We start from the raw sequence: 225194 nt of genomic DNA, 5'->3' as shown, positions 1-225194 counted from the left end.
GGGCTGGGCTCCGTCCTCGTCCGCGATGCGTCCGGGTCCATGGCAGGCATCTTCACCGAGCGCGACCTCATGCGCCGCGTCGTGCGCCAGGGCCGGGACCCCAAGACCACCGCGATGTCGGCGGTCATGACGCCCGATGTCCGCAAGGTGCCGGCCTCGGAGTCCATCTTGGAGGTGCTTCGTCTCATGATCGAGCACGGTTACCGGCATATGCTCATCTCGGAGGGCGGAAAGCCCGCTGGCGTGGTATCGATCCGCGACCTGATGCACTGGCTCATCCTCCCGGACGCCCCCATCGCGCACGAGGGGCGCCGGGGAGAGATCCGCACCCGGGCGCTCGACACGGTGGAGACCCTCAAGCAGCGATAGACGTCCAGGTGGCCCGGCACTCGCTAGAAGGGCAAAAAATCGCTATAATTCGCGGCTCTTTGCGCCCGTAGCTCAGTTGGATAGAGTACCTGGCTACGAACCAGGGGGTCGTGGGTTCGAATCCTGCCGGGCGCGCCAAGAAAAAAGGGCTTACAGCGATGTAAGCCCTTTCCATTTCTGGTGGGCTGTTACCGCGACAGCATCAGCGCCTCTACACCCGCCTCATGAAAAAGCCCGCCAAAGCGGGATCCCGGTGGCGGTGGTGACCCCCCAAAGTACCCCGCGCGAGGCGGGCTCATTAGTCGTACTCGTCTACTCCTCATGCGGTGAAGTCGGCATGCCTTCCGAGTCGGTGGAGTCGCGAATGAATTTGCGCATCGCAATGACTATGATGATCCCCGCCCCCACGAATATTCCGATCGTCACGGGATCGTGCGGATCGAATAAGCGGGGGAAAATCCTTGGGAGTCCGAAGGCACAAAGCACGACGAAAACAATCGCCATGATGTTGAAGGCGACTTCCTGCCTCGCTGTGAGGTCTGGTTTCCGCTTCATGGGATTGTCGTTTTCAGAAGTAGAGCCAAAATGCGTCCCCAGCGCTGTCGTAGATCATGGTGCCGATGTAGAAGCCTCCGACCGCAACGAGGAACCCTACGCTACCTGCCGTTCCAAACAAGGCCACCATCGCCGCGAGCGTCTCGGTGCTCACTGTGCCTTCGAATAACGCAAAGGCTGTCCCCGCACTAATTATGCCCATCAATCCCGCCCACGCGACGAGGCGCTCCACCGCGTGACCCATGCTCGCCGCGTCCGTGCCTTCGCTCGCGAAGCAGGTGACGTCCGCCGCGCAACCCGCCATCCAATCGCCCATCATCATCCTGGCCAACTCCGGGTCTTCTTGCTCGAGAAATTTCGCGCCCTGTCGCTCACGAAGCATCGCGGAGTGTGCCTCAAAGTGCTTCACGTCTAACACGCGGCCATTCATGACGAGCGTGGTGGGTGTGCGGTCGACCGGGCTGGCGTAGTACACCTGCATGCTCAACTTCGGGCCGTGGATAGTTCTCACGCGTCCGTTGTCGTCGTAGTTGATTTTGCCTGCGGTGCTACCGTCGGCGTTGATGATGCGAGTCGGTCTCCCGAGGCTATCACGCTCGATGCGCGATACGCCGTGCCCCCCCTTCGCTTCGGCAACGTAGGGCTCGGGGGCGAAGAAGCCTTGGGCTTGTTCGAATTGTGCTGCAGCCGCCGACATCGATAGCGCGCACAACACTATGGTGATGGCTTTGAAGTTCATGAACCTGGCTCCTTTGGCGTGTTCATTTTGAATTGTTGACGAGGCTATCGAGCGGTGCCGATGTGCTTACGTATGTTTATATATAGACGCGCTATGTTAACTCTGTCGAGTGCGATGAAACATCTCGCCGAAGCGGGCTCGCCTTGTGGCGCTAGCGCGGGTCAGGTGGTCGCTCGGGTGCGCCGCCGGGATCAGCACGAGCGCCGCGCAGGCGAATTGCTCAGGGGCTCGGCGCCGTGGGACGAGTGGGCGACGCCGCAGCACACGCGGGCTGGAAGGAGATCGCGGAGATGCCGAGCTACTACGCGCCGGAGAAGAAGGCTGTCTCGGTGACGGCGGTTTCTCAGCGGGTCATTTGCGAGATGGAAGCCATGAGCGACGAGGAGCTGTTGGCGTGGGCGGAGGGCTGCAAGCACTGAACGTGGGTCTAGGTACCCCCCGGCGGTAAGGCGAAGGATTCTGTGAAGCGTTGCGGAGGTTTTGCGGGAATTGGTCGTGATCGGTAATGCACTGCCCTGCAGGGTAGGGCAACGGGCGCCCTCGGTGGTTAGTGTTAAAACAAGCAGTTAGCAGTGCAGCTGCGATCTACGAACCAGGGGGTCGTGGGTTCGAATCCTGCCGGGCGCGCCAGTTGCATCAAGGGGCTAGTCGAAAGACTGGCTCCTTTGTCATTGGGAATGAACCCAAAGCAATGCCTCACCGTGCCCGTACTCAGGCCGGGCATATCGGGGCATAGCCATGTTCGGGTACTCTGGCCTCCGGAAGACGTTCAGGATCAGGGGGCGAACATGGCCACGAAAATCAGGCTTCCCTTGCTGTTGATCGCGTTCGTGCTGGCCGGGTGCGCGGCGACGCCGCAGATCCAGGTCGTCTCCCGCGACATGACGGTGGAGGTGAAGAGCAAGGTCTCCCTGATCTTCCGCTCGGACTACTCAACGGACGGCAAGAACATCGCGGCGGCCAGCATCGACGGCACCGTTGCGCTCTGGGATCTGGAGGGTGCCAGGCAGGCGAGGGCATTCAATAGCCACGCGGGGGCGGCGGTGGATGTCGCCTTCTCTCCCGACGGCAAGACGCTTGCCGTGTCCAACACCGGGGGAGCGACGGTATTCAGTGACGACGTCACTGTGCTTTGGGATGTCGCCACGGGCGCGCAAACGCGCGTGTTTCCCGACAATTTCGGTGGGAATCTTTCGTTTTCGCCGGACGGGAGGCGCCTTCTGGGCGGGAGGTTCAGCGGGGACGTGATCAGGCTGCGCGACATCCAGTCGGGGAAGGTGATCCGGGAATATGCGGGTTCGGGCCCGAGACTTTCTCTCGACGGAAAGTATGTCGTCGCAGTCAATTACGAGGGTGCCCTCACGACCAGCGTTTTCGTCAACGTTCTGGATGCCGCCACAGGCGCAACGCTCTGGCGGACCGAGACTGGCAGCGACACCATCGCCTTCACCCCGGATAGGCGGCAACTGCTCGTGGCGGCAGTATCGGGCACGCTGACCACCGTGTCCCCTTCATTCAAGGTCTTCGATATCGCGACCGGCAAGCTTCTGCGGGAATTCGGAAATGCGACGTTTTCCGTCGGCCTTTCCTCCGATTTCATGGACAACTTCGTCACCGCCCTGGCCTTTTCGCCGGACGGAAGGCAATTCCTGGCTGGCGACATGGGCGGTCGGTATCGTCTGTGGAATGTCTCGACCGGCACGATGGTGCGGCAGCTCAAGACGCCGGACGAGCTTGCCGGAACGATGCTGAACGCGGTTCCGTCGGTGAAGTTCTCGCCCGACGGAAAGTCGGCGGTCGTCACCTCGCTCGCATCGACGCGGCTGTACGACGTCTCGACTGGCGATGAGCTTGCCACCATGATCAGCTTCGAGGACGGGGAATGGGTGGCCACCACGCCGAGCGGCTATTACAACTCGTCGGAAAAGGGCGACCAGTATCTGGATGTCACGGTGGCAGGGAAGCCGTACTCGATTTCGCAGCTTCGCGAGTCGTTCTACCGCCCGGATCTCGTGAAGGTCGCGCTTTCGGGCCGGGCGTTGACGGGCTTGAGGAAGGTCGCCGAAATCAAGCCGCCGCCGGGCGTGGCGATCGTCGAGACCCCCGCGTCGGTGTCCAGCGAGGATGCCACGGTCAAGGTTCGGGTGGCGGATCAGGGCGGCGGCGTCGGCGATGTTCGCCTCTATCTCAACGATTCGGCGATCGTGCTCGATCGATCGCGCAACAAGGCCGCGGAGGCCATCCCCGGCGGCACGCAGGTGCTTTCCTACAAGGTGCGCCTGGTCGCGGGGACGAATCGCATCCGTGCCATCGCCTTCAATGCCGATAACTCGATGCAGAGCGCGAATGCCAATCACACGATAGAGGCAAGCATCGTCGCGGCCAGGCCGTCGCTGCACGCCATCGTCATCGGCATCAACGACTACGAGGACCCGCGCCTCGCCCTGCGGTATCCGGTGGCCGATGCCCAACTGGTGGCCGCGACCTTGCGGCAGCAGGTGCCGGGGCTGTTCGAATCCGTGAACATCGTGGAGCTGACGAGTCGCTCGCAGACGACCCGGGAGGCCATCAGCAAGGCCTTGCAGGATATGTCAGGGCGCGTCAGACCCGACGACCTTTTCGTCTTCTTCGTGGCATCGCACGGCACGGTCGATGACGGGGAGTACTTCCTGATCACGTCCAACGTGGGCGCCACCTCCACCCACATCCTCAAGCGCACGGCCTTGAGCCAGGAGGACCTGAAGTTGCTGATTGCGAACATTCCGGCGACAAAGAAGCTGGTCGTGATCGATACCTGCAATGCCGGCAAGCTGGGCGAGGTCATCCAGATGGCCATGCTCACTCGCGGCATGAACGAGGAGACGGCGCTCAAGATCCTTTCGCGTGCCGTGGGCTCGACGATCATTTCCGCGTCGACGTCCATGCAGCAGGCCGTGGAGGGATACAAGGGCCACGGGCTGTTCACCTGGGTCGTGGTGGAGGGCCTGAAAGGTGCCGCCGACAGCGACAAGGACGGGTACGTGAAGACACACGAGCTGGTGAATTTCGTCGACGACAAGGTGCCCGCGCTCGCCGAGCAGGTGTTCCGGCACAAGCAATATCCGACCACGACACTCAGCGGCCAGGGATTTCCCGTAATGCGCGTGCGGTAACTGGCCCCTTTCACTTGGACGGGAATGTCATTCCCGGAACTGCACGGCCAGCATCTCTGCCCTTGCGCACGCCTGACCTTCCGCGCCCAGCGAGAGCGACACCTGCACCTTGCGTCCCTCGATGCCCAGAAGCCGGCCCCTGATCTCGAGCTCGACGCCGATTGGCGTCGGCCGCAGGTAGTCCACCTTCAGTGACGCGGTGACGAAGCGCATGAACTCGCCCCCGTCGCCCATCTCGCGGCCCGCCGCCCGGCAGGCGAACGCCGCCGCGGAGGCCGTTCCGTGGCAATCCAGGAGGGAGGCGACCATGCCCCCGAAGACATGGCCGGGCACGCCACCGCTGAACTCGGGGCGCACCGTGAACCGCGCAAGGGTCTCGTCGCCGTCCCAGTAGCTCTTGAGGTGATGACCCTGCCGGTTGCTCCTTCCGCAACCGTAGCAGTGGCTGAATTTCTCCGGATAGCAGTCCTGGAAGGCGGTGGGCACCTCGACTCCCGCCGGCCGGTTCACTCGACGAGGATCTGCTGCGTCGGGTTGTCGACGATCACGGGGCTTTCCATGTACACGACCTGCGGGGGCGCACCATACTTCTCCGTGACGAAGGCCCGCCACGCATCGGTGTACAGGGCCTCGGCATCCTGCCGGGACCGCCAGAGATAGACGCCGCCGGCGGTCATGCCGTCCTCGGACAGGACGTAGTACTTGCGGACCAGCCCGGGCTGCGACAGGTAGCGTGGCGCCGTGCTCTGGAAGATGGCTCTGGCCTCATCGACAGTCAGGCGCTTCGGCAAACGGAACGTTGCGATGGCGGTGATCATCCGGTTCTCCTTCGTGGATCTCCGGAAGTCTGACAGAAATCCTGCCGGGCCCTGCAGGGGCAGTCGGGCGGCCGGTTCCCGATCGCCTGCGCCACGCGGCGCACGAAGGAAGATCCGAATGGATCCTCGGCGCGGAATGGGCAATCTCCAGGCTGAGGAATTTATCAGACCTCCCCTTTCTGGCAGCGGCGACGCTCTCCGGGGTTGCACCGCTGTTACGCACCATCATGCCTTTGGAAGACCTGCGGCAGAAGCTGTTCGGAATCCTGTTCCAGGGTACCCTTGCGCCGGAAAGGAAACGAACGATCATGGCCGAGATCACGCCGCGCTGGGAATGGCGCGCCTTCGGAAGCCGCTTCGGGAACGCGGAGGCGGAGCTTGCGAAGCTCATACCCGGCGGCGTCCAGGAAAGCGACGAAATCTATCTGCTCTCACGGGCGGGGGACAACGTGAAGGTCCGCGACGAGCTCATGGACATCAAGGTTCTCAAGGTGGTCAACGGGGACGGGCTCGAGCAGTGGACGCCTGTGATGAAGGCCGGCTTCCCGCTTGCGGCTGCCGAGGTGAAGAAGGTTCTCGAGTCGCTGAGCCTCATCATGCCCAAGATGAAGCGCGAAACCTACACCCTCGACGCGTTCATCGCGGACTTCGCGGCGGCGGTCTTCGCGCCGTCCGCGATCTGGGCCTGGGCGGCTATATGAACACGAGCTATCCCGTCGGCCTCGCGACGCTGATCGACGATGCGCCGACGCGCTATGCCGTGATCGATGCGGGCACCAACTCGATCAAGTTCCATATCGGTGAACGTGGCGCCGACGGTCGGTGGCGCACGGTCTCCGACGGTGCCGAGGTGACGCGCCTTGGCGAGGGCCTGGTGGAGGGCGGAAAGATCCTCGATGCCGCCCGCGATCGTACGGTCACCGCCATTGCCGCCATGGTCGATGAGGCGAAGCGCGGGGGCGTGCGCGCCATCGCGGCCGTCGGCACTGCCGGGCTCCGGATGGCATCGAACGCAGCCGATGTCATCGCGGCCATCGAGGCGCGGACTGGCGTGCGCGTCGAGGTGATTTCCGGCGAGGAAGAGGGGCGGTTGGCCTACCTCGGGGCGCAGGCCGGCCTCGCGTTCGGCAAGGGCTCGGTCGTCGTGTTCGATACCGGCGGCGGCAGCTCGCAGATCACGTTCGGAAACGACGGGCGCGTGGACGAGCAATTCAGCGTGAATGTCGGGGCGGTCCGCTACACGGAACGCTTCCGGCTCGACAAGGCCGTATCGGCCGACGTGGTGCGCGACGCGTTGGCGTCGATTGCGGCGGACCTCGCGCGCATTGACGGTCGACCGGTTCCCGACGCCATGGTGGCCATGGGGGGCGTGGTGACCAACATTACCGCGGTCCGGCACCAGTTGGCCGCCTACGACCCCACCGTCGTGCAGGGTGCCGTCCTCGACCGCGCCGAGATCGACCGGCAGATCGAGCTCTACCGGTCGCGTGACGCGGACGCTCGCCGGGCTGTCGTCGGCCTGCAACCGAAGCGGGCGGAGGTGATTCTCGCAGGCGCCTGCATCGTGCGTACGGTGATGGAAAAGCTTTCCCAGGAGAGCTTTACGGTTAGCGACCGCGGGCTGCGCCACGGCGTGCTGGCCGAGCGATTCGACGGATGACGCGAACTCGCGCCGCCAAAGCGCGCACAATCAACGACAGGCCTTGCTGAAGGTGCAGATAGGGAAATCGACCGTGAACGCGACAAGAACCCGGAAGACCACAACAACCCGGAAAGCCCCCGCGATGGCGAAGCGTGCCAGACCCGCCAAGGCTTCCAAGCGTGCGAAAGCCGTGCCGGTTGCGCCGGGCCCGCTGACGGGCGCGCAACTCGCCGAGGTCCTTCGCCTCATCAAGGGCGCCGGCAGCGTCGAGATGAAGCTTTCCGTTCCCGCCCCACGACACGGCGCGACGATCAAGAGCATCGGCCTCGACCCGGTGGAGGCACAGCCGCGGCAGGCGTACTTCTTCGACACGCCGGACCTCGCCCTCAGCAAGGCCGGCGTAGTCGTCCGCGCCCGGCGCACCCAGGGCGGCAAGGCCGATACGGTCGTCAAGCTGCGGCCGGTGGATACGGCCACAATCGATTCGGAGTTGCGCCGTTCGGCAGCTTTCAAGGTCGAGGTGGATGTGATGCCGGGCGGCTTCGTCTGCTCGGCGTCATACAAGGGTGTCTGCACGGGACGGGAGGTGCTCGAAGTGATCGAAGGCGGGAAGTCCCTCCGGTCTCTGTTCTCCAAGGAGCAGCGTGCCTTCTACGATGCGCACGCACCGAAGGACGTCACGATGGACGAGCTGGCCATCCTCGGCCCGACGTTCCTGCTCAAGGCGAGGCACCAGCCCAAGGACTTCGACGGGCGCATCACTGTCGAATTGTGGTTCTATCCCGACGGTTCGCGCATCCTCGAGATTTCCACGAAATCCCTGCCGGAGAACGCCTTCCAGGCGGCGGCAGAGTTCCGCGCCTACCTTGCCCGATGCGGCATCGCGATCGGCGCCGCCCAGGAGCCGAAAACCAGGACGGCGCTGGAGTTTTTCACGGCAAGATTGAAGGAGGAGCAGGCGGCCGGTTGAGCGCCGGCGCCACCGGGAATCGCCTGTTTGCGCTGCCGGCCGTCCATAAAATTCGCCATGAACAGTGACTTGCCGCAACCGACGCCTGCCATGGGCGCCATTCGATTCGACGTGGTCGCCGGCCTGACGGCCGCAGCCGTTGTTCTTCCCAAGGCGATGGCGTATGCGACCGTGGCTGGACTTCCAGTGTCGGTCGGGCTTTACACATCCCTGATCCCGATGGCGATCTACGCGCTGCTCGGCACCTCGCGCGTGCTGAGTGTCAGCTCCACGACCACGCTGGCGATTCTCGCCGGCACGCAGCTTGGCCTGGCCGTGCCCGATGGCGATCCGGCCAGGCTCGTCACCGCCACCGCCACGCTCACCGCGCTAGTCGGCGCGATGCTGCTCGCGGCGCGACTGCTGCGGCTGGGCGTCGTTGCCAACTTCATCTCCTCGCCGGTGCTGACCGGTTTCAAGGCGGGAATCGGGCTGGTGATCGTGCTCGACCAGGTGCCGAAGCTGCTCGGCGTCCATATCGACAAGCAGGGATTCTTCCGCGACGTCGCAAGCGTTGCGCACCACCTGCCGCAGACGTCGCCGATCACGCTGGCGATTGCGGTGGCAACGTTCGCGGTGCTGATCGGCATGGAGCGGTGGAAGCCGCACTCTCCCGCGCCGCTCGTGGCCGTCGGCGGGGCCATTGCGGCATCGTGGTACTTCGGCCTGCATGCGCTCGGTGTGTCGACCGTCGGGCTGATTCCACAGGGCCTGCCGCCGGTAACGCTGCCCGACCTGGGGCTGATCGCTGTCCTGGCGCCGGGGGCACTCGGCATCGCGCTGATGAGCTTTACCGAAACGATCGCTGCCGGTAGAGCCTTTGCGCGGCCAAACGATCCGCCTATCGACGCCAACCGCGAACTGGTCGCCACGGGCGTTGCGAACCTGGGCGGCGCGTTCCTCGGCGCGATGCCGGCCGGTGGCGGCACCTCGCAGACCGCGGTCGTGCGATCTGCGGGTGGAAGGTCGCAGAAGGCCTCGCTGGTCACCGCGGCCGCAGCGCTCGCCACCATGCTGCTGCTGGCCCCGATCCTCGGGCTTCTTCCTAACGCGACGCTGGCGGCGGTGGTGATCGTCTACTCGGTCGGGCTGATCCAGCCCACGGAGTTCCGCGCCATCCGTGGGGTGCGCAGCATGGAGTTTCGCTGGGCGCTCGTCGCCTGCGCGGGCGTACTCGTATTCGGCACGCTCAATGGCATCGTCGTGGCGATTATCGTATCGATGATCGGGCTGGCCATTCAGACGGCGCATCCGCGCGTGTCGGTCATCGGCCGCAAGCGCGGAGCCGACGTGCTGCGACCGATGTCGCCCGAGCACCCGGACGACGAGACCTTCGAGGGCCTGCTGATCGTGCGGCCGGAGGGGCGCCTCTTCTTCGTCAACGCGCAGTACGTCGCCGACCGAGTCCGGGAGCTGGTCGCGCAGCACAAGCCGCGCGTGCTGGCATTGGACATGAGCCGCGTTTCCGATCTCGAATATTCGGCGCTGCAAATGCTGATGGAGGGGGAGCAACGGTGGGCGCAGGCCGGCACCGAGGTGTGGCTCGCAGGACTGAACCCCGGCGTGCTCGAGGTCGTCCGCCATGCCGGGCTTGACCAGAAGCTCGGCCACGATCGGCTGCTTTTCAACGCACGGGAGGTGATGGAGCGTTACCAGGCACGAGGGGCGTCGGCGGAGGGAAAGACGTCGCAGGAGTCCTGACGGTCGAGGACGAGCCGCATGCCGCCGCCACGTCGCGCGGTCCCTTGGCGCCAAGGGTCAATAGCCTCACGGCATGAATCGGAGGACAATCCCGCTGGCCCGATCGAAGCCATTGCCCCGGGCATCCTTTCGCGACGCGGAGGTAACCATGCAACAAAGAGTACTCGTTCTCGTCCTGCTTGCGATTTCATGCGCGGCAGCAGGTACGTATGCGCAGACCCCACCGTCAGCTGGCGCCAAGTCCGCCGCGGGCGCGGTCGATCCGGCATCTGTCCAGGCCCTCAAGGACATGGGTTTCCACCTGCAGAAGCTCAGGCGCTTCAGCGTGTCCACGGAACTCACGGGTGAGCGGGTTCTGAAGGATGGCGAAAAGCTTCAGCATACCGCCAAGGCGGATCTGGACGTGGTACGCCCCTCGAAGCTGCGCGCCAGGATGTCCAGCGCCCGCGCCGATCGCCAGCTTTTCTTCTGACGGCAAGACGGTGACGCTCTATGCGCCCGCGCAGAAGTTCTATTCGACCGTCGAATTCGCCGGCTCGATCGGAGACCTGATCGGAAGGCTCGAGGAAAAGTACGGCATTGAGCTGCCGCTCGAGGATCTCTTCCGCTGGGGAACCCCCGGCGCTCCGCTCGACAAGATCGATTCGGCGATGAACGCCGGCCAGGATTTCATCGGGAAGGATCTTTGCGACCACTACGCCTTCCGTCAGGGCACCATCGACTGGCAGATCTGGATCACCACCGGGGACCAGCCGCTGCCGCGCAAGGTCGTGATCACGAACCGCGCCGACGAAGCCCGTCCGCAGTCGGTCTCGATGATCAGCTGGAACCTGAAGCCCGCGTTCAAGGACTCGACCTTCACGTTCACGCCGCCCCAGGGGGCGAAGAAGATCGACGTCATCGAGCGCAAGGCAAAGTAGAGGAGCGGACATGAAAACGTCAATGAGCAAACTGGTCCTGGCCTCGGCGGCCGCCGCCATGCTGGCGAGCTTCGTCATGGCACCCCTCGCGGAAGCGCAGCGCCGCGGCGGTGGGGGTGGGGGGGGTGGTGGGGCAGCCGGTGCGCGCGCCGGCGGGGATCGTGGCGCCAGCGACAGGCAGGGCGCGCAGGCCAACAACAGCAAGGCCGATGCGCGCACGAACGAGGTGCGCAACACCAGCGTCAACAACGTCAACGCACAGAAAAACGTTAACGTGAACGTGGACTGCACGGGTCGTTGCGGCGGCTGGGATCATCCGGTCGCAGCCGCGGCGGTGGTCGGCAGCGCGGTGGCCGTGACGGCTGCCGCGGTCGGCTCGATGGTGGCCACCGTGCCGGCCAATTGCGTTCCGGTCAATTATGGCGGCATGGTGTATCAGCAATGCGGTGGCACCTGGTATGCCCCGCAGGGATCGCAGTATACCGTCGTCAATCCGCCGTACTGATGCCGCAAGAGGTCCGGTAGCCCGCTCCGCGCCATTGGGCTGCATTGGCTTTGATTGGGCGCGATTGGTGGCAAGCGCTGCAAGTTTTTGATGGAACGAGTGAGGCGGCTTGCCCAGTCGGCGCCTGAGAACCAGGGGGTCGTGGGTTCGAATCCTGCCGGGCGCGCCAGAAACACGAATGGGCCGGTCGCAAGACTGGCCCATTTTCAATTGGCGGGCGCGGGAACCTCTGCGGGGACGATCCCTACACCCACGATTCGGCAAGGCGGACTCACTGCTTCGGCAAGACGTGAGGCGAAGAATGGTGATGCGCGATGAGCCATTCGCCACCGCGCTTCGTCACGAGCATGGTGTAGCGCGACGGCCGAGCCCACGCCTTGCCGTCAGTCGACCCGGTGAACTCGTAAAAGCCCGTGACGAGTACCGCGTCGTCGCCGAGCACAATCGTGTGCCTTTCCTGGATCGCGTTCTTGTTGCCACTTCCCTTCGACGCCGAGAAGTATTTCTTGATGGCCTCGGTTCCAATGGATATGACAGGACTCACGGTTCCCAGAAGAATGCCGTCAGGCGAATAAGTCCTTGCGATTGCCTCCGGGTCATTGGAACTGTATGCCGCCGACCAGCGGTCAAGGAGCGCATTTGCTTCCTCTTCCGAACCCGCGCACGCCGCCAATGGGGCAAGCGAGACTGCTACCAGAGCCAGAAGCCGAATGAGGTTGCTCATTTCTATTCTCCTTGGGTAGTAAGATCGGAATCGGTCGAGCATACGCCGAAAAAAGTGGGGGCATCATATCCATGTTTTGTGGGAGATTTGTCCGGGTCCTAGTTGTGCGGCAATTGGATGCGGGGGTCCTGATTGGACGAGATTTGGCGCGACGTTCTAAGTGACTGAATAGCAATGAAGTGGCGATGTTCACGAGCCGAAGGTATCAAGAGCTCCAACGGGAGCTGTTTGCGCCAACGTAGGTGCACACGGTCCATCCAGGCGGACCATCTGCGCTGGAGCGCACCGAACGCATCGCCGATGTTTTCATCGAAATGACGCAGCACAACGGAAAACCCGTGACGCCTTGTGATCACAATCACCGCTACCTGCCGGTGAAAGGTTCACCCGACGTATCTCGTTTCGACATTCATGTCGATGACGTCGGAATAGCGAGCTGTTCGATTTCCCGGCAGGTATTCGCAGACGAATGCGGAATGACCCACGCGTATACGGATAATGGATTCGCGCAAGGTTCCCAATGCGCAAGCGATGCCGAAGCAGATCGCGTAGATGGGAAAAGCCTTCTCCGCGGAATCGAGCGCCACTGCAAAGATCGCCACGAGGAAAGCGGCCGCGAATGCGGCGTAGGTCAGCCCCGTTGGTCCTTCGGTTCTAACACTTTGTGCAATGCCATCCGCCAGGGGCGACTGTTGGCAAGCGCTACAAGTGATTGATGTCAAGGGTTGACGGCTACCTCGACGAACCAGGGGATCGAGGTTCGAATCGTGACGGGCGCGCCATTTATTCAAGGGCTTGTCGAAAGACAGGCCCTTTGCCATCGGCGCGTTGCTACCCGATTGCGATATGCGGCAGAGCGTCGAGCAGGCGCCCCGGAAGGCGGATGTCGCGGCCGGCACGCAGTGATTGGGAAAATCACCCTCCGGCGTTGAGATCAGGTCGTCCCCACGAGCCAGGGCGTCTCCTCGCGCTGGCGCAACTCGTAGGCGGCGACTTCCTTCTCGTAGCGCAGCGTGAGGTCGATCTCGTCGACGCCCGCGAGCAGGCATTCCTTCCGGAAGGGATCGACCTCGAATCCAACGACGCATCCGTCCGGCAGTCGCAGCGTCTGCGACGGAAGGTCGATCGTGAGTTCGACGCCCGGGTTCGCCGTCAGGAGGGCGCGGATGGCCGCGACGCGCTCGTTCGGGAGCGTGATCGCCAGCACGCCGTTCTTGAAGGAGTTCTCGAGGAAGATGTCGCCGAACGAAGGCGCGATCCAGGCGCGCAGTCCCCGGCCGGCGAGGGCCCAGACAGCGGCTTCGCGCGAGGAGCCGCAGCCGAAGTTCTCGGCGGCGACCAGGATCTTCGCGTCGCGGTATCCGGGGCGGTCGAGCACGAAATCCGGCTCGCTCTCGCGCAGGTCGTGGAAGAGAAAGTTTTCGTAGCCGGCGGAGCGCGGCTTGCGCAGGAAGCGCGCGGGAACGATGCGGTCCGTATCGACGTTCACGATATCGAGCGGGACGGCGACGGCGGTGAGGCTGGTGAAGGGGTCCATGCGGCTACCCTTGCACGTTGGGACGGGAGATCAGCCTGCGCACATCGGTGATCCTGCCGGTGACCGCTGCGGCTGCGGCCATGGCGGGGCTCATCAGGTGCGTGCGCGCGCCCTTGCCCTGCCGGCCCTCGAAGTTGCGGTTGGAGGTCGAGGCGCAGCGCTGCCCCGCCTCCACCAGGTCGCCATTCATGCCGACGCACATCGAGCAACCGGCGTCGCGCCAGTCGAAGCCTGCCTCGAGAAAGACGCGGTCGAGCCCCTCGGCCTCGGCGGCGCGCTTCACGAGACCGGAGCCGGGCACCACCATCGCAGGCACCACGGCCTTGCGTCCGCGCACGACCTCGGCGGCCGCGCGAAGGTCCTCGAGGCGGCTGTTGGTGCACGAGCCGATGAACACGCGGTCGATCGCGAGGCCCGCGATCGGCTGGCCGGGTGCGAGGTCCATGTAAAGCAGCGCCTTCTCCATGCTGCCGCGCCGGGCTGCATCGCGTTGCTGCGAGGGATCCGGAACGACGCCCGTCACGCCGACCCCATGCTCGGGGCTCGTGCCCCAGGTGGCCATGGGCTCGATCGTGCTCGCATCGAGTGCAACCTCGCTGTCGAAGCGGGCATCGTCGTCGGAGGCGAGGGTTCGCCAGCGTGCCAGCGCGCGCTCCCAATCGGCGCCACGGGGCGAGTGGGGTCGGCCCAGCAGGTACCCGAAGGTCGTGTCGTCCGGCGCGACGAGACCGGCGCGCGCTCCCGCCTCGATCGACATGTTGCAGATGGTCATGCGCGCTTCCATGGAGAGCGAGCGGATCGCGCGGCCGGCGTACTCCAGCGTGTGGCCCGCTCCGCCGAACGCGCCGATCTGCGCGATCAGCGCGAGGATGATGTCCTTGGCGTGAACGCCGGGAGAGAGTGTGCCGTCGACGTTCACGCGCATCGCCTTCGACCGAGCCTGCCAGAGCGCCTGTGTCGCCAGCACGTGCGCGACCTCGGAGGCGCCGATGCCGAAGGCCAGTGCCCCGAGCGCTCCATGGGTCGAGGTGTGGGAGTCGCCGCACACCAGCGTGATGCCGGGCTGCGTGATGCCCTGTTCCGGCCCGATCACATGCGCGATGCCCTGGCGTTCGTCGCCCACCGGAAAGATCGCGATGCGGGCTGCCGCCGCATTGGCGGCGAGCGTCTCGACCTTTTCGCGCAGTTCCGGGTGCTCGATGGGGTTGCGGTTGCGAGTCGGCACGTAGTGATCCGGTGTCGCGAACGCCGCATCGGGGCGCCGCACCTTCCGCCCGGCATGGCGTAGCGCCTCGAACGCATGAAAGCTGCCGTCGTGCAGGAGGTGGCGGTCGATGTAGAGGAGGGTGCGCCCCCCCGGGCCGCTTGCGACCGCGTGGGCGTTCCAGATCTTCTCGTAGAGCGTGAGACCCATTCGCCGGCTATCGGGGAACGTGCCCCACGGAGTGCGCATACTTCTTCATGGCGTCCTCGCCCAGGTACTCCCTTTTCCCAGGCACGTACCTGGTCGAAGCCCGCGAAGGTATGCAGGTCGCCCAGGGGTGCTTCCGGAAACCCTCCATGAAACGGGTTTCGGCGACAGGGCCCTCGGCGTGCATCTGCGCCGCGAGGTCGTGCATGGCTCCCAGCGCCGAGCGCAGCATCGCATTGGGCGAGATGCAGACGGCGATACCCATCGCGCGCAGTTCGTCCAGGGTGAAGCGCGGCGAGACCCCCGTCATGTTGTAGAAGACCGGCCCTTTCACTTCCCTGCAGATGCGCTGCACTTCCTCGGCGGAAGTGGGTCCTTCGATGAATCCCAGGTCCGCGCCCGCGTCCAGGTAGGCGTTGACCCGGCGAATGGCGTCGTCGAGCGAGCCGCCGGACGCGCCGCGCGCATCGGTGCGGGCGATGAGCACGAAATCCGGATCGAGCCCGTCGCGCGTGTCCGCCGCCGCCCGGATCTTTCCCACGGCTTCTTCCATCGGGATGACGAGGCGCCCGGCCACGTGGCCGCAGCGCTTCGGGCTCACCTGGTCCTCCAGGTGGATCCCCGCCACCCCGGCCGCGACGTATTCGAGAACCGTGCGGATGACGTTGATTGCATTGCCGAACCCGGTGTCCGCATCGGCGATCAGAGGGATCCCGACGGCGGAAGCGATGTAGCGCGCATTGGCCACCATCTCGCTCATCGTCGTGAGGCCCACGTCGGGGAGCCCCGTGAGCGCGAGGGAAGTGCCGTAGCCCGTCATGTAGATCGCGCCGAAGCCGGCGTTCTCGAGCACTTTCGCGCTCATGGCGTTGTAGCAGCCGGGCACGTAGAGGGTCGGGCCGCGGCCGATCAGCTCGCGCAATTGCGTGGTGGCGCGCTTCATCAGTCCACCTTCGCGCCGGACGCCTTAAGGACTTTTGTCCAGGTCTGCTGCTCGGTCTCGAGGAGCTTGCGGAATTCACCCGGCGTATTGCCGACGGTCTCGGCGCCGAGCTTCTGGAATCGTTCCTTCACCTCCGGCGAGTTGAGCGCCCTGGCCGCCGCCGCATGCAGCTTGGCGATGACATCCTTGGGCGTCCCGGCCGGGGCGAGGATTCCATACCAGGTATCGGAGGCATAGCCCTTCACCACTTCGCCGAGCAGCGGGATCTCCGGGTTGCTCTGCGCCCTCTTGCTGCTCGTGAGCCCGATCGGTGTCAGGCGCCCGGCCTTGATGAGCGGCTGCAGGGGAAGGAGGCCATCCATGGCGAGTTGCACCTGGCCCGAAAGCACGTCCTGGCGCGCCTGAGTCGAGCCCTTGTAGGGCACATGCACCACCTTGATGTCGGCCATCGAGAGGAACAGCTCCATGTTCAGGTGCGTGGCCGACCCCGCTCCGGCGGAACCGTAGTTGAGCTTGCCGGGGTATTTTTTGGCGTAGTCGATGAGTTCCTGCGGCGTCTTCACCGGCACGGACGGATGCGCCACGATGATCTGGTGCGTGTTGGCCATCACCGTGATCGGCTCGAAGCCGTTGATCGGGTCGTAGGTCTTCTTGTCGGCGTGTATCAACGGGTTGATGACGTGCGAGGGGCTCACCGCGAGCAGGGTGTAGCCATCCGCGGGCGCCGCGGCCACGAGCTCGGTGCCCACCAGGCCGCCGGCGCCGGGCTTGTTTTCAATCACCACGGGCTGTCCCAGTTCCTTCGAGATTGCTTCGCCGACGGTGCGCGCGAGCGTGTCGCCCGTGCCGCCCGCCGAGAGCGGCACGATCAGCTTGATGGCCTTGTTCGGGTAGGACTGGGCGGTGGCCAGGGTCGGGCAGGACAAGGCGAGCGCCAGAGGCAGGGTGAACAGGATTCGACCAGTTGACGCAATCTTCACGAGCGGCTCCTTGAGCGGGTTGCGGTGCGTTTGGGTGACAATACTACTTTCCCGCCGGCGCTCCGAACAGCGCGCGGCCCTGCGAGAAGGAACTTCAGATGAAGGATTGCGTGCTCATCACCGGTGCCAGCCAGGGCATTGGCCGCGCGGCGGCCACGCGGCTGGCCGCGGACGGCTTCGACGTCGTCACGCTCGATCGCGAGCCGCCGCGGGCGCCGCTGCCCGCCGAGACATTCATCGAGGTGGACCTCGCGAGCGAAGAGGCGACGCGGGAGGCCCTGGCGCGCGCGATGCGGAACCGGCCGATCACCCGCCTCGTCAACAACGTCGGCACGGTTAGACCGGGCACGCTGGAGGAGGCGACGAGCGCGGACCTGGCCGCGGTGGTGAGCCTCAACCTGCGCTGCTCGATGCAATGCGTCCAGGCGCTCCTTCCGGCCATGAAGGCAGCGCGCTTCGGGCGCATCGTGAACATTTCCTCGCGCGCCGCACTCGGGAAGGAATTGCGCACCGTCTACGCTGCCGCCAAGGCGGGCATTCACGGCATGACGAAGACCTGGGCGCTGGAGCTGGCGCCGCACGGCATTACCGTGAACGCCGTGGGCCCGGGCCCCATCGGGACCGAACTTTTCCACCGCGTGAATCCAGCCGATTCGCCGCGCACGCGTGCGATAATCGATGGCATTCCGATCAAGCGGCTGGGCGCGCCGGAGGATGTGGCGCATGCCGTGGCCTCGCTCCTCGACGAGAGGGCGGGTTTCATCACCGGGCAGGTACTCTACGTTTGCGGGGGCATGACGGTGGGAAATGCCGGGGCCTGAGCTGGCCCGGGCAGCCGGCGCCCGGTTTTGCGCCGGGCTTGATCCAGTTCACGCGCGCCCGGTCGGGCGGTTCTGCGTTGGTCCAGGAGCGAATTGAGACAGGAAAGGACGGTCGATCATGTCAAATATCGTCATCATCGGTGCGGGGCTCGGCGGCATGCCGATGGCCTACGAAATGCAGGAACAGCTTCGCGCAGGCGACAAGCTGACGGTCGTCGGCAACGGCCCGAACTTTCACTTCGTGCCATCCAACCCCTGGGTGGCGGTGCGTTGGCGCAAGCGGGACGATATCGAATTTCCGGCCGCGCCCCACCTCGGGAAGAAGGGCATCGCCTTCAACCCGTCGGGCGCGAAGCGCGTGCATCCCGACCGGAACCAGGTCGAGCTCGGCGACGGCACCTTCCTGGACTACGACTTTCTGATCATCGCCACGGGCCCGAAGCTCGCGTTCGACGAGATCGAGGGGTTCGGGCCGGAGGGCCACACGCAGTCGATCTGCAACGTCGATCACGCGGCGCACGCGGCGGACGCGTGGGACGCTTTCGTCAAGGAGCCGGGCCCGATCGTGGTCGGCGCGGTGCAGGGCGCGTCGTGCTTCGGGCCCGCCTACGAGTTCGCCTTCATCATGGACACCGAGCTGCGCAAGCGAAGCTGCGCGACCGCGTGCCGATGACCTACGTCACGTCCGAGCCCTACATCGGGCATCTCGGCCTCGGCGGCGTGGGCGACTCCAGGACGATGCTCGAGTCGGCGATGCGTGACAAGCACATCAAGTGGATCTGCAACGCCAAGGTGACGAAGGTCGAGGCCGGCACCATGCACGTGATGGAGCATGACGAGGAGGGCAAGCCGAAGAAGGAGCATGCGCTGCCGTTCAAGTACTCGATGATGCTGCCCGCGTTCAAGGGGATCGATGCGGTGTTCGGCATCGAGGGCCTCACCAATCCGCGCGGCATGATCCTCATCGACGCGAACCAGCGCAACCCGAAGTACAAGAACATCTACGCGGTCGGCGTCTGCGTGGCCATTCCTCCCGTCGAGCCGACGCCGGTTCCGACCGGCGCGCCCAAGACCGGCTTCATGATCGAGTCGATGGTCACGGCGACCGCGCACAACATCCGCGCCGAGCTCGACGGCAAGGCCCCGGCCGAGAAGGCGACGTGGAATGCCGTGTGCCTGGCCGATATGGGCAACACGGGCATCGCGTTCGTGGCACTGCCGCAGATCCCGCCGCGAAACGTCAACTGGTTCTCCGAGGGCAAGTGGGTCCACCTGGCCAAGATCGCCTTCGAGAAGTACTTCATCCGCAAGATGAAGAACGGGACGTCGGAGCCGTTCTACGAGAAGTACGTGATGAACATGCTGGGCATCACCAAGCTCAAGAAATAACCGCCTTCCCGACCACCCTGACCGCTGCCGGGACGGCGAGACGCAATCGAATTTCGGGTTTTTGCGAGCCGGGTTTCTGCCGGGCCGCCGTGCCGCGCTTCGGGTCTGATGGCGCCACCCGATGACCGAAGGCGCCGGCGGCGTCCTTCCTCCATCGGGGCCCATCGACCTGAGGAGGTGCCCATGAAAACCGTTCTGCGTTACGCAGTGGCTTGTGCCGTCATGTCCGTCGTCTTCGCATCACCCGCTCTTGCCATCGAGCAACTCATCAAGCCGTCGCCTGGCCTGACCCGGGCGGAAGCCTGTGCCCAGGAGGCCAAGGGCCGCAAGGGCGAGGAGCACGACCGGTTCATGAACCGTTGCCTGAAGGACGGCGTTGCGGTCACCAGGACCGTGAACGAGGCGCAATACGACGTCGGCGCCCACAAGCAACAGAACAGGATGAAGACCTGCAACCAGCAGGCCGGGAAGAAGGATCTGCACGGCGACGAGCGCCGCTCCTTCATGAGCACTTGCCTGAAGGGCTGAGTGCCGGCACGCTGCGGATTGCGGTCGAGCCAATGGGGGGCGTGTTCGCGAACACGTCCCCGAACGCTCGTCTTCAAGGAGCGCATGAGATGAATGTCACGCAACGCGGCGCCGCGATTGCATGGACCGCCGCCGTGGCGGCCTGGCTGGGCATGGGCCAGGCTTTCATCCATGGCACGGCGCACGCGCAAGGCCGTACCGTCGAGGCGCCAAAGTTCGAGGTCGACCCGCTCTGGCCAAAGCCGCTGCCCGATCACTGGGTGCTCGGCATGGCGATCGGCCTGTGGGTCGACGATCAGGACCATGTCTGGGTGCTTCACCGTGGCGGCCAGACGCTGCACAGCAACGAGCGCGCGCTCGAACTCAAGGTTGGCGAGTGCTGCAGGCCGGCACCTCCCGTTCTCGACTTCGACGCGTCGGGCAACCTCGTGCGCTCGTGGGGCGGCCCGGGAAAGGGCTACGACTGGCCGCAATCCCTGCACGGCCTGCACGTCGACTACCGGGGCAATGTCTGGATCGGCGGCAATGGCGATCGCGATGGTCACATCCTCAAGTTCACGAAAGAGGGCAAGTTCCTGATGCAGGTCGGCAGGCCGGGCGCAGGCAAGGGCAGCAACGATGCCGCCAGCTTCGGGCGCGTGGCCAAGATCTGGGTGGATCCGAAGACGAACGAGGCCTATGTCGCCGACGGCTACCGGAACAGGCGCGTCGCGGTGCTCGACGCCGACACCGGAAAGTTGAAGCGGTACTGGGGTGCCTACGGGAACAGGCCCGACGATGCCGGCCTCGGCAAGTACGATCCCGCCGCGCCCCTTCCGAGGCAGTTCCGCACCCCCGTCCATTGCGTCGAGCGCGCGAACGACGGGCTCGTCTACGTCTGCGACCGGCAGGCGGACCGCGTTCAGGTCTTCAAGCCCGACGGCACTTTCGTGAAGGAAGCGCAGTTCGCGAGGAACACGCTGGGCTCGGGCTCGGCGTGGGATCTCGCCTTCTCGAAGGATCCGCAGCAGAAGTACCTCTACCTCGCCGACGGGACGAACGAGGTGGTGCGCGTGGTGCTGCGGGAGACCCTGCAGGAAGTCACGACCTTCGGCGACGGCGGTCGCCAGCCGGGCCAGTTCTACGGCGTGCACAGCATCGCCACGGACTCGAAGGGCAACATCTACACGGCGGAAACCTACGAGGGCAAGCGCCTGCAGAAGTTCGTGCTGAAGGGCATGGCGCAGGTCACGGCCGGCAACCAGGGTACCGTCTGGCCGTCAGGAAAGTAGGCCGCAACCGATCCGTGGACGTGTTCGCGAACACGTCCCGGAAGTCATCCCGTGCTCCAGGCGCGCGGGCGTCTCATTCCGGCGATCCTGCAGGCCTGTCCGGGATAGCCGTACGGAAACAGCTCGAAGAGCTTGTTGCGCGCGCCCGGTCCGAGGCGCTCGACCAGGTGCCAGATCACGAAGCGCGCGTCGGGCGTGAGCTGGTGCTCCTCCCAGTAGCTGCGCATGAACCGGATGGCATCCCAGTGGTCCGGACCGAGTTCGATGCGTTCCTTGAGCGCAAGGGCGACCGCGACTTCCTCGGTCCATTCACGCGGCTCGATGAGGTAGCCCTCGGCATCCAGAAGCGGCATGTGGAATGCATCTTTCATGGGCCGGATTCTAGCGCAAAACCGGGCTTTTGCAATAGGTCCATGGCCCGAAGGGCCAACACTCTTTCCCTTGCCCGAAGCGCCTTTGACCACGCGCATTTCGCCCTGCGGTGCCGGACGGTATCCTTGCAACTGCACGCATCGGGGCACCTTCCCGGCAATCGACAGTCAAGGAGAAGCACATGAAGATCTGGTTCACTCGTTCCGTTGCCCGGCTGGGCATCGGGCTGCTGCTGGCTTTCGGAATGGCGGGCGCTGCCCTTGCGGCCGACCCGCTGGTCGACTCCAAGTGGGTCATCGCCAACGTGGGCAAGCCCGGAATCGTCATCGTCGACTTCCAGTCGTCGAAGGACTACATGGAGGCGCACATCCCGGGCGCGGTCAACACCAACTACGGGAAGGATGGCTGGAGAGTCGAGCGCAAGTCGGACAAGGTTCCCGACATGTTCCCGGAGGACATCAAGCCCCTGGTCGCGATGATCGGCACCAAGCTCGGCATCGACAACAACACCCACGTGGTGCTGGTACCGCAGGGCAATACCACCCTCGACGTCGGCCAGGCCACGCGCGTCTACTGGACGTTCAAGGTGCTCGGGCACGACAACGTCTCGATCCTCAACGGCGGCATGGGCACCTACACGGAAGACGAAAAGGCCCCGCTGCAGCAAGGCATCGTCAAGGCGACGCCCAGGACCTTCAAGGCGAATCTGCGCAAGGAAATGCTCGTCACGATGGCCGACGTGAAGAAGGCGCGCGTGGCCGGCGTCCTCCTCGTGGACAGTCGTCCCGAGGACCAGTACGTCGGCATCGCCCGGCATCCGAAGGCGACGATGAGCGGCACCATCGCCGGCGCGAAGAACCTGCCGAACCAGTGGATGACCGTGAACGGCGGTGGCGAGTTCCGCAGCAAGGCGCAGCTCGAGACGCTCTACAAGTACGCTGGCGTGCCCATGACCGGCGAGCAGATCAGCTTCTGCAACACCGGCCACTGGGCTTCCGTGAGCTGGTTCGTTTCCAGCGAGCTGATCGGCAACAAGCAGACGAAGCTCTATGACGGTTCCATGGTGGAGTACACCATGCTCAAGGGCGAAGGCATCGAGGCGAAGGTGAAGCTGAACTAGCCTGCGCTTGCCTGAGGATGTACAACGGGGGCGTGTTCGCGAACACGTCCCCGTTGTTTTGAGACCCCGACCCGCGAGACCGCCGTGACCAGACCGCCATCGCGTCGCCTCGATCGTGCCGAGGCATTCTTCTGGTTCCTCGACCGCTGCTCGTCGATGAACTTCGCCGTGCTTGCGCAAGGCCGCGGGCCGCTGGATGCGGAGCGGCTGGAAATTGCGCTCGCCGATGCGCAGGCGATCCATCCTGCACTTTCGGTCGCCATCGAAACCGACGCGGAAGGGCGGCTCGTCTTCGTGCCGTGCCCCGGCTTGCGCGCGAGCATGGCCCGTGAGGCTGCGGGCGACGACTGGCGGGCGACCTTGGCGGCGCGGCTCACCCAGCCGTTCGAGTTGGGCGAGGCGCCACTCATCCGGGCCCACTGGCTCGAGCGGACGGCCGGCAGCTGGGCCTTTGCCGTCGTATTTCATCACTCGATCGGCGATGCCCGTTCGGGATTCCGGCTGGTGGCGGACCTGATCGACGCAGCGCGTGGCGCGAGGGAGCTGCCCGCGCCAGTTGCGCCACGGACCTCGCTCATGGAAGCGTTTCCGGAAGCGCTGTCCGGCGATGCGGGCGCAGCCAGGGCCCGGGAATGGAAGGAAGTCTTGCGTCGGGAGCCGTTGCGGGCCGAGACGATGCCGGGCTTTGCCCGCCAGGCCGGGCCGGTTCGTCCCCGCATCATTGCCGTTCATGTGGACGCGGAGACCGTGTCCCGCCTTGCACGCCGCGCACGGGAGCATGGCGCAAGCGTCCACGGAGTCATCGGGGCGGCGGAACTCATCGCCGCGCGTGACCTGTTTCCGGAGGGCGCCACGCCCGCACTCATGCTCACGAGCCCGGTCGATCTGCGAGGCAACCTGCGGTCGCCGATGGACGATGCCACTCCGGGCTTCTACGTGACGCTGCTGTCGTCGCTGCGCCGCGTGGCCGGCCCGGGGGATCTCTGGCCGCTCGCGACCTTCCTGACGACGGATCTGCGTCGCCAGGTGGCGGCAGGCTGCGGTAACCTTTTCTATCACCTGGTGCCGCCAGCCGAGACGATGCCGGCCAGTCCCGAGGGCATTGCCGGCTTCGCGGCCTACATCGAGCGCATGCCGACCGCCTTCATGCTCAGCAACGTGGGCCGTGTCGAGGCGCTGCCCGAAGCGAACGGCATTTGCGTGGACGAGATCTCGTTCGCCCTGTGCCCGATGGCGCACCAGCCGCTCTTCGTGGCGGCGAGCACCTGGGGCGGGCGGCTCACGCTCAACGTCGTGCACGACGCGAACCGGTTCGCGCCGCAGGCTGCATCGGGCATCGCTGGCGCCATGGAAGCGATCCTTCGGCAGGCGGCGGGCTGATCAGCCCAGCAAGTCCTCGCGAAACTTCGCCTGGATGCGCTCGACTTCGGGCCGGTTGTCGACGAGGGCCCGCACGCATTCCTCGTCGAGGTGCGATCCCGCCAGTTGCTCGATCATGGTGAAGGCCAGATCGTTCGCGAAGGCCTCCTTGTAGGGCCGGCGGCTGGTGAGAGCGTCGAAGACGTCGGCCACGGCCACGATTCGCGCCTCCAGCGGAATCGCATCGCCCGCGAGGCCGTACGGGTAGCCCTTGCCGTCCACGCGTTCGTGGTGGAAGAGCGCGATGTTGCGAACCACCTCGGTATCGGCCAGGGCACCGAGACCGAACGTGGTCACCAGGTCGTCGATGATCGTCTGCCCCCGGTTGCTGTGCGTGCGCATCACTTCCTTTTCCGGGTCGCTGAGTCCCTCGGGCTTGAGCAGGATCGAATCCGGGATGCCGATCTTGCCGATGTCGTGGAGCGGCGCGTAGGCCTGGATGCGCTCGATGTACTCGTCGTCGAGGCCGTGCCGATCGGCTATCGCGCGGGCGATGACCCGGGCGTAGCGGGACATCCGGTCGAGGTGCGTCCCGGTCTCGGCGTCGCGGGCATGCACGAGGTGCCGCGCGCTCTCCAGTGCCGCGGAAAGCGTGTGGACTGCCCCGAGCTCCTGGATCACCAGCAGGGAGACGAGGTGGCCGAAGACGTCGAGCTGCGAGAGCGCGGTCTCGGTGAACACCTCCGGCTGGCGCGAGTTGAAGAACACGAATCCGAAGAAGTTGCTGTTGGAAAACATCGGGAGCGTATAGCTCGCGGCATAGCCCGAGCGGCCCAGGCGGCGGGAATGCTCGCTATGCGCGTCCTCGAAGGTGAGCATGTTCTGGATGACTCGCGGGCGCGCTTCCTCGATGACCCTCTTCAGCGACGGAACCTCGTCGAGCGGCGCCTGGTAATGCGGCAGGGGGTCGTCGCCCTCGCTCGAGTGCACGAACGTCTTGAGGAGCGTGGTCTCCGGGTCGTAGATCGCGACCGCGATGCGGGCGACGAACGGCATGAATGATCGCACCGCCCAGTGGATCTCACGGATCCGGGCGCGCAGGGGGCCATCGGCGTTGAGCGCCTTGAGCGAGTCTTCGTGGAAGGGGTCGGTCATGGAGGGGGCGCGATCAGCCGCGCGGTGGCGAGGGGGTTGGCTTGATGCCGAGCTTGTCGGCGGCGCGCACGAGGTCGGCCACGGAGCGCACCTGCATCTTCTCCATGATGCGGCCGCGGTGCACCTTCACCGTCTTCTCGGTCGTGCCGATCTCGGCGGCGATCACCTTGTTGCGCTTGCCGGCGATCACGTGGGTGAGCACCTCGCGCTCGCGCGGCGTGAGATCCCCGTATCGCAGTGCGATGTCGCGCTTGGTGGCCTTGTCGCCGAAGGCCAGGCGTGCGCGCTCGATGGCGCGGGTCAGGGCGGCGATGAGGGTCGCGGCCTCGAACGGCTTCAGCAGGAAGTCGATGGCCCCCCGCTTCATGGAGGTGACCGCTCCGGGCACGTCGCCGTGCCCGGTGAGGAACACGACCGCAATCTCGGGACGCAAGGCCTGCAGGCGGGCGTGCAACTCGATCCCGCTCTTGCCCGGGAGCCCGATGTCGAGGAGCGCGCAGGCCGGCCCGGCGACACTGGGGAGGAAGTCGAGAAAGTCCTCTGCCGTGGCGAACGTCTCTGGATTCGCGCCCTCGGCGCGCAGCAGGCGAGTGAGGGAGGCGCGCACGGACGGGTCGTCGTCGATGATGTAGAGGCTTACGCCTTCGGCGGCGATCATTTCGGCTCTTCTCCGGGCAGGTGGATCGTGAAGACGAGGCCGCGGCCGGGGTTGCGCGCAACTTCCAGCCGCCCCCCGTGCGCCTCCACGAGGGAGCGCGTGACGAGCAGTCCCAGGCCGGTGCCGCGGGCCTTCGTCGTATGGAATGTCCGGAACATGCGGGCCAGGGATTCGTCGTCGGCGCCTGGACCGGTGTCCTGCACGCGAAGGCGCACGCCGCCCGTTTCGCGCTCGATCGCCACGACCAGCGTGCGCTCGGTGCCGGGCGCCGCGCCCTCCATCGCCTCGATCGCATTCACCACGAGATTGAGGAGCACCTGGTGGAGCTGGATGGGATCGGCCATTACGCGCGGCAGCGTTCCGGCCGCCTCGAGACGCGCCTTGACGCCGGCATGGCGAAGCCGTGCACGCGCGAAGTCGAGAACCTCGGAGGCGGTGCGCGCGGGATCGACGGCCTCGGCTGCCGCGGGCTGCTTGCGAACGAGTCGGTGCGCGCGATGGATGATCTCGCCGGCGCGCCGCGCATCGCCGGCGATGGCCACCAGGGCCTCGCGCACTTCCGCCGGGTTGCCGGCGTCGAGGAAGCGCAGCGCCGCCTCGGCGTTGGTGATGATGGCCGCGAGCGGCTGATTCACTTCGTGCGCGAGCGACGCGCCCAGCGCGGCCACCGTGCGCACGCGCGAGGCGTGGGCGACCGTGTCCTGCAAGTCGTGCTCGCGCTCGCGCGCGTGGTGCAGCTCGGTCACGTCCGACTGGGTGCCCACATGGTGGGTGACTTTCCCGGCGGCGTCGCGGATGGGCGCGATGCGCAGGAAATTCCAGAAGGGCGTGCCGTCCTTGCGATAGTTGAGGATCTCGCCCTGGAAGACCTTGCCCTTCTGCAGCGCGATCGCGATGCCCTTCACGGTCTCGTGATCGGTGCCCGGCCCCTGCACCATGCGGCAGTTGGTGCCGATGATTTCGGCGGCGCAGTAACCCACGAGCCGCTCGAACGACGGGCTCACATAGACGATCGGCGCATCGGGGGTCGACGCATCGGAGATGACGATCCCGTCGTCGGCCACGTCGAGGGCGGCGGCCTTGAGCCACTCCTCGACCTGGGGGGCGAGGAGGTTTGCGGCGGCCGGCGGTCCGCATTTCGGCTTGGATGAGGTGCGGGCGGCCATGGTTGCGCGTTCAGCCGGTGTAGGTACGCAGGCGCTCGATGTCGGGGACCGAAACCGAACGGCCCTCCATCACGATCAGCCCCGCGCCGGCCAGCTCGTGCAGGATGCGCGAGAAGTACTCCGGCGTGAGATTGAGGCGCGAGGCCACGATCATCTTGTTGGCGGGCAGCGTCACGCTCGTCGAGCGCGCGGAGCCGTCGGAAATGGCGTCGTCGCGCAGCAGGTAGCCGATCACGCGCTCCAGCCCCGAGCGAAGCGAGTAGGCCTCCACGTCGTGGATGAGCTGGTGAAGCTTCTTCGACATGCCGGCCAGCAGCCGCCTCGCGAAGCGGGGATCGCGCACGATCTCCTCCGAGACGAGGCTCTTGGAGACGTGCAGCAGGAGCGAATCCTTGAGCGCCTGCGCCGAGACGGGGTAGGGGATGTCCATGAAGAGGACCGCCTCGCCGAACGAGATGCCCGGGCCCATGATCTCGATCACCTTCTCGGAGCCCTGGGGTGAAGTGACGAAGAGCTTCACCTGCCCGTAGAGGACGACGTGGAAGCCCTCGCAACGGTCGCCTCGCGTGAAAAGCGTCTCGCCCTTGGTCGCGTAGATGCGGCGAGTGCCGCCCGCGACGCGCTGGATCTCCTCGGGCGTGAGATCGCTGAAGAGCGGCAGGTTGACGAGGAATTGCTCGACCGGGATGTCGGGCCCGCGTGAGCGCGGTTCTCCGGGCTGCATGAAGGGATGGGCACAGGGCGTTGGGAGCGCCCATGATAACCCGGCTGCCGCTCAGGATCCGGCAGGCAGGCGTTCGGGGTGCGCGGGATCGGGGCGCAAGGGGGCCCGGCAGGACAGCGCTGCAGCAATGACGGGGAGAAGCGCCGCGGACGTGAGCAGGTTGTGAAGCCAACGCGCCAGTGGCCCGGCGGGCAACGACAGCGCGAGCAGGACCTGAAGCGCCATGAGCGCGGCGGCGAGGCGCGTTGCCGCACGTACACCGGCCGGGGGTGCGCTTGCGAACGCCAGCAGCCCCCAGCCCGCCAGGGTGGCCCAGGAAAGGGCGCGATGGGCGAGGCCCAGCGACGCGGTGTCGGCCGGCGGTGCCATGACCAGCAGGCCCCCCGTCCCTGTGGACACGGCGAACAGCAACGCTGCGGCAGCGAAGGGGAGTGCGATCCGTCCCCGCGGCTGGCGCGGGGCGACGGCCAGGGCCACGGAGACCGCAAGAAGCGTGAGGCCCCCCAGCAGGTTGGCGAGCATCACCTCGGGCGGGGCGGCTCCCGCCGACCGGCGGCCGATGACGGCGAGCGCGGCCACGAGGCCGAAGAGGATGGCCGCGGCGATGCGCAGGCCCCAGCGCCGGGGCGCCTTCCACGCCAGCGCGATGATGACGAGGGCCAGGACCGTCACGCCCATGGCGGCCACGCGGTGCGCGAGGCGCACGGCATCGGTGAGCGTGAATCCCTCGCACCCTGCCGGCGGACAGGGCACGGCCACGAGCCTCAGCCAGGCGCTGGCAGCGACGATGATGAAGACCAGCGCCGCGCATGCGGCCGCGGTCGCGGAAAGCATGCGCTCTTCGCGCGTCATGACCGGTGCGCTCAGGCGGTCTCGGCGCCGGCGGGACGACGCAGGGCGCCGATCACGACGATCACGAACGCGAGGCCGCCCAGGATCGCTACCAGGCCGCCCAGGCCCATGAGCCCCATGCCCGCCACCTCCTGCGGCGTGCGCAGCACCTGCGCGGCGCCCGCCACCTTGCGTTCAACGCCGTATCCGCCCGACCACACCAGGCCCACGATGTGCGCGAGCTGCCCTCCGCCGTAGAGCCAGGGCTGCCACGCGGCCAGACGCGAGCGCGGCGCGGCGAAACCGAGCTGCGGCAGGAGGTGGTAGGCCAGTCCCATGAACGCGAGCGTCACCCCGACGATGCAGCCGTGATAGTGCGCCGGGATCTTCACGTTGGCCCCGCTGATGGCAAAGCCGATGAGGCCGCCGGCCGCGAAGAGCCCGATGGAGGCCGCGAGCGCCCCGAAGATCGGGCGCTTCTGCGCGTCGAGGGATGGCAGGCTGCGCATCGCCCACAGGAGCGCGAGGAGAACCGGCGGGATCGCGAGCCCGCCGCCGAAACGCATGAGCCAGGTTTGCAGCTTGTGGTGCTCCACCGAGGCGACCGGGTGGGCGATGTAGATGACGGGGGTGACGAACACGCAGGCCAGCGCGATCGTGAAGACGAGAAGCGTCACGCGAGGCGAAAGTGCCGGGCGCAGCCCCAGAGCGCTCGCAAGCCACAGCCAGCCGGCGAGCATGAGCAGGGTCCACGTGAACTGCAGCACGTGGCCGCCGCCCCAGAAGAGCAGCTCGTAGTAGGCCTTGCGCTCGAGGTGCGGCGAGAGCTCCATCCACGACCAGCCGAAGGCGGCCAGGGCAATGGCCGTCGCGACGGCCGATCCGAGGATTCCCCAGCGTAGCGCCGACTCGCCGTCGAGGGTCGGGGCAAAGGCGCGAGCCGCCCAGAACGTGCGCGTCGCCGCAAGCGCGACGCCGGCGCCGATGGCGGCAAGACCGCCCAGGAACGCGGCGTTGTCGATGACGGGGATGTAGTTGGCCAGCACCGGCACCGCGTTCCCCGCGAGCGGGGCCACGCAAAGCGCCAGCGTCCCGGCGGCGCACAGCGCCAGGGCGACCCAGCCCACGGCGATGCCGCGGGCATCGCACGCAAGGCTCCACAGCACGCCCGCGAAGGCAAGGAACCAGACGAGGACCGACAGGTCCACGTGCGCGACGAGCGCCACCTGGAAGAAATCGGCGACGGGGAAGATTTCCTTGAGCCCCGGCGTGCGCGCGAGCACGAGCAGGAGCGAGAACACGCCGGATCCGACGAGCGCGGCGATGCCGAGCGCGAGCCAGCCGGTCGCGAGGCGCGCGGAGGCGTCGCGCCCCACGGTGATCCCGAATGTGGTGCCGCTCGCCGATTGGTCGGCAGCCGAAGCGAGGGAGTGGGCATGGGCGGAGTGAAGGCTAGCCATGGTGCTTCTCCTGGCGTTTGGGGGGTGAGGCATGGCGGGATTCGAGTCGTTCGAGGTCCGCGCGGAAGGCATCGAGCTGCGTGCGCAGGAATCCGGTATCGGTGCGCCCGGCGGGGACCAGCCGGACGCGCTCACGCGCCACGCTCGATCGCAATGCAGGCTTGCGCTCGGCGCCCAGCCGCGCAGCGATGAGCTGGTCGCCGGTGCGGAACTCGCAGTCGCCTTCGCGGCAACTGGCGACGAGCACGCCGTCGGCCCCTGCGCGCAGCGCGTATTCCACGAACGAGGGGGGCAGCATCGCGCCGCAGACGAATTCGATCGCGGCGGTGGAGGGCCCTGCGAGGCTTTCGCTATCCGCTCCCCAGCGGCAACCGAAGACCACGATGCGCGGGCGGCCCACGAGGGCAGCCGTGCGCGCCTCCAGCCGGTCGCGCATTTCGCCGATGGCCATGGAGGGCATGTCGATGCCGGTGACCAGCGCCTCGTCCCGGCGGAACGGCGTGGACGATGGGCAGGCGCCGGTGCAGATGCCGCAGCCCGCGCACAGGTCAGGGTTCACCTGTGCCTGACGCGGATGCGGACGCGCGTCGGTGCGCGCCACCATCACCACCGCGTCGTACGGGCAGTCCGCGAAGCAGCGCGCACAGCCGTTGCAGTTGGCCAGGCTCACGCGGGCCGCCGGTGCGCGCGCGACGCGCGTGGCCCACGGCAGGGTTGCGAGGCCCGCGAGAAAGGCGGCCGTCGCCCACCACAGCCCGTCGGGTCCGAGCCAGGCCATGAGCGGGTGCGGGAAGAGATAGAACCAGTCGACGGGGATCCTGGCGGGCAGGAAAGCCAGGTCGGCCGCAGGCATCAGCGAGACGGGCTTGGCGAGGCAAAGCGCCGCCAGCATGGCGAGGGATCCCCACCCCAGCGCGCCCGGCGGATTGGTGCGTGCGGGGCTCACGCGCTGCACGTGCGCCCACATCGCGCCGAGCATGGCGAGCGGCAGGCCGATGTGCAGGAAGATGAGGAGGGAGAAGAAGCGGTCGTTCACCTGGCTGCCGGCGATGACGTTGCGCGACAGGGCGCCGTCGAAGACCGGCAGCGCGTCGAACCATTCCGTGGTGGCCGTGAGGCTCCACTGCGCGAGCTGGTCCCAGGGCAGCCAGTAGCCGCCGATGCCGGCGGCGAACATCAGCACCAGGACGACGAGCCCGGTGAGCCACGCGTAGAGGCGGAACGCCGCGTAGTGCCGGCGCGCCAGTTCCCGCGCGAGGTGAAGCGCGGTCACCACCACGAGGGCGTCGGCGCTGTAGCGGTGCAGCGCGCGCGCCAGCGCGCCAAGCGGCCACTCGTTGCGGTCCATCGCGGCCAGGCTCTCGTGCGCGCCGAGGGTGCTGGTGTCGTAGCCGACGTAGATCCAGATGCCCGAGGCGCAGCAGATCCAGAAGAACAGGAAGCCGAGCGCGCCGAGATGCCGCCACGGGTTCAGGCGCTGGCCGAAGGCGCGGTCGAAGAGCGCGTCCACCCGCTCCACGACGAGCGCGGCACGGCCGGGGCGGGGAAGCGACAGGGAGGCGGCTTTCATGGCTAGCGCAACACGATCCCGCCCTTGCCGGGTTCGAAGTCGATCACCAGCACGCGGCCCGGCTCGAGACGCACTTCCTCCTCACGCACGCGGTCGAAAAGTCCCGCCGCGTTGTCCGCGATGCTCACCTTCACGAGGTACGTGCCCGCGACGACGGGTATGCGCCGGTAGGCCACCGACGCGCCGTCGCGCGACAGGCCCGTCGGCGCCGCGACGATGTCGGCCACGGACTTGCCATTGAGCTCCACTTTCACCAGCACGGGCGCGCGCTCGCGCGAGCAGTCTTCCGCTGCCCGCATGTTGGGCGCCAGTTTCGCGAGTTCCTCGGGCGTGCGCGTGCGGCAGGCCACCTTGCGTTGTCCGGCGTGGTTGAGCGACAGGCGGATGAGCGCGTGGCCCGGGGGAAGCGGCTCGAACGCCGGCGAGGTCGAGAAATAGCCCAGGGTGGCCGCGAAGGCGCCATAGAGGAGGCCCTGCAGGAGGTAGCGCAGCGGGCGGTTCATGGGCGCCCCCCCAGGCGCACGAGATCGGCGTCCTTCGAATGGATGCGCGGTGCGAGCTTGAACGCATCGGAAAAGCAGTCGTCGGGCGAGAGCCCCTGCTTGGCGAACGCAGGTTGCGCGGCCTCGACCATCTTCACCGAGCCGCAGGCGTAGATGCGATGCCCCCCGAGGTCGGGATAGTCGGCGAGGATCGCCTCGTGGACAAGGCCCTTCCTGCCCTCCCAGCCGTCGCCGGGCACCGCATCGGAGAGCACGGGAACGAAGCGGAAGTTCGCATGCTCCTTCGCCCAGCGCTCGGGAAGTTCGCGAAGGTACATGTCGGCGAGGTTGCGCGTGCCCCAGTAGAGCACCATGGGCCGGGTCACGCCGGCATGCAGCGCGTGCTCCACCATGCTCTTCACGGGTGCGAATCCGGTGGCCCCGGCCACGAAGATGACGGGCTTGTCCCCGTCCTCGCGCAGGAAGAAGGAGCCCACCGGTCCCTCGAAGCGAATATGATCGCCGACCTTCATGGCGGTGAAGACGTGCGTGGTGAATCGCCCGCCTTCGATGCGGCGGATGTGCAGCTCGATCGGGCCGGGCTCGTGCGGAGGGGTGGCGAACGAGAAGGCGCGCTTCTGGCCGTCGTCCAGCAGGATGTTGATGTACTGGCCGGCGTAGAAGGGGATCCTCGCTCCCCCTTCGACCTCGAGGCGAACGCGCATGACGTCCGGCGCGAGCAGGTCCATGGAGACCACTCGCGCGTCATGCAGGGTGACGGGACGCGCGGATTCGTCCGTGGGTTCGTATTCGATCTCGACATCGGAAAGGGGCTTCGCCACGCAGGAGAGCACGCGGCCGGCCTCGCGGTCCGCGGTGGACAGGGCACTTTCCTGGTAGGCGCCCAATTCCACCTCCCCGTGCAGCACCGTGCACTTGCAAACGCCGCAGCCGCCGTTGCGGCAATCGAAGGGCATGGGAAGCCCTTCGCGCAGGCAGGCGTCGAGGATCGACTCGTCCTCCTTCACCGGGACGATGCGATTGTCGGGATGGGCCAGCACGTGGAACGCGCGAATGGCGCGCCGCCCGAACTTCGGCGGCAGCCACGGTGCCAGCACGGCGAGAATCGTGAGGGGGACGACGAGCGCCCAGACGGCGCCGGGCGTCCAGCGGTAGATGAGGGCGTAGGTAGGCAGGTAGAACCAGTCGAACTCGATCGAGGACGCCGTCGTCGCGAGGTCGGCGGGCAGCTGGCTCAGCGCCGGCTTCACGACGGAGAGCGCGATCATCGCCGCGCCGAGCGCGACCATGAGCGGGTTGGGCGGCAGCGTCTTCGCCTGCGGCACGCGGTGCGTGTGGATCCACAGGAGCGCCAGCACGCCCAGCGGCAGGCCGATGTGCAGGAACGAGAGCAGGGAGAAGAACCGGTCGTTCACGCTGTCGGCGCTCAGGAAATTGCGCATGAGCAGGCCGTTGAACACCGGCAGCGCGTCGAACCACTCGGCGGTGGCGGTCACGGTGAACTGCGCGAGCTGGTCCCAGGGCAGCATGTAGCCGTTGATGCCCGAGGCGTACACGAGCCAGAGCAGGATCACGCCGCTCACCCACGAGAACCAGCGGAAGCCGCGGTGCCGGTCGAAGGCGAAGTGGCGCGTCAGGTGCAGCACCATGGTGAGCACCATGCCGTCGGAGGCGTAGCGGTGCAGGCTCCTGAGGATCCCGCCGATCCATCGCTGGTCGTGGGTGAGGCGCTCGACGGAAGCGTAGGCGCCGGTCACGCTCGTGTCGAAGAAGGCGTAGAGGTAGAGCCCGCTCGCGAGCACGACCCAGAACAGGTAGTAGCTGATCGCCCCGAGGTGGTAGAGCGGATTGAGGCGTTCCCCGAAGATGGCGTTGGCGATCCTTTCCGCGCCGAGGAAGAGCCGCTGCAGGAGCCTTTGCAGGAGGGCGAGCATGGCATCAGCCCGCGCGCAACCGGCGCCGGTGCCGTTGCCATTCGCGGAACAGGAAGAAGAACGTGGCGAGCACGATGGACGCGCCGATGAGAATCTCGAGCACGATGCTGTAGTCCAGGCGATAGCGCCCGCTTCGAGGATCATACACGGTGCACAGCAATCGAACGCGCTCGAGGAGATTGGCGACGGAGAATTGCGGCAGGGGAGCATTGGTGAGCAGGGCCTTGAGCGGGCCCACGAGCATCGGCACCTCGAAGCTCTCGCCATACACCTGCGCGGCCACGCGGCCTTCCTCGTCGATGAGCGTGACTTGCGTGAGATGGTCGAAGCCGCCGGAGGAAGCGGCAAAGCTGAACCCGAGGTCGCGGGTGATGCTTTCCACCACCCCGGCCTCGGGGCTCAGGAAGACCCAGTCGCGGCGATCGATGCCCTGCGCGCGGGCGAAGGCGCGCATCGCCTCCGGCGTGTCATAGGGATAGTTGAAGCCGATCGTGGCCACGGCATAGCGGCCGGGGCCGAGCATGCGATCGGCTTCGGCGACCGCACCCGCGAGAAATCGCGTGGTGGTCGGGCAGACCTGCGAGCAGGCCGTGTACACGAAGTTGACGAGGAGCGGGCGGCCGCGGAACTGCGAAAGCCGCACCGGCTTGCCGTCGGCCGCCTTGAACGCGTAGTCGCCCACCGGGTTGCCGAGGGCGCGCTGGCTGCGTTCGAGGGTCGCGTTCGCATCCAGGGCGGCGCCCCCGGATTCCGCACGCGCCTGCGCGGTCCCGAGGACGACCCCGAAGGCGAACGCGGCCGCCGTCTGCAGCCAGCGCGTTCGGCAACCGGTACCCATGCGGGCTAGGCCCGCCAGGCCGCGTCCGCGATCACGCCGATGAGCAGGAGCGAGAGCTGGGCGAGGGAGGCATGGAAGCTCCCCATCGCCGTGGTGCGGGAAGGATCGGCCGCAAGGCGCGCGGCCCCGCGCAGGAACAGGAGTCCGCCGGCGATCGCGCCGGCCGCATAGAGGGTGCCCAGGCCGAAGAGGAGCGGCAGGAAGGATGAGGCGACGAGCACGACGGTGCCGCCGAGCACGACCCGGGCCGCGCGGGCCTCGCCCACGACCACCGGAAGCATCGGCACGCCCGCGGCGCGGTAGTCGTCCTGGAAGGCGATGGCGAGGCTCCAGAAGTGCGGCGGCGTCCAGAGGAACAGCACCCAGGCGAGCGAGGCGGCCACGGGGCCGATCTCGCCCGGGGTGACGGCGGTCGCCCCGGCGAGCACCGCGAAGCTGCCGGCGAGGCCCCCGATCACGATGTTCATCCACGTGCGCCGCTTGAGGATGACCGTATAGACGACGCCGTAGAAGAAGGCGCCCAGGAACACGAACAGGGCGGCGACGGCATTCACGGCGACCGCCGCAGCGCACACGGCAAGCGCCAGCATGAGGCCGATCACGCCGAGCCAGAACGGCCCGTGCTTGAGCTGGCCGGTGACGAAGGCGCGGCCGCGCGTGCGTCCCATGCGCGCATCGAGGTCGCGCTCGACGTACTGGTTGAACGCGCCTGCCGCCGCCGAAGCGGCGATGACGCACGCGACCAGGAGCGCCACCTGCCAAGCGCCTGCCTGCCGGCCGGGGACCGCGAGGGCCCCCGCCAGGGCGGTGAGCCCGATCGCGAAGCCGATGCGGAGCTTGAACAGGTCGAAGAAGAGTTTCACGCGGCTGTTCATGGAGGTCTCCCGATCGCCCGAGCCTACTTCAGCGGCCAGACGGTCGACAGGTACTTCCAGTTCACGAAGTAGTAGAGGATGAAAGACGTGAGGAACACCATCGCCAGCACGAAGGTGCCCGGCGCCACGAAACCGCCGATGCCGATGGAGCCGTGCACCGCGGGGACTGCGGGCGCCGCGAATTCCGGCGTCGGCGCCGGGGCCATGCCATCCTTCACCGACACGCGGGCGAAGCCCGGCGTCTGGATCTTCTTGCCGAGGAACACCGACCCCACCGTGTTGATGAGGAACATCGCGCCGCCCACGGTCGCGAGGATGCCCGAGACCGCCATGAGGCCCATCATGAGATAGGCCGTGCCGGGGAACTCGTGCGGCAGGACCGCGCCGGAAAAGGCCATGTCCCAATGGCGGCGCGGCACGCCGAGCGTTCCGGCGCCCATCATGAAGACCGAGAATCCCATCATGCCCAGGCCATAGACGTAGGTCTGCCACTTGGCCATCGCCGGGAACATCAGTTCGCGCCGGAAAAGGGTCGGGATCAGGAAGTACGTGAGCGCCATGAAGGCGAGCGTGGTTCCCACGACCACCGTCGCGTGGAAGTGGCCCGGCACGTAGATCGTGTTGTGGATGATGAGGTTCAACTGCTCGGTGCCCATCATGACGCCCGAGATCCCGCCCAGGAAGCCGAAGCCCACGAGCGACATGAACATGCCCGAGAAGCTGGGATTGCCCCACGGGGCCTTCCTCAGCCACTCGAAAAGGCCCTTGTTGAAGCCCTTCTCGCGCTGCGCCACCTCGATCGCGCCCGGCACCGTGAGGCCGTGCACCATGGAGGCGAGCACGGCGAGGTACATCGCGTAGCTGGTGTTGAAGATCTTCCAGTTGGAGGTGAGGCCCGGGTCGGCGAGCAGGTGGTGCGCGCTCGCGAGCTGCAGGAACAGGATGTAGAGCACGAAGGCCGTGCGGCTCACCTTCTCGCTCATCGGCTTGGCGCCGAAGACGATGGCGGCGATCGCGTACCACACGGACACGTGCGCGGCGACGTTGATCTGCTGCGAGGAGTGCCCGAACGCCCACCAGACCGTGCGGTACATGAGGGAGTCGATGTGCGAGACCAGCCCCACGGACCACATGAAGGTCGGTATCAGGATGATGGCGCCCGCGGCGATGGTGAATACCGCGATGATCGCCGCGGTCACGGCGCCGAAGGTCACCAGCGGGATCGAGCCGTTGTAGGTCTTCTCCGACTTGCCCACGACGAGCGTGCCGAAGAACACGAAGCAGGCGACGAGCGCGCCCACGGCGAAGAGGATGAGCCCGAGGTAGAAGAGCGGGTGAGCCCCCATCGGCACGTAGGACGTGAACATGACGCTGGAATCGCCCTTGAACACGGCGACGTTGTTCGTGATCGCGCCCACGATCATCAGCCAGAAGGCCACCCAGGCCACCTTCGGCGTCGCCAGGCGGCACTTGAGCAGCGTCGAGGCGGCGAAGTAGAGCACCGCGATCTCGAAGAAGATGATCCAGAACACCAGCATGTCCAGGCCATGCGCGGTGAGCACGAGGTAGAACCAGTCGGGCGGCAGGAGCCTCACCGCCGGCCAGCGCGTGAGCGTGACCAGCAGGGCCAGGACGCCGCCCACGAGGAGCGAGACGACGCCGGCGACGGCGTTCCAGCGGATGAGCGCCTCGGCGGGCTCGTGGTAGACGAGTCCGGTGGACGGGCAGGTGCGGAAATTGCGATTGACGGCCATGGCGATCTCCCTACTGCTTCTTCGGTTTGACGACGTAGAGCTTGCTCGCCATCGTGTGGTGGTTGATGCCGCAGTACTCGTTGCAGATGATCGAGTAGGTGCCTTCCTTGGTGGGCGTCATGGTCACGACGTGCTCGTAGCCGGGATGCACCTGGATGTTGATGTTCTCGGGCTGCAGGGAGAAGCCGTGCAGCCAGTCGGTGGACATGATGTGCAGGCGGTAGGTCTGGCCTTCCTCGAGTTCCAGCACCGGCCACCACTGCCACAGGCGCGCCACGAGATAGACGTCGGCGCCCGGCACGGGGTGCACGACGGGAATGTTCTGCTCCGTGACGGTGCGCACGGTGTGCTTGTCCACCATCGCCTGCGCCTTGGCGAGGAACGCCTCGGGCGTGGAGCGGTAGGCCTCGTTGGAGAGGTTCTGCTTACCGTAGACGTGCCAGTACGGCATCATGAAGAACATGACCATGCACCACACGAAGGCGATGACGATCCAGGTGCCTTCGACTCGGTCGAGGGGTTGCTTCCACCAGACTCTCTGGGGCGGGGATTGGATGGCGCTCATGGGGTCTTCTCCGGGGTGGTCGCGGCGGTCACTTGGTGAGCGGGATGCCCACGATTTCCATCACGCCCCAGACGATGTAGAGGACGGTGGGCATCGCGACCCCGAGGAACAGGAGCAGGAACGGGTTGTCGATGAGTTGCTGCATCATCGGAATCGGTTCGTCGTGCACGTCGGCATCGTCGGCCGCACCGGGCGTGGCGGGTACCTGGCTCATGGGGACTTCTCCTGGAATGGGCGCGGGCCGCGAGGTTCGGCACGTCACCGGGGGTATGCTAGGCAGCCGGGCGCCGGAAAAACTTGAACGGGTTCAAGAAAAGCCTTTTTGGGCCTTCGGGACATGGCCGGAAGTGGAGCCGGCACCTAAAATGGACCCCGTGAACGCCCTCCCGATCGCCGCGGCGGCGGCCTCCCCTTACGCGACCCCGGGCAAGGGCCGCCGGGCTGTGGCTTTCTGGCTGCTGGCCTGCTGCGCCCTGGTCTTTGCGATGGTCGTGGTGGGCGGGGCGACCCGCCTCACCCATTCCGGCCTGTCCATCGTCGAGTGGAAGCCCCTGGTGGGCGCGCTCCCGCCCCTGAACGAGGCGCAGTGGGCCGAGACCTTCGACAAGTACAAGCTCACGCCCGAGTTCAGGCTGCGCAACCACGACATGGGCCTCGAGGGGTTCAAGTCGATCTTCTGGTGGGAGTATTTCCATCGGCTGCTCGGGCGACTCATCGGCGTGGCCTTCTTCGTGCCTTTCCTCTACTTCTGGCTGCGCGGGCGGCTGGACCGGCCCCTGGGCTGGAAGCTCGCGGGCATCCTGCTGCTGGGCGGGCTGCAGGGCGGGATGGGGTGGTACATGGTGAAGAGCGGTCTGGTGGACGATCCGCAGGTGAGCCAGTTCCGGCTCACGGCACACCTGGGCCTGGCGCTGCTCATATACGCGTGCATGTTCTGGGTGGCGCATGGCATCCTGCGCCCGGCGCGGTCGGGCGCGACCGACGCACTGCGGCGCGCCGGTCTCGCCTTCGCTGTCGTCGTGTTCGCGATGGCGCTCACTGGCGGGTTCGTGGCCGGCATCCGCGCCGGCTTCGCCTACAACACCTGGCCACTCATGAACGGCCACTGGGTTCCGCCCGAGATCCTGCTGATCGAGCCGTGGTGGCGCAATTTCGCCTACAACATGGCCACCGTGCAGTTCGTGCACCGCACGCTCGCGCTCGTCGTCCTCGCGGGTGCGTGGATCCTCGCGTGGCGGGTGTTCGCCTCGCGCACCGCAAGCAAGGAATCGCGTCTTGCCGCCGGCACGCTGGCCGGTGCCACGCTGCTCCAGGTCGTGCTCGGCATCACGACGCTGCTGATGGCCGTGCCGGTCGGCATCGCCACCGCCCACCAGGGCGGCGCGGTCGTCGTCCTCACTGCGGCCGTCTGGCTCGCAAGAACCCTGCGCTGACGACCTTCCGGTGCCAGGCACCGGAAGTTGCCCGACCCCGGTTCAGGGCTTCAGCGGGCAGTCCTTGATTCGCAGGTGCGTATCGTCGTGGCGCTGCGCCATGGCGACGCCGATCTCGCGTGACCTTTGCGGGCCGATTACGCGCATCAGGTCGGCGAGCTCGAGTTCCCCGCGTTCCAGGTGGCGCCGCGCGAATTGGAGGAAGTCCGCGGCCGTGCCGCCGGGCAGGCTGACGGCGACCCCGCTGCCCAGCGCGAGGAGCGGGATGCGAAGCGCGTGCCACAGCTCCGCCAGTTCATGGTGCTCGACCAGCAGCGAGGAGACCAGTTCGAAGGCCTGGGCCCGGCGGGCGGGGGAATCGGCCGCCGCGAGCAGGGCCGGGAAGATGTCCTTTTCCTCGTCCCCCATGTGCACGGCGAGCGCCTCGTCGATGTCGGCAACCAGCGCGCCGGCGCGGTCCGCAGCATCCGCGGGCGGCGCTTCGTGCAAGGAGGAATCGAACTCGGCGGCGAGCCGCTCCAGGCGATCGAGCATTCGCGCCATGCAGCGGTAGCAGGTGCCGAGGGCGTCCCCCGGGGACGGGGCGCCGGACTGTTCGGTCGGCGAAGCGGGCATCGACCCTCCAGAATGGAGGAGCCAGACTACCGGGGTGCGTCCCGCGGAAATTTAAGGGAGATCAAGAAATCGGCATCGCGCCCGGCCCGGCGCAGGGTCAGGTGAGGTGCAGCCCGCCGTCCAGGCCCAGGATTTCCCCGGTCACGAAGCCCGCGAGGGGCGAGACGAGGTAGCGCACGGCATGCGCGAACTCCTCGGGCTCGCCAAAGCGCCCGGCCGGAATCCTGGCAAGCGCCTGCCGGCGCTGCGCCTCGGAGAGGTTTTCCGTGATGGACGCGGAGCGAACGAAGGCGGGTGCGATGGCGTTCACCGTGACGCCGCGCGGCGCGCCTTCGCGGGCGAGTGCCAGGGTGAACGAGGCGACCCCGCCCGAAGCGGCCGCATCGGCCGGCCCGCGTGGGGTCGCGGCCGAGCCCTGCCCCCCCACGTTCACGATGCGCCCCCAGCCGCGCGCGGCCATTTCCGGGAGCACGGCGCGCGCCCATAGGAAGGTGCCGTCCAGGCGCGCGCCGAGGGTGCGCCGCCAGGCGGCCTCGTCGATGGCCGCGACGACAGCCTCGGAGGTGGCGCCGGCGGCATTCACCAGAATGTCCACGGGACCGAACTCGGCGCGAACGCGCTCGTGGGCTGCGCGAACGGCGAACGCATCCGTGACGTCGGCGGCCACGACGATCCGGTCGCCGCGCAGGAACCTCGACAGCGTATCGAGGCGCAGGGCATCCAGGTCCACGAGCGCCACACGGGCGCCGTCCTCGAGGAGCGCGCGCACGGCTGCAAGCCCGAGGCTCCCCGCACCCCCGGTCACCACGGCCACCTTGCCTTGAAGCTGGGTCATGGTCGCGTCTTCTTCCTCACCGCATCGCCGGACGCCAGGGCGCGAGCAGTTCCGCGATGCCATCCCAGCAGATCTGCACGCCGATGCAGAGCAGGATGAAAGCCGAGAGCCGCAGGAACACGGCCGTCCCCGACGTGCCCAGCAGCCGCACGAGGTGCGAGGCGTAGCGGTAGGCGAGCCAGATTGCCAGTGAGGCCACCCAGATGCCTGCGAGCAGTCCCAGGGAGGAGGAAAGGCGTGCAGCGCCACGCGCGGGCAGGCTTGCGCCCAGCGTGATCGCAATCGAGATCGAGCCCGGGCCCACGGTGATCGGGAAGGACAGGGGATAGAACGCGCGGCCCGCCACTTCCTCGGGGGAGGCCTCGCGGGTCGAGCCGGGCGCGTCGCCGCTCGCCTCGCCTTCGGCTGCGAGCAGACGCCATGCCGTCGCCGCCACGAGGAGCCCGCCGCCTACGCGCACCACGGCCAGGGAAATGTCGAAGAACGCGAGCACGTAGTTGCCGACATACGCGGCGGCAACGAGCAGCACGAGGCAGTTCAGCCCCACGCGCCTGGCCATGGCCCGGCGTCCCGGTTCGTCCATGGCGCGCGTGAGCGACAGGAAGATGGGCGCGTTGCCCGGCGGATTCGTGATCGGCAGCAGCGCGGCCAGCGCCACGAATGCGGTCCGGAGCAGGGCGGCGAGTTCCGTTTCCAAACGCGGGCCTCAGTACGTGCAGTCGAGGGAAACGGTGCGGTGCTCGTAGGCGGACGCGGTCTTCGCGATCGAGCCGCAGAAGTAGGTGATCTCGAGCTCCTTGCGGTCGCCCTTGGCCGGGTCGCCGCACATGTCGTTGGTCACTTCGAACGACGCGGTGCGCCGGCCATTCACCTTGCGCGCGACCCAGCGCGTGGCGTCGCAACTCCTCGCGGAGGTGCCGTAGTGGGCCGTCGAGACGGTGATGGGACCCGTCCGTGGCGGTGGCGGGACGGCCATCGGAGGAGCGGCTGCCGGCGGCGCGCCCCGGGAAGCTTCGTCGAGGCCCTTGCGATAGCCGCTCGCGAAGCCGTCGTCGTAGCCGCTCCGGTAGCCTTCGCGATAGTCGTTGGAGTTCTTGTTCTGGGCCAGGACGGCAAGCGGTGCCGCGAGCAGGATTGAGACCAGCCAGGCGATGCGCATGGAATTCTCCGGGTTCAGGGGGTCTTGAGATGCCACGCCTTGGTGCGCGTGAAGGCCTCGATGCCATGGGTGGAAAGGGTGAGCCCGATGCCGGAATGCCCGACGCCGGACCAGGGCAGGCGCGGGCTCACGCGGTCGCAGCAGTTCCAGTACACGCTTCCCGCGTGCACCTGCGCAAGGACCCGCTGCGCCCGCTTGCGGTCCCTCGTGTAGACGCCGGCAGTCAGGCCGTAGTCCGTGTCGTTCATGAGGCGAACGGCCTCGGCGTCGTCCTTGACCGGCATGAGGCCGATGATCGGGCCGAAACTCTCCTCGCGCATCACGCTCATCGAGTGATCCACGTTCACCATCACGGTGGGCTCGAACCAGTGGCCCTTCGCCTTCACGCGCCGGCCGCCGGCGAGTATCTTCGCGCCCTTGCGCTTCGCATCCGCCACCTGCTGCTCGAGCACCTTCAGCTGCGGCGCGCGGGTGAGCGGGCCGATGTACGTCGCCTCCGCCTGCGGGTCGCCCGACTTGAATCCCTTCACCTCTTTCACGAAGGCGGCGAGGAAGGCCTCGAAGACGGCCTCGTGAACGTAGATGCGCTCGACCGAGCAGCAGCTCTGGCCGGTGTTGTAGAACGCGCCATCGGCGATTCCCGCCGCGGCGGCCGCCACGTCCACGTCCTCGCAGACGTACACCGGGTCCTTGCCGCCGAGCTCGAGCTGCAGGCGGATCATGCGCCCGCGCACGGCCTGGGCGATGCGCTTGCCGGTCCCGTAGGAGCCGGTGAAGAAGACGCCGTCCACGGGCTGCTTCACGAGCGCCGCGCCGACCTCGCCCGTGCCGATGACGGGGATGAAGACGTCGTCGGGAATTCCGCTCTCGTGCAGCATCCGCGCGATGGCGAGGCCGGTGAGGGTCGCGAATTCGGACGGCTTGTAGAGAACCGCGTTGCCCGTGGCGAGCGCGGGGACGAACACGTTGGCGCCGACGTAGTACGGGTAGTTCCAGGCCGAGACATTGGCGACGACGCCGAGCGGCTCGTGGCCGATCACTTCCTGCATCGCGCCGCCCTTCGCGCCGGCCACCTTGCGGGGCCTGAGCGTGCGGGCGGTTTCCTCCAGGAAGAAATCGAGGCGGCCGATGAGGCCCTTCAGCTCGTTCCTGGACTGCGAGATGGGCTTGCCGACCTCGGTGGTGAGGATGGCGGCGAGTTCTTCGGTCTGCGCGATGACGAGGGCGCGGAACTTCGCGATTGCCGCGAGCCGCTTCTTCAGCGGCGTCCTCGCCCACGCGGGCTGCGCGGCGCGCGCGGCGGCGAATTTCGCCTTGACGCTCGCGGCGTCGTCGGCGGGGAGGGAGGCGACGGGCTTGCCGTTGGCGGGGTTGGTGATTCTCAGCGTGGGCATGGAGGCGATCGCAGCAGGTGGAACCGCGGGTGGATGCAAAGGGGATTCGCAGGCCGGACGGATTCCCCGTCGGGTGCTCCCGGGGGTTGGTCGATCGGACGCCACTTCAGGCAGCCATGACGGCAGTCACGGGCGAGGGATTGCCGGTCGTCTTGCGGCTGCGGCAGGCGGCCAGGAACGCGGCCTGCAGCGGCTTGCCGTCGAGCAGCGCCGCGTCGGACGGATCCATGAATTCGGGGTGCCATTGCACGCCCAGCACGAAGCTCGGGCCCTCCCAGCGCATGGCCTCCACGATGCCGTCGGGCTCGCTGACGGCCTCGACGACGAGGCCCCGGCCGAGGGCCTTCACCGACTGGTGGTGGATGGTGTTGACGCGCGTGATCGCGGCGCCCGGGTACACCGCGGAGAGCCAGCTTCCTTCGATGACGCGCATGGCGTGGAAGTTGTCCTCGTAGCGCTTGTCGCAGCGGTGCAGGAGCGTCTCCGGCACCTGCGTGTTGATGTCCTGGTAGAGCGTGCCCCCCAGGGCCACGTTGATGAGCTGGCAGCCGCGGCAGATGCCGAACACGGGCTTGCCCTGGCGGACCGTCTCCTCGAAGAGTTCGATCTCGTAGCGGTCGCGGACGCGGTCCCCGGACCACGCCGGATTGAGGGGCGTCTCGCCATAGGATTCCGGCGCTATGTCCGCTCCTCCCTGCAGGACCAGGCCGTCGAGCGCATCGACGTAGTCCTTCACCGTGACGTTGGCCGGCAGGTGCGGAGACGAAAGGCTCATCTCCGGCACCATGAAGGCCAGCACCTGGCCCGACATCACCCAGCTGGCGACGGATTGCTCGAGGTACTGCACCGTCTTCGTGGGCAGGAAGGTGCGCTGCGGATCCGGGTAGAGGAGCCGGGCGGAAATCCCGATTTTCAGTGGATGCATGCTTTTCTCCCTCTCCCTCCGGGAGAGGGGCGGGGTGAGGGAGGCATCACTATATCGCGCCTTCGAAGATCCGGCGAAAATCGTCGGCGGTGCACGGTTTCGGGTTGGTCTGGTGGCAGGTGTCCTTCACGGCCACCTCGACAAGCGCGGGAATGTGCGCGGCGGTGACGCCTTTCGATCCGAGCTTCGCGGGGACTCCGACTTCCTGCTTCAGCCGGCCGAGCCAGGCCACGAAGTCGCTTGCCGAGGCGCCCCGCGCCGCAGACGCGCGCGAGCTCGCCCATCTTCTGCGCGGCCGCATCGGCATTGAAGCGCATCACGTGGTCGATCATGATGCCGTTGGCGAGCCCGTGGTGCATGTCCACCACCGTGCCCAGCGCGTGGGCGCAGGAATGCACAGCGCCCAGGTCCTTCTGGAAGGCGATCGCGCCCATCATCGAGGACATCATCATGTCGGAGCGGGCCTGCAGGTTCGCCGGCTCGCGCACCGCCAGCGCGAGCGCGCGGGCAGCGATGCGGGTGCCTTCGAGCGCAATGCCGTCGCAAAGCGGGTGATAGGCGGGCGAGAGGTAGCTCTCCACATTGTGCGTGAGGGCATCCAGGCCGGTCGCCGCGGTGATGGGAGGGGGCAGCGCCAGGGTGAGTTCCGGATCCGCGAACACCGCCTTCGCCAGGAGCGCCGGCGAGAAGACGATCTTCTTCACGTGCGTCGTGTCGTGCGAGATGACCGAGGAGCGCCCCACCTCGCTTCCGGTCCCGCTGGTCGTCGGCAGTGCCACGAAGTGCGGCAGCGCGTTCACGATCGGGCGCACGTCCGGGTGGTCCCACGCGTATTCGAGGATGTCGCCCTCGTGCACGGCCATGAGCGCCACGGCCTTGGCGACGTCGAGCGCCGCGCCCCCGCCGAAGCCGATCACGCAATCGGCGCGGTGCGCCTTGAAGGCGGCGACTCCCGCGTCCACCTGCGACTTCGTCGGGTTGCCGTGCACGCCGGAATAGGTCTGCACCGCGAGCCCGGGCAGGAGCGCGCGCAACTCCGCGAGGATCGGCAGCGCGGCAAGCCCGCGGTCGGTGACGATGAGCGGGCGAGCGATGCCCTGGCTCTTGAGGTGGTCATCGACCAGGCGGCGCGCACCGGGGCCGAAATGGATGGTCGTGGGAAACGCGAAGCGGGAAAGTGCCATGGCGGAAGGGACTGGAAAGGGGGTTTGCGGGCGGGTGAAACGCCGGAATCGTCCGGCGGGTACGGCGAATGATGCACTGGAACCGCGCCGATTGGCGACCTGTTGACCTATGACATGAGGCATACACGGCGTCCCGGTAGATTCCAGTGAGGACTCCCGGAAACCCGAAGCGATGGAAAAATCGCGGATCGTCGAAGCGCTGGGTGAGGAAGGCTTGCGCCTGCCTGCGTTGCTGAACGAGGCGCTGTCGGCCAACGACCGCGCGAAGTACCTGTTTACCGTCCTGCAGGTCGCGCAGGGCCATGCGGACCATCCGGGCAGCGCCGCGCCTGAATTGCGCGCCGAGCGCGAGGCGGCGGGGCTGGCCGCGGCGGGGTTCGACGAGGTCGCGGCCTGCGCAACGCGGATCGGGGATGGCCGCTACTTCATGCCGGGCGTGGATCGCCTTTGCACGCGCCTGCTGGCCGAGGTCGATGCGATGCTCGCGCCGCTGAAGGCCTCCGGCGACGACGTGGCTGCATTCGACGAGCGCCGCCAGCGCCTGTCCGGACTGCCCTGGTGCGGCACGGACGAGCAGATCACCAGCGACCAGATCGTTGCGCTCACCTCGGGCGGACAGGACGGCACCGACAGCGTCCATCGCCTGGTGATGGACATGCACAAGGCCCTGAACGGGCTGCAGGTGCGCGTCTCGTCCGAGATCATCGACGGCGCCCATGCCTACGGGATCGCGCCGGGCGACCGGCCGCTGGTGGCGGCCTTCATGCGCGGCGTGAACCGCACGGCATCCGTCAAGTTCGACCACCCGGGCCTGGGCACCACGGCCACGCGCTCGGGCGATCGGCTGGTGCTTCAGAACGACATCGGCACGACGGATGCGCACGTCCTCGTGGTGCACGTCGAGGCCAATCGCGTCACGCTCACCTACACCGACGTGCACATGCAGCGGCTCATGTTCTTCCAGGGGCTCTTCGACGCGCGCCGTGTCCGCTGGGAGGACACGCTCTCGCGCAACGACCGGAGCATGAAGGACGGCGTGTACCACCTGTGCATCGGCACCTACACGGCCGGGAGCGCCGCGGAGATCGAGGACTACCTCGCCTTCATGGGCTCGCGGCTCGTCTTCCTCATCGACTGGAACCGCGCGAGGAAGCGCCTGCGGCTGCTGCTGCCCAGGAAGGAGGTGGCGGAGCTGCTCAAGTGGGCGGCCGACAACGACCACGGGCACATGGCTTTCCTGCGTGCCGGCGGGGAGCAGATGATCTTCGATTCGCTGGCGTTCGTCTCCCGGACGCCGTCTTCCTTCGGCGCGCGGCTGGACGACGTGCTGGGCCGCGACGCCGCCGTGAAGTTCATGCGCTACGTCATGCGCACCTGCGCGCAGGGCCTTCAGGGCGGGCGTCCCGAGGGCCTCGTGCGCGACGAGGTGCGCGCGGAGCTGGTGAGCTACTTCCGGTCGGCGCAGGAAAGCGTCCTCGACATCGCCGCCGAGCACGCCGCCTTCGCCCTCGAGATCGCGAGCGGGATCCGCGACGCGCTCCTGAATGCGGGTGCTGCGGACGCGGCCGAGGAGTTCGCGCGAAACGCCCGCCGCGCCAAGGCCTGGGAACACCGCGCCGACGAATTCGTGAACACCGCGCGCGCGCAGGCGCGCCATTCCGAGCGCGCGCAGTCCTACCGCGACCTGATCGAGGTGGCCGACGACATCGTGGATGAACTCGAGGAGGCCGCGTTCCACCTGGCGCTCATGCCCCATGACTTGCGCGGCGAGCCGCTGTACGCGGCGCTTCGCCCCCTGGCCGCCATTTCGGTCGAGAGCGTGCAGGAGTACCTCAAGGCCGTGGAGACCGCGCGCACGCTGCACCGCGGAAGCCCGCGCGAGGACACGCAGGATTTCCTGGAAGCCATCCATCGCATCATGACCCTCGAGCGGCGCAGCGACGAGGTCCACCGGGCCGCCAAGATCCTTGTCCCGGCGCAGCCGGGCGACTTTGGCAGTCTCTACGGGTTCGTCGAGTGCGCGCGTAACCTCGAGGCAGCGACGGACGCGCTGATGCACACGGCGCTGCAGCTTCGCGATGCGGTCCTTGGCGAGCTGGTGGTCCAATGACCGCCCCCGACAGCGCCTGCACGGTGTTCGGCATCGGAATCCCCCACGCCGGTGCGGTGCCGGGCAATGCAAACGCGATGGGATTCAAGGCCTGCAACCTGCAGCGGATGGCGGCGGCTGGGATGCCGGTCCCGCATGCCTTCGTGCTCGGAACGGACTGGTGCCGGCTCCACGAGCGCAATCCCGAGGAGGCCCGGGCGCCGCTTCACGCCGCGCTCGGCGAGTGGTCGCGTCGCCTGGAGCAGGCCTGCGGGCTGTCGTTCGGCGGCGAAAGAAGGCCCCTGCTCGTTTCCGTGCGCTCCGGAGCGCCGGTTTCGATGCCCGGCATGATGGACACGGTGCTCAACATCGGGCTGTGCGACCGCACCGTGCGCGGGCTCCTGCGGCTCACCGGGAACCCGCGCCTGGTTTGGGATTCCTACCGGCGCCTCGTGCAGCAGTACGCGCAGATCGTCCATGGCGCCGATAGTGCCGCCTTCGACGAGCTGGCCGCGACGGCAGTCGCCCAGGCGGGCGTGGCCGGCCCGCGCGAGCTCGATTTCGAGAGCCTCACCCGGCTCACGGCGGAGAACCTGGAGCTCTTCGCGGAGACGACGGGGGCGGCCTTCCCGCAGGATCCGCGCGAGCAGCTCGAGGCGGCCACGATCGCGGTGTTCGATTCGTGGCATTCGGCGCGCGCGCAGGAGTACCGCCGGCTGCACGGGCTCGACCATGCGATCGGCACCGCGGTCACGGTTCAGCGCATGGTGTTCGGAAACGCGGGGGGCACATCGGGCTCCGGCGTGGGCTTCACGCGCGACCCTTCCACGGGCGAGAACCGCCTCTATCTCGATTTCCTGTTCAACGCCCAGGGCGAGGATGTGGTGTCGGGGCGGCATCCCGTCAATGACACCGGTCGTCTTCCGGTGGCGCTGCCCGAGGTTGCGCAGCGGCTGGACGAATTGCGCCACACGCTGGAGGCGACCTTCGGCGATGCGCAGGAATTCGAGTTCACCGTGCAAGACGGACGCCTCTACCTGCTGCAGTCGCGCACGGCCAAGCGCACGCCGTGGGCGGCGCTGCGCATGGCGGTCGAGCAGGTGCGCGAGGGCCTTTGCACGCCTGCGCAGGCGCTCGCCCGGCTCGACGGCATCGACCTGGCGGCGATCGAGCGCCGCCGCGTCGCGGACGAAGGCGAGGCGGCCCTCGCGTTCGCGCAGCCCGCCAGCATCGGGCTCGCGGTGGGCGCCATCGCGCTCGACACGAAGGCGTGCGAGAGGCTTGCCGCCGGCGGGCCGGTCATTCTCGTGAGAAACGACACCAGTACGGAGGACATCGCCGGCATCGCGTTGGCCGCCGGCGTGCTGACCGCGCGGGGAGGGCGCACGTCCCACGCCGCGGTGGTCGCGCGGCAGATGGGCAAGGTCTGCCTGGTGGGCTGTACCACCCTGCGCATCGACGAGAAGGCGCGCGCGATCATGCTGGGCACGCGCACGCTTCGTGAAGGGGAGACGATCTGCCTCGATGCGGAGCGCGGCCGCGTGCTCGACGGGGAGCCCGAGGTGATCGTCGAGCGACCCGAGGGCCTGCTCTCGGAGGTTGCGAAATGGCGGGCGGAGTACCGCTAGGCGCGTCGCATCGCAACCGCGCTAGATGATCTCGAAGTAGCGCTTCAATTCCCAGTCGGTCACGGCGTCCAGCCACTGGCGCCATTCCCATTCGCGCGTGGCGGCGAAGTGGTCCACGAAGTCGTCGCCGAACCAGTCGCGGGCGACCTTGGAGTCGCGGAAGATGCGCGTGGTCTCGATGAGCGTGCGCGGTGCGCGCGGGATGTTCTCCGCGCCTTCGTTGGTGCCGTGGACGGGTTTCGCGGTGAGCTTCAAGCCCTTCTCCACGCCGTGCAGCCCGGCGGCGATCACCGCGGCCGTGGCGAGGTAGGGGTTCATGTCGGCGCCGGGGCAGCGCGTCTCCAGGCGCGTCGCCTTGGGGCTGCCGGAAATGACGCGGAAGCTGGCGGTGCGGTTGTCCACGCCCCAGGTCGGCTTCACCGGCGCCCAGAAGCCATCAACGAGGCGCTTGTAGGAATTCACGGTCGGCCAGTACATCGGTGCCATTTCCATGAGTGCGGCAATCTGGCCCGCGAGGTAGCTCTCGAAGAGCTTCGACATGCCGCCGTGGCGGCCCTTCGCGTCGGAGAAGAGGTTTTTCTTCCCGTCGGAAAGGCTCTGGTGCAGGTGACCGGAGCAACCCGGATACTGCTGGCTCCACTTGGCCATGAAGGACGGCATGATGCCGAAGCGCGCGCCGATCTCCTTGGCTCCCGTCTTGAAGAGGAGCGCGCGGTCCGCCGCCTCCAGCGCTTCCGAGAACATGATCGCCGCCTCGTACACGCCCGGGCCGGTTTCCGTGTGCAGGCCCTCGATGGGGATGCCGAAGGTGCCCAGGTCGTCCATGAGGGCATTGAAGTACTCGCGATTGGCGTTGGTGCGCAGCAGCGAATAGCCGAACATGCCTTGCGTGATCGGCTCCGGCCCCACGCCCTTCTTGGCGGCCCAGCTCTGCGGCGTCTCGGCGAAGTTGAAGAACTCGTACTCGGAGCCGACCATTGCGGCGAAGCCCATCTTTTCCGCACGCGCAAGCACGCGGCGTAGCACCTGGCGCGGGCAGATCGGGAGAGGAGAGCCGTCCGCCTTCACAAAGTGCCCGAGGAAGAAGGGGATGCCGCCGTCCCAGGGCACGGTGCGGTAGGTGTTGAGGTCCAGCCTCACCATCGCATCGGGAAAGCCGTGGTGCCAGCCGGTGAGCTTCGTGTTGTCGTAGCACTGGTCGCCCGAGTCCCAGCCGAACACCACGTCGCAGAAGCCGAAGCCGCCCTCGACGGCGGCGAGGAATTTGTCCTTGTGCAGGAGCTTGCCGCGCAGGATGCCGTCGATGTCCGACACGGCGACCTTCACCTTGCCGAGCGGCGACTTGCGGATGGCCTCGACGATGGCTGCGGCGTCGCGAGGCGAACCTGCGAGCTTCTTCATGGGCGGCTCCTGGCGAAAGGAGACAGTGTAGCGGTCCCCGGGATCGCTGCCGATGGCGTCCCGGGCGGAACGCGACGGGGCCGCCTGGCGCAATGCGGCCGCCCCGGACCCTGTGCGATACTCGCGCGGTCAAGTCTAGGGCCTACACGGAACGACAACCGACAATACGGAGGAGCACATCATGATCCGCAGGCTTTCCCTCGCGGTGGCTGTCGCCGCCGCATTCACCGCCGGCGCCTCGCAGGCGCAGACGATCCGCCTGATGACAGGCCCGCAGGGCGGAGTCTGGGTGCCGCTCGGCGGCCAGCTCAAGAGCATGTGGGAGAAGGCGATCCCCGGCCTCCAGGTCCAGACCAGCCCCGGCGCCGGCATCGCCAACATCCGCGGCGTGGACGAGGGCAAGGCCGACGTGGGCTTCGGCAACAGCATCACCTCGGTCGACGGCGTCCACGGGCGCCCGCCGTACCCGCAGAAGGTCACCAAGGCCTGCCAGCTCGCGAACCTCTACCCGCAGTACTTCCAGGTGGTGGCGCTCGCGGACAGCGGCGTCAAGGGCATCGCCGACCTCAAGGGGAAGTCGATCGCGGTGCAGCCGAAGGGCAACACCGCGGAGCTCATCTCGCAGCAGATCCTGCAGTCCGTCGGGCTCTCCTACCAGAGCGCAAAGGTGAGCTTCGTCAACAGCTACACGGACGCGGCGGCGCTCATGAAGGACGGCCACGCGCAGGTGTTCACGCTCGGCACGACGATTCCCGCCTCCTCGGTGATGGACGTCGCCTCGGGGCGCGACATCAGGATGGTGCCGGTGACGGACGAGATCGTCGCGGCGATGCGCAGAATGAACCCCGGCTACGTGAAGGGCGTCATCAAGGGCGGCACATACCCGAAGCAGGACCAGGACGTGCCCGCGATCGTCTATTCCGCGCACCTCGTCGTCGCCTGCAGCCTTCCCGAGCAGCAGGTGTACGCGATGGTGAAGGCCATGGCCGCCAACGTGGCCGACATGGCCGCGATCAACAAGGCCATGACCGGCCTCACCCCGAAGATGATGGCGGAGGACATCGGCGTCCCGTTCCACCCCGGCGCGGTGAAGTACTACAAGGAAGTCGGGGCGATGTAGCGCAGGAGTGCGGCCGTGTCGATGACGGCAGCGCTGCGCTGGGCCACGGGCGGCATCGCGGTCGCGATGTCGCTCTACCACATGTGGTTCGCGGCCTCCGCGCCTCCCGAGGCGATGATCTTCCGCGGCACGCACCTCCTGTTCGCGCTCGTCCTCGTCTTCCTGCTCTTCCCGGCCGGCGGAAAGCGCGGGGGCCCGCGTCGTCTCCTCGGGCTGGACCTGGCTCTGATCGCCGCCGCGGCACTGGTGGTCGGCTACCTCTTCGTCAACTACCAGTACATCGTCAATCGCATCATCTACATCGACGACCTGAGCGCCTGGGACAAGGCGATGGCGGTGCTCACGGTCATCCTGGTGCTCGATGCGACGCGGCGGGTGATCGGGTGGTCCCTGCCCCTCACCGCGCTCGTGTTCCTCGCCTACGCCGTCTTCTACTCGGGCATCAAGATGCAGGTGCTGCTCGAGCAGATGTACCTGTCCACCGACGGCATTTTCGGCTCGACGCTGGGCGTATCCGCCTCGTACGTGATCGTCTTCGTGCTCTTCGGCGCCTTCATGGAGAAGAGCGGCACGGGCAGGCTATTCATGGACTTCGCGCTCTCGCTCACCGGGCACACGGCGGGCGGGCCGGGCAAGGTCGCGATCGTGAGCTCGAGCCTGTTCGGCACCATCTCCGGCAGCGCCGTCGCGAACGTGATGGTGGACGGGCCGATCACCATCCCGCTCATGAAGAAGACCGGCTTCCGGGCGCCGTTCGCCGCGGCGGTGGAGGCGAGCGCCTCCACGGGCGGGCAGATCATGCCCCCGATCATGGGTGCCGCGGCCTTCGTCATGGCCGAATATCTCGCGGTGAGCTACTTCCAGGTCACCGTCTGGGCGTGGATCCCGGCACTGCTCTTCTACGTGGCGCTCTTCTTCGCGGTCCACTTCGAGGCGAAGCGCGTCGGCCTCGTGGGCGTGCCGCGTGCCGAGCTTCCGCGCTTCGTCGCGGTGATGAAGGAGCGCGGCCACCTCTTCATCCCCATCCTGCTGGTTCTTGCCGGCATGTCGATGTCGTACAGCGCGCCGCTTTGCGCGCTCGTCGGCACGGTCGCGACCATTCCGGTCGCCCTCATGCGCAGGAGCACACGCGAGGGCATCTCCTGGCGCACGGTCCTGGAGGCGCTAGAAGGCGGCTCCCGGGACGCGCTCTCGGTCGCGATGGCCTGCGCCTGCGCCGGTATCGTGATCGGCGTCATCTCCCTCACCGGGCTCGGCATCACCTTCACGCAGATCGTCATCGCGCTGGCGCAGAACAGCCTCATCCTCGCGCTGGTCCTCACCGCGATGGCCGGAATCGTGCTGGGCATGGGCATGCCCACGACCCCGGCCTACATCGTGATGGTGTCGCTCCTCGTGCCGGCGCTGGTCAAGCTGGGCGTGGTCACACCCGCGGCGCATATGTTCGCGCTCTACTTCGCGGTGCTTTCCGCGATCACCCCGCCGGTGGCGCTGGCCGTCTTCGCGGCGGCGGCGCTTGCGAAGGCCAACATGTGGCGCGCGGGATTCGAGTCGGTGCGCATCGCGGCCGCCGGCTTCATCGTGCCCTTCATGTTCGTCTACGAGCCGGCGCTCCTGGCCATCGGCGACTGGGGGACCATCGCGCTCGCCACCGGCACCGCCGTCCTGGGCGTCATGGCGCTGGCCGCCTCCCTCTACGGCTACCTGCTCGGGCATCTCGTCCTGTGGCAGCGATTCCTCCTCGCGGCGGCGGCGTTCCTGCTCATCAAGCCGGGCCTCGTCACCGATGCCGCCGGCCTGGGCCTGCTCGGGCTGGTGGCGGCGCTGCAATGGGGTGCGCTGCGGCGGGCTGTTCCCGACCGGGCCTGAGGAGGGTCCCGGCCCGGATAGCGCCGGCCGCGGTGTTACTTGGCCCCGCGAGCCAGGTCGGTCTTGGCGGTAAAGGCGCCCGTGGCGTCGCCGGCCGCTGTGGCGGGCCTGAGCCGACTCTTCCTCAGCTGCCCCGCCTGCTCGAGGATCGGGTAGGCGGTCGAGCAGAAGAAGGAATTGATGCGGCGCATGTCGCTGATGATGTCCAGGTGCAGCGAGCTCGTCTCGATGGACTGCACCGACTGGACCGAGAGGCGGTCGAGGTGCTGGCTCGCGTAGGAGCGCTCGAGGTCGCGGAACTTCTCCTTTTCCTCGAGGAGCATCTGCGCGCTCCTCACGTCCCCGGTGAGGAAGACCGACAGTCCCAGGCGCAGGTTCGCCACCAGCTTCGCATGCAGGTCGGCGAGTTCCTGCATCCCCGCTTCCGAGAACGAGAGCCGGTGCGCGATCTTCTTGTCCTTGATGTCGACGAGGATGCGCTCGATCACGTCGCCCACGTGCTCCAGGTTGATGGTGAGCGAGATGATCTCGGCCCAGCGCCGGCCGTCCTTTTCGTCCAGCGCCTCGCGGCTGATCTGGGTGAGGTAGAGCTTCACCGCGGTGTAGAGGCGGTCGACGTCGTCGTCGAGGCGGATCAGCTCGTCGACCCGCTTCTCGTCGTTGGTGCGCAGCACTTCCAGCATGCCGTTGAGCATCTGCTCGACGATGTCGCCGATCCTGAGCGTCTCGCGCGCGGCATTGGCAAGGGCCAGCGTCGGCGTATCGAGCGCGCCGCCGTCGAGGTGGCGGGGCTCGGCGGTGACGGTGCCGCTGCCGGCGGTTTCCGGGAGCCACTTCTCCAGCAGGCGCGCGATGGAGTCGGTGAAGAAGATGAAGCCGCCGGCCAGGATCACGTTGAACATCACGTGGAAGTGCAGCACCTGCCGGCGCGGGTCGGCGTCGAAATGCGCGATGGCCTGCAGCGCCAGCGGCAGGGCCAACGAGAACACCAGGCAGCCGACCAGCTTGAAGAGCAGGTTGCCGAAGGCGACCCGCCGCCCTCCGCCCGGCGTGCCCATCGTCGCGAAGACCGTGAGCGCGCCACTGCCCAGGTTTGCGCCCAGCACGAGGCACATCGCGACGGGCACCGAGATGACGCTCGTGGCGGCGAGCGTGGCCGAGAGCAGCACCACCGCCAGGCTCGACCACGAGAACAGGGCGAACAGCGCGCCGATCAGCATGTCGAGCATCGGGTCGCCCGTCAGGGAGTCGAACAGCACCTTCGTTCCCGCGGCCGACACGATGGGCTTCGCGGCCGCCTGGATGAGCTGCAGGGCGAGGATGATGAGACCGAGCCCTATCGACACGCGGCCGATCTGCCCGGCCTTGGTGTTCCTGCGCGTGAGGAAGAAGATCACGCCGAAGAAGATGGCGAGCGGCGAAAGCCACGAGAGATCCAGCGAAAACACCTGCGCCATGAGCGAGGTGCCCACGTCGGCGCCCAGCATGATGGCAAGAGCCGGGGCGAGCGCGATGAGTTCCTGCGAGACGAAGCCGCTGGTGATGAGCGCGGTTGCGCTCGAGGACTGCACGAGGCTGGTGACGCCGAGCCCCGCGAGGAAGGCCGAGCCGCGGCTGGAGACGCTCTTCGACAGCACGCGCCGCAGGTCGGCGCCGTAGACGCGCAGGATGCCCGTGCGCACGATGTGCGTGCCCCAGACGAGCAGGGCCACGCTGGCGAGAAGATTGAGGAGTGTCTGCACTGCGGTCGCTTGCGACTTCGTCGGGACGACTGTCCCTCGGAAAGGATCACCTCACTTTGGCGAGCTTGCGGTCGGGCTCGAGTCGCCGATTATGACACTTTGACGCCGGTCCGGAAGCATTCAGAACGCCGGGAGGCTGAATGTCTTCAGGTTCGTGAAGCTCTTCATCGCCTCCTGCACGCCTTCCTTGTAGCCCAGGCCCGAGTCCTTGATGCCGCCGAAGGGCGTGAGCTCGAGCCGGTAGCCGGGCACCTCGCGCACGTTGACCGAGCCCACGTTGAGCTCCGCGATGAAGCGCGCGATGTAGTCCAGGCGGTTGGTGAACACGCCCGAAGAGAGCCCGAAGGCCGTCGCGTTTGAAAGAGCGATCGCTTCGTCGATCGACGAGAAGCGCATCACGGGGGAGACGGGGCCGAAGGTCTCCTCGCGGACGACGGTCATTTCCGGCATGACGCGGTCGATCACGGTGGGGGAATAGAGCGCGCCGCGGCGCTCGTTGCCGGCGAGCAGCCGCGCGCCTTGCGCGATGGCCTCGTTCACGCGTGCCTCGAAGGTCCTCGCCGCCGCTTCGTCGATGACCGTACCCATATCCACGGCGGGATCGGAGGGGTCGCCGTACGTCCAGGCCTTCGTCTTCTCGACGAGGAGCTCGACGAATCGGTCGGCCACCTTCTCGTGGACGAGCATGCGTTTCACGGCGGTGCAGCGCTGTCCGCTGTTCTTGTAGGAGCCCTGCGCAGCGAGCGCGGCGGCCTCCTCGATGTCGGCGTCCTCCATGACGATGACCGGGTCGTTGCCGCCCAGTTCGAGGCACACGCGGCGGTAACCGGCCGTCCGGGCGATGTGCTTGCCGATGGCGACGCCGCCGGTGAAGGTGACCATGTCGGCGTGCTCGTTGGTGATGAGCTCGTCCGCGATCTCGCGCGGGTCGCCCGTCACGACCTGGAGCATCTCGGGCGGCAGGCCGGCCTCGTAGAGCAGGTCCGCGAGATACAGCGCCGACAGTGGCGTCTTCTCGGTGGGCTTGAGCACGATCCGGTTGTTGGTCGCCACCGACGGCGCGACCTTGTGCGCCACCTGGTTCATCGGGTGGTTGAACGGCGTGATGGCCGAGATGACGCCTATCAGCGGATCGCGTCGCGTGAAGACGCGGCGCTTCCTGCCGTGCGGCGTGAGGTCGCAGGAGAACGACTGGCCGTCGTCCCTGAGCGCTTCCATCGCGGCGAAGGTCAGCACATCGCACACGCGACCCACTTCGTAGACCGTGTCCTTCTTGCACAGGCCCGACTCGAGCGTGATCAGGTCCGAAGCCTCGTCGACCCGGGCACGAAGAAGGGCGGCGGCCCTGAGGAGGAGGCTGGAGCGCTCGTGGCGCGAGAGCGTGGCGCGGTACGCGCGCGCGATCGCGAAGGCGCGGCGCACGTCCTCGACGGAGGCCCTGGGGACGGTGCCCACGACCTCGCCGGTGTACGGGTTCCTCACCTCGATCACGCGATCGCGTGCGACGCGCTCGCCGCCGATGCGCAGGGCCTCGGCGCGGAACCTGGGGCGGCTGGGGGGCCTCACGGCGGCGTTCATGGGGTTCCTGCGTCTTTCCGGATCGGGGTCTGGAGGGTCGCGTGCAGGCGCTCGCGGCTTTCCATCGCGTGCTCGAAGAGGAGCTGGCCGGCCTTCACGCCGTCGCCTTCGGCGAGCAGGTCGACGATGCGCTGGTGCTCGCTGGTGGAGATGTCGAAGCTGCCCGCGCCGCGCGCGAGCGTCTCGCGCCGATACAGGTGCAGCTGGTTCACGAGGATGCGATAGGAGGCAAGGAGCGTCCCGTTGCCCGCGGCGAGTGCGAGGTGATCGTGGAACGCCACGTTGAGGGGGTAATAGCTGTCCACGTCCTCGGTGCGGGCGGCAAGCTCCATGCGGGTGAGCAGGCGGCGCAGCTCGGCGAGGCGCGCGGCGGTGAGCCGCGCGGCGACCAGCCGGCCGATGAGCTCGTCGAGCCCGGCGCGCACTTCGTAGATCTCGTCGGCTTCCCGCAGGGAAACCTCGCGCACGAAGACGCCGCGGTTCTTCTCCATGCGGACGAGGCCCGCCTGCTCGAGGGCGCGGAAGGCCTCGCGCACCGGACCGCGGCTCACCCGCAGCCGGTCGGCCACGTCCTCCTCGACCAACTTTGCTCCTGGCAGCACCTTGCCCGAGAGGATCTGCCTCTCGATATCGGCGTGCACACGGGCGGCGAGCGGCGGGTCTTCCGTGGGCTTGGCGGTGGATTGGGGCACGGGGCGGGGCAGGTGAAGTTGATATGGCGACAATCTACAGGGCGAGGTTCGATTGTCAACAAACCGAAATGACGGCCGCCGCCGTCATCCGGCCGGGCGGTTCTGCTGGACCAGCTTCATGAACGTGTCGATGAGGGGGCGGCCGCGGCGGGCGGCGAGGCAGGCCACCCAGGCGCCCGTGCTCATGTCGGCGTCCTCGACCGTGAGGACATGGATGTTCGGGTGCGGGGCGTGTTCCCGCTCCGAGATCACGCCGAGCCCCATCCCCCGGGCGACCGCCTCGCGGACGGCTTCCCGGCTGTTGGTCTGGATGACGGGGCGGACCTTCACGGCGGCGCGCTGCAGGGCCTGCTCGAAGGCCCGCCGGGTGACTGACGAGGGGTCGCGCAGGACGAAGGGTTCGCCCTCGAGGTCATTGATCTGGATTCGCTTCCTTCGCGCCAGGCGGTGCAGGGCCGGGACGATGATGCGCACGGGGTGGCGGTCGTAGACGAACGAGTGGAAGTCGGCTTCCTCCGGTGCGTCGGCGAAGACCCCCACGTCCAGATCGAAGGCCCGCAGGCGGGTCACCAACTCCCGGCGCGGGAGGACATCGACGGACAAGTCCACCCACCGGTGCTTTGCGTGGAACGCGTGAACCATCTCCATCACGTCGAAGGGCCCCACCGCGCCGGCGCGCAGCCGCCCGTGCTCGCTGCGGCCCGCGGAGCGCAGGAAAGCGACGGCCTCGGACTCGTGGCCGTAGAGGCTCCGGGTGATCTCGTGCAGGGATCGCCCCACTTCGGTGAGCTCCACTCGCCGTCCCTGGCGGTAGAAGAGCTCCACGCGGAAGTAGTCCTCGAGGGTCTTGAGGTGGGCCGAGATGGTGGGCTGGCCGACGTTCAGCGCCTTGGCGGCCCTTCCCACGCCGCCGTGGGAAGCCACCATGTGGAACGCCTTGAGCCACTTTTCATACATTGATTCAAACGATGAGTCTGGATGAATTTTCGATTTATGCGATATTAGGCGAAGCTGCTAGCTTTCGGCAAACGCAATCGGAAACCCCGCTGCCCCGGCCTTGCCAGGCCCGACTGGCGGCCCCATGGGAAGGAGTGGATTCATGGCGAACGCAAGACCCCCCGTCGTGGTGAACGGCACGAGCTACCGCTGGCCGGACCGGCCCGTCGCCGTCGTGATCATCGACGGCGGCGACCCGGCCTACCTGCAGCAGTTCATCGCGGAAGGCGCCGTCCCGAACATCGCCCGGTTCATGAAAGAAGGCTTCGCCGTCGTGGCCGAAGGCACCGTGCCGTCGTTCACCTGCCCCAACAACATGTCGGTGGTGACCGGCACGCCGGCCTCGAAGCACGGCATCTCGGGCAACTACTACCTGGACGTGAAGACGGGCAAGGCGGTCGTGATGACGGGCCCGGAGTTGCTGCGCGGCGACACCGTGCTCAAGGGCTTCGCCGATGCCGGCGCGAAGGTGGTCGCGATCACGGCCAAGGACAAGCTGAGGACGCAGCTCGGCAAGGGCCTCGACGTCACGAAGGGCAACGTGTGCTTTTCCTCGGAGAAGTCCGCCTCGACCACGCTGGCCGAGCACGGCATCGACAACGCGGCCGCCTGGCTGGGCCACCCGCAGCCCGACATGTACTCGATGGAACTTTCGCTATTCGTGCTGGACGCCGGTATCAAGCTGCTCGAGCAGTCACACCGCGACATCCTGTTCCTCTCGCTCACGGACTACATCCAGCACAAGTACGCGCCGACCGAGTCCGAGGCCCGCCGCTTCTACCAGGAGCTCGACTGGCGCTTCGGGCGCCTGGCGGAGCTGGGCGCCACGGTGGCGCTCACGGCCGACCACGGCATGAACGACAAGTCGAACGCCGAGGGCAAGCCCAACGTCATCTGGTTGCAGGACATCCTCGACGCGAAGCTCGGCAAGGGCGCCGTGCAGGTGATCTGCCCGATCACGGACGCCTTCGTCGCCCACCACGGCGCGCTCGGCGGCTTCGTGCGCGTGTGGATCACCGGCGGGGCGGGCAAGGTGACCCCGGAGCAGGTGATGGAAGTGATCCGGCCGATCCGGGGCATCGAGTCGGTCCTCGGCAAGAAGGACGCCTGCGAGGTGCACAGCCTGCCGGAGGACCGCGAGGCCGACGTGGTGGTGATTTCCACGCACGACGTGTGCATCGGCGCCTCGGAGAAGGACCACGACCTCAAGGGTCTCGAGGGCCATCGCCTGCGCACCCACGGCGGGGTCTCGGAGGCCAAGGTGCCGTTCATCATCAACCGGCCCCTCAACGACGACTACCGGATCAAGGGCGGCGTGCAGGTGCTCAAGAGCTGGCAGCTCTTCGAGTTCGCCCTCAACGGCCCCGCGCACTGACATGGCGATCGCCGCCGACCTGATGGGCCGCCTCGCGATCTACGACGCGCCCAACAAGCCCTTCGAGATCCGCCTCTTCCCGGTGCGCGCGCCGCGCCGGGACGAGGTCCTCGTGAAGATCCGCATGTCCACCATCTGCCGGTCGGACATCCACTCCTACCTGGGCCACCGGCCGAATCCGTGCCCCGGCCTGCTGGGTCACGAGATCATCGGCACGATCCTCGAACTGGGCGAGGGCATCACTCATGACATGCGCGGGGCACCGCTACAGTCCGGCGACCGCATCACCTGGAGCGAGTACTTCATCCCGGGCAACAACTACTACACCGAGGTGCTGGACCTCCCGCAGAAGTCCCCGGGTGTGGACAAGTACGGCCACATGGCGGTGACGACGGAACCCCACCACCACGGCGGGTTCGGCGAGTACTGCTACGTGCTGCCGAGGTCCTGGATCCTGAAGCTCCCGGACGACCTCACGGATGAGGAGGCGACCCCGGTCAACTGCGGCGTGGCGACGATGGTGTCCGTCACGGAGCAGGCGCAGGTGAAGCTGGGCGATGCCGTCGTCATCTTCGGCCTGGGGCTCCTCGGCCTCTATGGCGCCGCGCTCGCCAAGGGTCGCGGAGCGCGCCTGGTGATCGGCCTGGACAACGTCGCCTCGCGGCGCGAACTGGGCCTGGCGTTCGGCTGCGACCACGTGTTCGATCCCTCGTCGATGCCCGAAGCGGGGCTCGTGGAGCAGGTGCGCGCGCTCTGCCGCCCCGAAGGCGCCGACGCGGTGATCGAGGTGTGCGGCTACCCCGAGGTGGCGATCCCCGGCCTGCAGTTCCTGCGCACGGGCGGGCGCTTCGTGTTCGGCGGCACCGTGAACCCGGGCTCGAACGTCACGATCGACGCCAACATGATCCTGCGCAAGCTCCTCACCATCCGCGGCGTGCACAACTACCACCCCAGGCACCTCATCGAGGCGCTCGATTTCGTGCACGGCAACCGCAAGCGCTTCCCCTTCCACGCGCTGGTGGACGGAAAGTACAGTCTCGACCAGGTCGGCCAGGCCATGAAGGACGCCGAGGACCGCAAGGTGCTGCGCGCGGCGATCGTCCCGTGAGCGGCGCCAATCCGCACGGCGAGCCGGACCTGCCGTTCACCAACCGGGGCCACTACTACGGCGGCGCCTGGCACGCGGCGGCTAGCGGCAGGACCTTCGATTCCACGAGCCCCTCGACGGGGCGCGTGCTCGCCACGGTGCCGTACGCGGACGAAACGGACGTCGACCTGGCCGTGAAGGCGGCGGCGAAGGGCTTCGAGACCTGGCGCAAGGTGGGCCTCAAGGAGCGCGCGAAGTGCCTCGAGGCGTTCGCCAGGCGCATCCGCGACGAGGCGAAGGCGCTGGCGATCATCGACGCCGTGGACGCGGGCAATGCGGTGAAGGGCATGGAAGGCGACATGCACTGGACCGCGGACAGCCTCGATTACTTCGCCGGCCTCATCACCGAGGTGAAAGGCGAGACGAGCTCGCAGGGGCCGCGCCACCTCAACCTGACCCGCCGGCAACCCTACGGTGTCGTCGCGAAGCTCAATCCCTTCAACCACCCGTTCCGCTTCTGCGGCGAGAAGGCCGCGGCGCCGCTCGCGGCCGGCAACTGCGTGGTGATCAAGAGTTCGGAGCAGGCGCCCATTTCCAGCTTCCGCCTGGCGGAACTGGCCGACGGGATCTTCCCGCCGGGCGTCGTGAACGTGGTCGCGGGCGACGGCCGCACGGGCGCGGCGCTCGTTGCGCACCCGCTTGTCTCGCGCATCGGATTCGTGGGCTCGGTGGAGACCGGGCGCCTCGTCGCCCGGGGCGCCGCCGAGGGACTCAAGCGCTGCACGCTGGAGCTGGGCGGCAAGAATCCCATCATCATCTTCCCCGACGCGGATCCGAAGCAGGCCGCGGCCGCCGCGATCAAGGGGATGAACATGAACCGGCAGGGCCAGTCCTGCAGCTCGACCTCGCGCGTGTTCGTGCACGGGTCGCTGCACCGCGCCGTCGTGGACGAGATCGTGAAGCTCGCCGAAGCTCTGCCCGTGGGCTTCCCGTGGATCGAGTCGAACGAGTTCGGGCCCATCGTCTCGCGCAAGCAGTACGACCGCATCACGGGCTTCATCGAGGCGGGCAAGGCGCAGGGGGCGAAACTGCTCACGGGGGGCGGGCGACCGGCGGACCCGAAGCTCGCCGACGGCCTCTTTCTCGCGCCCACGGTGTTCGACGGCGTGAGCCAGGACATGCGTATCGCTTCGGAGGAGATCTTCGGGCCGGTGATGTCCGTCCTCGCGTGGACGGACATGGAAGAGATGATCGCGATGGCGAATGGCACGCAGTACGGCCTCACGGCGGCCATCGTGACCAACCGGCTGGATCTCGCCATGGAGACGGCGGAGCGGGTGGACGCGGGTTACGTCTGGATCAACGGCAGCGGCCGCTACCTCGGTGCGCCGTACGGTGGATGGAAGCAGAGCGGCCTGGGCGTCGAGGAGACGTTCGAGGAAATGGTGAGCTATACGCAGGTGAAGAACATTCACATGAGGTGGTAGGACGTGGCGGCCCGTGCCGGGCCGTCGCGAAGGAGAAGCACCGCGGCTCCATCATGAGGGGCGGCCCGGCGTTTGCCGGGACCGCCCCCACCGACGGGAGGAGAACCCAAATGAATTTCCGGAACCAGGTGTCCCGGGCCGGGTCGCGAGGACGACGACCGCTTCCCGCGTTCGCCGGCCTCGAGCCGCTCCCGTTCGACCTGCAGTGCGACCCGCACCGGCTGCGGAACGTGGCGGAGGACCCGGCGCACCGCGAGGCGTCGCTGCGCTACGCGAGGCGCATGCTCTCATGGCGGCTGCGGCACGCGGACCGCACGCTCACGGGGTACGGAATCGGCGCCGGGAGGCTCACCGAGGCGCGATAGGCGGCAACCCGCGCGCGCCGCTGCGCAGCGACGGGACCGGATTCGGAAGAAGAACAACGAGGAGGAACGCCGCCGCAATGGACACACTGGACAAGATCGCCGATTTCATCGACCGCGTGAGCATCGGGGCGGGCAAGCTGAGCTCCTGGCTCATCGTGCCGATGTTCCTCGTCCTCGCCTACGAAGTCATGGTGCGCAAGTTCTTCACGCCGACCATCTGGGCGAACGACATCGCGACGATGTGCTACGGCGCGCACTTTTTCCTGGCCGCGGCGTACACGCTGCACCTGCAGAAGCACATCCGCACGGACTTCTTCTCCAAGGACTGGTCGCTCAAGACGCAGGTGCGCATGGACATCGCGCAGTACCTGCTCTTCTTCCTGCCCGGCATGGCGATGTTCACCTGGGTCAGTTTCGACTTCGCCCGCGAGTCCTGGGATCTCAAGGAGGCCCTCATGACCACCTGGCGCCCGCCGGCCTACTGGTACAAGTCGGTGATTCCGCTCTCGTCCGCCCTGCTTCTGGTGCAGGGCGTCGCTGAGGTGATCAAGTGCTTCAAGACGCTGCGCACGGGCGTCGACTACCGCAACCAGGGGGCGCCCAGTGAACTCGTCTGATCCCGCCTTCGGACGCCCCGGGGAGCACGCATGAGCAACGAAGTCCTGGGCCTCGTTCTGCTGGGGATGATGTTCGTCGTCATCCTCGGCGGCTTCCCGATCTCCTTCACGCTGGTCTTCCTGGGGATGGTGTTCGGCTACATCGGCCTGGGCGATCGCGTGTTCTACCTGATGACCTACCAGGTCATCGACTCGATGATGGAGACGGTGCTCGCCGCCGTCGCGCTCTTCACCTTCATGGGCTACGTCCTGGAGAGCGCGGGAATCATGAACCGCCTGTTCCACGCGGTACAGCTCGCCTTCGGGCGCGTGCACGGCTCGCTCTACCTCGCGACCATCTTCACGGCGGCGCTCTTCGCGGCCGCCACGGGCATCGTCGGCGCCTCGGTGACGATCATCGCGCTCATGGCCGCGCCGGTGATGATGCGCTCGGGCTACGACGTGAGGCTGTCCGCGGGGACGATCTGCGCCGGCGGCACGCTCGGCATTCTCATCCCCCCGAGCGTGATGCTGGTCGTGATGGGCCCGGTGCTCTCCGTGTCGGTCGCCCGGCTCTATGGTGCTGCGCTGCTGCCGGGCATCCTCCTCGCGGCGCTCTATTTCACCTACACCGCCGTGCGTGTGTGGAGAAACCCGAGCCTGGGGCCGCCGCTCTCGGCGAAGGAACTCGACGTGCCGAAGAGCTACATCGCCCGCGAGCTGCTGCTGGGCATGATGCCGCCAACGCTGCTGATCCTCTCGACGCTGGGGGCGATCGTCTCGGGCTGGGCCACGCCGACCGAGGGCGCAGCCCTCGGCTGCATCGGCGCCCTGGTGGCCGCGGCGGCCCATCGCTGCCTCACGTGGGCGGTGTTCAAGGACTCGGTGTTCCGGACGGCGCAGACCGCGAGCATGGTGATGGTCCTGCTCGTCGCCTCCACGTTCCTGGGGTCCGTCTTCTCCGCGCTCGGCACGCCGACCTACATCGCCAACGTGATGGTCGCGTGGAATATCTCGCCCGAGTTGCTCATCCTGTCGATCCTGGTGCTGTGCTTCATCCTGGGATGGCCGCTGGAGTGGGTGCCGATCGTCGTCATCATCGTGCCGATCTTCCTGCCCCTGCTCACCGCCCTCAATGTCGACATGGTGTGGTTCAGCATCCTGCTCGCCGTGACGCTGCAGACCTGCTGGCTCTCGCCGCCGGTCGCGTTGTCGGCCTACTACCTGAAGGGCATCATGCCGCAATGGGATCTGGCGGACATCTACAAGGGCATGCTGCCGTTCATGGCCCTGCAATGGATTGCCGTCCTGATCCTCTACTTCTTCCCGCAGATCATCCTGTATGTCCCGAACCTCGTGTTCGGTCCGAAGTAGGCTCCACCCACCCCAAGCAAGGAGGAGATGACCATGCAACGCAGAAAGTTCCTGAAAACCGCCGGTGTGGGCCTCGCGGCCGGTGCGGCGTTGATCCCGGCCGCAGCGCAGGCCCAGGGCCAGCCCATCAAGTGGAAGTTGCAGAGCGCCAATCCCTCGGGCACGCCGCACATGGACCTGCTGGGCAGGTTCTCCGCCAACATCAACAAGATGTCGGCTGGGCGCCTGCAGATCGAGGTCCTCACGAGCGGCGCCATCGTGAAGCCCAACGAGATCCTCGATGCCGTGAACAAGGGCGTGATCGACTCAGGCCAGTGGTGGACGCACTACGCCACGGGCAAGCATCCGGCAGGCGGCCTTTTCAGCTCGCCCCTCGGCGGCTCCGGCAGCGGCCTCGACCAGATGGGCCAGCTCGCGTGGTACCTGCAGGGCGGGGGCCGTGAGCTCTACCTCGAGTACTACCAGAAGATGCTCAAGACGGACGTGATGGCGTTTCTCTACGCGGCGGACGGACCCGAGTGCTTCGGCTGGTTCAAGAAGCCGCCGAAGACGGTTGCCGAGTTCACGAAGATGCGCTTCCGCATCTCCTCGGGGCTGCCGAGCGACGTGCTCAAGGACATGGGCGGCATCCCGGTGAACCTCTCCGGCGCCGAGCTCATCCCCGCGGCCGAGCGCGGCGTGATCGACGGGGTGGAGTGGATCAACCCCGCGAGCGACATCAAGGTGGGCCTGCAGGACGTCTTCAAGTTCTACTCGATCCAGGGCATCCACCAGGCCATCGACATCGCCGACATCGTGATCAACGGCGCGAAGTGGAAGGCGCTCCCGCCGGACCTGAAGGCGATCGTCGAGGTCGCGATCAACACCTCGCTCTTCGACTCGATCATGTACTTCCAGGTCGAGAACGCCAAGGCGCTCGTGGAGATCAAGAAGAAGGGCGTCACGGTCTTCGACGCGCCGCCGGACTATGCGCCGGCCTTCATCAAGTCGGCGAAGAAGGTGCTGGGAGCCCTCGAGGCCAAGGACCCGTTCTTCAAGAAGGTGCTCGACTCGCAGCGCGCTTTCGCGGCGGTCGTGGTGCCCTACACGAGCCAGACGGCGAAGCTCTCGACGCTCATCGCCGGGGCGGCCGAGATCTGAACAGCCGCGAAAGGGGGCCCGCATTCGGGCCCCGCCGCCGGCCGGGGATCGATATCGCCGCGACATGGCCACTGGAGGAGTAACGCATGAATCGTCGTGAACTGTTCGTCGCTGGCGGTGCCGCGCTCGCCGGCCTGGGCCTGAAGGACATTCTCGGGCCTGCCGAGGCGCTGGCGCAGCCCAAGCCCAGGGCCGGCGGGAAGTTCGTCTACACCAACCTCTATCCCAACAACCGCATGGGGGACGCGAACAACGGCCGCCACCCCTATTACCTGCTCGACATCAATACGCGCAGCGCTTTCAACGGGCTCGCCTACGTGAACGACCGGCTGCAGGTGGAGCCCGAGCTCGCCACGTCATGGACGCCCAGCACCGACGTCAAGGTCTGGGACATCCAGCTGCGCGAGGGGGTGGTGTTCCACAACGGCAGGGACATGACCGCCGACGACGTGGTCTCCTCCTTCGCCTTCCACCAGGAGAAGACCTCCTTCGCGCGGCAGATCAGGAAGGTGGAGAAGACCGGAACGCACAAGGTGCGCATTCACCTCGACAAGCCCAACAGCGAGTTTCCGTTCATCTTGGGCGAGTACCAGCTGATGATCATGCCGGCCGCGCCCATCGCGACGATCGGGCTGGACGGCATCGGCACCGGCCCCTTCCGGATAGTCGACCTCGATCCGAAGCGCCGGCTCGTCATGGAACGCAACGCCAACTACTGGCGAAAGGGGTTTCCCTACGTCGACCGGCTCGAGATTGCGAGTTCGCCGGGGCGCATGGAAAGCGCCCTGAACGGTTTTCGCGGCGGGCTCTTCGACGCGGTGCTCGGCGTCGACCCCGGCCTGCTTCCCGAGCTCGAGCGCCTTCCCGGCGCGGTCCTCAATACGGCGCTTGCGGGCGACCAGGCCCTCATGATCCTGCCGAAGTACGAGGGTTCGGTCTTCAACGACAAGCGCATCCGGCAGGCGTTCGCGCTCGCCATCGACCGCGAGAAGGTGATGCGGATCGTCTACGGCGCGAAGACCGGCTGGGTGGGCAACGACTCGCACCTCACGCCGGCCAATCCGGAGTTCCTCCCGATCACCTTCAAGCGCGACGTCGCGAAGGCGAAGAGGCTGCTCGCCGAAGCCGGCCATCCCAACGGCATCACGCTGCCCACCTTCTACTTCACGGCCTCGTGGCCCGAGATCCCGCGCGTCTTCCAGGTCGTCTCTCAAACGGTGAAGGACGCCGGCATCACGCTCCCCATCGAGCAGCGTCCTTCCGACGGCTACCGCGACTGGCGAGTCGAGGACAAGGCGAAGACCCGCAAGCACCGCTTCGCCTACGGCCCTTCGGGCGTGCGCAATCCCGGCGTGAGCCTCTACCGCATGCGCCCCGACAACAACGAGAGCGGCTACTGGAGCGGCCCGGGCTGCGACGAGTACATGAGGCTCTACGCGGAGGCGGTCGCGGAACCGGACATGGCGAAGCGCAAGTTCCTGTACGTGCGCATGCAGCAGATTCTCGCCGACGAGGTTCCGGCCATCCACCCCGTGGGGCGCCGCAACATGCTGCTGCACAAGTCGAACGTCCACGGGCTCGCGAACCACTCGCAGTTCTGGTCGATCCGCTTCGACGAGGTGTGGAAGGCCTGAGATGCTGAAGGCGATCGGGCGGCGGCTCGCGCTGTCGTTACTCGTGATCTGGCTGGTGACGGTGCTGGTATTCGTGTCCACGGAGATCCTGCCCGGGGACGCCCTTCAGGTTAGCCTCACCGCGGACGAGGCGGCGGAAATGACCGAGGCCGACTTCGCGCGAAAGCGCGCGGAGCTCGGCCTGGACCGGCCGGCCGCCGTTCGTTACGTCGAGTGGCTCTCCGGCGCCGTCGGGGGCAATTTCGGCACGACCATCATCGGCAGGGCGAACGTGACCGAGGTGATCGCCTACCCGCTGCGCAACTCGCTGCTGCTGGGGCTGGTCACCGCGCTGGTCGCGATCCCGGCCGCCCTCGCCATCGGCATCGCGGCGGCATTCTGGCGCGGGCGAGCGCCGGATTTCGCCGCGTCCTCCGGCGCGATCCTGGGTTACTCGATCCCCGAGTTCGCGTCCGGCAACTTCCTCATACTCTGCTTCGCGATCTGGATCCCGGTTTTCCCGGCCGTCATCACCGCGTTCACGAACGATCCGCCGTCGGCACTCATCGGGGCTGCGTTCCTGCCGGTGCTCACCGTGGTGATCGGCTCGATCGCGCACCTGGTGCGGCTCGTGCGCGCCGGGTTCATCGAGTCGCTCAACAGCGACTACGTCGAGCGAGCCCGCCTCGCCGGCGCCTCGCGCCTGCGCATCGTGCTGCGCCACGCGCTTCCGGCTTCCGTCATCCCCGCGCTCAACTCGGCCGCGCTCTATGTGGCGGGCCTGCTCAGCGGCATCATCGTCGTGGAAAAGGTCTTCGGCTACCCCGGCCTGGGTCTCGTCCTCATCAACGCCGTCGAGAAGCGCGAGGTGGCGGTCGTGCAGGCGATCAGCCTCATCGCCGCGGTGATCGTGGTCACCATGAACCTGCTCGCGGATGCCGCCGTCATGGCGCTCGATCCGCGCGCGCGCAGCCGGTGATCGCGCCGTGAGGATCGATACCTTCGCACTGCGCAGGCCCGCCGCGATTCTCGGCCTCTCGCTCGTCGCGATCCACCTCATTCTCGCGCTGTTCTCCCCGTGGATCGCGCCCTTCGACCCCACCGAGCTCGTGGGTGGACGGGTCGAGTTGCCCGGCGGCGAGTTCCTGCTCGGCACGGACGCGCTGGGCCGCGACTATCTCTCCCGCCTGCTGCACGGCGGGCGCATGGCGCTGCTCGTCACGTTCACGGGCGTGGTGGTCGCGGTGGTGCTGGGAAGCCTGCTGGGGGTGGCTGCCGCGTGGTCCGGTGGCGTCCTCGACGACGTCCTCATGCGCCTGTGCGACATCAAGCTGGCACTCCCGGGAATCCTCTTCGTCTCGCTCTTCATCACCGGGTTCGGGGAGTCGCTGGGCGTGCTGGTGGGCCTCATCGGGCTGGTCTACTTCCCGGGCGTGGTCCGCATCGTGCGCGCGCAGGCCCTGACCCAGGTGAACCTGGGGTACGTGAAGGCCGCGCAGCTGCGCGGGGAGAGCGCCGCCTCGATCATCGTCCGCGAGATCCTGCCCAACACGCTCGACGTGGTGTACGTCGAGTTCGCGATCCGCATGTCGCACGCGGTGCTGCTGCTCTCGACGATGTCCTACCTCGGGCTGGGGCTCTCGCCGCCGACCCCCGACTGGGGCCTCATGGTGTCTGAAGGAGTCGGCCAGCTCTCCTTCGCGCCGTGGCTCGTGCTCTTCCCGGCGGTCTTCATCAGCACGCTGGTCATCGGCCTCAACTTCGGCGCGGAAGCGCTCGCAGGCGCGCTCGGCATGGATGCGGCGCGCGGCCACGTGGGGGGCACGTGAGCTTCCTCGACGTGCGCGGGCTGAACCTGAGCTACCGACGGCCCGACGGCGCCCTCGGCGCGGCCGTGATCGACGTGGCCTTCTCCCTGGACGAAGGGGAAAGCCTCGGCATCGTCGGCGAGAGCGGCTCGGGGAAATCGACTCTCGCGCGCGCGCTCCTCGGCTACTGCCGGCCCGGCGGCGTCATCACGTCGGGCGAGATCCTCCTCGAAGGCAAGGACATCCGGAAGCTCGACCGCGCCGGCATCGCCCGGTTGCGCGGCGGGCGCGTGGCCTTCGTTCCGCAGAATCCGCTGAGCTCGCTCACGCCGCATCTTCGCGTGGGCAGCCAGGTCGCCGAGGCCGTACGCCTGCACCGCGCCTGCGGTGCGCGCGAGGCGCGCGAGGCGACGCTGGAGCTGTTCGTCGCCGTCAACCTGCCCGATCCGCAAACCCTCTACGACCGCTTCCCGCACGAGCTCTCCGGCGGCCAGCGGCAGCGCGTCGTCATCTCCGCGGCGCTCGCCGGCAACGCGCGCCTGGTCGTCCTCGACGAACCCACCACCGCGCTCGACAAGACCACGGAAATCCAGGTGCTCGAGCTCGTGCAGCGGCTGCGCGAGCGCTTCGGCGCCACGCTGGTGTACGTGAGCCACGATCTCAACGTGATCTCGGAGATGTGCGACCGCGTACTCGTGATGCTCGAGGGCCGCGTGGTCGAGGATGGGCCGACCGGGCAGGTCTACCGCAACCCGGCCCACGAATACACGCGCCGACTCATCGCCGCGGTGCCCCGCATCGACCGGGCACCGGCCGTCACCGCGGCGGCGTCCCCGGCAGAGGCGCTCCTGCGCGTTTCCGGCCTCGGCTACAGCTACGGGGTGCGACGGCGCTGGCCCTTTGGCAAGGCCGCGGCCGGCGCGAGGCCCGCACTGTCGGATGTCTCTTTCGAGATCGCCCCGGGAGAGACGCTCGGGCTGGTGGGGGAGTCGGGAAGCGGCAAGAGCACCGCGGCCGCCGTCATCGCTGGCCTGCTCGCGCCTGACTCGGGATCGGTACGGTTCGATGGCCGGGACCTGCCCGCCCTCGCCGGCGAGCGCAGCGTCGGGATGCGCCGGCGCATCCAGATCATTTTCCAGGACCCGTTGTCCTCGCTCAATCCCCGCCACCGCATCGAGGCGATCCTCGCGCGGCCGCTGGCGCTCTTCCATGGCCTTGCCGGGGAGCAGGCGCGGCGGAGGTCGGTCGAGCTCCTCGAGCAGCTGCAGCTCGACCCCTCCTTCCTGGACTGCTATCCGCGGCAGCTCTCCGGCGGCCAGCAGCAGCGGGTTGCCATCGCGCGCGCGTTCGCCGCCACGCCCGACCTCATCATCTGCGACGAGATCACGTCGGCCCTCGACGTTTCCGTGCAGGCCCAGGTCCTTTCCCTGCTCAAGGCGCTCCAGCAGAAATCCGGGACTGCCTGCCTGTTCATCAGCCACGATCTCGGCGTGATCGCGCAGGTCGCCGCCCGCGTCGTGGTCCTGCGCGACGGCACGATCCGCGAGGCGGGCGACACGCAGGCGGTGTTCCGCCGGCCCGCCGACGCCTACACGCGCCTGCTCATCGACGCCGCGACCCGCGGCTATGCCAACCTTCCCGACGCACCCGGCGCACTCGCCGTCTCCACCTGACCCCTCCGATGAAGATCATCCACATCACCGATACCCACCTCGTCGCGCCCGGCGTGAAGCTCTACGATCTCGACCCCTACGAGCGCCTGCGCAGTTGCATCGACGACGTCGTCGCGAACCACGCCGACGCCCGCTTCTGCGTGGTCACCGGCGACCTGGCGCACAAGGGCGAGGAGGCGGCCTACCGCGGCCTTCGCACCCAGCTCGAGCGGCTGCCGATGCCCTGGTATCCGCTCCTCGGCAACCATGACGCGCGCGCGCCGTTCGCCGCGGTCTTTCCCGACGTCGCCTGCGACGAAGGCGGATTCGTGCAGTCCGCGTTGCGGCTCCCGGAAGGCGACTTCCTGTTCCTCGACACGCTCGACGAGGGGGTCAACGGCGGCCGCTACTGCGATGCGCGCGCCGCGTGGCTCACGCGCCGGCTCGACGAGTCGGCGGGCCGCCCCGTGTACCTCTTCATGCACCATCCTCCGTTTCCCATCGGCATCCCCTGCCTGGACCGGATCTCGCTCGTGGACCCGGAGCGCTTCGCGCGGCTGGTCGAGGGACGCGAAAATATCCGGCACCTGTTCTACGGTCACGTGCATCGTCCGGTGTGCGGGAGCTGGCGCCGCATTCCCGTCTCGACGATGCGCGGCCTCAACCACCAGGTGCCTTTCGACTTCGTGACCGAGACGGATGTGCCGAAGAGCCATGAGCCCCCGGCCTATGCGGTCGTCCTCATCGACCCCGACCAGGTGACGGTGCACTTCCACGACTACCTCGACCGGCGCACGCTGGTGAAGTCCGGGGACCACTACGGGTACGCCCCTTGAACGACGGCACGGATGGCCGTGCTCGTGGTCTGCGACAGCCTGCGCGCGGATCTCGTCGATCGCGAGACGGCGCCGACGCTCGCGCGCCTGGGCGAGGAGGGCGCGCACTTCGTCGAGTTTCGCGGTGTGTTCCCGTCGACCACGCGCACCAGCGCCGCCTCGATCGCCACCGGTTGCCTGCCCGCCGCCCATGGCCTGCTCGGCAACACCATGGTGCTCGACGAGGGGGGCGGGCTCGAATGTTTTTCCGTTGGCCGCCCCGATTTCCTCGATCGGCTTCGCCGCGCAACCGGGCGGGCACTCGGTTGCCCGACGATGCACGAACGCGTTGCTCCCCTCGGTCACGCCGTCGCGATGTCCAACGTCTCGCCGGGCGCCGCCTACGTCCTCGATCCGGAAGGCGCCGGCTACGTCTACCACCGGTCTGGCTCCTTCGGACCGGGACGCACGCGACTCGACGATGGCCTTGCCATCGAAGTGGGTGCCGATGGAGACCGGGTGATGACGCAGCGCTTCTGCGACGAGGTGATCGAGCGACGCCGGCCGCCCCTCGCTGTGCTCTGGCTCTCCGAACCCGACCACACCGGGCACCATGCGCCCCTGGGTTCACCCCTGCACCGGGGCGCGATTGGCGAGGCAGACCGCAATGTTGCAAGCGTGCTCGAGCGAGTGGAGCGCCTCGATCCCGCCGGCGAGCGCATCCTGCTCGTGGTGTGCTCCGACCACGGGATGCAGACGATACGCCGGCGCGTTGACGTGGACGCGAGGCTGGTTGAGGCCGGGCTGAAGTCCGCGCTCGATTCGCGCGACGTCGTTGTCGCGCCGCAGGGAACGGCGGTCATCATCCATGTCGCGGACGAGGGGAGGGCGAGGCTTCCGGACCTCGTGAGTTGGCTGGAGGCGCAGGATTTCGCCGGCCGCGTCTTCGCGGGGGAAGCGCTCTCCGGGCTGGGCCTGCCGAACGGCGGCACGCTCGCCGTAGCCGTGAACCTTGCCGGTGACGACGAGCCAAACGACTACGGGGTGCGCGGCCGCAGTGACGTGGCCGAGAATGCCCTCGGCGGCGAATCGCGGCCGGGCAACGGACAGCATGGCGGCCTCGGCCCCTACGAGCAGCGCCCCTTTCTCGTGCTGAGGGGCGGGGGATATCGTGGGGGCGCAATGCCAGGCACAGCGAGCCTCATCGACCTTGCGCCCACGATGCTTCGTCACCTTGGCCTTCCGACCGGCGGGATCGAGGGAACGGCGTTGCCCCGCGGGTTCCCTATCACGCCCGCGGCCCGTCCGGCGCCCTGATACGGGCGAGCTATTGCGATTGCGGCCAATCCGGCGATAATCCGGGCTCGGCGCGCCATCCTGACGCCCCGCGCGCAACCGTTCCCACCAGAAGGAGAATCCCATGCGCCACGTCTTACGTCCGCTCGCCCTTGCCGCATCCGTCGCCCTCGCCTTCACGGCCGGCGCCGCCTGGGCCCAGAAGACCGAACTGCTCGTCTACACCGCCCTCGAGACCGACCAGCTCAAGGCCTACAGCGAGTCGTTCAACAAGACCAACCCGAACATCGAGCTCAAGTTCGTGCGCGATTCCACGGGCGTCGTCACGGCAAAGCTCCTGGCCGAGAAGGCGAATCCGCAGGCCGACGTGATTTTCGGCGTGGCGGCCTCGTCGATGGAGATCTTCAAGGCCGAGGGCATGCTGGCACCCTACGCGCCGGTGGGCTTCGGCAAGCTCAACGCCACCTTCAGCGACAAGGCGCGCCCGCCGGCCTGGGTGGGCATGGACGTATTCGCCGCGGTGGTCTGCTACAACACGGTGGAAGGCAAGAAGAAGGGCATCCCGAAGCCCGAGTCGTGGGCCGACCTCGTGAAGCCCGTGTACAAGGGCCAGATCACCATGCCCAACCCCGCCTCTTCCGGCACGGGCTACTTCGACGTGACGGCCTGGCTGCAGACGATGGGCGAAGCAGGCGGCTGGAAGTACATGGACCAGCTGCACGAGAACATCGCGCAGTACACCCACTCCGGCTCCAAGCCCTGCCGCCAGTCCGGTGCGGGCGAGTTCGTGGTCGGCATCTCCTTCGACTTCCGCGGCAACGACGTGAAGCAGAAGGGCGCGCCGGTCGAGCTCGTCTTCCCGAAGGAAGGCCTGGGCTGGGACATCGAGGCCTCCGGCATCGTGAAGACTTCGAAGAAGATGGACGCCGCGAAGAAGCTCATGGACTGGACCGTCACCAAGGAGGCGAACCAGGCCTACTCGAAGAACTTCGCGATCGTCGCCCACCCCGACGTGAAGCCCGCGCTGCCGTACCTGCCCGCGGACCTCGACAAGAAGCTCATCAAGAACGACTTCGCCTTTGCCGCGAAGAACCGCGACAAGATCCTCGCGGAATGGCAGAAGCGCTACGCCTCGAAGTCGGAGAAGTGATGCGCGCATGACCCCCGGGACCGGGCGGGCGTGCTTCGCCCCTCCGGCCCCGTCCGCTTCCAAAAGCACCATGTCCGCCCCGCCCCCCGACTTCCTCATCCTGCGAAACATCCGCAAGGAGTTCGGTTCCTTCGTCGCCTTGAAGGACGTGAGCCTGTCGGTGCGGCCCGGCGAGCTGCTCTGCTTCCTCGGGCCCTCGGGATGCGGCAAGACGACGCTGCTCAGGATCATCGCGGGGCTGGAAGTCCAGACCTCCGGCACGATCGTGCAGGCCGGCCGCGACATTTCCCTCCTGCCGCCGATGAAGCGCGACTACGGCATCGTCTTCCAGTCGTACGCGCTGTTTCCCAACCTCACGATCGCGGAAAACGTCGCCTACGGACTGGTCAACCGGCGTGTCAGGCGCGCGGAGCGGGAGGCGCGCGTCGCCGAGCTGCTGGCACTCGTGGGGCTGCCCGACAGCGGGCCGAAGTACCCGAGCCAGCTCTCCGGCGGGCAGCAGCAACGCATCGCGGTCGCGCGCGCGCTCGCCACGTCGCCGGGGCTGATGCTCCTCGACGAGCCGCTTTCGGCCCTCGATGCGCGCGTGCGCGTTCGCCTGCGTGGCGAGATCCGCGGGCTGCAGCAGCGGCTGGGCATCACCACCATCCTCGTCACCCACGACCAGGAGGAGGCGCTTTCGATGGCCGACCGGATCGTGGTCATGAATCATGGCGCGATCGAGCAGATCGGGACCCCGGAGGAGATCTACCGCGACCCGGCCACGCCCTTCGCTGCGGATTTCGTGGGCAAGACGAACCTGCTGCCGGCGTCGCGCGCCGGCGGCAACCGCATCCTCGTGGGCGAGCAGCGATTCGAATGCGTGGTGGGCCCCACGGCCGGCGAGGACGGTGCGCTGCGCGTCTTCTTCAGGCCGGAGGACGTCCTGGTGCGCGGCGTGAACGGCGCCACGGCCAACTCGGCGTCCGCCGTGGTCGAGAAGATCGAGTTCCTGGGCGCCTACTCGCGGCTCACGGTGCGCGTGAACGGCATCGCACAGCCGCTCATCGCCGACCTTTCCGTGAACGACCTCGCGGAATTCCGCGTGAAACCCGGCGACACGCTGCGGGTCGCCGTCCCGGCAGACCGCATCCGCGTCTTCGGAGCGCCCGCCGCCTGATGGTGACCCCGTGAGCGCGGCGCCGGATCCCGCCTGCAGCCCGGCCGCGCCGGGCGCGCCGCAACTCTTCGGCGGCATCTACCAGCCGCGCCTGCGCGTCCACTGGAGCGACCGCATCGCGCACGCGATCCTGCTCGCGGCCGGGATCGGGCTCGCCGTCTTCCTGCTGGCCCCTCTCGCGACGATTCTCGTGAAGAGCATGCAGGACCGCGCGGGGGAGTTCGTCGCCTTCGCGAACTTCAGCGCCTATTTCCAGACGCCTGCGCTCCTGCGCTCGATCTGGAACAGCGTGTGGATATCCGCCCTGGTGACCGGCGTCACGATCCCGCTCGCGTTCGCGTACGCCTACGGGCTCACGCGCAGCTGCATGCCGCTCAAGGCGCTCCTGCGCAGCGTGGCGCTCGTGCCGATCCTGGCGCCCTCGCTCCTTGCCGCGATCTCCTTCATCTTCTGGTTCGGGAACCAGGGGGTCCTGAAGTTCCTGCTCGGCGACACGCAGATCTACGGCGCGCCCGGCATCGTCCTGTCGCTCGTGTTTGCCACCTTCCCGCACGCGCTCATGATCCTGGTGACGGCGCTCTCGCTCACGGACGCGCGCCTTTACGAGGCGGCCGACTCGCTCGGCACCCCCACCCTGCGCAAGTTCTTCACCATCACCCTGCCGGGGGCAAAGTACGGCCTCATCAGCGCCTGCATGGTGGTCTTCACGTACGCCCTGAGCGACTTCGGCATCCCGAAGGTGATCGGCGGCAACTTCAACATGCTCGCCACCGACATCTTCAAGCTCGTGATCGGCCAGCAGGACTTCGCCAAGGGCGCCGTGGTGTCGATCATCCTGCTCGTGCCCGTGGCGGTCACCTACCTGGTGGACGGCTACGTGCAGAAGCGCCAGTCGGCGCTCCTCACGGCGCGCTCCGTCCCCTATGTGCCCAAGCCGGCGCGCGGCTTCGACCTGGCCATGTCCGCCTATTGCTGGTTCGGCGCGATCGTGATGCTCTCCGTGCTCTGCATGGCGATGTACGCCTCCTTCATCAAGTTCTGGCCGTACGATTTCGCCATGTCGCTCGACCACTACCGCATGGGCCTGGTCGAGGCCGGGATGTTCGATTCGTACCTGAACAGCATCCGGATGGGCTTCTGGTGCGCGACGGCCGGCGCGGCGTTCATCTTCCTCACCGCCTATCTTCTCGAGAAGACCCGCGGCATGGATGCCTGGCGGCCTTTCGTGCGCCTTCTCGCCGTGCTGCCCATGGGCGTGCCGGGGATGGTGCTGGGGCTGGGCTACATCTTCTTCTTCGTGGAGGAGGGCAATCCCCTGCACGCGCTCTACGGCAGCATGACCATCCTCGTCATCTGCACGACGGTGCACTACTACACGTCGTCGCATCTCACGGCGCTCACGGCGCTCAAGCAGATCGACAGCGAGTTCGAGGCGGTGTCGGCGTCGCTGCGCGTGCCGTTCTGGCGCACCTTCTTCAGGGTGACGGTGCCGGTATGCCTGCCCGCCGTCCTGGAAATCAGCCGCTATCTGTTCGTGAATGCGATGACGACGGTCTCGGCGGTGATGTTCCTCTACTCGCCCAGGACGGTCGTGGCCTCCGTCGCGATCGTGAACCTCGACGAGGCCGGCGACATTGGCGCGGCGGCGGCGATGGCCACGCTCATCGTCTTCACCTCGGCGGCGGTTTGCGGAGTCTACTATGTGCTGCAAGTGTGGCTCGACCGGCGTACCCAGCGCTGGCGCGCCTGATTCCAGGAGACGCTCATGATCCTCGGCAACGACCCCATCCTCCTCACCCCCGGCCCGCTCACCACGTCGCTCGCGACCAAGCAGGCGATGCTGCGCGACTGGGGCTCGTGGGACGCCGGCTTCAACGCCATCACCGCCAGCATCTGCAGGGACCTCGTGGACGTGATCCACGGCGCCGGCTCGCACGTGTGCGTGCCGCTGCAGGGAAGCGGCACCTTCTCGGTGGAGGCGGCGCTGGCGAACGTGGTGCCGCGAGGCGGCAAGGTGCTCGTCCCGCAGAACGGCGCCTACTGCCAGCGGATCCTGAAGATCCTCACGTACCTCGGGCGCGACCACGTTGCGCTAGACATGCCGGAGGACGAGCATCCGACCGGCGCCATGATCGACGGCGCGCTGAGGGCCGACCCGGAGATCACGCACGTCGCGCAGGTGCACTGCGAGACGGGCACCGGCATCCTGAACCCGCTGCCGGAAATCGCGGAAGCGTGCGCACGCCACGGCAAGGGGCTCATCGTGGACGCGATGAGCTCGTTCGGCGCCATCGACATCGATGTTTCCCGATACCCGATCGATGCGGTGATCGCCGCCTCGGGCAAGTGCATCGAGGGGGTGCCGGGGATGGGCTTCGTGATGGTGAAGCAGGCGGTCCTGGAGAAGAGCCAGGGCAACTCGCACTCGCTCGCCATGGACCTCTTCGACCAGTGGACGTACATGCAGAAGACGACGCAATGGCGCTTCACGCCGCCGACGCACGTGGTCGCGGCCTTTCGCGCGGCGCTGGATCAGTTCCTGGCCGAGGGCGGGACGAAGGCGCGCGGCGCGCGCTACGCGAAGAACTGCGAGACCCTCATCGAGGGGATGGCCGGCGTGGGCTTCAACTCGTTCCTGCCGCGCGCGATCCAGGCGCCGGTCATCGTCACCTTCCACGCGCCGGGCGACCCCAACTACGCGTTCAAGCCCTTCTACGAGAAGGTGAAGGCGCGCGGCTACATCCTCTATCCCGGCAAGCTCACGAAGGTGGAGACGTTCCGTGTCGGCTGCATCGGCGCGATCGACGCGAACGAGATGCGTAACGTGGTCGGGGCGGTGGCCGAGACGCTCAGGGACATGGGGGTGAGCAAGATGGCGCCCCTGCGGGCTGCGGCCTAGTGCGTCGCCTTGGCGGACGGCCGATGGCATTGAAGGGTGATGGGCGGCGAATGGAGGAGGCCGGGGATGGGGGATTGCGATCAACCATCCCCGCCGCCTCCCAACCCAACCGCGCCCGATGCCGAATTGGTTCCATGAAGCACGAAGCAATACACTGGCGTGGTGCCAGGCAACGAACCCGAATGGGCGACCGGCCCGTTCCCAGATGACGGAGAAGACGAAAATGACGTTCACGTATCGGAGGCAGTACCGAGGCAAGCTGAAGGCCGTTGTCCTGGACTGGGCAGGCACGACGATGGATTTCGGATGCATGGCGCCCGCGGTGGTCTTCATCAAGGTCTACGAGAAGGCGGGCGTTCCGATCTCGATGGCCGAAGCCCGCCTGCCGATGGGGGCGCACAAGAAGGTCCACATCCAGAGAATCTCGGAAATCCCGACGGTGCGGGAGCGCTGGGTCGAGAAGCACGGCAAGGAACCCACCGCGGCCGACGTGGACCGGATGTTCGCCGACTTCGTGCCGATGCAGGAGGCGTGCCTCTCCGATTACTCGACGCTCATTCCGGGCACGCTCGACGTGATCGCGGAGTGCCGCCGGCGGGGCTACAGGATCGGCTCCACCTCCGGCTACCTGCCCGGCATGCTCGCCATCAACCAGGCCGATGCGAAGAAGCAGGGTTACGTCCCCGACTACACCTGCGGCGCGGGCGACGTGCCTGCCGGCCGCCCGTACCCGTACATGGTCCTCAAGAACATGATCGAGCTGCAGGTCTCGCCGGTCGAATCCCTCGTGAAGGTCGATGACACGCTCACCGGCATCGAGGAGGGCATCAACGCGGGCTCGTGGTCCATCGGCCTGGCGATCTCCGGCAACGAGGTGGGCGTGCCGCTCGCCGAATGGAACGCCATGTCCGAGAGCGTGAAGCAGGCGCATCGCGACCGCATCTATCCGACCATGTACCAGCGCGGTGCGCACTACGTGATCGACTCGATTGCCGATCTGATCCCGTGCCTGGACGACATCGAGGCACGGCTTGCGCGTGGCGAGCGGCCGTGACGGCCCCGAAGCGCCCGGGTCGATAGGAACGCCGCAGGTCCTTGCAACGGCCCGATGACGGCCACTACAGCGGAGCCGCCATGCGCATCGGCGTACCGAAGGAAATCAAGGACCACGAATACCGCGTGGGCCTCACGCCTTCCGCGGTGCGCGAGCTCGTGGCGCAAGGACACCAGGTGGTGGTCGAGCGCGGCGCCGGCGCGGGCATCAGCGCGACGGACGCGGTCTACGAGAAGGCGGGCGCCACGATATTGCCGGGGGCGGACGAGGTGTTCGCCGCCGCCGACCTGATCGTGAAGGTGAAGGAGCCGCAACCGGTCGAGATCGGGCGGCTGCGGCCGGGGCAGGTCCTCTTTACCTACCTTCACCTGGCGCCGGACCCCGAGCAGTGCAAGGGTCTCGTGGCGAGCGGGGCCGTGTGCATCGCCTACGAGACCGTGACGCAACAGGGCGGCGGGTTGCCGCTGCTCGCGCCGATGTCGGAGGTCGCCGGGCGCATGGCCGTCCAGGCGGGAGCGCATTCGCTGGAGAAGGCGCACGGCGGGATGGGCGTGCTGCTGGGAGGGGTGGCGGGCGTGGCGCCGACCAAGATCGTGATCCTCGGCGCGGGGGTGGTGGGATCGAACGCCGCCCAGATCGCCGTGGGCACCGGCGCGATCGTGGTCGTGATCGATCGCAGCATCGACGCGCTTCGCCGCATCGAACGCCTGCTGGGCGCGCGGGCGATCACCATCTTTTCAAACCGCGACAACATCGAGTCGCACCTGCTGTCGGCCGACCTGGTGATCGGGGGCGTGCTGGTTCCGGGCGCGGCTGCGCCGAAACTCGTCACGCGAGAGCACGTGGCGCGCATGAAGCCCGGCTCGGTGGTGGTGGACGTGGCGATCGACCAGGGCGGCTGTTTCGAGACGTCGCGCGCGACCACGCATACCGACCCCACGTACGTGGTCGACAGCGTGGTGCACTACTGCGTGGCCAATATGCCCGGGGCGGTGCCGCGCACGTCCACGTATGCGCTCAATAACGCGACGCTTCCCTTCACGCAGCAACTGGCGGCGCTCGGCTGGAAGAAGGCGCTCGCGGCCAACCCGCATCTGATGTCCGGCCTGAACGTGTGCGAAGGGAAGGTCACGTACCGCGAGGTGGCGCAGGCGCTGGGCTACGCCTTCAGCGACCCGGAGCCGCTCGTCGCGGCCTGAGCAGGACAAGGTCATGACCTCTGCGCCGGATCTCGCCATCGTCGGCGCGGGGATCGTCGGCCTTGCCCACGCGCTTGCGGCGGCTAAGCGCGGGCTGAAGGTGGCGGTTCTCGATCGCGATCCGCAGGTCCGCGGGGCCTCGATCCAGAACTTCGGCTTCGTCACCGTCACGGGCCAGGCCGAGGGCGACACGCGCAGGCGCGCCCTGCGTTCGCGTGACGTGTGGGCGCAGGTGGCGCCGCAGGCCGGGATCGCGGTGCTGCAGCGCGGCGCGCTCATCGTGGCCCGCCGCCCCGAGGCGCGCGAGCTGCTCGCAGCCTATGCGGCCGGTCCGCACGGCGAGGGCTGCGAGCTGCACGACGCGATCCACGCGCGCCGTCGCTGGCCGATGCTCGCCCCGGGGCTTTCCGGAGCGCTCTGGAGCCCGCACGAGTTGCGGGTGGAGCCGCGCGAGGCCCTGCCGCGGCTCGCGCGCTGGCTGGAGGAGGCGCACGGCGTCGCGTTCCATCGCGGCATGGCGGTCACCGGCATCGATTCGCGTGGCGTGCACCACGCCGAGGGTACGATCGCGGCGGGTTCGGTCATTGCGGCGCCCGGTGCCGGACTGCGCGCCCTTTTCCCGGGGGTTTCACGCCGAGCGGGCTTGCGCGAGTGCCGGCTGCAGATGCTGCGGACCGTCCCGCAGCCGCCGGCGTTCCGTCTCGATTCCGTGTTGATGTCCGACCTGAGCCTCGTCCGGTACGAGGGCTTCGCGGCCCTGCGCCCGGCGGCGGCGCTCAGGGCGAGGCTCGAGGCGGACGCGGGCGAGTCGCTGGCGCGCGGTGTGCACCTCATCGTGGCACAAGGGGCCGACGGCGCCCTGGTCGTGGGCGATTCGCACGATTACGCGCAGGTCGCGGAGCCGTTTTCCCTGGAGTCCGTGGACGCGCTCATCCTCGACGAGTTGGACGCGGTGCTCGACCTGCCGCGTCCGGGAGTGGCAGAGCGGTGGATGGGGGTCTATCCCGTGGCGGACGTTGCGCCGCTGCTGCGGGAGGCGGTGGCCGATCGCATTCGCGTCGTGGTGGTCACCAGCGGAACCGGCATGAGCACCGCCTTCGCTATCGGCGAGGAGACGGTCGCGGAACTGTTCGGGTAGGGAGCATGGCTGCGCACCTGGCGAACCTTTCCCCGTCATCGTGGGTCGTCCGGTGGGCGAGCCTGATCCACCCCGGTGGGCAGGTGCTCGATCTCGCCTGCGGATCCGGCCGCCATGCGCGCTTGCTCGCGATGCAGGGCTTCGAGGTCGTGGCCGTCGATCGCGCCCCAGGGCTCTTCATCGACCCGCCCGCGGGCGTCGAGCTCCTGGGCGCTGATCTCGAGGCGGGCGCGTGGCCCTTCGAGGGCCGGCGATTCGACGCGATCGTGGTGACCCACTACCTGCACCGGCCGCTGCTTCCGATTCTCGCCGGATCGCTCGAGCCGGACGGCGTGCTGGTCTACGAGACCTTCGCCCGCGGCAACGAGCGGTTCGGCAAGCCCTCCAATCCCGACTTCCTCCTGACTCCGGGAGAGCTCCTCGAAGCGTTCCGGGGAAAGCTGCGCGTGGTGGCCTACGAGGACATCGTTGTCACCGACCCTCGGCCGGCCGCCATCCAGCGCCTATGCGCCCGCCGGGAGGGTTCCGGCGCATAGGCCGCCGTTGGCGCGGGCGAATGCGGTAAAATCGCGGTCTTTGGACCTCCTCGGGCCCTGTAAACCATGCTCACCGGAAGCCTCGTCGCGATCGTCACGCCCATGCTGGCGGACGGTGCGCTCGACACCCCAAGTTTCAAGGCCCTGCTCGACTGGCACATCGCCGAAGGCACGGACGGCGTCGTCGTCGTCGGCACGACGGGAGAGTCGCCCACCGTGGACGTGGACGAGCACTGCCTGCTCATCAGGACGGCGGTGGAGCACGCCAAGGGCCGCATCCCGATCATCGCGGGTACCGGGGCCAACTCCACGAGCGAGGCGATCGAGCTCGCGAAATTCGCGAAGGAAGTCGGGGCGGATTATTCCCTCTCCGTCGTCCCGTACTACAACAAGCCTTCCCAGGAGGGGCTGTACCGGCACTTCAAGGCCATCGCCGAGGCGGTGGACCTGCCGATGATCCTCTACAACGTCCCCGGCCGGACAGTGGCGGACATGGCGACGGATACCACGCTTCGTCTCGCGCAGGTGCCCGGCATCGTGGGCATCAAGGACGCGACCGGCAATCTGGAGCGCGGCTCCGATCTGCTCAAGCGCAAGCCCGGGCCGTTCCTCGTCTTTTCCGGCGACGACGGCACCGCGCTCGCGTACATGCTGCTCGGCGCCCATGGCGACATCTCCGTCACCGCCAACGTGGCGCCTCGCGCGATGCACGAGATGTGCGCGGCGGCAGTCGCCGGCGACACGAAGCGGGCGATCACGTTGAATCAGCGGCTGCTTCCGTTGCACCAGAAGCTCTTCGTCGAAGCCAATCCCATCCCCGTGAAATGGGCGCTTGCCCGCATGGGCCGCATCGGCGAGGGAATCCGCCTGCCGCTCACCCCGCTCGCCCCTGCCTTCCACGAAACCGTGACCGGCGCGCTGCGCGACGCGGGTTGCCTCTCCTGAACCGGAATCCCCCTCCATGACACGCATTCGCACGCTTGCATTCGTTCTCGCTCCGCTCGTCCTCGCATCCGGATGCGGAATCTTCAAGACGGAGCAGCAGCAGCGCGAGGCGCGCACGCGCGAACGGCCCCTCGAAGTGCCGCCGGACCTGACCACGCCCGCCGTGGACGAGCGCTTTGCGGTGCCGGATCCGAAGGCATCCACGAGCTACTCGCAGTACAACAAGGACCGCGCGGGCGCCCCGCAGGGGACGCCGGCCGCTCGCGCCGCGACCCCGTCGGGCGTCCTGCCGGCGGTGCCGAACGCGCGCATCGAGCGCGAGGGGAACCAGCGCTGGATCGTCGCGAAAGCCGAGCCCGCCGAGGTCTGGCCCATCGTCCGCGCCTTCTGGCAGGACATGGGCTTCTCGATCGCGCGCGAATCCGTCGAGGCCGCGTTCCTGGAAACCAACTGGCAGGAGACGCGACCGAAGATCGAGACCACCGGAATCCGTGGCGTCATGGAGCGCGTCCTGCCAGGCATGTATTCCACGGGTGAACGGGACCGCTTCCGTACCCGCCTCGAGCGCGGACTGGAACCGGGAACGACCGAGATCTACGTGAGCCATCGTGGCCTGGAAGAGGTGTACCCCTCGCAGATGCAGGACACGACCGTCTGGCAGCCCCGCGGCACGGGCAGCGACCGGGATCTGGAGGGCGAGATGCTCGCGCGTCTGCTGCTGAAGCTGGCCGACCCGGCGAAACCGGTTGCGCCCGCTTCGCCGGGCAAGCCGGGAACGGTTCCTTCGGTGGTCACCGCCGCCACGATCATCGCGCCCAATGCCACCGTCCAGAACAATGGCGCCGGACCCCTGGTCGTGAATGACGGCTTCGATCGCGCGTGGCGCCGGGTTGGCCTCGCCCTGGACCGGACGGGCTTCACTGTCGAGGATCGCGACCGTTCCAAGGGCACCTACTTCGTCCGCTATTTCGACCCGGATGCGGCCGGTGCGACCTCCAACGAGGGCTTCCTCGACAAGCTGGCGTTCTGGCGGCCGGCGGCGAAGCCCGCGCTGCCGCAGTATCGCGTGCAGGTCACCGAGTCCAACAGCACGTCTTCGCAGGTGGTGGTGCAGAACGCGAAGGGCGAGGCGGAGGCTTCCCCCACGTCCAAGCGGATCCTGGCGCTCCTCCTCGAGCAGCTGAAGTAGCGGGGCGGGCGCGCCGATGGCGCTGCGTTTCGCCTCCCTCGGGAGCGGAAGTTCCGGCAACGGGCTGGTGGTCGAGCGGGGAGCGACCCGCATCCTCATGGACTGCGGGTTCGGGCTGGGCGACACCGCATTCCGGCTCGGGAAGCTGGGCCTTGCGCCGGCCAACCTTGCGGCGATCGTCGTGACCCACGAGCACACCGATCATCTCGGAGGCGTGGCGCGGTTCGCGAAACGCCATGCGATTCCCGTGCACCTCACGCGCGGTACCGCCCTTTCCCTGCCACTGGATTTTCCCGCCACCCTCGTGCGCTTCATCGATCCGCACGCGACGTTCGATGTGGGGGACCTGCTCGTGGATCCGTTCCCGGTGCCCCATGACGCGAGGGAACCGGTGCAGTACGTCTTCTCCGACGGCGCGGCGCGGCTGGCGGTGGTGACGGACCTGGGAATGTCCACGCTGCACGTCGAGGAAAAACTCTCGGGGTGCGACGCGTTGGTGCTGGAGTGCAACCACGACGCGGAAATGCTCGCGGGCGGATCCTATCCGAAGGTCCTCAAGGAACGCATCGCGGGGCGTTTCGGCCACCTTGAAAACGCGGCGTCCGCGGCGATCGTGTCGCGCATCGACTGTTCGCGCCTGAAGCACATCCTCGCTGCCCACCTCTCCAGGGAAAACAACCGGCCGGAGCTCGCCACGGCCGCCCTGGCCGGTGCCCTGGGTTGCGAGGAGTCCTGGGTGGGCGTGGCGACGCAGGACGAGGGCTTTGCCTGGCGGGAAGTCTAGGGAATAGGGAAAGGGGTGAAAAATGGGACGGGATGAAAAAGGGGACAGACCCACTACTGTCCGGTTAAAAACCGAGAAGAGTCAGTTGGTTGGGGTTGAGGGGGTTGGTCAAGAGTCGCGCATCGTCGACAAGGGCTTGTTGCAGCGGCATTTTTTCGAATACGGTGACCGAGAGAATCTGTAGCAGCGTGTAGAGCGAGGCTTCGAGATGCAACTCCTTTTTCACGATGGCCACCAGCACGTAGACGGATACGGCCGTCCAGATTTGTGTCTTGACGGCGTTCTCCGTGGTGCCATAGAAGCGCTTGATCCGCAGATGCTGCTTGATCCACTTGAAGAACAGCTCGACCTGCCAACGGCTCTTGTAGAGCGCGGCGATCGTCAATGCCGGCAGGGTCGTATTGTTGGTCAGGAACACCAGGGTCTTGCCCGATTCGGGCACCTTGAAGCGGATGCGACGCAACTGCTCGGGGTAGTCGTTTCTCGCATAGAAGCCGTTGAGGGCGATGGTTTGGTCGCAGATCACGCCGGTGCTGCGGTCGCTGGGGGCGGAGTACAGGCGCCTGGCATCCATGTTCGATCGGGCGCGGGTGACGAAGAACGCCGCCGCCTGGTGCAGGACGTAGAGTCGAGCGTAGTCGGTGTAGCCGCGATCCATGACGTAGAAGGCGCCGGACTCGGGCACCAGAAGATCGAGCACATTGACGTCGTGCAGCTTGCCGTCGCTGACGTGGATGAAGCTCGGGATGTTGCCGCGCAGATCGAGCAGGGTGTGCATCTTCACCGCGGCTTTGGTCGAGCAGAAGTGCGCCCAAGGAAACACCGACAGGCACAGGTCGATGGTGGTCGAATCCAGCGCGTATACCGTGTTGGCCAGATCCACGGCAAGGCTGTCCGAGGCGTACAAGTGGCGCGCCCGGCGAATCAGCACTTGCGCGAAATCGGCCCAGATTCGCCAGTCGCGCGACTCGTTGGCATCGGCCAGCGTGGAGCGCGCTACCGCTTCGCGCAAACCCATGTGATAGAGCTTGCCGGCTTGCGCCGACAGGCACGCTTCGATGTCGCGAAGGCTCTCCCGCCACGTCAGCTGTGCAAACGCCAAGACGCGGAACTGCTCGGCGCAATTGAGTGTGCGCACGCGTTGGTCGCCACCGTAGCGAGTCACGATGCGCCGGAAACTCGTCCAGGGCACGAAGTCCATGATCTGCGCGAACAGCGTCTTGCCGACGTACATGAGCGTCCCCGGGCTTGTGATACCCGAGAACATCGCCGAAACCGGCAATCACATTCAAGTCGGCACCAAGCTGAATCATCCGTAACGTCTCGTCAGATAAGACATTTTTGTCTCACCCCGTCACGTTAACCGGACAGTAGTGGGACAGACCCCTTTTCCATCCCTTTCCCCAGGCGAAAAAAAGCCGGCCCGAGGGCCGGCTTTTTCCTGCCGTGAAGCCCGTTTACTTCTTCGGGGCTTCGGCGGGCTTCGCGTCGGCCTTGGGGGCTTCGGCGGGTTTGGCAGCGTCTGCGGCCGGAGCGCCGGCGGCGGGCGCGGCGACGGGCGCTTCAGCGGGCTTCGGCGCTTCGGCGGGCTTCGGCGCCTCGACCTTGGGGGCGGGCGCGGGGCGGGGGCTTCGGTCTTGCCGCAGGCGACGACGCCGGCAGCCAGGAGGATGGCGAGGAGGTAGGAAGCTTTCATGAGGTCGGATCCTTGGGGATGGGTGTCTATGGGGTGAGTTCTTGGGCCGGACATCGGCGAATGCTGCAATGCAGAATGCCATAGCCGCTGCCCAAGGCCAGCGCAAAATCATACCATCGCCCGGATCCCTTGAATAGCCCGTTTAAGCGAAAAAACCCTGTCGCTTCAAAGGCCAGTGGTGGTCGAGCTGACCGCGGGCTCGGACAGCTCCCAGATTTCCTCGAAGCGGTCCTTGAGGGGGGAAGCGTCGGCCGGAGAGTGCAGTGCAACAATGGCGCGCAACTGGTCATGGTGCTGCTGGTGCCAGACGCTGTGGTCGTCGGCCAGCACGAAGGGATCGCAGGCGTTGCGCGCCTGGCCGACCGTCCGGTGGATCGCTATGGAGGCGGGGAGCTGGCGCAGCAGCATCATCAGGCGCGGCTCGTGGCGCTCGAGCAGTTCGGGCTCATGCAGCGCGATCCTCAGGCGGTGCGCCCGGCCGGCGAGCAGGAATTGGCGCAGCGTCTCCATGCGCGCCGGGCTGCCGAATCCGCGCTGGTCAAGGGTGTAGTCGAAAATGCAGAGGGATTTCTGCGCGACGGAAATGACCTCGTCGATGGCCTGTCTCGATTCCGCCATGCCTGCAATCTGCCGGTAGGCGGGGTGGGGTTCGGGCTTGCCGAGCGTGCTCATGGTGTCTTCTCCTCGCCCAGGTGAAGGACGCCCCGGGAGTGCCATTCGTGGGCCAGTTCCCGGAACGCCGATGGCGCGCGCGCCGTCGTTTCAAGCGTGCGCGAGTCCGCGAGCTTGCGCAACCACGCCGCACATGGCCCGCGCGCGGACACTGCCTCGCCATTGAGGAAGAACATGCCCCCGGCGTAGAGCAGGCGCGCGCGCCTGTCCAGCACCAGCCCGCGGCGCGCGGCGGCCGCCTCGAACCGCGCCCGGGGCAGGGGACGCGCCCGTGGCGTGAAGTACACATGCCCCTTGGGCTCGGACAGGAACCGGCCCGCGAATTCGAGTGCGTCGCGCCCGCTCCAGCGGATGCGGTCGAGCGTTTGCGCGACGTGCTCGACGAGTTCCGCGGGAATGCGCCCTGCTCCGCGCGCAGGTTTCAGGTCCGGGTCGGCGTGGCGTCCGGCGAGATCGAGGCGCTCGCCGAGATAGTCGAGGAAGCCGGCGGCTATCTCCGCGTCCGAGGGCGCACGAAAGCCCACGGACCAGGTCAGGCATTCGCTCTGCGCAATCCCGTAGTGCGCGACGTCGGGGGGCAGGTAGAGCATGTCGCCGGCCTCGAGCACCCATTCCTCCTCGGGCTCGAAGCGCGCGAGGATCTTCAGGTCCAGCCCCGGGACGAAATCGAGATCCCGCTGCCCCGAGACCTGCCAGTGGCGCCGGCCCGTGCCCTGGATGAGAAAGACGTCGTACGAATCCACGTGCGGCCCGACGGTTCCGCCCGGGACCGCGTAGCTGACCATCAGGTCGTCCACGCGCGCGTGCGGGATGAACGAGAAGCGCGCGAGCAGCGCCGCGGCGGCGGCGCTGAAATGGTTGGTGTCCTGCACGAGGACGGTCCAGTCCTTGCGCGGCCGCCGTTCGAGCACCTTGCGCGTGAACGGACCGTGCTCGAGCGACCACCAGGGACCGGCGCGCTTCACGATTCGCGATTCGGCATCGGGCGATTGCGCAAGCGCGAGCACCTCCCGGACGCCGAGAGGGTCGGCGAAACCGGGGAAGGCGCCGCGCACCAGCAACGGGCGCTTCTGCCAGTATTCGCGAAGGAATCGCGCGGCCGGCATCGGGCCCGGAAAGCTCCCCCTTGCCGCATCCTGTCGCCCGCCGCCGGGCCCACCCTTGCGCGCCATGAAATCCGCTAGAATCGATTCGAGTCCTGAGGATACCCATGTTACAGGTTGGACATCCGGCCCCGTCCTTTTCGCTGCCCGACGCCAGCATGGAGATGATGCATCTCTCCAGCTTCCGCGGGAAATTGAACGTCGTCCTCTTCTTCTACCCGAGGGACGGGACGCCCGGCTGCACCATGCAGGCGACCGATTTCAGCGACCTCGAGCAGGAATTCGTGAAGCTCGACACCATCGTCTTCGGGGTCTCGCGTGACGACGTCCTGTCGCACGCGGCGTTTCGCGACGCGCAGGGGCTCTCGGTGCAACTCCTCTCGGACAACGATTCCGTGGTGTGCCGCAAATACGACGTGCTCGAGAAGAAGGTGGTGGACGGGCGGCCCAGGGAGAGCCTTACGCGCTCGACCTTCATCATCGACAAGAAGGGGATCCTGCGGCACATCCTTCGCGACGTGAACCCGAAAGACCATGCCGACGAGGTGCTGGAGGCGTTGAAGGCGCTCAATGGCCGGGCAAATTGAAGCGGGCAGCATTGTCACCATTTCCTACGAGCTTCGCGATGCCGACAGTCAGTTGCTCGACGAGCCCGGAACGACGGTCGCCTATCTTCACGGCGGGTATGGCGGCATCTTCCCCAAGGTGGAAGCGGCCCTCGAGGGCAACGGCGCCGGCCATGAAGTCGCGCTGAACCTCCTGCCGGAGGATGCGTTCGGCGAATACGATCCCCTGCTCCTGCGTGTCGAGCCCCGTGACGTCTTCCCGGAAGTGCTCCAGGTCGGGATGCGCTTCGAGGGCGTTCCGGGCGATGCCCCCGCGGACGACCTCCTCGTCTATACGGTGACCGGCATTGCCGACGACCAGGTCGTGGTGGATGGAAACCATCCGCTCGCGGGCGAGCGCATCTGGTTCAAGTGCACGGTGAACGAAGTGCGCTCGGCAACGCCCGAGGAGCTTCGCCACGGCCATGCGCACGGTGAGAGTGCGCCGGAGGGTGACGAGGGCTAGCCGCCAGAGGGCGACTCCGTTCTCGGCTCGAACCGGAAGAGTTCCGCATCGCCCGGATCGACGGTGACCCTCACCCAGCCCACCACGGGACTGCCGAAGGTCTCCAGCCGCTGCGCGTTGTCCACGCGGTTTCCGCCTGCGTCGACGAATGGCCGGTCCACGCGATAGGTGTGCGTGTCGCCGTGCACGAAAAGGAGCGGCTTCCCGAGGCGCCTGGCGCCCGCTGCCACCTGCGCCAGAAGCGCGTCGTACACCTTGTCGCGGCTTGTCTCCCACGGATTTGCATGCGTCACCAGCACCAGTGCGCGACGGTCGGCGCCTTCCGTCAGGCGCAGCGCCCCCTCGATCCAGGCCCGGTTGGCCGTGGCACGGCAGCGCTGGTCCGCATCGCTGGCCGCATCGAAGCCGCGATTGTCGTTGCTGCCCGCCACGTGAATCGTCGCGAACACCACGCCGTTCTTCGTCCAGAGCCGGTTTTCCGGCAGTCCGGGGCACAGGCATTGCGTGCCCTGCCTTTCCGCGCAGGCCTCCTGCCTGGCAAGCGGCATGCGCGAGCGGCCCAGGGACCAGGAGTCGGCGAAGAACACTTCCCGCAGTTTCGCAAGCCGGTCGAGAGGATCCATCTTTCCGTTCGACTCGCGGCGGCAGTCGGTCCAGTCGTTGTCGCCGGGCGTGAGGACTAGTGCAAGGCGGGAAGCGTCCAGGCGCGCCCGGCGGTCGGCGTAGAGCGCGTCGGTGCAGGGTGAGTCGCTTGCGGACTTGAAGTCGCCCACGTACACGACGAAGGCAAGCGGCTCAACGCCCACCCTCGCAAGCATCGCGTCGAAATCCACGCCTTCGTGTTCACTGTATGGTGCATCGCCCATGACCGCGAAGGAAAACGCGTCTGGATGCGGCGGCTTCGAGGCGCATCCTGCCAGGGCGAGTGCAACGAACACCGGGGCGAAGGCATGTTTCATGACGTGGTCCTAGGAATCGAGGTGCTTCTTCAGGCGGTAGAGCGCTTCGAGCGCCTCGCGAGGTGAGAGCGTGTCCGGGTCGAGGTCGGCCAGCGCATCGAGTGCCGGATGAGGCTCCGGTTCGATCTCGGCAACAGGGGTCGAGAATAGGTCCGACTGCGCGCCGGCCGGGCGCAGGTGAGTCTCCAGCTCCGCGAGATGCCTTCTCGCCGCGCGGACGACCTCCTTCGGAATGCCGGCGAGATGGGCCACGTGGATGCCATAGGACTTGTCCGCGGGACCGGGCTCGAGGCGATGCAGGAACACGATCCTGTCCTTGTGTTCGACCGCATCGAGATGGACGTTCGCGATGTTCGGCAGTTCCGCGGCGAGCTGCGTGAGCTCGAAGTAATGCGTCGCGAAGAGCGAGTAGCAGCGCACGCGCTCCGCCAGGTGGCGCGCGATCGCATAGGCGAGTGCAAGGCCGTCGAAGGTTGAAGTGCCGCGCCCGATCTCGTCCACCAGCACGAGGCTTCGCGGCGTCGCATTGTTGAGGATGGAGGCGGCCTCGGTCATCTCCACCATGAACGTCGAGCGTCCGCCGGCAAGATCGTCGGACGCACCGATGCGCGTGAAGATGCGGTCGAGGGGCCCGAGCGTCGCAGCGGCCGCGGGCACGAACGAGCCGCAACAGGCCAGGAGCGCGATCTGCGCCACCTGGCGCATGTAGGTGGACTTGCCGCCCATGTTCGGGCCGGTGATGAGGAGAAGCTGCCGCGAGCGCGAAAGGCTCGTATCGTTGGGAATGAAGTCCTCGACCTGGCTTTCGACGACCAGGTGGCGACCCCCGGCGATCTCGATCGCATCCTCGCCCGTGAACACGGGTCGGGTGAGGCGAAGCGTCTCGGCCGAAGCGGCGAGAGCGGCGAGGGCGTCGAGCGCGGAGGCGGCCTCGGCGATTTCCTGCAAGCGCGCGATGCGCCCCTGCAGGCGCCGAATCAGCGCCTCGTAGAGTTCCTTCTCGCGCGCCAGCGCCTGCTCGCCCGCGGCGAGCGCCTTGTCCTCGAAGGCTTTGAGTTCCGGCGTGATGTAGCGCTCGACGTTCTTCAGCGTTTGGCGGCGGCGGTAGTCGTCCGGCACTTTGTCGAGCTGGCCCTGCGTCACCTCGATGAAGAAGCCGTGGACCTTGTTGAATTCCACGCGCAGGTTGGCGATGCCCGTGCGTTCGCGCTCGCGCTTTTCCATCTCGAGCAGGAAGGAACCGCAGTCGGTCTGGATGGCGCGCAGTTCGTCGAGATCCCGGTCGAACCCGTCGCGGATCACGCCCCCCTCGCGAATGACCGCGGCGGGCTCCTCCTTGAGCGAGGCCTCGACGTCGGTGTGGATGTCGTCGGCAGGGGCAAGCGGGCCGGCAAGGCGGTCGAGCGCGGGCATTCCGGCCGACGAAAGCAGGTCGTGCAGGGCAGGCAGTGTGGCGAGTGTGTCGCGAAGGCCCGCAAGATCCCGCGGCCGCGCGGTGCCCAGCGCCACGCGGGCGGCGATGCGCTCCACGTCCGACCAGCGCGAGAGCGCCTTTGCGATGGCCGGGTGGCGCACTCGCGAATTGCCGGCCACGAGGGCTTCGATGCCGTCGAGCCGTGCGGAAAGAACCGCCGTGTCGCGAAGCGGGTGGTGCAGCCAGTGCATCAGGCGGCGGCTGCCCATCGTCGTCGCGCAGCGGTCCAGGAGCGAAGCGAGGGTAGGCGAATCGGCGCCGGAAAGCGTCTGGCTGATCTCGAGGTTCGCGCGCGTGTGCGCGTCCATCTGCACGAACTCGCTCTCGCGTTCCACGGCCAGGCCGGTGACGTGGGGAAGGGCCGATTGCTGCGTGTGCCGCGCGTAGGCGAGAAGGGCGCCCGCGGCACCGAGCGCCGGCAAGAGGCCCTCGACTCCGTAGCCCGAAAGGTCTGTCGTTCCGAACTGCCGGGCGAGTTCGCGCGCGCCGGAGGCCGGATCGAACTGCCAGGATTCGATGCGCTTCACGGGCGCATTCGCTCGCATGGCGGGCGGGTCGAAATCGTCAGGCACGAGAAGTTCTGCCGGCTGCAGGCGATCGAGTTCGCCCGCCAGGCGGCTTGCCGGCACTTCGGTGACGCGCAGGCGCCCGCTCGCAAGGGACAGCCAGGCAAGCCCTGCGGTCCGGTCCATCACGCAGGCTGAAACGAGGAGGCTTTCGCGCGTGGCGGGCAGGAGGGCGGAATCGGTGAGCGTCCCCGGAGTGACGACGCGCACCACCTTGCGGTCTACTGGTCCCTTCGACGTCGCCGGGTCGCCCACCTGCTCGCAGATCGCGACGGATTCCCCCAGCTTCACGAGCTTCGCGAGGTAGCCATCCACGGCGTGGAACGGCACGCCCGCCATGCGGATGGGCTGGCCCGCGGAGGCTCCCCGCGTGGTCAGCGTGATGTCGAGAAGCTTCGCCGCGCGCTCGGCGTCGGCGTGGAACAGCTCGTAGAAATCGCCCATCCGGTAGAAGAGCAGCATGTCCGGGTACCCGGCCTTGAGGGCGAGGTACTGCTGCATCATGGGCGTATGTGTGGCTGCAACTTTCCCGGGCTCGGAAGCGGAGCGTGGTGTGTGCGGGGTATTCACGCGTTTCCCAGATAGGAAGCCAAAGTCACCACCGGGATTCCCTCGAAAGTCTTGAGAGCGAGCAATGCCTTGTCTCCGGTGATGATGGCTTGCGCGCGCCCCGTCAGGGCGCATTCGAGAATGCGGTTGTCGGGGTCATCACTCACGACGTGGAGCCTTCGCCTCGGGGCGACCACGGTCGCAAGCTCGGAGATGAACACGGCAACGTGAGCCAGCTCCTCGGCATCGCGGGCGAACTTGCGGCCGAGCACTTCGAGAAGTTCGTCGAGGATGGCCCTGGAGAGCACCAATTCGTCCGTGCCCTCGATGATGCGCAGTAGCGCCGCATCGGCCTGGCCGCCGGGAAACACCAGCGCGGAAACCAGGATGTTGGTGTCGAAGACGACTCGCATGCGCCCTGTGTCCGATCGGGTCGGCGCCGTCTTCAGTCGCGCAGGTAACGCGCGAGATCCTTTTCCGTGAGAATTCCCATGTCGCGGGCCTTCCGGCTCCAGAAGGCCTGCATGCCGCGCAGTTCCTGCAGGCGTCGTTCAATGCCCGCTTGCCGGAGCGCATCCTGGATGACGCCGCTCAGCGTCTTGCCTTCTGCAAGGGCGAGGGCTTCTGCCTGTTGCGCAAGATCGGCGGGCAATGAAATTGTCTTCTTGACGGCGTTGCTCATGGCGAGAGGTGTCAAAGGTTGCGCGGTATGAATAAATCATACCACTTGGAAAATGCGGCCGCAATGCGCTTGATCGACGCCCCTCATGTGGCCTTCAGTGCCTTTCGTGGAACTGGCCATGACTTGTCGCTATGCTCCCCGGCTACTTGATCAATAACAGCGCCTTGATGCGGGCGCGCACTTCCAGCACGACTGACTCGGGGACGGTCCCCTTCTTCCTGGCGCGGCGAACTTTCCAGTCCAGCGACTTCACCTGATCCGAGAGCACGACGCTTTCTTGCCCATCCGCCAGCGTCCGCACTTCGAATGGGTAGCCCTTGATCCTTGTCGACAGGGGGCAGCAAACCATCAGGCCGGACTTCCCGTTGTAAAGCGCGGGGCTCATGACCAGCGCCGGGCGATGCCCTGCCTGTTCGTGCCCGGCCTGGGGATCGAACGCGAGCCAGACCACGTCGCCCGCGTCAGGCACATAGGTCCGGCCTGCCACTACAGGGCCTCCTTGCCGACCGGTGCGCCGAAATCGGCTTCATCGTGAACGTTTTCTCGCGTGATGCCCGCCACCAGTTCCTCGAGTTTGAACTCGAGCTTGTCGGCTGGCTCGATGACGATGCGTCCCTTGGTCGCCTTAATAGTCACGCGCTGCTCGATGTCGAATGACGCGATCTTCATCGCGGCGGCGTTGATCCGCACGGCCGGGCTGTTGCCCCACTTCCTGATGACTGCGTCCATTGTCTTCTCCCGTACTTTTCCGTGATGTATCTACATTGTAGACACGGGCCCGCATCGAGTCAACCTTGCTTCGATGACTTTGGACAGGGGATGTGGGGAACAAGACATGGACGCCGGCGATGTGGCTTCGGGCGCACACGGGATGGACTCAAGTGGCCCCAAGTGACCACATCATCGTGTATCCCGGCAGGCGACCGGTGAACGATGGAGTACTGCGACGCATGGAATCGCAGGGTGAATGGTGGGCTTCAACCCTGATGCAGCATAAGCAGCGTTGGATCCCTCAACGAAAGCGGTGCCGTGCCCGTCGGAACGGCGTTCAATTGGTTCTCCGAGTTATCGAAAGATCTGACAGCAATGCGGGGCGTGATGCCGGGTGGTGTTCGGGAGGTGCGTTCAGCGCACCCTGGATCTTGCCAACGCACTCCCCCATTTCACTCATAAGCGCCTTCGTGGACGTTCCAGAGTCCGTTAGCAAGCTAATCGAAACGGCCGCGATCGTTCGTCCTGATCTTCCGATTCACCGTCGCCCGCACCACCCGGAGCAGATCCGCCGGTGCGCTCTTCGGACCCGGCTCGGTTCGGCGGGGATAGCTCTTGGATGGAGGGTGTGCACAGTTGAATATTGCTTTTGTGAAACTTCGCTTTTAAAGAGCGCGAGGTCGAACGCCCAAAGAAAGACATCGCCGGCGGTCGTGCCGGATACCAATCGGGAGTGGTCATCAGAGCCTCCGATGATGCCCGTCGTTCGCGAGGGTGGATGCGATGAGCTAGGCGGGAACAACTTCCTTCGACGCCGCAGACGGAAGGGGCAGATTCGCCTCAGCGTAGATCTTCTCCAGCGCCGATCGAATGCTTGCGACTTTGCCGGCATCGGCGGGCAGGTGTGGCAGCCGAGGAACACCAGCGGGACGGCCCAGGGCCAACATCGCCGCCTTGACGAACGCGAAGGTGGACAGGCCCGAGCTGGGTACGAGGTGATAGATCTTGTCGATCACGGTCTCCATTCGCGACACCGTGGTCGAGTCGCCGGCCTGATAGGCGCGGTGGTACTCCACGACTTCACGAGTGCACACATTCGAAATCGTGGAGACGAGACCGCTCGCACCGCGGCTCATGAGCGCGCTCCCATACGGTTCGAGACCTGCGAAGTGCTGCCAGCGGTCGCGCGTGAGGTAGTACGTTTCCGCGACGGCATAGAGATCGCGGGCGCTTTCCTTATAGGCGACGATCTGTTCGATGTTCGCCAGCTCCGCTGCCAATGCAGGCGGTACGTTGAACCCGGTCCTCGCAGGGTTGTTGTATAGCATGATCGGCAACCCGATTTCGGCGACCTTCGAGAAGTAGGCGACCGTTTCCTTTCCCGTCGGCAGGCAATACATTGGCGGCAACACCATGCATCCGTCCGCGCCGATCTGCTTCGCCGACTTCGTCAGGGCGATCGTGTCCTGCAGCGTGAGCGCCGACGTCCCGTAGACGAGGGTGAGACGACCGGCGCTCACGCGCTTGACCTGCTGGAAGAGCTGCAGGCGCTCTTCGTTGGTGAGCGAATAGAACTCCCCGGTGCTGCCGGCCACGACCAAGCCCGCTACGCCGTCCTTTACAAGCGTCTCCACGTGTGAGTCGACGCCACTTAGGTTCAGTGAGCCATCACTCCGAAAGGGGGTCACCATCGCCGTGAATACCCCGCTCCAACCAACGCGTTTTGCGGTCATACCACCTCCGTATGCGATATATCGTATAAAAGATATGCTGTATCATAAGTCGCTATCATGAACCCAGTCAAACCCAAGGGAGTGTCGATGCCCGACGCAGAACGCTTCAGCCTCGCGCAGCGTGGCGAAGTCCTCGTCGTACAAGTGCACTCACAGCTTTTGCAGGCGCTGCTAATGGGTGAATGGGCCCCGGGCGAGCGGCTCAACATCGGCAGACTCGCGGCGTCGATGGGGGTGAGCGTGACGCCGGTGAGGGAAGCGCTCTCGCGGCTCATATCCGATGGCGCGCTGCGAACCGATGCGAAGCGCGCGATTCTGGTGCCGCGCCTGGGGCGCGAAGAGCTGCAGGAGATCTTCGATCTGCGCATCCTGCTAGAAGGCGAACTGGCGCAGATCGCAGCTACCCGCGCTACCGATCACACCGTGGACGAGCTGGAAGCGATCCAGGCAGAGCTCGTCGAAGCGCTGAACGCCCACGACTATAAGCGCGCGCTGCGACAGAATGCGCGCTTTCACTTCCTAATCTACGAAACCGCCCAACGACCGGAGACCATGCGATCGGTGCGCGCGTTGTGGGTGCGCATCAGCCCCACGACGCACTTTCATTACCCGTTGCTGGATTACACGCGCGAGGGCATCTCGCGACACCAGCAGATCATCCAGCAGGTGCGCGAGCGCAACGGCCCCGCGCTCCGCGCTGCCGTCGTCGAAGACCTCAAGGGATCGTTAGCCACTATCCAGTTGGAGCAGACATGACCGCACGCTTCGCCGAGATCGGCACCGTTTCCCTCGACCCCTTCATCCACGGAAAGCATGTGTCGCTCGGCAAGGTCAAAGCGCACCCGACGTTCGATCCCGCCAGCGGCGAGGTCATCACCGAAGTGCCGATCAGCGGACCGTTGGTCGTGGACCAGGCGGTGCAGTCGGCGAAGGAAGGATTGAAGGCGTGGGGCAAGGTGCTTCCCGCGGAGCGCAGTCGCGTGCTCTCGCGCACCGCTGCGATCATCCGGCGCGAAGCCCCGCGCCTGGCGATCATAGAGTCGCTCGACAGCGGCAAGCCATTGCGCGAGGCGCAGGTGGACATCGAATCGTGTGCCCGCTACTTCGAGTACTACGCGGGAATCGCGGACAAGATGCAGGGCGACACGATTCCCCTCGGGCCCGACTACGTGTCGCTCACACTGCACGAGCCGGTGGGCGTTACCGCCCACATCATTCCGTGGAATTTCCCGATGGTGACGACCTCGCGCGGCCTGGGCCCCGCGCTGGCCGCGGGCTGCAGTGCCGTGGTGAAGCCTGCCGAGCAGACGCCCCTCAGCACCTTGGCGTTGATGGACATCCTCACGGAAGCCGGGCTTCCTCCAGGTGTGTGCAACGTGGTTTGCGGTCCCGGCGCGATCACGGGCGATGCGCTCGCTTCGCACCCCGATGTGAGCCACGTTACCTTCACCGGGTCGGTGAAAACCGGCAAGGCGGTGATGACGGCCGCCGCCCGTAACGTCGCGTCCGTCACGCTCGAACTCGGCGGCAAATCGCCGTTGACCGTCCTCTCTGACGCCGATATCGGCGCGAGCGTCGAAGGCATCCTAAAGGGCATTTTCACGAACGCCGGACAAGTGTGTTCGGCGGGTTCGCGGCTGGTCGTGGAGCGCCCCGTGGCCGAAGAAGTGATCTCGAAGCTGCTCAACCGGGTCGCCGGCTTCAAGTTCGGCCGCGGGCTCGACAACCCGGACCTCGGTCCGCTCGTTTCGGATGTACAACTTTCCAAGGTTGCGGGGATGGTCAAGGTGGCACGCGACCGTGGCGTCGAAGTGCTCAGCGGCGGCGAGGTCGCAAAGGTCTCCGGACTCGAGGGCGGATGGTTTTATGCGCCTACGATCCTGCAGGTAACCGACCCTGGCGATGCGATCGCCCAGGAAGAAGTGTTCGGCCCGGTGTTGATCGTGCAGGTGGTCGACAGCTTCGACGAAGCGGTCGCGGTGGCCAATTCGACGGAGTACGGTCTGGTCGCCGGCATCTACACGCGCGACGTGTCGAAGGCGTTCCGTTTCGCAAAGGCCGTGGACGCGGGCCAGGTGTTCATCAACCAGTTCTTTGCGGGCGGTGTGGAAACCCCGTTCGGAGGAACGCGGCGCAGCGGCTTCGGGCGCGAAAAGGGCCTGGAGGGACTGCGCAGCTATTTCCGTGTGAAGACCATCACGGCGCGAATCTAAACCTCTCAACAGCAAGGCAACGGAGACCTAACATGCACCTCTTACTTTGGCGACTTTCAAGGCTCGTGGTCTTTGCCGCGTCGACTCTGATGGCGACGGCGGCAATTGCGCAATCCGATTATCCGAACCGGGCAGTCAAGATGATCGTGGGATTCACCGCGGGCGGCTCGACCGACGTGATCGCGCGTGTGATTTCGGAGGAGTTGACCAAGCGTCTGGGCCAGTCCGTCGTTGTGGAGAACAAGCCGGGTGCGACTGGCAACCTCAGCGCTGGCATCGTCGCGCGATCGGCACCAGACGGCTACACGCTCTACATGGCAGCCGTCGGGCTGGCGACGACGGCTGCGGTCGATCCAAAAGCGCTGCAGGCTCACCCGGTCGATGATTTCACGCACATTTCGCTCACGGCTTTCGTGCCGAACGTGTTGGTCACTGGCTCACAGAGTCAGTTCCGCACGGTAGGCGACCTCGTCAACCGCGCCAAGCAGGAGCCAGGCAAGCTAAGCATGGGCTCTTCCGGGGTTGGTGGCGGTCTTCACCTGACTGGAGAAATGTTCAAGGTGAACACTGGCACCAACTTCATCCATGTCCCGTACAAGGGCATCCCGCCCGCCATCACCGATCTGATGGGCGGTAACCTCGATGTCCTTTTCGACAACGTCTCCACTTCGCTCCCACTGATCAAGGGCGGCAAGTTGCGGGCACTGGCGGTGACTTGGCGGGAGCGCATTCCGGACCTGCCGGACGTGCCGACCATGGCGGAAGCTGGCGCCGGCGCACTCGAGGCAGGCGCTTGGTTCGGAATTGTCGGACCGAAGGGAATGCCGGCGGAGATCGTGGACAGACTTCATCGGGAGATCAATGTGATCCTCAGCGATCCGAAGGTGGTGGAGCGTTTCCGCAGCATGAGCATCCTGGTGCTCAAGGGTGGTCCTGCCGAGTTCAGGGATTACGTCGCCAAGGATATCGCGCAGTGGCGGCGGGCCGTCGAGGCAGCCGGCATCAAGCCAGAGTAAGCAGCGGGGGCCACGTGAGGGCCAGTCCTTTCAGTCACGTCCCAAGGCGGCGCTGCGGAAGGTCCTCTATGGAGGCGATCAGTACAGAATTCTTGAGGTTGGTCACGACCCACACCTAGGTCGCGATTCTCGTACTGTGGAATGCCGTAACGCCTTGTTGCCCAGGGCGCATGAGCCAAGTCACCCCTGATGCCGCATCATCGGGATGTGGCCCTCCTGCCCCTGGTTCTGATTGCTGATCACATTTTCGCTTTTCTTGCGTCCAGGATTGGACTACAGGCTGCGGCGACCAGGCGATGGGCCCGTGGATCCGCGAGCGATGAACTCCACCTGAACCTCCTCGGTTCGCGCCACATCCTTCCCTGCGATGCGCGCCAGCATACGCTCGGCCGCGCGGCGCCCGATCTCCGAGACAGGCAGGCGCACGGTCGTGAGGCCCGGGCTCCATTCGTGGGCAAGGTCGATGTCGTCGAATCCCGTCACCGAAAGCGCCTTCGGCACGGCAATGCCGCGCGCGGCTGCTTCGATCAGCACGCCGAGGGCGAGGATGTCGTTGCCGCAGACAACGGCGGTGATGCGCGGCTCGGCGGCGAGCACCGCGCGGAGCGCCTCCCGTCCGCGGTGGATCGAAAACTCGGTCTCGACCAGCAGCGTGTTCGGCAGCGCCAGTCCGTGGGCACGCAAGGTGTCGCGCACACCCGCCACCCGCTCGCGGGCGCGGTCGTTGCTCTCGGTGTGGCCGGAGATCATCGCGATCCTGCGGTGCCCGAGGTCGATCACGTGCAGCGCCACCTGCGCCGCCGCCGCGCGATTGGAGAAACCCAGGCAATAGTGGTGTCCGCGCTCGTCGAGCGTCCAGGTGAGCTCGTAGGGGATGCGCTCCTTGTCGAGCATCCGGTAGACCGAAGCGTCGTGGTCCGTGCCGACGAGGACGATGCCGTCGACACCGCGTTCGACCAGCGCCAATACGACACCGGCCTCCGCGGCAAGGTCGTATTCGTGCCCCCCGAGCAGCAGCGTGTAGCCGTCCTGGGCCAGACGTTGCTGCATCGCCTGCACGGAGCTCGCGAAAATGGGGTTGTCGAGCGTGGGGATCACGACGCCAACAGTGCGCGAGCGCTTGGTTGCGAGGGCACGGGCCGCACCGTGGGGCACGTAGCCCAACTTCGCCACGGCGTCGTGGACCCGCTGCCGCGTCTCGGGATGCACGATTTCCGGCTCCGACAGTGTGCGCGACGCGGTGGCGAGCGAAACGCCCGCCATACGGGCCACGTCCGAGAGCAGGGAGGGCTTGTCGCGCGCCATTGAAAGCGATTGTAACCAGAATCATGAAAAATTGTTGACAGCAAGGAAAACACTGCAATATTCTGCATGCAAGCGCTTTCATTATCTGGTCCCCATCCCATGCTCGAGTACCTGAAGAAGGCCCGCAAGAGTCCCGAAACCGAAAGCGGCGAAGCGCGCCGCGTGGCGAGCGCAATGCTGGCCGACATCGAGCGCCGGGGCGAGCCCGCAGTCCGTGAATATGCCGGCAAACTCGACAATTGGACGGGCGAAATCATCGTCACCCCCGCCGAAGTCGAGCGGCAGACGCGTGGCATTGCCGATGGCGTGAAGCGCGACATCGAATTCGCCACCGAGCGCGTGCGGCGCTTCGCCGAGGCGCAGCGCGATTCCATGCGGGAATTCGCGATCGAACTCGAGCCGGGCCTTCACGCGGGCCAGCGCCTAGTCCCCGTCAACGTCGCCGGCTGCTACGTGCCCACCGGCCGATACGCGCACATCGCCTCCGCGTACATGGGCATCGCGACAGCCAAGGCGGCCGGAGTGCCCACCGTGATCGCGTGCTCGACACCCTTCCAGGGCGGCGGCATCCATCCGCAGGTGCTATACGCGATGAAGGTCGCGGGTGCGGACGCGATCATGACGCTGGGCGGCGTGCAGGCCATGGCGACCCTCGCTTTCGGGCTCTTCACCGGCAAGCCCGCGGATCTCATCGTGGGCCCTGGGAACAAGTACGTGGCGGAAGCCAAGCGCCTGCTGTTCGGCCGTGTCGGCATAGACGTCTTCGCGGGGCCTTCGGAGATCGCGGTGATCGCCGACGAATCCGCCGATCCGCTCATTGTCGCCTCCGATCTGGTGGGCCAGGCCGAGCACGGCCACGAATCGCCCGCATGGCTCATGACCACCTCAAGCGTGCTGGCCGGGAAAGTGATGGCGCATGTGCCCGAAATCATCGCGCGTCTCCCGCAACCCGCGTGCGAGGCCGCCGGCAGCGCCTGGCGCGATTATGGTGAGGTCGTCGTGGCCACCACACGCGAAGAATTGGTGGAAGCTTCGGACCGTTACGCTCCCGAGCACCTGGAGATCCACGCCGGGGACCTCGACTGGTGGCTCGCAAACCTTACCTGCTACGGCTCACTCTTTCTCGGCGAGGAAACCACCGTGGCATTCGGCGACAAGACCTCGGGCCCGAACCACATCCTTCCCACCATGGGGGCCGCCCGCTACTCGGGCGGGCTATCGGTGCACAAGTTCATGAAGGCGCTCACGTGGCAGCGCATGTCGCGCGAGGCTACCCGGCAGGTCGCGCAGGTCACCGCCCGCATCTCGCGGCTGGAGGGTATGGAAGCGCATGCCCGCACCGCCGACGACCGGCTTTTGAAATATTTTCCAGAGGAGACCTTTGATCGTGGCGAGCCTGTCCAAAGTCGATAAAGCAGCGAACCCGCGCGTGGAAGCCAAGCCCGCCAAGCGGCTCAAGTTCTGGGGGTGGGGATACGAGGACGAGGTCGTGCCCCCCGGCGAGATCCAGTGGATGGAATCGGCCTGGTCGCAGCGCTTCGGCGTAGAGGGCTTCAAGACCGTGGTCCCCACGCCGAAGGCGGAAGACATCAAGCTGCCCGCCTCGCGCATCCCGGTGCCGTCCAACCTCGCGGCCATCTGCACCACCGATCACTACGAGCGCGTGCTGCACTCGTACAGCAAGTCGCTGCCGGACATCATCCGCGTCTACGCGCGCCAATGTCCCGCGCCCGTGGATGTGGTGGCGCTGCCGCGCAATGAGCAGGACATCGTGGACCTCCTCGACTGGGCATATCGCGCCAACGCGGCGGTGGTGCCCTTCGGCGGCGGCTCGAGCGTCGTGGGTGGCGTCGTGCCGCCGACCGGCGGCGAATACGCGGGCGCCATCAGCATCGACATGCGCAACCTGAACCGCGTGCTGGAGATCGACGAGATCTCGCTCGCCGCACGCATCCAGGCGGGCACGTTCGGGCCCTCGATCGAGGAGCAACTCAAGCCCTCGGGGCTCACGCTGCGTCACTTCCCGCAATCGTTCAAATGCTCGACGCTCGGCGGCTGGATTGCCACGCGCGCTGGCGGTCATTTCGCCACCCTTTACACGCACATCGACGACCTGGTGGAGAGCACGCGCCTGGTCACGCCCTCCGGGCTCATCGAAACACGGCGCTTGCCGGGCTCCGGCGCGGGCCCCAGTCCCGATCGCATGTTCATCGGCTCGGAAGGCATCCTCGGCATCATCACCGAGGCGTGGATGCGCGTGCGCCGGCGACCGACGTTCCGCGCCACGTCCACGGTACTCTTCACCGACTTCTACAAGGGGTGCGACGCGGTGCGCGCGCTCACGCAGTCGGGCCTGTACCCGGCGAATTGCCGCATCCTCGATGCCGAGGAAGCGCAGTACAACGGGATTGCCGACGGCAAGCACAGCGTGCTGGTCGTGGCGTTCGAGTCGGACGATCATCCGGTGGAGCCGTTCTTGAAGCGCGCGCTGGAACTCTGCCGTGATCATGATGGCGAGCCCGAAGTGGCAAGTACCGAGGAGAACTCCAACCGCGAAGGCGGGGCGGGGCGCTGGCGGGACCGCTTCATGTTCCTGCCGTACTTCAAGGAGCACATGGTGGCACGTGGCATCTTCCGCGACGCCTACGAGACCTCCATCACGTGGGACCGCTTCAAGGACTTTCATTCCAATATCAAGGACGCAGGACTCAAGGCGATCGAGAAGGCCACGGGCCGCAAGGGTTCGGTGACCTGCCGCTTCACGCACGCGTATCCCGATGGTCCCGCGCCGTATCTCACGTTCCATGGGCTGTCGCAGGCGCAGGACCGCGTCCTGGAGGACTACTGGGCCGTGAAAGGCGCGGCCTCGGACGCGATCATCGCCGGTGGCGGCACCATCACGCACCATCACTCCGTGGGCCGCGAGCATCGCCCCTGGTACGACAAGCAGCGCCCCGAGCTCTTTGCCAAGGCCTTGCGGGCCGCGAAGAAGTGCCTCGATCCGAAAGGCCTTCTCAATCCCGGTGTGCTCATCGATCCCTAGTCGAGGCGAGGCGATCATGGCGTCCCCGAAGACCTCGTTCGAGCCGTTGTTCCATCCGCGCGGCGTGGCGATCGTGGGGGCGTCCCACGACCTGCGCCGCATCGGCGGACAGCCGGTGAAGTTCCTGGCCACCTACGGCTACAAGGGGCGCGTCTACCCGATCAATCCGAAGCACACCGAGATCGCGGGGCTGCGCTGCTATCCGACCGTCGCCTCCATCGACGGGCCGTGCGATGTGGCGATCGTCGCGGTGAATGGTGCCGCGGCGATCGAGGTCGTTCGCGAATGCGGCCGCAAGGGGATCCGATTCGCGGTCGTCTTCAGCGCAGGCTTCCGCGAGACGGGCGCAACGGGGCTCGAGCAGGAGGCAAAGCTGCTGGCGGCCGCGCGCGAGAACGGTGTGCGCATCATCGGACCCAACTGCCAGGGCTATCTCAACATCTCCGAGCGGCTGTATGCGACCTTCGGCGTCCTCGGCCTGGAGCCCGAGCTCAAGGCGGGACCGGTCTCCAGTGTGGCGCAGAGCGGCGGCTTCGGCTTCGGCATCGTCACCCAGTGCGAATCCGCGGGAGTGGGCTTCCGCAATCTCGTGTCATCCGGCAACGAATCCGACGTCACCACGCCCGAGATCCTCGATGCATACGTGGACGACGAGGGCACGCGCCTGCTCGTCGGCTTCATCGAGGGCGTGCGCGACGGGCGAGCCTTGATGCGGGTTGCGGATCGCTCGGTGCGCGCAGGCAAGCCGATCCTGATGTGGAAGGCAGGAAATTCCGAAGCCGGAAAGCGAGCCTCGCTATCGCACACCGCTGCACTCACCGGGTCGTACGACGCCTACCGCGCGGCGTACCGGCAATCTGGCGTAATCGAGATGCGCGACATAGACGAGATCTCCGACAGCGCGCGCGCCTTGCTGCCGGGGCGGCTGCCGCGCGGCGATCGAGTCGCGGCACTCGGCTCCTCCGCAGGTTCATGCATCCTTTTCGCCGACCGCGCCGCGGAACTGGGCCTGGATGTGGTGACCCTCGCGCCCGAGACCGTGGCCGCAATCGCCAAAGTGATTCCCGCGTACGGCTCGCCGCACAATCCGGTTGACGTGACCGCCGACGTGTTCAATGACCTGGGCGCCTTCACCCAGGCCATCGATCTGGTGCTCGCGGATCCGAGCGTGGACCAGCTCGCGGTGGTCTATGCGGGCCTGTCCGGAGAAATCGCACTGGCGTGCAACCGCGCGGTGGCCGAGGCGATGGAGCGTCACGACAAGCCGGTGATGCTCGGCTGGACTGCGAGACGTCATCGCGCGGAGGCTGCGTACAAGCTGGCGGACGAAGCGCAGATTCCCTACTTCACGAGCCCTGTGCGCCTGGCCAACGCGGCCGGCGTACTCGCGCGTTTCACCCGTTACCAGGACCGCGCCAACCGCCGCGCGTCGCTCTTCGCGGAATCGTCAGCGGACATCGACACGCGGCTTCCGGCGCGCTCGGGCGCGCTCTCGGAAGCCGAGAGCAAGGCGCTCCTCGCGCGTTGGGGTCTCCCGGTCACCGGCGATGTGCTCCTGCCGCCCGGGCAGGATGCGGACCTGCTCGCCGCGGGGCTGCGCTATCCGGTGGTGGTGAAGGTGGCCTCGGCCGACATCGCGCACAAGACCGAGGCCGGGGGCGTGATCCTCGGCGTGCGAAATCGCGCCGAGCTCGACGGGGCGGTGGCCGAGGTGATCCATCGCAGCCGCGCCTACGCGCCTTCGGCGCGCATCGAAGGCGCGCTTGTCAGCGAAATGGTGGTCGACGCCGTGGAGATGTTGGCGGGTGTGACGCAGGATCCGGTCTTCGGCCCGATGATCACACTGGGAATGGGTGGCATCCAGGCCGAGGTGCTGCGCGACGTCACATACCGTGTCGCGCCGTTCGACGAGCAGACGGCGCGCGAGATGATCGACGAGCTTCGGGGAGCCGCACTCTTGAAGGGCTTTCGCAAGCGCCCGGCCGCGGACGTCGATGCGCTTGCAGCGTTTCTCGCGCGACTGTCTCAAGTCGCGTGGACGCTGCGCGATCGGCTTTCGGAATTGGACGTGAATCCGCTTATGGTGCGGCCGCAAGGTGCCGGCGTGGTGGCCGCGGATGCGCTCGTCGTGCTCGATGATGGAGCCCCGAAATAGGGGCACGGAACACACTCTGATACAGGAGGAGTCATGAAGCAGGTTGCTCGTTGGGTTGGCGGAATCGTCGCTGCGGTCCTGGCGCTGTCCGGCGCAGGGCTCGCGTATGCGCAGGGTTATCCGAACAAGACGATCAAGATCATCGTGCCTTATCCGCCTGGCGGACCCACCGACGTGCAGGCGCGCGTGGTCGCGCAAAAGATGAGCGAGTTGCTGGGGCAGACCGTGGTGATCGAGAATCGCGGCGGCGCAGGCGGCATGCTGGGCTCGACGGTCGTCGCGAAGGCGGATCCCGACGGCTATACGTTGCTCATGGGCGCCAGCGGTCCGCAGGCCATCGGACCGCTCATGGCGAAGGAGCCTCCCTATGATCCAGTAAAGGACTTCACGCCGATCTCGCTCGTCAGCTATTCGCCCTTGATGCTGGTCGTGAACCCCAACAAGTTGAATGCGAAGAGTGTGAACGACGTGATCGCCGCGGCCAAGGCGCAACCAGGCAAGCTCAATTACGGATCGTTCGGCAACGGCACCATGGCGCACCTGGCGGGCGAGCTCTTCAAGACCATGGCCGGCGTGAATGTGGTGCATGTGCCATACAAGGGATCCGCGCCGGCGATGACCGCGCTGCTCGGCGGCGAGATCGACTACATGTTCGACACCATCATCACCGCGCTCCCGCATGTGCAGGCCGGCAAGCTCAACGGGCTCGCGGTGACCAAGGCTACGCGCTCCAGCGCCGTGCCCGACATGCCCACGGTGGCCGAGGCGGCGCTGCCCGGCTTCGAGGCCGTGTCCTGGATCGGACTCATGGGCCCCGCCAACCTGCCGAAGGAAGTGGTGGAACGCCTGAGCGGCGAAATGGTGAAGGCGCTCGCCGATCCTGCGGTTCGCCAGCGGCTGGAAGCGGCGGGCGCGGAACCGGTGGGCAGCGACTCGGCCACGTTCTCGAGGCAGATGAAGAGCGAGCTCGCGCGCTGGGAGCCGGTGGTCAAGGCTGCGGGGCTGCTGCGGTCGCAGTAACTATCCCACCTCTGCCTTGGGAGAGTGCCGGGGAGAGGGTCCAAGGGCGGATGGCGGGCGAGTTTTAAGGCGGCTCGGCCCTATGGTTCTTGGGTTGTTGCCCTTCCCCAGTGATGTCCCAGCGGTATTCGAATAGCGTCAGTTGCTTGTCGGAAAGGCGCTCGATGTCGCCTGTCACGACTTCCATCGCAAGGCTCGCGGGCGCGCTGCTGCTCGGTCAAAACGACGAGTACGCGATCCAGAAGTGTTACATGAGTCTGGAATCGTTGGCACCAATGAGCGACAATCCTTCGTTCAGGCTCCCCGCGATCGCCGCGGCCGCCTGGACGAGGCAGCCAGCGCAAAGCCCGACCTCACGCTGACCTTCTACACCGCGCCTCGGGACACGACCCATGCCCGACCCGAAAGACGGACAGGATGAACTTGATCAGGCGCGTTGAGCGCAACCGCTCCGCTTGAAGCGCCGTCGTGTCGATGGCCTGACCCCCGCTCAGCCCGAAGACGGGACGGGAAAGTTGCCGGCGGAGACCGGCACCGTCGCTCCGTCGACCCTGCGGCACGCCTTCCCCTGGGTCGTCGCGACGCTGATTGCCGTGCACGCCTGCATGGCGCTCACGCGCATGGCGGCCAGCCTGTGGGTATTGAACGAGGGCTACGGCGAATGGACGGTAGGCGTGCTACTGAGCCTCTTTGCCGTCGCGCCCATCGTGCTGTCATTGTGGGCGGGAGGACTGGCCGACAGCCACGGCTTTCATCGCCCGGTCGCTCTTGGAGTCGGCATGGCATTCGCGGGCGCCGTGGTGGCCCTGGCATCGCAGACGCTGCTCGCCATCGGCTTCAGCTGCCTGATGACGGGTGGGGCCGTCAGCATCGCCGCGGTCGCTATCCAGCGCGAGGCTGGCATCATGGCGAACTCGCCTGACGAATTGAGGCGCGTCTTCAGTTGGGTCGCGCTGGGGCCGGCAATGTCGAATGCGATCGCGCCCGTGATCGGCGGTGTGTTGATCGACGGGTTCGGCTTCCGCTGGGCATTCGCGTTCGCGGTCCTGCTTCCGGTCCTGTCATGGATGCTGGCCCGGCGCGTACCGCGACATGCGCCCAAGCCACGCAATGCCGGCACACCTTCACGCCCCGCGTGGCACCTGCTCCGCCACGTGTCGCTGCGCAATCTCCTGCTGGTGAATGTCGTGCTGTCGGCCTGCTGGGATGCGCACACTTTCGTGGTGCCGGTGGTCGGGCATGCGAAGGGCCTGAGCGCCTCCAGCATCGGGCTGGTGCTCGCCGCGTTTGCCGTTGCCGCCACGCTCGTGCGCCTGGCAATCGTGCGATTCGCGCGGCAACTGGACGAACTGAAGGCCCTGCGTGCCGCGATGGGGCTGGCCGCGACGACGCTGTTCATCTATGCCTGGCTGCCGGGCACGCCGGGAATGATGCTGGGTTCGGCCCTGCTCGGGCTGGCGCTGGGCTCGGTGCAGCCCATGATCATGAGTACGCTGCACCAGGTCACCCCGCGCGATCGCCACGGGCAGGCGCTCGGCCTGCGCATGCTGGTCATCAACGGCGCCACGATCGCGATGCCGGTGGGATTCGGCCTGCTCGCCAGCGCAACCGCCATTGCGGCGCCGATGTGGCTGATGGCCGGGCTGCTCGTGGCGGCGCAATGGCCCGCGAAGTCGCTGGGCCGGGATCGGGACTGAACCGCAATCCGCCCCTGCGACTGCTGTCCCGGCGCTACCAGCTTCTGCGCCGTCGGGGTGCGGGGTTGTGCATAGTGCTGGCAGTCGCCAACAAAAGTGGCTTGGTGGCAGCACCGCTACGGCCTGCAGCCTTCGCGCCGTGCATCCCGACAAGTACCGGGTGAGCGGTGGGGTGCTCCATCGTCCGATACGCGGGGCGAAAGAGTCGCGTCAGCCCTGATGCCGCATCAAGGGCATGCATTCCGTTCCCGTGGCTGTGGCGGTCACGTCGAGCTTTCAGGATGCAGCACGGTTGTTGCTCTGCATCAGAATGCGGGACCGGGTTTCGGCGCCACAATCACGCTTGGTTCGGGCGAATCTGGCCGCTTGGTCGCATCCGGCGGCAGGCGCGTGTCGTTCGATCGCCCCCGACAAAGGAGCTGCACCAGATGGCCGCCAAACCGTTCGTTTATCAGGACCCATTTCCCCTCGGCAAGGACCAGACCCGGTACCGGAAGGTGGAGGGTTCGGAAAAACTTGTCTGCGTCAGGTCCTTCGAAGGCAACGAGATCCTCAACATCGACCCGGAAGCGCTGACCATCCTCGCCAATGAGGCGATGCGTGATGTTTCCTTCCTGCTCCGCCCGGAACACAACGAATCCGTGGCCAGGATACTGCGCGACCCGGATGCATCGGCGAATGACAGGGGCGTCGCAGTGACGCTGTTGCGCAATGCCGGGATTTCCGCCCGATTCGAACTTCCGGTATGCCAGGACACGGGCACCGCGACCATCATCGCCAAGAAAGGCCAGCAGGTCTGGACCGGAGGGGGGGACGAAGAGGCTCTCTCGAGGGGCGTGTACAAGACCTACACCGAAGAGAACCTCCGTTACTCCCAGACCGTCGCGCTCGACATGTACCGGGAGACCAACACGGGCACCAACCTGCCGGCCCAGATCGACATCCAGGCGGTGGACGGCGACGCCTACAAGTTCCTCTTCATGGCAAAAGGAGGCGGCTCGGCCAACAAGACTGCTCTCTACCAGGAGACGAAGGCGCTTCTGGCCCCGGAAAGCATCCTGAAATTCCTGGTCGGCAAGTTCAAGACCCTCGGCACCGCCGCCTGCCCGCCATATCACATCGCCGTTGCCGTCGGCGGCACCAGTGCCGACGCTTGCCTGAAGGCGGTCAAGCTTGCTTCTGCGCGGTATTACGACGAGCTTCCCACCCACGGGAACGAACACGGCCAGGCATTCCGCGACCTGGAACTGGAGCAGAAGCTGCTCGAGGAGGCCTGCAAGCTCGGGATTGGCGCCCAGTTCGGCGGGAAATACTTCGCGCACGATGTCCGGGTCATCCGGCTGCCGCGCCATGGTGCCTCGTGCCCGATCGGGATGGCCGTATCGTGCTCGGCCGACCGCAACGTCAAGGCGAAGATCACCCGGGACGGCATCTTCGTCGAGGAACTGGACCGCGATCCGGGCCGCCTCATACCGGAGCAATTCCGGGGCAAGCAGGCGAACGGTGTCAGCATCGACCTGAATCAGCCGATGAAGGCGATCCTGGCCGAACTTTCCAGGCATCCGGTTTCGACACCGCTCCTGCTGAATGGCGCCATCGTGGTCGGACGCGACATCGCGCACGCGAAATTCAAAGAGCTCATCGATGCCGGCAAGCCCGTGCCGGAATATCTCCTCAAGCACCCGATCTACTATGCCGGCCCGGCCAAGACTCCGAAGGGAAAGGCGTCCGGCTCGTTCGGTCCGACGACCGCCGGCAGGATGGATTCCTATGTTGATCTGCTGCAGAGCAAGGGCGCCAGCATGGTCATGATCGCCAAGGGCAACCGCTCGCAGCAGGTGACCGACGCGTGCAGGAAGTACGGCGGGTTCTACCTCGGCTCCATCGGCGGCCCGGCCGCCGTACTGGCAGAGGAGAACATCAAGAAGGTCGAATGCATCGACTTTCCGGAACTCGGAATGGAAGCGGTCTGGAAGATCGAGGTGGAGAACTTCCCGGCGTTCATCCTGGTGGATGACAAGGGAAACGACTTCTTCAAGCAACTGGGGCTGTAGTTCGCGTCCTGGTCTGCACGGGTTCCTTCAAGACAGCCGGAAATCGCTTCGGAACAAGCTTCCGCCGGCGCATGGGTACGGTGCTCGGGCGAGCCAGGTCGCGCAGGCCGCAAGTGCCGACGTGCAGGCGGTGGTGCCTTGCGTGTTCGCAAGAACCGACGTAGGGGGCGTCGTATAATCGCCCGCGTTCCCCGCCACCCTGTTCACGATGCCCGCCACTTCCGCCGCACCGCACGACGATATCGTGCCCGGATCGATCCGGGCGTGGGCCATCGCCATTCGCCCCAAGACCCTGTGGATCGCGGCGATCCCGGTCGTGGTGGGCACCAGCCTGGCGTGGATGCACGGGGCGCAGATTCTCCCCTGGGTCGCCGCGCTCGCCTTCTTGGCCTCGATCCTCATGCAGGTCATCACGAACCTGCAGAACGACGTGGGGTACACCGCGCGAGGCCTGGAGACCGGGCGCCGCGTCGGTCTGCCGCGCGCCACGGCGAGCGGATGGCTCACGCCTGGCGAAGTCCGGCGGGCCATCGCGCTCGGTGTGGCAGGCGCGGTGGCCGTAGGCACCCCGCTCGCGTTGCATGCCGGTCCGGTCGTGGCGGTGATCGGCTTCTCGTCGGTACTGGCGGCGCTGGCCTACATGGGCGGGTCGCGCCCGATCGCATACACGCCATTCGGGGAGCTGGCGGTCTTCGTCTTCTTCGGAATGGTAGCGGTACTGGGCACCTATTACCTGTACGCCGGCGCCGGCGGACTGACGGTCTGGCTCGCCGCGGCCGCGATCGGCTCCCATGCGGCGGCGGTCCTGGTCGTGAACAATCACCGGGACGCCGAGCACGACCGGCGCACGGGCCGGCGCACATTCGCGGCAAGCTTCGGGAAGCTCGCCTCCGCGAAGCTCTACTCGGCCACGCTGTGGGCGCCCTTCGCGATCGTCGTGGCCATCGTTGCCCTCGAGGCGCGCCCGGCACTCGCCGTGCCCCTGCTGCTCCTGCCGATGGCGCGGCGCTTGCAGGCGGACTTCACGAACCTGCCGCCGGGGCCCGCGTTCAACCTCATCCTCTTCCGCACAGTCAAGCTGGAACTGGCTTTCGGCGCGCTGCTTTCCGCGGGGGCGGCGCTGCAGCGCATCTTGTCCTGAGGCCGCGGGGCTAGCGTTTCTGCTCCGGAGAAGCCAGGCGCTTCGCGAAGGATTCCGCGAAGGCCGTGACCGCGCCCCAATCGGTGTACTCGTGGTCTCCCGGCGGCGGTGCGCCCGACTTGCGCAGGGAAAACTGCACCATCAGCGCCCGGATGAAGCCATAGCGCGAATTGCGGACGGCGCCCGCGAAGCTCGCCGCCTGATCGGGCGTCCAGCCGGTGTCCGCGGAGAACTCCTCGAGGTAGCGCTTCGCGGCGGCCGCATCCCGGCTCGGGCCTCCCGCGGACAACGACACCGAGTAGAACGCGGTGTGCCGTGTCCTCAGGATGGCGAGGTGGCCCTTCACGAGGTCGCGAACCGGCTTCGCGTGGTGGCCGAAGTGGATGGGCGAGCCGACGATCACGCCATCGTAGGCGGTGAGGTGCGCGCCTGCGTCGGGCTTGGAGCCGTCGCGCATGGCCGCCTCGACGCCGCGCTCGCGCAACAACTCGCCCAGACGGCGGGCAATCTTCGCCGTCTGCCCATCCTCTGATGCGAAGATGATGAGCGCGCGAGCCATGATGTCATTTTCGCTTCCTGCGGCCGCGGCTCGCTTGATCCCGGGCAAAAAACTCGCGCGCCGGCCGGGGTCAGCTGCGGATGGCGAGTGTCTGCAGCAGCAGCGGAAAGACCTTGGCGCCGGCCGCGACGATGCGGCCGCTCTCGAGGAACCCCTCGGCCCCCTCGAAATCCCCGACCATTCCCCCGGCCTCCCGCACGAGGAGGGCGCCGCCTGCCATGTCCCAGGGCGACAGGCCCATTTCCCAGAATCCGTCGAGGCGGCCAGCGGCGACCCAGGCCAGGTCCAATGCCGCAGCGCCCGGCCGGCGCACGCCCGCCACGCGGCGTGCCACCTCGCTGAACATGCGCAAGTACTCGTCGAAATGGGCGAATTCGCTGAACGGGAACCCGGTGCCGATGAGCGCGTCGTCGAGCCTGTCCAGACTCGTCACGCGCAGGCGGCGATCGTTGAGGAACGCCCCTGCGCCGCGCGTCGCGGTGAAAAGCTCGTTGCGGTTGGGGTCGTAAATGACCGCCTGCTGCAGCACGCCCTTGTGCTTGAGCGCGATCGACACGCAGTACTGCGGGAAGCCGTGCAGGAAATTGGTCGTCCCGTCCAGCGGGTCGATGATCCAGAGGTGGTCGCTCTCGGCGGCCTTCGAGGAGGCTCCGCTTTCCTCGCCGAGAAACCCGTGGGACGGGTAGGCCTCGCGAATCGTGCGGATGATCGCGTCCTCGGCGGCGTGGTCCACCTCGGTGACGAAGTCGTTGTGGCGCTTGCGCCGGATGGTGAGGCGTTCGATATCGTACGAGGCGCGGGTGATGATCGAGCCGGCCTTGCGCGCGGCCTTCACGGCCGTGGTGAGCATCGGGTGCATGGCAAAGAGCGGGGCGCGGTCCGAAAGGCGGCGCGCCGGAGAGTGTCGTAAGGCAGAATTATACGATGAAGGCCGAATCCCCCCTTTCGCGCATCGCGGTCGTGCTCTCGCGCACCAGCCATCCGGGCAACATCGGTGCGGCCGCGCGCGCCATGAAGACCATGGGGCTCGACGACCTGGTGCTCGTGGCCCCGCGCCATTTTCCCCACCCGGAGGCGGTGGCGCTTGCGGCGGGTGCGGCGGACGTGCTCGAGCGCGCGCGTGTCGTTTCCACCCTGGCCGAAGCCCTTGCGGACCGCACGCTCGCCATCGGGTTCAGCGCCCGCGGGCGCGATCTCTCGCACCCGGCGCGCGACTGGCGTTCGGTGGCTCCGGAGGCCGTCGCGGCGACGGCGGACGGACTCGTGGCCCTCGTGTTCGGCAACGAAACGTCTGGTCTTTCGAACGATGAGCTGCTCGTCTGCCAGCGTCACGCCTGCATTCCGGCCAACGCCGAGTACCCATCGCTCAATCTCGCAGCGGCGGTCCAGATCGCGTGCTACGAACTCGCGCTCGCGGCTTGCGCATTCCGCATTCCCGATCGCCCGCCCCGCACGCCTGCAACGGGCGCCGATCTCGAGGCGCTGCACGCCCGACTGCGCGATCTTCTCATCGCCAGCGGCTTCCTCGATCCGGCCGAGCCCGGTCGCCTCGACGAGCGCATGCGCCGCCTCGCCTCGCGGCTCGACCTCGAGGCGGAGGAAGTGGCCATCCTGCATGGCATGCTCGAGTCGCTCGAGTAATAAGGGGGTCTGTCCCCTTTATCGAAAAAGGGGACAGACCCCTTTTACGGTCGGCGCAGGGGCAGCGCCAGTGCGCCGAGAGACACCGCGGCCATGACGGCCGCCCCGGCGAGGAACGGCGACTTGGCGCCCGAGGTCTCCACGAGCCAGCCACCGAAGCCCATGCCCGCCCCGAGCCCGCTCAGGATGAAGGTCGAGCTCCAGGTGAACGCCTCCGTCGCGTAGTGCGAGGGGGCGAGCCGGGAGACGAGCACCGACTGGCTGGCGATGCTGGGCGCGATGGCCGCGCCGGCAAGGAAAGCGACTGCGGCGAAGGCGGCCGGCGCATCGACGAAGTAGTGGAGAACCAGGGGCAGGATCATCAGTCCCGTCGTGGCGGCGAATTGCCTCTCGATCGGCGCGCGCAGCGTGAGGCCTCCGAATATGGCGCCTCCGATGGCGCTGCCCAGCGAATTGACGGACAGGAAGATCCCGCCGAGCGCCGGGACCGCGAGGGCCGTGGCATAGCCGGGGTAGCCGACCTCGAGAAAGCCGAAACTCGTCGTGAGCCCGAAGGTCGCGACGAAGACGAGCAGCAGGCGCGGCTCCGTGAGCGGGCCGAGCAGATGGCGACCGCCATGGTGTTCGGGACGAAAGTAGCGAAGTGCCGGGGATGCGACGAAGACCAGCAGCGCCGCGACGCTGGCGATGATCGCCAGGGAAAAGGCGACGATCGAGCCCGCGGTGGCCAGGACGCCGGCGACGATTGCGGGTCCCAGCGTGAAGTTCACCTCGATCAGCACGGAGTCGATCGCGAAGGCGCGGCGCCGGTCCTCCTCGGAGGCGAAGCGGTGGCGCCACAGCGTGCGCGTGAGCACGGTGATCGGCATCGAGAAGAACCCCGCGCAGGCCGCAGCGCCGGCCACCGTCGCAAGCCCGACGCCCGACCGGGCCGCCGCGAGTACCGCGATGAGCGAGAGGGGATGCACGATACCCGTCACGAGCAGCGTGAGCTTCGGTCCCGAGCGGTCGATGAGCCGTCCCTGGATCGGCGCCCCAGCCGCCATGGCGAGGAAGTAGGCGCCCGAGACGGTGCCCGCGAGCGCGTAGGAGCCCAGCGTCTCGCGCAGGAACATGAGCATCGAAAGCCCGACCATGCCGATGGGCATGCGCGAGAGGACCGCGGCGGTGGCGAGTGCTGCCACGTCGGGCTGGCGGAAGAAGTCGCGATAGTGGGCGACGAAGCGGCGCATGGCGGGGGAGCGGGAACCGCAACTCGCGGTCCGGAGGCGAATGGTTGATAATTTTACTCGGGGAACGGTAGATTTCCCGGACGAGTGCATTCCCGTAACACATCAAGAGAGCCAAACGACATGTTCAGCAGGATCCGCGCGGACATTCGCTGCGTCTTCGACCGCGACCCGGCCGCGCGCACAGTGTGGGAAGTCCTCACCTGCTACCCCGGCTTCCATGCGCTCACCTTCCACCGCCTGGCCCACGCGCTGTGGGGCGCGGGATTCAAGTGGCTCGGCCGCCTCGTGTCGCACATCTCGCGGTTCCTGACCGGCATCGAGATCCATCCCGGCGCGACGATCGGGCGCCGCGTCTTCATTGACCATGGCATGGGCGTGGTGATCGGCGAGACCGCGGAGATCGGAGACGACTGCACGCTCTATCACCAGGTGACGCTCGGCGGCGTCTCGTGGAACAAGGGCAAGCGTCACCCAACGCTGGGCAAGGGTGTGGTGGTCGGCGCGGGCGCCAAGATCCTCGGGCCTTTCGTCGTCGGCGATGGCGCCCGGATCGGCTCCAACTCGGTGGTGGTGAAGGCCGTTCCCCCGGGCACCACGGTCGTCGGCATTCCAGCGCGCGTGGTCGAGGATCACACCGCGGCGCTCATGACCTTCGATGCCTATGCCGTCAGCGGAAGTCTCGATGACCCTCTCAACCAGGTCCTGCTGACGATCGGTTCCAGGACTGAGGACATGGATGGAAAGCTGGCCGATCTGCTTCGAAGGCTCGAGGCGCTTGAAGAAAAAGGCAAGCAAAAACAATAGGATCATGTGCGCTGTCGGGCGGACGCAGCCCCCTGCGGCAACCGGCGGACCCTAATAGTTGACCAAATTCATCGGATTTCCTATACTTGACGAATCTGGTCGGGATTATCCGGCTGCTCACGAGGCAACGCACCCATGCGACTCACCACCAAAGGCAGGTTCGCGGTCACGGCGATGCTGGACCTCGCGCTGCATTCGACGAATGGCCCGGTGACGCTCTCGGGCATCAGCGCGCGCCAGCGCATTTCGCTTTCCTATCTCGAGCAGCTCTTCGGCAAGCTGCGCCGCCGTGCGCTCGTCGAGAGCGTTCGCGGCCCCGGGGGCGGCTACAATCTCGCGAGGCCGTCCTCCCTCCTGACGGTCGCGGACATCATCAATGCCGTCGAGGAGTCGATCGACTCCACGCAATGCGGCGGCAAGGAAAACTGCCACGACAACCAGCGCTGCATGACGCACGACCTGTGGGAGGAACTGAACGCCACCGTTCACGGTTTCCTGTCCCGCGTCACGCTCGCCCAGCTGGTCGAAAACCAACGTACGAAGCCGGTCTCCGTCGTGGCCCCGCGCACGCGATCCTCGCGCGCCGACGGGCCCACGATCACCGTTTGACACGCACCCGAGCGAAGCCCGCCATGACCGACCGCAAGCTGCCTATCTACCTCGACTACTCCGCCACGACGCCGGTGGATGCGCGCGTGGCCGAGAAGATGATCCCGTGGCTCACCGAGCATTTCGGCAACCCGGCCTCGCGCAGCCACGCCTACGGCTGGGAGGCCGAGGAAGCGGTGGAAAACGCACGTGCCGAAGTGGCGAAGCTCGTGAACTGCGACTCCAGGGAGATCGTCTGGACCTCCGGCGCCACCGAATCCAACAACCTCGCGCTCAAGGGCGCTGCGCACTTCTACGCGGCCAAGGGCAAGCACATCGTCACGGTGAAGACGGAGCACAAGGCCGTGCTCGACACCGTGCGCGAGCTGGAGCGGCAGGGCTTCGAGGCCACCTACCTCGACCCGGAGCCCGACGGCCTCGTGGACCCCGCGAAGTTCGAGCAAGCGCTGCGCCCCGACACGATCCTCGCCTCGGTGATGCTGGTGAACAACGAGATCGGCGTGATCCAGCCGATCGCCCGATTCGGCGACATCTGCCGGGAGAAGGGCATCATCTTCCACGTGGACGCGGCGCAGGCCACGGGCAAGGTGCCCATCGATCTTGCCACGCTCAAGGTCGATCTCATGAGCTTCTCGGCGCACAAGACCTACGGGCCCAAGGGCATCGGCGCGCTCTACGTGCGCAGGAAGCCGCGTGTGCGCCTGGAAGCGCAGATGCACGGCGGCGGCCATGAAAAGGGCTTCCGCTCCGGCACGCTCGCCACCCACCAGATCGTCGGCATGGGCGAGGCCTTCCGCCTTGCGCGCCTGGAGATGGCCACCGAGAACGAGCGCATCCGCATGCTTCGCGATCGCCTGCTCGCGGGCTTCGGCGACATGGAGGAGGTTTACGTGAACGGCGACCTCGAGCAGCGCGTGCCGCACAACCTCAACGTGAGCTTCAATTTCGTCGAGGGCGAATCGCTGATCATGGGCATGAAGGAGCTCGCCGTGTCCTCTGGCTCCGCGTGCACGTCCGCGAGCCTTGAGCCTTCCTACGTGCTGCGCGCGCTGGGCCGCAACGACGAGCTCGCGCACAGCTCGATCCGTTTCACGATCGGCCGCTACACCACGGAGACGGACATCGACTTCGCGGTGAAGCTGATCCGCAAGCGCATCGGCAAGCTGCGCGAGATGAGCCCGCTGTGGGAAATGTACAAGGATGGCATCGACCTGAGCACCGTCCAGTGGGCGGCACACTAATACCCTCCTTCTCCCATCGGGAGCGGGTTCGGGTGAGGGCAGACAAATGGCATACAGCGACAAGGTAGTCGAGCATTACGAGAACCCCCGCAACGTCGGCTCGTTCGCGAAGGACGAGGAGGGCGTGGCGACCGGCATGGTGGGCGCGCCCGCCTGCGGCGACGTGATGAAACTGCAAATCAAGGTCGGCGCCGACGGCATCATCGAGGACGCGAAGTTCAAGACCTACGGGTGCGGATCCGCGATCGCCTCCTCGTCGCTCGTCACCGAGTGGGTGAAGGGCAAGACCCTGGACGAGGCCGCGGGCATCAGGAACACGCAGATCGCGGAGGAGCTGGCGCTTCCCCCCGTGAAGATCCATTGCTCGATCCTCGCCGAGGACGCGATCAAGGCGGCCATCGCCGATTACCGCAAGAAGTACGGCGAAGGCGATACCGATCCGGCGCAGAAGGCGGCCGACTGATGGCCGTCACCCTCACCGACCGCGCTGCCGATCACATCCAGCGCTACATCGCGAAACGGGGCAAGGGCATCGGACTTCGCCTCGGCGTGAGGACGACGGGCTGCTCCGGCATGGCCTACAAGATCGAGTTCGCCGACGAGCAGCAGGAGGGCGACGTCGAGTTCGAGTCCAACGGCGTGCGCGTTCTCGTCGACCCCAAGAGCCTCGTGTACCTCGACGGCACGGAGCTGGACTTCGTGCGCGAGGGCCTGAACGAGGGCTTCAAGTTCCACAACCCGCAGGAGAAGGACCGTTGCGGTTGCGGGGAATCGTTCAACGTCTGAACGCCGCTCGCGGCAACACATCAGGGGGAGGGGGCGGCCACGCCCCCTTTCCACATCCATGACGCCCGAATTCTCACGCAATCACTTCGAACTCCTGGGGCTTCCCGTCGCCTACGTGGTTGACGCGGAGGCGCTCGACCGTTCCTACCGCGAGTTGCAGGGCCGCGTGCATCCGGACCGCTTCGCCACGGCCGGCGAGACGGAGCGGCGCGTGGCGATGCAGTGGGCCACGCGCGCCAACGAGGCCTACCGCACCCTTCGCAATCCGGTCGACCGCGCGCGCTACCTGCTCGGCCTGCGCGGTTTCGACACGGATGAGGAGTCGAACACGTCGATGCCGCCGGACTTCCTCATGCAGCAGATGGAGTGGCGCGAAGGCGTCGAGGCGGCGCGGGTTCGGCGTGACGCGGCCGCGCTGGAGACGCTGCGCGCGGAGATCGAGTCGGCCCGCGTCGAGATGCACTCGCTTCTCGCCCGCGCGCTGGGTGGAGACCGGAACTACGACGCCGGGTGTTCGCTGGTGAGGAAGCTGCGCTTCCTCGACAAGATCGAGGCCGAGATCGACGACGCGCTCGAGTTCCTCCTCGAGGACGCCCGATGAGCGCGCTCCTGCCTCGCCTGCCTGAAGGAACCGTCTAGATGTCGCTCCTGCAGATATCGGAACCGGGCGAATCGCCCGAGCCGCACCAGCGCCGGCTCGCGGTCGGCATCGACCTGGGGACCACGCATTCGCTGGTGGGCGCCGTGAAGAGCAGTGCGGCCGAGTGCCTGCCTGACGGGGAGGGCCGGGTGCTGCTGCCCTCCATCGTGCACTATGGACCGGACGGCGCGGTCGAGGTGGGTTACGTCGCGATGTCTCGGGCTGCCTCCGACCCCGCCAACGCGATCTCGTCCGTCAAGCGGTTCATGGGCCGCGGCGTGGCGGACGTCGCGAAGTTCGGCGCGCTTCCGTACCGGTTCGTGGATGCGCCCGGCATGGTCGCCATCGAGACGGCGGCGGGGCTGCGCTCGCCGGTGCAGGTCTCGGCCGATATCCTCAAGTGCCTACGCGTGCGCGCGGAGGAAAGTCTCGGCGGCGAGCTCTTCGGCGCCGTGGTCACCGTTCCCGCGTACTTCGACGACTCGCAGCGCCAGGCCACCAAGGATGCCGCGCGCATCGCGGGCCTCAACGTGCTCCGGCTGCTCAACGAGCCGACCGCCGCGGCCATCGCCTACGGGCTGGACAATGCATCCGAGGGGACCTTCGCGATCTTCGACCTGGGCGGAGGCACGTTCGACATCTCCGTCCTCAAGCTCACGCGCGGCGTCTTCGAGGTGCTCTCCACCAGCGGCGATTCCGCGCTGGGCGGCGACGATTTCGACCAGGCCATCGCGATGCACTGGCGCATCGCGCACGGGCTCGCGGATGCCTCCGGCCGCGACACCCGGCGCCTCCTGGCGGCCGCGTGCGAGGTGAAGGAGCGCCTCTCCACGCAGGAGTCGGCGGACGCGCAGGTGACGCTCACCTGGGGGCAGCAGATGCACCTGGCGCTCACTCGCCGAGAGTTCGAGGACATCACGGCGCCGCTCATCCACAAGGTCCTGGCACCCACGCGCAAGGCGCTGCGCGACGCGGGGCTCGCGGTTTCGCAGGTCGATGGCGTGGTCCTCGTCGGCGGCGCCACGCGCATGCCGCACCTGCAGCGTGCGGTGGAGGCCTTCTTTCACCGCAAGCCGCTGGTCAATCTCGATCCCGAGCAGGTTGTCGCCCTGGGCGCAGCGATCCAGGCCAATGCGCTGGCGGGCAATCGCGCCGCGGGAGATGATTGGCTGCTCCTGGACGTGATCCCTCTGTCCCTCGGCCTGGAGACGATGGGCGGCCTGGTGGAAAAGGTCATTCCGCGCAACTCCACGATTCCCGTGGCGCGTGCCCAGGAATTCACCACCTTCAAGGACGGCCAGACGGCGATGGTGATTCACGTGGTGCAGGGCGAGCGCGAACTGGTCGCCGATTGCCGATCGCTCGCGCGATTCGAATTGCGCGGGATTCCGCCCATGGTCGCGGGTGCGGCGCGAATCGCCGTTACTTTCCAGGTGGATGCCGACGGGCTGCTCTCGGTGTCGGCCCGCGAGACGACGACGGGCATCGGGGCTTCCGTCGTGGTGAAGCCGTCCTATGGGCTGACCGACGACGAAGTCGCCTCGATGCTGCGCCAGGGATTCGATCATGCGCAGGGCGACCGCGACGCGCGCGCGCTGGCCGAACAGCGCGTGGATGCCGAAGGCCTGATGGCCGCGATTCGGGCCGCGATCGCGCAGGATGGCGACCTGCTGTCACCGGACGAGCGCTCTCTGCTCGATGGCGGCCTTGCGTCTCTCGGCGCGGCGCGTCAGGGCACGGATCACCGCGCGCTCAAGTCGGCGGTCGAGGCCCTGAACCGCGCGAGCGAGCCGTTCGCCGCGCGCCGCATGGACCGTTCGGTTTCGCGCGCGCTCGCAGGCCGGCGCCTCGACGAGGTGCCCGTGAAATGACCCGAGTCACCGTCCTGCCGCACGAGGCGCTCTGCCCGGCTGGCGCGCAGTTCGATGCCGAGCCCGGCACGACCTTGTGCGACGCCCTCCTTGCGCACGGAATCGAGATCGAGCACGCGTGCGAGAAGTCCTGCGCCTGCACGACCTGCCACGTGGTCGTGCGCGAGGGTTTCGACACGCTCGAGCCTGCGACCGACAAGGAGGACGACCTTCTCGACAAGGCGTGGGGCCTGGAATTCACCTCGCGCCTGTCCTGCCAGGCGAGGGTGGGCACGACACCGCTCACGGTGGAGATCCCGAAGTACACGATCAACCAGGTGTCCGAGGGCAAGCACTGAGCACGGTCGATGAAGGAGCCGACGCAATGAAATGGACCGATACGCGCGACATCGCGATCGCGCTGGCAGACAAGTTCCCCGACACGGACCCGCAGGCGATCCGTTTCACCGACCTGCACAACCGGGTCATGGAGCTGGAGGGGTTCTCCGATGCGTCCGATCGCTCGGGCGAGAAGATCCTCGAGGCGATCCAGATGGCCTGGATCGAGGAAGCGGAATAGATAAACGGGGACGTGTTCGCGAACACGTCCCCGCAGCGCGTCAGTTCGCCGCGATCGTGAGTTTGCCGCCCTTGTCGATCTCGATGTCGGCCTTCACGAAGGCCGCGTTGAAGCCCTTCTCCTTGAGCTTGTGGTACGCCATCTCGGCGCGTACGCCGGTGGAGCAGTGGGCGACGATGCGCTTGTCCTTCGGCAGTTCGCCCATGCGCGCGGCGATTTCCTCGTCGGGGATCAGCTTCGCGCCCTTGATCATGCCGGCGTTGGCCTCGTCGTTGTTGCGCACGTCGAGGATCAGCGTGTCGGCCGGCGTGTCGAGCGCCAGTGCCTTGAACGCCGCCGGGCCGATGTCGCCCGGCCGCGGCTTGGGCACATACGCGGCCGTCTGGGCTGGCGCGCCGCTGGCGATCGGGAACCCCGCGCCCTTCCAGCCGTTGAAGCCGCCGGTGATGACGGTCACGAAGGGATAGCCCGCCCGGGTGATGGCGGAGGCCACTTCCATCGCCGCCTTGCCGTTGTCGGCGTCATAGACCATCACCGGTGGCTTGAGGGCCTTGTCGGGAAACTTCGCAAGCGCTGCCTTCACCTGCGCCGGGGAGATCGCGACGGCCCCCGGGATGAATCCGGCGCCGATGTCGGCCGCGGGGCGCGCGTCGATCAGGACGTGCGGGATGGACTTGTCGATCCATGCCGCCTTCAGGTACGGCGCCGCGAGGACGCCGACGCTCTTTTGCGTCCATTCCGGCCACCCTTCGCGGTACACCTTCACGTTCGTGTAGCCCATCGCCTCGGCGCGGCGCATCGAATTGGGGCTGAGCATGCAGGTGATGCCCTGGCAGAAGAAGATGACCCGCTTCGCCTTGTCGGCCGGCAGCTTCTCGGCGGCCAGCGCGTCGAAGCCCTTGGTCGTGAAGGGCAGGTTCACCGCGGTGGGAATGGTGCCTTCCTGCACGCGCGGCACCGGGCGCGAATCGACGAGCATGTAGTTGCCCGCTTCGGGGCCCTTCGCGACAAGGGCTGCGACCTCGTCGTACTTCACCAGCTTCTCGGGAGCGATCTTGATCGGGCCCTTGAACCAGATCTTCGTCGCGGTCTTGACGCCATCCTTTTCGACGTAAGCGATCTTCGCCTCGTGGCCCTTGCGGATGTCGCGCAACGCCTCGGGGGCCTTCGCGTCGCCCGCCTCGACCACCTGGAGAGCCTTCGGGTCGAACTTCACGATTTCGGTGGCGGCATCGATCTTCAACTGGATCGACTGCGACTTGAAGGCCACGTTCTCGAACATCCCGAACGTTTCCCCCGTGCCGGCATTGTGGCAATTGGTGCAGATCTTCGGGATGTTGGGCTTTGCCGCCGGGGCTGCAGCCGGCGCCTGGGCGGCCGCGGCTGTTGCCATCCCCATGGCGATGAGGGTGGCGAGGGTGCGAAGCTTCATCGACGTGCTCCTTCTGTGGCGAAATGCGATGTCCCTCATTTCACCCGTCGAGACGATGGGGCGTGGTGACCTATATCAATAGCCGCTTATATTCGAAGGAGCACGAGCGCGGCCTGCTGCCGGCGCGAAGAGCAAAAAAAAAGGGGCAGGAGAACCTGCCCCACAAGGCGCACTCTTGAAGTCCGGAGGATGGACCCGCCGGCCTTTCACCGACGCGGAGCCGAGGAGGCTCTGGGTAGATCGTTACGAGAGATTATCCAGCAAGCACAATGCCAAGTCCATGTTGTCCTGCAAAATCAATCTCTTATGCGTTTCATGCCCTGGAGGCTTTCGGTTCCCGGTACACAACCGCGTCGCCCAACGGCGACACCCTGCGGCAGTCTGTGCGTAACTCGTTGATTTTGGCGGGCCCGCCTTGTCTCCCGTTGGAGACAGCCGACTTCACGGGGAGTCCGACTTGAACATCGCCGCCTCGATCCCGTGGCGCTGCAGGAGCTTGTAGAACTCAGTGCGATTGCGCCGGGCAAGTCGCGCTGCCTGCGAGACGCTGCCCTGGGTCAGCTTCATGAGGCGCGTGAGGTAGTCGCGTTCGAAGCGCTTGCGCGCGTCCTCGAAGGACGTCATCTCGTGCATCTCGACCTGGATGGCGTGCTCCACGAACGCAGCGGGGATGATCTCGGTGGGGCAGAGCGCGATCGATTGCTCGACCACGTTGTAGAGCTGGCGCACATTGCCCGGCCACCTGGCCTTGGCCAGCAGGGCCAGCGCATCGGAGGAAAACGACGCCTTGTCGCGGCCGTAGCGCGGCGCCATCGACTCCAGGAAATGCCGCGCGAGGAGGGCGATGTCCTCCGGACGTTCCGCGAGCGAAGGCAGCCTCAGGCCCACGACGTTGAGCCGGTAGTAGAGATCCTCCCGGAAGCCGCCGGTGGTCTTTTCCTGCGCCAGATCGCGGTGCGTGGCGGAAATGATGCGCACGTCGATGGGAATGGAACGCGAGGCGCCGATGGGGCGAACCTCCCGCGCCTCGATCACGCGCAGCAGCTTCACCTGGAGCGCGAGCGGCATGTCGCCGATCTCGTCGAGGAACAGTGTTCCCTTGTCGGCGCTCACGAACAGGCCCCGATGGTCGGCGATGGCGCCGGTGAACGATCCCTTGGTGTGTCCGAACAGCTCGCTTTCGAGCAGCGTCTCGGGAATCGCCGCGCAGTTGATCGCGACGAAGGGGTGGTTCGCGCGCGAGCTGGCGCGATGGATTGCGCGGGCCAGCAGTTCCTTGCCGGTTCCGCTGTCACCCTGGATCAGGACGCTCGCATCGCTGGCGGCCACGCGCTGGGCCCGCGACAGGAGGTCCTCCATGAGGGAGGAGCGGGTGACGATTGCCTCGCGCCACGCTTGCCCCGCCCCCGTGCGCCCCTTGTGACCGCCGTGCACGTTCAGCGCGCGCGAGATCTGGAAGAGAAGCTCATCGGCGTCATAGGGTTTGGTGAGATAGCCGAAGACACCGCGCTTCACCGCTGCCACGGCGTCCGGGATCGTGCCGTGCGCGGTCAGGATGATGACCGGCAGGCCGGGGTAGGACGCCTGGATTTCCTGGAAGAGGGCCATGCCGTCCATCCCGCTCATGCGCAGGTCGGAGAGCACGACGTCGGGGCGAGTGGCCGCGATGGCTGCCAGCGCCTTCGGTCCGCTGTCCACGGCGTTCACGGCGTAGCCGTTCGCCTTCAGGCGGATCGCGAGGAGCCGGAGCAGGTCCGGGTCGTCGTCAACCAGCAACAGGGTGGCGCGGCCGGCCGGGAGCATGGGCGGGGGGAGGGTCCTAGCGGGTACGGCGGTCGGGATCGTCTGCATGCTGGCGGTCGGCGAGGCTCTTCTCGAGGTTGGTCAGTGCCTCGAGCTTCGACTGCAGGCGGTCCGCCCGATCCTGCTGGGCATCCGCGCGCAGCCGCTGGGACTGGGCCTCGCGCCGGCCTTCGCGCGATTTCGCGCTTGCCGAAGCGAGGCCGTCCCGGAGCTTCCGGCGATCGTACGCCAGCTGTTGCAAGAAACCTGCCATCGCGCGCAGTTCGGGCTCCGCATCCGGATATGCCGCGAGCACCGGCGCCACCAGGGCGAGGACCTGCGTCTCGTCGGGCGCGGTGGCCATCGTGAGGGCCATGGCAGCCTCGACACGCGAGAAGTTGCCTGGAGCGCGCTCGACCGCATCCCGGGTCCGCGCAATCTCCGCGGCAAGGGCGAGTTCGTCCAACGCGAGCATGCGCGCGAGCGAGGCCATGAGTCGCTCGGCCGTGCCGGGGACCGTCACTGCCGGAAGCACCGCGGCCGGCGGCGCAGCCGCAGGCGCGACCGCGCAACCCGTGATCAGTGCCGCGACGAGGGGTGCCAGGCGCCTCATGCCGCCGCTTCCTGCGGCTCGCGCCGGCGCGGAATGCGGATGCGGAAGTGCGCGCCCGGGCCGTCGAGGATCTCGACGTGGCCCTTGTGAAGCTGCACGTACTCTTTCACGATCGACAGGCCCAGCCCGCTGCCCTTGATCGCGGCGACCGGCGAGTCCGTGCCGCGATAGAACGCCTCGAAGACGTTCTCGCGTTCGGGCACGGGAATGCCGGGCCCCTCGTCGGCCACCTCGAAGACGGCGTCCGTCCGGTCCTTGTAGAGCTTCACGGTGATGAGCCCGCGCTCGGGCGAGTACTTCACGGCGTTGGACAGGAGGTTGTCCAGCATCACGCGGACTTTCTCCTCGTCGCAGTACGCGGTGACGTTCTCGCAATTCATGTCGACGCGGATGGTCCTCGCCACCATGGCGAGCTTGCGGTCGTTCACGACGCGCTTCATGACGTCGCGCAGCGGGACGATCTTCGCGTCGAGGAACGAAGCCTGCGCGTGCACGGCGCTGTAGTTGAGGAGCCCCTCGATGAGCTTCCTCAGCTCGATGGAGTTCTCGCGCAGGATGCCCGCGATCTCGTGCTGCTCCGCGTTGAGGTTTCCGACGACGCCGGAGGAAAGGAGGTCGGAGCCCTCGCGCAGCGCCGTGAGCGGCGTCTTCAGCTCGTGCGAGATGTGCTGCAGGAAGCGGGTCTTCTGTTCCTCCAGCGTGACCAGGCGGCGGCGCAGCCAGTCGAGCTGCTCGCCCAGGCGGACCATGTCGCCGGGGCCCTCGATGCGGATCGGCCGCGCGAACTCGCCGTCGCCCAGGCGCCGGATCCCGGAACTCACCTGGTTGATCGGGCGGGCGATGAGGAACGTGAAGCTCGCGATGAGGAGGATGGCCGTCGGGATGAGCGCCACCAGCAGCCAGAAGACGTTGCTCCTCGACTTGACCGCCTGGGCGCGCAGCCGCTCGATGCCCTCGTCGATCACGCGGTCCCCGAGGGCGACCAGCGCCTGCGAGCGTCCCGCGAGGCGCGCGAACTCGGCGGCGAGCCGTATCGAGAGTTCCGGGGAGGGCGGGGAGTTCGACAGCAGGCCGTGGATCTGCTCCTCCATTCTCGCGATGGCGATGGATTCCGCGCGTTGCGCGTCGGAGAGCTGCATGTCGTCCAGCGAGCGCAGCGTCGCGGTGAACGTGGCGCGGGTGGAGCGATAGGCGTCCAGGAACGGCGTCTCGCCGGCGACCGCATACTGGCGGGCGGTGCGCTCGAGCGAGGAGACGTTCGCGGTCACCGCCCGGCTCGCCTGCGTCACCTTGACCGCGGCGAGCACGGCCTGCTCCGAAAGGGCGGCCAGCTTTTCGAAGGCGACGGCGTTCGCGAACAGCGCGAAAACGAGCGGCGCGGCGACGATCGTGAAGCCGATGAGGAGCAGCGAAAGGAAGGAGCGCGGGTAGGAGATCCGCATCGCGGGCGACAGGAATGGGGACCGGGGATTATCCTCCGGGGCCGAGGAGCCGCGCAAACGGGCGATGGATGCGGCATGGTAGGATCTTCACCCCCGCCGTTTCCCTTCTCAACATCCTGTTCCCTCGACATGGCCTACGAGTCCGAAGCGACCCGGTTCCTGCGGGACCTCCTCGACAAGCACCCGGAACTGCGCGAATTGCGCAGCCGCAACCGCGCGACATGGTGGGACCGTCCGCAGGACCTGAATGTGCAGCGGGAGCGGGACGCCGCGCGGGTCGAGCAGGGCGCCTACGTGTACTTTCCGCTCCCGCCCGTTCCGGACAAGCCCGGCGCCTAGGCCGGGAACAGGCCGAGCACGCCCTCGAGCCCGACGTGGGCCAGGGAATAGGTGGCGATATCGCGCACGACATCCTTTGCGTGAAAGGCGATGCTCGTCCCTGCCTGCGCCATCATCGCGAGGTCGTTGGCGCCGTCTCCGATCGCGAGGACGCGCTCCTTCGGCAGCGCCAGCGCTTCGCGCATTCGGGCCAGATGGGCAGCCTTTCCCGCCGCGTCCACCAGCGGCCCGGTGACGCGGCCGGCCAGGCGGCCTGCCTCGATGACGAGTTCGTTGGCGTGCGTCTCGGTGAATCCCAGCCGATCGCGTAGGCGATCGGTGAAGTAGGTGAATCCGCCCGACACGAGCAGCGTCCTCAGGCCCGCGCGACGCGCCGCGTCGAGGAGCGCCTCTGCGCCAGGCGTCAGGCGCAGCCGCTCCCGGTAGACCCGCTCCAGCACCGACGCGTCCAGCCCGGCCAGTGCCGCGACGCGGCTCTTCAGGCTCTGCGACCAGTCGATTTCCCCGCGCATCGCCGCAGCGGTTACCGCGGCGACCTCGGGTCTGCGGCCCGCGAAATCGGCAATCTCGTCGATGCACTCCGTGGTGATGAGCGTGGAGTCCATGTCCAGCGCCAGCAGGCCGAAGTGGGATAGCCGCCTGCCCTCCTCGACGAAGCCCCAGTCGAGCGAGTCCGACGCGCAGCGCGCGGCGACGGCGTCGCGCGTCGAGGGATCCGCCTCGCGTATGCGGAAGGCCTCGCCCATGATGCGCTCGGTCACCTTGCCGCGGGCGATGGCGCACAGGGCCTCGAGATCCTGCGAGGCGATCCCGGCGCCCTGGATGACGAGGTGGAAGGCTGTCATGGCGCGGACAATTTTTTCATGAATTGCCGAACCACCGTGGCGCGCGCCCTGAGATCGGGTATCGCGGTCTCGATACGGACCCTGTCCGGACCCGGGAGCCGGTACGGACCGCCGGACTGCACCAGCGCGATGATGCGCCGGCCGTCGAAGGGTGGATCGGGCGAGAAATGGACCACGATGGCCGAGGGGCTCGCGTCGATCCGGGCCACGCCCAGGGCCGCGCCCTGGATGCGAAGGCGGTGACATTCCAGGAGCACCCGGGCGGGATCCGGAAGCTCCCCGAACCGGTCGATGAGTTCCTCGGTGAGGCCCTGCAGGTTGTCATCGGAGTCGCAGTTGGCCAGCCGCTTGTAGATCACGAGCCGCTCGTGAACGTCGCCGCAATAGGCATCGGGCAGGAGCGCCGGCGCGTGCAGGTTCACCTCGGTCGCCACGGACACCGGCCGCGAGAGGTCCGGTTCCTTGCCCGCGCGCAGGGACTTCACCGCGTGCTCCAGCATCTCCGTGTAGAGCGCGAAGCCCACGTCATGGATTCCACCCGACTGCGACTCGCCCAGCACCTCCCCCGCGCCGCGGATCTCGAGGTCGTGCATGGCCAGGTAGAAGCCCGCGCCCAGGTCCTCCATCGCCTGGATGGCTTCCAGGCGCTTCTTCGCGTTGGCGTTGAGCGCCTCCTCGGGCGGCGTGAGGAGGTAGGCATAGGCCTGGTGGTGGGAGCGGCCCACGCGCCCGCGAAGCTGGTGCAGCTGGGCGAGGCCGAAGCGGTCGGCGCGGTCGATGAGGATGGTGTTGGCCGACGGCACGTCGATGCCCGTCTCGATGATGGTCGAGCACAGCAGCAGGTTGGTGCGCTGGTGGTAGAAATCACGCATCACCCGCTCGAGGTCACGCTCGCGCATCTGTCCGTGGGCCACCGCGATGCGCGCTTCCGGGAGGAGCTTGGCCAGCAGTTCGCGCCGGTTCTCGATGGTGTCCACCTCGTTCCAGAGGTAGTAGGCCTGCCCGCCGCGCTTGAGTTCGCGCAGCACCGCTTCGCGCACGATGCCGGTGGATTGGCGCGCGACGAAGGTCTTGATCGCCAGGCGCCGCTGCGGCGCGGTGGCGATGACGGAGAAATCGCGCAGCCCCTCGAGAGACATGGCCAGCGTGCGCGGGATGGGCGTGGCGGTGAGGGTCAGCACGTCGACCTCCGCGCGCAGGCGTTTCAACTGCTCCTTCTGGCGCACGCCGAAGCGGTGTTCCTCGTCGATGATGACGAGACCGAGGTTTTTGAACACCACGTCCTTCTGGATGAGCTTGTGGGTGCCGATGGCGATGTCGATCGAGCCGTCGGCGAGTCCCGCGACCGCCGAGGCGATCTCTTTCGAACTGCGGAAGCGCGAGAGCTCGGCCAGCTTCACCGCCCACGGCGCGAAGCGGTCGCTGAAGTTTCCGTAGTGCTGCTCGGCCAGCAATGTCGTGGGCACCAGGATCGCGACCTGCTTGCCGGCTGCCACCGCGACGAAGGCGGCGCGCATCGCGACCTCGGTCTTGCCGAAGCCCACGTCGCCGCAGACGAGCCGGTCCATGGGACGCCCGCCCGTCATGTCGGCGATCACCGCCTGGATCGCCGAGGCCTGGTCCGGCGTTTCCTCGAACTCGAAGGCTGCCGAGAAGGTCTCGTAGTCCTGGGCTCTCATCGGGAACGCATAGCCCTGGCGAGCGGTGCGGCGAGCGTAGAGATCGAGGAGTTCGGCCGCTGTGTCACGGACCTGCTCAGCAGCCTTGCGGCGCGCCTTTTCCCACTGGCCGCTGCCGAGGCGGTGCACGGGTGCATCCTCGGCAGAGGCGCCTGTGTAGCGGCTGATCACATGCAGTTGCGAGACGGGCACGTAGAGCTTGTCGCCGCCTTCGTACTCGAGATGGAGGAATTCCGTCGGGCCATCGCCCAGGTCCATGGTCACGAGCCCGTGGTAGCGCCCGATCCCGTGCTGGCTGTGGACGACAGGATCGCCTTCCTTCACCTCAGCGAGGTCGCGCAGCATCCCCTCTGCGCTCGACCGCGCCCGCCCGTCGCGCCGGCGCGTCTGGCGAACCTGCGACGGGTAGAGCTCGGCCTCGGTCACGATGGCGAGGCGCTCGTCGGGCATGGCGAACCCGGCGGCGAGCGGGCCGTGCGCGAGCATGAGCGGCGCGTCGGAATCGACGAACCGCGCCCAGCCCTCGCAAGGCGCCGATTGCAGGCCGTGCTCGACGAACAACTGCGCCAGCGTCTCGCGGCGGCCCGGGCCGTCGGCGAGGACGAGAACGCGCCCCGCGAAGGACGACACGAACCTTTCGAGCGCGTGCAACGGTTCTGCGGAACGCCGGTCAACGCCGACGTCGGGGATGTTCTCCGAGCGCAGCACGGGTGCGTTGGCGGGCGGGGGTCCGCTGGCGCCTCGCCTCACCTCCAGGCGCGGCACGCCTTGCAGGGCGGTGAAGAACTCCTCGACGGGCAGATAGAGCTGGTCCGGCGGCAGGAGAGGCCGGTCGCCGTCGCCGCGCAGCAGTTCCCAGCGGCTCTTCAGGTCGCGCCAGAAGCCCTGTGCGCCGGCCGGCACGTCTTCGTGCATGACGCAGGTTGCGTTCGCCGGCAGGTAGTCGAAGAGGGTCGCCGTCTCCTCGAAGAACAGGGGCAGATAGCACTCGACCCCCGCCGGCGCGATGCCGTTGGAGACGTCCTTGTAGGCGCGCCGCTTGGTGGGGTCGCCCTCGAAGCGCTCGCGGAAATTGGCCCGGAATCGCGACCGGCCCTCCTCGTCCATGGGGAACTCGCGAGCCGGGAGCAGGCGCACTTCCGCGACCGGATAGATGGAGCGCTGCGTGTCGACGTCGAAGGTGCGGATCGACTCGATCTCCTCGCCGAAGAGGTCGAGCCGGTAGGGTACGGGGCTGCCCGTCGGGAAGAGATCGATGATCCCGCCCCGGAAGCAGAATTCGCCGGGCGCCATCACTTGCTGGACGGCGGCGTAGCCGGCGAGCGCGAGCTGGGTCCTGAGCGCCTCCAGGTCGAGGCGCGTCTTCTGCTTCAGGAAGAAGGTTCGGGCTGCGAGGTAGCTTCGGGGCGCCAGGCGCTGAAGTGCGGTCGAAACCGGGATGAGGCCCACATCGCAGGCCCCCCGGGCGAACTCGTGCAGGGTCGCCAGCCGCTCCGAGACGAGGTCGGGGTGCGGCGAGAACTGGTCGTAGGGCAGGGTCTCCCAGTCCGGCAGGCGGTGCACCGCGAGCGCCGGATCGAACCACGCGATCTCGTCGCGCAGCCGCTCCGCGTCATGCGCCGACTCCGTCACCACGAAGACGGGCTTCGCGCTTCTCGCGAGGCGCGCGATCCAGAATGCGTCGGAGGAGCCCGACCGGGCGACCGCGGGCCGTGCCACCTAACCTACGCGACGACGACCGGGATCTTGCCGATCTTCGCGCGCCATTGCGCCGGGCCCGTCTTGTGCACGGCATTGCCTCCGGCATCGACGGCCACGGTCACCGGCATGTCCGTCACCTCGAACTCGTAGATCGCCTCCATGCCGAGGTCCTCGAAGGCCAGGACGCGCGCCTTCTTGATGGACTTCGAAACCAGGTAGGCGGCGCCGCCCACGGCGATGCAGTAGGCCGCGCCGTGCTTCTTGATGGACTCGATCGCCACGGGGCCGCGCTCGCTCTTGCCCACCATGCCGATGAGGCCGGTCTTCGCGAGCATGGGCTCCACGAACTTGTCCATCCGCGAACTCGTCGTCGGCCCCGCAGGGCCCACGGCCTCTTCACGAACGGCGTTCACCGGGCCGACGTAGTAGATGAAGCGGTTGGTGAAATCTACCGGGAGCTTCTCGCCATTCGCCATCATGTCCACCAGGCGCTTGTGCGCCGCGTCGCGGCCGGTGAGCAGCTTGCCGGAAAGCAGGAGCGTCTCGCCGGACTTCCATGTCGCGAGGTCGGCCCTGGTGAGCGTGTCGAGGTCGACGCGCCGGCTCGTCGCGAAGTCGAGGGCGAGCTTGGGCCACTCGGAGAGATCCGGCGGTTCGAAGGTGGCGGGTCCCGAGCCGTCGAGCACGAAGTGCTGGTGACGCGTTGCCGCGCAATTGGGCAGCAGCGCCACGGGCTTCGAGGCGGCATGGGTGGGGTAGTCGTTCACCTTCACGTCGAGAACGGTCGTGAGGCCGCCCAGGCCCTGCGCGCCGATGCCCAGCGCGTTCACCTTGTCGTAGAGCTCGAGGCGCAGTTCCTCCGCTCGGCTCTTCGGGCCGCGGGCGAGGAGGTCCTGGATGTCGATGGGATCCATCATTCCCCACTTGGCCATGAGCATCGCCTTCTCGGGCGTGCCGCCGATGCCGAGCGACAGGATGCCGGGAGGGCACCAGTCCGCGCCCATCGTCGGCACGACGGAGAGCACCCAGTCCACGATGGAATCGTTGGGCAGGAGCATCGCGAACTTGCTCTTGTTCTCCGAGCCGCCGCCCTTGGCCGCGACGATCACCTCGAGCTTGTCGCCCGGGACCAGTTCCACGTGGACGACGGCGGGCGTGTTGTCGCCGGTGCTCCTGCGCTTTCCGTCCGGGTCGGCCAGGACCGAGGCACGGAGCGGATTGTCCTTGTCGGTGTAGGCACGGCGCACGCCCTCGTCCACCATCTGCTGCAGCGTCATCTTCGTGTCCCAGCGCACGTCCATCCCGACGCGGACGAAGGCGATCGCGATGCCGGTGTCCTGGCAAATGGGACGGTGGCCCTCGGCGGACATGCGCGAGTTGATGAGGATCTGCGCCATCGCGTCCCGGGCCGCGGGAGACTTTTCGCGCTCATACGCCTTGGCGAGCGAGCGGATGTAGTCGGCGGGGTGGTAGTAGCTGATGTACTGGAAGGCGTCGGCGACGGACTCGATCAGGTCTTCCTGGCGGATGGTGGTCATGACAGGTGAGGGCGGCCCGGCGTGCGGCAACCCGTTCATCGAGGGATAAGAAGCATTCATTCTAGACCAATGCGGGGAGGTGCCCGCAGGGGCGAAAGGTCCCACGCCGGGACCTGGCGCGGGCTTGAGGCAGGTCAAGCCTTCCGGGCCGCGGTCGTGGCCGGGGGGATCATCCGGCGGAGCGTGCGAGCGAGATTGCAGGCGAGATTTCCCGGCGCAGGATCTTGCCGTTTCGCGTGCGCGGGAAATCCTTCGCGAGATAGACGACTTTCGGGGCCTTGTAGGCGGCCAGGTGCTCCTTGCCGAAGGCGGCAAGCTCGTCGGGCGTCACCGCTTTTCCCGGGTGCGCGATCACGTAGGCGACGACGAGCAACTTGTCGCGGCCGGCCTCCTCGCCCACGCAGGCACAGTCCGCGACCGCCGGGTGGCTCTTGAGCACCCGTTCGACCTCGTAGGGCGAGACGCGGTAGCCGAAGCTCTTGATGATGTCGTCCTTGCGCCCGAGGAACCACAGGTAGCCGTCCGCGTCGTAGCGCGCGTAGTCGCCGGTGAAGAACCAGCCGTCGTGCTTGAGCCTGGCCGTTTCCTCGGGCAGATTCCAGTAGCGCAGGAAGAGGCCCGGGTCCGACTCGGGAATGCAGATCATCCCTTCCTCGCCCGGCGCGACTTCATCGAGCGTTTCCGGGTTGAGGAGCCGGATGTCGTGGCCGGGCTGGGGGAAGCCCGCGCTTCCCGGGCGGATGGGGCGCAGCTTGCTCTGCGAGAGGTAATAGCTGAACTCGCTCATGCCCACGGCCTCGAAGATGTCGAGGCCGAAGCGATCCTTCCACAGCCCGAACACCTCGTCGGAGAGATGCTCGCCCGCGCTCATGCAGTGGCGCAGGGTCGGCACGTCGGCCTTCCTGAAGGCGGTCTTCTGCAGGATCTGCCGGTAGATGGTCGGCACGCCGATGAAAATCGTGGCGCCGTGCTTGGCGATCAGGCGCGGCCACGTCTCGGCGTCGTTCTTTCCTTCGTGCGCGATCACGGTCTTGCCATGGAAGAGCGGGTCCATCAGCGCGGAGCCCAGCACGTACGTCCAGTTGAACTTGCCCGAATGGACGATGCGATCGCCCTGGCCGGGCGCGGCGGCGCCCTCGTGGTCACCGTGCTCGAGGAAGTCGAACCAGTAGGTCACCGCCGGCGTGCGCCCGATGAGCGAGCGGTGGCCATGCAGGACGCCCTTGGGATAGCCCGTGGTGCCCGATGTGTAAACGAGGTAGGCGGGGTCGTCGATCGCGGTGTCCTCGGCCGGCTCCCATTCGGTGATCTTCGCAAGCGCTTCCTCCAGGTCCACGACCTCGACTCCCTTGCAGGGCGTCACCTCTCCCGCGCCGGAAAGCAGCGCGAAGCGCAGCGCTTCCTTGCCGGCGAGCTTGGGGCCCATCGCCTTCCACGCGGCCTTGTCGATGACGATGGCCTGGGCGCCGGAATCGTGGGCTAGGTACTCGACTTCCTCCGCCGTGAGTAGTGTCGAGGTGGGCACGCTCACCGCCCCGCGCTTCATCGCGCCCAGGAACGCCGTCGGGTAGTCGATGGAGTTGGGCAGCCGGATCAGCACCCGCTCGCCCGTGCCGATGCACAGGTGGCGCAGGAGCTGGGCGAAGCGGCTGGTGCGCTCGGCGAGCGCCGAATACGTGATGGAACTCGTGCCGAGCGTGTCGTCCTCGACGATCATCGCCACGCGATCGGCCGCCGGGGTGCCCAGGTGGGCGTCGGAGCACGCTACGCCGATGTTGAGGCGGGCGGGCACCTTCCAGGTCCAGGGCGGGAAGGGGGCGAAGGGAGCGGCGGTGCGAGCGTTCACAGAATGACTCCATACGGCCAGTTCTCCCTCACCACCTGCGCGGGCAGTCGCTTGAGCACCTCCATGGCGAAATCCGTGTTCGCGGCCGAAAGGGCGTGCAGCGCGTGGGCGCGAAGCAGCGTCTGCAGGGCCTTGCCGAACATGGGCGGGTCGAGCATCTCGCCCTGGAACTTGATGGCGCCGCCGAGCAGCGCGTCGGCCTCGACGGCGGCCTCGAGGATCGCGATCTTGGTCTTGATCTCCGAGGGCGAGGGCGTGAACGCCACCTTGCAGGGGTGGATGTGCGAGGGATGGATCACCTGCTTGCCGGAAAGCCCCAGTGACGCTTCCTCGCTGGCGTGCCTGTAAACCACGCGCGATTCCTCGTCGCCGTGCAGGTCGAGCCAGCGGCGAACGTCGTCGGGTTCGACGAAGTTCTCCGGCATGGCCGACTGGCCGATGAGGGTCTCCACGCCGCCGATCACCCCCTTGCCGGCGATGCGCGCCTCGAAGAGGATGTCGTGCAGGTAGAACTTGAGCTCCTCCGTCCAGTGGCGGGGCGTGATGTGGATGCCCATCGCCTTGGAAAAGTCGTGGATGCCGAACACCACGTGCTTCACGGTCGCGTACTGCATCAGGTCCGGCGCGATCTTGAGCGACTTGGGATGCTCGATGATGGGCTGGATGGTGATGCGGTGGTTGAGCCCGACGAGGACCGCCGAGAGATCGCGGATCTCGGGGGCTCCGTAGGCCTCGCCCGCCTTCGCGAGCATCACCACGTCGAAATAGTCGGAAAGCTCGCGCACCAGCGCGAGGTCCTTCTCGTATTCCTCGGTGCGAAACGGGTTGATGCGCACGGCGATCTGCACTTCGCGCTTGCGCGGCAGGAGGGGCAGCTCCCGGCGCAGCAGCTCGCGGCTCATCTCCTTCTGCCGGCAGCCGTCCTCCAGGTCGAAGAGCAGCGTATGCGAGGTGGTCTTCCACGCGTGCTTCTTGAACCGCTGCGCGGCCTGCTCCAGGTCCTCGTAGATGCCCAGCGAGGGCGCGTACTTGACCGGCGGGTAGTACATCTGGATGCCGGGCCAGTAGTCGCCGAGGATCTCGGGGGCCGCCTCGGGGGCGGACAGGGAAGCGGGCAGCGGGGCGTTCATGGAATCCTCGCGATTTCAACGGGTTGCGCGTCACATCCTGGGCCGGTTCGCCTAACAACTGCGACCCGGCCCACGAGTGCCGGATTCACGCTAGCACCGATGTTGCGGTGCGTCAACAGTCTTATATAAGATATGAGACCTCGGCGCTCGTTTCAGGGTTTTCCCGGGGGCGAGGGGCGCGCACCGCGCGTGCCTGTGCTATAAAAACTGCCGGCATGGCCCGTAGCTAACGGCGCGACAGAAACGCCGCAATGGGCCGCACCGCACGCACCGTCAACAGGAGGAATACCGTCAATGTCCAATCTCGAGTCCGTCCACCACGAGGCGCGCGTCTTCCCGCCGTCGGAAGCGTTCGTGAAGCAGGCCAACGTGTCCGGCATGGGCGCCTATCAGGCCCTTTGCGCGGAGGCCGAGCGCGATTTCGAGGGCTTCTGGGCGCGGCTTGCGCGCGAGAGCCTCATCTGGTCGAAGCCGTTCACGAAGACGCTCGACGAATCGAACGCACCCTTCTACAAGTGGTTCCACGACGGCGAGCTCAACGCCTCGTACAACTGCATCGACCGGCACCTGAAGACGCAGCCCGACAAGGTGGCGGTCATTTTCGAGGCCGACGACGGCAAGGTGACCAAGGTCACCTACCAGGAGCTCTACCATCGCGTCTGCAAGTTTGCCAACGCGCTGAAGGCGCAAGGCATCACGAAGGGCGATCGTGTCCTCGTTTACATGCCGATGTCGATCGAGGCGGTCGTCGCCATGCAGGCCTGCGCACGAATCGGCGCCACGCATTCGGTGGTCTTCGGCGGTTTCTCCGCCAAGAGCCTGCACGAGCGGATCATCGACGCGGGGGCCGTGGCGGTCATCTGCGCGGATGGCCAGTTCCGCGGCGGCAAGGAGATTCCGCTCAAGCCCGCGGTGGACGAGGCGCTCGCGATGGGCGGGTGCGATTGCATCCGCGATGTGTTCGTGTACAGGCGATCGGGGTCGCCCGTCGCCATGAACACCCCGCGCGACAAGTGGTGGCACGACGTGGTCCAGGGCCAGCCCGAGGACTGCGAGCCGACCTGGGTCAACGCCGAGCACCCGCTCTTCATCCTCTATACGTCGGGGTCCACCGGCAAGCCGAAAGGCGTGCAGCACTCGACGGGCGGCTTCCTGCTGCACGCGATGCTCACGATGATGTGGACCTTCGATCACAAGCCCGCGGACGTCTTCTGGTGCACCGCGGACGTGGGTTGGGTGACGGGGCACACCTACATTGTCTACGGCCCGCTCGCGGTCGGCTCCACCGAGGTCGTCTTCGAGGGCGTGCCCACCTATCCCGATGCCGGGCGATTCTGGAAGATGATCCAGGACCACAAGGTGAACGTCTTTTACACGGCGCCAACGGCCATCCGCTCCCTCATCAAGGCCGGAGGCGAACTTCCGAAGCAATACGACCTGTCGTCGCTTCGCATCCTCGGCACCGTCGGCGAGCCCATCAACCCCGAAGCGTGGATGTGGTACTACGAGACGGTGGGCGGCTCGCGCATCCCGGTGGTGGACACGTTCTGGCAGACCGAGACCGGCGGCCACATGATCACGCCGCTGCCGGGCGTCACGCCGCTCGTTCCGGGGTCGTGCACGCTGCCGCTGCCGGGAATCATGGCGGCGATCGTCGATGAAACCGGGCACGACCTGCCAAACGGACAGGGCGGCATCCTCGTGTTCAAGCGTCCGTGGCCCTCGATGATCCGCACGATCTGGGGTGACCCCGAGCGCTACAGGAAGAGCTATTACCCGGAAGAGCTGGGCGGCACGCTCTACCTGGCGGGGGACGGTTCGATCCGCGACAAGGAGACCGGCTACTTCACGATCATGGGACGCATCGATGACGTGCTGAACGTCTCGGGGCACCGCATGGGCACGATGGAGATCGAGTCGGCGCTGGTCGCCAATACGCGGCTCGTGGCCGAAGCCGCGGTTGTCGGTCGCCCCGACGACATGACGGGTGAGGCCGTGGTGGCGTTCGTGGTGCTGAAGGGGCAGCGCCCGACGGGCGATGCGGCCGTGGCGCTCGCGAAGGAGCTGCGCGACTGGGTTGCCAAGGAAATCGGCCCGATCGCCAAGCCCAGGGAGATCCGCTTCGGCGACAACCTGCCCAAGACGCGCTCGGGCAAGATCATGCGCCGGTTGCTGCGATCCATTGCCACGGGCGAGGAGATCACCCAGGACGTCTCCACGCTCGAGAACCCGGCCATCCTCGAGCAGCTCAAGCAGCCGGTGTAGGCAGGCCTTTCGCGTGGACGCGAAAACGGGACGGGGCGAGCCCCGTCCCGTTTTCGCTCGACGGGCGCATTCCCTGCCCCAACGCAGCATGGAACACAATTGCCCATGAACGATCGCAAGCCGCCGCCGCTCCTGACAGCCGCCACCGCAGACGTCCTGCGCAAGCACGCCCCGTTCGACGGCATGCGCGAGGCCGACCTGTCCCACCTTGCCGCCGGCCTCAAGCTCCGCTATTTCGCCAGGGACTCGGTCATCCTGTCGCCCGAGAGCGGGCGCATCGCATCGCTTTTCATCATCCAGCGCGGCGCCGTCCAGGCCGACGAGCCTTGCCAGGTGTCGCTGCACAACCTGGCCGCGACCCTGACCGACGGAGAAGCCTTCCCGATGGGCGCGCTCATCGCGCGCCGACCCACCACCCTTCGTTACAAGGCGCTCAATGACACGTTCTGCTACGTGCTCGATGAGGCGCGCTTCCAGGAGGTGATGGCCCGCAGCCCCGAGTTCCACGCCTTCTGCACCCACCGGCTCGCCGCGCTCCTCGCCGCCTCCACCAAGGGCACTCGCCAGACCTACTCCAACCGCGCCGCCGACGAGCTGACGATGGCCTCGCCGCTGCGCAACGCCTTGCGCCACGCGCCGGTCACGCTTCCCGAAACGGCGAGCGTGCGCCAGGTGCTCGAGCTGATGAAGTCGCGGCGCATCGGGTCCATCGTCATCACGGGCGACGCGGGGCTGGCGTCGGGAATCTTCACCCAGACGGACGTCCTCAACCGCGTGGCACTCGCGGGCCAACCGCTCGACCGACCCGTGTCGGAAGTCATGACGCGCAACCCGGCCACGCTCTCGGCGGATAGCGCGCTTTCGAAGGCGGCGCAGCTCATGGCGCAGCGAGGGTTTCGCCACGTGCTGGTCTTGGACGGCGACCGGCTCCTGGGAGTCATTTCCGAGCGCGACCTGTTCGGACTGCAAAGGCTTTCGATGCAGGGCCTGCGCAAGGACATAGGACATGCGCAGGGCGTCGATGCGCTCGCCTTCGCCGCGCGTGAGGTCCGCGAACTGGGGACGGCGATGCTCGCGCAGGGAGTGGCGGCCGAGCAGCTCACGCAGTTCGTCTCCGCCCTGAACGACGGCGTGACGGAGCGTGCGATCGAACTGGCGCTGCGCGACCACGACCTCGTCGATGCCGGATTCTGCTGGGTGGGCCTGGGCAGCGAAGGCCGCAACGAGCAGACCCTCGCTACCGATCAGGACAACGCGATCATCTTTCCGGACCGGGAGGGAGAGGATCGAGAGGCGACGAGACAGCGGCTCCTCGCATTCGCCGACCAGGTGAACCGGACGCTGGACGCCAGCGGCTTTCCTCTCTGCAAGGGCAACATCATGGCGCGCAACCCCGCCTGGTGCCTGAGCCTCAAGGAATGGATCGACCGCTTCGACGACTGGATCCGCAACTCCGACCCGGAAGCGCTCCTCAATGCGTCGATCTTCTTCGATTTCCGGGCGCTGCACGGCGACGCGACGCTCGTCGACCGGCTTCGCGAGTTCCTGCTCGAAAACGTCAAGGACCGCCCGGTGTTCCTGCGCCAGATGGCGGCCAACGCCATCCAGACGCGCCCGCCCCTGGGGCTCTTCGGTGACATCGTCGGGGGGGAGGGGGGCACCATCGACCTGAAGGCGCAGGCTTCGCGCGTGTTCGTGGATTGCGCGCGCATTCTCGCGCTCGGCGCGGGCGTGGGGGCGGTGTCCACCACCGACCGCCTGCGGGCAGCCGGCCCGAAGGTGCGCATGAGCGACGACGATGTCGCGACCGCCATCGACGCGTTCCAGTTCGTGCAGATGCTTCGGCTTCGATCCCAGGACAACATGGACCGGGGCTCGGGCACGTCGGAACCCAACCGGATCGATCCGGACCTGCTGAACAGCCTCGACCGCCGCATCCTGCGGGAGGCGCTCAGGCAGGCGCGCAAGCTCCAGAACCGCGTCGCGCTCGACTATCAGCTCTGACGAGCCGACCGATGATTCCCTCCCTCTGGCCGTTCCGGCGCGCGCGACCGGAACTTGCCGCGCAAGTTGCCGAACGGGTCGAGCGATGGCGCAGGATGGCGGAATACGCGCGCGGGCGGCCGCCGGCGTCGGGCCGCTGGGTGGTCGTAGACGTGGAATCGAGCGGCCTGGATGCGATCAACGATTCGCTCATCGCGGTGGGCGCGCTGGGCCTGGTCGATGGACAGATTGACCTTTCCGACAGCTTCGAGGTGATCCTGCGGCAGGCTGCTCCCAGCACCGTGGACAACATCGAGATTCACGGCATCGGCGGCACGGAGCAGACGCAAGGCGAGGATCCGTGCGAGGCGCTGTCCGCCTTCCTCGAGTTCGTGGGCAAGGATCCGCTGGTCGCATTCCATGCGCCCTTCGATGCGACGATGCTGCGCCGCGCGATCGACCGGCACCTGGGCGTGGCGTTCAAGCGGCCGTGGCTCGACCTCGCGGACATCGCCCCCCTCGTCTGGCCGCAGCATGCCAGCCGGGTTTCGGGGCTGGACCAATGGCTCGAAACGTTCTCGATCCCGACGGCCTTTCGCCACCGCGCCATCGCCGACTGCCTGGTGACGGCGCAATTGATGCTCATGGTGCTTCCGGGCGCCGCCGGCATCGGGGCCTCGACGGCAGGGCAACTCGTCTCGCTCTCGGGCGCGGATCGCTGGCTGTCCTGAGAGGCGCCCGCGGCCCGGTTGACAAGGCCGGCGCCGGGCACTCTACTAGGGCCGGTCGCGCGGCCAGGGGGCCGCGGCCCCCCGCAGTTCCTCCTGAGGAGATCATGAGAAAGCCGAGCCTGCGCGCGTACCGCATCTGGGCCCTGTTCCTTCTCGGGTGCCTCCTCTTCAACTACCCGATCCTCGCGCTTTTCAACGTGGGCGCCACCGCGGCCGGCGTGCCGGTGCTCTACGTGTACCTCTTCGCGGCCTGGGGATTCACGATCGCGGCGGCGGCCGTCGCGATCGAGGGCGGGAACTGACCGGGAGCGTCCGTGCTGCAGGGCTGGTTCATCGTCACGGCGTCCTTCGCCTACATCGGGCTGCTGTTTGCGGTCGCCTGGTTCGCGGACAAGCGGGCGGCCGAGGGCCGTTCGATCATTTCCAACGCCTGGGTGTACAGCCTGTCGCTCGCGGTCTATGCCACGGCGTGGACCTTCTACGGCAGCGTCGGACGTGCCGCCACCGACGGCGTGGGCTTCCTGCCCATCTATCTCGGGCCCACCCTCACGATGCTGCTGGGCTGGTTCGTGATCCGGAAGATGGTGCGCATCGTGCGCCTGAACCGCACCACCTCGCTGGCCGACTTCGTGGCCTCGCGCTACGGGAAAAGCGCCCTCATCGGCGGGCTCGTCACCGTGATCGCGGTGATCGGGATCCTGCCCTACATCTCGCTCCAGTTGAAGGCAGTCTCCACGAGCTTCCAGATCCTGCTCGGCTACCCGGAGATCGTGATGCCGGTCCGGGCAGGCACGATGGTGGTGATGCAGGACACGGCCTTCTACGTCGCGCTCTTCATGGCGCTCTTCGCCATTGCGTTCGGGACCCGCCAGCTCGACGCCGCCGAACGCCACGAGGGCATGGTTGCGGCGGTCGCCTTCGAGGCGATCGTGAAACTCGTCGCGTTCCTGGCCGTCGGCGTGTACGTCGCGTTTTTCATGTACGACGGGTTGGGCGACATCTTTTCGCGCGCCGCCGGCCGGCCCGACCTCGAGGTCCTGATGACGCCGCTCGGCGGGGCTGCCGGCAGCTACGCGAGCTGGGTGTGGCTCACGGTTCTTTCCATGTTCGCCATCATCTTTCTCCCGCGGCAGTTCCAGGTGGCGGTGATCGAGAACACCGACGAGCGCCACCTGAAGCGCGCGGCCTGGCTATTCCCGCTGTACATGCTGGCGATCAACATCTTCGTCCTGCCGATCGCCTTCGGCGGGTTGCTGCACTTCCCGCAAGGCAACGTGGACGCGGACACCTTCGTACTCACGCTTCCGATGACGCAGAAGGCCGAGGGGCTCGCCCTGCTCGTGTTCATCGGAGGGCTTTCGGCTGCCACGGGCATGCTGATCGTCGAGACGATCACGCTCTCAACCATGGTCTGCAACGATCTCGTGATGCCGGTGCTGCTGCGCATCGAGGCCTTCCGGCTCACCGAGCAGCGCGATCTGTCGAGCCTGCTCCTCGACATCCGGCGTGCGGTGATCATCGCGCTCCTCATGGGAGGCTACTTCTACTACCTGCTGGCCGGCGAGGCCTACGCGCTCGTTTCCATCGGGCTCATTTCCTTCGCCGCAGTGGCGCAGTTCGCCCCGGTCGTCATCGGCGGACTCTACTGGAAGGGCGGGACGCGCATCGGGGCAATAGCGGGGCTCATCACCGGCTTCTCGGTCTGGACCTACACGCTCCTCCTGCCCGCCTTCGCGAAGTCGGGCTGGCTCGGGGTCGACCTGGTGGAACGCGGGCCCTGGGGGATCGAGTTGCTGCGGCCCACCCAGCTCTTCGGCCTGGCCGGTCTCGACCAGATCACCCATGCGATGATCTGGAGCATGATCGCCAACGCAGGCGCCTACATGATCGGATCGGTGCTGCGCCGCCAGAGCGCGGCCGAGCATGCCCAGGCCACGCTTTTCGTCGATGTCTATCAGCAGACGGGCGAGCCGGGTTCCGGGTGGCGGGGCGCGACGTCGGCCTCGGCGCTGCAGACGCTGGTGGGCCGCTTTCTCGGTCCGGCGGGGGCCGTGGAGCTCTTCACGTCCTACGCGAGGGTTCGCGGGGTCACGAGCGTCGAGGAGCTCGAGGGCGACCGCGACCTGGTGCGCTTCGCAGAGCTGCAGCTCGCCGGTACCATCGGCGCAGCCTCCGCGAGAACCATGGTGGCCACGGTGGCGCAGGAGGAGCCCCTGGGCCTCGAAGAGGTGATGACGATCATCGACGAGGCCTCCCAGATGATCGCCTACAGCCATCGCCTGGAGGAGAAGCAGCACGAGCTCGAGGCGGCGACGCAGGAACTCAAGAGCGCCAACGAGCGCCTGAAGGAGCTTGACCGCCTCAAGGACGACTTCATCTCCACGGTCACGCACGAGCTGCGCACGCCGCTCACCTCCATCCGGGCGTTCTCCGAGATCCTGCACGACAACCCCGACCTCGATCCGGCGGAGCGGCAGCGTTTCCTGGCGCTGGTGATCAAGGAGTCGGAGCGCCTCACGCGCCTCATCAACCAGGTGCTGGATCTCGCGAAGATCGAGTCGGGACTTGCCGAGTGGCGCACGGCCGAGCTCGACATGCGCGAAATCGTTCTCGAAGCGGTGACCGCGACGAGCGCGATCTTCAAGTCGCGCGGCGTGCGAGTCGAGACGCGCGTGGCGCCGTCGGTGCCCGCCGTCATGGCCGACCGCGACCGCATGATGCAGGTCCTGCTGAACCTGCTGTCGAATGCGGCCAAGTTCTGTACGCCGGGGATGGGTCGCATCGAAGTGCGCCTCGTGAGCGAGGGCGAAACGGTGCGGGTCGACGTCGAGGACAACGGCGTGGGGATCACGCCGGAGAACCAGGCGCTGATCTTCGAGAAGTTCCGCCAGGTGGGCGATACCCTGACCGAGAAGCCATCCGGCTCCGGGCTGGGGCTCGCGATCTGCCGGCGCATCGTCGGTCATTTCGGCGGGCGGCTGTGGGTCGCGAGCGAGCCGGGCCGCGGCTCGGTGTTCTCGTTCGACCTTCCGGTGTCGGCTTGCGCCGGCGCCCGCTTACTCGCGAACGCGTGAGGCGCGTGATGGCCAAGCGCGTGCTGATCGCCGAGGACGAGTCGAGCATCGTCACCTCGCTCGAATTCCTGATGCGGCAGGCCGGCTTCGAGACGAGGGCAGCGGCGGACGGGGAGGAGGCGCTTTCGCTCCTCGCGATCTACCGGCCGCACCTGGTCCTGCTCGACATCATGCTTCCCAGGCGCAGCGGGCTGGAGCTTTGCCGCCTCATTCGCGCCGACGCATCGCTGGCGGCGACGCGGGTGCTCATGCTGACTGCCAAGGGGGGGCAACGCGACGTCGAAAGGGGCCTGGATGTGGGCGCGGATGACTATGTGACGAAACCCTTCTCCACCCAGGACCTCGTTGCGCGAGTGCAGGCGCTGCTCGCCGATCCGGTGCTGCGGCTCACGCCGGACGCAGGTCCGAGGCAGGCGCCATGAGTTCCGCCTCCCCCGCTGCCGGGGCGTCGACGATCGAACCGACGGTCTATGTGATCGACGACGATGAATCGATCCGCGAACTGCTCACCTGGCTCATGAAGCGCAATGACATCCGGTCGGAGGCCTTTCCCAACGCGAAGAGCTTTCTGAAGGCCTACCGTCCCGACGCTCCGGGCTGCCTTATCCTGGACCTCTTCATGCCGGGAATGAGCGGGCTCGATCTGCAGCAATACCTCAACGAGGCCGGGATAGAGATGCCCGTCATCTTCCTCTCGGGCCGGGCCGACGTTCCCAAGGCGGTGCTCGCGGTGAAGAGCGGCGCGATCGACTTCATCGAGAAGCCCTTCGACTACCGCCAGATCGTGGAACTGGTGCGCGAATGCATACGCCGCGATGCCGCCACCCGGGCGGGGCGCGAGGAAGCACGAAGCCGCGCCGAGCGCGTGGCCTTGCTCTCGCAGCGAGAGCGTGAAGTGCTCGAGCGGGTCATCGCCGGGAAGGTCAACCGGATCATTGCCGAGGAAATGGAAATTTCCATCAAGACGGTCGAGGCACACCGCGCCCGGATCATGGAGAAGCTCGCGGTGAATTCCGTCGCGGAACTCGTCCAGGCAATCCTTGGCGCGCGGCCGCCGGAGCGCCGTGGTGCGGGCCCGGGAGGCACCGGTCCTGCCGGGTAGGGGTAAACCCCTATTGCCCATGGCGGGACGGGGGTATTAGCATCCTGCACGGTAAGGAGGAGGGTCACCAAAGAATAACAACCGGCAGCGCCCGGCCAATCCCCGGCAAGAGGGATGGCAGGGCGCGAAGCGCCGGCAAGGGTCGCGGTGGCTTCAGTCGTTCCCCCTTTCGTGATTCGACAGCGACCCGAGCCGCTCAGGCGCCCCGCAAGGCGCCCCGGCACTTCGACCGGCCCGGACGGACAACCGTTCCGAGGACAACGATCAACGAGGAGGAACGGGATGCAGCTCACGCAGACACACATCGACTACTGGCACAAGAACCTGAGGCTCACGGCAGTCCTGCTCGTGATTTGGTTCGTCGCCACCTTCGTCCTGGCCTGGTTCGCGATACCGCTCGCCGAGTTCAAGATGTTCGGCTGGCCGTTCTCGTTCTACATGGCCGCCCAGGGCTCGCTCGTCATCTACCTGGCGATCATCGGCTACTACGCCTGGGCGATGAACAAGGCCGACCTCGAGCATGGCGTTCATGAAGGGGAGCAAGACTGATGGCCATGAATCAGAAATCGTTCACTCAGCAGCTCAAGAAGTACTACACCTTCTACACGGGGGGGTTCGTCCTCTTCGTGATCGCGCTCGCCATCGGCGAGAAGATGGGCATGACGCCCAGGTGGATCGGCTACTGTTTCCTCGTATTCACGATCATTCTGTATGCCGGCATCGGCATCATGAGCCGCACGCTGGAGGTTGCGGAATTCTACGTGGCCGGCCGGCGGGTTCCCGCGTTCTTCAACGGAATGGCCACGGGTGCGGACTGGATGAGCGCCGCGTCCTTCATCGGGATGGCGGGCACGCTGTACCTCACCGGCTTTCAGGGGCTGTCGTTCATCATGGGCTGGACCGGCGGCTACGTGCTGGTGGCGCTGCTGCTTGCCCCCTACCTGCGCAAGTTCGGTCAGTTCACGATTCCGGACTTCCTCGGGGCCCGTTACGGCGGCAACATCGTGCGTTCGCTGGGAGTGATCGCGGCCATCATCGCGTCGTTCACCTACGTGGTGGCGCAGATCTACGGCGTGGGCCTCATCACCAGCCGCTTCACCGGCCTGGAGTTCGGCATCGGCGTGTTCGTGGGTCTCGCCGGAATCCTCGTGTGCTCCTTCCTGGGGGGCATGAAGGCGGTGACGTGGACGCAGGTGGCGCAATACGTGATCCTGATCATCGCCTACATGATTCCCGTGGTCTGGCTGTCGGTGAAGCACACCGGCGTGCCGGTTCCGCAGCTCGTCTACGGCGCGGTGCTCGAGAAGCTCACCGCGCGGGAAAACGTGCTTACCAGCGACCCCGGGGAAAAGCAGGTCCGCCAGATCTTCGCCGACCGCGCCAAGGCGGCGGATGAGAAGATCAAGGGCCTGCCTGCCAGCTACCAGTCCGAAAAGGACCTGGTGACCAAGAAGCTCGAGGACCTGAAGGTCGCCTCTGCGCCCAAGCCCGACCTCGATGCTGCCGAGAAGGCCGTGAAGGATTTCCCGGTCAACGCCGACGCGGCCAAGGCCAAGTGGACGGCAGAAAAGGCCGGCGCCACGGCACGGTCCAAGCCGCCGCTGCATCATGCGACACCCTACCCGGGCGCCGATGAGAAGGCACGCGACACGTCGAGGCTCAATTTCATCGGCGTCGTGTTCTGCATGATGTTCGGCACCGCTGCGCTGCCGCACATCCTGATGCGCTACTACACCACGCCCTCGGTGCGCGAGGCGCGCACCTCGGTCGGCTGGTCGCTCTTCTTCATCTTCCTGCTCTACTTCACGGCGCCCGCGCTGGCGGTACTGGCGAAGTTCGACGTGTATACCCTGGTGGTCGGGTCGAAATTCGCGGATCTGCCAGCCTGGGCGAACGCGTGGAGAACAGTGGATCCAGGGCTGCTCAACATCACCGACATCAACAAGGACGGCATCGTTCAGCTCGCCGAAATCGTGATAGGCGGCGACCTGATCGTGCTGGCGACGCCGGAGATCGCCGGCCTGCCGTATGTGATCTCGGGCCTGGTGGCGGCGGGCGGCCTCGCAGCGGCGCTTTCGACCGCCGACGGGCTGCTGCTCACGATCGCCAACGCCTTGTCGCACGATCTCTACTACAAGATGATCAACCCCAATGCTTCCCCGGGGATGCGCATCACGGTGTCGAAGGTGCTGCTGCTCGGCGTGGCCATCATCGCGGCCTACGTGACGTCGCTCAAGCCCGGGAACATCCTGTTCCTGGTCGGCGCAGCGTTCTCGATCGCGGCGTCCGCGCTCTTCCCGGCCCTGGTGATGGGGATCTTCTGGAAGCGCGCCTCCAAGATCGGTGCCATCACCGGCATTGCGGCGGGCCTGGGCATATGTCTCTACTACATGGTCCACACCTATCCGGTGTTCATCCAGTGGTTCGGGACGACGCCGATCGTGAAGTGGTGGGGTCTCGAGCCGATCTCGGCCGGGATGTTCGGCGTGCCGGTGGGCATCGTCACGATTTTCGTGGTCAGCCTGCTCACGCCCGCCCCGGACAAGGAAGTGCAGGAGCTGGTCGATCACGTTCGCTACCCGAGACTCGAGGGCGACATCGACACGAAGGGCGCCTGACCCCTCGTCGAACCGTGGCACAATGGGCCCGCGCCTTTCCGGCGCGGGCCATTTCCATTCATGGATCCTGATTTCCTCCTGCGCGCCCTGAAGGCGGTTGTCGAAGTCGCGGGCTTCGCCTATCTCGGTCAGGGGCTGGTGGCGCTCTTTTCCGGCGCGAACCGCGAGCGCAACGTCATCTTCCAGGTCTTTCGCATAGTGACCGGGCCGGTCACGCGGGCGACGCGCTTCCTGATGCCGAAGTTTATCCCCGACCGGCACGTGCCGTTCATTGCATTCGGCCTGCTGCTATGGATCTGGATCTTCCTGATCGTCGGGCTGGCCAGCCTCAGGCGGGTCAGCTAGCCGGAAGGCGATGCTTTTCCGCTATTTCGCCAGGGAGATTCTCGCCACGAGCCTGCTGGTGCTCGCGGCGCTGCTGGCGCTCTTCGGCTTCTTCGACCTGGTTCGCGAACTGGACGACGTCGGGCGCGGCGGATACCGCCTGACCGTGATGATCGGCTACGTGCTGCTGTCGCTGCCATCGCACGCCTACGTCCTCATTCCTGCCGCCGCGCTCATCGGAACGCTCTTCGCGCTGGCGCGGATGTCCGAGCAGTCCGAACTGACCGTGATGCGCTCCTCGGGGCTTTCGATGGCGCAGCTGGCGGGGCACGTGGCGGGCGCGGGGCTTGTGGTCGCCTTGACCACGCTCGCGGTCGGGGAGCTGGTCACGCCCTTCACCGAAGATGCGGCCAAGAGCCTGAGGCTCAAGGCGACCAGCTCCATCGTCGCGCGCGAGTTCCGTTCCGGATTCTGGGTGAAGGACGATCGCAGCTTCGTGAACATCCAGGACGTGACCGCCGACACGGCGCTGCTCAACCTGAAGATCTACGAATTCGACAAAGCCAACCGCCTCGCCTCGATCAGCCGCGCGGGGAAGGGGACCTACGACGGCCAGAACCGCTGGGCGCTGACCGACGTCGAAGTGACGCGCTTCGACGGCGACAAGGCGGTGCTGGAGCGGCGGCCGGCCACCGTGTGGAACTCGGTGCTCACGCCCGACATCCTCTCGGTACTTAAGATCGTCCCGGAGCGCATGTCGGTGCTGAACCTGTGGGCCTACATCGAGCACCTGCGGGAGAATCGCCAGACGACCACGCGCTACGAAATCGCACTCTGGCAGAAGCTGCTCTATCCCCTGGCGGCGATCGTGATGATGGTGCTGGCGATTCCCTTTGCGATCCAGTCTCAGCGCACGAGCGGTACCGGCGCGAAGATCGTGCTGGGGATACTGCTAGGCCTCGGGTTCCACTTCGCCGGGCGGCTCTTTTCGCACATCGGCCTGCTCAACGACTGGCCGGCGGCGTTTTCCGCCGGCATGCCGACGCTGATCTTCCTGGGCGTGGCGGCGTCGGGCCTGATGCACGTCGAGCGACGCTAGCGCCCGCCGCGGGTGCTCAGGTCGGTCAGGCGGGTGCCTGCAATACGGTCGTGCAGGAACTGCTCGTCGCGGTCGATCAGCGCCCAGAAGTATCCTGCTCCCAGCGCCGCTGCACCCACAACGGCGAGGAGGTAACGGCAGGTCGCGCGCGCCGCGTCCACGCGGCCGCCGTCCGCCGACTCCAGGCGGATGCGCCAGGTCTTCATCGCCAGGGTCTGTCCCCCGCGGGTCCAGAACCACACCAGGTACGCGCCAACCACCAGCAGGACCCAGGCCTGGAGGAAATGCCGGCGCAGGCCGCTGGTGGAATCGCCCGCGAAGGCAAGGAATGGAAAGGTGGCGACGAGGACGAGCGCCGCCAGGATCAGGAACTCATACGCCGCGCAGGCCAGCCGTCGCGCCATGCCGGGCGCGGGAGGCGCCTGTGCGTCCATCAGCGGCGTTCGGGTTCCGGCGCGGGCGTCGGTGCGGCGTTTTGCTCGAGCCAGCGCTCCTTCAACTCATGCTGCTTGGACGGCGGGAGTTTTTTCAGGCCCTGGAATGTCTCACGCGCCGCCTTGCGCTGGTCCGGGGTCATCGCCGCCCAATCGCGCAAACGTTCCTGGAACCGCTCCTGCTGGATGGGGCGCATCTTCGGGTACTGGCTGGCGGCCGACACCAGGCGTTTCTGCTGGTAGCCCGGGAGCTTGTCCCAGTCGGGCGCCAACGGCGCGAGAACCTTGCGATCCTCCGGCAGGAGACGCGCCCACGGCGTCTGGGGCGTCGCGGGCGCCTTGGGGTCGGAGCTGGCCGGGATGGCGGCCAGGGAGATGCAGACGGCGAGAGCCCCTAGAAGGAGCCGGATTCGCTCTTGAGCCACTGGCCGAAATCCTTGTCGAGGAACGCGTCGATCGGGAGTTCGCCCGAAAGCAGCTGGGCATCGAGCTCGCCGATGTCCGCGACCGGGGCGAGGGTTTTTGCGGCCAGCGTCGCCAGCAGGATCACGATCGGAAGCCACAGCAGCGCCTGTTGCAGGATCGAGTACTTGATCGTCTGCGCCGTCCCCGCACCCACCGTCACGAAGCCGAGGAACCGCACCGGTTCGCGCCAGGCATCCAGCGCCCGCAGCCGCGCGGAGCGCAACCGGGTGGCCTGCAATTCACCGACCTGCGACGCCGAGCGCTCGAGCCACGGCCGGAGCTTGTTTCCAAAGTCTTTTTCATTCATAGACTTATGCCTTTTGATTTCAGGATCTTCGCCAATGCATGCGTCGCCCGGGAGCAATGCGTTTTCACGCTGCCTTCCGAGCAACCCATCGCCCTGGCCGTTTCACTGACATCGAAGTCTTCCCAATAACGCAGAAGGAAGGCTTGCCGTTGACGTTCGGGCAGCGATTGGACGGCCTCTTCGATGATTTCCATGGTCTGCGTCTGCTCCAGACGGCCGTCGGGAGAGGCAGGGATGGCGCCCTTTTCCTCGACCTCGAACGTCTCCAGAGGGTCCGCGTCGTCGTCCTCGCCGGTAAGGCCCAGGGCCCCCCAGAGGGATGTCCAGGCCGAGCGCACGCGGTTTCGCCGGTAGTGGTCGCGGATCGCGTTCTGCAGGATTCGCTGGAAGAGGAGCGGCAGTTCCTCCGCAGGGCGTGCCGAATAATTCTCCGCAAGCTTGAGCATCGCTTCCTGCACGATGTCGAGAGCTGCCTCGTCGTCCTGGACCGAGAACACGCTTTGCTTGAACGCGCGTCGCTCCACGGAGGCGAGGAAGTCGGACAGCTCTTTTTGCGTAGCCAGGGGATCCTCCCGCGGGCAGTGGGCCCCGCCCGGGCAGGGTGGGGAGCGCATTCGGCCCGCGTCGCCGCGACTATAGCAAAGGAGGGCGGCCTGCCCGCCCCCCGGCGCGAGCGGTTTATCCCGCCATTCGGCTTGACCAATCCTCCCCTGCCCGCTAATGTTCTAGGTTCCCTTTCAAAACTTCACGATTTACAAGACCTTATGGAACTCAAGCTCCCCCCGCTCGCGGAAACTGGTGAAACCCTGACGGGCGCCGAGATCGCCATCCGCTGCCTGCAGGACGAAGGGGTCGAGTTCGTGTTCGGCTATCCCGGCGGGGCCGTCCTGTTCATTTATGACGCCCTGTTCAACCAGAAGAAGGTGAAGCACATCCTCGTGCGGCACGAGCAGGGGGCCCTTCACGCGGCGGATGGCTACGCGCGCGCCACCGGCCGGCCCGGGGTGGCCCTCGTCACCAGCGGTCCCGGCGTGACGAATGCCGTCACGGGCATCGCGACCGCCTACATGGACTCCATTCCGATGGTGATCATCTCCGGCCAGGTGCCCACGAGGGCCATCGGCGAGGACGCCTTCCAGGAGTGCGACACCGTCGGGATCACGCGCCCCTGCGTGAAGCACAACTTCCTGGTGAAGGACGTGAACGAGCTGGCGGTCACCATCAAGAAGGCGTTTCACATCGCGACCACCGGCAGGCCCGGTCCGGTGCTGGTGGACATCCCGAAGGATGTGTCGCAGCAATCCGCCCGCTTTCATTACCCCGACACGGTACAGCTGCGCTCCTACAGCCCGGTCGCGAAAGGGCACGCCGGCCAGATCAGGAAGGCGATGCAGCTGCTGCTGGAGGCCAAGCGGCCCATGATCTACGTGGGGGGCGGCGCGATCCTCGGCGAGGCCTCGAAGGAGGTCACGGAGCTGGTGCGGCTTCTCGACTATCCCTGCACCAACACCCTCATGGGCCTGGGCGCGATCCCGGCTTCGGACAAGCGGTTCGTCGGCATGCTCGGCATGCACGGCACGGTGGAAGCCAACATGGCGATGCAGAACTGCGACGTGCTGCTCGCCGTGGGCGCCCGGTTCGACGACCGCGTGATCGGCAACCCCGCCCACTTCGCCGCGGGCAGCGCCAACCGCAGAATCATCCACATCGACGTGGACCCGTCGTCGATTTCGAAGCGCGTGCGCGTGGACGTGCCGATCGTGGGGCATGTGAAGGAGGTCCTGGACGAACTGCTGGCGCTCCTCAAGGCGGCAAAGAGCAAACCCGACGCGGCCGCTCTCGCCGCCTGGTGGGGGCAGATCGCGACCTGGCGCGCGAAGGATTGCCTCAAGTACGACCGTGCGGCCACGATCATCAAGCCGCAGTTCGTCATCGAGAAACTGTGGGAAGTCACGAAGGGCGACGCCTACATCACTTCAGACGTCGGCCAGCACCAGATGTGGGCCGCGCAGTTCTACCGCTTCGAGAAGCCCCGGCGCTGGATCAATTCGGGTGGCCTGGGAACGATGGGCGTCGGACTGCCCTACGCCATGGGCGTGAAGCTCGCCTTCCCGGATGCCGACGTCGCCTGCGTCACCGGCGAGGCCTCCATCCAGATGTGCATCCAGGAACTGTCCACCTGCAAGCAGTATCACCTGCCGGTGAAGCTCGTGAACCTGAACAACCGCTACATGGGCATGGTCCGGCAATGGCAGGAGTTCTTCCACGGCAACCGCTACAGCGAGTCCTACATGGACGCGCTGCCGGATTTCGTGAAGCTCGCCGAAGCCTATGGCCACGTCGGGATGAAGATCGAAAAGCCCGGCGACGTCGAGGGGGCGCTTCGCGAGGCCTTCAAGATGAAGGACCGCCTCGTGTTCCTCGACATCATCACGGACCAGACGGAAAACGTGTTCCCGATGGTGCCCGGCGGAAAGGGCATCTCCGAGATGATCCTCGCCGAAGACCTGTAGGGCCGGGCCGCGCGGGGCAAGGGCGAGAAACGCTCCTGCCGCGCGCGACCGTCCCGTCCGCTCCCCGCACCCATACACCTACTTCCCGACCCTTCGCCATGCGCCACATCCTCTCCATCCTCGTCGAAAACGAAGCGGGCGCGCTTTCGCGCGTTGCAGGCCTTTTCTCGGCCCGCGGCTACAACATCGAGTCGCTCACCGTTGCCCCCACCGAGGACGCGACGATGTCGCGCATGACCATCGTCACCACCGGTTCCGACGAGGTCGTCGAGCAGATCACCAAGCAGCTGAACAAGCTCGTGGACGTGGTGAAGGTCGTGGACCTCTCGGAAGGCCGCCACCTCGAGCGCGAGCTGATGCTCGTGAAGGTGCGCGCTTCCGGCAAGGACCGCGAGGAGACTAAGCGCACCGCCGACATCTTCCGCGGGCGCATCATCGACGTCACCGACAAGTCCTACACCATCGAGCTCACGGGCACGACCGACAAGCTCGATGCCTTCCTGGAGGCGCTCGACAGGAGCTCGATCCTGGAAACCGTCCGCACCGGCGTCTCCGGCATCGGCCGGGGCGAGTGGGTTCTCAAGGCCTGAAATTCACGCACATCCGAGGATACGATCATGAAGGTGTACTACGACAAGGACGCGGACCTCTCCCTCGTGAAGGGCAAGAAGGTCACGATCATCGGCTACGGCTCGCAGGGGCACGCGCACGCGCAGAATCTGCAGGAATCCGGCGTGAAGGTCACGGTGGGCCTGCGCAGGGGCGGCGCTTCCTGGGACAAGGCGAAGAAGGCGAAGCTCGAAGTGAAGGACGTCGGCGCCGCAGTCAAGAGTGCGGACCTCGTGATGATCCTGCTTCCCGACGAGAACCACGCGGCGGTTTGGAAGGAGTCGATCGAGCCCAACATCAGGAAGGGCGCGGCGCTCGCCTTCGCGCACGGGTTCAATATCCACTTCGGGCAAGTGCAGCCGAGGGCCGACCTGGACGTGATCATGATCGCGCCCAAGGGACCCGGCCACCTCGTTCGCTCCACATACACGCAGGGCGGGGGCGTCCCGGCCCTCATCGCCGTGCACCAGGATGCCTCGGGAAAGGCCAAGGACCTCGCCCTTTCCTATGCCTGCGCGATCGGAGGCACGCGCGGCGGAGTAATCGAGACAAACTTCCGCGAGGAGACCGAGACCGACCTGTTCGGCGAGCAGGCCGTCCTGTGCGGCGGCATCGTGGAACTCATCAAGGCCGGCTACGAGACGCTGGTGGACGCGGGCTACGCCCCGGAGATGGCCTATTTCGAGTGCCTCCACGAGACCAAGCTCATCGTGGACCTCATCTACGAAGGCGGCATCGCCAACATGAACTACTCGATCTCGAACAACGCGGAGTTCGGCGAGTACCTGACTGGCCCGAGAGTCATCGGCCCCGAAGCGAAGCAGGCGATGAAGGACGCGCTGGCCCATATCCAGTGCGGCGGCTACGCGCGCGACTTCATCCTCGAGAACCAGGCCGGGGCCCCGACTCTCAAGGCGCGCCGGCGCCTGCTCGCGGAGCACCCCATCGAGCAGGTGGGCGAGAAGCTCCGGGCGATGATGCCCTGGATCAGGAAGAACAAGCTCGTCGACCAGAGTCGCAACTGAGGGCCGCCTTGGCGCATTACCCGCACCCCATCATCGCCCGCGAGGGGTGGCCCTACCTAGGGGGTGCCATCGCGGTGGCGGTGATGGTCACCTGGTTCGCGGGCGGGTGGTCGGTGCCGTTCTGGCTCGCCGCCGTCTTCGTCCTGCAGTTCTTCCGCGACCCGCCCCGCGAGGTACCGCAGGGCGATGGCCTGGTGCTCAGCCCGGCCGACGGCCGCATCGTCCAGGTCGGCAATGCGCGCGACGAATACCTCAAGCGCGACGCAGTCAGGATCAGCGTGTTCATGAACATCTTCAACGTGCATTCGAATCGCTCGCCGGTAGACGGCACGGTCGAGGCCGTCTGGTATTCCCCGGGGCTGTTCGTCAATGCCGACCTCGACAAGGCCTCGACCGAAAACGAGCGCAATGCCGTGCACCTGCGCACGGCGGGCGGCCTCGACGTGACGAGCGTCCAGGTCGCCGGCCTGATCGCCCGGCGGATCCTCTGCTACGTCGGCAAGGGCGACCGGCTCGCGTGCGGACAGCGCTACGGCTTCATCCGCTTCGGCTCCCGGGTCGATGTGTACCTTCCGCCGGGCTCGACCCCGAAGGTCGCCATTGGTGACAAGGTCTCGGCCACCACGACCGTGCTCGCCCACTTGCCGGGCGTCAGGGGCTGATCGTGGACCCCGCCGCCAAACCCCGGCGCCTGCTGATGGAGCCCATACGCCGCCGCGGGATCTACCTCCTGCCCAACCTCCTCACGACGCTCGCCCTGTTTGCCGGCTTCTACGCGATCGTGCAGGGGATGAACCACGACTTCGAGCGTGCGGCCATCGCCATTTTCGTCGCGATGGTCCTCGACGGGCTGGACGGCCGGGTGGCTCGGCTCACCAACACCCAGTCGGCGTTCGGGGCGGAGTACGACAGTCTCTCCGACATGGTCTCGTTCGGCGCGGCCCCGGCCCTCGTGATGTACGAATGGGCGCTGCGCGGCATGGGCCGCATCGGCTGGATCGCGGCTTTCGTCTATTGCGTGGGCGCGGCGCTGCGGCTCGCGCGCTTCAACACGCAGCTCTCGGTGGCCGACAAGCGCTGGTTCATGGGACTTCCAAGCCCCGCCGCCGCTGCCCTCGTCGCGGGCATGATCTGGGTGCTGAACGACTACCACGTGAAGGGCGGGGAGGTGAAGTGGTTCGCCGCCGCGCTCACCCTCTACGCGGGCATCACGATGGTGTCGAACGTGCGGTTCTACAGCGGCAAGGACCTGAACCTGCGCCGCGCGGTCCCGTTCTGGATGACGCTGGTGATCGTGGTTGCCCTGCTGCTCATCTCGATCGAGCCTTCGCACGTCCTCTGGGGAATCATGGTGGCGTACGGCGTTTCCGGCTACGTGACCTGGGTGGTCCATCGCTGGCGGGAAGAGGCGAAGGAAAAGCAGTACCGGCATATCCGCGACGCGATCGACGAGGGCGACGTGACGGCGCTTGCGCGCATGCTGCATTCGACGCCGCCGGACACCGTGGTGAACGGCGGCGGGCGCTCCCTGCTCATGGTGGCGGTCGAGGAATCGAACCTGCCGGCGGTCGAGTTGCTGCTCGCCCGGGGCGCGACCCGGGACCACCGGGATGAACGCGGCACGACCGCGCTCGCGCTTGCCGCCGGGATGGGATTCCAGGAGGCGGTGGAGGTCCTGCTCGCGGGCGGCGCCGATCCCAATGTGCGTGACCTCTCCGGAATGACCGCTCTCGACCTGGCCGAGGAACACGGTTCGCACGACATCGTGGCTGCCCTCCTGCGCAGCGGCGCACGCTCCGGTCGCGAGCTGGACCCGCTGCAACCCTAGTTGCCAGCCCCGGCGGCCATTGCTATAGTCGAAACATGAATTCCGTCGCGCGCATCGCCGACCACCTGCTTCGCCTCCCGCTGGCGGGCCTCCCGGGCCTGCTGCTGCGCCCCGCGCGCTAAAAACCCCACCCCACAATTCGGCAGTTGCGGTGCCGCCCGGCAAGCGGGACGGCAGATTCCCATCCCTATTCCCCCTGGAGTGAACCCATGCAGGACCAGCTCATCATTTTCGACACCACCATGCGCGACGGCGAGCAAAGCCCCGGCGCTTCCATGACCCGCGAGGAGAAGGTGAGGATCGGCAAGCAGCTCGAGAGGCTGCGCGTCGACGTGATCGAGGCGGGCTTCGCCGCTGCGAGCGCCGGCGACTTCGACGCCATCCGCGCCGTGGCGGAAACGGTGAAGGAGTCGACCGTGTGCTCGCTCGCGCGCGCCAACGACAACGACATCCGGCGCGCCGGCGAGGCCGTGGCGCCCGCGTCGCGCAAGCGCATCCACACCTTCATCGCGACCAGCCCGATCCACATGAAGCTCAAGCTGCGCATGAGCGAGGAACAGGTGCTGGAAGCCGCCGTGCGCTCGGTGAAGCTCGCGCGCGAGTACACGGACGACGTCGAGTTCTCCGCCGAGGATGCCGTGCGTTCGGAGGTGGATTTCCTCTGCCGCATCTTCGAGGCCACGATCGCTGCGGGTGCGCGCACGATCAACGTGCCCGACACCGTCGGCTACAGCGTGCCCGATCGCTGGGGCGCCCTCTTTCGCGAGCTGCTCACCCGGATCCCGAACGCCGGCAAGGCGGTGTGGTCCACGCACTGCCACAATGACCTCGGGATGGCAGTGGCCAACTCGCTCGCCGCGGTGATGAACGGCGCCCGACAGGTCGAGTGCACGATCAACGGGCTGGGCGAGCGCGCGGGCAACGCCTCCCTGGAGGAGATCGTGATGGCGGTCAGGACGCGGGCCGACATCTTTGCCTGCGGGACCGGGGTCGATGCCACGCAGATCGTGCCCACGAGCAAGCTGGTGTCGACCATCACCGGCTACCCGGTGCAGCCGAACAAGGCGGTGGTCGGGGCGAATGCGTTCGCGCACGAATCCGGCATCCACCAGGACGGCGTGCTCAAGCACCGCGAGACCTACGAGATCATGCGGGCCGAGGACGTCGGCTGGGGCGCGAACCGCCTCACGCTCGGCAAGCTCTCCGGGCGAAACGCGTTCCGGTCCCGCCTGGCGGAGATCGGCATCACGCTCGCCTCCGAGGAGGCGCTCAATGCCGCTTTCGCCAAGTTCAAGGAACTGGCCGACAAGAAGCGCGAGATCTTCGACGAGGATCTCCAGGCGCTGGTCTCGGATGAAAGCGTCACGCCCGAGCATGAGCGGCTCAAGCTCGTCTCCCTGGTGGCCCATTCGGAGACGGGAGAACATCCGTATGCGCGCGTGGTGATCGCCGATGGCGGGCACGAGATGCGCTCGGAGGCGCAGGGAGCAGGGCCCGTGGACGCCTCGTTCCAGGCGATCGAGCAGATGGTCCACAGCGGCACGGAGCTGCTTCTGTACTCCGTGAACAACATCACCACCGGCACGGATTCGCAGGGGGAGGTGACGGTCCGGCTCGCCAGGGAAGGCCGCGTCGTGAACGGCATGGGAGCCGACACCTACATCGTGGTCGCATCCGCCAAGGCCTACCTGAGCGCGCTCAACAAGATGGGCATCAGTTCGGCGCGCATGAATCCGCAGTACGGCGAGGAGTCCATCACGCCCTGAAGCCGGAATGAAAATGCCCGCGAGTCGCCTCGCGGGCATTTCCGGGTTCTGGACCTCCGTCGCGGGTCGGCGCCACGCGACCGGGAGGTCAGCAGCCGCCCTTCTTCTTCTTGCTGTCGGCCGGCTTCGCCTCGGCCTTTTTCGCGTCCGCCTTCTTCGGCTCAGCGGGCTTCGCGTCGCCCTGCTTGGCGATCACCTTGTCCTTGATGTCGTTGTAGACGTTCTCGGGGACGATCTTCCGATCGAGGAGATCGTTCTTCCCCTTGTACGGCCGGCCCTTGATGATTGCGTCGGCGCGCGCGTCGCCGATCCCCTTGAGCTTCACCAGGTCCTCGCGGGACGCGGTGTTGAGATCGAGGAGGGCCTCGGCCTTCTTCTCGGGGGCAGCCGCGTGCTTCGCTGCGGGGGCAGCCGGCTTCGCCGGTTCCTTCTGGGCGTAAGCCGAGCCGGTCGCGGCAAGGAGCGCGATGGCGGCGGCGGCGATGAGCTTCTTCATGGATTCTCCTGTCAGCGTAGTGGGGATGCGAAACGCGCGCAGATTCTAGCGCCTTCCAGCCGTTCGCGCTCCATTAACGCCTCAGGCAGGCGGACGGTTGACATCCGTCTTCGCGAGGAGACAGATCGAATCCCCATCCAATCAAGCGCTTGGCGTCGCCGGTCATGACGCCTGTCGGGGGCGGACGACCCCGCACACCTGCCGCACGCGAAAGCGTTTCCCCGACATCCGCGTGGATGCTCGCTCTCGGGACGATCGGGACTCGTGGCACGGATCGTGTTTGCAGGGAAGGACGACAACGCAAGAGGAGCACGCCATGCGCTACACCGACGGACTGTTCGGCAGGAAGGACCCGCCGCGGCTGGCTTCGCAGCCCGGCGCCTCTTCCGCACCATCGCGCCCGTCGGCCGGCCCGGCGCTTGCCGCCGTTCCCCGGCCGGCTCCCGGACTGGCGCCCATCGGCTCGCCCGAGCCGGCACCCCGCATCGAGGAAGGCGCCGGGTCCCGTCTCATCGTGGGCCCCAACATCAAGCTCAAGGGAGTGGAGATCGACGACTGCGACACGCTCGTGGTCGAGGGCCGCGTGGAGGCGACGATGGTGAGCCGCGCGATCCAGATCGCCGAGCACGGCTCCTTTCGGGGAACGGTGGACGTCGAGGTTGCCGAAATACGCGGCGTGTTCGAGGGCGAGCTCACCGCACGCGGCCGGCTCGTGGTCCACGCCACCGGGCGAATAGCCGGAAAGCTGCGCTACGGCAAGCTTCTGGTGCAGGAGGGAGGTGAGCTGTCGGGCGACATTGGCACCCTGGCCGACCGTGCCGAGACTGTCAAGCCGGCCTAGCTCTCGCGAGCGAGCTTCGCGGCGAGCCCGATGTAGGTTGCCGGCGTGAGGGCGAGGAGGCGTGCCTTCGCGTCCTCGGGAAGCGGCAGCGTGCGCAGGAAGCGGTGCAGTTCTTCCCGGGTGATGCCACCCTTGCCTCGGGTGAGGTCCTTCAGCTTCTCGTAGGAACCCTCGATGCGGTGGGCGCGCATGACGGTCTGCACGGGCTCGGCCAGCACGTCCCAGCACCCGTCGAGGTCGGCAGCCATCCGCGCGGGGTCGGCCTCGAGCTTGCCCAGGCCGCGCAGGCAGGCCTCATACCCCAGGAGGCAGTAGCCGAACGCCACGCCCATGTTGCGCAGGACGGTCGAATCGGTGAGGTCGCGCTGCCAGCGCGACACCGGAAGCTTTTCGGCCAGGTGGCGGAGCAGGGCGTTGGCGAGACCGAGGTTGCCCTCGGAGTTCTCGAAGTCGATCGGGTTGACCTTGTGCGGCATCGTCGAGGAGCCCACCTCGCCCGCCTTGACCTTCTGGCGGAAATAGCCGAGCGAAATGTAGCCCCACACGTCGCGATCGAGATCGACGAGGATCGTGTTCAGCCTCGCGAGGGCGTCGAAGGCCTCCGCCAGCGCATCGTGCGGCTCGATCTGGATCGTGAGGGGGTTGTAGGTGATGCCCAGCCCGGTCACGAAACCCCGTGCGAATCCGGGCCAGTCCATGGCGGGCGCGGCCACCACGTGAGCATTGAAGTTGCCCGTGGCACCGTTCACCTTGCCCAACATCGCGACGGCCCCCACGGCATGCCGGACGCGTTTCAGCCGCCACGCCACATTGGCCATTTCCTTGCCCATGGTTGTCGGGGTGGCCGGCTGCCCGTGGGTGCGCGAAAGCATCGCAAGATCCGCGTGGACGCGCGCGAGCTCGTCGAGCCGCACGCAGATCGCATCGACGGCGGGAAGCAGGACGGCGTCCAGCCCGCCGCGCACCATGAGTGCGTGCGCCAGGTTGTTGATGTCCTCGGAGGTGCAGGCGAAGTGGATGAACTCGCCGGCGGCGGAGACTTCAGCGTTGTCCCGGAACGTCTCCCGCAGCCAGTACTCGACGGCCTTGACGTCGTGATTCGTGGTCGCTTCGATGGCCTTCACGCGCTCGGCATCGGCGAGGGAAAACGACCCCGCGACCCGGTCCAGTTCCGCGATCGTGGCCGCCGAGAACGCGGGCAGCAGGGCGAAAGCAGGTTCCGAAGCAAGCGCTTTCAGCCACGCGATCTCCACCCTCACGCGCAGGCGGATCAGCGCGTACTCGCTGAAGTGCTCCTGCAAGGCGCGTGTCTTGGAGGCGTAGCGCCCGTCGAGCGGCGAAAGGGCGGTGAGGGCGTGGGACATTTGGAGGGACCGTGGGCAAATTTTATCACGCCGCCGGGCAAGACCGGTCGTCCGGCACCCCGATGCTATACTCGGCGCCCGTCGTCACGGTGGTGGAGCACGCATGAAGCTCGTCGCATCGAAGACCAGTCCCTATGCCCGGAAGATCCGGGTGCTTCTCGCGGAAAAGCAGCTCGCCTACGACTTCATCGAGGAAGGCGCGCGGAACGCCGGCACGACCGTCCCCCGGTACAACCCCCTCAACAAGATTCCTGTGCTCGTGACGGACGACGACGTCTGCCTCTACGACTCGAGCGTGATCGCGGAGTATCTCGACCCGCTGGGCGCCCCGTCGTTCATCCCGCCCTTCGGCATCGACCGTGCATGCGTGCGGCGCGACGAGGCGCTCGGCAACGGGATCGCGGACGCCGGAATCGCGATCTTCCTGGAACGCAAGCGCGAGACTGCCCGGCAGGACGCGGCCTGGATTGCCCGCCAGCGCAGCAAAGTGGATGCGGGCATCGCGGCACTGGCGAACGAGCTGGGCGGCAAGGCCTTCCTGCGCGGCGATGCGCTGTCGCTGGGCGACGTGTCCTGCGCCTGCGCGCTCCTGTGGCTGGAGTTCCGCTTGCCGGAGATCGCCTGGCGCACGCAATACGCCGCGCTGGAGCGGTGGATCGAAAGGCTCGAAGCCCGGCCATCCTTCGCGAAGACACGGCCGCCGGCCTGACCCCGCGCGGCCGATTGCCGGCCGGACCTCACCCTTTATCGTGCCTGCCGGCGCATTCCCTGCCCGTGCCTCAGGCGATCACGCCCCCGCCGAGGCACTCCTCGCCACGGTAAAGTACCGCGGACTGCCCCGGGGTTACGGCCCACTGGGGTTCGGCGAACTCGAGCGTGAAGTCGTTTTCGCCGCCCACGACCAGCGTGCAGGGCGCGTCTGCCTGCCGGTAGCGCGTCTTGGCGCCCAGGGTGCCCCCTTCCCGCGGCGGCGTGCCCTCGACCCAGCTGGCGTCCTGCGCGCGCAGCCGTGCCGAGAAAAGCAGCGGATCGTCGCGCCCCTGGACGACCACGAGAGTGTTCGAGGTGAGGTCCTTCCCGGCCACGTACCAAGCAGCACCGTCGCCGCCCTGGCGCCCGCCAATGCCCAGCCCCTGGCGCTGGCCGAGCGTGTAGTACATGAGCCCCTGGTGCTCTCCGACGCTCTCCCCGGCCGCCGAGACGATCGGCCCCGGCTCGCGCGGCAGGTAGCGCGAGAGGAACTCGCGGAACGGGCGCTCCCCGATGAAGCAGATGCCGGTCGAGTCCTTCTTCGCATGGTTGGGTAGCTCTGCCTCACGGGCGATCCGCCGCACTTCCGTCTTGAGGAGCTGACCCACTGGAAAGACCGCCCTCGAGAGCTGGGCCTGCGTCAGGCGGTGCAGGAAGTAGGACTGGTCCTTTGCCGGGTCCGCCCCCTTCAGCAGCCGGAACCGGCCATCGACTTCCTCGACCCGGGCGTAGTGTCCGGTGGCGATGCGCTCGGCGCCCATGGCCACGGCGTGGTCCAGGAAAGCCCTGAACTTGATCTCCGCGTTGCAGAGCACGTCGGGGTTCGGCGTGCGGCCGGCCCGGTATTCGGCGAGAAAGCTCGCGAAGACGCGTTCGCGGTACTCGGCCGCGAAATTGACGGCTTCGACCTCGATGCCCACCTTGTCGGCCACCGATACGGCGTCGATGAGGTCCTCGCGCGTCGAGCAGTGCTCGTCGTCATCGTCGTCCTCCCAGTTCTTCATGAAGAGGCCGACGACCTCGTGCCCCTGTCGCTTCAGAAGCAGCGCGGCAACGGCCGAATCGACCCCTCCGGAGAGCCCGACGACGATTTTCATGGAGAAGTATCTTGAGGCAAAACGGGGCGGGCGGGCGAAACGAAAAAAGGCAGGGCCGAAGCCCTGCCTTTCATGCTGCTCCGGCGAGGCCGGAATTACTTCGCCGGCGCGGCCTGCTTGGGCGCCGCTTCTTTCGGCGCGGTCGACTTCGCCGCGGAGTCCGCCGGGGCGGCGTGCTTCTTGGTGGACTTGGACGATTTCTTCTTCTTGGTGGTCGTCGTGGCGGATTTGTCGGTCGCCTTCGGGGCTTCGGTCTTCTTCACCTCGGCCTTGGCGGGCGCTTCGGCCTTGGCCGACGGCGCGGCCGGAGCGGCGGCGGCGGGCTTGGCGGGCGCCTGGGCGAGCGCGCCAATTGACACGGTCGCGAAGAGGGCGGCGATCAGGGCAGAAAGCTTTTTCATCGTGGTTCCTTTGCGTAGAGAGGGAAATTTGCGTCGACTGCGCTGGTAGCCAGCCTCGTCAGCACGATTAACGCTCGGGGTGCTGCGCCGGTTGACGGGTACCGGGCAGGGCAGCCGTCAAAGCCTTGCCGAGGCCTCTCGCCACTGGCCCGGAACGAGGCCCTCCAGGCTCCAGGGGCCGACCCGGTAGCGGATAAGGCGCAAGGTTGGCAGGCCCGCCTTCGCGGTCATCCTTCGGATCTGGCGGTTTCTTCCCTCCCGGAGGCGAATGTCGAGCCACGAGGTGGGGATGGCCTGGCGTACGCGGATCGGGGGGGTCCGGGGCCAGAGGCCCGCAGGCTCGTGAATGACGCTCACCTCGGCAGGCAGGGTCACGAAATCGCCCAGGTCAACGCCGCGGCGCAAGGATTCCAGTTGCACCTCGTCGGGGACCCCCTCCACCTGCGCCCAATACCCTTTCTCGAGCTTGTGCCGGGGATCGGCAATCCGTGCCTGCAGGCGCCCGTCGTCGGTCAGGACGAGCAACCCCTCGCTGTCGGTGTCGAGCCGGCCGGCGGGATAGACCCCGGGAACCGGAACCAGGCCGGAAAGCGTCGGGCGGTCGCCGGACGGGCTGAACTGGCAGATGAAACCGAACGGCTTGTTGACCAGGATCAGCTTGGGCATGAGGGAGTATGGGGCGCTTTGCTATAATTTCGCGCTTATCAGGCGCCGAGGCGCGCCGGCCGGCGGGGATGTCCCGCCCGTCCCCATCAAAGGCCCCACAGGAGTTGCACCCATGAGCAAGATCAAGGTAAAGAACCCGGTCGTCGAGATGGACGGCGACGAGATGACGCGGATCATCTGGCAGAGAATCCGCGAGAAGCTGATCCTCCCCTACCTCGACATCGACCTCAAATACTACGACCTGGGGATCGAGCACCGGGACGCGACTGACGACAAGGTCACTGTCGACTCCGCCAACGCGACCCGGGAGTACGGCGTGGCGGTGAAGTGCGCGACGATCACGCCCGACGAGGCGCGCGTGAAGGAGTTCAGCCTCAAGCAGATGTGGAAGAGCCCGAACGGGACGATCCGCAACATCCTCGACGGCACGATCTTCCGCGAGCCGATCATCTGCAGGAATGTCCCGCGCATCGTTTCGCACTGGGACAAGCCCGTGGTCGTTGCCCGCCACGGATACGGCGACGTGTACAAGGCCACCGAGATCAAGTTCGACGGCGCCGGCACGATCAAGCTCACCTTCGTGCCCAAGGATGGCAGCGCCCCGATCGAGAAGGAGGTTTTCCAGGCCCCCGGCGCCGGCATCACGATGGCCATGTACAACCTGGACGAGTCGATCCGCGGCTTCGCGCGCGCCTGCTTCAACTACGCGCTCAATCGCAACTACCCGGTGTACCTGTCGACCAAGAACACCATCCTCAAGGTGTACGACGGGCGCTTCAAGAACCTCTTCCAGGAGATCTTCGACGCCGAGTTCAAGGCGAAATTCGACGCAGCCGGCCTGACCTACGAGCACCGGCTCATCGACGACATGGTCGCCGCCAACCTCAAGTGGAGCGGCGGCTACCTGTGGGCGTGCAAGAACTACGACGGCGACGTCCAGTCCGACACCGTGGCCCAGGGGTACGGATCGCTCGGCCTCATGACGTCCGTCCTGACCACGCCAGACGGCAAGACGGTCGAGGCCGAGGCGGCGCACGGCACGGTGACGCGCCACTATCGGATGCACCAGCAGGGAAAGCCGACCTCGACCAACCCGATCGCATCGATATACGCGTGGACCCGCGGGCTGCAGTATCGCGGCAAGATGGACAACACGCCCGAAGTCGTGAACTTCGCGCTCGCCCTGGAGAAGGTCTGCGTGGACACGGTGGAATCCGGGAAGATGACCAAGGATCTCGCGCTCCTCATCGGGCCGGACCAGCCTTTCCTCACGACAGAGGGCTACATGGACGCCGTGGACGTGGAGCTCAAGCGCCGCGTGGGGTAGCGCCCTGCGGCATCGCGGAAAAGAAAAAGCCCCCGAAGCTCGCGCTTCGGGGGCTTTGAAATTCTGGTGAGTCGGCTCTTAGGCGGCCTGGATGTTCGAAGCTTGCTTGCCCTTGGGGCCTTGCGTCACCTCGAAAGAGACCTTCTGGCCTTCCTTGAGGGTCTTGAAACCCTGCATCTGGATGGCGGAGAAGTGGGCGAAAAGATCCTCGCTGCCGTCATCCGGCGTGATGAACCCATAGCCCTTCGCATCGTTGAACCACTTGACGGTACCGGTTGCCATTCGCTTGCATACCTCTCGGGGAAACGGGTGGAGGCCCGCACATCGTTCGGATCCAGGCCCGCAAGGCGAACTGGCGATGCGAAATCCGTGAAGCCAAACTCCAACGCGCCTTGTACGCCCGTTGCCGTGGCAAGTCAATAGAGTGGACAGGGTCTTGAAAAACCGCTGCCGTTTGCCCATATTGTCCGGGACGGATACGACCGATCTCTAGCCGCCCTTTCGCGCCCCAGGCATGCCCAGCAAGTCCAGCAGGTCCAGCGGCTCCACGATGCTCAAGCCGAGCGCGGCGAAGGTCAAGCCGCCGCCGATGTACAGGGTCGTCATGTATAACGACGACTTCACGCCGATGGAGTTCGTGGTCGAGGTCTTGCAGGTATTCTTTGCGCTTCCCATGGAACAGGCCACGCAAGTGATGCTCAAAGTCCATACCGAGGGGCGAGGGGTGTGCGGGACCTACCCCAGGGACGTCGCCTCCACGAAGGTGGAGCAGGTGGTTCAATATGCGCGCCAGCACCAGCATCCCTTGCAGTGCGCGATGGAGGAAACATGATCGCCCAGGAGTTGGAAGTCAGCCTGCACATGGCCTTCGTCGAGGCCCGCCAGAAGCGCCACGAGTTCATCACCGTGGAGCACCTGCTTCTTGCCCTGTGCGACAACCCGTCCGCCTCGGAGGTTCTCAAGGCCTGCGCGGCGAAGATCGACGAGCTGAAGAAGGCCCTTGCCGACTTCGTGATGCAGCACACCCCCACCGTAGCGGGCACCGGCGAGGTCGACACCCAGCCCACGCTCGGCTTCCAGCGCGTCATCCAGCGCGCCATTCTTCACGTCCAGTCTTCGGGCAAGAAGGAAGTCACGGGCGCGAACGTGCTGGTCGCCATCTACGGCGAGAAGGATTCGCACGCCGTCTATTTCCTCCACCAGCAGGGCGTCTCGCGCCTGGACGTCGTGAACTTCATCTCCCACGGCATCACCAAGAACCCGCAATCGGGCGCCCGCGAGGAGGGCGAGGGTGCCGAGGAGGGCCAGGAAGCCCCGGGCGCGGGCGGTGCGCTGGAGAGCTTTACCCAGAACCTCAACCAGCTCGCCATCGACGGCAAGATCGATCCGCTCATCGGCCGCGAGAGCGAGCTCGAGCGCGTGATCCAGATCCTGTGCCGCCGTCGCAAGAACAACCCGCTGCTGGTCGGGGAGGCGGGAGTCGGCAAGACCGCCATCGCCGAGGGGCTCGCCAAGCGCGTGATCGACGGCCAGGTGCCGGAAGTGCTCGCCAAGGCCCAGGTCTTCGCGCTCGACATGGGCGCCCTTCTCGCAGGCACCAAATACCGCGGGGACTTCGAGCAGCGCCTGAAGGCGGTGCTCAAGCAGCTGTTCGAGAACCCGAACGCGATCCTCTTCATCGACGAGATCCACACGCTCATCGGGGCGGGCAGCGCCTCCGGCGGCACGCTCGACGCCTCCAACCTGCTCAAGCCCGCGCTCTCCTCGGGGGCGCTCAAGTGCATCGGGGCGACGACCTACAACGAGTTCCGCGGCATCTTCGAGAAGGACCACGCGCTGTCGCGCCGCTTCCAGAAGATCGACGTGAACGAGCCCTCGATCCAGGAGACGGTGGAGATCCTTCGCGGACTGAAGTCGCGCTTCGAGTCGCACCACGGCGTGAAGTACACCGCCAACGCGCTGACCACCGCTGCGGAGCTGTCGGCCCGTTACATCAACGATCGCCACCTGCCGGACAAGGCCATCGACGTGATCGACGAGGCCGGGGCCCTGCAGCGCATCCTGCCCAAGTCGCGGCAGAAGAAAGTCATCGGCAAGCCGGAGATCGAGGAGATCGTCGCGAAGATCGCGAGGATCCCCGCGCGCAGCGTGTCCTCCGACGACCGCACGCAGCTGCGCAACCTCGACCGCGACCTGAGGGCGACGGTGTTCGGCCAGGATGCCGCGATCGAGGCCCTCTCCTCGGCGATCAAGATGGCGCGCTCGGGCCTGGGCAATCCCCAGAAGCCGATCGGGTCGTTCCTCTTCTCGGGGCCCACGGGCGTGGGCAAGACGGAGGTCGCCAGGCAGCTCGCGTTCATCATGGGCGTGGAGCTGGTTCGCTTCGACATGTCCGAGTACATGGAGCGACACGCCGTCTCGCGCCTCATCGGCGCGCCCCCAGGCTACGTGGGCTTCGACCAGGGCGGGCTCCTCACCGAGGCCATCACGAAGCACCCGTACTCGGTGCTCCTGCTCGACGAGATCGAGAAGGCGCACCCGGACATCTTCAACATCCTGCTGCAGGTGATGGACCACGGAACGCTCACGGACAACAACGGGCGCAAGTCGGATTTCCGCAATGTCGTGATCGTCATGACCACCAACGCGGGCGCGGAAGGGCTCTCGAAGAACGCCATCGGCTTCTCCACCGACCGCAAGGTTGGCGACGAGATGGCCGAGATCAAGCGGCTGTTCACGCCGGAGTTTCGCAACCGCCTCGACGCGGTGATCTCGTTTGCGGCTCTCGACGAGCAGGTCATCCTGCGGGTGGTGGACAAGTTCCTCATGCAGCTCGAGGCGCAGCTCGCCGAGAAGAAGGTCGAGGCGCAGTTCACCGAAGGTCTCAAGAAGTACCTGTCGAAGAACGGCTTCGACCCGCTCATGGGCGCACGGCCGATGGCGCGCCTCATCCAGGACACGATCCGCCGGGCGCTGGCAGACGAGCTCCTCTTCGGCCGCCTGGCGGGCGGGGGGCGGGTCACCATCGACGTGGATGCGGAAGGCAAGGTGAGGCTCGACATCGCCACCTCGGCGCCCTCGGGGGAACCGGTCCCGGCGCCGGGCTGAATACGGCGGCCGGGGGCGTCCTTCCGCCTCGGCCTCGCCCGCAGGCCTTCCGGTGCGCCAGGCGCCTTGCGTCCTGCTACCCGATAGGGCTATACCCCCTCCCCACCGGGCAGGTTTACAAGACGGCTCCCCGCCAGATACTCTCGGAGCGCGCCGAAAACCACAGGAGGAGTTCACCGATGATCGCTCTCGCGCGGTACATGGCGATGGCAGCCGCCACGCTCGCGGCCGGTATTGCCGTCGCCCAGCAGCCCGCCCCACCCCCGCCCGCCTTCGCCCCGTCCAACCTTTCGGCCCCCGGGGTCCGTTCACTGGCGGCCAATTGCGCCGCGTGCCACGGGACGAACGGCAAGCCCGCCCCCGGATCCACGCTCGCAGGTCTCGCCGGCAAGCCTCGCGACGAGTTGCTGATGGCGATGACCCAGTTCAAGGAGGGCAAGAAACCGGCAACCGTGATGCACCAGCTTTCCAAAGGCTATTCGGACGCGGAACTCGCGGCCCTTGCCGACTATTTCTCCAAGCAGTCCCGCTAGCGACCGGAGGACATCACATGAGCATGCAAAGAAGGGATTTCCTCAGGGCGGGCGTGGCTGTTGCGGCCGCGGCCGGTCTCGCGGGATGCGCAGGCGTTCCCGGCGCCGGATCCAGGGCGCGCGTGGTGGTGGTCGGCGGCGGCTATGGCGGCGCAACGGCTGCCAAGTACATCCGGCTGTTCGATCCTTCGATCGAGGTCGTGCTGGTCGAGCCCAACGAGGTGTTCATCTCCTGCCCGGTCTCGAACCTCGTGCTGGGCGGCTTCAAGTCGATGAGCGACATCACGACCCCGTACACGGGCCTGGAGCGCAACCACGGCGTGCGGATCGTGCGGGACATGGCGACGGCGATCGACGTCGACAGGAAGCAGGTGCGACTGTCGAACGGGGATCCGATCTCCTTCGACCGGGTGATCGTTGCGCCCGGCATCGACTTCATCGACGGTGCGATTCCCGCGCTTGCCAGCGCCCAGGTGCAGGAGCGTGTGCTGCACGCATGGAAGGCCGGCCCGCAGACCGTGGCGCTGCGCCGCCAGCTCGAGGACATGCCTGACGGGGGCGTCTACATCCTGTCGGTTCCCGAGGCGCCGTACCGATGCCCTCCGGGTCCGTACGAACGCGCGTGCCAGGTGGCGGCCTACTTCAAGGCACGCAAGCCCAAGTCGAAGGTCCTCGTTCTCGACGCCAACGGCGACGTCACCTCGAAGGGGCCGCTCTTCAAGAAGGCCTGGGCGGAACTGTACAAGGGAATCGTGGAGTACCGGCCCAACAGCAAGGCAGTCGACATCGACCTGCGCACGGGTTCCGTGAAGCTGGAGCTCGAGGACGTGAAGGGCAACGTGCTCAACGTGGTTCCGCCGATGAAGGCCGGAAAGATCGCCGATGCATTCATCACGGCCAACAAGCGCTGGTGCGAGGTGGACTGGCTCACCTACGAGGCGAAGGCCGCGAAGGGCGTGCATCTGCTGGGCGATTCGACGCTGAGTGCCCCGGCGATGCCCAAGTCCGGGCACATGGCGAACGCTCACGGGAAGGCTTGTGCGGCGGCCGTGGTGGCGCTACTCAACGGCGAGGCGCCGAATCCGTCGCCCACGCTGAGCAACGTGTGCTACAGCTTCGTTTCCGACACTCAGGTGGTGCATGTGGCCTCCGTCCACAAGTACGACACCGGGGCGCGCACCATGAAGGCGGTGCCCGGATCCGGCGGCGTATCGGCAGCGAGAAACGAGCTCGAGGCGGGTTTCGCTATAAACTGGGCGCGAAACATCTGGGCGGATACCCTCACCTGAGGCGAGACGCCGGGAAATGCGAACGGGCCGCCCCATGGCGGCCCGTTTCTTTTCGTTCCGGGCGGGAATCAGGGCACCGAAGCGAGGTATTCCGAAAGCGCCTTGATCTCGAGTTCGGTGAGCTTCGAGGCGATCGCGTGCATCACCGCGTTGTCGTTGCTGCGCTCGCGCTTGGTGAATTGCCGGAGTTGCCCGTCCAGGTAGGACGCCTGCTGGCCCGCCAGCCGCGGCAGGGTGTCCGTGCCGTGCGCGGTCGGCCCGTGGCAACTCGCGCACGCCGCCACCCCCGAGTAGGAGTTGCCGTGCACGTACAGGTAGCGCCCGACCGCGGCGAGATCCGGGTTGGAAGGCGGGTGCGGATCGGCCTTCTGGGCGGCGAAGAACGCGCCGAGCGACTGCATTTCCGCTTCCGTGATCCCGGCCACCATGTCGTACATGGCCGTGCCCTTGCGGCGCCCCGACTGGAAGTCGCGCAGTTGCTTGGCGAGGTAGTTGGCGTTCTGGGTGGCCAGGCGCGGGAAGACCTCGCTGGAGCTTTCGCCATTCATCCCGTGGCACAGGAAGCAGCGGCCCGACACGATGCTGCGTGCCCGCTCGAGGTCGGACGCCATCGAGGCCGGCGGCCAGGCCAGGACCAGCAGAAGGGCCAGAACGGAGAATCTCACGGGGTGCCTCGGTCGGTAGCAGGACATTCCAGCAATGACCGGCGCGGCGGAAAATACGCAGCCTTCGAACCGACGCCGCGCTAGACTTTCCCTACTGCAATGAACATGACCGCAAATCCATCCTGGGGACCCACGCGCAGGCGCGGGGAGACTCGATGACCCGAAAGCGGATCCTGGTCCTGTTTCCCGACGAATGGGACCGCTGGGCGTGCGCCAGGCACGAAGCGGACAAGGACTTCCTTTTCGAGGGCTTCGACCTCTTCCGGTTTCCCGAGAACGCCCGGCTTTTCACGTTCGACGTCCAGCGTTTCGTGGACAGGCTCTTTCACCGCTACCGCAGCGCCGGCCTGGACGGCGTCCTGACCGCGGATGAGCAGTTCGGGTCCGTGGTCGCGCCGCTCCTTGCCTCGCGGCTGGGCCTGCCCCATACGCCGCTGATGGCCGTGCTGACGGCGCAGCACAAGTTCATGGCGCGGCAAGCGTTCCAGCAAGCCATTCCCGGGGCCAACCCGCGTTTTGGGCTCATCGACCGCGACTTTCGCCGGACGGGATCGACGCCGCTGCCGTTTCCGTTCTACGTGAAGCCCGTGAAGGCGACCTTCTCCGTGCTGGCGCGCCGAGTCGATTCCTTCGCGCAGCTCGACAGGCACCTGCGGTTCTCCTGGTTCGAGCAGGCGATCATCGAGCGCCTGGTGAAACCGTTCGGCGATGTCATGCGCCGGCACGCGACCTTCGAGGGGGAGGCATTCAGCATGATCGCCGAGGAGATCGTGGAGGGGCAGCAGGTGACGGTCAACGGGTTCGCGCGCGGGGGCAACATCACGATGCTGGGCGTGGTGGACTCGATCATGTATCCCGGCACCGACCAGTTCCAGCGTTTCCAGTATCCGTCGGCGTTGCCCGCGGACGTGCAGGAGCGCGCCGAGGCGGTGACCCGCCGTGCGCTGGCGGCCATCGGCTTCACGCACGGCATGTTCAACGTGGAACTGCGCATTTGCGAGAACACGGGGCAGGTGAAGCTGATCGAAATCAACCCCCGGACGTCGGGGCAGTTCTTCGACCTCTTCGAGCATGTTGACGGGTACAACCTGTTCGATGTGCTGCTCGCGATCGCTTCGGGCCAGGAGCCCGTCATCCGCCACCGCGAGGGCCGCAACCGGGTAGCGGCAAGCTTCGTGCTCCGCGACCTGCACGGCGAGGGCCTTTCGCGTTGGCCCCGCAAGGCAGAGATCGACGGGCTGCGCGAGCGTCATCCGCAGTCGCGAATCCTGGTCTTTCCGAAGCGGGGCGCCGGCCTGAGGCGCGAGCTCAAGTGGCTTTCCACCTACCGCTATGCGGTCATCAACCTGGGAGCGCCAAGTCCGACCGAGTTGTACTCGGCATTCGAGAGGATCCGCGCCGACATCGATTTCCATCCGCGCGGGCGGGCCGTGCCGGACCTCGATGGCTCGCCGGCGAGGGCCTCGTGGGACTGACTGCTCGCGCCGCCTTCAGTCGAGCAGCCAGGCGCTATCGAAGTGCGGGTTCGTCTTCGAAGCGAGGACATGGTCGCGCCACGCCCCGTCGATGAACAGGTAGTTGCGGGCGAATCCCTCGCGAATGAACCCGAGGCGATCCAGAAGGCGGGCGCTGCGCTCGTTCTCGGGCCGGAAGTTGGCCATGACGCGGTGCAGGCGAAGCTCGAGAAAGGCGTAGCCGATCGCCGCGGTGAGCGCTTCGTGCATGAGCCCGCAGCCTTCATGCCGGCGTGCCACCTGGTAGCCCAGCACGCAGGCGCGAAAAGGGCCCCTGGCGATCTGGGTGAAATTGCACGTACCCACAACCTCCGGCGCCATGGCGTGCCTGGCGAGCATGACCCATCTTGCCGTGACACCGGATTCGAACTCCCTTTCGAATACGGGAAGCTGTCTCGCCCAGTAACCCTCGACGAACTTGCCTGCGGGGGGCGTCGGCGACCAGCGGTCCAGGTGTCCCTCGAAGTTCTCCTCGTAGAAGCGGGCGAGGAGTTCCTCGAGCCCGGGCCGGGCGATGACCAGGCGCAGGCGCCCGGTCTCGATCTCGGGGAAGTCCACTGCAGCCCGTTTGCTGCGCGTCAGGCCGAGAACACGCGCCAGTGCTGCGGCCACCCTTCCGTCGGGGAGCGCTTGAAGCCGCTCTTGGCAAAGAGATGCCAGCGGCCGATCACGTAGGCGATGAGGGTCATGGCGTAGGCATTCACGTCCCAGTCAGCGGGCAGCTGGCTGGCCGTGACCGCGAGCCGCGTGCTCTGGCGAAGGCTCGCCTCGAGGCGCTCGACGAGCTGGTTCACGCGCGCCTGCAGGCGCTCGTCCTCGATCACCAGCGCGTCTCCCGTGAGGACGCGCGTCATGCCGGGATTCTTCTGCGCGAATCCGAGCAGCGCGACGACCGTCGCCTCGACCTGCTTCATCGCGTCGGGCTCGTCGGCCTGGATGCGGTTCACGAGCGTGAAGAGCGTCTGCTCGATGAATTCGATCAGCCCCTCGTACATCTGCGCCTTGCTTGCGAAGTGGCGGTACAGGGCCGCTTCGGAAACGTCGAGCCGCGCCGCGAGCAGCGCCGTCGTCACGCGTTCGGCCTTCGGCTCCTCCAGCATGGAGGCCAGCGTCTGCAGGATCTGGGCCTTGCGTTCCCCGGTCTTCGCCATGGGCTCTCCCTTGTTCAGCGGCGGCCGCCGAGGATCGACCCCAGCACGCCGCGAATGATGCGTCGCCCGACTTCGCTTCCCATCGCGCGGGCGGCGCTCTTGGCGGCGGCCTCGAGCGCCGTCTCGCGAGTCCTTGCCTTCGCGGCGTTGCCGCCGGGAAATCCGAGCTTGTCCAGGATGCCCCCGAACGCGCCGCCTCCCGTGCTCTCGCCCTGCGCGCGCTCGCCGGCGCGGGCGGCGAGCTTCTCGTAGGCCGATTCGCGATCGACTGCCTTCTCGTAATGGCCCGCCACCAGCGAGGATTCAATCACGTTCCGGCGCTCTGCGGGGGTGATCGGCCCGATGCGCGAGCGCGGCGGGATGACGAACGCGCGCTCCACCGGGCAGGGCCGGCCCTTCTCGTCGAGGAACGACACCAGCGCCTCGCCGACCCCGAGCTCCGTGATGGCCTTCTCGACATCGACCTTCGGGTTCGGGCGGAACGTGGTCGCTGCGGCCTTCACGGCCTGCTGGTCCCGCGGCGTGAAGGCGCGAAGCGCATGCTGCACCCGGTTGCCCAGCTGCCCCAGCACCGTGTCCGGGACGTCCAGCGGATTCTGCGTGACGAACCAGACCCCCACGCCCTTGGAGCGCACCAGGCGCACGACCTGCTCGATCCGGTCGAGGAGTTCCTTCGGGGCGTCGTTGAAGAGCAGGTGCGCCTCGTCGAAGAAGAAGACCAGCTTGGGCTTGTCCGGGTCACCCGCTTCAGGCAGCTGCTCGAAGAGTTCCGAGAGCAGCCACAGCAGCATCGTCGCGTAAACGCGCGGGCTGGCGAGCAGCTTGTCGGCGGCCAGGATGTTCACCACGCCCTTGCCGTCCACCGTCTGCATGAGGTCCTCGAGCGCGAGGACCGGTTCGCCGAAGAACTTCTCGCCACCCTGGGATTCGAGCGACAGGAGGCCGCGCTGGATGGCGCCGACGCTCGCGGTCGAGATGTTGCCGTACTGCGTCCGGAACTGCGCCGCATTGTCCCCGGCGTACTGCAGGAGCGCGCGAAGGTCCTTCAGGTCGAGGAGGGCGAGCCCGCCGTCGTCGGCGATCTTGAACACGGCGGCCAGCACGCCGGATTGCGTCTCGTTCAGGTTGAGAATGCGCGCGAGCAGGAGCGGGCCCATCTCGCAGATCGTGGCGCGAACCGGGTGCCCCTGATCGCCGAAGACATCCCAGAAATCGACGGGAAAGGCGAGGGGCGAATGGTCGCGAAGGCCGAGCATCTTCACGCGCTCTGCCACCTTGGGATTGGATCCGCCGGATTCGGCGAGTCCGGCGAGGTCGCCCTTCACGTCGGCCATGAACACGGGCACGCCGATCGAGCTCAGCGCTTCCGCAAGCGCCTGGAGCGTCACCGTCTTGCCGGTTCCGGTCGCGCCCGAGATGAGGCCATGGCGGTTGGCCATGCCTGGAAGCAGGCCCAGATCAACGCCGGATTTCGCGACGACAAGAGGGGGCAGCACGGGGCGGGTTCGAAGGGGAAGACGGTGCGAGGATGTTACCATTAGCCCCTTCGAAACTGAATTCGCGGCGAAGACCCATGGCAGGCCACAGCAAGTGGGCGAACATCCAGCACCGCAAGGGTCGCCAGGACGCCAAGCGCGGCAAGATCTTCACCCGCCTCATCAAGGAAATCACGGTCGCCGCGAGAATGGGCGGGGGCGACCCCGACATGAATCCGCGGCTGAGACTCGCGGTGGACAAGTCGAACGAGAACAACGTGCCCAAGGACAACATCGAGCGCGCCATCAAGCGCGGCACCGGTGACCTGGAGGGCGTGAACTACGAGGAAATCCGCTACGAAGGCTACGGCATCGGCGGCGCCGCCGTGGTCGTGGACTGCCTGACCGACAATCGCACGCGCACGGTGGCCGACGTCCGGCACGCGTTTTCGAAGCACGGCGGCAACCTGGGCACCGACGGGTCTGTGGTCTTCCTGTTCAAGCACTGCGGGCAGCTCGTCTTCGCGCCGGGCACCAGCGAGGAGAGACTGCTCGAAGTGGCCCTCGAAGCCGGGGCGGAGGACGTCGTCACGAACGACGACGGCTCGATCGAGGTGCTCACCGGTCCCCACGAGTTCGCGGCCGCGAAGGCTGCGCTCGAGAAGGCGGGCCTCAAGGCGGAGCTCGCCGACGTGACGATGAAGCCCCTGAACGAGACCGCGCTCGGCGGTGACGAGGCGGCGCGCATGCAACGGCTCCTGGACGCGCTGGAGTCCCTCGACGACGTGCAGGAGGTGTACACCACCGCGGCCTTGGACGAGGCGGCGTAGGGGCGTGGTCGAGGCGCGGTCGAGGGACGAGCCGTCAACCGGTCATGCGGCCGGGCCGGGAAGGACTTCCCTGCGCATCCTCGGGATCGACCCGGGCCTTCGCGTCACTGGGTTCGGGGTGATCGGCCGCGAGGGCCAGCGCCTGGAGTACGTGACGAGCGGCTGCATCCGCACGCGCGAGAAGGGCGAGCTTCCGGAACGCATCCGCACGATTCTCGACGGCCTGGCGGAGGTGATCGCCACGCACCACCCCGACCATGTCGCCATCGAAAAGGTCTTCGTGAACGTGAACCCGCAATCGACGCTGCTGCTGGGCCAGGCCAGGGGCGCGGCCGTCTCGGCGGCCGTGCTGGCGAACCTGCCGGTCGCCGAGTACACGGCGCTGCAGGTCAAGCAGGCGGTGGTGGGCAAGGGGCACGCGCACAAGGAACAGGTGCAGGAGATGGTCAAGCGCTTGCTCAATCTCGCCGGCTACCCCTCGGCCGACGCGGCCGACGCTCTCGCCTGCGCCATCTGCCACGCCCACGGGGGGCTGGGGCTGGGGGCGTTGCCGACCCAGGGTCTCAGGATGCGCGGCGGCAGGCTCGCATGATCGGGCGAATCGCCGGGACGCTCGTGGAGAAGAACCCGCCGCAAGTGGTGGTCCTGGCCAGCGGCGTGGGCTACGAGATCGACGTGCCGATGAGCACGTTCTACAACCTGCCGAAGACGGGCGAGGCGGTCGAGCTCCTCACGCACCTCGTGGTCCGCGAGGACGCGCACCTGCTCTTCGGGTTCCTCACGGCCGGCGAGCGAACGGCCTTCCGCCAGCTCCTCAAGGTGAGCGGCGTCGGCCCCAAGGTGGCGCTGTCGGTGCTGTCCGGGCTCTCGGTGGACGACCTGGCGGCCGCGGTTGCCTCGGATGACGCGGCGCGCCTCACCCGCGTCCCGGGCATCGGCAAGAAGACGGCGGAGCGGCTCGTCCTCGAGTTGCGCGACAAGCTGCCCTCGACGCTCCCCGCGGCGAAGGCTTCCGCACCGCACGCCTCGGACGTCCTCAATGCGCTGCTCTCCCTTGGCTATAATGCCCGCGAGGCATCGATCGCGATCCGCGACCTGCCGCCGGACCTGACGCTTGCAGATTCCATCCGCCAGGCACTGAAGGTGCTCGCCAAGCCGTGATCGAAACCGACCGCCTGATCGCCGGCGCCCCGGCTTCGCCTCAGGAAGAAGGCGAGGAGAGGGCGCTTCGCCCCCGCCAGCTCGCCGAGTACGTCGGGCAGGTGAAGATTCGCGAGCAGCTCGAGATCTTCATCTCCGCGGCGCGCAATCGCGGCGAGGCGCTCGACCACGCGCTCCTCTTCGGTCCGCCGGGCCTGGGCAAGACCACGCTTGCGCACATCATCGCGCGCGAAATGGGCGTGAACCTGCGCCAGACCTCGGGCCCGGTGCTCGAGCGACCGGGGGACCTGGCCGCGATCCTCACCAACCTCGAGCCGCGCGACGTGCTCTTCATCGACGAGATCCACCGGCTGAGCCCCATCGTCGAGGAGATCCTCTACCCCGCGCTGGAGGACTACCAGATCGACATCATGATCGGCGAGGGGCCGGCGGCCAGGAGCGTGAAGCTCGACTTGCCGCCCTTCACGCTGGTGGGGGCGACCACACGCGCCGGCATGCTGACCAACCCGCTTCGCGACCGCTTCGGGATCGTCGCGCGGCTGGAGTTCTATTCCCCCGAGGAGCTTCAGCGCATCGTCACGCGCTCCTCCGGCCTGCTCGCGATGGCGATCGAGGTGGAAGGGGCGACCGAGATCGCGCGGCGCTCCCGCGGGACGCCACGCATCGCCAATCGCCTCCTCAGGCGCGTGCGCGACTTCGCTGAGGTGAAGTTCGACGGCCGCGTCACCGCGGAGGTGGCCGACATGGCGCTGCGCATGCTCGACGTGGACGGTATCGGGCTCGACCTCCAGGACCGGAAGCTCCTGCTCGCCATCGTGGAGAAATTCGGCGGAGGGCCCGTCGGCGTGGACAACCTTGCCGCGGCGATCGGGGAAGAGCGCGACACCATCGAGGACGTGCTCGAGCCCTTCCTCATCCAGCAGGGCTACCTCCAGCGCACCCCGCGCGGGCGCATGGCCACCGCACTCACCTACCAGCACTTCGGGCTCGCGGGAGGGCCGGCGCCGGGCGGAGGGCTCTTCCGATGACGAAGATCCCGGTGAAGCCCCGGCTGCAGCCTGAGCTCTTCGTCTATTCCTTCCCGGTCCGCGTGTACTTCGAGAACACGGACGCCGGTGGGGTCGTCTATCACGGCGAGTACCTCAAGTTCCTCGAGCGCGCGCGCACCGAGTGGATGCGCCACCTCGGGTTCGACCACCAGGCGCTCGCCAGGAACCATCGCATCGTTTTCGTGGTCACCCAGGCGGCGGTCGAGTTCGTGAATCCCGCGCGGCTCGACGACATCGTGGTGGCAAGCGTCCAGCTCGAGTCGCTCGGCAAGGTTCGCTGCGTCTTCGCGCAGGAGATCCGCCGCGAGGACGACGTGCTGGTGCGCGCCAAGATCACGGTGGCGAGCGTGACGGGGGATAACTTCAAGCCCGCCGAAATTCCCGAGGCCCTGCGTCGCAAGATGCAGGCCTCACTCTAGGAAAGCCGAGGAAAGCATGATCGTAAGCCACGACCTGACCATCCTCGCGATGATCGTGAACGCGAGCATCGTCGTGAAGGCCGTCATGGCGGTCCTGGTGCTCGCCTCCCTCTTCTCGTGGACCTACATCTTCATGAAGGTCTTCGCGCTGCGCCGGGCCCACCGCCAGGCGGAGGCCTTCGAGCGCGAGTTCTGGAGCGGCACAGACCTGGTGGGCCTTTACCAGCGGGCCGCCGGCGGTCGCTACGTCGCGGCGGGCATGGAGCGGATCTTCGAGGCAGGCTTCAAGGAGTACCTGAAGCTCAAGGGGCGGGCCGGCGCCGACGTTACCGCGCTGATGGACGGCACGCGCCGCGCCATGAAGGCCACGCTGCAGCGCGAGGTCGATTCACTGGAGTCCCACCTTTCCTTCCTGGCGACGGTCGGTTCGGTGAGCCCGTACATCGGCCTCTTCGGCACGGTGTGGGGAATCATGAATGCTTTCCGCGGCCTGTCGAACGTGGCCCAAGCCACGCTCGCGCAGGTGGCGCCCGGGATCGCGGAGGCGCTGGTGGCCACCGCGATCGGGCTCTTCGCGGCCATCCCGGCGGTGATCGCCTACAACCGCTTCGCGCACGACATCGACCGGCTCGCGGGCCGCTACGAGAGCTTCATGGAGGAGCTTTCGAACATCCTGCAGCGCCAGGCCCACCAGCCGGAGCGATAGATGCGCCGGCGCCGCGCGATGAGCGAGATCAACGTCGTGCCCTACATCGACGTGATGCTGGTGCTGCTCATCATCTTCATGGTGGCCGCCCCGCTCATCAATCCGGGCCAGATCGACCTGCCGCAGGTGGGCTCGAAGCTCGATCCTGCGGTGGCGCCGCTCGAGGTGCGCGTGCGCGTGAACGGCGAACTCTTCGTCGTGGACCGCTCGCGGTCCCCGGACGAACTCCTCGTGAAGCGGCCACAGCTCCTCGAAATCGTGCGCGCGGCGCAGCAGGCCAACGCCGGCCAGGCGGTGGTGATCGCCGGCGACCGCAACGTGCGATACGAGGAAGTCCTCAAGGTGATGGACATTCTGCAGCAGGGGCAGGTGAAGCGCGTGGGCCTTCTCGCGCGCCCGGCTCCCTAACGGGTCCCTCGTGAAGGCGCCGGCAGAAGCGCACGAACGGCCCCGCCAGCCGGGGAGAATCCGCTCGATCGTCCTCGCGGTTGTGGTCCACGCGGCCTTCTTTGCGCTGATCGTCTTCGGAGTGTCCTGGCAGAGCCGGCCCACGCCGCCGCTCCAGGCCGAATTGTGGGACAAGCTTCCTCCGGGGCCTCCCGCCGCGACGCGGAAGTCCGAGCCGGTGCCTGCGAAACCGGAAAGCGCACCGGAGCCGCCGAAGGTCGAACCGAAGCCCGAGCCCAAACCGGAGCCCGTGAAGTCCGAACCTCCCAAGGCGGAGCCGAAACCCGAGCCGCCGAAACCCGACGCGGCCATCTCGGAGAAGAAAGCGCGGGAAAAGAAGGAACGCGAGAAGAAGGAGCTGGAGAAGCAGGAGCTGGAGAAGAAGACTCGGGAAGCCAAGGCGGTGGCGCAGGCGAAGGCGGTCGCAGACGCGAAGGCGGCGGCCGATGCCAAGGCAAGGGCCACGGCGAAGGCGGCAGCGGAGGCCAAATCGAAAGCCGATGCCGAGGCGAAGGCCGCGGCGGAAGCGGCGAGCCAGGTTCGCCTGTCGGAAATCGATCGTTACCGCGGGCGCATCCGCGATAAGATCCGCGGCAAGGCCAACGTTCCGGATACGGTCAAGGGGCAGCCGGAGGTGCAGGTGCGCATCACGATCCTGCCGGGCGGTGAAGTGCTCGATATCGTCATCGTGAAGTCCAGCGGAAATCGCGTGTACGACACGGCCATCGAGCGCGCGATCCGAAGTGCCCAGCCCCTGCCGGTTCCCAGCGACCCGGAACTTTTTGGCCAGTTCCGAAGCCTTACCCTGAATATCCAGCACGAACGCTAGCCGGGCCCCGGGCCCGCCGAGGGCCCCAAGAGCATGAATAGATTCCTACTCGCCGTCCTGCTCGCATGCCTCGCGTTCGCCGCGCGGGCGCAGCTCACCATCGACATCACCACGTCTGGAGGTCGGCAGATCCCGATCGCGGTCCTGCCGTTCGCAGGCGAGGGGGCCCAGCCGCAACCGGTCAGCACCGTGGTCGGCGCGGATCTCGCGCGCACCGGCCTCTTCCGGCTCGTGAACGCCGTCGGCGTGAGTCCCGTGCCCACCGAGCCATCGGAAGTGAACTTCGTGGACTGGCAGGCGCGTTCCTCCGAGGCGCTCGTCATCGGCAAGATCGAGCCGCAGGCCGACGGCCGGGTGGAAGTGCGCTTCCGGCTCTTCGACGTCCAGAAGCAGTCGCAGCTCGCGAGTTTTTCCTACGTCGTGGCGCCCGCCCAGCTTCGCGCCACGGCCCACCGCATCGCCGACGTGATCTACGAGAAGCTCACGGGCGAGAAGGGCGTGTTCTCCACCAAGATCACCTACGTGGTGAAGCGCGGCAAGCGCTTCGAGCTGCAGGTGTCGGACGCCGACGGAGCCGGCGCGCAGACGGTGCTCGCCTCGAACGAGCCCATCATCTCGCCCGCGTGGTCGCCCGACGGCAGCCGCATCGCCTACGTGTCCTTCGACCAGAAGAAGCCGGTGGTGGTGGTGCAGAACCTCGCGCAGGGCACGACCCGCGTCGTGGCCAACTATTGGGGCAACAACAGCGCGCCGGCCTGGTCGCCAGACGGCTCGCGGCTTGCCGTGACCCTCACGCGCGACGACATCTCGCAGATCTACGTGATCCCGGCCGCCGGCGGCGAGCCCAGGCGCATGGCGGTCACGCCCGCCATCGACACCGAGGCCTGCTTCTCGCCCGACGGGAAATGGATCGCGTTCACGTCCGACCGCGGGGGCTCTCCGCAGATCTACCGCATGCCATCGGAGGGCGGCCCGGCACAGCGCCTGTCGTTCGAGGGCACCTACAACGTGCGCCCGCGCTTCAGCCCCGACGGCAAGTCGATCGCGTTCGTGCAGCGAGAGTCCGGGAAGTACCGCATCGCGGTGCTCGAGATCGCCACTGGCCAGGTGACCGTCCTCACCGACGGCACGCTGGACGATTCGCCCAGCTACGCGCCCAACGGCAAGATGATCCTTTACGAGGCGCAGGCCAACGGGCGCGGCCAACTCGCCGCGGTGTCGAGCGACGGGCGCGTGCGCCAGCGCCTCGTGTCGTCAACCGGCGACGTCCGCGATCCCGCGTGGGGCCCGTTGCTTACGAACTGAGCGGGGCGCAGAATCCCGCTGTCCTCTATCCACACGCCATACCAGAAGGAGTCAGCCGTGAAAAAGATTGCCTTGAGCATAGCGATGGCCGCCCTCGTCGCCGCCTGCAGCAGCCAGGACGTGAAGAAGGAGGTGCCCGTTGCCGATCGCACGACACCGGCAACCACCCAGCCGACGACCGCCGCCACGACCACGTCGCCCGCGACGCAGCCGATCATCACGGCGAACCCGCTCACGGATCCGAAGAACATCCTGTCCAAGCGAAGCGTCTATTTCGACTTCGACTCCAACGCGGTGAAGGACGAGTATCGCGGCGTGGTGCAGGCGCATGCGAAGTACATGGTGGAGAAGAAGGACACCAAGATCCGGGTCGAGGGCAACTGCGACGAGCGCGGAAGCCGCGAATACAACCTCGCCCTGGGCCAGCGCCGCGCCGAGGCGGTGAAGAAGGTGATGACCGTGCTGGGCGTGCAGGAAGGTCGCATCGAGACGGTGAGTTTCGGTGAAGAGAAGCCCGCCGCGACCGGGCACGACGAGGCGGCGTGGGCCCAGAACCGGCGCGACGACATCAAGTATGCCGGCGAGTAGCATCCGCCTTGCGGCGGCGGCGATCGCCTTTGCCGCCGCTGGCCTCGCCCAGGCCGGATTGTTCGACGATGACGAGGCGAGAAAACGGATCGACGACATCCGCGCCGCGCAGGAGAAAAGCGCCCGCGAGACGTCCGAGCGCATCGGCCGTCTCGAGGAGAGCGTTCGCAACATCGGCGTGGTGGACCTGCTTCGCCAGATCGAGGGGCTCAACGCGGAGATCGCCCGCCTGCGCGGCAGCATCGAGGTGCTGGCCAACCAGAACGAGCAGATCCAGAAGCGCCAGCGCGATTTCTATCTCGACCTCGACTCGCGGCTGAAGCGGCTCGAGGGAGGCGGCGCGCCCGCACAGGGTGCCGCTGCCCCGGCATCCGCGACCCCGCCCGCGGAGCCGGTAGCCGCCATTGCCAAGCCGCAATCGAAGGACGACCAGGCGCGCGAGGTGAAGACCTACGACGCAGCCTCGAACCTCTTTCGCCGCAACGACTTCGCCTCGGCGTCGGAAGCGTTCCGCGCCTTCCTCAAGGATTTCCCGCAGAGCGCGCTTGCGCCCAACGCCACGTACTGGATCGGCATCTGCCAGGCGAACCTGAAGGACTACAAGGGCGCTCTCGCCACGCAGGAAGGGCTTCTTGCCCACTATCCGCAGTCGCCCAAGGCGCCCGACGCGCTTCTCGCCATCGCCGCGGTCCAGACCGAGCAGGGCGATGGGGGCTCCGCGCGCAATACGCTCGAGGACATCATCGCCCGCTACCCCACCTCGGAAGCGGCCGGGAAGGCCCGCACGCGCCTGGCGGCGACGCGACGCTAGGGGGGCGCGATGGAGAACGCCGTCGTCCTCGTTTCCGGAGGGCTCGACTCCGCAACCGTGCTCGCCATGGCCCGCACCGAGGGGTGGCGCTGCCACGCGCTCTCGGTGGACTACGGCCAGCGCCACCGGGCCGAGCTGGTTGCCGCGGCCGAAGTGGCGCGAGCCCTCGGCGCCGCCGAGCACAGGACCATTCGGGTGGATCTCGGAGTGTTCGGCGGCTCAGCGCTGACCGATCCGGCAATCGCCGTCCCGACGGCGCCATCTTCCGGCATCCCCATCACCTATGTCCCGGCCCGGAACACGATCCTGCTGTCGCTCGCCCTTGCGTACGCCGAGGTGATCCGGGCGGACGCGATCTTCACCGGCGCCAACGCGGTCGATTATTCGGGCTATCCCGACTGCCGGCCGGAGTACTTCGCCGCCTTCGAGGCCATGGCCAATCTCGCGACGAAGCGGGCGGTGGAGGGCTCGCCCATCGCGGTGCGTTCCCCGATCGTCCACCTGGGCAAGGCCGAGATCGTGCGCCGCGGCCACGAGCTGGGCGTGGACTTCGCCCTCACCGTTTCCTGCTACGACGCCGATGCGCAGGGGCGCGCCTGCGGCCGATGCGATTCCTGCCGGCTTCGCCGGGACGGATTCGCGCGGGCCGGTCTCCCCGACCCGACGCGCTACCATCCTGCCGCGGAACGATAGCCTCCTCCCCACTTGGGTATCGGGGCCTAGCCCATCGGAGGGATGGGCCAGCGCAGGGGTGCCCCCAATAATGGCCCGGAAAATCGGGAGACCCGCATGAGTTCCGCCTCGAACCTTCCCACCCTTGTCGCGTTGTCCGGCTTCGGCATCGCATTCGTCTTCGGCGCGGTCGCCCAGCGCACGAATTTCTGCACGATGGGCGCGATTTCCGACGTCGTGAACATGGGCAGCTGGGGCCGCATGCGCATGTGGATGCTCGCGATGGCCGTCGCGATCGCCGGGGCCACGGCGCTGCACCTCACGGGCACGGTGGACCTCTCGAAGTCGATCTATACCCGGCCCGGCCTGGCCTGGCTGTCCTTCCTGGTGGGCGGGTTCGTCTTCGGCGTCGGCATGACGCTGGGCTCGGGATGCGGGAACAAGACGCTGCTGCGCATCGGCGCAGGAAGCCTCAAGTCGGTCGTGGTCCTTGCCTTCCTCGCGATCTCGGCCTACATGACGATCAAGGGACTCTTCGCAATCTGGCGTGTGACCTGGCTCGACCCGGTGAGCTTGGATCTCGCTTCGCGCGGCGTGGCCGGGCAGGACCTGCCGTCGATCGCCTCGGCCCTCTTCGGGGTCGAGCGCAAGGCTGCCTACGTCGGCGTCGCTTCCGTGGCGGTCGTGGCGCTGGTCGCCTTCATCTTCAAGGATCGTGATTTCCGCGGCAACTTCGACCACATCCTCGGCGGCGTCGTGCTGGGAGCGGCCATCGTGGCCGGTTGGTACGTGACCGGGCACATCGGGTTCGGCGAGAACCCGGATACCCTCGAGAACACCTTCTTCGGCACCAACAGCCGCACGATCGAGTCGCTCTCCTTCGTGGCGCCGGCCGCCTACCTCCTCGAGATCCTGCTGCTGTGGAGCGACAAGTCGCTCGCCTTCACCTTCGGCATCGCGCTGGGCCTCGGGGTGATCGCGGGCTCGGCGACCTACGCGCTTGCGACACGCACTTTCCGGTGGGAAGGATTCGTCTCCGCGGAGGACACCGCCAACCACGTGGTGGGCGGCATCCTGATGGGGTTCGGGGGCGTGACGGCGCTCGGGTGCACCATCGGCCAGGGCATCACCGGCATCTCCACGCTGGCCCTGGGCTCGGTCTTGACGACCCTCGCCATCGTCGCGGGCTCCTGGGCCACCATGAAATACCAGGTCTGGCGCCTTGAGCGGGAGGCTTGAGAGGCCTCCGGTTTGACCCGAACTCCCGCGGAAAGCTATAATTTCCCGCTTTCCGGGGCGTTAGCTCAGTTGGTAGAGCAGCGGACTTTTAATCCGTTGGTCGGCGGTTCGAATCCGCCACGCCCTACCAAGATTCCCGTCGAAGGCGTTCCTCCTTCCTCCCCCGGTTCCGGGCTGTTAGCTCAGTTGGTAGAGCAGCGGACTCTTAATCCGTTGGTCGCAAGTTCGAATCTTGCACGGCCCACCAGTTTTCTCAGGGACTTAGGCGCGAGCCTAGGTCCCTTTTTTGCTTTGGTGGCGACTGCCACACTCACGCGTGAAAACAGGGATGAAATGTCGATAGTTGTCCCCAATATGTTTCCCGCAATTGGGCTGCTACCCCTCAGAATCGATTGACCCGAGCATCCGCTCCCATTCGCCCTCATTCTTGTGCGAGCTGAGTGCTACTGAACTTTCGCTATCGAGGGCGGACACATTCAATCAATAGCTGCAGACTCAGCATCGGGCCTATTCATCTGGGAACAGCTTCGCGAAGTGGGACGGAGCATGCCGTCGGAGAAAGTCGTTTAGCCGTTGCACCTCATCTGCCGAAAGAGGGCGATCGAATTCTGTCGGATCCTTTGTTTTCAGGCTCATTCCCTTGTATTCACGCAATGGAGCCGCCGGATTGCGCTTCCAAAGTTCTAAGTTGTATTGAGTAGCCATTAATTCAATATGAATATTTGCTCCAGGCAAGGCTCGCGTTAGAACGCGCCGATCTCCTTACTTGATCAGTCTAGCCCGTAAGTATTTCAAAGATTCGAATGGACTCATCCTTTCCCTTGACTCGTACGTCCCCAAGGTCTCGCGCGTTCACTTGAATGGTTAGCTGCTTCTTTGTCGATTCAGAAATGATGATATGACTCGAATGATCCTTATTCAGTTGCTCGAGTCTCGCTGCCGCGTTTACCGCGTCGCCGATCACCGTGTAGTCGAAACGCTTGGACGAACCCATATTGCCAACCGTGGCGATCCCTAGGTTGATGCCAATGCCGATGTCGAACACCGGATGGCTGGCGGCCCTCCATGTGTCCTGAAGTGCCCGGAGCCTGCCCATCATCGCGCAGGCGGCGCGAACAGCCCTGTCGGCTTGATCCTTCTGGTCAATCGGCGCACCCCAGAATGCCATGATGGCATCGCCAATGTATTTGTCGACGATTCCGTCCTCGCGCAGGACTTCCTCCGTCATCGCCTCGAAGTATTCCTGGAGGAGTTGGGTCAGCGTCTGGGGAGGAAGCTTCTCGGCCAGTGTAGTGAATGACCGGATATCGGCAAATAGGATCGTTACCTCCCTACGCTGACCGCCGAGGGAAACCTTGCCGGGCTCGGACAGGATCGCCTCGAGAATCTTTGGGGAGAGGTACTTCTGGAAGGCCTGCTTGAGCGAGCGTCGCTCCTTCTCCTGCCGTGAGAAGTACCAGCCCGAGAGCGCCAGAAAGATCGCGAAGGACGCTGCCGCAAGCGATAGAGCGAAGATGAGTTCGTCTTCCAGAACTCTCATTTCCTTTGACACGTTCCTCGGAAATATGATCCGGCCCACGGAATTGCCAGTCTTATCGGTGAGCGCCGAATACAAGACGATGTACGGTTCATTCTCGAGCGCCATCGTCCGGACTCCCCTGGTTCGGTCTCCGATTGCCATGGGGTCGGTCCTTAGGGGAATGCGACCATTCGCAGTTACAAGCTCACCGTGGTCGTCTAGTACCGCCCAATTCAGGCTGTTGTCGAACACGCTAGGATTGATGTGCATGAATTCTGAGCGTGTGCTCCCGACGCGGGAGAGATTCCTTCTAAGCACTTCGGGTGCATCCGCTACCGGCTCGAATTCAGAAATTCCCAAGAGCAGTAGTGACCTGCCTGGGTTTTTCGGACCGATCATAACTTGAGAGAATGGCTCCTGCTCTGCCAAGAGGAGCCCATGAAGAAAAGCCGATTTACAGAAGAACAGATGGTCGCGATGTTGCGCGAGGCCGACCGGACTACGATTGCCGACGTATCGCGCAAGTACAAGGTCAGCGACCAGACGTTGTACAGCTGGCGCAAGCGTTTCGGACAACTCCAGCCTGCGGACGTCAAACGGCTGCGCGCCCTGGAGCCGAGAACGCCAAGTTGAAACGCATGCTCGCCGAGCGGGAAATGGCGATCGATACCCTGAAGGAAATCAACCGGCGAAAGTGGTAAGCCCGCAGGCGCGTCGTGAGCAGGTTGTGTTGGCCGTGCAGCGCGGCCACTCGACCAGACGTGCGTGCGGGCTGATTGGCGTGGCGCGATCGATGATGGGATACCGGTCGATTCGAGCCGAAAGAGACGTGCCGGCGATTTCGGCCATGCGCAGGCTCTCGGCGCAGTATCCGCGCTATGGCTATCGGCGCATCCGGATCTTTCTGGGACGCGAGGGCCACGGGATGGGGCCAGAACGAGCCCATCGCCTCTGGAAGTCGGCAGGACTGCAACTGCCGCGGCGCCGGCCGCGACGCCGCATTGCGACGAGCCGCCCGCGTCCCTTGCCGCCCCAAGCCCCGAACCATGTCTGGGCCTATGACTTCGTGTTCGACGCCTGCGCCAACGGCCAGCAGATCAAGTGCCTGACGGTAGTCGATGAATTTACCGGGAATGCCTCGCGATCGACGTAGCCGGGAGCATCCGCTCGAATCGAGTGATCGAGGTGCTCTCGCGCCTGGTGAGTCTGCACGGAGCGCCGACGGCCTTGCGTTCCGACAACGGCCCCGAATTCGTCAGCCGCGCCATTCTCGAGTGGCTGACGCGCTCCGGCATCCATACGGCCCACATTGATCCCGGAAAGCCTTGGCAAAACGGCACCGACGAGAGTTTCAACGGGAAATTCCGGGACGAGTGCCTGAGCCTCAGTGGTTCCGAAGCCGCGAGGGCCCGCGTCGTGATCGAGCAGTGGCGCCGACACTTCAACCATGTGCGTCCGCATTCGAGTCACGACTACCTCACGCCCGTTGAATTCAAGCTACGCTACGATTCCACAACCGCGGGGGCCATTTCCAAGTTATGAATGGCCCGGAAATCCCCATGCAGGTCAGCAGTTCGAAATCCTCGGCTAGGTCCTCGGTGCCAAGGGCAAGAAGCGCAGCGTTCGGGTTATCGGAACTCGCCGCCTTCCGAAAGGGTTCGAGTACGCCCGTATATTTCAGCACCATCGCCGCCTGAGCCAGAAAGGGAAGTTCGTAATATGAGCCTCATCCAAATAGCGCGGTCTCGAACTTCGCAAGGACCTCAGGCTTTGTTCCGAGTAGCGCACGCGCCTCCGCAAATTCCCGATCAATCCCGGTATAGAGATCGAGAAACCCCAGGATCTGTTCGGAGGTGAGTTTTCCTTGTGCTAACCACTGGGATACCATTGCCGCGTTCATTGCTAGCCTCTATCCAACTTACCGCGCTCCCTCGCTTTGCACCGAATCGTCTATAAGTCCAATAAGAAACGCGCTGCACAGAGACGTGTAGAAGAACGACGTTTCCAACGAGGACTTCAGTCTGACAGGAAGGCCAAGCAGAGGCGCCGGGCGGCTTCTGGCTTCCAATCCCACAAGGCAACGTCCAAATTTGCTACCCAGAGTCTACGCGCGGACTCCGGAAACACGATTGAGCTAGTCGTCCCGGAGGTGCTAGATCTAATCAACAATCATGACGAAACCGCGCGGTTCATGAAAGACATCCGCCGATTGGTGAATGACGGACATCGGGTCGGCCTGAATTTTGACAAAACGAAGGATATTCGACCGTCTGCGCTTATTCGACTCCTGGCGGAAATCGATATGCGTTGGTCCCACCGCACGCGCGGCACGCTAAGTGGAACGTATCCACTTGATCCAAAGATTGAAGAGATGATGCAGCGCACGGGTTTTTTCCAGCTCCTCAAGATCCCCGAAAGAAAGTCGCTAAAGCCACGAAGATACCCGTTGGAGTACATCCGTTTCCATAGTGGCCACAAGGCGTCAGGTAACGACGTCAAGAAATTTAGGACGGACTTGTTTGGCGAAGACATTCAGTTTCATACTCCAGCCCGCAGAAGGTTCTTTCGCGCGATAACGGAAGCTATGTTGAACGCTTCTCAGCATGCCTATACAAGACCTCACATGGCGGCAGAGCGGCTAAGTAGCAAATGGTGGCTCAATGGCCGAATAGACAGACGTTGGAGACAAATGACCATCACCTTTTGCGACTTAGGCGTTGGCATTCCAGCAACACTTCCGAGGCTGTATCCACTTGAGCGAATCCGGCAGGTCTTGAACCTGATTCCCTTAATGATCCCTGACGATGGTCAAATGATCATGGCCGGCATGACGATTGGACGCACTCAAACCGGCCGGAAGAGTCGCGGAAAAGGGTTGAACGATATGCGGAAACTCATCGAGCAAGCCGGGGACGGGGAGTTGCAGATATTTAGCCGAAAAGGCCTTTACCAGTACTCACCTAAGACCGGCGATAAAATGCAGAACTTTTCTCGTTCAATTGATGGGACCATAATTGAATGGAAGGTACCCCTCCATGCAATTGTTGACTGGGTTGGAGACGAAAGCGATGACGCCACGGACGCTGAGTGACACGATCGTTGTGGCCCGGGAGTTTAGCGACACACCGGCCGGAAGGTATCCAGAAGACGGCGACTTTAGTGGTCAGCGGTTTCGGAAGGATTACCTTGTTCCAGCATTGAAGAAGTTTCAAATCGTGACGGTTGACCTCGACGGAATGGAAGGATACGGATCCTCGTTTCTCGAGGAGGCTTTCGGGGGGCTGGTTCGAGAAGAGGGCTTTGCGCCAAAGGAACTTCACGAGCGGCTCAAGCTCAAGTCGCTGGAGGACGAAAGCGTAATTCCCGAGATCTGGGAATACATCGACGAGCCGTCGAAATAGCACCTGATGTTGAAGCTATTGGCCGACTACCCAGGGCTAGCGCTATTGGGGGTGGTGTTGAGCATCTGGCTTACTGCGGCTGTCCGCCAATGGGGAGAATCCAAGAAGCGAACTAGGCAAGAGGTCGCAGACTATATTGCTGGCATCAAGCGGCTTGTCTTGGAAATCGAAGCGGCAGCGGAAGAATACTATCTTCTGCCTGGGGCGGATCCTTCCGCGGCAAAGCTTTCGAGCGACATCAAGCGGAAGCTCCACCAAGTCGCCACTCAGTCGCAAATCTGCAGCGGCCACATTCCTGGGTGCGCGCTGGTTGTGCTTGTAAAGAGATACCGACAAATCGTGACTGGGGGAGAGTTTGACCGCCGCTTGCGCAATCAAAAGCAGCCCGGGGACTCACTCTTTGAAGAAATTTCTGCCGCTGCTCGCAACGTCGAGTTAGACCTCGACTCCCACTACAAGAAGTGCTTTCAGCGTTAGGCGTTCTTGCGAGGGCGACGATGGAGGGTGCACGCGCGTTGGCGATTGTGGGCGGGCCAATGCGGTGCAATATCAACTAGTTACAGGGCCTCTTAATCCGTTGGTCGCAAGTTCGAATCTTGCACGGCCCACCAGTATTCAAAGCCGAACCAAGCCATGGCGCTGGTTCGGCTTTGTCTTTCCGGCCCGGCCATTGAGTCAAGCCCCGCGCGGATTCTGCAACCAGGCCAGGGCCACCAATGCAAAGCCCCACGAATATCGCGGGGCTTTGCGGGATCGCCACATCACAGTGGCTTCGTTTGGTTGCGTTACCGCAACGCATGCCGGGCGTTGGTCACCGGCGCTGGAGTATTCCTGTAGTAAGCGTCATCGATAGAGCACCTCCCCGTCATGGTTGCCTGAAACACCGGCGCTACCTCGCAGGTGCCTGCCAGGGGAAGTATCCGATGGCGGGGCACTGCACCCGCAAACATCGATACCCACGACGGCCGCCCTGCCTGCGAGCACCGATCCACGATTCGGATCGACTACAAGTTCAGCCTACCCCTGACCGGAGGGCGTTTCAAGCGAGCGGCCCATGGCGCGAGGGGAACGGGCTGTGGCCGTACAGGAACGCCCGGCTAGAAAGGCAGGTGTATGCGGCCCTCTGCGTTTGGCAAAGCGTCCTCGTCCTCGTCCTCGAGGTCGATCCTGGCCGACGGCGGCAGCTTCGCGATAATGTCCTGGATCATTTGAACGTGCTCGGCCTCTTCGGTGCGCAACTCCTCGAACAGCGCCTTGACGTCCGGCTGGGTCACGTAGCGCAGGGCCTGGTCGTAGAACGCGAAGGCCTTCCTCTCGGAGGTCAATGCCACCCGGTAGGCCTTGAGGGGCGACATGTTCAGGCTGGGCGCGCCGAATTCCGGGGCCTCCACGTCGAAGATGTCGTCGAGCCTGACCTTGGGGGGGGTATCGCCAAACAGGGCGAGCCGGCGCTCGGTAATCTGCTCACCGTGCTTGCCCTCGTTGGCGGCCATCGATTGGAATACCGACGCGGCGTCGTCGTCGGAACGGCTTCCGAGTCGTTCGGCGAATTGCGTGTACCGCTTGAAAGCCTCGACCTCGATCAGCGTGGCCAGATCGAGGGCGTCCATGAGGGTCAGTGTGGGGAAATCGACTCTTGCTGGCATGAGGCCTCCTGCTGCGGCGCAACGCGTCCCGTCGACTGAGCGTGCGCGGGTCTGGTGAAAGGGAAATCCGATCGACGGTTCCTGAAGGCAAAACGGTATCACCGCGATGATCGTTCGGTCAAAGCAAGGTGTTGCCGGTGCCATCGGTATCGCTCGGCCTTCGAGTACTTCTCGGCCTGCCCCGGTTCGACCCGTCCGGCGTCGGAATGCGCGGGAAACCGGGCGAGGGGTAGGCTCGACGTCCATTTGCGTTCCGGCGCACGCCGTAGACGGGCCCGGAGTGGTGTTTGCGCTATAATTTCAATTGCTTGGCGGGCGTACTTGTTCTCTTGCGCCGTCGCGAGGGCAGGCCCGTCGTAGGCCGCCAATGCCGGCGGTGTCCGGTTGGTCCTGACCCATTTTCGGAAGGCAGGCACCCGGAATCGGCCCGGGGCGCGCCGGGCAATCACAGGGAGTCACGATGGGCGGCATCGACACTTGGCTTCGCGAGTACGGCGCCGACGCGCTTGCCCTCGTGGCGAGCGCTACCCTCGTCGCTGCGTACTACGGGTACCGTCGAATGAAGACGCGCCGCGACCCGACCTACACCATCCATGGGCTGAACGAGCTTGCCCGCGGGCTGTGGGTGACCGACATCATGGGCAGCCCCGAAAAGGGCGTGCTGGCCGTCCAGACGCTTCGCAATTTCATCATGGGCGCGTCCCTCATGTCCACGACGGCGGCCTTCCTCATCCTCGGCACGCTCACGCTGTCCGGGCAGGCCGAGAACATCTCGCGCAGTTGGCACGTGTTCGCCAACCTCGGCTCGAGCTCCGCGCAGATCTGGATCGTGAAGGTGATGTGCCTGCTCGCCGTATTCATCGTTGCCTTCTTCGCCTTCGCGCTGGCGATACGGCTCGCGAACCACGTGGTCTTCATGGTGAACGTCCCCGGCCCCTGGCCGAACCCGCTGCTGTCGCCCGAGGGCGTGGCGAGGCGCCTGAATCGCGCGGGCGGTCACTTCGCGATCGGGATGCGGGCCTTCTTCTTCGCCGTGCCGCTGGTCTTCTGGCTCTTCGGCCCGATTTTCCTCGTGGCCGCGTCCGCGGGGCTCGTCTTCGCGTTGAACCGGCTCGACCGCAACATCGCCGTCTAGGCGCCGCCGGGCGCGCCCCTCAGCCCTCGAGCGGGCGGGCCCGCGTTCTCGTCGAGCTTCGTGGCCTCGATGAGCTGGCCGTGAACCAGGCAATCGCCGCTGAGGCAATCCCCCTTGCGGGTTCGCATCCAGGCCGCGCGGGTCCGGCTCACCCAAGCTACCGCATGACGCCTATGGCTTCTTCGGCGTCTGGTATTCGACTTCCTTCTGGAACGGCTTCCAGATGGTTTCGTAACCAACAAACCCCTTTTCGTTCGGCGCCATCTGGCGAGTTGTATAAAAAGGCGTATGACCGTCAGGAACTTTGGTGGTGGGCTTTTGCTCGCTCATGAGTCACCTTTCTTGTCGTGAAGTCGGGGCTGCAGGTTCAAGTAACCAAGGTCGAAAATCTTCCGATCCCATCTGGCATCGCTGCTCAAACAGGTCTCATGAGTGACGGGTCGATATCCGCGCCCGCAACGATTGCCTCGCCCGCTCTTGCCTCTTCATCAGTTGCGTCGCGCACGGTCAGTATCTCGAGCGTAAAGACGACTTCTCTTCCGCAAAGCGGATTGTTGCCATCGACGGTCAGTGTCTCGTCGTCCATCCGCGTCACGATAAAGCTGCGGGTCTGGCCCTTGTCGTTTTCCATGAGGATGGAGGTGCCGATTTGCCGATACTCCTCGGGGACGTTCTCCATGTGATCGGAGAAAACCAGCGACTCGTCCCTGGCGCCGAAGATCCGATTGCCATCGATGGGCACTTCGATCACGTCGCCAGCGGACTTGCCCTCCAGCTCCCTGTGGACGGAAGGAGCCAGAATCTCATTGTGCCCGTGAACATAACCCAGCGGGAATTCGACCCGGGTGAGGACATGTCCCGACTTCCTGTCGGTCACCCTGTAGGTCAGCTCGACAAACTTGCCGTCCTGGATTGATTCACTCATGTCGAATCCGAACGAGCTGCTCAGAAGATGGATGCACCGAAGATCTTGACCTCTTCGCCCTCATAGCCGAGTACAAGTCGGCCAAGCCACTCGCCTTGCTTCTTGGTGCTCCGCTGGCGGTATAGAACCGTCACGTGCTCGCCCCGGCGGATGATGCCGAGCGAGTCGACGTCATCGGACAGACTTCTCGCCAGTTCACTGTTTGCGAACTGGTGGCCCGCCACGACCTGATCCATGGCAAGCGCCAGGGAATTGGAAAAATTCCTGGCGAATTCTCCGTACTTGCCTTCGTTCGAATACTTGACGAGGTCGCGCCACAGGGGATCAGCCATGGCCTGAATCTCTTCGTCGGCTTTTTCAATAATGTTCACGCGCGGCTCTCTGCGACACGAGGAGACCAGCTATAGGTGGCCCACGACACACGACATGCCGGCATCTTCCGCACCAGGCAGGAGGTCAACGCGGGCTTCTCCCCGGGGATGCTGCTACTCGCCTTCCGCAACCAGGTGATAACAAGGCGCCTTCTCCATGGTGTATTCGCCGGACTCCGGATCGCGACGCGAAACAGTCAGCACGTGCCAGTTTGCGTCGTCCACCTTCATGGCGTCGCCCCGGTAGTAGTAACCCGGCCAACGGGTCTCCTTGCGGAACAGCGTGTGCTGCGTGACGCACTCCGCGGCGCGATGACGGTGCTTCAATTCCCACGCACGCAGCAACTCGTGATTGTCCTCTGCGGCCAATTTCTCGAGGTCTTCCTCCATGATCGCGAGCTTCTTGAGACCGATATTCAGGAGCTTCTCGTTGGTCATGTAGTTGACGGTCACTCCGCCGCAATACTCGTCCATCAGCTTCTGCAGACGGTCCAGGCCCTGCTTGGGATTGATGTAGTGCGGGTTGACATCGCCCGCCACGATCGCATTGCGGTAGGTCTTGTAGTGCTCGAGGGGCTTGTAGATCTCCTTCTTGCGGCGGTTGATCTGCCCATCGGACACGACGATGCCTTCGGCCTTTCCGTCGTCGATGTATTTGCAGGCGGCCTTCGCGGCGAGACGGCCCTCGGTGAACGAGCCGGACGAGAAGGCATGCGGGGTGCCGCCGACCGCGTCACCGGCACCGAACAGGCCCTCGATCGTCGTCATGCGGTTGTAGCCCCAGAAATACTCGGGAGGGGAGACGTCCTCCGGACCCGAGCACCAGGCGCCCGAGCCCGTCGCGTGGGAGCCCATGACGTAGGGCTCGGATGTGGTCAGCTCGGGATTCTCGTTCTTGGGATCCACGTCGGTGGAGGCCCACAGAACCGCCTGGCCGATGGTCATGCCGAGGAAGTTTTCCCAGCCGACCTCTTCCAGGTGAGGATCCTGGAAGGCGCGCATGGTCACCATGTGAATGGGGCCGCGGCCGGCATTCACTTCGCTGATGATGCAATGGTTGCGCAGACAAGTCGGGATCGGCCTATGGGTCAGGTGGGAGGCCTCCGGATCGAGATATTCCTTGCCGACCATTTGCTGCAATGCCGGGAACCACTTGGATTCGTACTCTTCGCCCAGACAGTTTTGCGTATACGTCTTCAGGTGCAGGAAGTAGGCCCCGACCGGGCCATAACCGTCCTTGAAGCGCGCCAGCACGATGCGATTTTCCATCTGCGTCATCTTGGCGCCGGCGTCGATCATGAGCCCATAGGCGGACGCGGACGACCAGGGCGCATACCAGGTGCGGCCGGATCCTTCGCCCACGGAGCGGGGCTTGAAGATGTTGGAGGCGCCGCCCGCGCCGCAGATCACGGTCTTGGCCTTGAAGACGTGGTAGTCGCCCGTGCGGACGTTGAAGCCGACGGCACCGGCAACCCGGTTCTTCTTGCCGTCGTCCATCAGCAGGTGGGTGACGCAGATGCGGTTGAAGACCTTGTCCGCCGATTTCTTGGCGGCCTCGGCCACGATGGGCTTGTAGGACTCGCCGTGAATCATGATCTGCCATCGCCCTTCACGCAGATAGCGCCCGGTTTTCGGGTCCTTCATGATGGGCAGGCCCCACTCCTCGAACTGGTGCACGGTGGAGTCGACGTGACGGGCCATATCGAACAGCAGGTCTTCACGCACCATCCCCATCAGGTCGATGCGGGCGTAGCGGACGTGGTCCTCCGGCTTGTTTTCGCCCCAGCGGGTGCCCATGTAGCAGTTGATGGCGTACAGGCCCTGGGCGACCGCCCCGGAGCGATCGATATTGGCCTTCTCGGCAATGACGATCTTCTTGTCCTTGCCCCAGAATCTGGCCTCCCATGCGGCACCCGTGCCGCCTAGGCCTGCACCGACGACCAGAACGTCGATGCCGTCTTCGACGATAGTTTTGTGGGCCATTAGTAGTACACGCCTTTCTTCAATTTGAGGCCGGCGGACTGAAGCGTATGCAAGCCGCCGTCATCCAGGCGGATATCCTTTGGCTCGCCGTACAGCAGCTGGCTGTCGCGCATTTCCCGGCTCGGCCCGGGAACATCCGCGAGCTTGGGGATCGCCGTCCCCCAGGGCTTGGTGGTGATGGGCGACAGGAAGTTCTTTTCCGTCCCGTTGCGGAACTTGATCCTCCACGCGATCGTGCCCTTCTCCTCGTCGCGGTGGACGCGAACGCTGTGACCGAGCGGGGCGAAGTCGGCATATCCGCGCACATCGATCGCATGCTGCGGGCAAGCCTTGACGCAGGAGTAGCACTCCCAGCACATGCTGGGCTCGATGTTGTAGGCACGCCGATAGGTCTTGTCGATGTGCATGATGTCCGAGGGACAGATGTCGACGCAATGTCCGCATCCGTCGCACCTTGTCATGTAGACGAAGGTAGGCATTATTCCGGCTCCTTATCCATTCATTCCAGCTGAACTTGCGGATTGCTTCTCAATGGTGGCGCGGTGCTTCGCGCTTGATGCCGAGCCCCATGTTCATCGGAGCGTCTCGCAACAGTTCCATGGAGTGTCTTTTCTGTTGATCGGGATCGTCGCGTGACTGAGTCGGCAGATTTTCGGCTGTGCCATTGGCCTTGCATACCCGTTTTTCGAATGCCGCCGCAGGCTTGAAGAACATGTGCGCGAACTTGGACCACGGCACCGACCCGAACAGCACTGTCGTGGCGAAGATGTACAGCCCGAACAGGACGCCCAAGCCGCCGCCGGCGAATGCCCAGATCAAGCCCAGGGTCACGCTGGCGAGCAGCGAGAGGATGAAAAGATCGGCTTGCATGACGCGGAACGGCGAATGACCCTCGGCTGCGACGTCGACCCGGATGAAAAACCAGAACCAGTATCCGCCTGCGCAGGCCATCAGGCCGCCCAGCCACCACAGCTGCGGGAGGATCGCGGGCGCGGGCGTCGTGGCGCTCGGATAGGCGAAGATCATGATGGCGGTGGTCACCACATAGATCACGGTCCCGTACATGGTCAGGAGATGGGCCACCCGGCGGCGCGGGTTGCAGAACTCCCCGGAGGTGAGGACGTCCACGACGCCGGTCTGGACGGCGATCGCCACCAGCTCGCCGGCATCGAGGGGTTTCGCCGCCTTGCGCTGGGAGTTCCGCCAGTTCTCGAAGAAATACCTGGCGCTGCCCTTGTGGATCACGTCGAACAGTGTCCCCGCCGCGACCAGGACGATCATGGCGACGACGTAGGCCTGCATGACTGCGGGCGAAAGGTACGCCGAAAGCCCGGCGAACGGATTGCTGGCGAACATCAAGACCTCCTTCTCACTGCGCGATTCTGGACGAGCAGGCAGACGCGTTTGCAGACCCCGGTTGATCGCACGCAACCCTCCCGCTTCCGCGAGGGGCAGGACTATCAATCCAAAGGTAGACCTTAAGTCCTGCCCACCCGGGTCGGTCAATCACTCCGTTGGGGAACGAATACCCCTTTGGGGTTATGGACTTCCCTGGTGGGTTGCCTCGGAATCGACGCTGGTCTCGAGGGCCTAGAGCTCTCGGATGTCGAACCGCATTTCGCCGAGGTCCGCGAGAATCCAGGTGGCCGGCGCGGCAAGGCCGGCCACGGTGCCCGGATTCGCTAGCCACGTCCGGGTCCCGGCGACATTTGCCACCTGCTCCACGTAAGCCCGGTGGTCGTGGCCGCAGCAGACGAGATCGAATTGGCCGGTGCACGCGAAGGCGCGCGCGTGGTTCGGCAGGTGGGTCGCGAAGAGACGCCGGCCGCCGAGCGAGATTTCGGCGTCCTGGCCGTGGTAGCGGATCAACCCGGCCGAGCCCGCGCAGAGCCTCCACATCGCCTGGGAGTCACCGAGGTTGTTGCCGTGAACGACATGTACCGGAAGCCCGATCGCGAGGAGCGGACGCAGCGTGTGGGCGCCGATCACGTCGCCGCAGTGCAGGACGGCCTCGGCGCCTTCGTCGCGTGCTGCGGACACTGCGCTGGCCAGGGGCTCTGCGCGGTCATGGCTGTCGGAGACGATGGCGACCAGCACGCTAGCCTCGCCCGGGCAGAGTCGCGCCGCTGCGGGGAAGTTTCGAGACCGGTTTGAGATCGTCGGAAGCAAAAAGGAAAATCATGGGCGATCAATCTACTGACATGGACACGCCGGCGCAAGGCCCGGTCGCGGGTTCCGAGGTCAGGAAGACCACGTGCTACATGTGCGCGTGCCGCTGCGGCATCCGCGTGCACCTGCGCGACGGCGAGGTGCGCTACATCGACGGGAACCCCGACCATCCGCTCAACAAGGGCGTGATCTGCGCGAAGGGCGCCTCCGGCATCATGAAGCAGTACTCGCCGGCCCGGCTGACGAGGCCGCTGCGCAGGAAGAGCGGCGCCGAGCGCGGTGCGGGCGATTTCGAGGCGATCAGCTGGGAGGAGGCGTTCACGATGCTGGCCGAACGCCTGGCGCGCATCCGTTCCACGGACCCGAAGAAGTTCGCGCTCTTCACCGGCCGCGACCAGATGCAGGCGCTCACGGGGCTTTTCGCGCGCCAGTTCGGCACGCCCAACTATGCGGCCCACGGGGGCTTCTGCTCCGTGAACATGGCTGCCGGGATGATCTACACCATCGGCGGCTCCTTCTGGGAGTTCGGCGGCCCGGACCTGGAGCGCGCCCGGCTCTTCGTGATGCTGGGCACGGCCGAGGACCACCATTCGAATCCGCTCAAGATCGCGATCTCCAAGTTCAAGCGCGACGGCGGGCGCTTCATCTCCGTGAACCCCGTCCGAACGGGCTACTCGGCCATTGCGGACGAGTGGGTTCCGATCCGGCCCGGCACCGACGGCGCGCTGATCCTCGCGCTCGTGCACGAGCTGATCGAGCGGGGCCTCTACGACCGCGAGTTCCTGGTGCGCTACACCAACGCCGGGCAGCTCGTGAACCTGCACGAGGCGAGCGACGAATTCGGCATGTTCGTGCGCACCGAAGTGCCGGAGGAGGAAGGCTGCTTCGACCCGCAGAACAAGCTCTGGTGGGACCGCCACGCCGACAAGCCCGTCGTCACGCACACCGAGGGGGCCGACCCGTTCCTCTTCGGTCACTTTCGCCTCCACGACGGCACGGAAGTGAGCCCGGCGTTCCAGCTCCTCAAGGAGCGCGTGGCCGAATACACGCCGGAGTGGGCCGCGGGCGTGACGGGCATCCCGGCCGCGACCATCCGCCGCCTCGCGCACGAGATGGGGATCACCGCCCGCGACCAGAAGATCGAGCTGCCCATCGCGTGGACGGACAGCTGGGGCAAGGAGCACGACACCGTCACCGGAAACCCCGTGGCCTTCCACGCCATGCGTGGCCTCGCGGCGCACTCCAACGGCTTTCACGCGATCCGCGCGCTGGGCATCCTGATGTCGCTCCTGGGCACCATCGACCGCCCCGGCGGCTTCCGCCACAAGACGCCGTTCCCGCGCCCCATCCCGCCCTGCGCCAAGACGCCCGCCACGCCCCTGGCGGTGAGGGCGAACTCGACCCTCGACGGCGCGCCGCTGGGCTGGCCCGCCGAGCCCGACGACCTTTTCGTCGACGACGACGGCCAGCCGGTGCGCATCGACAAGGCGTTCTCCTGGGAATATCCCCTCGCCGTCCACGGCATGATGCACAACGTCATCACGAACGCGTGGCGCGGCGATCCGTACCGGATCGACACGCTCCTCATCTTCATGGCGAACATGGCGTGGAACTCGACCATGAACACCGACGAGGTGCGCCGGATGCTCAACGATCGCGGCGAGGACGGGGAGTACAAGATTCCGTTCATCGTGGTCGCCGACGCGTTCCAGTCGGAGATGACCGCCTTCGCGGACCTGATCCTGCCTGACACGACCTACCTCGAGCGCCACGACGCGATGTCGCTGCTCGACCGACCGATCTCGGAGTTCGACGGGCCGATGGACTCCGTCCGCATCCCCGTCGTTCCGCCAACGGGCGAGTGCAAACCCTTCCAGGAAGTCCTGATCGAGCTCGGGGTCCGGCTGGGGCTTCCCGCGTTCGTCACGAAGGACGGGCGCCGCAAGTACCGCGACTATCCCGACTTCATCGTGAACTACGAGACGGAGCCGGGCTCGGGGATCGGCTTCCTCGCCGGCTGGCGCGGAAAAGGCGGCGAGAAGTCACTGCGCGGCGAGCCCAATCCGCGGCAATGGGAGATGTACGCGCAGAACAACTGCGTCTTCCACTACGAGCTGCCCAAGAGCTACCAGTACATGCGAAACTGGAACCAGGGCTACCTCGAGTGGTCGCTGCGCAACCGCATCACGCGCTACGCCGAGCCGATCCTGATCCACCTCTATTCGGAGGTGCTGCAGAAGTTCCGCCTCGCGGCGCGCGGCAAGGGGATGTCCCGGCGGCCGCCGGAGAGCCTGCGCAAGCGCGTCGATACGTTCTTCGACCCGCTGCCCTTCTACTACGAGCCGCTCGAGGCGCAAGCGACGGACAAGGCGCGCTACCCGCTGTCCGCGATCACCCAACGGCCGATGGCGATGTACCACTCCTGGGATTCGCAGAACGCGTGGCTGCGCCAGATCCATGGCCACAACAGCCTCTTCGTGAACCCGGTCACCGCCGCCGCGCAGGGCATTTCGGACAGCGACTGGATCTGGGTGGAATCCACCTGGGGCAAGGTGCGATGCGTGGCGCGCCTGTCGGAAGCGGTGGAGCCGGGCACGGTATGGACGTGGAATGCGATCGGCAAGGCGCCGGGGGCGTGGAATCTCGCGCCCGGCGCGGACGAGTCGCGCCGCGGGTTCCTGTTGAACGCACTGATCAGCGACGAGCTGCCGCCCGATGCCGACGGCGTGCGCTTCTCCAACTCCGACCCGATCACGGGCCAGGCGGCGTGGTACGACGTGCGCGTGCGCATCCGCAAGGCCGAGGCGGGCGAGGAGGGCACGGTGGCGTCCGAAGGCCCCGCGATGCACCCTTATCCCGGCATGGCGGATGCGCCCGGGGACGTTGCCTACGTGGCGGGAAGGAAGCGTCCTTGAGGCGGTGGTTCGTCCTTTCGTTCGTGGCGGCGTTGCTCGCGGCGTCGCCCGAGGTGGCGATGGCCGCGGACGCCGTGATCGCGCCGGCGGGGGTCGATGCGCTCCTGCCCTGGTGGGCGTGGCCGCTCATGCTGTTCGGCGTGTGCTTCGTCCTGGGCATCATCGCGGTGCCGGCCGGCGTCGGCGGCGGCGTGCTGTTCGTGCCGATCGTCGGCGGGTTCTTCCCGTTTCATCTCGATTTCGTCCGCGGTGCCGGGCTCCTCGTGGCGCTGGCGAGCGCGCTGGCGGCCGGGCCATCGCTGCTGCGCTCGGGTCTGGCCAACGTGCGGCTCGCGCTGCCGCTCGCGGTCGTGGCGTCCTCCAGCTCGATCCTGGGAGCGACGATGGGACTGGCGATGCCGGCGAATACGATCCAGGTGGCGCTCGGCGCCACGATCCTCGCGATCGTCGTCCTGATGGCGGTCGCGAAGCGCTCCGAGTATCCGGAGGTGGCCAAGCCCGACTGGATCTCGGCGGCGCTGGGCATGCACGGGATCTTCGTCGAGCCAAGCACGGGCCGCGAAGTCTCGTGGCAGGCGCACCGGACTCCGGCAGGCCTCGTGGTCTTCTTCTTCATCGGCATCCTGGCCGGCATGTTCGGCCTGGGCGCGGGATGGGCCAACCTGCCCGCGCTGAACCTCCTCATGGGCGTGCCGCTCAAGGTTTCGGCCGGCACCTCCAGCTTCATCCTGTCGTTCGTCGACAGCTCGGCGGCCTGGGTTTACCTGCACAAGGGCGCCGTGCTGCCGATGATCGCGGTGCCATCGATGATCGGGATGATGCTGGGCGCCAGGATCGGCGCGAGGCTGCTGCGGGTCCTGCCCGCGGCGGTGATAAGAAAGCTGGTGCTCGCCTTGCTTGCCTTCGCGGGCATGAGGGCGCTTCTCAAGGGGCTGGGCATCTGGCCCTGAGTGCTGTTCGATTTCATGACCGAGGGAGTACGACGATGCGCGCAATTCGAATGATCGGTGGGGTGGTCCTGGCAGCCGCGGCAGGAGCGGTCGTGGCGGCCCCGGAGTTGATGTCGGAGGAATGGGCCAAGGCGGCCTGCACGGCATGGAATGCGGACGCGACATTGACCGCCGGGCTGCAGGAGAGCGGGTGGGTGGCCAACGACAAGAAGCGCGGGTACAAGGCACTGCAGGTGGCCCGCAAGGACTGCACGGACAGTCCCAAGGTGGAGGTGCGCATCGCGAGCAAGGATGGCAAGGCGCTGTGCGTCTCGGGTGGCCGGTCCGTCGACAAGCTGGACCTCGACGTCGACTACGCGATGACGGCCGACACGAAGCGCTGGATCGAGATGGGCAAGGGCGAGTACGGCCCCATGCGCGCGATGATGTTCGGACGCCTGAGCTTCGACGGCCCGATGGGCGAGGCGATGGGCAACATGGGCCCGTTCGAGAGCTTCCTGCTCCTCGTGGGCAAGGTACCCGGCGACACCGCCGCCTGCCCGAAGTGAGGATCGCATGACCGTGCAGGCCCGGACGGCACCCGACCAGGAGCGCTACGCGCGCCTGCTGTCCATCGGGACGAATACGGGTCTCGGGATGCTGATCGTCCTGTTTGCCATCTACATGTTCGGCGTCGTCGACCCGCACGTGCCGCACGAGCGCCTGCCGGATCTATGGCACCTGCCGGCAAGCTCGCTTCTCGAGATCGTGGGCATCGAGGCCGGCTGGGGCTGGACTGCGATCATCCATAGGGCCGACATCCTCACGCTGGTCGGCATTGTCACGCTCGCGTTCTGCTCGGTCCCGTGCCTCCTTGCGATCATGCCGATCTACTGGGCCGGCGGCCAGCGCCCGCTCTTCGCGATCTGCGCGCTGGAGGTGGCGGTGATCGTGGTGGCGGCCTCGGGGCTGGTTGGGGGCGGTCACTAGAGCGCGGCATCGAGATTTCAGCAAGGCTCCGCAGCGGGCCTGTTCATCGGACAACAGTGAAAGGACTTGCATGGGATACGTCATCGAGGGGATCGAGAAGGAAACGGACGCGGAGGGCTACCTCAAGGAGGCGGACTTCAGCGAAGAAGCGGCGCAGGTGATCGCGGCGGCGGACGGGATCGCACTGACGGAAGATCACTGGAAGGTCGTGAACTACCTGCGGGACGAATATCGCGAGCACGGCCACACGCCCAATTTCCGCAACATGGTGAAGGGCCTGCAGGACATCCTGCCCGGTTGCGATTCGAAATCGCTGTACGACCTCTTTCCGATGGGGCCGGCCAAGCAGGGAGCGAAGCTGGCGGGACTTCCCCAGCCCCTTGGCAAGGGGGGCTACTAGATCCCTGGCACTGCCGTGCGGCTGGAACGAAAGCTTAACGCAGGACAAATGGCGGCGATGCCGACTTGGGAAAATACGCAAAGGCGCACGGGTCGCGACTCGACGGCGGTCTCGTGAAAGTGGTGATGACCCAAGAGGAAAAAAACAATGATGAACTTCGATATCAGCATCGTGATCAGCGTGCTTGCCATCCTGGTGATGTTCTATTGCCTGTGGCTCGTCCTGTCCCTGCGTTCGAACGTCCCGGGGGGCGTGGTCGGCAACACGTGGAAGACTCTCACCTCGCTCGTGATCCTCTTTACCCTCGGCTACCTGGTGACACCGTTCTTCGGGATGCTGCCGCCGCTCCTCATGAAGGTGATCGTCTCGCTCATCTTCCTGTTCGGCGCAATCTATGTCGCGATCACGGTGAAGCTGATCTATCGGATCATCGAGGAACTCGCGGGCTGAGCCGATGGATTCGCATGTCATCCTCGCCAAGACCCCCCCGGGCGTCGAGGCGCTGAACCATCGGGATCACGGCCTGCCCCGGACGCTGCGCCACGCGCTGATCCTGGTCGATGGCCGCTTGACCGTCGGCGAGCTGGAGCGAAAGGGCGCGATCATCCCCGAGTTCGCAGCGGCCCTGCACGAGCTGGTCGCGAGGGGGCTGGCCGCGCCGCGGGGCAACGGGGCGGCGTCGGCTTCGGCCGCGCCCACCGCGACACCCTATGGCGCTGCGGGCGGCAAGTCCGCCACGCAGGCGCTTGTGAACGTGGCCTTGAGCATCCTGGGTGAGCGCTCGGGCAAGGTCGTGGCGAAGCTCGAGGGGGCCGGGACGTCGCGCGATGAACTCTCCGCCGCCGTCGAATCGTGCTTCAAGCTGATCCGGCTCACGATCGACGAGGCGAAGGCCGAGGAATTCCGCACGGCCGCGAAAGACCTGATTTCGCGAGGCGGTTGAGTTCCCCCTGCCGCGAAAGGCAGGGGCGAGCTGCGGGTCAGGTGAGGGTGATCGTGCACGGCTCGAGAGCGAACTGTCTCGCTGCGTTCGCGTCCGTTGCCATTGCGCGCGCCAACCGCAGCCAGTGCTCCCGGCCCGAAACGAGGGCGTCGTTCAGCGCGTCCGCGCTCCCGTTCCGGGCCCATGCGGCATGGGCGGCCAGGAGCCGCGGGAAGAGTTCCCGGCGCAGGCCCGAGAAGGTCGCGAACCAGAAATGCAGCGACGGCACCGCTTCGCGCGCGAGAAGCGTCGGCAGCGTGACGAGGCAGTCGGCGAGCAGGTCGCGCACCGCGCGCGCGGTGATTTCAATACGCCGGTCCTCCAGGCCATCCATGAACCGTTCCCAGTCCTCGCCGAGAAGGCGCCCGGCGGCCAGTTCGCCCAGCTCGTGCAGGATGAGCGTCTCCCGTTCCGCTTCCGCCATGCGATCGAGAGCCGCGCCACGCTCCCCGCCGTATCCGTAGGCATCGAGGGCGGAGGCCATCGCGCCTTCGGATGCGCGGGCATCCCAGGCCTCCGCACTCAGCCAGAGCCAGCGCCGGAAGGCCTCGCGGCGCAGCACGATTCGCTCGCCCTGAAGCACGGCCGGCGCGGCATCCAGGTCGCGGACATACTCGCAGCCGGCCTCGAGGATCTCGACGCCCTCCCTGCGCTCGTGCCGCGCGAGCTGCGCAAGGAAGAAGTGCGGCTTGCCGAAGCGGCCGCGCCCCGCGCCGTAGACGAGGCCCCTGGGGACCAGTTCCGCGTTCACGGTGTCGGCGTCGAACGGGTCGGCAGGGCCGGCGTCCAGCGGGATGCCCGACCATTCGGCTTGCGCGAGGGACTCCCACAGCGCCTCGCGCTCGGCGATCCAGCGGCCCACGTCGGCGCGCGGCGGCACGGCATCGAGGGGCAGGTCGTGCTCCCAGCGGTAGTACTCGCGCATCGCGAGCAGGTAGTTGCACAGGGTCAGGTCCTGCGCGTGACGTGCGTCCGACAGGTGGCAGTTGGACTGCACGGCGGCCATGAGCGGCGCGAGAGACGGCGTCATGGCACGACGCCTCCGCCCGAGGCGCGCGGCCGGCCCTCCCAACGCACCACGGAAGCCACCACGGTTGCGAAGGGGATGCCGAGAAGCCCGTCGCAGGCTTCGCGCGCCCGCGTGACCAGGGCATGGATGTCGCCCGGCGGGGCCTCCGGTTCGCCAAGGGCGGCGGCCACGCCGCGCAGGCCGCCGCACTGCAGGCGAAGCTCCAGGGCATGAGGAAGCGGCGCGGCCGGCGGCGGAAGCTTCAGCACGAACGTTGCGCGCTCGCGAATGAGCGCGCGCAGGGTCCGGCAATTGGCGTTCGCAACGGGGGAAGCGCAACGGGGCCGCTCCGTCTCGCCCTCGAGAGCCAGGGTCACGAGAGCGCAGCCCCCTTGCCGTGCAAGGACAGCCCTGGCGAAGACGCAGGGCAGCGCCGTGGCGGTCGTGTCAATCGTCGTCATTGAAGGGCGGCGGCGTGTCGCGCACTTCGGTGAGTAGCGTCTCGGCGCCCAGTTCGTCCTCGGCGAAGATCACCTTCACCTTGCAGTCCGCGGGCAGGGACGGGTCCTTGCGCAGCGCCTTGGCCTGCGCGGAGGCCTGCGGGAACGCGCCGATCTCGGCGATCTTCTCGAGGCGGTGGAACGGAAAGACCTTGTAGAGGTAATAGGGCATGGCGGGGCGTCTTTTCCTATTCGCCGAAGCGAGTTGTCGATTTCCGGTTGCCGGGTGTCGTCCTCTGGATCACCACGCCGCGCACGGCGGCGAGGTCGGCCAGATCGACCGTGGGGTAAAGGGGGTTCAGGGGTCGCAACTGCCAGCGCTCGCCGATGGCGACCAGCTGGCGGAAGGCCCACTCGTCCTCGATCCGCGCGAGCACGAAGCTGCCGTTCGTCGCGAGACCGTCGGGTTCGATCACGATCACGTCTCCTTCCGCGAAGTCCGGCGCCATCGAATCGCCCAGCACCATGAGCGCGAAGGACTCCGAACCGCTGCAGGCGCCAGCGCCGTCGTCGCCAGCCGGCGTGATCGGGATGATGCGTGGACCGGGCTTTGCGGAAGCGTTCATCGCCGGCGTCAGATCGCGAGCGTGACGAGGGTGTCCGGCGCGACGCCCGCGGACCGGAACTCGAACTCGGCCGCCTGAACAAACGCGTCCGGACCTGCCACGTAAACCTCGGCGCGGGAAAGGTCGGTCGTGGCGCCGAGCGCCGCCACCAGTTCGCTGGCGCCGGCTGCCGCATCGGCGTTGGTGAGCGGCAGCCAGGCAAAGCCGTCCAGAGCCTCGGCCCACGCGCGGCATTGGTTGGCCAGGTAGTGGCCGCCGGGGCGCGTGGCGAGCCAGCCGATCGAATAGGACTGGGCGACATCTGCGGAGAGCGCGTATTCGACGAGGCTTTTCACCGGAGCGAATCCGAGGTCGCAGGCGGCGAACACCAGGGGCTTGCCCGGGTCGCCACGAAGCACGAAGCGCCCCTCCGGGCCGACGAGCGTCACGCGTTCGCCCGGGCGGACGTCCCCGGAGAACAGGGCCACAGAAAAGGCGTCGCTCTCGTCGCGGCCGATGTGGAAATGCAGGTTGCGGTCGTCGCAGGGGCAGCTCGCGATCGCGTAGGCGCCCTGCACGTCGCCGGCTGCCGTCGCGGCGCCCAGGCTGGCCGACTGTCCCGCGAGGAAACGAAGGCGATTCGAGCGCGGCGCCTGCAGGTGCAGCAGCCGCGTGTGCTCGTCGAGCGGCGTTACCGCGCGAATCGAAGCCACGATCTCCTGTCGAGGGATGTCCTCGGGGCCGGAGGCCTCGAGCGTCTCGAGCTTCACGTCGGTGACGGCCGAGTAGGCGCACATCAGGATGTGGCCCTGCGCGCGCTCGGCCTCGGAGAGCGTGAAGTCGTGCGGACGGATGCGCTGCACGTCGCCATCGACCACGCGCGCGCGGCAAAGCCCGCAGGTGCCGTTTTCGCAGCCGTAGGAGAGTCGCAGCCCGGCCTTGAGCCCGGCTTGCAGGAGCGAGTCGTGGCCTTCGACATAGAACTCGCGGCCGCTGGGCCTGACCTCGACGCGGGGTGTCATGACGCGCAAGGCCTCGTCGATGTCGGCAACGGCATCCGAGGCCTCACCGGCCAGGGCGCGTCCGAGGCCGTCGGCGAGCGCGGCAAGCGTGCGCGGCTGCGCCGGGTGCCCCATGAAGGACTCCCGCAGCCCGCGCTCGAGATCTTCCACGAGCGCGTGGTAGCGCTGCACCGTTCGGCGCAGCTCGGCGAGCTCCAGGCCCTGGGCAAAAAGCCGCTGGGCGAGGATCTCCTGCGAGGCAAGCATGCGTTCGCGGACACGTCGGCCAAAGGACTCCTCCTTGATTCGGGTGACCCACTCGACGGCGCCCGAGGCCTCGAGCTCCGCGAGCGGGAAAGCGCGCAGCAGCTCTTCGGTCGTGACCATCCCCTCGGCGGTGGCAAGAGTGCCCTCGCTGATCATCTTCTGCAGCGCGCTGCGATGCACGCCGACCAGGTGGGCCGCCCTCGAGAGCGACAACCGGTGGGCCACGATACCTCCCGCGAGTATCCGCGCGCCCGTGACGAGGCGCCGTCGGGCAGTGTAGCGTAGGACTTTCGTCCCTCGCCATTATAAGCAACCGTTGATATACGTCATTACCCATGTGGGGGGGGAGGAATTACCCTTGGCGGGTATAGTCAGCCGGTGAGCGGAGCCGCGAAATAGCGGCACCCGGAAGGACGGCAAGGGCGCGTTGCGGCCGCCGCCCGGGACAATGCGAGGAGAACGAATATGGATTTCAGCAAGGAACTGGACGCACGCGGTCTCAACTGCCCGCTGCCGATCCTGAAGACGAAGAAGGCGCTAGGCGAGCTCACCACGGGACAGGTGCTCAAGGTGGTCTCGACGGACGCGGGCTCCGTGAAGGACATGGAAGCGTTCGCCAAGCAGACGGGCAACGAGTTGCTGTCCTCGCAGGCCGAGGGCAAGGACTACGTCTTTTTCCTCAAGAAGAAATAGGGGGCACCATGAGCGGAAAGAAGCTGGCGATCATCGCCACCAAGGGGACGCTGGACATGGCGTACCCGCCGTTCATCCTTGCCTCCACGGCGGCGGCGCTGGACTACGAGGTGCAGATTTTCTTCACCTTCTACGGCCTGACGCTGCTGCGCAAGGACCTGTCGGGCGTGAAGATCAGCCCGCTCGCCAACCCGGCCATGCCGATGCCCGTGCCGATGCCCGTGCTCGTCGCGGCGCTGCCGGGCATGGAGTCGATGGCCACCATGATGATGAAGCAAAAGATCAAGAAGAAGGGCGTGGCTTCCATCGGGGAACTGCGCACCGCTTGCCAGGAGGGCGGGGTCAAGTTCATCGGCTGCGAGATGACCGTCGACCTCTTCGACTTCAAGCGCGAGGATTTCATCGACGGCGTCGAATACGGTGGCGCGTCCACTTTCTTCGAGTTCGCCGGCAGCACCGACATCTGCCTGTTCGTTTGAGCATACGACTGCACCATTGCCCGCCCCAAACCGGAGGAATCACTCAATGACAACGATTTCCACTGCAGTTCGCCGCGCACTTGTCACGACGGCGTGCGTCCTGCCGCTCGCCGCATTCGCGACGGATGGCTACTTTTCCCACGGCTACGGCATGAAGGGCAAGGGAATGGCCGGCGCCACGGCCTCGACCGCCCTCGACGCCTTCGCGGGCGCCAACAACCCGGCGGCCGGCTCATTTGCCGGCGACCGGCTCGACCTGGGCCTGGACTGGTTCAGCCCGCAGCGCAAGATTTCGCGCTCCGGCAGCGCCGGGGGGTTCCTGGACTTTTCCGCCGACAGCGACAGCACCAGTTTCTTCATCCCCGAGTTCGGCTACAACAAGATCTACAACAAGGAGTTCTCCTACGGGATTTCCGTGTACGGGAACGGCGGCATGAACACCGATTTCCCCGGTGGGCAGCTCAACTGCTCGCCGCTCGGCGGGCCGCCCAGCGCCAACGGCCTGTGCGGGCAGGGCAGCCTCGGCGTCGATCTCACGCAACTCATGATTGCGCCGTCCTTCGCCTGGAAATTCAACGCCAACCACTCGGTCGGCATCGCGCCGCTCTTCGCCTATCAGCGCTTCAAGGCGGAGGGCGTGCAGCTCTTCACTCAGCTCTCGCAGGACCCGGGCAACGTGTCCAACAACGGCTACGACAAATCGACGGGCTGGGGAGTGCGCATCGGCTACCAGGGCAAGCTCACGCCCACCACGACGATCGGCGCGGTGTACACGTCGAAGATGGACATGGGCAAGTTCGACAAGTACGCGGGCCTCTTTGCCGAGAACGGCGGCTTCGACATCCCGGCGCACGTGACCCTGGGCATCTCCTTCGAGCCCGCGAAGGACTGGCTCGTGGCCTTCGACTGGGAAGACATCCAGTACTCCCAGATCGCCTCGATCGGCAACCCCAGCAACAATCAGGCGCCGCTTGGCAACCCCGGCGGCCCCGGCTTCGGCTGGTCGGACGTGTGGGTGTGGAAAATCGGCGCGCAGTGGAAGCAGAGCGACAGGCTCACGCTTCGCGCCGGTTACAACCATTCTGACAACCCGATCCAGCCTCGCGACGTCTCGTTCAACATGCTGGCTCCCGGCGTGATCAAGGACCACGTCACGCTCGGCGCCACGTATGCGCTCGACAAGGATTCCGAGATCACCGTGGCCTACATGCACGCCTTCTCGAACTCGGTGTCGGGATCCTCGTTCTTCAACAACTTCGCACCCGGACAGGGCGGCACGGAGAAGATCGAGATGTACCAGAATTCCCTGGGTGTGGCCTGGGGCAAGCGCTGGTAAGCCCGCTCGGGCGGATGCAAGCGGCCGGCCATTCGCCGGCCGTTTGCTTTTTCAGGCCCAGGACCGGCCGGTGCCGGTGATCCGCTCGACGTAACGCGCCCGGTACAGCAGGCGTTTGCGCCCGGGGGCATCCTCGAAGGCGCTTCGCTCGTGCAGAACGTTGTTGCACACGAGCCCCATGCCGGGCGCGAGCCGGGTGCGCAGCACGCAATCGGTATCGTCCTCCAGGATCTGCAGCAGCCGCGCGGCCGCAGACCGGGTGGCCGCGTCCCCTTTCCAGGCCACGCTACGCGTGCGCGCCGTATAGCGCATGTGCAGGTCGCCGGTCGCGGGCTCGATCGAGAAGACGGGCCCGACGGCCTCGGGACGCGCCACGCCATCCTCATCCACGCGTGCCGGTATCGCCAGCGCGTCGGGCTGCATGAGCGCGCGCACGTGACCGGGGTCGTCCTCACGCAGCAGGAGGTAGGCGAGTTCGTGGTCGAGGAGCGAGGTGTCGCCCCCCGTGGCGGCGTCGCGAACGCAATGCAGCAGCATCGCGCGGATGCGCAGCGCCGGCGGGTTGTAGTAGCCGTCGGTGTGCCAGCGGATGCGGTGCGTGGTATAGGGGATGTAGCCCGCCTCGGCCTTGGTTCCCGTCACCGCGATGCTCGTGATGCCATCCTCGTCGGCCAGGAAATTGGTGTCGAGCGTCGCAAGACCCAGTTGCATGCCCAGGCGCCGTGGGACTTCCTTGTCCTCGTCCGTGACGCGGCTCGCGTAGAGGGCCATGTTGTCGCGCCGGCAACGAAGGACGATTTCGGCCCTCTCGGATGGGCTCAGGTCGCGCGGATCCCGGACCTCGACGACGAGATCCGCGGGCGCCCGGGCGCGGGAGGCGAGCTTGCGGTCTCGCCAGCGGACGTACGCGGCCTCGTTTTCCAGCGCGAAGGGAGTATCCGGCGCGGGGACGCTCATCGCGGCGACGGCGACACGGCGCTCATTCCCCGGCCGCCGCCGCCCGGCGCGGCCGGCGCGGCGCATTGTCGAACAGGCCCGCGATGCTCTTCGTCACGGTGGCCGCGGCCTCCGGGCCCTCGATCGCCATCACCTGGTCCCAGGTCCAGCGCTTGTCCTTTTCGGGCATGAGTTCGGAGACGACCGTCGCGAAGTAGCGCAGGAAAGCGAAATCGGGTCCCTCGGGGCCGAAGCCGAATTCGGCGTATTCCCCGTTGCGGCGGTTGAGGAGGTCGATGAAGCGTGCCCTGATGGCAGCCGGCTCCTCCGCGCCCAGAAGGCGGGACTGGTTCTCGGCCAGTTCCTCGGCGGTGCGGTGGGCGAGCGTGGTCATGAAGGCGGCGCGTCCCGCGTCGTCATAGCGCGCGTGGACCAGGCGCCAGGCGACCTGCATCGCGAAGACAACGGCTTCGGCGAGGAAATCGAAATACTGCGCGCCGGGGTCGATGTCGAAATCCGCCTTGCGCATGCTCTTCAGCATGTTCAGGGCCACGCGCCAGGTGATGAAGGCCAGCGCGCCGGCCAGCTCCTCCGGGGTTCGCGGCCGACCGGGCCGGAACCACGTGCTCTTTACGCGAATGGGCGTTTTGCTGGAAGTGCTCAAAGCTTGCGCAGGTAGAACTCGAAGGTGCCGGCTCCCGCGCCCACGGTGCCGACGAGTTCCACGCGCGTGACCTCCGCCCACGTTGCGATGTCGTCGCGCACGCCCGGGCAGTCGCTCACGAGTTGCAACACCTCGCCGGAACGCATGCCCTTCAGGAGCTGGCGCGCCTCGACGATCGGGCCGGGACAGGACACGCCGCGCAAGTCCAGCCGTACGTGGGCCGCGACCGGGCCGGCGCGGCCCTTGCGGACGAAATAGCCGGTGGCACCGCGGTCGCGCGGCTCGGTGTGGATAACCTCGTTGCCGGTCTGCTTCGCCCAGGCGAACAGGTCGTCGCGCGTGCCGGGACAGTCGGAAAGGAGCAGCAGCACCTGGCCGTTGCGCAGTCCCTCGAGAATTTCGCGTGCGCCCAGGATCGGCCCGGGGCAGGTGAGCCCCGTGAGGTCGACCATGGCGGCCGGTTCGCCGGGTACGGGTGAGGTCATGGAAGTTTTCCGGGCAGCCGCTCAATCGGCCGCAATGATGGTCTTGTGGGGGATGAGGAGGCCGCAGCCCACCGGTTGCCCGCGGCCGAGCCCGGCGCGCTGCAGCAGGAGGGAGTCGATTTCGCGCAGGCCGTGGACGGCTACCGGGAAGGCGGTGACGCGTCCTTCCTCCAGCTCCACCTGCACGCGCCGCCCGCAGATCAGGCGTGCGCTCACCCCGAGGGCGAGCAGTTCCTTTTCGAGCGCGGCGACGAAGCGCGTTTCGTCCTCTTCGCCCGTGGCCACGCGGGGCGAATAGAGCGTCGGGGCGGACTGGTGCGCGCGGAACGAGCCCACGCCCAAGGTGACGGCGCAATCGCCCACGTGAAGCGTCCTGCGTTCGAGCGCGCTGGCGGAGCAGGCGCGTTCGCGCGGCAGACGGATCACCACGCGCGAGCGGTGCGTCATCATTATCGCGCCGTCGGCGGCTCTCGGTCCGTGCACCGGCAGGATGCCAGCGCGGGGCGTGTTCTCGATCCAGGGCACGATGCGGGCGACCTCCCGGAACAACGGCCATTCGTATTGCGCGGGAAGGTTTTCGCCGGCCAGGCCGAAGACGACATCGATCATTTCGGGAGGCAGCGCGACCGCGGAAGCACTGCCCGAGTCGCGGGAACCGGCGACAGCCATCATGGTGTTCCTCCGGCGTGCGACCGGCCCCATGCCTGCAGGGCATCGCCCCAGGCGGCGGCCGTGGCGGGGTCGATGTCGAACACGGTAAACCGGGGCCCCTCACGGATGCGAACGCGCAGCATGCTGAGCTCTCCCCCCTCGAAGTCAACCTGGTGCATCTCGATTTTCTGGCCTCCCAGCGGGACGGTGAGCGAGGCGATGGGGGCGGGGCGATCCATGGGAGGCCTGGTTTGGCTGCGGTGGCGGCGCGTGGGTGATGCGTCGCGAGAGGCTACTTTACGCCGTCCTGCCGGCCTGCCGTCTACTCCCCGTGCGAAGGACGCCGGGCATAGCCCAAACGGGTAGTCCTGATACTCCCCATCGGGGAAGAGCCCCCACCGTCGGAGGGATGGCCAACCCCCCGGGGGCGCCGTAGGATCGGTCCACTCTGGGAGAGTGTGCCTTCCCGGAAGCCGTGAAATTCGAACGATTCGCGAGGAGGCTGCAATGGCAAAGAAAATGCACCCGACGCCGATGCTCGACAAGCTGGAAACCGGCCCGTGGCCGAGCTTCGTGACCGGCCTGAAGCGACTCGCCAAGGACAACGACATGATGGTCGACCTCCTTGGCCAGCTCGAGACGTCCTACGAGACCAAGAAGGGCTACTGGAAGGGCGGCACCATCAGCATCTTCGGCTATGGTGGCGGAATCATTCCGCGCTTCACCGAGCTCAAGGACGAATCGGGCAAGCCGAAATTTCCCGACGCGGCGGAGTTCCATACGCTGCGCGTGATGCCGCCTCCGGGCATGCACTACAACACCGACATCCTGCGCAAGTTGGCCGATACCTGGGAGCGCCACGGATCCGGGCTCATCGCCTTCCACGGCCAGAGCGGAGACATCATGTTCCAGGGTGCGCGCTCCGACAAGGTGCAGGACGCGTTCGACGAGATCAACGCGCTCGGGTTCGACCTCGGCGGCGCCGGCCCTGCCGTGCGCACGTCGATGTCGTGCGTGGGCGCCGCGCGCTGCGAGCAGTCGTGCTACGACGAGGCGACCGCGCACCGCACGGTTCTCAACAACTTCACCGACGACATCCACCGCCCGTCGCTGCCCTACAAGTTCAAGTTCAAGTTCTCGGGCTGCCCGAACGACTGCATGAACTCCATCCAGCGCTCGGACATGGCGGTCATCGGCACCTGGCGCGACAACATCCGCACGGACGAGAAGCTCGCGCGCGCCTACTTCGCCAAGCATGGCGTGACCGACCTCGTGAACGACGTGGTGAGCCGCTGCCCCACCAAGGCGATCCAGCTGGTTGACGCGTCGAAGATCCCCACGGGGCCCTCGATCTCGGCGGTGAAGGTCTCCGACACCCAGGCGATCGCGATCGAGAATCGCGATTGCGTGCGCTGCATGCATTGCATCAACGTGATCACGGGCGGTCTCTCCCCGGGCAAGGACAAGGGCGCGACGATCCTGGTGGGCGGCAAGCGCACCCTCAAGATCGGCGACCTGATGGGCACGGTGGTGGTGCCGTTCATGAAGCTCGAGACGGACGAGGACCGCGAGAAGCTGGTCGACCTCGGCCGGCGCATCGTCGACTTCTTCGCCGAGAACGCACTGGAGCACGAGCGCATCGGAGAGACGATCGAGCGCATCGGGCTGGTGAACTTTGTCGAGGGCGTCGGCATCGAGATCGACGCGAACATGGTCGCCACGCCGCGCACCAACCCCTACGTCCGCGCCGATGGCTGGGACGACGAAGTCGCGAAGATCAAGGCGAAGAAGCAAGCCGCCTGACCCCGCGAGCCCCGACCCGCCAACGACTGCAACCCGGAGTCCAGAACATGGCCACTGCCACCGCCACCCCGCGCCGCGCGATCGAATCCGGCGTCCCAGACAACAAGCAGTACATGCACCCGACGCTGCTCAAGAACTACGGCAATTGGAAGTACCACGACCGGCCGCGTCCGGGCGTGCTGCACCACGTCTCGTATTCCGGCGAGGAAGTGTGGAGCGTGCGCGCCGGCACGCAGCGCCAGATGGACGTCCATACCATCCGCAAGCTCTGCGACATCGCGGACAAGTACGCGGAAGGGCACGTGCGCTTCACCATCCGTTCGAACATCGAGTTCATGGTGGCCGACGAGAAGAAGGTCGCCCCGCTCATCGAGGCGCTCACGACGGCGGGCTTCCCGGTGGGCGGCACGGGCAACTCCGTCACGATGATTTCGCACACCCAGGGCTGGCTGCACTGCGACATCCCCGGCACCGACGCTTCCGGCGCGGTCAAGGCGCTGATGGACGACCTGCACCAGGAGTTCATCAAGGAGGAGATGCCCAACCGGGTGCACATGTCCACCTCGTGCTGCGAGATCAACTGCGGCGGTCAGGCCGACATCGCGATCATCATCCAGCACACGAAGCCTCCGAAGATCAACCACGACCTCGTGGCGAACGTCTGCGAGCGTCCCGCCGTGGTGGCGCGCTGCCCGGTGGCCGCCATCCGTCCGGCGCTGGTGAACGGCAAGCCCTCGCTCGAGGTCGACGAGAAGAAGTGCATCTGCTGCGGCGCCTGCTACCCGCCGTGCCCGCCGATGCAGATCAACGATCCGGAGTTCTCCAAGTTCGCGGTCTGGATCGGCGGCAAGAACTCGAATGCGCGCGGCAAGCCCACGTTCATGAAGATGGTGGCCTCCGGCATCCCGAACAACCCGCCGCGCTGGCCCGAGGTGTCGGAGATCGTGAAGAAGATCCTCTACGTCTACAAGGATGACGCGCGTCCCTGGGAGCGCATGTCCGACTGGGTCGAGCGCATCGGCTGGCCGCGCTTCTTCGAGAAGACGGAGCTGCCGTTCACGAAGTACCTCATCGACGACTGGAGGGGTTCGCGCTCCAGCCTGAACGCTTCGGCGCACATCCGGTTCTGAGGGAGCCAAGCTGCCGTGAAGATCGGAGTCATGGTCAACGAAGGCCCGTACCAGCGCCAGTCGAGCGACAGCGCCTACCTTTTCTGCAAGGCGGCGATCGGGGCGGGCCACGAGATCGAGCGCGTGTTCTTCTATCACGACGGGGTCAACAATGCGACCAAGCTCACCGAGCCGCCGCAGGACGACCGCAACGTGGTGGCGCGCTGGACGAAGCTCGCGCAGGACCACGGCGTGGACCTCGTGGTCTGCGTCGCCGCGGCCCTGAGGCGCGGCATCGTCGAGCAGAACCTCGCGCAGGGCTTCCGCATCTCGGGGCTCGGGCAGCTCGTCGAATCCGCCATCCAGTCCGACCGGATGGTCGTGTTCGGGGATTAGGCCATGGACGAAGCCGGCATCATCAAGAAATTCCTTTTCGTGAACCGCAAGGCTCCGTATGGAAGCGTGTATGCGCTCGAGGGGCTGGAGGTGGTCCTCATCAGCGCGGCGTTCGACCAGGACGTGAGCCTCGCGTTCGTGGACGACGGGGTCTTCCAGCTGGCCAAGGGGCAGAACCCCAAGGCGATCGAGACCAAGAACTTCTCGCCGACCTACCGGGCGCTGGAGGGCTACGATATCGAGAAGCTCTACGTCGAACGCGAGTCGCTGCAGGCCAGGGGTCTTGCCGAGGAGGATCTCCTCGTTGACGTGAAGGTGGTGTCCACCGCCGAGATGTCGGCGCTGATGGACGAGATGGACGTGTTGATCAGCTTCTAGACGACGAGGCCCCAAGGAACAACATGCTGCACATCGTGAACAAGTCCCCCGGCGAACGCGCCACGTTCGAAAGCTGCCTGGCGCACGCCCGGCCCGGCCACTCGGTGCTGCTCATCGAGGACGCCGTCTATGCCGCCACGAAGGGCCACGCGGCATCGGCGAAGGTGAAGACTGCGCTCGGCACCGTCAAGGTCTATGTCCTCACCCCCGATCTCGAGGCGCGCGCACGCGCCGGCACCGTCATCGACGGCGTCGTACCGGTCGACTACAAGGGCTTCGTCGACCTCGTCACCCAGAATCCCCGCGTGCAGTCCTGGCTGTAGCGCGGATCACGGCACACCGCCAAAGCTAGAAGACGCGAAAAGGAGAGAATCAATGGGCACCATCGATGTGAGCGGAAAGTCCTACGAGGTCGACGAGGAGGGTTACCTGGTCGATCTGTCGCAGTGGAACGAGGAACTCGCCGGCGAGATCGCCAAGGCCGAGAAGATCGACATGACCACGAACCACTGGGAAGTCGTCAACTTCCTGCGCGAGTACTACAACGAGTACCAGATCGCCCCGGCGGTCCGAGTGCTCACCAAGGCCATCGGCAAGAAGCTCGGGCCCGATAAGGGCAGCAACTCGTACCTGTACGAGCTCTTCCCGTACGGCCCCGCCAAGCAGGCCTGCAAGATCGCCGGCCTGCCCAAGCCGACCGGCTGCGTCTGACGCGAGGCCGGGAGCGGGCCCTGCGGCCCGCGCCCGCCACGGGATTCCTCGAGATGGCCGCCATCCTCGCCGGGCTCTTCTACGCTGCCGCCACGGTGCTCGTGGCGGGGCTCGCGTGGCGCATCCGCCAGTACGCCGGGACGCCCGCCCCGCTCAAGATCCCGACCACGCCTGCGCCGACCACCAGCGCCGGGGTGGCGCTTAGGCTCGCGCGCGAAGTGGTGCTCTTCGAGAGCCTGTTCAAGGCGAGCCTCTGGACGTGGCTCTTCGGGTGGACCTTCCACGCGGGCCTCGCGCTCGTGCTGGCCCGCCACCTGCGTTACTTCACCGATCCGGTGTGGGGGTGGGTGGCATTCATCCAGCCCTTCGGGGTCTACGCGGGATTCGCAATGGTCGCCGGCCTCGCGGGGCTATGGGCGCGGCGCTTCCTGGTCGACCGCGTGCGCTACATCTCGACGCCGTCCGACCACCTCATGCTTGCGCTCCTCATCGCCATCGCCGGCAGCGGCCTCGCGATGAAGTACCTCGCGCACACCGATATCGTGGCGGTGAAGTCGTTCTTCCTCGGCCTGCTCGTCTTCCAGGTGCGGGAGCTGCCGGCCGATCCGGCGCTCGCCGTGCACCTGGGACTCGTGGCCACCCTGATGATCGTCTTCCCGTACTCGAAGCTGCTGCACGCGCCGGGCCTCTTCTTCAGCCCCGGGCGCAATCAGGTCGACAATCCGCGCGAGCATCGGCACCTGGCCGAATGGGCCGCGCGCCTGGAAACGAAGTAACGGTCATGGCCGACGTCATCGCCCCCGCCCTCCGGGAATTCCCCGTCCCCCCGGCGCTTCGCCCGGACGCGATGGCGGAGTCGAAGCCGTTCGTCGCCACCGAGAAGATGCAGGCGGCCATCGGATTCCCCGGGACGCTTGTGGAGGACTGGCACGACAAGGCCATCGCGAAGATGGGCGAGCTGCTCGACAAGTACCGGTCGCTCAGTGTCTACCTCGACGCCTGCGTCCACTGCGGCGCGTGCAGCGACAAGTGCCATTACTTCCTCGGCACGGGCGACCCCAAGAACATGCCCGTGGCCCGTCAGGACCTGATGCGCGGCGTCTACCGCCGCCACTTCACGCTGCCCGGCAAGATGTTCCCGAAGCTCGTGGGTGCGCGCGAACTCACGAAGGACCTCCTCGAGGACTGGTACAAGTACTACAACCAGTGCTCCGAGTGCCGGCGCTGCTCCGTCTTCTGCCCCTACGGCATCGACACCGCCGAGGTGACGATGGCCGCGCGCGAGATCCTCGACACGGTCGGTTACGGGGCGAAGTACACCAACGAGATCATCGCCAAGGTTCACAGAATCGGCAACAACCTGGGGCTGCCGGGGCCTGCCCTCGAGGACACGCTCCTCGGCCTCGAGGAGGACGTGAAGGAGGAAACGGGCGCCGACGTGAAGTTCCCGCTCGACCAGAAGGGCGCGGAGGTGCTCCTCATCACGCCCTCGGCCGACTTCTTCGCCGAGCCGCACGTGGACAGCCTCATCGGCTACGCCAAGGTCTTCCACGCGGCCGGCATCTCCTGGACCCTGTCGACGCACGCCTCGGAAGCGGGGAACTTCGGCCTCTTCATCGGCAACTACGAGCAGATGCGCACGATCGCCCTTCGCATCCGCGAGGCGGCGCTCGATCTGGGCGTGAAGCGCATCGTGGTGGGCGAGTGCGGGCACGCCTGGCGCGTGGCCTACAGCTTCTGGAACACGCTCGCGGGCATCGGCTCGGGAGGCAACGACCCCTTCGCCCGGATGCTGCAGAGCCAACTCGACCACCGCTACCGCCAGCCCACGCACATCTGCGAGCTCACGTGGGACCTGGTGCAGAAGGGGGCGCTGGTGCTCGACAAGGACGCGAACGACCACCGCGTGGTCACGTTCCACGACTCGTGCAACGTGGCACGGGCCTCGCGCATGGGGGACGAGCCCGGCGGGCAGTTCGAGATCCCGCGCGCCCTGGTGCGCTCGGTGGTCAACAGGTACGTGGAGATGCGCCCCGGCACCACGCACGAGGCCACCTTCTGCTGCGGAGGCGGCGGGGGGTTGCTCACCGACGAGATTCTCGACCTGCGCGTGAAGGGGGCGCTCCCGCGCATGGAGTCCCTGCGCGAGGTTGCCGACCTTCAAGGCGTCAACTTCATGGCGACCATCTGCGCCATCTGCAAGGCGCAGTTCACCAAGGTCCTGCCGTACTACGGATTCAACCGGAGCATGGTCGGCGGGGTCCACCAGCTGGTGAGCACGGCCATCCGCCTCGGCGCGAAGCAATAGGCGAGCTCCGCAAAACACACACGACACATAGAGGACACCGTGGCCACCAATCCCCAGGAAACCCAAGCGCTCACCTTCCGACGCTACAAGGATGGCGACGCCAAGCCGATGCGACTTCAGGAGGTGATCTTCCAGGCCTCCTTCACGCACAAATGCCCCACCTACATCCAGTCGACGGCTCCCTGCCAGGGCAGCTGCCCGTCTGGCGAGGACATCCGCGGCTGGCTCGCGATCGTGCGCCAGACGGAGAAGCCGCCCCAGGGCGTCGCGTGGCAGGAGTACGCCTGGCGCCGCCTCACGGAAGCCAATCCGTTCCCGTCCGTGATGGGCCGCGTGTGCCCGGCGCCGTGCGAGACGGGCTGCAACCGCAACGAGGTCGAGGACCACGTCGGCATCAATTCCGTCGAGCACTTTCTCGGCGACTACGCCATTGCCAACAAGCTCGCCTATGCGAAGCCCTCGAAGGCGACGGGCAAGAAGGTCGCCGTGCTGGGCGGCGGCCCGGCGGGCCTGTCGTGCGCCTACCAGCTCGCCCTCAAGGGGCACTCGGTCACGATCTTCGACGACCACGAGCACCTCGGGGGCATGATGCGCTACGGCATTCCGGGATTCCGCACGCCGCGCGACATGCTCGACGCCGAGATCCAGCGCATTCTCGACCTGGGGATCGAGGCGCGCCTGAAGTGCCGCGTCGGCACCGACATCTCCATGGAGGAGATCCGCAAGACCTACGACGCCGTCTTCCTCGGCATGGGCGCCCAAGGCGGCCGCCCGCTGCCCCTGGCCGACTCCCAGGCGCCCAACGTCGTGACCGCCACCTCGTTCCTGAAGGCCTTCAATGACGGCCGGCTGCGCTACGTCGGCAAGCGCGTGGTCGTCGTGGGCGGTGGCGACACCTCCATCGACGTCGCGACCGTGGCCCGGCGCCTGGGCCACATCGAGAACGCCAAGCCCACCGACTTCGAGCACGCGATCGCCGGCTACATGGCACACGACGTGGCTCACGCGTCTGTGGCGCAGGGCGCGGAAGTGGTGCTCACCTCCGTGTTCGGCGTCGACAAGATGCAGGCGAACAAGCACGAGGTCGAGCAGGCCGCTGCCGAGGGTATCGAGATCCGCGGCGGCTGGGCGCCCGTGGGCCTGGTCAAGGGCCCGGACGGGAGAGCCACGGCGCTGCGCGTCGCGCAATGCGAGGCCAAGTTCGTTGGCGGCAGGCTCCAGATCGACATGAAGGCCGGGACCGAGCAGGACATCCCCGCCGATCTCATCGTGTCGGCCATCGGCCAGTCGGTCGACTTCACCGGCCTGGAGGAGTTCGACAACGGCAAGGGCGGGGTGACGGCCGACCGCAACTACCGCGTGGCCGGCAAGGACGACGTCTTCGCAGGCGGCGACGTGCTGCGCCCGCATCTGCTCACCACCGCGATCGGCCACGGCTCCATCGCCGCGGATGGGATCGACCGCTTCCTGCGCGGCGAGGAGCCCGAGAAGCGCCCGAAGATCGACGTGCACCAGTTCGACCTCATGCGCAAGATGGTCGAGAAGGGCCTGCCCATCGAGAAGGCGACCGAGCCCATGTGGGGCACGTGCGATTCGAAGGCGGCGGTGCACAATTTCGACAACCGTTCCGACCGGCACGTGATTACGCACAAGGAGCTCTTCCTCGGGCATTTTCCCTACACCGACCGGGTCAAGCGCAAATTCATCACGCTCACCAAGGAGACGGCGCTCGGCAATTTCGAGGAGCGCCTGGGACAGCTCTCCGAGGCCGAGGCCATCGCGGAGGCCAAGCGCTGCATGAGCTGCGGCATGTGCTTCGAATGCGACAACTGCGTGGTTTACTGCCCGCAGACCGCCGTGTTCAAGGTGAAGAAGACGCAGAGCACGACCGGGCGCTACGTCGACACCGACTACGACAAGTGCATCGGTTGCCACATCTGCAAGGATGTCTGCCCGACCGGCTACATCCAGATGGGACTCGGGGAGTAGGGGCCCGATGAGAGCGGCAGGCATCCTTCGCGCGGCGATCGTCGCGACGCTCCTCCTCTCGGGGAGCGCGATGGGCCCGGTCGCGAGTGCGGCGGGACCGGCGCTCGATCCGCCGCGTTCCGGTCCCTGTGTCGAGGATCCGAAGCTCATGCGCCGCTCGCACATGGAGTTCCTCAGGCACGACCGCGACGACACCGTCCGGCGCGGCATCCGCCCGGTGAAGCACAGCCTCGCGGCGTGTGTCGACTGCCACGCGAACGCGAAGGACGGCCAGGTGCTCGGTTCGGAACAGCATTTCTGCCAGGGATGCCATAGCTACGCCGCCGTGAAGCCGGACTGCTTCGGCTGCCATGCCTCGACCGCGAGGCCGGCGACCACGGCATCGGCCGGAGCGGCGGGGTCATTGAGATGAACCCCGTCAGCAAGCGCAGGCGCGAATTCCTCGGAACGGCGGCCACGATCGCGGGCGCCATGATCGCGCCGGGCGTGTTCCTGTACGACTACGCCCACGGCAAGGCGCCCGGTGAGGCCGCGAGCGGCAAGGTCCGTTGGGGCATGCTTATCGACACGACGAAGTGCGCGAGCGGATGCCGGGACTGCGTGGACGCCTGCAACCAGGAGAACGGCCTGCCTGGAACCACGCGCCCCACCGATTCGCAGTGGATCCGCAAGGTGGACCTGAAGGACCTGAAGACCGGCAAGGCGATCTCCGCCCCGGTCATGTGCCAGCACTGCGCCGATCCGCCCTGCGTGGATGTCTGCCCGACGGGAGCCTCCTTCAAGCGCGCGGACGGCATCGTGCTCGTCGATCGCCACACCTGCATCGGCTGCCGGTACTGCATGATGGCCTGCCCGTACAAGGCGAGAAGCTTCGTCCACGAGCCGACGACCGGGCAGAAGCCCGACGTCCCGCGCGGCAAGGGCTGCGTGGAGAGCTGCACGCTATGCGTGCACAAGGTGGACCGCGGCGGCACGCCCTCGTGCGTCGAGGCCTGCGCGGCCGCCGGGCACCACGCGATCGTCTTCGGCGACCTGAACGACCCGCAGAGCGAGATCTCGAAGCGCGTCCGTGCTGTCGCGACGACGCAGTTGCGTGCCGACCTGCGCACCGACAACGGCGTGCGCTACCAGGGGATCTAGGCGATGGCTACCCCCGCGATCTCCCCCGCATCCGCCCGGCGCGTCTTCTGGGCCCTGGCGGCCGCCGGCGGCGCGGTGCTTGCGGTGGCATTGGGCGCCGCCCACTACATGGAGCAGCACGGCCACATCGTCACCGGCATGAACAACCAGGTGGTGTGGGGCCTGCCGCACGTGTTCGCGATCTTCCTCATCGTGGCCGCTTCCGGGGCGCTCAACGTCGCCTCCGTCGGCTCGGTTTTCGGGGAGTCCGGTTACAAGCCCTTCTCGCCGCTGTCGGTGCTCCTCACCGTGGCGCTGCTCGCGGGCGGCCTCCTGGTGCTGGTCCTGGACCTGGGTCGCCCGGAGCGCCTCCTCGTTGCGGCGACCCACTACAATTTCCGCTCGATCTTCGCGTGGAACATGATCCTTTACAACGGGCTCTTCGTGATCTGCGCGCTCTACCTGTGGTCGCTCCTGGAGCGGCGCCTGGGCAAGTTCGCCAAGCCCGTCGGCCTGGCGGCCTTCGCCTGGCGGATCATCCTCACCACCGGCACCGGGTCCATCTTCGGATTCCTCGTCGCGCGCCAGGCCTATGCTTCCGGCGTCATCGCGCCGCTCTTCATCGCGCTCTCGCTGGCCTGGGGCCTCGCAGTCTTCCACCTGGCCCAATCGGGACTGGCGCAACTGGCGGGCGAGGCCATGAGCGAGGAATTGCAGGGCCGCGTGCGCCGACTCCTCGGGATCTTCGTGGTCGCGGCGCTCTACTTCGTGGCCGTGCACCACATGACCAACCTGTACTGGGCGAAGCAGACCGCGTTCGAGCACTTCATCCTCGTGACCGGGGCCCCGTATCCGGTGCTCTTCTGGATCGGCTACGTGGGGCTGGGCAGCGTGGTGCCCCTGGCGCTCCTCTTCCATCCGCGCCTGGCGGGCCCGCGCTCAACCGCGCTTGCCTCGGGGCTCGTGTCCCTGGGCGCATTCGCGCTTCTGTACGTCTTCATCATCGGCGGGCAGGCGTTCCCGCTCGAGATCTTCCCGGGGTACGAGGTGGCCAGCAGTTTCAGCGACGGCAAAGTGGATGCTTACGCCCCGAGCTTGCCGGAGTTCCTGCTGGGTATCGGCGGCCTAGCCGCGTCCTTCCTCATCGCGCTGGTGGGTGTGCACGCGCTGCCGATCCTTCCGCTGGAAGCGTTCGCACGTCCCGCCGCGGCGCCGGCCAAGTGAACGCCGCGCCGGCATCGCCATGAGCGGGCTCCTGATATCCGCCGCCTGGCGCTCGTCGGGCAAGACGACGATCGCCACCGGGCTCATCGCGGGGCTTGCCGCACGCGGGCTCGCCATCCAGCCGTTCAAGAAGGGCCCGGACTACATCGACCCGCAATGGCTCGGCGCGGCGGCAGGGCGTGCCTGCCGCAATCTCGACATGCACCTGCAAGGCAACGACGAGATCGCGGCGTACTGGGCGCGGCACACGGCGGATTGCGACCTCGCGCTGGTCGAAGGCAATCTCGGCTTGCATGACGGGATGGACCTCGAGGGGGCCGACAGCAATGCGGCGTTGGCGCGGCTGCTCGGGCTGCCCGTCGTTCTCGTGCTCGATGCGCGCGGCATGTCGCGCGGGTCGGCGGCGCTGCTGCACGGGCTTGCCTCGTTCGATCCGGCCGTGCGCATCGCGGGCGTCATCCTCAATCGCGTGGGCGGCACGCGGCACGAAGGAAAACTACGCGCGGCCATCGAACGCTACACCGGCATTCCCGTCATCGGGGCGATCGGCGACGATTCTCGGCTCGGCGTTCTCGAGCGCCACCTCGGCCTGGTGCCCGCCGCCGAGATCGGTGATGCGCAGGCGCGAGTCGATGCGATGCGAGAGGCGGTCGGGGAGCACGTCGACCTGGATTCGATCCTCGCCATGGCGAACACCGCGATCCCGGCCGCACCCGCTGCACCGCCGGCAATCGCGCTGGCGACACGTCCGGGGGCTGGGCTTCGCGTCGGAATCGCACGGGACCGGGCCTTCGGCTTCTACTACCCCGACGACATCGATGCCTTCCGGCAGGCGGGCGCCACACTCGTGCCCGTGGATACGATAGAGGACGCGACTCTGCCTGACGTTGACGGTCTCTTCATCGGCGGAGGATTCCCGGAGGCGAGCGCAGCAGCGCTTTCGGCCAACAGGAGCTTTCGCGAGAGCCTTCGTCGCGCCATC

219 protein-coding genes, 3 tRNA genes and 6 pseudogenes (2 of these 228 cut by a window edge) are annotated in these 225194 nt (G+C 66.6%); 134 read left to right on the top strand and 94 right to left on the bottom strand.

What is annotated here, in order from left to right; translation table 11 throughout:
* Together IPP91_19410 and IPP91_19405 are read left to right on the top strand one after the other, a co-directional pair.
* Positions 1-369, top strand: partial view of a CBS domain-containing protein gene (locus IPP91_19410; GenBank protein MBL0144206.1) — the 3' portion only. The gene continues 111 nt to the left of window position 1, outside the view; 369 of the gene's 480 nt are visible here — the last part of the coding sequence; its start codon lies off the left edge, out of view; its stop codon occupies positions 367-369.
* Positions 370-430: 61 nt separating this feature from the next.
* A tRNA-Arg gene (locus tag IPP91_19405) sits at positions 431-507 on the top strand.
* 174 nt (positions 508-681) lie between these two features.
* Here IPP91_19405 and IPP91_19400 read toward each other — a convergent pair.
* Together IPP91_19400 and IPP91_19395 are read right to left on the bottom strand one after the other, a co-directional pair.
* A complete protein-coding gene (locus IPP91_19400; protein MBL0144205.1) occupies positions 682-924 on the bottom strand; it encodes a hypothetical protein in 243 nt (80 codons plus the stop codon).
* Positions 925-937: 13 nt separating this feature from the next.
* Positions 938-1663, bottom strand: a complete 726-nt coding sequence (locus IPP91_19395) for a hypothetical protein (protein MBL0144204.1) — start codon at positions 1661-1663, stop codon at positions 938-940.
* Between the two features lie 788 nt (positions 1664-2451).
* Here IPP91_19395 and IPP91_19390 point away from each other — a divergent pair.
* On the top strand, positions 2452-4815 hold the full coding sequence (locus IPP91_19390) for a caspase family protein (GenBank protein ID MBL0144203.1): 2364 nt from the start codon (positions 2452-2454) through the stop codon (positions 4813-4815).
* Between the two features lie 27 nt (positions 4816-4842).
* On the opposite strand, the gene IPP91_19385 is transcribed toward IPP91_19390, so the two are convergent.
* Both IPP91_19385 and IPP91_19380 read right to left on the bottom strand, forming a co-directional pair.
* Positions 4843-5301 carry a PaaI family thioesterase gene (locus IPP91_19385; GenBank protein ID MBL0144202.1) on the bottom strand — a complete coding sequence of 153 codons (459 nt, stop codon included), beginning with the start codon at positions 5299-5301 and terminating at the stop codon, positions 4843-4845.
* 20 nt (positions 5302-5321) lie between these two features.
* Entirely contained in the window at positions 5322-5633 is a 312-nt protein-coding gene (locus IPP91_19380) for a YdhR family protein (protein ID MBL0144201.1), read from the bottom strand.
* A gap of 308 nt (positions 5634-5941) precedes the next feature.
* Between IPP91_19380 and IPP91_19375 the strand changes: the two are divergent.
* The 5 genes and pseudogenes from IPP91_19375 (at position 5942) to IPP91_19355 (ending at position 11410) form a co-directional block, all read left to right on the top strand.
* Positions 5942-7293: pseudogene (locus IPP91_19375) on the top strand (Ppx/GppA family phosphatase).
* Positions 7294-7417: 124 nt separating this feature from the next.
* Positions 7418-8245 carry an adenylate cyclase gene (locus IPP91_19370; GenBank protein MBL0144200.1) on the top strand — a complete coding sequence of 276 codons (828 nt, stop codon included), beginning with the start codon at positions 7418-7420 and terminating at the stop codon, positions 8243-8245.
* 57 nt (positions 8246-8302) lie between these two features.
* Positions 8303-9985: a SulP family inorganic anion transporter gene (locus tag IPP91_19365; GenBank protein ID MBL0144199.1), complete on the top strand. Its 1683-nt coding sequence runs from the start codon at positions 8303-8305 to the stop codon at positions 9983-9985.
* 148 nt (positions 9986-10133) lie between these two features.
* Positions 10134-10905: pseudogene (locus tag IPP91_19360) on the top strand (DUF2092 domain-containing protein).
* A gap of 10 nt (positions 10906-10915) precedes the next feature.
* Complete coding sequence (locus IPP91_19355; GenBank protein MBL0144198.1) at positions 10916-11410, top strand: hypothetical protein; 495 nt, start codon at positions 10916-10918, stop codon at positions 11408-11410.
* 271 nt (positions 11411-11681) lie between these two features.
* Here the strand turns inward: IPP91_19355 and IPP91_19350 are convergent, their stop codons facing one another.
* From IPP91_19350 to IPP91_19325, 6 genes and pseudogenes are all read right to left on the bottom strand, one after another.
* Positions 11682-12134 (bottom strand): SgcJ/EcaC family oxidoreductase, encoded by a 453-nt coding sequence (locus IPP91_19350; protein ID MBL0144197.1) that lies wholly within the window; start codon positions 12132-12134, stop codon positions 11682-11684.
* A gap of 383 nt (positions 12135-12517) precedes the next feature.
* On the bottom strand, positions 12518-12955 hold the full coding sequence (locus IPP91_19345; GenBank protein MBL0144196.1) for a hypothetical protein: 438 nt from the start codon (positions 12953-12955) through the stop codon (positions 12518-12520).
* 113 nt (positions 12956-13068) lie between these two features.
* On the bottom strand, positions 13069-13671 hold the full coding sequence (gene leuD, locus IPP91_19340; GenBank protein MBL0144195.1) for a 3-isopropylmalate dehydratase small subunit: 603 nt from the start codon (positions 13669-13671) through the stop codon (positions 13069-13071).
* Positions 13672-13675: 4 nt separating this feature from the next.
* Positions 13676-15085, bottom strand: coding sequence for a 3-isopropylmalate dehydratase large subunit (gene leuC, locus IPP91_19335; GenBank protein ID MBL0144194.1), 1410 nt, complete (start codon positions 15083-15085; stop codon positions 13676-13678).
* A gap of 7 nt (positions 15086-15092) precedes the next feature.
* A pseudogene (locus IPP91_19330) lies at positions 15093-16025 on the bottom strand (isocitrate lyase/PEP mutase family protein).
* The gene (locus tag IPP91_19325; protein MBL0144193.1) at positions 16025-17005 is read right to left on the bottom strand and encodes a tripartite tricarboxylate transporter substrate binding protein; all 981 of its coding nucleotides are present in this window, start codon (positions 17003-17005) and stop codon (positions 16025-16027) included. The pseudogene IPP91_19330 and the gene IPP91_19325 overlap by 1 nt, the downstream one beginning before the upstream one ends.
* A 98-nt stretch (positions 17006-17103) precedes the next feature.
* On the opposite strand from IPP91_19325, the gene IPP91_19320 reads away from it, so the two are divergent.
* The 4 genes and pseudogenes from IPP91_19320 to IPP91_19305 all read left to right on the top strand — a co-directional run bounded on the left by IPP91_19320 (position 17104) and on the right by IPP91_19305 (position 21014).
* Entirely contained in the window at positions 17104-17826 is a 723-nt protein-coding gene (locus IPP91_19320) for an SDR family oxidoreductase (protein MBL0144192.1), read from the top strand.
* A 118-nt stretch (positions 17827-17944) separates the two neighbouring features.
* Positions 17945-19215: pseudogene (locus IPP91_19315) on the top strand (NAD(P)/FAD-dependent oxidoreductase).
* A 183-nt stretch (positions 19216-19398) separates the two neighbouring features.
* Positions 19399-19743 (top strand): phosphate starvation-inducible protein, encoded by a 345-nt coding sequence (locus tag IPP91_19310; GenBank protein ID MBL0144191.1) that lies wholly within the window; start codon positions 19399-19401, stop codon positions 19741-19743.
* Positions 19744-19895: 152 nt separating this feature from the next.
* Positions 19896-21014: a hypothetical protein gene (locus IPP91_19305; protein ID MBL0144190.1), complete on the top strand. Its 1119-nt coding sequence runs from the start codon at positions 19896-19898 to the stop codon at positions 21012-21014.
* 44 nt (positions 21015-21058) lie between these two features.
* On the opposite strand, the gene IPP91_19300 is transcribed toward IPP91_19305, so the two are convergent.
* The gene (locus tag IPP91_19300) at positions 21059-21385 is read right to left on the bottom strand and encodes a TusE/DsrC/DsvC family sulfur relay protein (GenBank protein ID MBL0144189.1); all 327 of its coding nucleotides are present in this window, start codon (positions 21383-21385) and stop codon (positions 21059-21061) included.
* Positions 21386-21567: 182 nt separating this feature from the next.
* Between IPP91_19300 and IPP91_19295 the strand changes: the two genes are divergently transcribed.
* Positions 21568-22506, top strand: coding sequence for a sulfurtransferase (locus IPP91_19295; GenBank protein MBL0144188.1), 939 nt, complete (start codon positions 21568-21570; stop codon positions 22504-22506).
* 84 nt (positions 22507-22590) lie between these two features.
* Positions 22591-23886, top strand: a complete 1296-nt coding sequence (locus tag IPP91_19290; GenBank protein MBL0144187.1) for a hypothetical protein — start codon at positions 22591-22593, stop codon at positions 23884-23886.
* Here IPP91_19290 and IPP91_19285 read toward each other — a convergent pair whose 3' ends face one another.
* From IPP91_19285 to IPP91_19220, 14 genes are read right to left on the bottom strand one after another with little or no spacing between them, the layout of a single operon-like run.
* Positions 23887-25020, bottom strand: a complete 1134-nt coding sequence (locus IPP91_19285; protein MBL0144186.1) for an HD domain-containing protein — start codon at positions 25018-25020, stop codon at positions 23887-23889.
* Between the two features lie 13 nt (positions 25021-25033).
* Positions 25034-25678 carry a response regulator transcription factor gene (locus tag IPP91_19280; protein MBL0144185.1) on the bottom strand — a complete coding sequence of 215 codons (645 nt, stop codon included), beginning with the start codon at positions 25676-25678 and terminating at the stop codon, positions 25034-25036.
* The gene (locus IPP91_19275) at positions 25675-26844 is read right to left on the bottom strand and encodes a PAS domain-containing protein (protein MBL0144184.1); all 1170 of its coding nucleotides are present in this window, start codon (positions 26842-26844) and stop codon (positions 25675-25677) included. The genes IPP91_19280 and IPP91_19275 overlap by 4 nt, the downstream gene beginning before the upstream one ends.
* Positions 26845-26854: 10 nt before the next feature.
* The gene (locus IPP91_19270; GenBank protein MBL0144183.1) at positions 26855-27568 is read right to left on the bottom strand and encodes a Crp/Fnr family transcriptional regulator; all 714 of its coding nucleotides are present in this window, start codon (positions 27566-27568) and stop codon (positions 26855-26857) included.
* A gap of 51 nt (positions 27569-27619) precedes the next feature.
* Complete coding sequence (locus IPP91_19265; protein MBL0144182.1) at positions 27620-28420, bottom strand: hypothetical protein; 801 nt, start codon at positions 28418-28420, stop codon at positions 27620-27622.
* Positions 28421-28431: 11 nt separating this feature from the next.
* Complete coding sequence (locus IPP91_19260; protein ID MBL0144181.1) at positions 28432-29859, bottom strand: cbb3-type cytochrome c oxidase subunit I; 1428 nt, start codon at positions 29857-29859, stop codon at positions 28432-28434.
* Positions 29852-31429, bottom strand: coding sequence for a cytochrome b N-terminal domain-containing protein (locus tag IPP91_19255; protein ID MBL0144180.1), 1578 nt, complete (start codon positions 31427-31429; stop codon positions 29852-29854). The genes IPP91_19260 and IPP91_19255 overlap by 8 nt, the downstream gene beginning before the upstream one ends.
* Before the next feature lie 2 nt (positions 31430-31431).
* Positions 31432-31932 carry a hypothetical protein gene (locus tag IPP91_19250; GenBank protein MBL0144179.1) on the bottom strand — a complete coding sequence of 167 codons (501 nt, stop codon included), beginning with the start codon at positions 31930-31932 and terminating at the stop codon, positions 31432-31434.
* Positions 31929-33866, bottom strand: a complete 1938-nt coding sequence (locus tag IPP91_19245; GenBank protein MBL0144178.1) for a cytochrome b N-terminal domain-containing protein — start codon at positions 33864-33866, stop codon at positions 31929-31931. Before IPP91_19245 ends, IPP91_19250 begins: the two co-directional genes overlap by 4 nt.
* Before the next feature lie 4 nt (positions 33867-33870).
* Complete coding sequence (locus IPP91_19240) at positions 33871-34704, bottom strand: SCO family protein (protein ID MBL0144177.1); 834 nt, start codon at positions 34702-34704, stop codon at positions 33871-33873.
* A gap of 5 nt (positions 34705-34709) precedes the next feature.
* Complete coding sequence (cyoE, locus tag IPP91_19235; GenBank protein MBL0144176.1) at positions 34710-35579, bottom strand: protoheme IX farnesyltransferase; 870 nt, start codon at positions 35577-35579, stop codon at positions 34710-34712.
* 23 nt (positions 35580-35602) lie between these two features.
* Positions 35603-37333: a cbb3-type cytochrome c oxidase subunit I gene (locus tag IPP91_19230; protein ID MBL0144175.1), complete on the bottom strand. Its 1731-nt coding sequence runs from the start codon at positions 37331-37333 to the stop codon at positions 35603-35605.
* A 10-nt stretch (positions 37334-37343) separates the two neighbouring features.
* Positions 37344-37898 (bottom strand): cytochrome C oxidase subunit II, encoded by a 555-nt coding sequence (locus tag IPP91_19225; protein MBL0144174.1) that lies wholly within the window; start codon positions 37896-37898, stop codon positions 37344-37346.
* A gap of 28 nt (positions 37899-37926) precedes the next feature.
* Positions 37927-38112: a hypothetical protein gene (locus tag IPP91_19220; GenBank protein MBL0144173.1), complete on the bottom strand. Its 186-nt coding sequence runs from the start codon at positions 38110-38112 to the stop codon at positions 37927-37929.
* A 151-nt stretch (positions 38113-38263) separates the two neighbouring features.
* On the opposite strand from IPP91_19220, the gene IPP91_19215 reads away from it, so the two are divergent.
* On the top strand, positions 38264-39331 hold the full coding sequence (locus IPP91_19215; GenBank protein MBL0144172.1) for a COX15/CtaA family protein: 1068 nt from the start codon (positions 38264-38266) through the stop codon (positions 39329-39331).
* Positions 39332-39373: 42 nt separating this feature from the next.
* Here the strand turns inward: IPP91_19215 and IPP91_19210 are convergent, their stop codons facing one another.
* The 7 genes and pseudogenes from IPP91_19210 to IPP91_19180 all read right to left on the bottom strand — a co-directional run bounded on the left by IPP91_19210 (position 39374) and on the right by IPP91_19180 (position 45443).
* A complete protein-coding gene (locus IPP91_19210; protein MBL0144171.1) occupies positions 39374-39946 on the bottom strand; it encodes a hemerythrin domain-containing protein in 573 nt (190 codons plus the stop codon).
* Positions 39947-40043: 97 nt separating this feature from the next.
* A complete protein-coding gene (locus IPP91_19205; protein ID MBL0144170.1) occupies positions 40044-40781 on the bottom strand; it encodes an SDR family oxidoreductase in 738 nt (245 codons plus the stop codon).
* A gap of 16 nt (positions 40782-40797) precedes the next feature.
* Complete coding sequence (locus IPP91_19200; GenBank protein ID MBL0144169.1) at positions 40798-41478, bottom strand: NAAT family transporter; 681 nt, start codon at positions 41476-41478, stop codon at positions 40798-40800.
* A gap of 9 nt (positions 41479-41487) precedes the next feature.
* Entirely contained in the window at positions 41488-41940 is a 453-nt protein-coding gene (locus IPP91_19195) for a hypothetical protein (GenBank protein ID MBL0144168.1), read from the bottom strand.
* Between the two features lie 14 nt (positions 41941-41954).
* Positions 41955-43334: an aldehyde dehydrogenase family protein gene (locus IPP91_19190; GenBank protein MBL0144167.1), complete on the bottom strand. Its 1380-nt coding sequence runs from the start codon at positions 43332-43334 to the stop codon at positions 41955-41957.
* Positions 43335-43440: 106 nt separating this feature from the next.
* Entirely contained in the window at positions 43441-44259 is an 819-nt protein-coding gene (locus IPP91_19185; protein ID MBL0144166.1) for a gamma-glutamyl-gamma-aminobutyrate hydrolase family protein, read from the bottom strand.
* Positions 44260-44308: 49 nt separating this feature from the next.
* Positions 44309-45443, bottom strand: a pseudogene (locus IPP91_19180) (iron-containing alcohol dehydrogenase).
* 172 nt (positions 45444-45615) lie between these two features.
* On the opposite strand from IPP91_19180, the gene IPP91_19175 reads away from it, so the two are divergent.
* Positions 45616-47553 carry a DUF47 family protein gene (locus tag IPP91_19175; protein ID MBL0144165.1) on the top strand — a complete coding sequence of 646 codons (1938 nt, stop codon included), beginning with the start codon at positions 45616-45618 and terminating at the stop codon, positions 47551-47553.
* Positions 47550-49160 (top strand): pyruvate, phosphate dikinase, encoded by a 1611-nt coding sequence (locus IPP91_19170; GenBank protein MBL0144164.1) that lies wholly within the window; start codon positions 47550-47552, stop codon positions 49158-49160. The genes IPP91_19175 and IPP91_19170 overlap by 4 nt, the downstream gene beginning before the upstream one ends.
* A gap of 21 nt (positions 49161-49181) precedes the next feature.
* Here the strand turns inward: IPP91_19170 and IPP91_19165 are convergent, their stop codons facing one another.
* Positions 49182-50561 (bottom strand): glutamine synthetase, encoded by a 1380-nt coding sequence (locus IPP91_19165; GenBank protein MBL0144163.1) that lies wholly within the window; start codon positions 50559-50561, stop codon positions 49182-49184.
* Between the two features lie 181 nt (positions 50562-50742).
* Between IPP91_19165 and IPP91_19160 the strand changes: the two genes are divergently transcribed.
* Positions 50743-51681, top strand: coding sequence for a TAXI family TRAP transporter solute-binding subunit (locus IPP91_19160; protein MBL0144162.1), 939 nt, complete (start codon positions 50743-50745; stop codon positions 51679-51681).
* Positions 51682-51702: 21 nt separating this feature from the next.
* Positions 51703-53550 carry a TRAP transporter fused permease subunit gene (locus IPP91_19155; protein ID MBL0144161.1) on the top strand — a complete coding sequence of 616 codons (1848 nt, stop codon included), beginning with the start codon at positions 51703-51705 and terminating at the stop codon, positions 53548-53550.
* Between the two features lie 35 nt (positions 53551-53585).
* Here the strand turns inward: IPP91_19155 and IPP91_19150 are convergent, their stop codons facing one another.
* From IPP91_19150 to IPP91_19135, 4 genes are all read right to left on the bottom strand, one after another.
* Entirely contained in the window at positions 53586-55292 is a 1707-nt protein-coding gene (locus tag IPP91_19150; GenBank protein MBL0144160.1) for a Na/Pi cotransporter family protein, read from the bottom strand.
* Positions 55293-55412: 120 nt separating this feature from the next.
* Positions 55413-56870 carry a phosphonoacetaldehyde dehydrogenase gene (phnY, locus tag IPP91_19145; GenBank protein MBL0144159.1) on the bottom strand — a complete coding sequence of 486 codons (1458 nt, stop codon included), beginning with the start codon at positions 56868-56870 and terminating at the stop codon, positions 55413-55415.
* Positions 56867-57562 (bottom strand): FCD domain-containing protein, encoded by a 696-nt coding sequence (locus IPP91_19140; GenBank protein MBL0144158.1) that lies wholly within the window; start codon positions 57560-57562, stop codon positions 56867-56869. The genes phnY and IPP91_19140 overlap by 4 nt, the downstream gene beginning before the upstream one ends.
* A gap of 84 nt (positions 57563-57646) precedes the next feature.
* A complete protein-coding gene (locus IPP91_19135) occupies positions 57647-58519 on the bottom strand; it encodes a LysR family transcriptional regulator (GenBank protein MBL0144157.1) in 873 nt (290 codons plus the stop codon).
* Between the two features lie 142 nt (positions 58520-58661).
* Between IPP91_19135 and phnA the strand changes: the two genes are divergently transcribed.
* The 24 genes from phnA to IPP91_19015 all read left to right on the top strand — a co-directional run bounded on the left by phnA (position 58662) and on the right by IPP91_19015 (position 85219).
* Positions 58662-59933: a phosphonoacetate hydrolase gene (phnA, locus tag IPP91_19130; GenBank protein ID MBL0144156.1), complete on the top strand. Its 1272-nt coding sequence runs from the start codon at positions 58662-58664 to the stop codon at positions 59931-59933.
* 1 nt (position 59934) lies between these two features.
* Positions 59935-61041 carry a zinc-binding dehydrogenase gene (locus tag IPP91_19125; protein ID MBL0144155.1) on the top strand — a complete coding sequence of 369 codons (1107 nt, stop codon included), beginning with the start codon at positions 59935-59937 and terminating at the stop codon, positions 61039-61041.
* Entirely contained in the window at positions 61038-62507 is a 1470-nt protein-coding gene (locus tag IPP91_19120; GenBank protein ID MBL0144154.1) for an aldehyde dehydrogenase family protein, read from the top strand. Before IPP91_19125 ends, IPP91_19120 begins: the two co-directional genes overlap by 4 nt.
* A 110-nt stretch (positions 62508-62617) precedes the next feature.
* The gene (locus IPP91_19115) at positions 62618-62872 is read left to right on the top strand and encodes a hypothetical protein (protein ID MBL0144153.1); all 255 of its coding nucleotides are present in this window, start codon (positions 62618-62620) and stop codon (positions 62870-62872) included.
* A gap of 77 nt (positions 62873-62949) precedes the next feature.
* A complete protein-coding gene (locus tag IPP91_19110) occupies positions 62950-63489 on the top strand; it encodes a TRAP transporter small permease subunit (GenBank protein ID MBL0144152.1) in 540 nt (179 codons plus the stop codon).
* Positions 63490-63519: 30 nt separating this feature from the next.
* Positions 63520-64842 (top strand): TRAP transporter large permease subunit, encoded by a 1323-nt coding sequence (locus tag IPP91_19105; GenBank protein ID MBL0144151.1) that lies wholly within the window; start codon positions 63520-63522, stop codon positions 64840-64842.
* 33 nt (positions 64843-64875) lie between these two features.
* On the top strand, positions 64876-65982 hold the full coding sequence (locus IPP91_19100; protein ID MBL0144150.1) for a TRAP transporter substrate-binding protein: 1107 nt from the start codon (positions 64876-64878) through the stop codon (positions 65980-65982).
* Between the two features lie 86 nt (positions 65983-66068).
* A complete protein-coding gene (locus tag IPP91_19095) occupies positions 66069-67616 on the top strand; it encodes a hypothetical protein (protein ID MBL0144149.1) in 1548 nt (515 codons plus the stop codon).
* 1 nt (position 67617) lies between these two features.
* Positions 67618-68574, top strand: a complete 957-nt coding sequence (locus tag IPP91_19090; protein ID MBL0144148.1) for an ABC transporter permease — start codon at positions 67618-67620, stop codon at positions 68572-68574.
* A gap of 7 nt (positions 68575-68581) precedes the next feature.
* On the top strand, positions 68582-69424 hold the full coding sequence (locus tag IPP91_19085) for an ABC transporter permease (GenBank protein ID MBL0144147.1): 843 nt from the start codon (positions 68582-68584) through the stop codon (positions 69422-69424).
* On the top strand, positions 69421-71076 hold the full coding sequence (locus IPP91_19080) for an ABC transporter ATP-binding protein (GenBank protein ID MBL0144146.1): 1656 nt from the start codon (positions 69421-69423) through the stop codon (positions 71074-71076). The genes IPP91_19085 and IPP91_19080 overlap by 4 nt, the downstream gene beginning before the upstream one ends.
* A gap of 8 nt (positions 71077-71084) precedes the next feature.
* Positions 71085-71891, top strand: coding sequence for a phosphodiesterase (locus IPP91_19075; GenBank protein MBL0144145.1), 807 nt, complete (start codon positions 71085-71087; stop codon positions 71889-71891).
* Between the two features lie 12 nt (positions 71892-71903).
* The gene (locus IPP91_19070) at positions 71904-73187 is read left to right on the top strand and encodes an alkaline phosphatase family protein (GenBank protein MBL0144144.1); all 1284 of its coding nucleotides are present in this window, start codon (positions 71904-71906) and stop codon (positions 73185-73187) included.
* Between the two features lie 103 nt (positions 73188-73290).
* Positions 73291-74316 carry a putative 2-aminoethylphosphonate ABC transporter substrate-binding protein gene (locus IPP91_19065; GenBank protein MBL0144143.1) on the top strand — a complete coding sequence of 342 codons (1026 nt, stop codon included), beginning with the start codon at positions 73291-73293 and terminating at the stop codon, positions 74314-74316.
* A gap of 70 nt (positions 74317-74386) precedes the next feature.
* On the top strand, positions 74387-75475 hold the full coding sequence (locus IPP91_19060) for a putative 2-aminoethylphosphonate ABC transporter ATP-binding protein (GenBank protein MBL0144142.1): 1089 nt from the start codon (positions 74387-74389) through the stop codon (positions 75473-75475).
* Positions 75476-75566: 91 nt separating this feature from the next.
* Entirely contained in the window at positions 75567-77225 is a 1659-nt protein-coding gene (locus tag IPP91_19055; GenBank protein MBL0144141.1) for a putative 2-aminoethylphosphonate ABC transporter permease subunit, read from the top strand.
* A gap of 15 nt (positions 77226-77240) precedes the next feature.
* A complete protein-coding gene (locus tag IPP91_19050; protein ID MBL0144140.1) occupies positions 77241-78374 on the top strand; it encodes a 2-aminoethylphosphonate--pyruvate transaminase in 1134 nt (377 codons plus the stop codon).
* A gap of 223 nt (positions 78375-78597) precedes the next feature.
* Positions 78598-79428 carry a phosphonoacetaldehyde hydrolase gene (locus tag IPP91_19045; protein MBL0144139.1) on the top strand — a complete coding sequence of 277 codons (831 nt, stop codon included), beginning with the start codon at positions 78598-78600 and terminating at the stop codon, positions 79426-79428.
* An 80-nt stretch (positions 79429-79508) separates the two neighbouring features.
* Entirely contained in the window at positions 79509-80627 is a 1119-nt protein-coding gene (ald, locus tag IPP91_19040; protein ID MBL0144138.1) for an alanine dehydrogenase, read from the top strand.
* 13 nt (positions 80628-80640) lie between these two features.
* Complete coding sequence (locus IPP91_19035) at positions 80641-81765, top strand: TIGR03364 family FAD-dependent oxidoreductase (protein ID MBL0144137.1); 1125 nt, start codon at positions 80641-80643, stop codon at positions 81763-81765.
* Between the two features lie 5 nt (positions 81766-81770).
* Positions 81771-82301 (top strand): class I SAM-dependent methyltransferase, encoded by a 531-nt coding sequence (locus IPP91_19030; protein MBL0144136.1) that lies wholly within the window; start codon positions 81771-81773, stop codon positions 82299-82301.
* A gap of 66 nt (positions 82302-82367) precedes the next feature.
* Positions 82368-83246, top strand: a complete 879-nt coding sequence (locus IPP91_19025) for a 4-hydroxy-tetrahydrodipicolinate synthase (protein MBL0144135.1) — start codon at positions 82368-82370, stop codon at positions 83244-83246.
* Positions 83247-83262: 16 nt separating this feature from the next.
* On the top strand, positions 83263-84435 hold the full coding sequence (gene bamC / locus IPP91_19020) for an outer membrane protein assembly factor BamC (GenBank protein MBL0144134.1): 1173 nt from the start codon (positions 83263-83265) through the stop codon (positions 84433-84435).
* 22 nt (positions 84436-84457) lie between these two features.
* Positions 84458-85219, top strand: coding sequence for an MBL fold metallo-hydrolase (locus IPP91_19015; GenBank protein MBL0144133.1), 762 nt, complete (start codon positions 84458-84460; stop codon positions 85217-85219).
* Positions 85220-85283: 64 nt separating this feature from the next.
* Here IPP91_19015 and IPP91_19010 read toward each other — a convergent pair whose 3' ends face one another.
* The 3 genes from IPP91_19010 to IPP91_19000 form a co-directional block, all read right to left on the bottom strand.
* A complete protein-coding gene (locus tag IPP91_19010; GenBank protein MBL0144132.1) occupies positions 85284-86453 on the bottom strand; it encodes an IS4 family transposase in 1170 nt (389 codons plus the stop codon).
* Between the two features lie 627 nt (positions 86454-87080).
* The gene (locus tag IPP91_19005; GenBank protein ID MBL0144131.1) at positions 87081-87587 is read right to left on the bottom strand and encodes a hypothetical protein; all 507 of its coding nucleotides are present in this window, start codon (positions 87585-87587) and stop codon (positions 87081-87083) included.
* On the bottom strand, positions 87584-88693 hold the full coding sequence (locus IPP91_19000; protein ID MBL0144130.1) for a cupin domain-containing protein: 1110 nt from the start codon (positions 88691-88693) through the stop codon (positions 87584-87586). Before IPP91_19000 ends, IPP91_19005 begins: the two co-directional genes overlap by 4 nt.
* A 104-nt stretch (positions 88694-88797) precedes the next feature.
* On the opposite strand from IPP91_19000, the gene IPP91_18995 reads away from it, so the two are divergent.
* Together IPP91_18995 and IPP91_18990 are read left to right on the top strand one after the other, a co-directional pair.
* Complete coding sequence (locus tag IPP91_18995; GenBank protein ID MBL0144129.1) at positions 88798-89277, top strand: peroxiredoxin; 480 nt, start codon at positions 88798-88800, stop codon at positions 89275-89277.
* Positions 89261-89761, top strand: coding sequence for a peptidylprolyl isomerase (locus tag IPP91_18990; protein MBL0144128.1), 501 nt, complete (start codon positions 89261-89263; stop codon positions 89759-89761). Before IPP91_18995 ends, IPP91_18990 begins: the two co-directional genes overlap by 17 nt.
* Here IPP91_18990 and IPP91_18985 read toward each other — a convergent pair.
* The 7 genes from IPP91_18985 to IPP91_18955 form a co-directional block, all read right to left on the bottom strand.
* On the bottom strand, positions 89758-90720 hold the full coding sequence (locus tag IPP91_18985) for a hypothetical protein (GenBank protein ID MBL0144127.1): 963 nt from the start codon (positions 90718-90720) through the stop codon (positions 89758-89760). The two genes, IPP91_18990 and IPP91_18985, sit on opposite strands and share 4 nt — an antisense overlap.
* Positions 90721-90729: 9 nt before the next feature.
* Positions 90730-93264: a DNA mismatch repair protein MutS gene (mutS, locus tag IPP91_18980; GenBank protein MBL0144126.1), complete on the bottom strand. Its 2535-nt coding sequence runs from the start codon at positions 93262-93264 to the stop codon at positions 90730-90732.
* A gap of 62 nt (positions 93265-93326) precedes the next feature.
* A complete protein-coding gene (locus IPP91_18975; protein MBL0144125.1) occupies positions 93327-93722 on the bottom strand; it encodes a putative toxin-antitoxin system toxin component, PIN family in 396 nt (131 codons plus the stop codon).
* Between the two features lie 32 nt (positions 93723-93754).
* Positions 93755-93991: a hypothetical protein gene (locus IPP91_18970; protein MBL0144124.1), complete on the bottom strand. Its 237-nt coding sequence runs from the start codon at positions 93989-93991 to the stop codon at positions 93755-93757.
* Positions 93992-94133: 142 nt separating this feature from the next.
* Positions 94134-94478, bottom strand: coding sequence for an endoribonuclease MazF (gene mazF / locus IPP91_18965; GenBank protein MBL0144123.1), 345 nt, complete (start codon positions 94476-94478; stop codon positions 94134-94136).
* Positions 94478-94720, bottom strand: a complete 243-nt coding sequence (locus IPP91_18960) for a PbsX family transcriptional regulator (GenBank protein MBL0144122.1) — start codon at positions 94718-94720, stop codon at positions 94478-94480. Before IPP91_18960 ends, mazF begins: the two co-directional genes overlap by 1 nt.
* Before the next feature lie 770 nt (positions 94721-95490).
* Positions 95491-96435, bottom strand: a complete 945-nt coding sequence (locus tag IPP91_18955) for a dihydrodipicolinate synthase family protein (GenBank protein ID MBL0144121.1) — start codon at positions 96433-96435, stop codon at positions 95491-95493.
* An 87-nt stretch (positions 96436-96522) separates the two neighbouring features.
* Here IPP91_18955 and IPP91_18950 point away from each other — a divergent pair, with 87 nt between their 5' ends.
* From IPP91_18950 to IPP91_18940, 3 genes are read left to right on the top strand one after another with little or no spacing between them, the layout of a single operon-like run.
* Complete coding sequence (locus tag IPP91_18950) at positions 96523-97191, top strand: GntR family transcriptional regulator (GenBank protein MBL0144120.1); 669 nt, start codon at positions 96523-96525, stop codon at positions 97189-97191.
* On the top strand, positions 97188-98648 hold the full coding sequence (locus tag IPP91_18945) for an aldehyde dehydrogenase family protein (GenBank protein MBL0144119.1): 1461 nt from the start codon (positions 97188-97190) through the stop codon (positions 98646-98648). Before IPP91_18950 ends, IPP91_18945 begins: the two co-directional genes overlap by 4 nt.
* A gap of 32 nt (positions 98649-98680) precedes the next feature.
* A complete protein-coding gene (locus tag IPP91_18940) occupies positions 98681-99664 on the top strand; it encodes a tripartite tricarboxylate transporter substrate binding protein (protein ID MBL0144118.1) in 984 nt (327 codons plus the stop codon).
* A gap of 273 nt (positions 99665-99937) precedes the next feature.
* On the opposite strand, the gene IPP91_18935 is transcribed toward IPP91_18940, so the two are convergent.
* Positions 99938-100969 (bottom strand): LacI family DNA-binding transcriptional regulator, encoded by a 1032-nt coding sequence (locus IPP91_18935; protein MBL0144117.1) that lies wholly within the window; start codon positions 100967-100969, stop codon positions 99938-99940.
* Positions 100970-101068: 99 nt separating this feature from the next.
* Here IPP91_18935 and hisD point away from each other — a divergent pair, with 99 nt between their 5' ends.
* From hisD to menA, 7 genes are all read left to right on the top strand, one after another.
* The gene (gene hisD / locus IPP91_18930) at positions 101069-102382 is read left to right on the top strand and encodes a histidinol dehydrogenase (GenBank protein ID MBL0144116.1); all 1314 of its coding nucleotides are present in this window, start codon (positions 101069-101071) and stop codon (positions 102380-102382) included.
* Positions 102383-102482: 100 nt separating this feature from the next.
* Entirely contained in the window at positions 102483-104012 is a 1530-nt protein-coding gene (locus IPP91_18925; protein MBL0144115.1) for an FAD-binding oxidoreductase, read from the top strand.
* A 16-nt stretch (positions 104013-104028) separates the two neighbouring features.
* Complete coding sequence (locus tag IPP91_18920) at positions 104029-106167, top strand: acetate--CoA ligase family protein (protein ID MBL0144114.1); 2139 nt, start codon at positions 104029-104031, stop codon at positions 106165-106167.
* Between the two features lie 33 nt (positions 106168-106200).
* Positions 106201-107187 (top strand): tripartite tricarboxylate transporter substrate binding protein, encoded by a 987-nt coding sequence (locus IPP91_18915; protein ID MBL0144113.1) that lies wholly within the window; start codon positions 106201-106203, stop codon positions 107185-107187.
* 455 nt (positions 107188-107642) lie between these two features.
* Positions 107643-108884 (top strand): MFS transporter, encoded by a 1242-nt coding sequence (locus IPP91_18910; protein ID MBL0144112.1) that lies wholly within the window; start codon positions 107643-107645, stop codon positions 108882-108884.
* 428 nt (positions 108885-109312) lie between these two features.
* Entirely contained in the window at positions 109313-110938 is a 1626-nt protein-coding gene (locus IPP91_18905; protein ID MBL0144111.1) for a fumarate hydratase, read from the top strand.
* Between the two features lie 256 nt (positions 110939-111194).
* Positions 111195-112079 (top strand): 1,4-dihydroxy-2-naphthoate octaprenyltransferase, encoded by an 885-nt coding sequence (menA, locus tag IPP91_18900; protein MBL0144110.1) that lies wholly within the window; start codon positions 111195-111197, stop codon positions 112077-112079.
* 10 nt (positions 112080-112089) lie between these two features.
* Here menA and IPP91_18895 read toward each other — a convergent pair whose 3' ends face one another.
* The gene (locus tag IPP91_18895; protein MBL0144109.1) at positions 112090-112638 is read right to left on the bottom strand and encodes a protoporphyrinogen oxidase; all 549 of its coding nucleotides are present in this window, start codon (positions 112636-112638) and stop codon (positions 112090-112092) included.
* Positions 112639-112708: 70 nt separating this feature from the next.
* Positions 112709-113497: an inositol monophosphatase gene (locus IPP91_18890; protein ID MBL0144108.1), complete on the bottom strand. Its 789-nt coding sequence runs from the start codon at positions 113495-113497 to the stop codon at positions 112709-112711.
* 65 nt (positions 113498-113562) lie between these two features.
* Between IPP91_18890 and IPP91_18885 the strand changes: the two genes are divergently transcribed.
* Positions 113563-114279, top strand: a complete 717-nt coding sequence (locus IPP91_18885) for an RNA methyltransferase (protein MBL0144107.1) — start codon at positions 113563-113565, stop codon at positions 114277-114279.
* 44 nt (positions 114280-114323) lie between these two features.
* Here the strand turns inward: IPP91_18885 and IPP91_18880 are convergent, their stop codons facing one another.
* A complete protein-coding gene (locus IPP91_18880) occupies positions 114324-115511 on the bottom strand; it encodes an MFS transporter (protein MBL0144106.1) in 1188 nt (395 codons plus the stop codon).
* A 120-nt stretch (positions 115512-115631) separates the two neighbouring features.
* Between IPP91_18880 and cysE the strand changes: the two genes are divergently transcribed.
* The 9 genes from cysE to iscX all read left to right on the top strand — a co-directional run bounded on the left by cysE (position 115632) and on the right by iscX (position 122021).
* Positions 115632-116315: a serine O-acetyltransferase gene (gene cysE, locus IPP91_18875; protein ID MBL0144105.1), complete on the top strand. Its 684-nt coding sequence runs from the start codon at positions 115632-115634 to the stop codon at positions 116313-116315.
* A gap of 135 nt (positions 116316-116450) precedes the next feature.
* A complete protein-coding gene (iscR, locus tag IPP91_18870) occupies positions 116451-116924 on the top strand; it encodes a Fe-S cluster assembly transcriptional regulator IscR (protein ID MBL0144104.1) in 474 nt (157 codons plus the stop codon).
* Positions 116925-116947: 23 nt separating this feature from the next.
* Positions 116948-118165 (top strand): IscS subfamily cysteine desulfurase, encoded by a 1218-nt coding sequence (locus tag IPP91_18865; GenBank protein ID MBL0144103.1) that lies wholly within the window; start codon positions 116948-116950, stop codon positions 118163-118165.
* 46 nt (positions 118166-118211) lie between these two features.
* Positions 118212-118628 carry a Fe-S cluster assembly scaffold IscU gene (gene iscU, locus IPP91_18860; GenBank protein ID MBL0144102.1) on the top strand — a complete coding sequence of 139 codons (417 nt, stop codon included), beginning with the start codon at positions 118212-118214 and terminating at the stop codon, positions 118626-118628.
* Positions 118628-118951 (top strand): iron-sulfur cluster assembly protein IscA, encoded by a 324-nt coding sequence (gene iscA, locus IPP91_18855; protein ID MBL0144101.1) that lies wholly within the window; start codon positions 118628-118630, stop codon positions 118949-118951. Before iscU ends, iscA begins: the two co-directional genes overlap by 1 nt.
* A 58-nt stretch (positions 118952-119009) precedes the next feature.
* Positions 119010-119552, top strand: a complete 543-nt coding sequence (gene hscB / locus IPP91_18850) for a Fe-S protein assembly co-chaperone HscB (protein ID MBL0144100.1) — start codon at positions 119010-119012, stop codon at positions 119550-119552.
* 38 nt (positions 119553-119590) lie between these two features.
* Positions 119591-121462 (top strand): Fe-S protein assembly chaperone HscA, encoded by a 1872-nt coding sequence (gene hscA, locus IPP91_18845; protein MBL0144099.1) that lies wholly within the window; start codon positions 119591-119593, stop codon positions 121460-121462.
* Entirely contained in the window at positions 121459-121800 is a 342-nt protein-coding gene (fdx, locus tag IPP91_18840) for an ISC system 2Fe-2S type ferredoxin (GenBank protein ID MBL0144098.1), read from the top strand. Before hscA ends, fdx begins: the two co-directional genes overlap by 4 nt.
* 26 nt (positions 121801-121826) lie before the next feature.
* On the top strand, positions 121827-122021 hold the full coding sequence (iscX, locus tag IPP91_18835; protein ID MBL0144097.1) for a Fe-S cluster assembly protein IscX: 195 nt from the start codon (positions 121827-121829) through the stop codon (positions 122019-122021).
* A gap of 40 nt (positions 122022-122061) precedes the next feature.
* On the opposite strand, the gene IPP91_18830 is transcribed toward iscX, so the two are convergent.
* From IPP91_18830 to IPP91_18815, 4 genes are all read right to left on the bottom strand, one after another.
* A complete protein-coding gene (locus IPP91_18830; protein ID MBL0144096.1) occupies positions 122062-123453 on the bottom strand; it encodes a sulfurtransferase in 1392 nt (463 codons plus the stop codon).
* A gap of 441 nt (positions 123454-123894) precedes the next feature.
* Positions 123895-125256: a sigma 54-interacting transcriptional regulator gene (locus IPP91_18825; GenBank protein ID MBL0144095.1), complete on the bottom strand. Its 1362-nt coding sequence runs from the start codon at positions 125254-125256 to the stop codon at positions 123895-123897.
* A gap of 16 nt (positions 125257-125272) precedes the next feature.
* Complete coding sequence (locus tag IPP91_18820; protein MBL0144094.1) at positions 125273-125848, bottom strand: hypothetical protein; 576 nt, start codon at positions 125846-125848, stop codon at positions 125273-125275.
* Positions 125845-127290, bottom strand: coding sequence for a HAMP domain-containing histidine kinase (locus IPP91_18815; protein MBL0144093.1), 1446 nt, complete (start codon positions 127288-127290; stop codon positions 125845-125847). The genes IPP91_18820 and IPP91_18815 overlap by 4 nt, the downstream gene beginning before the upstream one ends.
* Positions 127291-127419: 129 nt before the next feature.
* Between IPP91_18815 and IPP91_18810 the strand changes: the two genes are divergently transcribed.
* Entirely contained in the window at positions 127420-127629 is a 210-nt protein-coding gene (locus tag IPP91_18810; protein ID MBL0144092.1) for a DUF3460 family protein, read from the top strand.
* On the opposite strand, the gene serB is transcribed toward IPP91_18810, so the two are convergent.
* The 5 genes from serB to IPP91_18785 all read right to left on the bottom strand — a co-directional run bounded on the left by serB (position 127626) and on the right by IPP91_18785 (position 136368).
* Positions 127626-128474 (bottom strand): phosphoserine phosphatase SerB, encoded by an 849-nt coding sequence (gene serB, locus IPP91_18805; GenBank protein MBL0144091.1) that lies wholly within the window; start codon positions 128472-128474, stop codon positions 127626-127628. The genes IPP91_18810 and serB overlap by 4 nt on opposite strands.
* Entirely contained in the window at positions 128471-131872 is a 3402-nt protein-coding gene (mfd, locus tag IPP91_18800; GenBank protein MBL0144090.1) for a transcription-repair coupling factor, read from the bottom strand. Before mfd ends, serB begins: the two co-directional genes overlap by 4 nt.
* A 5-nt stretch (positions 131873-131877) precedes the next feature.
* Positions 131878-133392: a fumarate hydratase gene (locus tag IPP91_18795; GenBank protein MBL0144089.1), complete on the bottom strand. Its 1515-nt coding sequence runs from the start codon at positions 133390-133392 to the stop codon at positions 131878-131880.
* 169 nt (positions 133393-133561) lie between these two features.
* Positions 133562-135238, bottom strand: coding sequence for an acyl-CoA synthetase (locus IPP91_18790; protein ID MBL0144088.1), 1677 nt, complete (start codon positions 135236-135238; stop codon positions 133562-133564).
* Positions 135235-136368, bottom strand: a complete 1134-nt coding sequence (locus IPP91_18785; protein ID MBL0144087.1) for an aldolase — start codon at positions 136366-136368, stop codon at positions 135235-135237. Before IPP91_18785 ends, IPP91_18790 begins: the two co-directional genes overlap by 4 nt.
* A gap of 294 nt (positions 136369-136662) precedes the next feature.
* Between IPP91_18785 and acs the strand changes: the two genes are divergently transcribed.
* The 11 genes from acs to lptG all read left to right on the top strand — a co-directional run bounded on the left by acs (position 136663) and on the right by lptG (position 149564).
* Complete coding sequence (acs, locus tag IPP91_18780; protein MBL0144086.1) at positions 136663-138633, top strand: acetate--CoA ligase; 1971 nt, start codon at positions 136663-136665, stop codon at positions 138631-138633.
* A gap of 105 nt (positions 138634-138738) precedes the next feature.
* Entirely contained in the window at positions 138739-140637 is a 1899-nt protein-coding gene (locus tag IPP91_18775; GenBank protein ID MBL0144085.1) for a CBS domain-containing protein, read from the top strand.
* Between the two features lie 11 nt (positions 140638-140648).
* Entirely contained in the window at positions 140649-141347 is a 699-nt protein-coding gene (locus tag IPP91_18770; GenBank protein ID MBL0144084.1) for a 3'-5' exonuclease, read from the top strand.
* A gap of 104 nt (positions 141348-141451) precedes the next feature.
* On the top strand, positions 141452-141649 hold the full coding sequence (locus IPP91_18765) for a hypothetical protein (GenBank protein MBL0144083.1): 198 nt from the start codon (positions 141452-141454) through the stop codon (positions 141647-141649).
* Positions 141650-141661: 12 nt separating this feature from the next.
* A complete protein-coding gene (locus tag IPP91_18760; protein MBL0144082.1) occupies positions 141662-144421 on the top strand; it encodes a histidine kinase in 2760 nt (919 codons plus the stop codon).
* An 8-nt stretch (positions 144422-144429) separates the two neighbouring features.
* Positions 144430-144843 (top strand): response regulator, encoded by a 414-nt coding sequence (locus IPP91_18755; GenBank protein MBL0144081.1) that lies wholly within the window; start codon positions 144430-144432, stop codon positions 144841-144843.
* On the top strand, positions 144840-145523 hold the full coding sequence (locus IPP91_18750; protein ID MBL0144080.1) for a response regulator transcription factor: 684 nt from the start codon (positions 144840-144842) through the stop codon (positions 145521-145523). Before IPP91_18755 ends, IPP91_18750 begins: the two co-directional genes overlap by 4 nt.
* A 282-nt stretch (positions 145524-145805) precedes the next feature.
* On the top strand, positions 145806-146072 hold the full coding sequence (locus IPP91_18745; GenBank protein ID MBL0144079.1) for a DUF4212 domain-containing protein: 267 nt from the start codon (positions 145806-145808) through the stop codon (positions 146070-146072).
* On the top strand, positions 146072-148141 hold the full coding sequence (locus tag IPP91_18740; GenBank protein MBL0144078.1) for a cation acetate symporter: 2070 nt from the start codon (positions 146072-146074) through the stop codon (positions 148139-148141). The genes IPP91_18745 and IPP91_18740 overlap by 1 nt, the downstream gene beginning before the upstream one ends.
* 60 nt (positions 148142-148201) lie before the next feature.
* Positions 148202-148486, top strand: a complete 285-nt coding sequence (locus IPP91_18735) for a hypothetical protein (GenBank protein ID MBL0144077.1) — start codon at positions 148202-148204, stop codon at positions 148484-148486.
* A 10-nt stretch (positions 148487-148496) separates the two neighbouring features.
* Positions 148497-149564 (top strand): LPS export ABC transporter permease LptG, encoded by a 1068-nt coding sequence (lptG, locus tag IPP91_18730; GenBank protein MBL0144076.1) that lies wholly within the window; start codon positions 148497-148499, stop codon positions 149562-149564.
* On the opposite strand, the gene IPP91_18725 is transcribed toward lptG, so the two are convergent.
* Genes IPP91_18725 through IPP91_18710 form a run of 4 tightly spaced genes read right to left on the bottom strand, consistent with a single transcriptional unit; the run spans position 149561 to position 151333 of the window.
* Positions 149561-149998 carry an RDD family protein gene (locus IPP91_18725; protein MBL0144075.1) on the bottom strand — a complete coding sequence of 146 codons (438 nt, stop codon included), beginning with the start codon at positions 149996-149998 and terminating at the stop codon, positions 149561-149563. The genes lptG and IPP91_18725 overlap by 4 nt on opposite strands.
* The gene (locus IPP91_18720) at positions 149998-150423 is read right to left on the bottom strand and encodes a DUF3106 domain-containing protein (GenBank protein ID MBL0144074.1); all 426 of its coding nucleotides are present in this window, start codon (positions 150421-150423) and stop codon (positions 149998-150000) included. The genes IPP91_18725 and IPP91_18720 overlap by 1 nt, the downstream gene beginning before the upstream one ends.
* Positions 150393-150770, bottom strand: a complete 378-nt coding sequence (locus tag IPP91_18715) for a DUF3619 family protein (protein ID MBL0144073.1) — start codon at positions 150768-150770, stop codon at positions 150393-150395. The genes IPP91_18720 and IPP91_18715 overlap by 31 nt, the downstream gene beginning before the upstream one ends.
* Entirely contained in the window at positions 150767-151333 is a 567-nt protein-coding gene (locus IPP91_18710) for an RNA polymerase sigma factor (GenBank protein MBL0144072.1), read from the bottom strand. The genes IPP91_18715 and IPP91_18710 overlap by 4 nt, the downstream gene beginning before the upstream one ends.
* A 201-nt stretch (positions 151334-151534) precedes the next feature.
* On the opposite strand from IPP91_18710, the gene IPP91_18705 reads away from it, so the two are divergent.
* The 6 genes from IPP91_18705 to IPP91_18680 all read left to right on the top strand — a co-directional run bounded on the left by IPP91_18705 (position 151535) and on the right by IPP91_18680 (position 158511).
* Complete coding sequence (locus IPP91_18705; GenBank protein MBL0144071.1) at positions 151535-153283, top strand: acetolactate synthase 3 catalytic subunit; 1749 nt, start codon at positions 151535-151537, stop codon at positions 153281-153283.
* Positions 153284-153381: 98 nt separating this feature from the next.
* A complete protein-coding gene (gene ilvN, locus IPP91_18700; GenBank protein ID MBL0144070.1) occupies positions 153382-153873 on the top strand; it encodes an acetolactate synthase small subunit in 492 nt (163 codons plus the stop codon).
* A gap of 27 nt (positions 153874-153900) precedes the next feature.
* Positions 153901-154917: a ketol-acid reductoisomerase gene (gene ilvC, locus IPP91_18695; protein MBL0144069.1), complete on the top strand. Its 1017-nt coding sequence runs from the start codon at positions 153901-153903 to the stop codon at positions 154915-154917.
* Between the two features lie 8 nt (positions 154918-154925).
* The gene (locus IPP91_18690; protein ID MBL0144068.1) at positions 154926-155579 is read left to right on the top strand and encodes a phosphatidylserine decarboxylase; all 654 of its coding nucleotides are present in this window, start codon (positions 154926-154928) and stop codon (positions 155577-155579) included.
* Positions 155580-155581: 2 nt separating this feature from the next.
* Entirely contained in the window at positions 155582-156745 is a 1164-nt protein-coding gene (gene pssA, locus IPP91_18685) for a CDP-diacylglycerol--serine O-phosphatidyltransferase (GenBank protein ID MBL0144067.1), read from the top strand.
* A 209-nt stretch (positions 156746-156954) separates the two neighbouring features.
* Complete coding sequence (locus tag IPP91_18680; protein MBL0144066.1) at positions 156955-158511, top strand: 2-isopropylmalate synthase; 1557 nt, start codon at positions 156955-156957, stop codon at positions 158509-158511.
* An 88-nt stretch (positions 158512-158599) separates the two neighbouring features.
* Here the strand turns inward: IPP91_18680 and IPP91_18675 are convergent, their stop codons facing one another.
* Complete coding sequence (locus IPP91_18675; GenBank protein ID MBL0144065.1) at positions 158600-159007, bottom strand: helix-hairpin-helix domain-containing protein; 408 nt, start codon at positions 159005-159007, stop codon at positions 158600-158602.
* A gap of 316 nt (positions 159008-159323) precedes the next feature.
* Here IPP91_18675 and IPP91_18670 point away from each other — a divergent pair, with 316 nt between their 5' ends.
* On the top strand, positions 159324-159848 hold the full coding sequence (locus IPP91_18670) for a polymer-forming cytoskeletal protein (protein ID MBL0144064.1): 525 nt from the start codon (positions 159324-159326) through the stop codon (positions 159846-159848).
* Here IPP91_18670 and purB read toward each other — a convergent pair.
* On the bottom strand, positions 159845-161212 hold the full coding sequence (gene purB / locus IPP91_18665) for an adenylosuccinate lyase (protein ID MBL0144063.1): 1368 nt from the start codon (positions 161210-161212) through the stop codon (positions 159845-159847). The genes IPP91_18670 and purB overlap by 4 nt on opposite strands.
* A 103-nt stretch (positions 161213-161315) precedes the next feature.
* On the opposite strand from purB, the gene IPP91_18660 reads away from it, so the two are divergent.
* Positions 161316-161921 (top strand): glutathione S-transferase N-terminal domain-containing protein, encoded by a 606-nt coding sequence (locus IPP91_18660; protein ID MBL0144062.1) that lies wholly within the window; start codon positions 161316-161318, stop codon positions 161919-161921.
* Positions 161922-161991: 70 nt separating this feature from the next.
* Here the strand turns inward: IPP91_18660 and mnmA are convergent, their stop codons facing one another.
* From mnmA to IPP91_18645, 3 genes are all read right to left on the bottom strand, one after another.
* Positions 161992-163059, bottom strand: coding sequence for a tRNA 2-thiouridine(34) synthase MnmA (mnmA, locus tag IPP91_18655; protein ID MBL0144061.1), 1068 nt, complete (start codon positions 163057-163059; stop codon positions 161992-161994).
* Between the two features lie 95 nt (positions 163060-163154).
* Positions 163155-163460 carry a hypothetical protein gene (locus IPP91_18650; GenBank protein ID MBL0144060.1) on the bottom strand — a complete coding sequence of 102 codons (306 nt, stop codon included), beginning with the start codon at positions 163458-163460 and terminating at the stop codon, positions 163155-163157.
* A gap of 117 nt (positions 163461-163577) precedes the next feature.
* Positions 163578-164126, bottom strand: a complete 549-nt coding sequence (locus tag IPP91_18645) for a pseudouridine synthase (GenBank protein MBL0144059.1) — start codon at positions 164124-164126, stop codon at positions 163578-163580.
* A gap of 112 nt (positions 164127-164238) precedes the next feature.
* On the opposite strand from IPP91_18645, the gene IPP91_18640 reads away from it, so the two are divergent.
* Entirely contained in the window at positions 164239-165453 is a 1215-nt protein-coding gene (locus IPP91_18640; GenBank protein ID MBL0144058.1) for an NADP-dependent isocitrate dehydrogenase, read from the top strand.
* Positions 165454-165531: 78 nt separating this feature from the next.
* On the opposite strand, the gene IPP91_18635 is transcribed toward IPP91_18640, so the two are convergent.
* Entirely contained in the window at positions 165532-165735 is a 204-nt protein-coding gene (locus IPP91_18635) for a cold-shock protein (GenBank protein ID MBL0144057.1), read from the bottom strand.
* A gap of 232 nt (positions 165736-165967) precedes the next feature.
* Here IPP91_18635 and clpS point away from each other — a divergent pair, with 232 nt between their 5' ends.
* From clpS to IPP91_18615, 4 genes are all read left to right on the top strand, one after another.
* Complete coding sequence (clpS, locus tag IPP91_18630) at positions 165968-166285, top strand: ATP-dependent Clp protease adapter ClpS (GenBank protein ID MBL0144056.1); 318 nt, start codon at positions 165968-165970, stop codon at positions 166283-166285.
* Entirely contained in the window at positions 166282-168561 is a 2280-nt protein-coding gene (gene clpA, locus IPP91_18625) for an ATP-dependent Clp protease ATP-binding subunit ClpA (protein MBL0144055.1), read from the top strand. The genes clpS and clpA overlap by 4 nt, the downstream gene beginning before the upstream one ends.
* Before the next feature lie 200 nt (positions 168562-168761).
* Positions 168762-169094 (top strand): c-type cytochrome, encoded by a 333-nt coding sequence (locus IPP91_18620; GenBank protein ID MBL0144054.1) that lies wholly within the window; start codon positions 168762-168764, stop codon positions 169092-169094.
* A 23-nt stretch (positions 169095-169117) separates the two neighbouring features.
* Positions 169118-170383 (top strand): FAD-dependent oxidoreductase, encoded by a 1266-nt coding sequence (locus IPP91_18615; protein ID MBL0144053.1) that lies wholly within the window; start codon positions 169118-169120, stop codon positions 170381-170383.
* A gap of 68 nt (positions 170384-170451) precedes the next feature.
* On the opposite strand, the gene IPP91_18610 is transcribed toward IPP91_18615, so the two are convergent.
* Positions 170452-170994 (bottom strand): cytochrome c4, encoded by a 543-nt coding sequence (locus IPP91_18610; protein ID MBL0144052.1) that lies wholly within the window; start codon positions 170992-170994, stop codon positions 170452-170454.
* A gap of 209 nt (positions 170995-171203) precedes the next feature.
* Between IPP91_18610 and IPP91_18605 the strand changes: the two genes are divergently transcribed.
* The gene (locus IPP91_18605; GenBank protein ID MBL0144051.1) at positions 171204-172523 is read left to right on the top strand and encodes an ATP-grasp domain-containing protein; all 1320 of its coding nucleotides are present in this window, start codon (positions 171204-171206) and stop codon (positions 172521-172523) included.
* 15 nt (positions 172524-172538) lie between these two features.
* Here IPP91_18605 and IPP91_18600 read toward each other — a convergent pair whose 3' ends face one another.
* Genes IPP91_18600 through IPP91_18590 form a run of 3 tightly spaced genes read right to left on the bottom strand, consistent with a single transcriptional unit; the run spans position 172539 to position 175209 of the window.
* A complete protein-coding gene (locus tag IPP91_18600) occupies positions 172539-173120 on the bottom strand; it encodes a GNAT family N-acetyltransferase (GenBank protein ID MBL0144050.1) in 582 nt (193 codons plus the stop codon).
* Between the two features lie 20 nt (positions 173121-173140).
* A complete protein-coding gene (slmA, locus tag IPP91_18595) occupies positions 173141-173713 on the bottom strand; it encodes a nucleoid occlusion factor SlmA (GenBank protein ID MBL0144049.1) in 573 nt (190 codons plus the stop codon).
* A 14-nt stretch (positions 173714-173727) separates the two neighbouring features.
* Complete coding sequence (locus tag IPP91_18590; GenBank protein ID MBL0144048.1) at positions 173728-175209, bottom strand: DUF853 family protein; 1482 nt, start codon at positions 175207-175209, stop codon at positions 173728-173730.
* A 77-nt stretch (positions 175210-175286) separates the two neighbouring features.
* On the opposite strand from IPP91_18590, the gene IPP91_18585 reads away from it, so the two are divergent.
* The 15 genes from IPP91_18585 (at position 175287) to IPP91_18515 (ending at position 185491) form a co-directional block, all read left to right on the top strand.
* Positions 175287-176018, top strand: a complete 732-nt coding sequence (locus IPP91_18585) for a YebC/PmpR family DNA-binding transcriptional regulator (GenBank protein ID MBL0144047.1) — start codon at positions 175287-175289, stop codon at positions 176016-176018.
* A 70-nt stretch (positions 176019-176088) separates the two neighbouring features.
* On the top strand, positions 176089-176610 hold the full coding sequence (ruvC, locus tag IPP91_18580; GenBank protein MBL0144046.1) for a crossover junction endodeoxyribonuclease RuvC: 522 nt from the start codon (positions 176089-176091) through the stop codon (positions 176608-176610).
* The gene (gene ruvA, locus IPP91_18575; GenBank protein MBL0144045.1) at positions 176607-177179 is read left to right on the top strand and encodes a Holliday junction branch migration protein RuvA; all 573 of its coding nucleotides are present in this window, start codon (positions 176607-176609) and stop codon (positions 177177-177179) included. The genes ruvC and ruvA overlap by 4 nt, the downstream gene beginning before the upstream one ends.
* A complete protein-coding gene (gene ruvB, locus IPP91_18570; protein MBL0144044.1) occupies positions 177176-178207 on the top strand; it encodes a Holliday junction branch migration DNA helicase RuvB in 1032 nt (343 codons plus the stop codon). Before ruvA ends, ruvB begins: the two co-directional genes overlap by 4 nt.
* On the top strand, positions 178204-178647 hold the full coding sequence (gene ybgC, locus IPP91_18565; GenBank protein ID MBL0144043.1) for a tol-pal system-associated acyl-CoA thioesterase: 444 nt from the start codon (positions 178204-178206) through the stop codon (positions 178645-178647). The genes ruvB and ybgC overlap by 4 nt, the downstream gene beginning before the upstream one ends.
* Positions 178648-178663: 16 nt before the next feature.
* Complete coding sequence (gene tolQ, locus IPP91_18560) at positions 178664-179353, top strand: protein TolQ (GenBank protein ID MBL0144042.1); 690 nt, start codon at positions 178664-178666, stop codon at positions 179351-179353.
* A complete protein-coding gene (gene tolR / locus IPP91_18555; protein MBL0144041.1) occupies positions 179354-179761 on the top strand; it encodes a protein TolR in 408 nt (135 codons plus the stop codon). It abuts the gene before it with no gap.
* A 10-nt stretch (positions 179762-179771) separates the two neighbouring features.
* Entirely contained in the window at positions 179772-180629 is an 858-nt protein-coding gene (tolA, locus tag IPP91_18550; GenBank protein ID MBL0144040.1) for a cell envelope integrity protein TolA, read from the top strand.
* Positions 180630-180662: 33 nt separating this feature from the next.
* Positions 180663-181934 carry a Tol-Pal system protein TolB gene (gene tolB / locus IPP91_18545; GenBank protein ID MBL0144039.1) on the top strand — a complete coding sequence of 424 codons (1272 nt, stop codon included), beginning with the start codon at positions 180663-180665 and terminating at the stop codon, positions 181932-181934.
* Between the two features lie 84 nt (positions 181935-182018).
* On the top strand, positions 182019-182522 hold the full coding sequence (pal, locus tag IPP91_18540) for a peptidoglycan-associated lipoprotein Pal (GenBank protein ID MBL0144038.1): 504 nt from the start codon (positions 182019-182021) through the stop codon (positions 182520-182522).
* The gene (ybgF, locus tag IPP91_18535) at positions 182509-183333 is read left to right on the top strand and encodes a tol-pal system protein YbgF (protein MBL0144037.1); all 825 of its coding nucleotides are present in this window, start codon (positions 182509-182511) and stop codon (positions 183331-183333) included. Before pal ends, ybgF begins: the two co-directional genes overlap by 14 nt.
* A 9-nt stretch (positions 183334-183342) precedes the next feature.
* Positions 183343-184026 (top strand): 7-cyano-7-deazaguanine synthase QueC, encoded by a 684-nt coding sequence (gene queC, locus IPP91_18530; GenBank protein MBL0144036.1) that lies wholly within the window; start codon positions 183343-183345, stop codon positions 184024-184026.
* Between the two features lie 96 nt (positions 184027-184122).
* On the top strand, positions 184123-185244 hold the full coding sequence (locus tag IPP91_18525; GenBank protein ID MBL0144035.1) for a YeeE/YedE family protein: 1122 nt from the start codon (positions 184123-184125) through the stop codon (positions 185242-185244).
* A gap of 54 nt (positions 185245-185298) precedes the next feature.
* A tRNA-Lys gene (locus IPP91_18520) sits at positions 185299-185374 on the top strand.
* 41 nt (positions 185375-185415) lie between these two features.
* A tRNA-Lys gene (locus tag IPP91_18515) sits at positions 185416-185491 on the top strand.
* A 528-nt stretch (positions 185492-186019) separates the two neighbouring features.
* Here IPP91_18515 and IPP91_18510 read toward each other — a convergent pair.
* Positions 186020-186889: an adenylate/guanylate cyclase domain-containing protein gene (locus IPP91_18510; GenBank protein ID MBL0144034.1), complete on the bottom strand. Its 870-nt coding sequence runs from the start codon at positions 186887-186889 to the stop codon at positions 186020-186022.
* A 312-nt stretch (positions 186890-187201) separates the two neighbouring features.
* Here IPP91_18510 and IPP91_18505 point away from each other — a divergent pair.
* A pseudogene (locus tag IPP91_18505) lies at positions 187202-188305 on the top strand (IS3 family transposase).
* A gap of 184 nt (positions 188306-188489) precedes the next feature.
* Here IPP91_18505 and IPP91_18500 read toward each other — a convergent pair.
* Positions 188490-188663 carry a hypothetical protein gene (locus tag IPP91_18500; protein ID MBL0144033.1) on the bottom strand — a complete coding sequence of 58 codons (174 nt, stop codon included), beginning with the start codon at positions 188661-188663 and terminating at the stop codon, positions 188490-188492.
* Between the two features lie 291 nt (positions 188664-188954).
* Between IPP91_18500 and IPP91_18495 the strand changes: the two genes are divergently transcribed.
* From IPP91_18495 to IPP91_18485, 3 genes are read left to right on the top strand one after another with little or no spacing between them, the layout of a single operon-like run.
* Positions 188955-189854: a hypothetical protein gene (locus IPP91_18495; GenBank protein ID MBL0144032.1), complete on the top strand. Its 900-nt coding sequence runs from the start codon at positions 188955-188957 to the stop codon at positions 189852-189854.
* A complete protein-coding gene (locus IPP91_18490) occupies positions 189832-190164 on the top strand; it encodes an STAS-like domain-containing protein (protein ID MBL0144031.1) in 333 nt (110 codons plus the stop codon). The genes IPP91_18495 and IPP91_18490 overlap by 23 nt, the downstream gene beginning before the upstream one ends.
* A gap of 6 nt (positions 190165-190170) precedes the next feature.
* On the top strand, positions 190171-190641 hold the full coding sequence (locus IPP91_18485) for a hypothetical protein (GenBank protein MBL0144030.1): 471 nt from the start codon (positions 190171-190173) through the stop codon (positions 190639-190641).
* Positions 190642-191261: 620 nt separating this feature from the next.
* On the opposite strand, the gene IPP91_18480 is transcribed toward IPP91_18485, so the two are convergent.
* On the bottom strand, positions 191262-191774 hold the full coding sequence (locus tag IPP91_18480) for a ferritin family protein (GenBank protein MBL0144029.1): 513 nt from the start codon (positions 191772-191774) through the stop codon (positions 191262-191264).
* 496 nt (positions 191775-192270) lie between these two features.
* Here IPP91_18480 and IPP91_18475 point away from each other — a divergent pair, with 496 nt between their 5' ends.
* The gene (locus IPP91_18475; protein MBL0144028.1) at positions 192271-192945 is read left to right on the top strand and encodes a DUF599 domain-containing protein; all 675 of its coding nucleotides are present in this window, start codon (positions 192271-192273) and stop codon (positions 192943-192945) included.
* A 171-nt stretch (positions 192946-193116) separates the two neighbouring features.
* Here IPP91_18475 and IPP91_18470 read toward each other — a convergent pair whose 3' ends face one another.
* From IPP91_18470 to IPP91_18440, 7 genes are all read right to left on the bottom strand, one after another.
* Entirely contained in the window at positions 193117-193275 is a 159-nt protein-coding gene (locus IPP91_18470; protein ID MBL0144027.1) for a hypothetical protein, read from the bottom strand.
* An 85-nt stretch (positions 193276-193360) separates the two neighbouring features.
* Positions 193361-193870 (bottom strand): peptidylprolyl isomerase, encoded by a 510-nt coding sequence (locus tag IPP91_18465; protein ID MBL0144026.1) that lies wholly within the window; start codon positions 193868-193870, stop codon positions 193361-193363.
* A gap of 20 nt (positions 193871-193890) precedes the next feature.
* Positions 193891-194241 carry a hypothetical protein gene (locus tag IPP91_18460; protein MBL0144025.1) on the bottom strand — a complete coding sequence of 117 codons (351 nt, stop codon included), beginning with the start codon at positions 194239-194241 and terminating at the stop codon, positions 193891-193893.
* A 114-nt stretch (positions 194242-194355) separates the two neighbouring features.
* Positions 194356-196224: an adenylyl-sulfate reductase subunit alpha gene (locus tag IPP91_18455; GenBank protein MBL0144024.1), complete on the bottom strand. Its 1869-nt coding sequence runs from the start codon at positions 196222-196224 to the stop codon at positions 194356-194358.
* The gene (gene aprB, locus IPP91_18450; GenBank protein ID MBL0144023.1) at positions 196224-196703 is read right to left on the bottom strand and encodes an adenylyl-sulfate reductase subunit beta; all 480 of its coding nucleotides are present in this window, start codon (positions 196701-196703) and stop codon (positions 196224-196226) included. The genes IPP91_18455 and aprB overlap by 1 nt, the downstream gene beginning before the upstream one ends.
* Positions 196704-196752: 49 nt before the next feature.
* Positions 196753-197526, bottom strand: coding sequence for an adenylyl-sulfate reductase (locus tag IPP91_18445; protein ID MBL0144022.1), 774 nt, complete (start codon positions 197524-197526; stop codon positions 196753-196755).
* Positions 197527-197814: 288 nt separating this feature from the next.
* Positions 197815-198321 (bottom strand): metallophosphoesterase family protein, encoded by a 507-nt coding sequence (locus tag IPP91_18440; protein MBL0144021.1) that lies wholly within the window; start codon positions 198319-198321, stop codon positions 197815-197817.
* A 104-nt stretch (positions 198322-198425) separates the two neighbouring features.
* On the opposite strand from IPP91_18440, the gene IPP91_18435 reads away from it, so the two are divergent.
* The 7 genes from IPP91_18435 (at position 198426) to IPP91_18405 (ending at position 204570) form a co-directional block, all read left to right on the top strand.
* On the top strand, positions 198426-201308 hold the full coding sequence (locus IPP91_18435) for a molybdopterin oxidoreductase family protein (GenBank protein MBL0144020.1): 2883 nt from the start codon (positions 198426-198428) through the stop codon (positions 201306-201308).
* A gap of 59 nt (positions 201309-201367) precedes the next feature.
* Positions 201368-202258 carry a sulfite exporter TauE/SafE family protein gene (locus tag IPP91_18430; GenBank protein ID MBL0144019.1) on the top strand — a complete coding sequence of 297 codons (891 nt, stop codon included), beginning with the start codon at positions 201368-201370 and terminating at the stop codon, positions 202256-202258.
* Between the two features lie 50 nt (positions 202259-202308).
* Positions 202309-202806 carry an SCP2 sterol-binding domain-containing protein gene (locus IPP91_18425; protein MBL0144018.1) on the top strand — a complete coding sequence of 166 codons (498 nt, stop codon included), beginning with the start codon at positions 202309-202311 and terminating at the stop codon, positions 202804-202806.
* A gap of 7 nt (positions 202807-202813) precedes the next feature.
* Complete coding sequence (locus tag IPP91_18420; GenBank protein ID MBL0144017.1) at positions 202814-203227, top strand: hypothetical protein; 414 nt, start codon at positions 202814-202816, stop codon at positions 203225-203227.
* 70 nt (positions 203228-203297) lie between these two features.
* Positions 203298-203627 (top strand): TusE/DsrC/DsvC family sulfur relay protein, encoded by a 330-nt coding sequence (locus tag IPP91_18415; protein ID MBL0144016.1) that lies wholly within the window; start codon positions 203298-203300, stop codon positions 203625-203627.
* 150 nt (positions 203628-203777) lie between these two features.
* Positions 203778-204077, top strand: a complete 300-nt coding sequence (locus tag IPP91_18410; protein MBL0144015.1) for a hypothetical protein — start codon at positions 203778-203780, stop codon at positions 204075-204077.
* A gap of 4 nt (positions 204078-204081) precedes the next feature.
* Positions 204082-204570, top strand: coding sequence for a hypothetical protein (locus tag IPP91_18405; protein MBL0144014.1), 489 nt, complete (start codon positions 204082-204084; stop codon positions 204568-204570).
* 37 nt (positions 204571-204607) lie between these two features.
* On the opposite strand, the gene IPP91_18400 is transcribed toward IPP91_18405, so the two are convergent.
* The 5 genes from IPP91_18400 to IPP91_18380 are packed head-to-tail and all read right to left on the bottom strand — an operon-like array spanning position 204608 to position 208156.
* On the bottom strand, positions 204608-205639 hold the full coding sequence (locus IPP91_18400) for a hypothetical protein (protein MBL0144013.1): 1032 nt from the start codon (positions 205637-205639) through the stop codon (positions 204608-204610).
* Positions 205636-206079 carry a hypothetical protein gene (locus IPP91_18395; protein MBL0144012.1) on the bottom strand — a complete coding sequence of 148 codons (444 nt, stop codon included), beginning with the start codon at positions 206077-206079 and terminating at the stop codon, positions 205636-205638. The genes IPP91_18400 and IPP91_18395 overlap by 4 nt, the downstream gene beginning before the upstream one ends.
* A complete protein-coding gene (locus tag IPP91_18390) occupies positions 206066-206290 on the bottom strand; it encodes a hypothetical protein (protein ID MBL0144011.1) in 225 nt (74 codons plus the stop codon). The genes IPP91_18395 and IPP91_18390 overlap by 14 nt, the downstream gene beginning before the upstream one ends.
* Before the next feature lie 16 nt (positions 206291-206306).
* A complete protein-coding gene (locus IPP91_18385; GenBank protein MBL0144010.1) occupies positions 206307-206684 on the bottom strand; it encodes a S24 family peptidase in 378 nt (125 codons plus the stop codon).
* A gap of 8 nt (positions 206685-206692) precedes the next feature.
* On the bottom strand, positions 206693-208156 hold the full coding sequence (locus IPP91_18380; protein MBL0144009.1) for a 2Fe-2S iron-sulfur cluster binding domain-containing protein: 1464 nt from the start codon (positions 208154-208156) through the stop codon (positions 206693-206695).
* Between the two features lie 240 nt (positions 208157-208396).
* Here IPP91_18380 and IPP91_18375 point away from each other — a divergent pair, with 240 nt between their 5' ends.
* Genes IPP91_18375 through IPP91_18365 form a run of 3 tightly spaced genes read left to right on the top strand, consistent with a single transcriptional unit; the run spans position 208397 to position 210439 of the window.
* The gene (locus tag IPP91_18375) at positions 208397-208624 is read left to right on the top strand and encodes a sulfurtransferase TusA family protein (GenBank protein ID MBL0144008.1); all 228 of its coding nucleotides are present in this window, start codon (positions 208397-208399) and stop codon (positions 208622-208624) included.
* Positions 208625-208632: 8 nt separating this feature from the next.
* Positions 208633-209103, top strand: a complete 471-nt coding sequence (locus IPP91_18370; protein MBL0144007.1) for a DsrE/DsrF/DrsH-like family protein — start codon at positions 208633-208635, stop codon at positions 209101-209103.
* 46 nt (positions 209104-209149) lie between these two features.
* Positions 209150-210439 carry an outer membrane protein transport protein gene (locus tag IPP91_18365; protein MBL0144006.1) on the top strand — a complete coding sequence of 430 codons (1290 nt, stop codon included), beginning with the start codon at positions 209150-209152 and terminating at the stop codon, positions 210437-210439.
* Positions 210440-210490: 51 nt separating this feature from the next.
* Here the strand turns inward: IPP91_18365 and IPP91_18360 are convergent, their stop codons facing one another.
* The 5 genes from IPP91_18360 to IPP91_18340 are packed head-to-tail and all read right to left on the bottom strand — an operon-like array spanning position 210491 to position 213414.
* Positions 210491-211396 carry a TauD/TfdA family dioxygenase gene (locus IPP91_18360; GenBank protein ID MBL0144005.1) on the bottom strand — a complete coding sequence of 302 codons (906 nt, stop codon included), beginning with the start codon at positions 211394-211396 and terminating at the stop codon, positions 210491-210493.
* A 22-nt stretch (positions 211397-211418) separates the two neighbouring features.
* Complete coding sequence (locus IPP91_18355; protein ID MBL0144004.1) at positions 211419-212039, bottom strand: hypothetical protein; 621 nt, start codon at positions 212037-212039, stop codon at positions 211419-211421.
* A complete protein-coding gene (locus IPP91_18350) occupies positions 212036-212524 on the bottom strand; it encodes a sulfurtransferase TusA family protein (protein MBL0144003.1) in 489 nt (162 codons plus the stop codon). Before IPP91_18350 ends, IPP91_18355 begins: the two co-directional genes overlap by 4 nt.
* Positions 212525-212545: 21 nt before the next feature.
* Positions 212546-213196, bottom strand: coding sequence for a type I-MYXAN CRISPR-associated protein Cas6/Cmx6 (cas6, locus tag IPP91_18345; protein ID MBL0144002.1), 651 nt, complete (start codon positions 213194-213196; stop codon positions 212546-212548).
* Positions 213193-213414, bottom strand: a complete 222-nt coding sequence (locus IPP91_18340) for a hypothetical protein (protein MBL0144001.1) — start codon at positions 213412-213414, stop codon at positions 213193-213195. The genes cas6 and IPP91_18340 overlap by 4 nt, the downstream gene beginning before the upstream one ends.
* 268 nt (positions 213415-213682) lie before the next feature.
* On the opposite strand from IPP91_18340, the gene dsrA reads away from it, so the two are divergent.
* The 13 genes in view from dsrA to IPP91_18275 are tightly spaced (at most 53 nt apart) and all read left to right on the top strand, a layout consistent with a single transcriptional unit that may run on beyond the window.
* The gene (dsrA, locus tag IPP91_18335) at positions 213683-214978 is read left to right on the top strand and encodes a dissimilatory-type sulfite reductase subunit alpha (GenBank protein ID MBL0144000.1); all 1296 of its coding nucleotides are present in this window, start codon (positions 213683-213685) and stop codon (positions 214976-214978) included.
* 47 nt (positions 214979-215025) lie between these two features.
* Entirely contained in the window at positions 215026-216108 is a 1083-nt protein-coding gene (gene dsrB, locus IPP91_18330; GenBank protein ID MBL0143999.1) for a dissimilatory-type sulfite reductase subunit beta, read from the top strand.
* Between the two features lie 15 nt (positions 216109-216123).
* Complete coding sequence (gene tusD, locus IPP91_18325; GenBank protein ID MBL0143998.1) at positions 216124-216483, top strand: sulfurtransferase complex subunit TusD; 360 nt, start codon at positions 216124-216126, stop codon at positions 216481-216483.
* A gap of 3 nt (positions 216484-216486) precedes the next feature.
* Entirely contained in the window at positions 216487-216861 is a 375-nt protein-coding gene (gene tusC, locus IPP91_18320) for a sulfurtransferase complex subunit TusC (GenBank protein MBL0143997.1), read from the top strand.
* A gap of 23 nt (positions 216862-216884) precedes the next feature.
* Positions 216885-217184, top strand: a complete 300-nt coding sequence (dsrH, locus tag IPP91_18315; protein MBL0143996.1) for a sulfurtransferase complex subunit TusB — start codon at positions 216885-216887, stop codon at positions 217182-217184.
* Between the two features lie 52 nt (positions 217185-217236).
* On the top strand, positions 217237-217572 hold the full coding sequence (locus IPP91_18310; GenBank protein ID MBL0143995.1) for a TusE/DsrC/DsvC family sulfur relay protein: 336 nt from the start codon (positions 217237-217239) through the stop codon (positions 217570-217572).
* Between the two features lie 53 nt (positions 217573-217625).
* Positions 217626-218348, top strand: coding sequence for a respiratory nitrate reductase subunit gamma (locus IPP91_18305; GenBank protein ID MBL0143994.1), 723 nt, complete (start codon positions 217626-217628; stop codon positions 218346-218348).
* A gap of 5 nt (positions 218349-218353) precedes the next feature.
* Complete coding sequence (locus IPP91_18300; protein ID MBL0143993.1) at positions 218354-219880, top strand: (Fe-S)-binding protein; 1527 nt, start codon at positions 218354-218356, stop codon at positions 219878-219880.
* A gap of 39 nt (positions 219881-219919) precedes the next feature.
* Entirely contained in the window at positions 219920-221869 is a 1950-nt protein-coding gene (locus tag IPP91_18295) for an NAD(P)-binding protein (GenBank protein ID MBL0143992.1), read from the top strand.
* 7 nt (positions 221870-221876) lie between these two features.
* The gene (locus tag IPP91_18290; protein MBL0143991.1) at positions 221877-222281 is read left to right on the top strand and encodes an Hdr-like menaquinol oxidoreductase cytochrome c subunit; all 405 of its coding nucleotides are present in this window, start codon (positions 221877-221879) and stop codon (positions 222279-222281) included.
* A complete protein-coding gene (locus IPP91_18285; protein ID MBL0143990.1) occupies positions 222278-223009 on the top strand; it encodes a 4Fe-4S dicluster domain-containing protein in 732 nt (243 codons plus the stop codon). Before IPP91_18290 ends, IPP91_18285 begins: the two co-directional genes overlap by 4 nt.
* A gap of 3 nt (positions 223010-223012) precedes the next feature.
* The gene (gene nrfD, locus IPP91_18280) at positions 223013-224212 is read left to right on the top strand and encodes a polysulfide reductase NrfD (protein MBL0143989.1); all 1200 of its coding nucleotides are present in this window, start codon (positions 223013-223015) and stop codon (positions 224210-224212) included.
* A gap of 19 nt (positions 224213-224231) precedes the next feature.
* Positions 224232-225194, top strand: the 5' portion of a protein-coding gene (locus IPP91_18275; GenBank protein MBL0143988.1) for a cobyrinate a,c-diamide synthase. Its footprint extends 453 nt past the window's final position; the window shows 963 of its 1416 coding nt (coding positions 1-963); its start codon is at positions 224232-224234; the stop codon falls past the right edge of the window.

The sequence above is a fragment of the Betaproteobacteria bacterium genome, assembly GCA_016720855.1.
Taxonomy (GTDB): Bacteria; Pseudomonadota; Gammaproteobacteria; order Burkholderiales; family Usitatibacteraceae; genus FEB-7.
This window is presented reverse-complemented; position numbering and strand designations above follow the sequence as displayed.

Bases quoted from the DNA above. Each gene is read 5' to 3' on its own strand.
- IPP91_18725 (MBL0144075.1), bottom strand. From the start codon at position 149,998: ATGGACGCACAGGCGCCTCCCGCGCCCGGCATGGCGCGACGGCTGGCC.
- IPP91_19210 (MBL0144171.1), bottom strand. From the start codon at position 39,946: ATGCCCGCTTCGCCGACCGAACAGTCCGGCGCCCCGTCCCCGGGGGAC.
- purB (MBL0144063.1), bottom strand. From the start codon at position 161,212: ATGTCCCACGCCCTCACCGCCCTTTCGCCGCTCGACGGGCGCTACGCC.
- IPP91_18410 (MBL0144015.1), top strand. From the start codon at position 203,778: ATGAACTTCGATATCAGCATCGTGATCAGCGTGCTTGCCATCCTGGTG.
- IPP91_18795 (MBL0144089.1), bottom strand. From the start codon at position 133,392: ATGACCACCATCCGCCAGGAAGACCTGATCGAGTCCGTCGCCGACGCC.
- IPP91_18750 (MBL0144080.1), top strand. From the start codon at position 144,840: ATGAGTTCCGCCTCCCCCGCTGCCGGGGCGTCGACGATCGAACCGACG.
- IPP91_18510 (MBL0144034.1), bottom strand. From the start codon at position 186,889: ATGGCGCTCGAGAATGAACCGTACATCGTCTTGTATTCGGCGCTCACC.
- IPP91_19280 (MBL0144185.1), bottom strand. From the start codon at position 25,678: ATGATCGCCGCCGAAGGCGTAAGCCTCTACATCATCGACGACGACCCG.
- IPP91_18420 (MBL0144017.1), top strand. From the start codon at position 202,814: ATGACCGTGCAGGCCCGGACGGCACCCGACCAGGAGCGCTACGCGCGC.
- IPP91_19305 (MBL0144190.1), top strand. From the start codon at position 19,896: ATGGGCCAGGCTTTCATCCATGGCACGGCGCACGCGCAAGGCCGTACC.
- nrfD (MBL0143989.1), top strand. From the start codon at position 223,013: ATGGCTACCCCCGCGATCTCCCCCGCATCCGCCCGGCGCGTCTTCTGG.
- IPP91_18960 (MBL0144122.1), bottom strand. From the start codon at position 94,720: ATGGACGCAGTCATCAGGAAGTGGGGCAACAGCCCGGCCGTGCGGATC.
- mutS (MBL0144126.1), bottom strand. From the start codon at position 93,264: ATGATGCAGCAGTACCTCGCCCTCAAGGCCGGGTACCCGGACATGCTG.
- IPP91_18775 (MBL0144085.1), top strand. From the start codon at position 138,739: ATGAACGATCGCAAGCCGCCGCCGCTCCTGACAGCCGCCACCGCAGAC.
- IPP91_19205 (MBL0144170.1), bottom strand. From the start codon at position 40,781: ATGACCCAGCTTCAAGGCAAGGTGGCCGTGGTGACCGGGGGTGCGGGG.
- phnY (MBL0144159.1), bottom strand. From the start codon at position 56,870: ATGAACGCCGCCGTGAGGCCCCCCAGCCGCCCCAGGTTCCGCGCCGAG.
- IPP91_19230 (MBL0144175.1), bottom strand. From the start codon at position 37,333: ATGGCCGTCAATCGCAATTTCCGCACCTGCCCGTCCACCGGACTCGTC.
- leuC (MBL0144194.1), bottom strand. From the start codon at position 15,085: ATGGGTCTCACGCTCTACGAGAAGATCTGGAACGCCCACGCGGTCGCA.
- IPP91_19170 (MBL0144164.1), top strand. From the start codon at position 47,550: ATGACCGCCCCCGACAGCGCCTGCACGGTGTTCGGCATCGGAATCCCC.
- IPP91_18405 (MBL0144014.1), top strand. From the start codon at position 204,082: ATGGATTCGCATGTCATCCTCGCCAAGACCCCCCCGGGCGTCGAGGCG.
- IPP91_19125 (MBL0144155.1), top strand. From the start codon at position 59,935: ATGGCGATCGCCGCCGACCTGATGGGCCGCCTCGCGATCTACGACGCG.
- IPP91_18370 (MBL0144007.1), top strand. From the start codon at position 208,633: ATGAGCGGAAAGAAGCTGGCGATCATCGCCACCAAGGGGACGCTGGAC.
- dsrA (MBL0144000.1), top strand. From the start codon at position 213,683: ATGGCAAAGAAAATGCACCCGACGCCGATGCTCGACAAGCTGGAAACC.
- IPP91_19255 (MBL0144180.1), bottom strand. From the start codon at position 31,429: ATGAAAGCCGCCTCCCTGTCGCTTCCCCGCCCCGGCCGTGCCGCGCTC.
- bamC (MBL0144134.1), top strand. From the start codon at position 83,263: ATGACACGCATTCGCACGCTTGCATTCGTTCTCGCTCCGCTCGTCCTC.
- IPP91_18360 (MBL0144005.1), bottom strand. From the start codon at position 211,396: ATGAGCGTCCCCGCGCCGGATACTCCCTTCGCGCTGGAAAACGAGGCC.
- IPP91_18365 (MBL0144006.1), top strand. From the start codon at position 209,150: ATGACAACGATTTCCACTGCAGTTCGCCGCGCACTTGTCACGACGGCG.
- IPP91_18820 (MBL0144094.1), bottom strand. From the start codon at position 125,848: ATGAGGCGCCTGGCACCCCTCGTCGCGGCACTGATCACGGGTTGCGCG.
- ald (MBL0144138.1), top strand. From the start codon at position 79,509: ATGCGCATCGGCGTACCGAAGGAAATCAAGGACCACGAATACCGCGTG.
- IPP91_19075 (MBL0144145.1), top strand. From the start codon at position 71,085: ATGAAGATCATCCACATCACCGATACCCACCTCGTCGCGCCCGGCGTG.
- cysE (MBL0144105.1), top strand. From the start codon at position 115,632: ATGTTCAGCAGGATCCGCGCGGACATTCGCTGCGTCTTCGACCGCGAC.
- IPP91_18915 (MBL0144113.1), top strand. From the start codon at position 106,201: ATGAAGCAGGTTGCTCGTTGGGTTGGCGGAATCGTCGCTGCGGTCCTG.
- clpA (MBL0144055.1), top strand. From the start codon at position 166,282: ATGATCGCCCAGGAGTTGGAAGTCAGCCTGCACATGGCCTTCGTCGAG.
- IPP91_18390 (MBL0144011.1), bottom strand. From the start codon at position 206,290: ATGCCCTATTACCTCTACAAGGTCTTTCCGTTCCACCGCCTCGAGAAG.
- IPP91_19260 (MBL0144181.1), bottom strand. From the start codon at position 29,859: ATGGCTAGCCTTCACTCCGCCCATGCCCACTCCCTCGCTTCGGCTGCC.
- IPP91_18285 (MBL0143990.1), top strand. From the start codon at position 222,278: ATGAACCCCGTCAGCAAGCGCAGGCGCGAATTCCTCGGAACGGCGGCC.
- tusC (MBL0143997.1), top strand. From the start codon at position 216,487: ATGGACGAAGCCGGCATCATCAAGAAATTCCTTTTCGTGAACCGCAAG.
- IPP91_19005 (MBL0144131.1), bottom strand. From the start codon at position 87,587: ATGAGCACGCTCGGCAAGCCCGAACCCCACCCCGCCTACCGGCAGATT.
- IPP91_19215 (MBL0144172.1), top strand. From the start codon at position 38,264: ATGGACCCCGTGAACGCCCTCCCGATCGCCGCGGCGGCGGCCTCCCCT.
- IPP91_19355 (MBL0144198.1), top strand. From the start codon at position 10,916: ATGAAAACGTCAATGAGCAAACTGGTCCTGGCCTCGGCGGCCGCCGCC.
- phnA (MBL0144156.1), top strand. From the start codon at position 58,662: ATGGCGAACGCAAGACCCCCCGTCGTGGTGAACGGCACGAGCTACCGC.
- IPP91_18645 (MBL0144059.1), bottom strand. From the start codon at position 164,126: ATGCCCAAGCTGATCCTGGTCAACAAGCCGTTCGGTTTCATCTGCCAG.
- IPP91_18465 (MBL0144026.1), bottom strand. From the start codon at position 193,870: ATGAGTGAATCAATCCAGGACGGCAAGTTTGTCGAGCTGACCTACAGG.
- IPP91_19060 (MBL0144142.1), top strand. From the start codon at position 74,387: ATGTCCGCCCCGCCCCCCGACTTCCTCATCCTGCGAAACATCCGCAAG.
- IPP91_19275 (MBL0144184.1), bottom strand. From the start codon at position 26,844: ATGGCCGCCCGCACCTCATCCAAGCCGAAATGCGGACCGCCGGCCGCC.
- IPP91_18895 (MBL0144109.1), bottom strand. From the start codon at position 112,638: ATGGCTCGCGCGCTCATCATCTTCGCATCAGAGGATGGGCAGACGGCG.
- IPP91_19135 (MBL0144157.1), bottom strand. From the start codon at position 58,519: ATGTATGAAAAGTGGCTCAAGGCGTTCCACATGGTGGCTTCCCACGGC.
- IPP91_19090 (MBL0144148.1), top strand. From the start codon at position 67,618: ATGCTGAAGGCGATCGGGCGGCGGCTCGCGCTGTCGTTACTCGTGATC.
- IPP91_18990 (MBL0144128.1), top strand. From the start codon at position 89,261: ATGGCCGGGCAAATTGAAGCGGGCAGCATTGTCACCATTTCCTACGAG.
- IPP91_18485 (MBL0144030.1), top strand. From the start codon at position 190,171: ATGTTGAAGCTATTGGCCGACTACCCAGGGCTAGCGCTATTGGGGGTG.
- IPP91_19115 (MBL0144153.1), top strand. From the start codon at position 62,618: ATGAATTTCCGGAACCAGGTGTCCCGGGCCGGGTCGCGAGGACGACGA.
- IPP91_18740 (MBL0144078.1), top strand. From the start codon at position 146,072: ATGGCCATGAATCAGAAATCGTTCACTCAGCAGCTCAAGAAGTACTAC.
- IPP91_18755 (MBL0144081.1), top strand. From the start codon at position 144,430: ATGGCCAAGCGCGTGCTGATCGCCGAGGACGAGTCGAGCATCGTCACC.
- IPP91_19350 (MBL0144197.1), bottom strand. From the start codon at position 12,134: ATGAGCAACCTCATTCGGCTTCTGGCTCTGGTAGCAGTCTCGCTTGCC.
- dsrB (MBL0143999.1), top strand. From the start codon at position 215,026: ATGGCCACTGCCACCGCCACCCCGCGCCGCGCGATCGAATCCGGCGTC.
- IPP91_19300 (MBL0144189.1), bottom strand. From the start codon at position 21,385: ATGAAAGATGCATTCCACATGCCGCTTCTGGATGCCGAGGGCTACCTC.
- IPP91_18675 (MBL0144065.1), bottom strand. From the start codon at position 159,007: ATGAAGAAGCTCATCGCCGCCGCCGCCATCGCGCTCCTTGCCGCGACC.
- IPP91_19220 (MBL0144173.1), bottom strand. From the start codon at position 38,112: ATGAGCCAGGTACCCGCCACGCCCGGTGCGGCCGACGATGCCGACGTG.
- IPP91_18350 (MBL0144003.1), bottom strand. From the start codon at position 212,524: ATGACCTCACCCGTACCCGGCGAACCGGCCGCCATGGTCGACCTCACG.
- IPP91_18635 (MBL0144057.1), bottom strand. From the start codon at position 165,735: ATGGCAACCGGTACCGTCAAGTGGTTCAACGATGCGAAGGGCTATGGG.
- IPP91_18525 (MBL0144035.1), top strand. From the start codon at position 184,123: ATGAGTTCCGCCTCGAACCTTCCCACCCTTGTCGCGTTGTCCGGCTTC.
- IPP91_18770 (MBL0144084.1), top strand. From the start codon at position 140,649: ATGATTCCCTCCCTCTGGCCGTTCCGGCGCGCGCGACCGGAACTTGCC.
- IPP91_19010 (MBL0144132.1), bottom strand. From the start codon at position 86,453: ATGTACGTCGGCAAGACGCTGTTCGCGCAGATCATGGACTTCGTGCCC.
- IPP91_18935 (MBL0144117.1), bottom strand. From the start codon at position 100,969: ATGGCGCGCGACAAGCCCTCCCTGCTCTCGGACGTGGCCCGTATGGCG.
- IPP91_19320 (MBL0144192.1), top strand. From the start codon at position 17,104: ATGAAGGATTGCGTGCTCATCACCGGTGCCAGCCAGGGCATTGGCCGC.
- IPP91_19250 (MBL0144179.1), bottom strand. From the start codon at position 31,932: ATGAACCGCCCGCTGCGCTACCTCCTGCAGGGCCTCCTCTATGGCGCC.
- IPP91_19380 (MBL0144201.1), bottom strand. From the start codon at position 5,633: ATGATCACCGCCATCGCAACGTTCCGTTTGCCGAAGCGCCTGACTGTC.
- IPP91_18375 (MBL0144008.1), top strand. From the start codon at position 208,397: ATGGATTTCAGCAAGGAACTGGACGCACGCGGTCTCAACTGCCCGCTG.
- serB (MBL0144091.1), bottom strand. From the start codon at position 128,474: ATGACAGCCTTCCACCTCGTCATCCAGGGCGCCGGGATCGCCTCGCAG.
- IPP91_18415 (MBL0144016.1), top strand. From the start codon at position 203,298: ATGGGATACGTCATCGAGGGGATCGAGAAGGAAACGGACGCGGAGGGC.
- IPP91_19225 (MBL0144174.1), bottom strand. From the start codon at position 37,898: ATGAGCGCCATCCAATCCCCGCCCCAGAGAGTCTGGTGGAAGCAACCC.
- IPP91_18650 (MBL0144060.1), bottom strand. From the start codon at position 163,460: ATGAAAAAGCTTTCTGCCCTGATCGCCGCCCTCTTCGCGACCGTGTCA.
- IPP91_19100 (MBL0144150.1), top strand. From the start codon at position 64,876: ATGCAACGCAGAAAGTTCCTGAAAACCGCCGGTGTGGGCCTCGCGGCC.
- IPP91_18385 (MBL0144010.1), bottom strand. From the start codon at position 206,684: ATGAACGCTTCCGCAAAGCCCGGTCCACGCATCATCCCGATCACGCCG.
- IPP91_18970 (MBL0144124.1), bottom strand. From the start codon at position 93,991: ATGAGCAACGCCGTCAAGAAGACAATTTCATTGCCCGCCGATCTTGCG.
- IPP91_18605 (MBL0144051.1), top strand. From the start codon at position 171,204: ATGACCCGAAAGCGGATCCTGGTCCTGTTTCCCGACGAATGGGACCGC.
- fdx (MBL0144098.1), top strand. From the start codon at position 121,459: ATGACCCGAGTCACCGTCCTGCCGCACGAGGCGCTCTGCCCGGCTGGC.
- IPP91_18925 (MBL0144115.1), top strand. From the start codon at position 102,483: ATGGAATCGGCCTGGTCGCAGCGCTTCGGCGTAGAGGGCTTCAAGACC.
- IPP91_18640 (MBL0144058.1), top strand. From the start codon at position 164,239: ATGAGCAAGATCAAGGTAAAGAACCCGGTCGTCGAGATGGACGGCGAC.
- hscA (MBL0144099.1), top strand. From the start codon at position 119,591: ATGTCGCTCCTGCAGATATCGGAACCGGGCGAATCGCCCGAGCCGCAC.
- IPP91_19050 (MBL0144140.1), top strand. From the start codon at position 77,241: ATGATCCTCGGCAACGACCCCATCCTCCTCACCCCCGGCCCGCTCACC.
- queC (MBL0144036.1), top strand. From the start codon at position 183,343: ATGGAGAACGCCGTCGTCCTCGTTTCCGGAGGGCTCGACTCCGCAACC.
- IPP91_18470 (MBL0144027.1), bottom strand. From the start codon at position 193,275: ATGAGCGAGCAAAAGCCCACCACCAAAGTTCCTGACGGTCATACGCCT.
- IPP91_18660 (MBL0144062.1), top strand. From the start codon at position 161,316: ATGAAGCTCGTCGCATCGAAGACCAGTCCCTATGCCCGGAAGATCCGG.
- IPP91_19310 (MBL0144191.1), top strand. From the start codon at position 19,399: ATGAAAACCGTTCTGCGTTACGCAGTGGCTTGTGCCGTCATGTCCGTC.
- lptG (MBL0144076.1), top strand. From the start codon at position 148,497: ATGCTTTTCCGCTATTTCGCCAGGGAGATTCTCGCCACGAGCCTGCTG.
- IPP91_19155 (MBL0144161.1), top strand. From the start codon at position 51,703: ATGACGGCAGCGCTGCGCTGGGCCACGGGCGGCATCGCGGTCGCGATG.
- ilvC (MBL0144069.1), top strand. From the start codon at position 153,901: ATGAAGGTGTACTACGACAAGGACGCGGACCTCTCCCTCGTGAAGGGC.
- IPP91_18810 (MBL0144092.1), top strand. From the start codon at position 127,420: ATGGCCTACGAGTCCGAAGCGACCCGGTTCCTGCGGGACCTCCTCGAC.
- IPP91_19400 (MBL0144205.1), bottom strand. From the start codon at position 924: ATGAAGCGGAAACCAGACCTCACAGCGAGGCAGGAAGTCGCCTTCAAC.
- IPP91_18425 (MBL0144018.1), top strand. From the start codon at position 202,309: ATGATCGGTGGGGTGGTCCTGGCAGCCGCGGCAGGAGCGGTCGTGGCG.
- IPP91_18735 (MBL0144077.1), top strand. From the start codon at position 148,202: ATGGATCCTGATTTCCTCCTGCGCGCCCTGAAGGCGGTTGTCGAAGTC.
- hisD (MBL0144116.1), top strand. From the start codon at position 101,069: ATGCTCGAGTACCTGAAGAAGGCCCGCAAGAGTCCCGAAACCGAAAGC.
- IPP91_19175 (MBL0144165.1), top strand. From the start codon at position 45,616: ATGGAAAAATCGCGGATCGTCGAAGCGCTGGGTGAGGAAGGCTTGCGC.
- IPP91_18300 (MBL0143993.1), top strand. From the start codon at position 218,354: ATGGCCGACGTCATCGCCCCCGCCCTCCGGGAATTCCCCGTCCCCCCG.
- IPP91_18825 (MBL0144095.1), bottom strand. From the start codon at position 125,256: ATGCTCCCGGCCGGCCGCGCCACCCTGTTGCTGGTTGACGACGACCCG.
- IPP91_18435 (MBL0144020.1), top strand. From the start codon at position 198,426: ATGGACACGCCGGCGCAAGGCCCGGTCGCGGGTTCCGAGGTCAGGAAG.
- IPP91_19095 (MBL0144149.1), top strand. From the start codon at position 66,069: ATGAATCGTCGTGAACTGTTCGTCGCTGGCGGTGCCGCGCTCGCCGGC.
- IPP91_19045 (MBL0144139.1), top strand. From the start codon at position 78,598: ATGACGTTCACGTATCGGAGGCAGTACCGAGGCAAGCTGAAGGCCGTT.
- IPP91_18670 (MBL0144064.1), top strand. From the start codon at position 159,324: ATGCGCTACACCGACGGACTGTTCGGCAGGAAGGACCCGCCGCGGCTG.
- IPP91_18310 (MBL0143995.1), top strand. From the start codon at position 217,237: ATGGGCACCATCGATGTGAGCGGAAAGTCCTACGAGGTCGACGAGGAG.
- IPP91_18745 (MBL0144079.1), top strand. From the start codon at position 145,806: ATGCAGCTCACGCAGACACACATCGACTACTGGCACAAGAACCTGAGG.
- IPP91_18975 (MBL0144125.1), bottom strand. From the start codon at position 93,722: ATGCGAGTCGTCTTCGACACCAACATCCTGGTTTCCGCGCTGGTGTTT.
- IPP91_19185 (MBL0144166.1), bottom strand. From the start codon at position 44,259: ATGCATCCACTGAAAATCGGGATTTCCGCCCGGCTCCTCTACCCGGAT.
- iscA (MBL0144101.1), top strand. From the start codon at position 118,628: ATGGCCGTCACCCTCACCGACCGCGCTGCCGATCACATCCAGCGCTAC.
- IPP91_18620 (MBL0144054.1), top strand. From the start codon at position 168,762: ATGGCGATGGCAGCCGCCACGCTCGCGGCCGGTATTGCCGTCGCCCAG.
- IPP91_18945 (MBL0144119.1), top strand. From the start codon at position 97,188: ATGACCGCACGCTTCGCCGAGATCGGCACCGTTTCCCTCGACCCCTTC.
- ybgC (MBL0144043.1), top strand. From the start codon at position 178,204: ATGACGAAGATCCCGGTGAAGCCCCGGCTGCAGCCTGAGCTCTTCGTC.
- IPP91_18680 (MBL0144066.1), top strand. From the start codon at position 156,955: ATGCAGGACCAGCTCATCATTTTCGACACCACCATGCGCGACGGCGAG.
- pal (MBL0144038.1), top strand. From the start codon at position 182,019: ATGGCCGCCCTCGTCGCCGCCTGCAGCAGCCAGGACGTGAAGAAGGAG.
- tolQ (MBL0144042.1), top strand. From the start codon at position 178,664: ATGATCGTAAGCCACGACCTGACCATCCTCGCGATGATCGTGAACGCG.
- IPP91_18920 (MBL0144114.1), top strand. From the start codon at position 104,029: ATGGCGTCCCCGAAGACCTCGTTCGAGCCGTTGTTCCATCCGCGCGGC.
- IPP91_18395 (MBL0144012.1), bottom strand. From the start codon at position 206,079: ATGACGACGATTGACACGACCGCCACGGCGCTGCCCTGCGTCTTCGCC.
- IPP91_19240 (MBL0144177.1), bottom strand. From the start codon at position 34,704: ATGGGTACCGGTTGCCGAACGCGCTGGCTGCAGACGGCGGCCGCGTTC.
- mnmA (MBL0144061.1), bottom strand. From the start codon at position 163,059: ATGAAAATCGTCGTCGGGCTCTCCGGAGGGGTCGATTCGGCCGTTGCC.
- IPP91_18585 (MBL0144047.1), top strand. From the start codon at position 175,287: ATGGCAGGCCACAGCAAGTGGGCGAACATCCAGCACCGCAAGGGTCGC.
- IPP91_18455 (MBL0144024.1), bottom strand. From the start codon at position 196,224: ATGGCCCACAAAACTATCGTCGAAGACGGCATCGACGTTCTGGTCGTC.
- IPP91_18940 (MBL0144118.1), top strand. From the start codon at position 98,681: ATGCACCTCTTACTTTGGCGACTTTCAAGGCTCGTGGTCTTTGCCGCG.
- IPP91_18955 (MBL0144121.1), bottom strand. From the start codon at position 96,435: ATGACCGCAAAACGCGTTGGTTGGAGCGGGGTATTCACGGCGATGGTG.
- IPP91_18305 (MBL0143994.1), top strand. From the start codon at position 217,626: ATGGCCGCCATCCTCGCCGGGCTCTTCTACGCTGCCGCCACGGTGCTC.
- IPP91_18785 (MBL0144087.1), bottom strand. From the start codon at position 136,368: ATGAACGCCCCGCTGCCCGCTTCCCTGTCCGCCCCCGAGGCGGCCCCC.
- IPP91_19000 (MBL0144130.1), bottom strand. From the start codon at position 88,693: ATGCCGGCCGCGCGATTCCTTCGCGAATACTGGCAGAAGCGCCCGTTG.
- IPP91_19345 (MBL0144196.1), bottom strand. From the start codon at position 12,955: ATGGCAAAGGGCCTGTCTTTCGACAAGCCCTTGAATAAATGGCGCGCC.
- hscB (MBL0144100.1), top strand. From the start codon at position 119,010: ATGACGCCCGAATTCTCACGCAATCACTTCGAACTCCTGGGGCTTCCC.
- IPP91_18495 (MBL0144032.1), top strand. From the start codon at position 188,955: ATGAAAGACATCCGCCGATTGGTGAATGACGGACATCGGGTCGGCCTG.
- IPP91_19070 (MBL0144144.1), top strand. From the start codon at position 71,904: ATGGCCGTGCTCGTGGTCTGCGACAGCCTGCGCGCGGATCTCGTCGAT.
- IPP91_18890 (MBL0144108.1), bottom strand. From the start codon at position 113,497: ATGCACCCGATGCTCACCACGGCCGTGAAGGCCGCGCGCAAGGCCGGC.
- IPP91_19065 (MBL0144143.1), top strand. From the start codon at position 73,291: ATGCGCCACGTCTTACGTCCGCTCGCCCTTGCCGCATCCGTCGCCCTC.
- IPP91_18765 (MBL0144083.1), top strand. From the start codon at position 141,452: ATGAGAAAGCCGAGCCTGCGCGCGTACCGCATCTGGGCCCTGTTCCTT.
- IPP91_18490 (MBL0144031.1), top strand. From the start codon at position 189,832: ATGACGCCACGGACGCTGAGTGACACGATCGTTGTGGCCCGGGAGTTT.
- IPP91_19390 (MBL0144203.1), top strand. From the start codon at position 2,452: ATGGCCACGAAAATCAGGCTTCCCTTGCTGTTGATCGCGTTCGTGCTG.
- IPP91_19265 (MBL0144182.1), bottom strand. From the start codon at position 28,420: ATGACGCGCGAAGAGCGCATGCTTTCCGCGACCGCGGCCGCATGCGCG.
- IPP91_18400 (MBL0144013.1), bottom strand. From the start codon at position 205,639: ATGACGCCGTCTCTCGCGCCGCTCATGGCCGCCGTGCAGTCCAACTGC.
- IPP91_18340 (MBL0144001.1), bottom strand. From the start codon at position 213,414: ATGGATCGCCCCGCCCCCATCGCCTCGCTCACCGTCCCGCTGGGAGGC.
- IPP91_18950 (MBL0144120.1), top strand. From the start codon at position 96,523: ATGCCCGACGCAGAACGCTTCAGCCTCGCGCAGCGTGGCGAAGTCCTC.
- IPP91_19270 (MBL0144183.1), bottom strand. From the start codon at position 27,568: ATGCAGCCCGGAGAACCGCGCTCACGCGGGCCCGACATCCCGGTCGAG.
- IPP91_19105 (MBL0144151.1), top strand. From the start codon at position 63,520: ATGAGCAACGAAGTCCTGGGCCTCGTTCTGCTGGGGATGATGTTCGTC.
- iscX (MBL0144097.1), top strand. From the start codon at position 121,827: ATGAAATGGACCGATACGCGCGACATCGCGATCGCGCTGGCAGACAAG.
- acs (MBL0144086.1), top strand. From the start codon at position 136,663: ATGTCCAATCTCGAGTCCGTCCACCACGAGGCGCGCGTCTTCCCGCCG.
- IPP91_19395 (MBL0144204.1), bottom strand. From the start codon at position 1,663: ATGAACTTCAAAGCCATCACCATAGTGTTGTGCGCGCTATCGATGTCG.
- IPP91_18715 (MBL0144073.1), bottom strand. From the start codon at position 150,770: ATGAATGAAAAAGACTTTGGAAACAAGCTCCGGCCGTGGCTCGAGCGC.
- IPP91_18865 (MBL0144103.1), top strand. From the start codon at position 116,948: ATGACCGACCGCAAGCTGCCTATCTACCTCGACTACTCCGCCACGACG.
- IPP91_19030 (MBL0144136.1), top strand. From the start codon at position 81,771: ATGGCTGCGCACCTGGCGAACCTTTCCCCGTCATCGTGGGTCGTCCGG.
- cyoE (MBL0144176.1), bottom strand. From the start codon at position 35,579: ATGAACAGCCGCGTGAAACTCTTCTTCGACCTGTTCAAGCTCCGCATC.
- ilvN (MBL0144070.1), top strand. From the start codon at position 153,382: ATGCGCCACATCCTCTCCATCCTCGTCGAAAACGAAGCGGGCGCGCTT.
- aprB (MBL0144023.1), bottom strand. From the start codon at position 196,703: ATGCCTACCTTCGTCTACATGACAAGGTGCGACGGATGCGGACATTGC.
- leuD (MBL0144195.1), bottom strand. From the start codon at position 13,671: ATGGACCCCTTCACCAGCCTCACCGCCGTCGCCGTCCCGCTCGATATC.
- ybgF (MBL0144037.1), top strand. From the start codon at position 182,509: ATGCCGGCGAGTAGCATCCGCCTTGCGGCGGCGGCGATCGCCTTTGCC.
- dsrH (MBL0143996.1), top strand. From the start codon at position 216,885: ATGCTGCACATCGTGAACAAGTCCCCCGGCGAACGCGCCACGTTCGAA.
- IPP91_18430 (MBL0144019.1), top strand. From the start codon at position 201,368: ATGGCCGCGGACGCCGTGATCGCGCCGGCGGGGGTCGATGCGCTCCTG.
- IPP91_19035 (MBL0144137.1), top strand. From the start codon at position 80,641: ATGACCTCTGCGCCGGATCTCGCCATCGTCGGCGCGGGGATCGTCGGC.
- tolB (MBL0144039.1), top strand. From the start codon at position 180,663: ATGAATAGATTCCTACTCGCCGTCCTGCTCGCATGCCTCGCGTTCGCC.
- IPP91_19370 (MBL0144200.1), top strand. From the start codon at position 7,418: ATGGCGAAGCGTGCCAGACCCGCCAAGGCTTCCAAGCGTGCGAAAGCC.
- clpS (MBL0144056.1), top strand. From the start codon at position 165,968: ATGCCCAGCAAGTCCAGCAGGTCCAGCGGCTCCACGATGCTCAAGCCG.
- IPP91_19160 (MBL0144162.1), top strand. From the start codon at position 50,743: ATGATCCGCAGGCTTTCCCTCGCGGTGGCTGTCGCCGCCGCATTCACC.
- IPP91_18880 (MBL0144106.1), bottom strand. From the start codon at position 115,511: ATGCGCCGCTTCGTCGCCCACTATCGCGACTTCTTCCGCCAGCCCGAC.
- tolR (MBL0144041.1), top strand. From the start codon at position 179,354: ATGCGCCGGCGCCGCGCGATGAGCGAGATCAACGTCGTGCCCTACATC.
- IPP91_18815 (MBL0144093.1), bottom strand. From the start codon at position 127,290: ATGCGGATCTCCTACCCGCGCTCCTTCCTTTCGCTGCTCCTCATCGGC.
- IPP91_18995 (MBL0144129.1), top strand. From the start codon at position 88,798: ATGTTACAGGTTGGACATCCGGCCCCGTCCTTTTCGCTGCCCGACGCC.
- IPP91_18905 (MBL0144111.1), top strand. From the start codon at position 109,313: ATGGCCGCCAAACCGTTCGTTTATCAGGACCCATTTCCCCTCGGCAAG.
- ruvA (MBL0144045.1), top strand. From the start codon at position 176,607: ATGATCGGGCGAATCGCCGGGACGCTCGTGGAGAAGAACCCGCCGCAA.
- IPP91_19025 (MBL0144135.1), top strand. From the start codon at position 82,368: ATGCTCACCGGAAGCCTCGTCGCGATCGTCACGCCCATGCTGGCGGAC.
- IPP91_19285 (MBL0144186.1), bottom strand. From the start codon at position 25,020: ATGACCGACCCCTTCCACGAAGACTCGCTCAAGGCGCTCAACGCCGAT.
- IPP91_19190 (MBL0144167.1), bottom strand. From the start codon at position 43,334: ATGCCCACGCTGAGAATCACCAACCCCGCCAACGGCAAGCCCGTCGCC.
- slmA (MBL0144049.1), bottom strand. From the start codon at position 173,713: ATGGCGAAGACCGGGGAACGCAAGGCCCAGATCCTGCAGACGCTGGCC.
- iscU (MBL0144102.1), top strand. From the start codon at position 118,212: ATGGCATACAGCGACAAGGTAGTCGAGCATTACGAGAACCCCCGCAAC.
- IPP91_18290 (MBL0143991.1), top strand. From the start codon at position 221,877: ATGAGAGCGGCAGGCATCCTTCGCGCGGCGATCGTCGCGACGCTCCTC.
- IPP91_19110 (MBL0144152.1), top strand. From the start codon at position 62,950: ATGGACACACTGGACAAGATCGCCGATTTCATCGACCGCGTGAGCATC.
- IPP91_19165 (MBL0144163.1), bottom strand. From the start codon at position 50,561: ATGAAGAAGCTCGCAGGTTCGCCTCGCGACGCCGCAGCCATCGTCGAG.
- IPP91_18705 (MBL0144071.1), top strand. From the start codon at position 151,535: ATGGAACTCAAGCTCCCCCCGCTCGCGGAAACTGGTGAAACCCTGACG.
- IPP91_18615 (MBL0144053.1), top strand. From the start codon at position 169,118: ATGCAAAGAAGGGATTTCCTCAGGGCGGGCGTGGCTGTTGCGGCCGCG.
- IPP91_18985 (MBL0144127.1), bottom strand. From the start codon at position 90,720: ATGAAACATGCCTTCGCCCCGGTGTTCGTTGCACTCGCCCTGGCAGGA.
- IPP91_18480 (MBL0144029.1), bottom strand. From the start codon at position 191,774: ATGGACGCCCTCGATCTGGCCACGCTGATCGAGGTCGAGGCTTTCAAG.
- IPP91_18830 (MBL0144096.1), bottom strand. From the start codon at position 123,453: ATGAAGCTTCGCACCCTCGCCACCCTCATCGCCATGGGGATGGCAACA.
- IPP91_18445 (MBL0144022.1), bottom strand. From the start codon at position 197,526: ATGCAGGCCTACGTCGTCGCCATGATCGTCCTGGTCGCGGCGGGGACA.
- IPP91_18610 (MBL0144052.1), bottom strand. From the start codon at position 170,994: ATGGCGTCCGACCTCGAGCGGGCACGCAGCATCGTGTCGGGCCGCTGC.
- IPP91_19195 (MBL0144168.1), bottom strand. From the start codon at position 41,940: ATGCGCATCGCCTGGCTGGTCTCAATCCTGCTCGCGGCACCGCTTGCC.
- IPP91_19365 (MBL0144199.1), top strand. From the start codon at position 8,303: ATGAACAGTGACTTGCCGCAACCGACGCCTGCCATGGGCGCCATTCGA.
- IPP91_18500 (MBL0144033.1), bottom strand. From the start codon at position 188,663: ATGAACGCGGCAATGGTATCCCAGTGGTTAGCACAAGGAAAACTCACC.
- IPP91_19295 (MBL0144188.1), top strand. From the start codon at position 21,568: ATGAAGATCTGGTTCACTCGTTCCGTTGCCCGGCTGGGCATCGGGCTG.
- IPP91_18475 (MBL0144028.1), top strand. From the start codon at position 192,271: ATGGGCGGCATCGACACTTGGCTTCGCGAGTACGGCGCCGACGCGCTT.
- IPP91_19245 (MBL0144178.1), bottom strand. From the start codon at position 33,866: ATGCTCGCCCTCCTGCAAAGGCTCCTGCAGCGGCTCTTCCTCGGCGCG.
- iscR (MBL0144104.1), top strand. From the start codon at position 116,451: ATGCGACTCACCACCAAAGGCAGGTTCGCGGTCACGGCGATGCTGGAC.
- cas6 (MBL0144002.1), bottom strand. From the start codon at position 213,196: ATGATGGCTGTCGCCGGTTCCCGCGACTCGGGCAGTGCTTCCGCGGTC.
- IPP91_18885 (MBL0144107.1), top strand. From the start codon at position 113,563: ATGAAGGCCGAATCCCCCCTTTCGCGCATCGCGGTCGTGCTCTCGCGC.